This window comes from Pseudomonas sp. PGPR N4 (genome assembly GCF_059693665.1).
Genome location: NZ_JCAUKV010000002.1, coordinates 401,702 through 627,344 on the forward strand (window position 1 = coordinate 401,702; position 225,643 = coordinate 627,344).

Annotated in this window: 212 protein-coding genes, 1 other RNA gene and 4 pseudogenes (2 of these 217 cut by a window edge); 90 read left to right on the top strand and 127 right to left on the bottom strand. The window is 63.0% G+C overall.

The window, feature by feature from the left end; all coding sequences use genetic code 11:
• From gltB to pilM, 8 genes are all read right to left on the bottom strand, one after another.
• On the bottom strand, positions 1-87 hold the 5' end (the start) of the coding sequence (gene gltB, locus AC58X1_RS11415) for a glutamate synthase large subunit (protein ID WP_497428856.1). Its footprint begins 4,359 nt before the window's first position; only the first 87 of its 4,446 coding nucleotides appear in the window; it begins with the start codon at positions 85-87; the stop codon falls past the left edge of the window.
• A gap of 374 nt (positions 88-461) precedes the next feature.
• A complete protein-coding gene (locus AC58X1_RS11420; RefSeq protein WP_181088359.1) occupies positions 462-2,069 on the bottom strand; it encodes an AAA family ATPase in 1,608 nt (535 codons plus the stop codon).
• Between the two features lie 15 nt (positions 2,070-2,084).
• The gene (gene aroB / locus AC58X1_RS11425) at positions 2,085-3,182 is read right to left on the bottom strand and encodes a 3-dehydroquinate synthase (RefSeq protein ID WP_497428857.1); all 1,098 of its coding nucleotides are present in this window, start codon (positions 3,180-3,182) and stop codon (positions 2,085-2,087) included.
• Positions 3,183-3,279: 97 nt separating this feature from the next.
• Entirely contained in the window at positions 3,280-3,798 is a 519-nt protein-coding gene (gene aroK / locus AC58X1_RS11430) for a shikimate kinase AroK (RefSeq protein ID WP_101315515.1), read from the bottom strand.
• Between the two features lie 4 nt (positions 3,799-3,802).
• Positions 3,803-5,074: a type IV pilus secretin PilQ gene (locus tag AC58X1_RS11435; RefSeq protein WP_497428858.1), complete on the bottom strand. Its 1,272-nt coding sequence runs from the start codon at positions 5,072-5,074 to the stop codon at positions 3,803-3,805.
• Entirely contained in the window at positions 4,995-5,969 is a 975-nt protein-coding gene (locus AC58X1_RS11440; RefSeq protein ID WP_497428859.1) for a pilus assembly protein PilP, read from the bottom strand. Before AC58X1_RS11440 ends, AC58X1_RS11435 begins: the two co-directional genes overlap by 80 nt.
• Before the next feature lie 32 nt (positions 5,970-6,001).
• Positions 6,002-6,538, bottom strand: a complete 537-nt coding sequence (locus tag AC58X1_RS11445; protein WP_497428860.1) for a PilN domain-containing protein — start codon at positions 6,536-6,538, stop codon at positions 6,002-6,004.
• Entirely contained in the window at positions 6,538-7,434 is an 897-nt protein-coding gene (gene pilM, locus AC58X1_RS11450) for a type IV pilus biogenesis protein PilM (RefSeq protein ID WP_497428861.1), read from the bottom strand. Before pilM ends, AC58X1_RS11445 begins: the two co-directional genes overlap by 1 nt.
• Before the next feature lie 160 nt (positions 7,435-7,594).
• On the opposite strand from pilM, the gene AC58X1_RS11455 reads away from it, so the two are divergent.
• A complete protein-coding gene (locus AC58X1_RS11455) occupies positions 7,595-10,045 on the top strand; it encodes a penicillin-binding protein 1A (RefSeq protein ID WP_150570374.1) in 2,451 nt (816 codons plus the stop codon).
• A 528-nt stretch (positions 10,046-10,573) separates the two neighbouring features.
• Here AC58X1_RS11455 and AC58X1_RS11460 read toward each other — a convergent pair.
• From AC58X1_RS11460 to rpmE, 3 genes are all read right to left on the bottom strand, one after another.
• Positions 10,574-11,842 (bottom strand): malic enzyme-like NAD(P)-binding protein, encoded by a 1,269-nt coding sequence (locus tag AC58X1_RS11460; RefSeq protein ID WP_101315503.1) that lies wholly within the window; start codon positions 11,840-11,842, stop codon positions 10,574-10,576.
• Between the two features lie 180 nt (positions 11,843-12,022).
• Positions 12,023-12,844, bottom strand: coding sequence for a thermonuclease family protein (locus AC58X1_RS11465; protein ID WP_497428862.1), 822 nt, complete (start codon positions 12,842-12,844; stop codon positions 12,023-12,025).
• A 2-nt stretch (positions 12,845-12,846) separates the two neighbouring features.
• Positions 12,847-13,062 (bottom strand): 50S ribosomal protein L31, encoded by a 216-nt coding sequence (gene rpmE / locus AC58X1_RS11470; protein WP_101315499.1) that lies wholly within the window; start codon positions 13,060-13,062, stop codon positions 12,847-12,849.
• Positions 13,063-13,241: 179 nt separating this feature from the next.
• Between rpmE and AC58X1_RS11475 the strand changes: the two genes are divergently transcribed.
• The 3 genes from AC58X1_RS11475 (at position 13,242) to AC58X1_RS11485 (ending at position 18,012) form a co-directional block, all read left to right on the top strand.
• Positions 13,242-15,461: a primosomal protein N' gene (locus AC58X1_RS11475; RefSeq protein WP_101315497.1), complete on the top strand. Its 2,220-nt coding sequence runs from the start codon at positions 13,242-13,244 to the stop codon at positions 15,459-15,461.
• Between the two features lie 123 nt (positions 15,462-15,584).
• On the top strand, positions 15,585-17,321 hold the full coding sequence (gene argS / locus AC58X1_RS11480) for an arginine--tRNA ligase (RefSeq protein WP_101315495.1): 1,737 nt from the start codon (positions 15,585-15,587) through the stop codon (positions 17,319-17,321).
• A gap of 1 nt (position 17,322) precedes the next feature.
• Entirely contained in the window at positions 17,323-18,012 is a 690-nt protein-coding gene (locus AC58X1_RS11485; RefSeq protein ID WP_101315493.1) for an SPOR domain-containing protein, read from the top strand.
• Between the two features lie 71 nt (positions 18,013-18,083).
• Here the strand turns inward: AC58X1_RS11485 and AC58X1_RS11490 are convergent, their stop codons facing one another.
• Positions 18,084-18,503 (bottom strand): NINE protein, encoded by a 420-nt coding sequence (locus AC58X1_RS11490; protein WP_101315491.1) that lies wholly within the window; start codon positions 18,501-18,503, stop codon positions 18,084-18,086.
• A gap of 165 nt (positions 18,504-18,668) precedes the next feature.
• Here AC58X1_RS11490 and AC58X1_RS11495 point away from each other — a divergent pair, with 165 nt between their 5' ends.
• The gene (locus AC58X1_RS11495) at positions 18,669-19,301 is read left to right on the top strand and encodes a C40 family peptidase (RefSeq protein ID WP_103435688.1); all 633 of its coding nucleotides are present in this window, start codon (positions 18,669-18,671) and stop codon (positions 19,299-19,301) included.
• Positions 19,302-19,342: 41 nt separating this feature from the next.
• On the opposite strand, the gene AC58X1_RS11500 is transcribed toward AC58X1_RS11495, so the two are convergent.
• Positions 19,343-20,341, bottom strand: coding sequence for a type IV pilus twitching motility protein PilT (locus AC58X1_RS11500; RefSeq protein WP_497428863.1), 999 nt, complete (start codon positions 20,339-20,341; stop codon positions 19,343-19,345).
• A gap of 65 nt (positions 20,342-20,406) precedes the next feature.
• On the opposite strand from AC58X1_RS11500, the gene AC58X1_RS11505 reads away from it, so the two are divergent.
• The 9 genes from AC58X1_RS11505 to AC58X1_RS11545 all read left to right on the top strand — a co-directional run bounded on the left by AC58X1_RS11505 (position 20,407) and on the right by AC58X1_RS11545 (position 26,990).
• Entirely contained in the window at positions 20,407-21,093 is a 687-nt protein-coding gene (locus tag AC58X1_RS11505; RefSeq protein ID WP_101315485.1) for a YggS family pyridoxal phosphate-dependent enzyme, read from the top strand.
• A 36-nt stretch (positions 21,094-21,129) separates the two neighbouring features.
• The gene (proC, locus tag AC58X1_RS11510; protein ID WP_497428864.1) at positions 21,130-21,948 is read left to right on the top strand and encodes a pyrroline-5-carboxylate reductase; all 819 of its coding nucleotides are present in this window, start codon (positions 21,130-21,132) and stop codon (positions 21,946-21,948) included.
• Between the two features lie 10 nt (positions 21,949-21,958).
• A complete protein-coding gene (locus tag AC58X1_RS11515) occupies positions 21,959-22,549 on the top strand; it encodes a YggT family protein (RefSeq protein WP_101315481.1) in 591 nt (196 codons plus the stop codon).
• Positions 22,550-22,635: 86 nt separating this feature from the next.
• Positions 22,636-23,775, top strand: a complete 1,140-nt coding sequence (gene metX, locus AC58X1_RS11520; protein WP_101315479.1) for a homoserine O-succinyltransferase MetX — start codon at positions 22,636-22,638, stop codon at positions 23,773-23,775.
• Positions 23,776-23,782: 7 nt separating this feature from the next.
• The gene (gene metW / locus AC58X1_RS11525) at positions 23,783-24,403 is read left to right on the top strand and encodes a methionine biosynthesis protein MetW (RefSeq protein WP_101315477.1); all 621 of its coding nucleotides are present in this window, start codon (positions 23,783-23,785) and stop codon (positions 24,401-24,403) included.
• 27 nt (positions 24,404-24,430) lie between these two features.
• Positions 24,431-24,865: a DUF4426 domain-containing protein gene (locus AC58X1_RS11530; RefSeq protein ID WP_497428865.1), complete on the top strand. Its 435-nt coding sequence runs from the start codon at positions 24,431-24,433 to the stop codon at positions 24,863-24,865.
• Positions 24,862-25,458, top strand: a complete 597-nt coding sequence (gene rdgB / locus AC58X1_RS11535) for an RdgB/HAM1 family non-canonical purine NTP pyrophosphatase (protein WP_101315473.1) — start codon at positions 24,862-24,864, stop codon at positions 25,456-25,458. The genes AC58X1_RS11530 and rdgB overlap by 4 nt, the downstream gene beginning before the upstream one ends.
• A complete protein-coding gene (gene hemW / locus AC58X1_RS11540) occupies positions 25,455-26,654 on the top strand; it encodes a radical SAM family heme chaperone HemW (RefSeq protein WP_101315471.1) in 1,200 nt (399 codons plus the stop codon). The genes rdgB and hemW overlap by 4 nt, the downstream gene beginning before the upstream one ends.
• 9 nt (positions 26,655-26,663) lie before the next feature.
• Complete coding sequence (locus tag AC58X1_RS11545; protein WP_101315469.1) at positions 26,664-26,990, top strand: DUF3392 family protein; 327 nt, start codon at positions 26,664-26,666, stop codon at positions 26,988-26,990.
• Positions 26,991-27,144: 154 nt separating this feature from the next.
• On the opposite strand, the gene trmB is transcribed toward AC58X1_RS11545, so the two are convergent.
• The 4 genes from trmB to AC58X1_RS11565 form a co-directional block, all read right to left on the bottom strand.
• Positions 27,145-27,867: a tRNA (guanosine(46)-N7)-methyltransferase TrmB gene (gene trmB, locus AC58X1_RS11550; RefSeq protein ID WP_101315467.1), complete on the bottom strand. Its 723-nt coding sequence runs from the start codon at positions 27,865-27,867 to the stop codon at positions 27,145-27,147.
• 9 nt (positions 27,868-27,876) lie between these two features.
• On the bottom strand, positions 27,877-28,671 hold the full coding sequence (locus AC58X1_RS11555) for a thiazole synthase (protein WP_101315465.1): 795 nt from the start codon (positions 28,669-28,671) through the stop codon (positions 27,877-27,879).
• A 49-nt stretch (positions 28,672-28,720) separates the two neighbouring features.
• Positions 28,721-28,921, bottom strand: a complete 201-nt coding sequence (thiS, locus tag AC58X1_RS11560; protein ID WP_181088344.1) for a sulfur carrier protein ThiS — start codon at positions 28,919-28,921, stop codon at positions 28,721-28,723.
• Between the two features lie 102 nt (positions 28,922-29,023).
• Entirely contained in the window at positions 29,024-29,395 is a 372-nt protein-coding gene (locus AC58X1_RS11565; protein ID WP_101315461.1) for a DUF423 domain-containing protein, read from the bottom strand.
• A gap of 30 nt (positions 29,396-29,425) precedes the next feature.
• Between AC58X1_RS11565 and mtgA the strand changes: the two are divergent.
• A pseudogene (gene mtgA / locus AC58X1_RS11570) lies at positions 29,426-30,171 on the top strand (monofunctional biosynthetic peptidoglycan transglycosylase).
• A gap of 78 nt (positions 30,172-30,249) precedes the next feature.
• Here mtgA and rpoH read toward each other — a convergent pair.
• From rpoH to ftsY, 4 genes are all read right to left on the bottom strand, one after another.
• On the bottom strand, positions 30,250-31,104 hold the full coding sequence (rpoH, locus tag AC58X1_RS11575; RefSeq protein WP_101315457.1) for an RNA polymerase sigma factor RpoH: 855 nt from the start codon (positions 31,102-31,104) through the stop codon (positions 30,250-30,252).
• 104 nt (positions 31,105-31,208) lie between these two features.
• Positions 31,209-32,234 carry a permease-like cell division protein FtsX gene (gene ftsX / locus AC58X1_RS11580; RefSeq protein ID WP_497428866.1) on the bottom strand — a complete coding sequence of 342 codons (1,026 nt, stop codon included), beginning with the start codon at positions 32,232-32,234 and terminating at the stop codon, positions 31,209-31,211.
• Positions 32,231-32,902 (bottom strand): cell division ATP-binding protein FtsE, encoded by a 672-nt coding sequence (gene ftsE / locus AC58X1_RS11585; RefSeq protein ID WP_101315453.1) that lies wholly within the window; start codon positions 32,900-32,902, stop codon positions 32,231-32,233. The genes ftsX and ftsE overlap by 4 nt, the downstream gene beginning before the upstream one ends.
• Positions 32,899-34,440, bottom strand: coding sequence for a signal recognition particle-docking protein FtsY (ftsY, locus tag AC58X1_RS11590; protein WP_497428867.1), 1,542 nt, complete (start codon positions 34,438-34,440; stop codon positions 32,899-32,901). The genes ftsE and ftsY overlap by 4 nt, the downstream gene beginning before the upstream one ends.
• A gap of 232 nt (positions 34,441-34,672) precedes the next feature.
• Here ftsY and AC58X1_RS11595 point away from each other — a divergent pair, with 232 nt between their 5' ends.
• From AC58X1_RS11595 to AC58X1_RS11620, 6 genes are all read left to right on the top strand, one after another.
• Positions 34,673-36,028 carry a M16 family metallopeptidase gene (locus AC58X1_RS11595; RefSeq protein ID WP_101315449.1) on the top strand — a complete coding sequence of 452 codons (1,356 nt, stop codon included), beginning with the start codon at positions 34,673-34,675 and terminating at the stop codon, positions 36,026-36,028.
• Positions 36,021-37,535 (top strand): M16 family metallopeptidase, encoded by a 1,515-nt coding sequence (locus AC58X1_RS11600; RefSeq protein WP_497428868.1) that lies wholly within the window; start codon positions 36,021-36,023, stop codon positions 37,533-37,535. The genes AC58X1_RS11595 and AC58X1_RS11600 overlap by 8 nt, the downstream gene beginning before the upstream one ends.
• The gene (gene rsmD / locus AC58X1_RS11605) at positions 37,535-38,137 is read left to right on the top strand and encodes a 16S rRNA (guanine(966)-N(2))-methyltransferase RsmD (RefSeq protein WP_101315445.1); all 603 of its coding nucleotides are present in this window, start codon (positions 37,535-37,537) and stop codon (positions 38,135-38,137) included. Before AC58X1_RS11600 ends, rsmD begins: the two co-directional genes overlap by 1 nt.
• 95 nt (positions 38,138-38,232) lie before the next feature.
• A complete protein-coding gene (locus AC58X1_RS11610) occupies positions 38,233-39,498 on the top strand; it encodes a M16 family metallopeptidase (RefSeq protein WP_497428869.1) in 1,266 nt (421 codons plus the stop codon).
• 48 nt (positions 39,499-39,546) lie between these two features.
• Positions 39,547-40,914, top strand: a complete 1,368-nt coding sequence (locus AC58X1_RS11615; protein ID WP_497428870.1) for a M16 family metallopeptidase — start codon at positions 39,547-39,549, stop codon at positions 40,912-40,914.
• A 61-nt stretch (positions 40,915-40,975) separates the two neighbouring features.
• Positions 40,976-41,968, top strand: a complete 993-nt coding sequence (locus tag AC58X1_RS11620) for a hydrolase (protein ID WP_497428871.1) — start codon at positions 40,976-40,978, stop codon at positions 41,966-41,968.
• Between the two features lie 12 nt (positions 41,969-41,980).
• On the opposite strand, the gene AC58X1_RS11625 is transcribed toward AC58X1_RS11620, so the two are convergent.
• Together AC58X1_RS11625 and AC58X1_RS11630 are read right to left on the bottom strand one after the other, a co-directional pair.
• Entirely contained in the window at positions 41,981-42,835 is an 855-nt protein-coding gene (locus tag AC58X1_RS11625) for a sulfurtransferase (protein ID WP_497428872.1), read from the bottom strand.
• A 31-nt stretch (positions 42,836-42,866) separates the two neighbouring features.
• A complete protein-coding gene (locus tag AC58X1_RS11630; RefSeq protein ID WP_101315435.1) occupies positions 42,867-43,532 on the bottom strand; it encodes a TetR/AcrR family transcriptional regulator in 666 nt (221 codons plus the stop codon).
• A gap of 146 nt (positions 43,533-43,678) precedes the next feature.
• Between AC58X1_RS11630 and AC58X1_RS11635 the strand changes: the two genes are divergently transcribed.
• The 4 genes from AC58X1_RS11635 (at position 43,679) to ggt (ending at position 47,759) form a co-directional block, all read left to right on the top strand.
• On the top strand, positions 43,679-45,109 hold the full coding sequence (locus tag AC58X1_RS11635) for a coniferyl aldehyde dehydrogenase (protein ID WP_497428873.1): 1,431 nt from the start codon (positions 43,679-43,681) through the stop codon (positions 45,107-45,109).
• Between the two features lie 126 nt (positions 45,110-45,235).
• Entirely contained in the window at positions 45,236-45,715 is a 480-nt protein-coding gene (gene coaD / locus AC58X1_RS11640) for a pantetheine-phosphate adenylyltransferase (protein WP_101315431.1), read from the top strand.
• Between the two features lie 110 nt (positions 45,716-45,825).
• The gene (locus AC58X1_RS11645) at positions 45,826-46,077 is read left to right on the top strand and encodes a YfhL family 4Fe-4S dicluster ferredoxin (protein ID WP_101315429.1); all 252 of its coding nucleotides are present in this window, start codon (positions 45,826-45,828) and stop codon (positions 46,075-46,077) included.
• On the top strand, positions 46,077-47,759 hold the full coding sequence (gene ggt / locus AC58X1_RS11650; RefSeq protein ID WP_409035096.1) for a gamma-glutamyltransferase: 1,683 nt from the start codon (positions 46,077-46,079) through the stop codon (positions 47,757-47,759). Before AC58X1_RS11645 ends, ggt begins: the two co-directional genes overlap by 1 nt.
• A gap of 6 nt (positions 47,760-47,765) precedes the next feature.
• On the opposite strand, the gene mutM is transcribed toward ggt, so the two are convergent.
• Positions 47,766-48,578, bottom strand: coding sequence for a bifunctional DNA-formamidopyrimidine glycosylase/DNA-(apurinic or apyrimidinic site) lyase (mutM, locus tag AC58X1_RS11655; protein WP_101315427.1), 813 nt, complete (start codon positions 48,576-48,578; stop codon positions 47,766-47,768).
• Between the two features lie 3 nt (positions 48,579-48,581).
• Complete coding sequence (locus AC58X1_RS11660) at positions 48,582-49,400, bottom strand: HDOD domain-containing protein (RefSeq protein WP_178080808.1); 819 nt, start codon at positions 49,398-49,400, stop codon at positions 48,582-48,584.
• Between the two features lie 252 nt (positions 49,401-49,652).
• Here AC58X1_RS11660 and AC58X1_RS11665 point away from each other — a divergent pair, with 252 nt between their 5' ends.
• On the top strand, positions 49,653-50,849 hold the full coding sequence (locus AC58X1_RS11665; RefSeq protein ID WP_103435664.1) for a class I SAM-dependent rRNA methyltransferase: 1,197 nt from the start codon (positions 49,653-49,655) through the stop codon (positions 50,847-50,849).
• A 54-nt stretch (positions 50,850-50,903) separates the two neighbouring features.
• Here the strand turns inward: AC58X1_RS11665 and mgtE are convergent, their stop codons facing one another.
• Positions 50,904-51,959: a magnesium transporter gene (mgtE, locus tag AC58X1_RS11670; RefSeq protein ID WP_150570392.1), complete on the bottom strand. Its 1,056-nt coding sequence runs from the start codon at positions 51,957-51,959 to the stop codon at positions 50,904-50,906.
• Between the two features lie 491 nt (positions 51,960-52,450).
• Between mgtE and ilvD the strand changes: the two genes are divergently transcribed.
• Together ilvD and AC58X1_RS11680 are read left to right on the top strand one after the other, a co-directional pair.
• On the top strand, positions 52,451-54,292 hold the full coding sequence (ilvD, locus tag AC58X1_RS11675; RefSeq protein ID WP_103435662.1) for a dihydroxy-acid dehydratase: 1,842 nt from the start codon (positions 52,451-52,453) through the stop codon (positions 54,290-54,292).
• 247 nt (positions 54,293-54,539) lie between these two features.
• A complete protein-coding gene (locus AC58X1_RS11680; RefSeq protein ID WP_101315415.1) occupies positions 54,540-55,931 on the top strand; it encodes an L-cystine transporter in 1,392 nt (463 codons plus the stop codon).
• A gap of 33 nt (positions 55,932-55,964) precedes the next feature.
• On the opposite strand, the gene AC58X1_RS11685 is transcribed toward AC58X1_RS11680, so the two are convergent.
• Positions 55,965-56,480 carry a dihydrofolate reductase gene (locus tag AC58X1_RS11685; protein ID WP_101315414.1) on the bottom strand — a complete coding sequence of 172 codons (516 nt, stop codon included), beginning with the start codon at positions 56,478-56,480 and terminating at the stop codon, positions 55,965-55,967.
• 54 nt (positions 56,481-56,534) lie between these two features.
• On the opposite strand from AC58X1_RS11685, the gene AC58X1_RS11690 reads away from it, so the two are divergent.
• Together AC58X1_RS11690 and AC58X1_RS11695 are read left to right on the top strand one after the other, a co-directional pair.
• Positions 56,535-57,926: a DUF2868 domain-containing protein gene (locus tag AC58X1_RS11690; protein ID WP_497428874.1), complete on the top strand. Its 1,392-nt coding sequence runs from the start codon at positions 56,535-56,537 to the stop codon at positions 57,924-57,926.
• Positions 57,919-59,283 (top strand): GTPase/DUF3482 domain-containing protein, encoded by a 1,365-nt coding sequence (locus AC58X1_RS11695; protein ID WP_150570397.1) that lies wholly within the window; start codon positions 57,919-57,921, stop codon positions 59,281-59,283. The genes AC58X1_RS11690 and AC58X1_RS11695 overlap by 8 nt, the downstream gene beginning before the upstream one ends.
• A 1-nt stretch (position 59,284) precedes the next feature.
• Here AC58X1_RS11695 and AC58X1_RS11700 read toward each other — a convergent pair whose 3' ends face one another.
• From AC58X1_RS11700 to AC58X1_RS11720, 5 genes are all read right to left on the bottom strand, one after another.
• Entirely contained in the window at positions 59,285-60,310 is a 1,026-nt protein-coding gene (locus AC58X1_RS11700; RefSeq protein ID WP_497428875.1) for a putative 2-aminoethylphosphonate ABC transporter substrate-binding protein, read from the bottom strand.
• A 30-nt stretch (positions 60,311-60,340) separates the two neighbouring features.
• Complete coding sequence (locus AC58X1_RS11705; protein WP_497428876.1) at positions 60,341-62,065, bottom strand: putative 2-aminoethylphosphonate ABC transporter permease subunit; 1,725 nt, start codon at positions 62,063-62,065, stop codon at positions 60,341-60,343.
• Position 62,066: 1 nt separating this feature from the next.
• Entirely contained in the window at positions 62,067-63,131 is a 1,065-nt protein-coding gene (locus AC58X1_RS11710) for a putative 2-aminoethylphosphonate ABC transporter ATP-binding protein (protein ID WP_101315404.1), read from the bottom strand.
• Positions 63,132-63,275: 144 nt separating this feature from the next.
• On the bottom strand, positions 63,276-64,145 hold the full coding sequence (locus AC58X1_RS11715) for a LysR family transcriptional regulator (RefSeq protein WP_101315402.1): 870 nt from the start codon (positions 64,143-64,145) through the stop codon (positions 63,276-63,278).
• A 9-nt stretch (positions 64,146-64,154) separates the two neighbouring features.
• Positions 64,155-66,428, bottom strand: coding sequence for a heavy metal translocating P-type ATPase (locus tag AC58X1_RS11720; RefSeq protein WP_188035135.1), 2,274 nt, complete (start codon positions 66,426-66,428; stop codon positions 64,155-64,157).
• Positions 66,429-66,562: 134 nt separating this feature from the next.
• Here AC58X1_RS11720 and cadR point away from each other — a divergent pair, with 134 nt between their 5' ends.
• Complete coding sequence (gene cadR / locus AC58X1_RS11725; RefSeq protein ID WP_497428877.1) at positions 66,563-67,006, top strand: cadmium resistance transcriptional regulator CadR; 444 nt, start codon at positions 66,563-66,565, stop codon at positions 67,004-67,006.
• Between the two features lie 42 nt (positions 67,007-67,048).
• Here the strand turns inward: cadR and AC58X1_RS11730 are convergent, their stop codons facing one another.
• From AC58X1_RS11730 to AC58X1_RS11740, 3 genes are read right to left on the bottom strand one after another with little or no spacing between them, the layout of a single operon-like run.
• Positions 67,049-68,020 carry a thymidylate synthase gene (locus AC58X1_RS11730; RefSeq protein WP_312389175.1) on the bottom strand — a complete coding sequence of 324 codons (972 nt, stop codon included), beginning with the start codon at positions 68,018-68,020 and terminating at the stop codon, positions 67,049-67,051.
• Positions 68,021-68,068: 48 nt separating this feature from the next.
• Complete coding sequence (gene lgt / locus AC58X1_RS11735) at positions 68,069-68,878, bottom strand: prolipoprotein diacylglyceryl transferase (protein WP_101315394.1); 810 nt, start codon at positions 68,876-68,878, stop codon at positions 68,069-68,071.
• A gap of 28 nt (positions 68,879-68,906) precedes the next feature.
• On the bottom strand, positions 68,907-69,689 hold the full coding sequence (locus tag AC58X1_RS11740) for a sulfite exporter TauE/SafE family protein (protein WP_101315392.1): 783 nt from the start codon (positions 69,687-69,689) through the stop codon (positions 68,907-68,909).
• A 131-nt stretch (positions 69,690-69,820) separates the two neighbouring features.
• Between AC58X1_RS11740 and AC58X1_RS11745 the strand changes: the two genes are divergently transcribed.
• A complete protein-coding gene (locus AC58X1_RS11745; RefSeq protein WP_497428878.1) occupies positions 69,821-70,567 on the top strand; it encodes an NRDE family protein in 747 nt (248 codons plus the stop codon).
• A 23-nt stretch (positions 70,568-70,590) separates the two neighbouring features.
• Here AC58X1_RS11745 and ptsP read toward each other — a convergent pair whose 3' ends face one another.
• From ptsP to ilvA, 4 genes are all read right to left on the bottom strand, one after another.
• Positions 70,591-72,870, bottom strand: coding sequence for a phosphoenolpyruvate--protein phosphotransferase (ptsP, locus tag AC58X1_RS11750; protein WP_150570401.1), 2,280 nt, complete (start codon positions 72,868-72,870; stop codon positions 70,591-70,593).
• A 22-nt stretch (positions 72,871-72,892) separates the two neighbouring features.
• Complete coding sequence (locus tag AC58X1_RS11755; RefSeq protein ID WP_101315386.1) at positions 72,893-73,372, bottom strand: RNA pyrophosphohydrolase; 480 nt, start codon at positions 73,370-73,372, stop codon at positions 72,893-72,895.
• Positions 73,373-73,498: 126 nt separating this feature from the next.
• On the bottom strand, positions 73,499-73,924 hold the full coding sequence (locus AC58X1_RS11760) for a DUF2269 family protein (RefSeq protein WP_312389170.1): 426 nt from the start codon (positions 73,922-73,924) through the stop codon (positions 73,499-73,501).
• Positions 73,925-74,015: 91 nt separating this feature from the next.
• Positions 74,016-75,530 carry a threonine ammonia-lyase, biosynthetic gene (ilvA, locus tag AC58X1_RS11765; protein ID WP_101315383.1) on the bottom strand — a complete coding sequence of 505 codons (1,515 nt, stop codon included), beginning with the start codon at positions 75,528-75,530 and terminating at the stop codon, positions 74,016-74,018.
• A 145-nt stretch (positions 75,531-75,675) separates the two neighbouring features.
• Here ilvA and rpiA point away from each other — a divergent pair, with 145 nt between their 5' ends.
• Entirely contained in the window at positions 75,676-76,350 is a 675-nt protein-coding gene (gene rpiA / locus AC58X1_RS11770; protein WP_103435641.1) for a ribose-5-phosphate isomerase RpiA, read from the top strand.
• Between the two features lie 50 nt (positions 76,351-76,400).
• On the opposite strand, the gene AC58X1_RS11775 is transcribed toward rpiA, so the two are convergent.
• The 4 genes from AC58X1_RS11775 to AC58X1_RS11790 all read right to left on the bottom strand — a co-directional run bounded on the left by AC58X1_RS11775 (position 76,401) and on the right by AC58X1_RS11790 (position 80,581).
• The gene (locus tag AC58X1_RS11775) at positions 76,401-77,312 is read right to left on the bottom strand and encodes an SdiA-regulated domain-containing protein (RefSeq protein ID WP_101315379.1); all 912 of its coding nucleotides are present in this window, start codon (positions 77,310-77,312) and stop codon (positions 76,401-76,403) included.
• 80 nt (positions 77,313-77,392) lie between these two features.
• Positions 77,393-78,316 (bottom strand): SdiA-regulated domain-containing protein, encoded by a 924-nt coding sequence (locus tag AC58X1_RS11780; RefSeq protein ID WP_150573034.1) that lies wholly within the window; start codon positions 78,314-78,316, stop codon positions 77,393-77,395.
• A gap of 176 nt (positions 78,317-78,492) precedes the next feature.
• Complete coding sequence (locus AC58X1_RS11785) at positions 78,493-79,158, bottom strand: fumarylacetoacetate hydrolase family protein (RefSeq protein WP_101315375.1); 666 nt, start codon at positions 79,156-79,158, stop codon at positions 78,493-78,495.
• A 25-nt stretch (positions 79,159-79,183) separates the two neighbouring features.
• Positions 79,184-80,581, bottom strand: a complete 1,398-nt coding sequence (locus tag AC58X1_RS11790; RefSeq protein WP_101315373.1) for a D-2-hydroxyglutarate dehydrogenase — start codon at positions 80,579-80,581, stop codon at positions 79,184-79,186.
• Between the two features lie 170 nt (positions 80,582-80,751).
• On the opposite strand from AC58X1_RS11790, the gene serA reads away from it, so the two are divergent.
• Positions 80,752-81,981, top strand: a complete 1,230-nt coding sequence (serA, locus tag AC58X1_RS11795; RefSeq protein WP_101315371.1) for a phosphoglycerate dehydrogenase — start codon at positions 80,752-80,754, stop codon at positions 81,979-81,981.
• Positions 81,982-82,031: 50 nt separating this feature from the next.
• Here the strand turns inward: serA and AC58X1_RS11800 are convergent, their stop codons facing one another.
• Positions 82,032-82,508 carry a DUF4399 domain-containing protein gene (locus tag AC58X1_RS11800; RefSeq protein ID WP_101315369.1) on the bottom strand — a complete coding sequence of 159 codons (477 nt, stop codon included), beginning with the start codon at positions 82,506-82,508 and terminating at the stop codon, positions 82,032-82,034.
• 225 nt (positions 82,509-82,733) lie between these two features.
• Here AC58X1_RS11800 and AC58X1_RS11805 point away from each other — a divergent pair, with 225 nt between their 5' ends.
• Positions 82,734-83,219: a substrate-binding periplasmic protein gene (locus tag AC58X1_RS11805; protein ID WP_150573036.1), complete on the top strand. Its 486-nt coding sequence runs from the start codon at positions 82,734-82,736 to the stop codon at positions 83,217-83,219.
• Between the two features lie 15 nt (positions 83,220-83,234).
• Here AC58X1_RS11805 and AC58X1_RS11810 read toward each other — a convergent pair whose 3' ends face one another.
• Entirely contained in the window at positions 83,235-83,738 is a 504-nt protein-coding gene (locus AC58X1_RS11810) for a 2-thiouracil desulfurase family protein (protein WP_101315365.1), read from the bottom strand.
• Positions 83,725-84,348, bottom strand: coding sequence for a 2OG-Fe(II) oxygenase (locus AC58X1_RS11815; RefSeq protein WP_101315362.1), 624 nt, complete (start codon positions 84,346-84,348; stop codon positions 83,725-83,727). The genes AC58X1_RS11810 and AC58X1_RS11815 overlap by 14 nt, the downstream gene beginning before the upstream one ends.
• 120 nt (positions 84,349-84,468) lie before the next feature.
• Here AC58X1_RS11815 and AC58X1_RS11820 point away from each other — a divergent pair, with 120 nt between their 5' ends.
• Positions 84,469-85,221 carry a DUF2059 domain-containing protein gene (locus tag AC58X1_RS11820; RefSeq protein ID WP_101315360.1) on the top strand — a complete coding sequence of 251 codons (753 nt, stop codon included), beginning with the start codon at positions 84,469-84,471 and terminating at the stop codon, positions 85,219-85,221.
• Here the strand turns inward: AC58X1_RS11820 and bipL are convergent, their stop codons facing one another.
• Positions 85,222-86,145 (bottom strand): phospholipase BipL, encoded by a 924-nt coding sequence (gene bipL, locus AC58X1_RS11825; RefSeq protein WP_150573039.1) that lies wholly within the window; start codon positions 86,143-86,145, stop codon positions 85,222-85,224.
• A gap of 117 nt (positions 86,146-86,262) precedes the next feature.
• On the opposite strand from bipL, the gene AC58X1_RS11830 reads away from it, so the two are divergent.
• On the top strand, positions 86,263-86,817 hold the full coding sequence (locus AC58X1_RS11830; protein WP_497428879.1) for a DUF6436 domain-containing protein: 555 nt from the start codon (positions 86,263-86,265) through the stop codon (positions 86,815-86,817).
• Here the strand turns inward: AC58X1_RS11830 and AC58X1_RS11835 are convergent.
• On the bottom strand, positions 86,796-87,362 hold the full coding sequence (locus AC58X1_RS11835; RefSeq protein WP_150573040.1) for a sugar O-acetyltransferase: 567 nt from the start codon (positions 87,360-87,362) through the stop codon (positions 86,796-86,798). The genes AC58X1_RS11830 and AC58X1_RS11835 overlap by 22 nt on opposite strands.
• Before the next feature lie 85 nt (positions 87,363-87,447).
• On the opposite strand from AC58X1_RS11835, the gene AC58X1_RS11840 reads away from it, so the two are divergent.
• A complete protein-coding gene (locus AC58X1_RS11840) occupies positions 87,448-89,811 on the top strand; it encodes a penicillin acylase family protein (RefSeq protein ID WP_497428880.1) in 2,364 nt (787 codons plus the stop codon).
• Positions 89,812-89,878: 67 nt separating this feature from the next.
• On the opposite strand, the gene AC58X1_RS11845 is transcribed toward AC58X1_RS11840, so the two are convergent.
• The 14 genes from AC58X1_RS11845 to AC58X1_RS11910 all read right to left on the bottom strand — a co-directional run bounded on the left by AC58X1_RS11845 (position 89,879) and on the right by AC58X1_RS11910 (position 104,351).
• Positions 89,879-90,664, bottom strand: coding sequence for a MetQ/NlpA family ABC transporter substrate-binding protein (locus AC58X1_RS11845; RefSeq protein WP_101315350.1), 786 nt, complete (start codon positions 90,662-90,664; stop codon positions 89,879-89,881).
• Positions 90,665-90,844: 180 nt separating this feature from the next.
• Positions 90,845-91,780: a sigma 54-interacting transcriptional regulator gene (locus AC58X1_RS11850; RefSeq protein WP_497428881.1), complete on the bottom strand. Its 936-nt coding sequence runs from the start codon at positions 91,778-91,780 to the stop codon at positions 90,845-90,847.
• Between the two features lie 63 nt (positions 91,781-91,843).
• Positions 91,844-92,425 carry an alpha/beta hydrolase gene (locus AC58X1_RS11855; protein WP_150570412.1) on the bottom strand — a complete coding sequence of 194 codons (582 nt, stop codon included), beginning with the start codon at positions 92,423-92,425 and terminating at the stop codon, positions 91,844-91,846.
• A 179-nt stretch (positions 92,426-92,604) separates the two neighbouring features.
• On the bottom strand, positions 92,605-93,006 hold the full coding sequence (locus AC58X1_RS11860) for an ExbD/TolR family protein (protein ID WP_101315343.1): 402 nt from the start codon (positions 93,004-93,006) through the stop codon (positions 92,605-92,607).
• A gap of 1 nt (position 93,007) precedes the next feature.
• On the bottom strand, positions 93,008-93,736 hold the full coding sequence (locus tag AC58X1_RS11865) for a MotA/TolQ/ExbB proton channel family protein (protein WP_101315341.1): 729 nt from the start codon (positions 93,734-93,736) through the stop codon (positions 93,008-93,010).
• Positions 93,737-93,794: 58 nt separating this feature from the next.
• Positions 93,795-94,592 carry an energy transducer TonB gene (locus tag AC58X1_RS11870; protein WP_101315339.1) on the bottom strand — a complete coding sequence of 266 codons (798 nt, stop codon included), beginning with the start codon at positions 94,590-94,592 and terminating at the stop codon, positions 93,795-93,797.
• 348 nt (positions 94,593-94,940) lie between these two features.
• Positions 94,941-95,930 (bottom strand): sulfate/molybdate ABC transporter ATP-binding protein, encoded by a 990-nt coding sequence (locus AC58X1_RS11875; protein WP_101315337.1) that lies wholly within the window; start codon positions 95,928-95,930, stop codon positions 94,941-94,943.
• 3 nt (positions 95,931-95,933) lie between these two features.
• Positions 95,934-96,806, bottom strand: a complete 873-nt coding sequence (gene cysW, locus AC58X1_RS11880; RefSeq protein ID WP_101315335.1) for a sulfate ABC transporter permease subunit CysW — start codon at positions 96,804-96,806, stop codon at positions 95,934-95,936.
• A 13-nt stretch (positions 96,807-96,819) separates the two neighbouring features.
• A complete protein-coding gene (gene cysT, locus AC58X1_RS11885) occupies positions 96,820-97,638 on the bottom strand; it encodes a sulfate ABC transporter permease subunit CysT (RefSeq protein WP_101315333.1) in 819 nt (272 codons plus the stop codon).
• Between the two features lie 89 nt (positions 97,639-97,727).
• Positions 97,728-98,735 carry a sulfate ABC transporter substrate-binding protein gene (locus AC58X1_RS11890; RefSeq protein WP_101315331.1) on the bottom strand — a complete coding sequence of 336 codons (1,008 nt, stop codon included), beginning with the start codon at positions 98,733-98,735 and terminating at the stop codon, positions 97,728-97,730.
• A gap of 49 nt (positions 98,736-98,784) precedes the next feature.
• A complete protein-coding gene (gene oscA / locus AC58X1_RS11895) occupies positions 98,785-98,967 on the bottom strand; it encodes a sulfur starvation response protein OscA (protein ID WP_101315329.1) in 183 nt (60 codons plus the stop codon).
• A gap of 178 nt (positions 98,968-99,145) precedes the next feature.
• Entirely contained in the window at positions 99,146-102,202 is a 3,057-nt protein-coding gene (locus tag AC58X1_RS11900) for an efflux RND transporter permease subunit (RefSeq protein ID WP_101315327.1), read from the bottom strand.
• Positions 102,199-103,266 carry an efflux RND transporter periplasmic adaptor subunit gene (locus AC58X1_RS11905; protein ID WP_101315325.1) on the bottom strand — a complete coding sequence of 356 codons (1,068 nt, stop codon included), beginning with the start codon at positions 103,264-103,266 and terminating at the stop codon, positions 102,199-102,201. The genes AC58X1_RS11900 and AC58X1_RS11905 overlap by 4 nt, the downstream gene beginning before the upstream one ends.
• On the bottom strand, positions 103,263-104,351 hold the full coding sequence (locus AC58X1_RS11910; RefSeq protein WP_497428882.1) for an efflux RND transporter periplasmic adaptor subunit: 1,089 nt from the start codon (positions 104,349-104,351) through the stop codon (positions 103,263-103,265). Before AC58X1_RS11910 ends, AC58X1_RS11905 begins: the two co-directional genes overlap by 4 nt.
• A gap of 204 nt (positions 104,352-104,555) precedes the next feature.
• Here AC58X1_RS11910 and AC58X1_RS11915 point away from each other — a divergent pair, with 204 nt between their 5' ends.
• Positions 104,556-105,011 carry an REP-associated tyrosine transposase gene (locus AC58X1_RS11915; protein WP_497428883.1) on the top strand — a complete coding sequence of 152 codons (456 nt, stop codon included), beginning with the start codon at positions 104,556-104,558 and terminating at the stop codon, positions 105,009-105,011.
• Between the two features lie 215 nt (positions 105,012-105,226).
• On the opposite strand, the gene AC58X1_RS11920 is transcribed toward AC58X1_RS11915, so the two are convergent.
• The 7 genes from AC58X1_RS11920 to AC58X1_RS11950 all read right to left on the bottom strand — a co-directional run bounded on the left by AC58X1_RS11920 (position 105,227) and on the right by AC58X1_RS11950 (position 113,538).
• Positions 105,227-106,120 (bottom strand): ABC transporter permease subunit, encoded by an 894-nt coding sequence (locus AC58X1_RS11920; protein ID WP_150570415.1) that lies wholly within the window; start codon positions 106,118-106,120, stop codon positions 105,227-105,229.
• Entirely contained in the window at positions 106,117-107,037 is a 921-nt protein-coding gene (locus AC58X1_RS11925) for an ABC transporter permease subunit (RefSeq protein ID WP_101315318.1), read from the bottom strand. Before AC58X1_RS11925 ends, AC58X1_RS11920 begins: the two co-directional genes overlap by 4 nt.
• The gene (gene potA, locus AC58X1_RS11930) at positions 107,034-108,176 is read right to left on the bottom strand and encodes a polyamine ABC transporter ATP-binding protein (protein WP_101315316.1); all 1,143 of its coding nucleotides are present in this window, start codon (positions 108,174-108,176) and stop codon (positions 107,034-107,036) included. The genes AC58X1_RS11925 and potA overlap by 4 nt, the downstream gene beginning before the upstream one ends.
• Positions 108,177-108,233: 57 nt before the next feature.
• Positions 108,234-109,328 (bottom strand): polyamine ABC transporter substrate-binding protein, encoded by a 1,095-nt coding sequence (locus tag AC58X1_RS11935; RefSeq protein WP_497428884.1) that lies wholly within the window; start codon positions 109,326-109,328, stop codon positions 108,234-108,236.
• Between the two features lie 174 nt (positions 109,329-109,502).
• The gene (locus AC58X1_RS11940; protein WP_101315312.1) at positions 109,503-110,600 is read right to left on the bottom strand and encodes a polyamine ABC transporter substrate-binding protein; all 1,098 of its coding nucleotides are present in this window, start codon (positions 110,598-110,600) and stop codon (positions 109,503-109,505) included.
• Between the two features lie 169 nt (positions 110,601-110,769).
• Entirely contained in the window at positions 110,770-112,131 is a 1,362-nt protein-coding gene (locus AC58X1_RS11945; RefSeq protein ID WP_220632880.1) for an aspartate aminotransferase family protein, read from the bottom strand.
• A gap of 48 nt (positions 112,132-112,179) precedes the next feature.
• Complete coding sequence (locus AC58X1_RS11950) at positions 112,180-113,538, bottom strand: glutamine synthetase family protein (RefSeq protein WP_101315308.1); 1,359 nt, start codon at positions 113,536-113,538, stop codon at positions 112,180-112,182.
• 667 nt (positions 113,539-114,205) lie between these two features.
• Here AC58X1_RS11950 and AC58X1_RS11955 point away from each other — a divergent pair.
• Positions 114,206-115,582: a glutamine synthetase family protein gene (locus AC58X1_RS11955; RefSeq protein ID WP_101315306.1), complete on the top strand. Its 1,377-nt coding sequence runs from the start codon at positions 114,206-114,208 to the stop codon at positions 115,580-115,582.
• 48 nt (positions 115,583-115,630) lie between these two features.
• Here AC58X1_RS11955 and argA read toward each other — a convergent pair whose 3' ends face one another.
• The gene (gene argA / locus AC58X1_RS11960; RefSeq protein WP_101315304.1) at positions 115,631-116,929 is read right to left on the bottom strand and encodes an amino-acid N-acetyltransferase; all 1,299 of its coding nucleotides are present in this window, start codon (positions 116,927-116,929) and stop codon (positions 115,631-115,633) included.
• 126 nt (positions 116,930-117,055) lie between these two features.
• The gene (gene argE / locus AC58X1_RS11965; RefSeq protein ID WP_497428885.1) at positions 117,056-118,198 is read right to left on the bottom strand and encodes an acetylornithine deacetylase; all 1,143 of its coding nucleotides are present in this window, start codon (positions 118,196-118,198) and stop codon (positions 117,056-117,058) included.
• A 153-nt stretch (positions 118,199-118,351) separates the two neighbouring features.
• On the opposite strand from argE, the gene AC58X1_RS11970 reads away from it, so the two are divergent.
• Complete coding sequence (locus tag AC58X1_RS11970) at positions 118,352-119,746, top strand: CYTH domain-containing protein (RefSeq protein WP_259074728.1); 1,395 nt, start codon at positions 118,352-118,354, stop codon at positions 119,744-119,746.
• On the opposite strand, the gene AC58X1_RS11975 is transcribed toward AC58X1_RS11970, so the two are convergent.
• Positions 119,735-120,205 (bottom strand): Lrp/AsnC family transcriptional regulator, encoded by a 471-nt coding sequence (locus AC58X1_RS11975; RefSeq protein ID WP_188035124.1) that lies wholly within the window; start codon positions 120,203-120,205, stop codon positions 119,735-119,737. The genes AC58X1_RS11970 and AC58X1_RS11975 overlap by 12 nt on opposite strands.
• 126 nt (positions 120,206-120,331) lie before the next feature.
• Between AC58X1_RS11975 and AC58X1_RS11980 the strand changes: the two genes are divergently transcribed.
• From AC58X1_RS11980 to AC58X1_RS11990, 3 genes are all read left to right on the top strand, one after another.
• Positions 120,332-120,658, top strand: coding sequence for an ACT-like domain-containing protein (locus AC58X1_RS11980; RefSeq protein WP_101315296.1), 327 nt, complete (start codon positions 120,332-120,334; stop codon positions 120,656-120,658).
• A 212-nt stretch (positions 120,659-120,870) separates the two neighbouring features.
• Positions 120,871-122,550: a GspE/PulE family protein gene (locus AC58X1_RS11985; RefSeq protein WP_497428886.1), complete on the top strand. Its 1,680-nt coding sequence runs from the start codon at positions 120,871-120,873 to the stop codon at positions 122,548-122,550.
• 87 nt (positions 122,551-122,637) lie between these two features.
• Entirely contained in the window at positions 122,638-122,952 is a 315-nt protein-coding gene (locus AC58X1_RS11990) for a DUF2388 domain-containing protein (protein WP_150573485.1), read from the top strand.
• 99 nt (positions 122,953-123,051) lie between these two features.
• Here AC58X1_RS11990 and gcvH read toward each other — a convergent pair whose 3' ends face one another.
• The 9 genes from gcvH to AC58X1_RS12035 all read right to left on the bottom strand — a co-directional run bounded on the left by gcvH (position 123,052) and on the right by AC58X1_RS12035 (position 132,446).
• Positions 123,052-123,435 (bottom strand): glycine cleavage system protein GcvH, encoded by a 384-nt coding sequence (gcvH, locus tag AC58X1_RS11995; RefSeq protein ID WP_101315290.1) that lies wholly within the window; start codon positions 123,433-123,435, stop codon positions 123,052-123,054.
• A gap of 52 nt (positions 123,436-123,487) precedes the next feature.
• Positions 123,488-124,570, bottom strand: a complete 1,083-nt coding sequence (gcvT, locus tag AC58X1_RS12000) for a glycine cleavage system aminomethyltransferase GcvT (protein WP_497428887.1) — start codon at positions 124,568-124,570, stop codon at positions 123,488-123,490.
• A gap of 124 nt (positions 124,571-124,694) precedes the next feature.
• Positions 124,695-126,317, bottom strand: coding sequence for an ABC transporter permease (locus AC58X1_RS12005; protein ID WP_497428888.1), 1,623 nt, complete (start codon positions 126,315-126,317; stop codon positions 124,695-124,697).
• A gap of 228 nt (positions 126,318-126,545) precedes the next feature.
• The gene (locus AC58X1_RS12010) at positions 126,546-127,547 is read right to left on the bottom strand and encodes an extracellular solute-binding protein (protein WP_497428889.1); all 1,002 of its coding nucleotides are present in this window, start codon (positions 127,545-127,547) and stop codon (positions 126,546-126,548) included.
• An 87-nt stretch (positions 127,548-127,634) separates the two neighbouring features.
• Entirely contained in the window at positions 127,635-128,858 is a 1,224-nt protein-coding gene (locus AC58X1_RS12015) for a 2-octaprenyl-3-methyl-6-methoxy-1,4-benzoquinol hydroxylase (protein ID WP_497428890.1), read from the bottom strand.
• Between the two features lie 3 nt (positions 128,859-128,861).
• Positions 128,862-129,344 (bottom strand): DUF4442 domain-containing protein, encoded by a 483-nt coding sequence (locus AC58X1_RS12020; protein WP_101315281.1) that lies wholly within the window; start codon positions 129,342-129,344, stop codon positions 128,862-128,864.
• Positions 129,341-130,540 carry a 2-octaprenyl-6-methoxyphenyl hydroxylase gene (ubiH, locus tag AC58X1_RS12025; protein WP_497428891.1) on the bottom strand — a complete coding sequence of 400 codons (1,200 nt, stop codon included), beginning with the start codon at positions 130,538-130,540 and terminating at the stop codon, positions 129,341-129,343. Before ubiH ends, AC58X1_RS12020 begins: the two co-directional genes overlap by 4 nt.
• Entirely contained in the window at positions 130,537-131,871 is a 1,335-nt protein-coding gene (gene pepP, locus AC58X1_RS12030) for a Xaa-Pro aminopeptidase (protein WP_150570424.1), read from the bottom strand. The genes ubiH and pepP overlap by 4 nt, the downstream gene beginning before the upstream one ends.
• A gap of 20 nt (positions 131,872-131,891) precedes the next feature.
• Positions 131,892-132,446: a YecA/YgfB family protein gene (locus AC58X1_RS12035; RefSeq protein WP_150570425.1), complete on the bottom strand. Its 555-nt coding sequence runs from the start codon at positions 132,444-132,446 to the stop codon at positions 131,892-131,894.
• A 153-nt stretch (positions 132,447-132,599) separates the two neighbouring features.
• Between AC58X1_RS12035 and AC58X1_RS12040 the strand changes: the two genes are divergently transcribed.
• From AC58X1_RS12040 to AC58X1_RS12055, 4 genes are all read left to right on the top strand, one after another.
• Entirely contained in the window at positions 132,600-132,809 is a 210-nt protein-coding gene (locus AC58X1_RS12040; protein WP_101315273.1) for a TIGR02449 family protein, read from the top strand.
• Complete coding sequence (locus AC58X1_RS12045; protein ID WP_497428892.1) at positions 132,806-133,123, top strand: cell division protein ZapA; 318 nt, start codon at positions 132,806-132,808, stop codon at positions 133,121-133,123. The genes AC58X1_RS12040 and AC58X1_RS12045 overlap by 4 nt, the downstream gene beginning before the upstream one ends.
• 17 nt (positions 133,124-133,140) lie before the next feature.
• Positions 133,141-133,320, top strand: a non-coding RNA gene (gene ssrS, locus AC58X1_RS12050) — 6S RNA.
• Between the two features lie 80 nt (positions 133,321-133,400).
• Positions 133,401-134,009, top strand: a complete 609-nt coding sequence (locus AC58X1_RS12055) for a 5-formyltetrahydrofolate cyclo-ligase (RefSeq protein ID WP_101315269.1) — start codon at positions 133,401-133,403, stop codon at positions 134,007-134,009.
• Between the two features lie 13 nt (positions 134,010-134,022).
• Here AC58X1_RS12055 and AC58X1_RS12060 read toward each other — a convergent pair whose 3' ends face one another.
• Positions 134,023-134,172 (bottom strand): hypothetical protein, encoded by a 150-nt coding sequence (locus AC58X1_RS12060; protein ID WP_178080737.1) that lies wholly within the window; start codon positions 134,170-134,172, stop codon positions 134,023-134,025.
• Between the two features lie 173 nt (positions 134,173-134,345).
• Here AC58X1_RS12060 and AC58X1_RS12065 point away from each other — a divergent pair, with 173 nt between their 5' ends.
• Positions 134,346-134,798 (top strand): EVE domain-containing protein, encoded by a 453-nt coding sequence (locus AC58X1_RS12065; protein WP_101315267.1) that lies wholly within the window; start codon positions 134,346-134,348, stop codon positions 134,796-134,798.
• 153 nt (positions 134,799-134,951) lie between these two features.
• Here the strand turns inward: AC58X1_RS12065 and AC58X1_RS12070 are convergent, their stop codons facing one another.
• Positions 134,952-135,356, bottom strand: a complete 405-nt coding sequence (locus AC58X1_RS12070; protein ID WP_101315265.1) for a flagellar basal body-associated protein FliL — start codon at positions 135,354-135,356, stop codon at positions 134,952-134,954.
• 158 nt (positions 135,357-135,514) lie between these two features.
• Here AC58X1_RS12070 and AC58X1_RS12075 point away from each other — a divergent pair, with 158 nt between their 5' ends.
• On the top strand, positions 135,515-136,492 hold the full coding sequence (locus AC58X1_RS12075; protein WP_497428893.1) for an NADPH:quinone oxidoreductase family protein: 978 nt from the start codon (positions 135,515-135,517) through the stop codon (positions 136,490-136,492).
• An 18-nt stretch (positions 136,493-136,510) separates the two neighbouring features.
• On the opposite strand, the gene AC58X1_RS12080 is transcribed toward AC58X1_RS12075, so the two are convergent.
• From AC58X1_RS12080 to trxA, 5 genes are all read right to left on the bottom strand, one after another.
• Entirely contained in the window at positions 136,511-137,161 is a 651-nt protein-coding gene (locus AC58X1_RS12080; RefSeq protein ID WP_497428894.1) for a gamma-glutamylcyclotransferase, read from the bottom strand.
• A gap of 243 nt (positions 137,162-137,404) precedes the next feature.
• A complete protein-coding gene (locus AC58X1_RS12085; RefSeq protein ID WP_101315259.1) occupies positions 137,405-138,373 on the bottom strand; it encodes a CDP-6-deoxy-delta-3,4-glucoseen reductase in 969 nt (322 codons plus the stop codon).
• Positions 138,373-139,839, bottom strand: coding sequence for a 4-hydroxy-3-polyprenylbenzoate decarboxylase (ubiD, locus tag AC58X1_RS12090; RefSeq protein WP_101315257.1), 1,467 nt, complete (start codon positions 139,837-139,839; stop codon positions 138,373-138,375). Before ubiD ends, AC58X1_RS12085 begins: the two co-directional genes overlap by 1 nt.
• 209 nt (positions 139,840-140,048) lie before the next feature.
• On the bottom strand, positions 140,049-141,308 hold the full coding sequence (gene rho, locus AC58X1_RS12095) for a transcription termination factor Rho (protein WP_101315255.1): 1,260 nt from the start codon (positions 141,306-141,308) through the stop codon (positions 140,049-140,051).
• Positions 141,309-141,537: 229 nt separating this feature from the next.
• Positions 141,538-141,867: a thioredoxin TrxA gene (gene trxA, locus AC58X1_RS12100; RefSeq protein ID WP_101315253.1), complete on the bottom strand. Its 330-nt coding sequence runs from the start codon at positions 141,865-141,867 to the stop codon at positions 141,538-141,540.
• Positions 141,868-142,109: 242 nt separating this feature from the next.
• Here trxA and ppx point away from each other — a divergent pair, with 242 nt between their 5' ends.
• Positions 142,110-143,612, top strand: a complete 1,503-nt coding sequence (gene ppx / locus AC58X1_RS12105; RefSeq protein WP_101315251.1) for an exopolyphosphatase — start codon at positions 142,110-142,112, stop codon at positions 143,610-143,612.
• On the opposite strand, the gene ppk1 is transcribed toward ppx, so the two are convergent.
• Together ppk1 and hemB are read right to left on the bottom strand one after the other, a co-directional pair.
• On the bottom strand, positions 143,599-145,854 hold the full coding sequence (gene ppk1, locus AC58X1_RS12110) for a polyphosphate kinase 1 (RefSeq protein ID WP_101315249.1): 2,256 nt from the start codon (positions 145,852-145,854) through the stop codon (positions 143,599-143,601). The two genes, ppx and ppk1, sit on opposite strands and share 14 nt — an antisense overlap.
• Before the next feature lie 19 nt (positions 145,855-145,873).
• On the bottom strand, positions 145,874-146,884 hold the full coding sequence (gene hemB / locus AC58X1_RS12115; RefSeq protein WP_101315247.1) for a porphobilinogen synthase: 1,011 nt from the start codon (positions 146,882-146,884) through the stop codon (positions 145,874-145,876).
• Between the two features lie 207 nt (positions 146,885-147,091).
• Here hemB and AC58X1_RS12120 point away from each other — a divergent pair, with 207 nt between their 5' ends.
• Together AC58X1_RS12120 and elbB are read left to right on the top strand one after the other, a co-directional pair.
• Positions 147,092-147,715: a DedA family protein gene (locus AC58X1_RS12120; protein ID WP_101315245.1), complete on the top strand. Its 624-nt coding sequence runs from the start codon at positions 147,092-147,094 to the stop codon at positions 147,713-147,715.
• A 72-nt stretch (positions 147,716-147,787) separates the two neighbouring features.
• On the top strand, positions 147,788-148,456 hold the full coding sequence (gene elbB / locus AC58X1_RS12125; protein ID WP_497428895.1) for an isoprenoid biosynthesis glyoxalase ElbB: 669 nt from the start codon (positions 147,788-147,790) through the stop codon (positions 148,454-148,456).
• 58 nt (positions 148,457-148,514) lie between these two features.
• Here the strand turns inward: elbB and AC58X1_RS12130 are convergent, their stop codons facing one another.
• Both AC58X1_RS12130 and AC58X1_RS12135 read right to left on the bottom strand, forming a co-directional pair.
• A complete protein-coding gene (locus tag AC58X1_RS12130) occupies positions 148,515-148,967 on the bottom strand; it encodes a YaiI/YqxD family protein (protein ID WP_150570429.1) in 453 nt (150 codons plus the stop codon).
• A gap of 53 nt (positions 148,968-149,020) precedes the next feature.
• The gene (locus AC58X1_RS12135; RefSeq protein ID WP_497428896.1) at positions 149,021-150,952 is read right to left on the bottom strand and encodes an FTR1 family protein; all 1,932 of its coding nucleotides are present in this window, start codon (positions 150,950-150,952) and stop codon (positions 149,021-149,023) included.
• Between the two features lie 220 nt (positions 150,953-151,172).
• Here AC58X1_RS12135 and AC58X1_RS12140 point away from each other — a divergent pair, with 220 nt between their 5' ends.
• The 5 genes from AC58X1_RS12140 (at position 151,173) to AC58X1_RS12160 (ending at position 155,985) form a co-directional block, all read left to right on the top strand.
• Complete coding sequence (locus AC58X1_RS12140; protein ID WP_497428897.1) at positions 151,173-152,564, top strand: COG3014 family protein; 1,392 nt, start codon at positions 151,173-151,175, stop codon at positions 152,562-152,564.
• A gap of 15 nt (positions 152,565-152,579) precedes the next feature.
• Positions 152,580-152,945, top strand: a complete 366-nt coding sequence (locus AC58X1_RS12145) for a YcfL family putative periplasmic lipoprotein (RefSeq protein ID WP_150570432.1) — start codon at positions 152,580-152,582, stop codon at positions 152,943-152,945.
• A gap of 21 nt (positions 152,946-152,966) precedes the next feature.
• On the top strand, positions 152,967-153,554 hold the full coding sequence (lpoB, locus tag AC58X1_RS12150) for a penicillin-binding protein activator LpoB (RefSeq protein WP_220632872.1): 588 nt from the start codon (positions 152,967-152,969) through the stop codon (positions 153,552-153,554).
• Positions 153,555-153,557: 3 nt separating this feature from the next.
• Entirely contained in the window at positions 153,558-154,322 is a 765-nt protein-coding gene (locus AC58X1_RS12155; RefSeq protein ID WP_497428898.1) for a penicillin-binding protein activator LpoB, read from the top strand.
• 166 nt (positions 154,323-154,488) lie between these two features.
• The gene (locus tag AC58X1_RS12160; RefSeq protein WP_497428972.1) at positions 154,489-155,985 is read left to right on the top strand and encodes a Fic family protein; all 1,497 of its coding nucleotides are present in this window, start codon (positions 154,489-154,491) and stop codon (positions 155,983-155,985) included.
• Positions 155,986-156,139: 154 nt separating this feature from the next.
• Here AC58X1_RS12160 and AC58X1_RS12165 read toward each other — a convergent pair whose 3' ends face one another.
• The gene (locus tag AC58X1_RS12165; protein ID WP_259074777.1) at positions 156,140-156,322 is read right to left on the bottom strand and encodes a hypothetical protein; all 183 of its coding nucleotides are present in this window, start codon (positions 156,320-156,322) and stop codon (positions 156,140-156,142) included.
• A 257-nt stretch (positions 156,323-156,579) separates the two neighbouring features.
• On the opposite strand from AC58X1_RS12165, the gene AC58X1_RS12170 reads away from it, so the two are divergent.
• Positions 156,580-157,881 carry an Nramp family divalent metal transporter gene (locus AC58X1_RS12170; protein WP_101315222.1) on the top strand — a complete coding sequence of 434 codons (1,302 nt, stop codon included), beginning with the start codon at positions 156,580-156,582 and terminating at the stop codon, positions 157,879-157,881.
• Between the two features lie 211 nt (positions 157,882-158,092).
• Positions 158,093-159,877 (top strand): monovalent cation:proton antiporter-2 (CPA2) family protein, encoded by a 1,785-nt coding sequence (locus AC58X1_RS12175; RefSeq protein WP_259074780.1) that lies wholly within the window; start codon positions 158,093-158,095, stop codon positions 159,875-159,877.
• A 7-nt stretch (positions 159,878-159,884) separates the two neighbouring features.
• Here the strand turns inward: AC58X1_RS12175 and AC58X1_RS12180 are convergent, their stop codons facing one another.
• Positions 159,885-160,169 (bottom strand): HigA family addiction module antitoxin, encoded by a 285-nt coding sequence (locus AC58X1_RS12180; protein WP_103435589.1) that lies wholly within the window; start codon positions 160,167-160,169, stop codon positions 159,885-159,887.
• Positions 160,170-160,182: 13 nt separating this feature from the next.
• Positions 160,183-160,460, bottom strand: a pseudogene (locus tag AC58X1_RS12185) (type II toxin-antitoxin system RelE/ParE family toxin).
• A 298-nt stretch (positions 160,461-160,758) separates the two neighbouring features.
• Between AC58X1_RS12185 and AC58X1_RS12190 the strand changes: the two are divergent.
• Positions 160,759-161,670, top strand: a complete 912-nt coding sequence (locus AC58X1_RS12190) for a LysR substrate-binding domain-containing protein (protein ID WP_103435587.1) — start codon at positions 160,759-160,761, stop codon at positions 161,668-161,670.
• 203 nt (positions 161,671-161,873) lie between these two features.
• Here the strand turns inward: AC58X1_RS12190 and AC58X1_RS12195 are convergent, their stop codons facing one another.
• From AC58X1_RS12195 to ycaC, 4 genes are all read right to left on the bottom strand, one after another.
• Positions 161,874-163,715, bottom strand: coding sequence for an amidohydrolase (locus AC58X1_RS12195; protein WP_101315217.1), 1,842 nt, complete (start codon positions 163,713-163,715; stop codon positions 161,874-161,876).
• Between the two features lie 60 nt (positions 163,716-163,775).
• Positions 163,776-164,594 carry an alpha/beta fold hydrolase gene (locus AC58X1_RS12200; RefSeq protein WP_497428899.1) on the bottom strand — a complete coding sequence of 273 codons (819 nt, stop codon included), beginning with the start codon at positions 164,592-164,594 and terminating at the stop codon, positions 163,776-163,778.
• Between the two features lie 55 nt (positions 164,595-164,649).
• Positions 164,650-165,216: an antibiotic biosynthesis monooxygenase gene (locus AC58X1_RS12205; RefSeq protein ID WP_150570438.1), complete on the bottom strand. Its 567-nt coding sequence runs from the start codon at positions 165,214-165,216 to the stop codon at positions 164,650-164,652.
• A gap of 76 nt (positions 165,217-165,292) precedes the next feature.
• Positions 165,293-165,925 carry an isochorismate family cysteine hydrolase YcaC gene (gene ycaC / locus AC58X1_RS12210; RefSeq protein ID WP_497428900.1) on the bottom strand — a complete coding sequence of 211 codons (633 nt, stop codon included), beginning with the start codon at positions 165,923-165,925 and terminating at the stop codon, positions 165,293-165,295.
• Between the two features lie 228 nt (positions 165,926-166,153).
• Here ycaC and AC58X1_RS12215 point away from each other — a divergent pair, with 228 nt between their 5' ends.
• Positions 166,154-167,578 carry a mechanosensitive ion channel domain-containing protein gene (locus AC58X1_RS12215; RefSeq protein ID WP_401181701.1) on the top strand — a complete coding sequence of 475 codons (1,425 nt, stop codon included), beginning with the start codon at positions 166,154-166,156 and terminating at the stop codon, positions 167,576-167,578.
• 106 nt (positions 167,579-167,684) lie between these two features.
• On the opposite strand, the gene amaA is transcribed toward AC58X1_RS12215, so the two are convergent.
• Complete coding sequence (gene amaA / locus AC58X1_RS12220; RefSeq protein ID WP_101322918.1) at positions 167,685-168,971, bottom strand: L-pipecolate oxidase; 1,287 nt, start codon at positions 168,969-168,971, stop codon at positions 167,685-167,687.
• Between the two features lie 99 nt (positions 168,972-169,070).
• Positions 169,071-170,561 carry an L-piperidine-6-carboxylate dehydrogenase gene (gene amaB, locus AC58X1_RS12225; protein WP_101322917.1) on the bottom strand — a complete coding sequence of 497 codons (1,491 nt, stop codon included), beginning with the start codon at positions 170,559-170,561 and terminating at the stop codon, positions 169,071-169,073.
• A gap of 136 nt (positions 170,562-170,697) precedes the next feature.
• On the opposite strand from amaB, the gene AC58X1_RS12230 reads away from it, so the two are divergent.
• Entirely contained in the window at positions 170,698-171,588 is an 891-nt protein-coding gene (locus tag AC58X1_RS12230) for a LysR family transcriptional regulator (RefSeq protein ID WP_181088528.1), read from the top strand.
• A 117-nt stretch (positions 171,589-171,705) separates the two neighbouring features.
• Positions 171,706-173,100: a 2-oxoadipate dioxygenase/decarboxylase HglS gene (gene hglS, locus AC58X1_RS12235; RefSeq protein WP_497428901.1), complete on the top strand. Its 1,395-nt coding sequence runs from the start codon at positions 171,706-171,708 to the stop codon at positions 173,098-173,100.
• Between the two features lie 54 nt (positions 173,101-173,154).
• On the opposite strand, the gene AC58X1_RS12240 is transcribed toward hglS, so the two are convergent.
• The 3 genes and pseudogenes from AC58X1_RS12240 to AC58X1_RS12250 form a co-directional block, all read right to left on the bottom strand.
• Positions 173,155-174,021: a methyl-accepting chemotaxis protein gene (locus AC58X1_RS12240; RefSeq protein ID WP_375140266.1), complete on the bottom strand. Its 867-nt coding sequence runs from the start codon at positions 174,019-174,021 to the stop codon at positions 173,155-173,157.
• A pseudogene (locus tag AC58X1_RS12245) lies at positions 174,016-175,137 on the bottom strand (Cache 3/Cache 2 fusion domain-containing protein); the annotation flags it as partial. The gene AC58X1_RS12240 and the pseudogene AC58X1_RS12245, both read right to left, overlap by 6 nt.
• Before the next feature lie 155 nt (positions 175,138-175,292).
• Positions 175,293-176,225, bottom strand: a complete 933-nt coding sequence (locus AC58X1_RS12250) for a LysR substrate-binding domain-containing protein (RefSeq protein WP_150572504.1) — start codon at positions 176,223-176,225, stop codon at positions 175,293-175,295.
• A 156-nt stretch (positions 176,226-176,381) separates the two neighbouring features.
• Here AC58X1_RS12250 and AC58X1_RS12255 point away from each other — a divergent pair, with 156 nt between their 5' ends.
• Positions 176,382-177,752, top strand: a complete 1,371-nt coding sequence (locus AC58X1_RS12255) for a NorM family multidrug efflux MATE transporter (protein ID WP_101322912.1) — start codon at positions 176,382-176,384, stop codon at positions 177,750-177,752.
• 141 nt (positions 177,753-177,893) lie between these two features.
• Here the strand turns inward: AC58X1_RS12255 and AC58X1_RS12260 are convergent, their stop codons facing one another.
• Entirely contained in the window at positions 177,894-179,558 is a 1,665-nt protein-coding gene (locus AC58X1_RS12260; protein WP_497428902.1) for a putative bifunctional diguanylate cyclase/phosphodiesterase, read from the bottom strand.
• 315 nt (positions 179,559-179,873) lie between these two features.
• On the opposite strand from AC58X1_RS12260, the gene rep reads away from it, so the two are divergent.
• Both rep and xpt read left to right on the top strand, forming a co-directional pair.
• Entirely contained in the window at positions 179,874-181,883 is a 2,010-nt protein-coding gene (gene rep, locus AC58X1_RS12265) for a DNA helicase Rep (protein WP_101322910.1), read from the top strand.
• Between the two features lie 66 nt (positions 181,884-181,949).
• Positions 181,950-182,522, top strand: a complete 573-nt coding sequence (gene xpt, locus AC58X1_RS12270; protein ID WP_101322909.1) for a xanthine phosphoribosyltransferase — start codon at positions 181,950-181,952, stop codon at positions 182,520-182,522.
• Between the two features lie 3 nt (positions 182,523-182,525).
• Here the strand turns inward: xpt and AC58X1_RS12275 are convergent, their stop codons facing one another.
• The 6 genes from AC58X1_RS12275 to dadA all read right to left on the bottom strand — a co-directional run bounded on the left by AC58X1_RS12275 (position 182,526) and on the right by dadA (position 188,511).
• Positions 182,526-184,388: an acetyl-CoA hydrolase/transferase C-terminal domain-containing protein gene (locus AC58X1_RS12275; RefSeq protein ID WP_150570447.1), complete on the bottom strand. Its 1,863-nt coding sequence runs from the start codon at positions 184,386-184,388 to the stop codon at positions 182,526-182,528.
• 113 nt (positions 184,389-184,501) lie between these two features.
• A complete protein-coding gene (locus AC58X1_RS12280) occupies positions 184,502-184,924 on the bottom strand; it encodes a c-type cytochrome (RefSeq protein ID WP_224785531.1) in 423 nt (140 codons plus the stop codon).
• 135 nt (positions 184,925-185,059) lie between these two features.
• The gene (locus tag AC58X1_RS12285) at positions 185,060-185,608 is read right to left on the bottom strand and encodes a cupin domain-containing protein (protein ID WP_101322907.1); all 549 of its coding nucleotides are present in this window, start codon (positions 185,606-185,608) and stop codon (positions 185,060-185,062) included.
• Between the two features lie 109 nt (positions 185,609-185,717).
• Entirely contained in the window at positions 185,718-186,791 is a 1,074-nt protein-coding gene (gene alr, locus AC58X1_RS12290) for an alanine racemase (protein WP_101322906.1), read from the bottom strand.
• A gap of 93 nt (positions 186,792-186,884) precedes the next feature.
• Positions 186,885-187,238, bottom strand: a complete 354-nt coding sequence (locus AC58X1_RS12295; protein ID WP_101322905.1) for a RidA family protein — start codon at positions 187,236-187,238, stop codon at positions 186,885-186,887.
• Positions 187,210-188,511 carry a D-amino acid dehydrogenase gene (dadA, locus tag AC58X1_RS12300; RefSeq protein WP_101322904.1) on the bottom strand — a complete coding sequence of 434 codons (1,302 nt, stop codon included), beginning with the start codon at positions 188,509-188,511 and terminating at the stop codon, positions 187,210-187,212. Before dadA ends, AC58X1_RS12295 begins: the two co-directional genes overlap by 29 nt.
• Positions 188,512-188,666: 155 nt before the next feature.
• Between dadA and dadR the strand changes: the two genes are divergently transcribed.
• Positions 188,667-189,155, top strand: coding sequence for a transcriptional regulator DadR (gene dadR, locus AC58X1_RS12305; protein WP_039581953.1), 489 nt, complete (start codon positions 188,667-188,669; stop codon positions 189,153-189,155).
• Between the two features lie 3 nt (positions 189,156-189,158).
• On the opposite strand, the gene AC58X1_RS12310 is transcribed toward dadR, so the two are convergent.
• Complete coding sequence (locus AC58X1_RS12310) at positions 189,159-189,512, bottom strand: YkgJ family cysteine cluster protein (protein WP_101322903.1); 354 nt, start codon at positions 189,510-189,512, stop codon at positions 189,159-189,161.
• Positions 189,513-189,720: 208 nt separating this feature from the next.
• On the opposite strand from AC58X1_RS12310, the gene AC58X1_RS12315 reads away from it, so the two are divergent.
• Positions 189,721-191,013 (top strand): NAD(P)/FAD-dependent oxidoreductase, encoded by a 1,293-nt coding sequence (locus tag AC58X1_RS12315; RefSeq protein WP_181088520.1) that lies wholly within the window; start codon positions 189,721-189,723, stop codon positions 191,011-191,013.
• Between the two features lie 12 nt (positions 191,014-191,025).
• Here AC58X1_RS12315 and AC58X1_RS12320 read toward each other — a convergent pair whose 3' ends face one another.
• A complete protein-coding gene (locus AC58X1_RS12320) occupies positions 191,026-191,253 on the bottom strand; it encodes a DUF1127 domain-containing protein (protein ID WP_101322900.1) in 228 nt (75 codons plus the stop codon).
• A 179-nt stretch (positions 191,254-191,432) separates the two neighbouring features.
• Here AC58X1_RS12320 and AC58X1_RS12325 point away from each other — a divergent pair, with 179 nt between their 5' ends.
• Both AC58X1_RS12325 and AC58X1_RS12330 read left to right on the top strand, forming a co-directional pair.
• Positions 191,433-192,863 (top strand): aminotransferase-like domain-containing protein, encoded by a 1,431-nt coding sequence (locus tag AC58X1_RS12325; RefSeq protein ID WP_101322899.1) that lies wholly within the window; start codon positions 191,433-191,435, stop codon positions 192,861-192,863.
• Between the two features lie 60 nt (positions 192,864-192,923).
• Positions 192,924-194,480, top strand: a complete 1,557-nt coding sequence (locus tag AC58X1_RS12330; protein WP_497428903.1) for a phospholipase D family protein — start codon at positions 192,924-192,926, stop codon at positions 194,478-194,480.
• A gap of 129 nt (positions 194,481-194,609) precedes the next feature.
• On the opposite strand, the gene AC58X1_RS12335 is transcribed toward AC58X1_RS12330, so the two are convergent.
• Both AC58X1_RS12335 and AC58X1_RS12340 read right to left on the bottom strand, forming a co-directional pair.
• Positions 194,610-195,749, bottom strand: coding sequence for an MFS transporter (locus AC58X1_RS12335; RefSeq protein WP_181105892.1), 1,140 nt, complete (start codon positions 195,747-195,749; stop codon positions 194,610-194,612).
• A 129-nt stretch (positions 195,750-195,878) separates the two neighbouring features.
• Positions 195,879-197,372, bottom strand: coding sequence for an aldehyde dehydrogenase (locus tag AC58X1_RS12340; RefSeq protein WP_101322896.1), 1,494 nt, complete (start codon positions 197,370-197,372; stop codon positions 195,879-195,881).
• Positions 197,373-197,569: 197 nt separating this feature from the next.
• Between AC58X1_RS12340 and AC58X1_RS12345 the strand changes: the two genes are divergently transcribed.
• Both AC58X1_RS12345 and AC58X1_RS12350 read left to right on the top strand, forming a co-directional pair.
• Positions 197,570-197,929: a cupin domain-containing protein gene (locus AC58X1_RS12345; protein ID WP_150571452.1), complete on the top strand. Its 360-nt coding sequence runs from the start codon at positions 197,570-197,572 to the stop codon at positions 197,927-197,929.
• A 96-nt stretch (positions 197,930-198,025) separates the two neighbouring features.
• On the top strand, positions 198,026-198,226 hold the full coding sequence (locus tag AC58X1_RS12350; protein ID WP_101322894.1) for a hypothetical protein: 201 nt from the start codon (positions 198,026-198,028) through the stop codon (positions 198,224-198,226).
• A gap of 135 nt (positions 198,227-198,361) precedes the next feature.
• Here the strand turns inward: AC58X1_RS12350 and rpmG are convergent, their stop codons facing one another.
• Together rpmG and rpmB are read right to left on the bottom strand one after the other, a co-directional pair.
• Entirely contained in the window at positions 198,362-198,517 is a 156-nt protein-coding gene (gene rpmG / locus AC58X1_RS12355; RefSeq protein ID WP_021702025.1) for a 50S ribosomal protein L33, read from the bottom strand.
• An 11-nt stretch (positions 198,518-198,528) separates the two neighbouring features.
• A complete protein-coding gene (rpmB, locus tag AC58X1_RS12360; protein ID WP_101322893.1) occupies positions 198,529-198,765 on the bottom strand; it encodes a 50S ribosomal protein L28 in 237 nt (78 codons plus the stop codon).
• Positions 198,766-199,126: 361 nt separating this feature from the next.
• On the opposite strand from rpmB, the gene AC58X1_RS12365 reads away from it, so the two are divergent.
• On the top strand, positions 199,127-200,719 hold the full coding sequence (locus tag AC58X1_RS12365) for an ABC transporter substrate-binding protein (protein WP_150571451.1): 1,593 nt from the start codon (positions 199,127-199,129) through the stop codon (positions 200,717-200,719).
• Positions 200,720-200,725: 6 nt separating this feature from the next.
• On the opposite strand, the gene radC is transcribed toward AC58X1_RS12365, so the two are convergent.
• Entirely contained in the window at positions 200,726-201,406 is a 681-nt protein-coding gene (gene radC, locus AC58X1_RS12370) for a RadC family protein (protein WP_101322891.1), read from the bottom strand.
• Positions 201,407-201,529: 123 nt separating this feature from the next.
• Here radC and coaBC point away from each other — a divergent pair, with 123 nt between their 5' ends.
• The 7 genes and pseudogenes from coaBC to AC58X1_RS12405 all read left to right on the top strand — a co-directional run bounded on the left by coaBC (position 201,530) and on the right by AC58X1_RS12405 (position 207,543).
• Positions 201,530-202,741 (top strand): bifunctional phosphopantothenoylcysteine decarboxylase/phosphopantothenate--cysteine ligase CoaBC, encoded by a 1,212-nt coding sequence (gene coaBC / locus AC58X1_RS12375; RefSeq protein WP_101322890.1) that lies wholly within the window; start codon positions 201,530-201,532, stop codon positions 202,739-202,741.
• Between the two features lie 5 nt (positions 202,742-202,746).
• A complete protein-coding gene (gene dut / locus AC58X1_RS12380; RefSeq protein WP_150571449.1) occupies positions 202,747-203,202 on the top strand; it encodes a dUTP diphosphatase in 456 nt (151 codons plus the stop codon).
• Positions 203,203-203,339: 137 nt separating this feature from the next.
• Positions 203,340-204,713: pseudogene (locus tag AC58X1_RS12385) on the top strand (phosphomannomutase/phosphoglucomutase); the annotation flags it as partial.
• 29 nt (positions 204,714-204,742) lie between these two features.
• A complete protein-coding gene (gene argB / locus AC58X1_RS12390) occupies positions 204,743-205,654 on the top strand; it encodes an acetylglutamate kinase (protein ID WP_150571447.1) in 912 nt (303 codons plus the stop codon).
• Positions 205,655-205,804: 150 nt separating this feature from the next.
• Entirely contained in the window at positions 205,805-206,485 is a 681-nt protein-coding gene (locus tag AC58X1_RS12395) for a CsgG/HfaB family protein (RefSeq protein WP_101322886.1), read from the top strand.
• 30 nt (positions 206,486-206,515) lie between these two features.
• Positions 206,516-206,887 (top strand): DUF4810 domain-containing protein, encoded by a 372-nt coding sequence (locus AC58X1_RS12400; RefSeq protein ID WP_101322885.1) that lies wholly within the window; start codon positions 206,516-206,518, stop codon positions 206,885-206,887.
• Positions 206,884-207,543, top strand: coding sequence for a DUF799 domain-containing protein (locus AC58X1_RS12405; protein WP_497428904.1), 660 nt, complete (start codon positions 206,884-206,886; stop codon positions 207,541-207,543). Before AC58X1_RS12400 ends, AC58X1_RS12405 begins: the two co-directional genes overlap by 4 nt.
• A gap of 52 nt (positions 207,544-207,595) precedes the next feature.
• On the opposite strand, the gene AC58X1_RS12410 is transcribed toward AC58X1_RS12405, so the two are convergent.
• The 4 genes from AC58X1_RS12410 to pyrE form a co-directional block, all read right to left on the bottom strand.
• Entirely contained in the window at positions 207,596-210,025 is a 2,430-nt protein-coding gene (locus AC58X1_RS12410; protein WP_497428905.1) for a TonB-dependent siderophore receptor, read from the bottom strand.
• Between the two features lie 77 nt (positions 210,026-210,102).
• A complete protein-coding gene (locus tag AC58X1_RS12415) occupies positions 210,103-211,071 on the bottom strand; it encodes a FecR domain-containing protein (RefSeq protein ID WP_150571445.1) in 969 nt (322 codons plus the stop codon).
• Positions 211,064-211,582, bottom strand: a complete 519-nt coding sequence (locus tag AC58X1_RS12420) for a sigma-70 family RNA polymerase sigma factor (RefSeq protein WP_150571455.1) — start codon at positions 211,580-211,582, stop codon at positions 211,064-211,066. The genes AC58X1_RS12415 and AC58X1_RS12420 overlap by 8 nt, the downstream gene beginning before the upstream one ends.
• Positions 211,583-211,687: 105 nt before the next feature.
• A complete protein-coding gene (gene pyrE, locus AC58X1_RS12425) occupies positions 211,688-212,329 on the bottom strand; it encodes an orotate phosphoribosyltransferase (protein ID WP_101322883.1) in 642 nt (213 codons plus the stop codon).
• Positions 212,330-212,410: 81 nt separating this feature from the next.
• On the opposite strand from pyrE, the gene crc reads away from it, so the two are divergent.
• Complete coding sequence (gene crc / locus AC58X1_RS12430; RefSeq protein ID WP_101322882.1) at positions 212,411-213,190, top strand: catabolite repression control protein Crc; 780 nt, start codon at positions 212,411-212,413, stop codon at positions 213,188-213,190.
• A 44-nt stretch (positions 213,191-213,234) separates the two neighbouring features.
• Here the strand turns inward: crc and rph are convergent, their stop codons facing one another.
• Positions 213,235-213,957, bottom strand: coding sequence for a ribonuclease PH (gene rph, locus AC58X1_RS12435; protein ID WP_101322881.1), 723 nt, complete (start codon positions 213,955-213,957; stop codon positions 213,235-213,237).
• 225 nt (positions 213,958-214,182) lie between these two features.
• Here rph and AC58X1_RS12440 point away from each other — a divergent pair, with 225 nt between their 5' ends.
• Together AC58X1_RS12440 and gmk are read left to right on the top strand one after the other, a co-directional pair.
• Positions 214,183-215,046 (top strand): YicC/YloC family endoribonuclease, encoded by an 864-nt coding sequence (locus AC58X1_RS12440; RefSeq protein WP_150571444.1) that lies wholly within the window; start codon positions 214,183-214,185, stop codon positions 215,044-215,046.
• A 13-nt stretch (positions 215,047-215,059) separates the two neighbouring features.
• Entirely contained in the window at positions 215,060-215,689 is a 630-nt protein-coding gene (gene gmk, locus AC58X1_RS12445; protein WP_497428906.1) for a guanylate kinase, read from the top strand.
• A 34-nt stretch (positions 215,690-215,723) separates the two neighbouring features.
• Here gmk and AC58X1_RS12450 read toward each other — a convergent pair whose 3' ends face one another.
• The 3 genes from AC58X1_RS12450 to AC58X1_RS12460 form a co-directional block, all read right to left on the bottom strand.
• Positions 215,724-217,271, bottom strand: a complete 1,548-nt coding sequence (locus tag AC58X1_RS12450; RefSeq protein WP_101322878.1) for an APC family permease — start codon at positions 217,269-217,271, stop codon at positions 215,724-215,726.
• A 109-nt stretch (positions 217,272-217,380) separates the two neighbouring features.
• Positions 217,381-218,154 carry a gamma-glutamyl-gamma-aminobutyrate hydrolase family protein gene (locus AC58X1_RS12455; RefSeq protein WP_497428907.1) on the bottom strand — a complete coding sequence of 258 codons (774 nt, stop codon included), beginning with the start codon at positions 218,152-218,154 and terminating at the stop codon, positions 217,381-217,383.
• Positions 218,155-218,158: 4 nt separating this feature from the next.
• Positions 218,159-219,541, bottom strand: coding sequence for a glutamine synthetase family protein (locus AC58X1_RS12460; protein ID WP_103435549.1), 1,383 nt, complete (start codon positions 219,539-219,541; stop codon positions 218,159-218,161).
• Between the two features lie 208 nt (positions 219,542-219,749).
• Between AC58X1_RS12460 and AC58X1_RS12465 the strand changes: the two genes are divergently transcribed.
• From AC58X1_RS12465 to AC58X1_RS12485, 5 genes are all read left to right on the top strand, one after another.
• The gene (locus tag AC58X1_RS12465) at positions 219,750-220,625 is read left to right on the top strand and encodes a LysR family transcriptional regulator (protein WP_497428908.1); all 876 of its coding nucleotides are present in this window, start codon (positions 219,750-219,752) and stop codon (positions 220,623-220,625) included.
• Positions 220,626-220,881: 256 nt separating this feature from the next.
• Entirely contained in the window at positions 220,882-221,145 is a 264-nt protein-coding gene (rpoZ, locus tag AC58X1_RS12470; protein ID WP_101322874.1) for a DNA-directed RNA polymerase subunit omega, read from the top strand.
• A 59-nt stretch (positions 221,146-221,204) separates the two neighbouring features.
• Entirely contained in the window at positions 221,205-223,313 is a 2,109-nt protein-coding gene (gene spoT / locus AC58X1_RS12475) for a bifunctional GTP diphosphokinase/guanosine-3',5'-bis pyrophosphate 3'-pyrophosphohydrolase (protein ID WP_101322873.1), read from the top strand.
• 24 nt (positions 223,314-223,337) lie between these two features.
• Positions 223,338-223,718, top strand: coding sequence for a RidA family protein (locus tag AC58X1_RS12480; protein WP_101322872.1), 381 nt, complete (start codon positions 223,338-223,340; stop codon positions 223,716-223,718).
• 60 nt (positions 223,719-223,778) lie between these two features.
• Positions 223,779-224,513 (top strand): hypothetical protein, encoded by a 735-nt coding sequence (locus AC58X1_RS12485; protein WP_101322871.1) that lies wholly within the window; start codon positions 223,779-223,781, stop codon positions 224,511-224,513.
• Between the two features lie 52 nt (positions 224,514-224,565).
• On the opposite strand, the gene AC58X1_RS12490 is transcribed toward AC58X1_RS12485, so the two are convergent.
• Positions 224,566-225,429, bottom strand: a complete 864-nt coding sequence (locus AC58X1_RS12490; protein WP_497428909.1) for an NAD-dependent epimerase/dehydratase family protein — start codon at positions 225,427-225,429, stop codon at positions 224,566-224,568.
• A 190-nt stretch (positions 225,430-225,619) separates the two neighbouring features.
• Here AC58X1_RS12490 and exbB point away from each other — a divergent pair, with 190 nt between their 5' ends.
• Positions 225,620-225,643, top strand: partial view of a tonB-system energizer ExbB gene (gene exbB / locus AC58X1_RS12495; protein WP_188036948.1) — the 5' end (the start) only. 942 nt of this gene lie beyond the right edge of the window; 24 of the gene's 966 nt are visible here — the first part of the coding sequence; it begins with the start codon at positions 225,620-225,622; its stop codon lies off the right edge, out of view.

Here is a 225,643-nt window from a genome sequence, read left to right on the forward strand (position 1 = left end):
GTGACTTGGCTCGCCCGTCATATGGGCGATCAGGCCAAAGCCACAGTTGTCCTTGAATTCTTCGGGATGGTACAGACCTGTTTTCATAGACACATTCTCACCAGGTTCGCCCCTCGACGGAGGCAAATCTCTTTTTAGTACAACCACTTACCATCCACACCGGTCGAATGCCAGCTTTTTTGCGGGGGGCAACGTGAAACCATTGTTGCACAGCGACAGGGAAGCCCACAAATTCAAACGACGAATCGTTGTAAATTTATGTCGCATTTTTGAATGTTTTTGAACATTTGCCGTGGTACGGCATGGTTCGGAGTCTGAAGCGTTTCAGCCTGAACTGCAACTAGAGGCTTGTGGCCGGCAGTCTGGGACAGAAAAGCCTGCCGCGATCACACGCAGCAGGCTAGACGAAAGTCAGGAGTCGCTCAGCAACTGGGCGGCGGGGTGGTGCCGCCCGGAAGGTATCAGCGGGTCGTGGTCAGCTCTTGTTGGACGCTGCCGACGGTACGTGGCCAAGGTTTACCAGCCTGGACCTTCGCTGGCAAGTTCTTGATTGCAGCAACTGCTGCATCACGGTTGGCAAAGTTGCCGTAAGTGACGACGTAAAGCGGTTTGCCCTGCAAGGTTTTCTTGAAGTAGCGATAGTCGCCACCCTGCGCCTTGACGAACGACTGGGCAGACGCCTCGGAGCTGGTGCCGAGAATCTGTACTACATAGTTGCCGGCTTTCTGGCTGCCGTACCAGGCGCTGTTGCCGCTGCCGCCAGCGGCAGTCGACGCAGGCTTGGCGCTGGCAACCTGGGTTGGCGCCGGGGCCGGCTTGGCCGCTGCAACAGGCTTGGCTGGCTGGGTCGCTGGCTGAGCCGGAGCAGGCTTCGGCGCAGGTGCAACCGGTTGCGCTGGCGCGCTGGCGATTGGCTGCGCAGGAGCCGCGGCAGGGCCTGCTGGCACGCCTTCAGGCGGGGCAATGGTGGTCACGGTTGGTGGATTGGCAGGCTGCAATGCGGTGTTGCCGGCTGGGCTGGCTTCTTCACCGTCACCCATGCCTGCAGCCTGGGCCAGCGGCTCGCGCATGACCGGTTGCGACTGGCCATTGAGCGGCAGTGGTGTTGGCTGCGAGCCGGAGAACTCGATAGCCGGGTTGCTGCTGTTGGCCTGACCTTCGCCCAGCGGCAGTTGAGCCTGCGCTGCGGGTGCGTCGGTAGCAGGCTTGTCAGCGCCTTTCTTCGGCATCAGGACCGCCGCCGCTACGGCGACCACGACAACTGCAGACAGCGCGAGTACGTGTTTCTTAGGCATCTTGAACCCCATGGATGGTCGCTTCGCCGTGCTGCGCGTGGCGATCATGGCTTCGATCAAAGTGTCGCGGGCAACCTGGTTGATGTTGCCAGGCCAGCCATCCGCATGTTCGTGGATATCGGCGATCTGCTCGGCCGTGAATACCTCGATACCGCGGCCAGCGCCTTCCAGGCGTTGTTCAAGGTATTCGCGGGTTTCCTCCTCGCTGTAGGGTTCAAGCTCGATGATGTGGAAACGATCTCCCTCACCATTGAGCTGATCCAACCCAGCAATCAGCGAAGGCTCGCCAAACAGGAATACGTGCGGGCGCCCTTCGGCAACGCCTGCCGCCAATTCCAGCAACGCTTGGAGTGCCGACTCGTCGAGTTGTTCCGCATCGTCCACCAACAGATAGACTTCCTGGCCGGTCAGGGCCAGTTGCACCACCTGCGACAGGATCGCCTGCACTTCCGGCTGCGCCACGCCAAGCGCCTGAGCCACCTGGCCGAGCACGCTGGCCGCGTCACTGGCACCGCGGGCCGAGACCACCACGCTCTGCACCGACTGCTTGTTGGTGCTGGCGACCAGCGCCTGACGCAGCAGGGTCTTGCCGCTGCCCACCGGACCTGTGACCACCAGCATCAGGTGGCTGTAACGCGCCAGGTGATGCAGTTGGCCGAGCACTGGCTTGCGCTGGGCGGGGAAGAACTTGAAACCGGGCACACGGGGCGCGAACGGATCGTGGCTCAGCTGGTAATGGTCGAGAAACGCCTCATCGGCATGCAAACTGGTCATTGCGCTGTCACAACCTCAAAGCTGGGCCACAATGGCGCGGTAATCCGCTGCCAGCGTGGCCTGAAGGATCTCTTGCGGATAGTCGTCGGTAATCACGGCTTCGCCGAGCTGGCGCAACAGCACCAGCCGCATGCGCCCGTCGAGGACCTTTTTGTCGACCGCCATATGCTCCATGAAATGCGCCGGGGTCATTTCCTGTGGTGGCACCACCGGCAATCCTGCGTCCTGCAGCAGGCGAATCGAGCGATCACGTTCGGCCTGATCAATCCAGCCCAGACGCATGGACATTTCCAGCGCCATCACGGTACCTGCAGACACCGCCTCACCATGCAGCCAGACGCCATAGCCCATGTGGGTTTCGATGGCATGGCCAAAGGTATGGCCGAGGTTCAGCGTGGCGCGCAGGCCGGTTTCGCGCTCGTCGGCGCCCACAACCGCGGCCTTGGCCGCGCAGGAGCGACGAATCGCTTCGGTCAGCGCCGTGTTGTCGAGACCGCGCAGGGCGGTCATATTCTCTTCGAGCCAGGCGAGGAATGGCTTGTCGCAGATCAGGCCGTATTTGATCACTTCGGCCAGGCCTGCCGACAGCTCGCGCGCCGGCAGCGTCTTCAGGCTGGTGGTGTCGATCAGCACCGCATTGGGCTGATAGAACGCGCCGACCATGTTCTTGCCCAGCGGATGGTTGATGCCGGTCTTGCCACCCACCGACGAATCGACCTGGGACAACAGTGTGGTCGGCACCTGAATGAAGTCGACACCACGCTGGTAGCAGGCGGCGGCGAAACCGGCCATGTCACCGATGACCCCGCCGCCCAGTGCGATCACGGTGGTGCGGCGGTCGTAGCGAGCCGTCAGCAGGCCATCGAAAATCAGTTGCAGGGTTTGCCAGTTCTTGTGTGCTTCACCGTCCGGCAGTACCACCGGCAACACCGAATAGGCACCCAGGGTCTGGCTCAGGCGCTGCAGATACAGGGGCGCGACAGTTTCGTTGGAGACAATGGCGACCTGCCGGCCGGCAATGTGCGGGGCCAGCAGTTCAGGCTGGTCCAGCAGGCCTTCGCCAATGTAGATCGGGTAGCTGCGTTCGCCCAGATCGACCTTAAGTGTCTGCATGTATCCCCACAATGTCTGGAGCGCGGCGTCGCCTGGACGACACACGCGGTAAGGTTGAACCCCTGCCTCGGCGTTGGTGGCCGAGAATAGTCCCGGCTTAGCGGGGCGGCAACTGCTCGAGGCGCTCGAGAATATCCTGGACCACCATGCGCGGCGGCCGTTCGTCGGTTTCCACGATCACGTCGGCGATCTCGCGATAGAGCGGATCTCGCGACTCGAGCAAAGCACGCAGGGTCGCTTCCGGATTGGCGGTGCGCAACAGCGGCCGATTGCGATCGCGTGCCGTGCGGCCGACCTGCTGCTCAACCGAGGCGTGCAGATAGATCACCCGGCCACCGGCATGCAGAGCACGCCGATTGGCATCACGCATGACTGCACCGCCGCCGGTAGCCACGACTACGCCGTCCAGCTCACAGAGCTCGGCAATCATCGCTTCTTCACGATCGCGAAAGCCCGGCTCGCCTTCCTTGTCGAAGATCCACGGGATATTGGCGCCCGTCCGCAGTTCGATTTCCTTGTCGGAATCCTTGAACAGCAGGCGCAGCTCTTTGGCCAACAGGCGTCCGATGGTGCTTTTGCCAGCGCCCATGGGCCCTACAAGTATCAAATTTCGCACAGAATCAACGACTCACAGCAATCGCCTGGTCACTCATGATACGCGGAGTCAGGAAGACCAGCAGCTCGGATTTTTTCTCTTGTAATGCATCGCGTCGAAACAGCCGCCCAACATACGGCAGATCACCGAAAAATGGCACCTTGTCGACCACATTGTTTTGCGTAGTCGAGTAGACGCCACCGATGACGATGGTCTGGCCGTCGGCCACGCGCACCTTGGCGTTGACCTCGTTCTTGCGAATCGGTGGAACATCGTTGAGTGCATTGACGTAATCCGGCTCGTCCTTGGTCACGCGCACGGTCATTATTACCTGACCATCGGCGGTGATCTGCGGGGTAACTTCGAGCGATAGCGAGGCTTCGCGAAACGACACCGAGGTCGCGCCGCTCTTGCTGGTTTCCTGATATGGCACTTCGGTGCCCTTGAGGATGCGCGCGGTCTCCTTGTCGGCGGTCACCACCTTGGGCTGCGAGATGATTTCGCCATTGCCGCTCTTTTCCATCGCGCTGAGCTCCAGATCCAGCAAGGCGTCGCCGCGCAGCAACCCCAGACCCACCGCTGAAGTTGGCCGATCCACGCCGAGATCGACGAACAGCCCTTTGCCGCTGCGGCCTTCGGCGCCGCTGAACGGCTTGCCCCAGCGCACCCCGAGGCTTTTTTCATAGTCGACGTTGGCTTCGACAATGCGTGCTTCGATCAGCACCTGCCGCACCGGCACATCCAGCTCGGTGACCAGTCGGCGCAGCTCGGCAAGTCGCTCTGCCGGTTGATGTGCCACCAGCGTGTTGGTCCGCGCATCGACACCCAGGCTGCCGCGCCCGGTCAGGATGCCGTCGTCGGCCAAGGTCGCCAGCAGCAAGTCGGCCAGCTCCGCTGCCTTGGCGTGATGCACTGGCAACAACGCGCGTTCGAGCGGCTGCAACTGGGCGTCCAGCTCCCGACCCAGCCGTTCTTCGCGGGATTGCCCAGCCAGCTCGGCCGCCGGCGCTACCAGCAGCACATTGCCTTCCTGCCGGCTCGCCAGCCCTTTGCTGCGCAGGACCAGATCCAGCGCCTGATCCCAGGGCACCTGTATCAACCTCAGAGTAACGTTGCCGTTTGCCGTATCACTGACCACCAGGTTGATCCCGGCATAGTCGGCCAGCACCTGCAGCACTGCGCGAACGTCAACATCCTGAAAATTCAGCGACAGCGGTTCACCCTGATAGGTCTTCGCTTGCGCCCCGTGCATCGCCAGAACCGTCGCCAGCAGCATTGCCAGTTGTCCGAGCTTCATCCATGCCTCCTTGCGTCACATGCTTTCGTAACCCAACCAGGGTTGATCGCTCCTGCCAGGCTCCACCAAGCAAGACCTGCTCGCGTACCTCCATCTGCCGTTCGTCGACCCGCACAACCACACCCTGGTCGCGACCCAATGGGTCACCCGCGCGCACGCGATACAAACGCCCGGACCACCACACCAGAGCCTGATACTGGCCATCACGGGCGAGGCTGCCGACCATCTGCAACTGAGCCAGCGGCACCCAGGCCAGACCATCGGCTGCGCTGCGTGCAGACCAGGCCTGGAATGGATCGACCTGCGCTGGCGGTGCCCGCTGCCTGGCGGCTTCATGCGCTAGCGAGGTCGGCGCCGGTAACTGCTGGCCCGCGTCAAAGGCCTGCACGTGCAAGCGCAGCCGCAGCATCCCGGGCTGGTCTGCTGCGGCAAGCTGCAGGGTCGAGACGTGCAGCAGGCGGATCTGACCCAGCCAGTCATCCAGCCATGCCCGCAGCGCCGGGTAATTGCCGATCACCTGCAACTGCAGCGGCGCGACCAGGTAGCCGGCCGCCTGGCTCGGCTCGCCGACATCCACCTGCTCGATCAGCAGCCCATGGGCATGGCCTAACCGCGCCAACTGATCGAGCAGGTCGCTCATTTCCTGCCCAGCCGCCAAGCGCCAGCGGGCGTCCTGCAACTGCACCTTACTGTCAGCAAGTGCCTCCTGCGCGGCGGGCAAGTCCTGCACGCCTAGCGCCTTGACCCCGAACGCCTGCTCCAGTGCCTGCAGTGTTGCCGTCTGCATCCGGTAGGTGCGCTGCACACCCTCAAAGCGCATCAGCCAGGCCACACTGGCCACAATCAGCAGCGGTACGAGCAGCATCGCCAGCCTGGCCAGCAGCGAACTGCTCACCACTTGCTGCCAGTCGGGAGGCCATGGCCCGCTCACAGCTCAAGCGCCGACAGACGTGCCAGCAACAGGAACTCATCGCCGTCGGCAACTGCACGGATATGCTTCAGTTCAAGCGCGTCGAATTGCCTTGATTGCTGCAGATCGCGGATGAACTGCGCCACTACCGCAGGCGACGCCGCCAACCCGAGCAGTTGCAACTGCCCCTCCTGGATGGACATCTCGGTCAGCTGCAAACTGGCACCGAGTGTCCGCTCCAGCTCAGCGAACATCCTCGGCAGCAGGTCTTGGCCATTGCGCAGCGCTTGCAGCGCTGCTGACTGCGCCATTACATCAGCGTGGCTGCCCTGCACCGCCTTCAACTGCTGCAGTTGGATGTCGAGTCGGGCGACGTCAGCCTGGCGCTCGGCAATCGCCGCCAGTTGCTGCTGACCACGCTGGCGCGCCAGCTGGTCAAGCATGATCACGCCGGCGAGCGCCAGCAGCAGGCTGCCAATCAGTGCCAGCTGAAACCGTCGCAGCGCCGCCAGCCGCTGCCGTTCGCGCCAGGGCAGCAGGTTCAAACGCAGCATCAGCAGGCACCGCCGAGTGCCAGAGCGCAGGCCAGCGCCATGTGCGGCGCCACCCGCGCCAGCTCGGCACGATTGCTCAGGCCAGCCGAGCCCAGGCCGTGCAACGGCGACAGCACATCGCAGGGCAATCGAGCAGCGAAAGCGGGTAGCCAGCGTGATGCCTGTTCGCTGGCCGCGACCACCTGCACACCGTGCTCGCCTGGCAGCGCCGCTGCGCACAACTCAAGCACGCGCTGCAGGCGTGCATCGTCCGGCTCATGGGCGCCGAAAGTCAGTTCCTGACGCTGCGGCAGGCCACTTGCCGACCAGCTATGTAACGCTGCCCCGCCCTGCTCGATACGTAGCAAGGCCTGGCCGTCGGGCACCAGCCGGCGCAGGGCGATGCTGTCGACTTCGACTGCCACCGCGCACAGGCCTGCGGCCTCCAGCAGCTGCTCGAGCTGATCCAGTGAGCGCTGGCGGCAAGCGGCAACCAGCACATTGACATGCCCCACCGGCTCGACTGCCGGGCCGAGCACCTGAAAGTCCAACGCCAGGTCTTCCAGGGCAAACGGGAACATCTGCTCGGCATCGACCAGCAGGCGCTGCTCCAGTTGAGCCGCCGACAAGCCTGCTGGGAGGCAACAAAGCTTGCACAACGTCGCCCCGCCCGGCAGCGCAACTGCAACCTGCGCACACCGACTGCCGCAGCGCTCAAAAGCGCAGCGCAGCGCGTCTATCAGAGCATCTGGGGCTTGCGCCCAGTCATTGCCAACTGCCCCCGGCAGCGGCTGATACGCCCAGCCAACGACCTGCTCAGTCCCCTGGCGCCCATGCAATTGCAGCATGCGCACCGAGTCGGCGGCTATTTCCACACCCAACAATGAACCGGCATCCTTGCCCAAGCGTCCAAGCATCGCTGTCTCCCTGCTCCATGATTGTCAGCCCGCGCCATTGGCCCGACCGGTCGCCCCGACGGTCGCCCGATGGGGCGAAAACTGCTTATAATGCCCAGCGTTTTTGCCTGTCCGCCGGACCTGTGCGCACTCCATTTCTCAACCTGGACACCCAAAAGCCTTGATACGCCTGCTGAAGTTCTTCTGGTGGTCTTTCGTCGCAGTCATCTGTGCCCTCGTACTCGGTCTGAGCGGGGCATTTCTGTATCTTAGTCCCAGCCTGCCCTCGGTCGACTCGCTCAGAAGCATCCAGTTGCAGATCCCCCTGAGGGTTTACAGCAGCGATGGCAAGCTGATTGCCGAGTTTGGCGAAATGCGCCGCTCGCCGATCCGCTTCGCGGAAATTCCCCCACAGTTCATTCAGGCGCTTCTGTCAGCCGAAGACGACAATTTCCTCAACCATTACGGGGTCGATCCGAGCAGCTTGATGCGTGCCGCGACCCAACTGGTCAAATCTGGTCATATCCAGACGGGTGGCAGCACGATCACCATGCAGGTGGCGAAGAACTTCTTCCTTACCAGCGAGCGCAGCTTCTCCCGCAAGACCAACGAAATCCTGCTGGCCCTGCAGATCGAACGCGAACTGACCAAGGACGAGATCCTTGAGCTGTACGTCAACAAGATCTACCTGGGTAACCGCGCCTACGGCATCGACGCCGCAGCGCAGGTCTACTACGGCAAGTCGATCCGCGACGTCAGCCTGGCGCAGATGGCCATGATCGCCGGCCTGCCGAAGGCCCCTTCGCGCTTCAACCCGCTGGCCAACCCGACCCGGGCCAAAGAGCGCCGCGACTGGATCCTCGGGCGTATGTACAAACTCGGCAAGATCGACCAAACCAGCTACGAGACCGCCCTGGCCGAGCCGCTGAACGCCAGTTACCACGTGCCGACGCCGGAAGTGAACGCGCCGTATATTGCCGAAATGGCCCGTGCTGAAATGGTTGGTCGTTATGGCAGTGAGGCCTACACCGAAGGCTTCCGGGTGACCACCACGGTGCCTAGCGATATGCAGAACATGGCCAACAGCGCCGTGCTCAATGGCTTGTCCGATTACGATGAGCGCCATGGCTACCGCGGCCCTGAGTCACGCTTCCCGGGCAAGACCCACGCCGCCTGGCTGCAGGAGCTGGGCAAGCAGCGCACCCTTGGCGGGCTGGAGCCAGCCATCGTCACCCAGGTCGACAAGACCGGCCTGAAAGTGCTCACCCGCAACGGCGAAGAGCAGGACGTGGCGTGGGAAACCATGAAATGGGCGCGGCCGTATTTGAACACCAACGCTCAAGGCCGGGCGCCACAATCGCCTGCCGATGTCGCCCAGGTCGGCGACCTGATCCGCGTGCAGCGCCTGGATGAAGGCAAGCTCAAGTTCAGCCAGGTCCCGGGCGCGCAGAGTGCGTTGGTCACCCTCGACCCGTACAACGGCGCGATCCGCGCCCTGGTCGGTGGCTTCTCGTTCGAGCAGAGCAACTACAACCGCGCCATGCAGGCCAAGCGTCAGCCGGGCTCGAGCTTCAAACCGTTCGTCTACAGCGCGGCCCTGGACAGCGGCTACACCGCCGCGAGCCTGGTCAACGACGCGCCGATCGTGTTTGTCGATGAGTACCTGGACAAGGTCTGGCGGCCGAAAAACGACACCAACACCTTCCTTGGCCCGATCCGCATGCGCGAAGCGCTGTACAAGTCGCGCAACCTGGTCTCGATCCGCCTGCTGCAGGCGATGGGCGTCGACCGCACCATCGACTACATCGCCAAGTTCGGCTTCAACAAGCAGGACCTGCCGCGCAACCTGTCGCTGGCGCTCGGCACCGCGACCCTGACCCCGATGGAAATCGCCACCGGCTGGAGCACCTTCGCCAACGGCGGCTACAAGATCAGCCCGTACCTGATCGAGCGCATCGAGAGCCGCAACGGCGATACCCTGTTTACTGCCAACCCTGCACATGTGCCGCAGGGCGGCGGCAGCGATGAGGCCGGCATCGCCGCGCCAGAGCAGCCGATCAGCAGCAGCGGCATGCCGGGCGAAGCGCCGACCGCCAACGCCCAGTTCAGTGCGCAGACACCAGTGCTCGCCGAACAGATCATCGACCCGCGCACCAGCTACATCCTCACCAGCATGCTGCAGGACGTGATCAAGCGCGGCACCGGCCGCCGGGCGATGGCTCTGGGCCGCACCGATCTGGCTGGCAAGACCGGTACCACCAACGAATCGAAGGACGCCTGGTTCTCCGGCTACAACGCCGACTACGTGACCACTGTCTGGGTTGGCTTCGACCAGCCAGAAACCCTCGGCCGCCGCGAATACGGCGGCACTGCGGCTCTGCCGATCTGGATGAGTTTCATGGGCGCCGCCTTGAAAGACAAACCCAACCACGCTCCAGCCGAACCTGAAGGCATCCTCAGCCTGCGGGTCGATCCGGTCAGCGGCCGCGCAGCGACCCCAAGCACGCCGAACGCCTACTTCGAACTGTTCAAGGCCGAAGATTCGCCGCCGTCGGTGGATGAACTGGGCAACGGCGCAGCGCCTGGCAGCCCGCTGCCAGCGGACGAAGCAGCGCCGATGGACCTGTTCTAAGCCCAAAAGCCGGGGGCCCTAGCTCTTGATCTGCGCCAGCGCAGCGAGGCGTGCTCTTGATCTTGATCTGCTTCTGATCTTGATCCACCGGCGACTCAGGAGGCCGAGCGCAGGTCTTGCGCAGGGAGGTGACGGGCATGGATGCCCGTCAAGCGCTGCGGGCCAGGAGGGCCCGTTCAGCGCGGTCCTCCCGGGAGCAAGACCGGAGCGAGGGAACCCCGCAGCGCAGCGCAGGGGCCGGATGTGGAGCCAAGCATTTTTTTGGTTACTTTTTTGGGGCGTTTGCCAAAAAAGTGACTCGCCGTAAGGGCGAAAGGGGCCCGCAAGGCCACCACAGAAAATGGATAAGACCACAGGAACAGTGCGCGAACCACAGATAGCCGGGGCCGCTGCGCGACCCTTTCGCGACACAAGGCCGCTCCTACACGGACCGCCGTTGAGCTGCGCGGTGTGGCCGCCGCGGCAAACCAAACCCCAGCCATAAAAAAACCGGCCCATCAGAGCCGGTTTTTCATAACGCCATGCCTATTAACCGTTGAACACATCGTCCACGCTTTTCAGCGGGTAGTGCTTCGGATAAGGCAGGGTAGCAACACCGCTTTCGATCGCAGCCTTGGCCACCGCATCAGAAACCAGAGTAATCAAACGTGGATCCATCGGCTTCGGAATGATGTACTCACGACCAAACTCCAGGGCCTGCACGCCGTACGCATCGCAGACTTCCTTAGGCACTGGCTGCTTGGCCAGGTCCTTCAGAGCGATGGCCGCAGCGATCTTCATCTCTTCGTTGATGCGCTTGGCACGAACGTCCAGAGCACCACGGAAGATGAACGGGAAGCCCAGAACGTTGTTGACCTGGTTCGGGTAGTCGGAACGACCGGTAGCCATGATCACGTCGTTACGGGTGGCGTGAGCCAGTTCCGGGCTGATCTCTGGATCCGGGTTCGAGCAAGCGAACACGATCGGGTTGGCAGCCATCGACTTGAGGCCTTCAGCGCTCAGCAGATTCGGGCCGGACAGACCTACGAATACGTCAGCACCTTGCAGGGCATCAGCCAGGCTGCGCTTGTCGGTAGCGTGGGCGAACTGCGCCTTGTACTGGTTCAGGTCTTCACGGCCGGAGTGGATAACACCGGTACGGTCGATCATGAAGATGTTCTCGACCTTGGCACCCATGCTGACCAGCAGCTTCATGCAGGAGATCGCGGCAGCGCCGGCGCCCAGGCAGACGATCTGCGCGTCTTCGAGCTTCTTGCCGGCGATTTCGAGGGCGTTGATCATGCCGGCCGCGGTGACGATGGCGGTGCCATGCTGGTCATCGTGGAATACCGGAATGTCGCACTGCTCGATCAGGGTGCGTTCGATTTCGAAGCACTCTGGCGCTTTGATGTCTTCGAGGTTGATACCGCCGAAGGTGATCGAGATACGGCGCACGGTGTCGATGAAGGCCTGTGGGCTTTCCGACTCGACTTCGATGTCGAATACGTCGATACCGGCGAAACGCTTGAACAGAACGCCCTTGCCTTCCATGACCGGCTTGGAAGCCAGTGGGCCGAGGTCACCCAGGCCAAGAATGGCGGTACCGTCGGAGATCACTGCGACCAGGTTGCCCTTGCCGGTGTACTTGTAAGCCAGCTCTGGATCACGACCGATCTCGCGCACAGGTTCGGCAACGCCCGGGCTGTAGGCCAGGGACAGGTCGCGCGCAGTGGCGGTTGGCTTGGTGAGCTCGACGCTCAGTTTCCCCGGACGAGGCTGAGCATGATATTCGAGAGCGGCGGTTTTCAGGTCTGACATGGTGGGCAATTCCGCTTATTTACTGTTCTGACGGACCGCCGAGGATACGCAAAGTGCCGGGGGGCGACAAGACTGCCCGGTCACATGTGTCAAGGCCCATGGCCTACGACTTTACGCTACAACCCACGGGGCATGCGGGATTCAGTGTGTACAATTGTAGGCATTAATGTCTACAATTTTTTAGCCAGAGGCCCGTTTGAGCATGCTCGGATCGGTCAATGGCAGCAGCCAGCGACGCTGCCCGGGCTTGATCACACCCTTGCGGGAACGGTCGATCACCCAGCCGCGGACCTCGACCTGGCGCCCTTTGAGGTTATCGAAGAAGCGCGCCGGGAAGTGCCGCTGCAGACGAGCGGGCACCTGCACCACCACGCGTTCGCCAAGGTCCAGCCAGACCCCGCCCCGATTGCGCTCGATACGCCTGACGGTGCCGCTGAGCACGGCAAATCCGGACTGGCGCAGGGCGCTCTCGCGCTGCACCGGCGATTGCCGCCACAGCCCGAGGCGAGCAGAACGAGCCGCCTGCTCGGCCGCATCCTGACAGCTCGCCAGGCGCACATTGGGCGCTATGGCCACGCGCAAGCCAAGGCCCTCACTGAGCAGCACCGCCTCAAGATTGTCGCCATTACGCCCATAGATATGCGCCAGAGTGCGGCCATATTTGTCTTTCGCCTCAGCTCCGCGCACCAGCCCGACCCGGCCATCACTGGCCTTGATCAAAGCCTGCAGGCGCTGCCTGGCGGCTTCGGCATAGGGCTCGCTCGGGCGGCCCTTGCGCCCCAGCTCAGGGGCATTGATGCCGATCAGGCGTACGCTGCGGCCATCGCTCAGGCGCACGGTGTCGCCATCCAGCACCTGACGCACGGCGACTTGCTGCAGCTTGACCGGCAATGGGCAGAAGGCCTGCGCCGGCATGGCACAAATCGCGGCCATAAAAAAAGCGCCCACAAGGGACGCTTTTCGTTGCAGCAGCGCGAGAGCCAAGGGCTTCGCCATGCGCAATCTTACTTCTTGGCACCGAACATGCCGAAGCGATCTGCGAACTTCTGTACGCGACCACCGGTGTCCAGGACTTTCTGCTTGCCAGTGTAGAACGGGTGGCACAGGGAGCACACGTCGATCGCCAGCGGCTTGGCCAGGGTCGAACGGGTTTCGAATTTGGCGCCGCAGCTGCAGGTGACTGCAACTACTTCGTAGTTCGGATGAATATTCTCTTTCATGGTCACTTCCTCGAGCTGCGTGCCGCCACCCAACACCTATTGTTGAATACCGCACGTAATTAGGCGGGGAATAATACCAGAGCGCAGCGTCAGCGCAAGTTGTCGCACGCACCGACCGTCGTCTGCTAGGCTCGGCGCTGCCCTGAACTGTTCCGAAATGCCCTTCAGAGACCTTCTGCGTGTCCGACGTCATCCTGCGCCTTGCCCTGCCCTCGCCCCTGCGTCGCCTGTTCGACTACCGGGCCACGGCTGCCATGGCCCGCCAGCCGCTGACCCCGGGCATGCGTATCCGCGTGCCGTTTGGTCGCCGCGAGATGATCGGCATCCTGGTCGAGGTCTGCGCCACCAGTGAGGTGCCGGCCGACAAGCTCAAGCCTGCGATTGCCCTGCTCGACCCAACCTCGCCGCTGCCGCCAGCGCTGTTCAAGCTGTGCCTGTGGACCGCTCAGTACTATCAGCACAGCCTGGGCGATACCCTGAGCTGGGCGCTGCCAGTGCTGCTGCGCCAGGGCGAAGCAGCCGAAATCCGCCAGGAGCGGTTCTGGCAGGTCACCGCTGACGCGCGCCTGGACGACCCGCGGATTGCCCGCGCGCCGCGTCAGCGCGAAGCCCTGCAGACCTTGTCGCAGCACCCGCACGGCGTTGCCCACAGCCTGTTGAGTAAACTGGGCCTGAACAAGGACAGCCTCGACCTGCTGCTGGCCAAACAGCTGGTCCAGCTCGAGGTGCGCCGGCAACGCCCGGCTACCCGCCATGAACACTGGCTGGCGCAGCCGGAGCTGCCGCTCAACGACGAACAGCGGGCAGCCTTCGAAGCCGTGCGCTCGGGCTTTGGCAGCTTCCATGCGTTTCTGTTGGCAGGGGTTACCGGCAGCGGCAAGACCGAGGTCTACCTGCAACTGATCCGCGAAACCCTGGAGGCCGGCAAGCAGGCGCTGGTGCTGATCCCCGAGATCAACCTCGGCCCGCAGACCCTGGCGCGCTTCGAGCAGCGCTTCAATGCGCGCATCGCTCTGCTGCACTCGGCGGTGAACGACCGTGAGCGCCTGGATGCCTGGCTGGCGGCGCGGGATGGCGAAGCCGACATCATTATCGGCACCCGTTCGGCGCTGTTCACGCCGATGAAAAACCCTGGCCTGATCATCATCGACGAAGAGCACGACGGCTCATATAAACAGCAGGAGGGCCTGCGCTACCACGCCCGCGATCTGGCGCTGGTACGCGCGCATCAAGAGAACGTACCCATTCTGCTCGGATCGGCCACGCCCTCGCTGGAGAGCCTGCACAACGCCCACACCGGCCGTTACGGCCTGCTGCGCATGAACCACCGCGCCGGGGGTGCGAAACAGCCGCGCTTCCTGCGCCTCGACGTGCGCAGCCGGCCGCTGGACAGCGGCATCAGTGGCCCGCTGCAACAGGCCATCGGCAAGACCCTCGAAGCCGGCCAGCAGGTGCTGGTATTCCTCAACCGGCGCGGTTTTGCCCCGACACTGCTGTGCCACGACTGTGGCTGGATGTCGGGCTGCCCGCGCTGTGATGCACGCATGACCGTGCACCAGCGTTCCGGCGTGCTGCGCTGCCACCACTGCGGCTATGACGAGCGCCTGCCGCTGCGCTGCCCCAAGTGCGCGCATGTCGACCTGCGCCCAGTGGGTGCCGGCACCGAGCGCGCCGAAGAGCGCCTGAAAGTACTGTTCCCGGACTTCCCGGTATTGCGCGTGGACCGCGACAGCACATCGCGCAAAGACGCCATGCACAACCTGTTCACCACCATCCAGCGCGGCCAGCCGAGCATCCTCGTCGGCACGCAGATGCTCGCCAAGGGCCACCATTTTCCGCGAGTTACCCTGGTGGCGATCCTCGATGCCGATGGCGGGCTGTTCTCTGGCGACTTCCGCGCCAGCGAGCGCATGGCCCAATTGATCGTGCAGGTCGCCGGCCGCGCCGGGCGCGCCGAAGAGCCGGGCAAGGTCATCGTGCAGACCCACCTGGCCGAGCACCCGCTGCTGGTGCAGTTGACTGAAGAAGGCTACTTCGCCTTTGCCGAACAGGCCCTGAGCGAACGCCGCGGCGCCGGCCTGCCGCCCTTCGCCCACCTCGCCCTGCTGCGCGCCGAAGCGCACAAGCCGGGCCAGGCCGAAGGGTTTCTGGATGAAGCGTGCAGCGCCGCCGAGCGCTTGCTGGCCGAACAAGGCGGCCAGGGCATCGAGTTGCTCGGCCCGGTGCCGGCACCGATGGAACGCCGCGCCGGGCGCTTTCGCGCGCAGCTATTGTTGCAGGCCAGCGCCCGCGCGCCGCTGCACCGGCTGATCAGCGCCTGGCTGCTGGAGCTGGAACAGATGCCCAGCGGGCGTCAGGTGCGCTGGTCGCTGGACGTCGATCCGGTCGACCTGTACTGAGCTGTTGACGCGCCGTTGATACCCGCAAAGGTTGGCAACCACGGCTCAGCCACGGATAATGCTCAGTTTTTCCACCTGCGCATCGAAGCGCTCCGCCGCGCTTGCGGTCGAAAAGAGATTCCGATGAAAGACACCATTCGCCAGCTGATCCAGCAAGCCCTCACCCAACTCGTCGCCGACGGTGTGCTGCCTGACGGCCTGACCCCGGCGATTCAGGTGGAAAACGCCCGCGACAAGACCCACGGTGACTTCGCCAGCAACATCGCCATGATGCTGGCCAAGCCAGCCGGGATGAAGCCGCGAGACCTCGCCGAAAAGCTCATCGCAGCACTGCCGACCAGCGCTGACATCAGCAAAGTCGAGATCGCCGGTCCGGGCTTCCTCAACTTCTTCCAGAACACCGCCGCCCTGGCCGAGCGCCTTGATGCTGCCCTGGCCGATAGCCAGCTTGGCGTGCGCAAGGCTGGTCCGGCCGAGAAGGTCGTGGTCGACCTGTCGGCGCCGAACCTGGCCAAGGAAATGCACGTCGGCCACCTGCGCTCGACCATCATCGGTGACAGCGTTGCGCGAGTGCTGGAGTTCCTCGGCGACACGGTGATCCGCCAGAACCACGTCGGCGACTGGGGCACCCAGTTCGGCATGCTGATGGCCTACCTGCAGGAAAATCCGATCACCAGCGACGAGCTGTCTGACCTGGAAAACTTCTACCGCGCCGCGAAGAAGCGCTTCGACGAATCCGAAGAATTCGCCACCCGCGCCCGTGGTCTGGTGGTCAAGCTGCAAGCCGGCGACCCCGACTGCCTGGCGTTGTGGACGCGCTTCAAGGACATCTCCCTGTCGCACTGCCAGAAGACCTACGAGCTGCTCAACGTCAAGCTGAGCATGGCCGACGTGATGGGCGAAAGCGCCTACAACGCTGATCTGGCCAACGTCATCAGCGACCTCAAGAGCAAAGGCCTGCTGGTCGAAAGCCAGGGCGCGCAGTGCGTGTTCCTCGAGGAATTCAAGACCGCCGATGGCGAGCCGCTGCCGGTGATCGTGCAAAAGGCCGATGGCGGCTACCTGTACGCCACTACCGACCTTGCCGCCGTGCGCTACCGCAGCAACGTGCTCAAGGCCGATCGCGCGCTGTACTTCGTCGACCAGCGTCAGGCACTGCACTTCAACCAGGTATTTGAAGTGGCCCGCCGCGCAGGCTTTGTCGGCCACCCGATGCAGATGGAACACATGGGCTTCGGCACCATGAACGGCGCCGATGGCCGCCCGTTCAAGACCCGTGATGGCGGCACCGTCAAGCTGATCGACCTGCTCAACGAGGCCAAGGACCGCGCCTATGCGCTGGTCAAGGAAAAGAACCCGAGCCTGGCCGAAGACGAACTGCGCCAGATCGCCGAAGTGGTCGGTATTGGCGCGGTGAAATACGCCGACCTGTCCAAGCACCGCACCAGCGATTACAGCTTCAACTTCGAACTGATGCTCAACTTCGAAGGCAACACCGCGCCGTACCTGCTGTACGCCTACACCCGGGTCGCGGGCGTGTTCCGCAAGCTGGGCAAGGGTTACGACCAGCTCGACGGCCAGATCGTGCTGCAGGCCCCACACGAGCAGGACCTGGCCGCACGCCTGGCGCAGTTCGGCGAAGTGCTCAACAGCGTCGCCGACAAAGGTACCCCGCACGTGCTGTGCAGCTACCTGTACGACATCGCCGGGTTGTTCTCCAGCTTCTACGAGAACTGCCCGATCCTCGCCGCCGAAACCGCTGAACAACAACAGAGCCGCCTGCGCCTGGCCGCCCTGACCGGCCGCACGCTCAAGCAAGGCCTGGAGTTGCTCGGCCTGGAAACCCTGGAGCGCATGTAAGTTGGCTGCCAAGAAAAAACCTGCACCCAAGCGCGGCGCCAGCCGCCAACAGGCCCCTGCCAAACAGCCGATCCCGGGTTGGATCTGGCTGGCGGTCGGCCTGACGGTTGGCGCGTTCATTGTCTTCCTGATGAAGCTCGAGCCTGGCGGTGATGACATCAAGCGGGCCAAGCCGGAACAGCAAAAACCGGGCAGGACTGCCGAAGCAGCCAAGACCACCGCGGCCACGCCGCAGGTACCGGTCAAGCCAAAGTACGACTTCTACACCTTGCTGCCTGAGTCGGAAGTGATCGTGCCGCCTGAGGCCGTGCCGGAGAAAACTCCGCCGGTACCGGCGCAACCGGTGACCCCGGCCGAGGCTGCGAAAATCGACACAGCGCGCGCCCAGGCAGCACTGCTCGGGCAGACTCCGCCGCCGCCACCGCCGGTGATCAAGCCAGCGGCAACCACGCAGTTCTTCCTCCAGGCCGGTTCGTTCCGCAAAGAGGCCGATGCTGACAAGGTGCGGGCGCAGATCATCCTGCTCGGCCAGGTGGTCAAGGTCGAGTCGGGCACGGTCAAGGAAGAGACCTGGTACCGGGTGCTGGTCGGCCCTTTCAGCAACCGTGAACAACTCACGGTTGCCCAGAAGCAGCTGGCCGGTGCCGGCTTCAGCAACCTTCTGCTGCAACAGCGACAGACCCGTCAGTAACTGAAAAGGCCTTGCCGCGAATCGCGCCAAGGCCTTTTTTTCAGCTCGTCATTGAGGCTGGAACGGATCAGTCAGACCCGGCCGCTGTTCACATCGGAAATCTGCCGGTTGAGCGTCCAGAAGTCGTAGAGGATGCCAAGCAGGAACAGGCCCCCGGTAAAGAAGTAGATGATCGCCGTGATCCATTTACCCATGTACAGCCGGTGCACGCCGAACAGCCCGAGGAAGGTCAGCAGTACCCACGCCAGGCTGTAGTTGACCCGACCCGACTGGAAGCGCATGTCTGCCTCGCGGTCCATCGCCGGGATCAGGAACAGGTCGATCAACCAGCCAATTCCCAGCAGGCCCAGAGTGAAGAACCAGATAGTCCCGGTAATCGGCTTGCCGTAGTAGAAACGGTGCGCGCCGAGGAAGCCGAATATCCACAACAGGTACCCCAGTACCTTGCTATGGGTGTCGTGATAAGGCGCCCCTTGTTGATAAGTATTCATTCCTAGCCCTCGTGGCTTAGCCAAAAATATTCTCAGAATAAATGTGACTTTTTCATGTGAAGCCGACGCATGGTTCCTTGCAGTCGACCAACGGATCATTTTTTGAGCAAAAAGCTGTTATAAAGTTGCGCGTCATCACCTAATCATCTTTCAAGAGCTTCATCTATGCCGCCTTTATTCAAGACATGGCTGACCCTCTGCCTCTTGTTACCCCTGGCAGCCCACGCCACCAATCGTGAGCAACGACTTCCCAACGGCTTCACTGGCTACACCACCAACGCCACCGTGAAGCATGCACCGGTCAAACATGCAGCAGCCAAATCGGCCAATCTGCGTGCCCGCCCAAGCAATGCTGCCAACGCCTTGCCGGCTGTGGCCATGTCCGCCAAGCAGAGCAGCAACGTGCTAAGCCGCGCGGTAAATGTGCTCGGCACCCCTTATCGCTGGGGCGGCAGCACGCCAGGCAAGGGCTTTGACTGCAGCGGGCTGGTGAAATATGCGTTCAACGACGTGGCAGATGTCGATTTACCGCGTACCTCCAATGCCATGGCCCAGGGTCACGGCGTCAAGGTTGCCAAGGGCGATCTGAAGCCAGGCGACCTGATCTTCTTCAACATCAAGAGCCGGCGGGTCAATCATGTTGCCATTTACCTGGGCAACGACCGCTTCATCCATGCACCGCGTCGTGGCAAGTCGGTCAGCATCGACCAACTGAGCAAGCCGTACTGGCAGAAACACTACGTAGTCGCCAAGCGCGTCCTGCCGAAGGATCAACAGCTGAGCCTGGCCAAGCGCTGACAGGTGCACGCGCTGGCCTCGCAACGAGGCCAGTGCAGATGCTACCCCGTTTCGATCACGCCTTCAGCGCGCAACTGTTGCAAAGCTGCATCCATGGTCTTCATCCCCGCCGCGCCTCCCGCCTGCATCAGTGAGTAGATCTGCGCCAACCGTCCCTCGCGGATCAGGTTGCGCACAGCCATGTTCGCCAGCAGAACTTCCCGCGCCGCAACCCGACCGGTACCGCGCCGTTTGACCAGCACCTGCGCCACGACCACGCGCAGCGAGTCGGCCAGCAGGGTACGCACCAGCGGTTTCTCGTCGGCGGCAAACACCTCTACCATACGGTCGATGCTGCTCACCGCCGAGCGCGTGTGCACGGTCGCCAGTACCAGATGCCCGGTCTGCGCCGCGCGCAGCGCCAGGCGGATCGACTCCAGATCACGCAGTTCACCCAGCACGATCACGTCAGGGTCCTGACGCAGGGCGCTGCGCAGGCCTTGGGCAAAGTCACTGCTGTGCTGGCCGACCTCACGCTGGGTGACCAGGCTGCGCTGGCTGCTGTGGATGACTTCGATCGGGTCTTCCAGGGTGATGATGTGTAACGAGCGCTCACGATTGAGCCAGTCGACCAGTGCGGCCAGGGTGCTCGACTTGCCGCTACCCGTTGCCCCGCCGATCAGCACCAGGCCATCGGTGCACTGGGCAACAGCTTGTAATACATCTTCCAGACCAAGCTCGGTGATGCTTGGCACATGGCTCGGGATCAAGCGCAGGCTGGCGGCCAGGCCGTTACGCTGGCGAAACAGGTTGAGGCGGCAGCGACAGCCCTGGGTCAGGGTCACTGCCAGATCCAGTTCGGCACCGGCCAGCCATTGCTGCATCTGGTGCTCAGCCAAAAGCGGCGCCAGCCCTTGCTGCAGTTGGCCGGCAGGCATCGGCGGCAGATCGAGTCGGCGCAGGTCGCCGTCCACGCGCAGCAGTGGTGATTCGGCCTCGGCCAGATGCAGGTCGGATGCCCCCGCAGCAGCGGCCTGGGCCAGCAGGCCAGTCACGTCCATGAGACTCCCCAAAGGCTATCAAGCAGGTAGAATGGCGCAGATCACTGAGCCGCCGGCATTCTTCCATGTCCACCATAGCAGACCACCTCGGCGCCCTCGCCGCCCGTATCGACAGCGCAGCGCTCGCCTGTGGCCGCGACCCAGCCAGCATCAAGTTGCTGGCCGTGAGCAAGACCAAACCCGCCGCCGCCGTGCGTGAAGCCTACGCCGCCGGCGTGCGCGACGTGGGTGAAAACTACCTGCAGGAAGCCCTGGCCAAGCAAGATGAATTAACTGACCTGGCCTTGACCTGGCACTTCATCGGCCCCATTCAATCGAACAAGACCCGCGCGATTGCCGAGCATTTCGCCTGGGTGCACTCGGTAGACCGCTTGAAGATCGCCCAACGTCTGTCCGAACAACGCCCGACCGAGCTGGCGCCACTGAATATCTGCCTGCAGGTCAACGTCAGTGGCGAGGACAGCAAGTCTGGCTGTACCCCGGCTGAGCTGCCAGCACTGGCCGCAGCGGTGGCCGCACTGCCGGGCCTACGTTTGCGTGGTTTGATGGCCATCCCCGAACCGAGCGATGAGCGCGCGGTGCAGGAGGCTGCCTTTGCCCGACTGCGCGAGCTGCAGGCCAGCCTGAATCTTGGCCTGGATACCCTGTCGATGGGCATGAGCCACGACCTCGAGGCCGCCATCAGCCAAGGTGCGACCTGGGTGCGTATTGGCACCGCCCTGTTCGGCGCGCGCGATTACGGGCAGGCTTGAATCCATGCTTTACTCACTTTTTTCTAAGGACCTGACATGAGCAAGACACGTATTGCCTTTATCGGCGCCGGCAACATGGCCGCCAGCCTGATTGGCGGCCTGCGTGCGCAGGGTCTGGACGCTGCGCAGATTCGCGCCAGCGACCCTGGCGCCGAAACCCGCAGCCGGGTTCGCGCCGAGCACGCAATCGAGGTGTTCGAAGACAACGCTCAAGCAATCGCCGACGCCGACGTAATCGTCCTGGCGGTCAAGCCGCAGGTCATGAAAAGCGTCTGCCAGAGCCTGCAGGCCAACCTGCAGGACGGCCAACTGATCGTCTCCATCGCCGCCGGGATCACCTGCGCCAGCCTGCAAGACTGGCTCGGCCCGCGCCCTGTGGTGCGCTGCATGCCCAACACCCCGGCCCTGTTGCGCCAAGGCGTCAGCGGCCTGTACGCCACCGAGCAGGTGTCTGCCGAGCAAAGTCAGCAGGCCGAAGAACTGCTGTCGGCCGTAGGCACGGCGCTGTGGCTGGAGCACGAGCAGCAGCTGGACGCCGTAACGGCAGTCTCCGGCAGCGGCCCGGCGTACTTCTTCCTGCTGATCGAAGCAATGACCGCTGCCGGCGAAAAGCTCGGCCTGCCGCGCGAAACCGCTTCCCAGCTGACCCTGCAAACCGCCCTCGGCGCGGCGCACATGGCAGTCGCCAGTGATGTCGATGCCGCTGAGCTGCGCCGCCGAGTCACCTCGCCTGCCGGGACCACCGAGGCGGCGATCAAATCGTTCCAGGGCAATGCTTTCGAGGCCATCGTCGAACAGGCGCTGCAGGCCGCGGCAACGCGCTCCGCCGAGCTCGCCGAACAATTGGGCAAATAAGGAGCTGTTGATGAATGCACTGTCTGGCGCCGCTATTTTCGTGGTGCAAACCCTGGTCAGCCTGTATCTGGCGATCGTTCTGCTGCGCTTTGTGCTGCAACTGGTCAAGGCCGACTTCTACAACCCGCTGAGCCAGTTCGCGGTGCGCGCCACGCAACCGCTGCTCAAGCCTATCCGGCGCATCGTGCCGAGCATCTTCGGCCTGGATACCTCGTCGCTGCTGCTGGCGATTCTGATTCAGGCGCTGCTGATGGCCTTTGTGCTGATGATCACCTACGGCACCGCCGGTGACATCCTGCACCTGCTGATGTGGGCGATCATTGGCGTTACCTCGCTGTTCCTGAAGATCTTCTGGGTCGCGATGATCGTCATGGTCATCGTCTCCTGGGTTGCGCCCAACAGCCACAACCCGGCTGCCGAGCTCGCCTACCAGATCGCCGAGCCAGTGCTGGCGCCGTTCCGCCGCCTGATACCGAACCTGGGCGGCCTGGACATCTCGCCGATCTTTGCCTTCCTGGCGATCCAGGTGATCCAGTCGTTCGTGATGCCACCACTGGCAGCCTACGCCGGCATGCCGCAAGAGCTGTGGCGAATGATCTGACCCGTGCACCGCCAGCGGCAGCCTGTGCTTGCCGCTGGGGGTAGCGCTCTTTAGACTTACGCCTCCGTCAAGCGTGAGCAGGGTCGATGTCCACTGTCTTTCCCGAAGATTCCGTCGGTCTGGTAACACCGCAGACTGCCCGGTTCGATGAACCGTTGGCGCTGGCCTGCGGCCGATCGCTGGCCAGCTACGAGCTGGTCTATGAAACCTATGGCACGCTCAACAGCAGCGCGAGCAATGCCGTGCTGATCTGCCACGCGCTGTCTGGCCATCACCATGCCGCCGGCTTTCACCGTGCCGACGAGCGCAAGCCCGGCTGGTGGGACAGCTGTATAGGCCCTGGCAAGCCGATCGACACCAACCGCTTCTTCGTGGTCAGCCTGAACAACCTTGGCGGCTGTAACGGCAGCACCGGCCCGAGCAGCGTCAACCCGCTGACCGGCAAGCCCTACGGCGCCGACTTCCCGGTGCTCACCGTGGAAGACTGGGTACATAGCCAGGTGCGCCTGGCCGACCGTCTCGGCATCAACCAGTGGGCCGCCGTGGTGGGTGGCAGTCTCGGTGGCATGCAGGCCCTGCAATGGACCATCACCTACCCTGACCGGGTCCGCCACTGCGTCGATATCGCCTCCGCGCCCAAACTGTCGGCGCAGAACATCGCCTTCAACGAAGTTGCCCGCCAGGCCATCCTCACCGACCCTGAGTTCCACGGTGGCTCGTTCCAGGACCAGGGCGTGATCCCCAAGCGCGGCCTGATGCTGGCGCGCATGGTCGGCCACATCACCTACCTGTCGGATGACTCGATGGGCGAGAAATTCGGCCGCGAACTCAAGAGCGACAAGCTCAACTACGACTTCCACAGCGTTGAGTTTCAGGTCGAAAGCTACCTGCGCTACCAAGGCGAAGAATTCTCCGGTCGCTTTGACGCCAACACCTACCTGTTGATGACCAAGGCGCTCGACTACTTCGATCCGGCCGCCACACATGGCGGCGATCTGGCGGCAACCTTGAGCAATGTCACGGCAGACTACTGCGTGATCTCGTTCACTACCGACTGGCGCTTCTCGCCGGCCCGCTCGCGAGAAATCGTCGATGCGTTGATGGCCGCACGCAAGAACGTCTGCTATCTGGAAATCGACTCGCCGTACGGCCACGACGCCTTCCTGATACCAACGCCTCGCTACATGCTGGGTTTCTCGAACTACATGAACCGCATCGCCATCTGAGGACCGCATGAGAGCCGACCTGGAAATCATCCAAGACTGGATCCCCGCCGGCAGCCGGGTCCTCGACCTGGGCTGCGGCAACGGCGAGCTGCTGGCGTCGTTGCGCGACCTCAAGCAGGTCACCGGCTACGGCCTGGAGATCGATGCCGACAACATCGCCGCGTGCGTGGCCAAGGGCGTCAACGTCATCGAGCAGGACCTCGACAAGGGTCTGGGCAACTTTGCCAGCAACAGCTTCGACGTGGTGGTCATGACCCAGGCCCTGCAGGCGGTCGAATACCCCGACCGGATCCTCGCCGAAATGCTGCGGGTGGGCCGCGAGTGCATCATCACCTTCCCCAACTTCGGCCACTGGCGCTGCCGTTGGTACCTGGCCAGCAAGGGCCGCATGCCGGTTTCGGACTTCATGCCGTACACCTGGTACAACACGCCGAACATCCACTTCTGCACCTTTGCCGACTTCGAGCAGCTGTGCGTCGATCACCATGCCAAGGTCCTCGACCGGCTGGCCGTCGACCGCCTGCACCGCAATGGCATCGGCGGTCGGGTTTGGCCTAATCTGTTGGGAGAGATCGGCATCTATCGCCTCAGCAGCCCGAGCCTGAGCGAACACCAGATCGCCGTCTGACCCCGTACCGCTTGGAGGATTCGCCCGATGCGTCGACTCGCTGTATTACTGCTCGGCCTGTGCATGGCCCTACCGGTGCTGGCTGCCGATGCGGCCAAGGCCCAGCGCAAGGAAGTGTTCGGGGATGTCACCGTGCATTACAGCGCCTTCACTTCGAGCATGCTGCAGCCGGCGATTGCCACCGCCAATGGCCTGATCCGCAGCAAGAACCAGGGCGTGCTGACCGTGTCGGTGCTCAAGGGCGGCAAGCCGGACATGGCCATGGTCAGCGGCAGCGTCAAGGACCTCACCGGGCGCAGCAGCCCGCTGGCGTTCCGCCAGGTCGGCGACCCTAGTGGCGTCAGCTACCTTGCCCAGTTCCCAATCGAGCAGGCGCAGACGCTGATCTTCGAACTCACGGTTGCCAGCGGCGGCGCCCGCCATTCTTTCAGCTTCAACCAGGAAGTGTTCCCAGGCGAATGATCAATCTTCAGCAACTCGTATTGGCCAGCCATAACGCTGGCAAGCTCAAAGAACTCCAGGCCATGCTTGGCGAGTCGGTGCACCTGCGTTCGATCGGCGAATTCAGCCAGGTCGAGCCGGAAGAAACCGGCCTGTCATTCGTCGAAAACGCCATTCTCAAGGCCCGCAACGCGGCGCGCATTTCCGGCTTGCCGGCACTGGCCGATGACTCGGGCCTGGCCGTGGACTTTCTCGGCGGCGCGCCGGGCATCTACTCGGCACGCTATGCCGATGGCAAGGGCGATGCCGCCAACAACGCCAAGCTGCTCGACGCGCTGAAAGACGTGCCGGATGAGCAACGTGGTGCGCAGTTCGTCTGTGTGCTGGCGTTGGTACGGCATGCCGATGACCCACTGCCGATCCTCTGCGAAGGCCTCTGGCACGGCAGCATCCTGCGTGCTGCCAGTGGCGAGCATGGCTTTGGCTACGATCCGCTGTTCTGGGTGCCCGAGCGCAACTGCTCGAGCGCAGAGCTCGCGCCGCTGGAGAAGAACCAGCTCAGCCACCGCGCGCGCGCCATGGCCCTGCTGCGTCAGCGTCTGGGCCTGGCATGACCGACAAGCCGTCGATCCAGCTGCTCCATCCGCGGGCCTCTGGCGCGCGCCTGGCATTGCCGGAGCTGCCCCCGCTGTCGCTGTACATCCATATCCCCTGGTGCGTGCGCAAGTGCCCCTACTGCGACTTCAACTCGCACCAGGCCGGCCCTGATCTGCCTGAAGAAGCCTACGTCGACGCCTTGCTGGCAGATCTTGAACAAGAGCTGCCTGCCGTGCAGGGCCGCACCATCAGCACGATCTTCTTTGGCGGTGGCACGCCAAGCCTGTTCAGCGCCGCTGCGCTGGACCGCCTGCTGCGCGGGGTTGAACAGCGCATTGCGTTTGCCGCCGATATCGAGATAACCCTCGAGGCCAACCCGGGCACCTTCGAGCAGGACAAGTTCAAGGCTTACCGGCAGACCGGTATCAATCGCCTGTCGATCGGCGTGCAGAGCTTCCAACCGGCCAAGCTGGAGAAGCTTGGCCGCATTCATAACGGCGACGAGGCGATCCGCGCAGCCGACATGGCGCGCGCCGCAGGTTTTGACAACTTCAACATGGACCTGATGCACGGCCTGCCCGATCAGTCGTTGGAGGACGCCTTGGGCGACCTGCAGCAGGCAATCGACCTGGGCCCAACGCACCTGTCCTGGTATCAGCTTACCGTCGAGCCGAACACGGTGTTCTGGAACCAGCCGCCCGAGCTGCCTGAAGACGACATCCTCTGGGATATTCAGGAAGCCGGGCAGTTGCTGCTGGCCAACAATGGTTTCCATCAGTACGAAGTGTCGGCCTATGCGCAGGCCGATCGCGCAGCACGGCACAACCTCAATTACTGGCGCTTCGGCGACTTCATCGGCATCGGCGCCGGCGCCCACGGCAAGCTGTCGTTCGCCGACGGGCGCATCCTGCGCACCTGGAAGACGCGTCTACCCAAGGACTACCTGAACCCGGCCAAGCCGTACAAGGCTGGGGAGAAGCTGCTGCCAGTGGATGAGCTGCCGTTCGAGTTTTTGATGAATGCGCTGCGCCTGACGGATGGGGTCGAGGCTGAGTTGTTCCACCGCCGCACCGGTCTGCCGCTGGCGCAGCTGGCCGAAGCCCGGCGCCTGGCCGAACAAAAGGGGCTTTTGCAGGTCGAACCGGATCGGCTGGCAGCAACACCGCGCGGCCAGTTGTTCCTCAATGACCTGCTGCAGTATTTCTTGACCTAAGGATGACCCATGGACCTGGTACTTGACCTGCTTGCGACCGTGTCGCGCTGGAGCCGCAGCAACCTGTCGGAGATCTCGCTGGCGTTGGTAGGCTGCCTGCTGGTGCTGTTCGGCACGGATATCAAGGGTTGGGTAGACCAGCGCCTGGGCGGCCTGGCCGGCGCGTTGCGCATACCATTCATGGCCTTGCTGGTGATGGTGGGCAGCGGTGCGGCGTTGATCTATGCCACGCCGTGGGTGATCAAGGGTCTCAGCCAGTTCAACAACTACGCACTGGCGCCGGTACTGCTGGTGGTGCTGGTGTTGATCGGTGTGGTGGCTGATCGTCGTGGTTGACGTGTAGACCGTGTGTTGGGGCACTTTGCGCCCCTTTCGCGACACAAGGCCGCTCCTGCAGGGGCGCGCAATGTCCAGAGCACGCGGTCGATGTAGGAGCGGCCTCGTGTCGCGAAAGGGGCGCACAGCGCCCCCAATCCAGCCAACGCCGGTATCAGTCAACCTTCTCGAACTTCAAATCCCAGACGCCATGCCCAAGTCGTTCGCCACGGCGTTCGAACTTGGTGATCGGCCGCTCTGTGGGCCGCGGTACATAGGTGCCATCCTCGGCCTGGTTGCGATAGCCCGGCGCGGCGCTCATCACTTCCAGCATGTACTCGGCATACGGTTCCCAGTCGGTGGCCATATGGAAAACGCCACCCGGCTTGAGCTTGCTGCGCACCAGTTCGGCGAACTCCAGCTGGACGATGCGGCGCTTGTGGTGACGAGCCTTGTGCCACGGGTCCGGGAAGAACAGCATCAAGCGATCAAGGCTGTTATCCGCGACACAGCGGTTGAGCACTTCGATCGCATCGCAGTCGTACACCCGCAGGTTCTGCAGCCCCTGGGTCAGCACGCCATTGAGCAGCGCGCCAACACCCGGGCGGTGCACTTCGACGCCGATGAAGTCCTGCTCTGGTGCGGCAGCAGCCATCTCCAGCAGCGAGTGCCCCATGCCGAAGCCGATTTCCAGGGTACGCGGCGCCGAGCGGCCGAATACCTGGTCGTAATCGACCGGGCTGTCGGCCAGCGGTAGCACGAACAGGGGCGCGCCCTGATCAAGACCACGTTGCTGGCCTTCGGTCATGCGCCCAGCGCGCATCACGAAACTCTTGATGCGGCGGTGCGGGCGCTCTTCGCCGTCAGCGGGGATCGGCGTATCTTGCGATTCAGTCATCAGAAACTCTTACTTGATCAGACCATCCAGCGGCGACGAGGCGCTGGCATACAGTTTTTTCGGCATACGCCCGGCCAGATAAGCCAGACGACCCGCATTGATAGCGTATTTCATGGCTTCGGCCATCAGCACCGGTTGCTGGGCGTGGGCGATGGCCGAGTTCATCAGCACCGCCTCGCAGCCCATTTCCATGGCGATGGTGGCATCGGAAGCGGTACCGACGCCGGCATCGACCAGCACCGGCACCTTGGATTCTTCAAGGATGATCTGCAGGTTGTACGGGTTGCAAATGCCCAGGCCGGTACCGATCAGGCCCGCCAGCGGCATCACCGCGATGCAGCCGATCTCTGCCAGCTGACGCGCGATGATTGGGTCATCACTGGTGTAGACCATCACGTCGAAACCTTCCTTGACCAGCACTTCGGCGGCCTTGAGGGTTTCGATCACATTGGGGAACAGGGTCTTCTGGTCGGCGAGCACTTCCAGCTTGACCAGGTTGTGGCCATCGAGCAGCTCACGGGCCAGGCGGCAGGTACGCACGGCTTCGATTGCGTCGTAGCAGCCAGCGGTGTTGGGCAGGATGGTGTAGCGGTCGGGTGGCAGCACGTCGAGCAGGTTCGGCTCGCCCGGGATCTGGCCCAGGTTGGTGCGGCGCACGGCGACTGTGACGATCTCGGCACCCGAGGCTTCGATGGCCAGGCGGGTTTCTTCCATGTCACGGTACTTGCCGGTGCCAACCAGCAGGCGCGACTGGAACGTGCGCCCGGCCAGGATGAAGGGCTTGTCGCTACGAACATTGCTCATCGTTGTTCCTCTGGAAAGGTTGCGGGACTTGCAGGTGAACGTCAGGCGACTAGCCGCCGCCGATGGCGTGCACCACTTCGAGCTGATCACCTTCGTTTAGCAGCGTGCTGTCGTGCTGGCTGCGCGGCACGATATCGAGGTTGAGCTCGACAGCCACCCGGCGCCCAGTCAGCTCCAGCCGCGCGAGCAAGCCGGCAACGTTCTCACCGGCAGGCACTTCGTAGGGTTCACCGTTCAATTGAATGCGCATGCACACGGCCACCGTTGTTCTTTGGGGCCCGCATTCTAGCCCCGATCAACCCCTGAACCCAAGGGCGACAGCCGCCATTAGTCGCGATTGTGGACCAGCCGGTCAGCCCAGCCGCCACGCCGCCAGGCCCAGGCACAGCCAGCCGGCAAGGAAGCACAGGCCGCCGATGGGGGTAATCATGCCCAGCTTGCTCACGCCGGTCAGGGTCAGCAGGTAAAGGCTACCGGAGAACAGCACGATGCCCACGGCGAACAGACAACCGGCCCAGCCGACCAGCCGCCCTGGCAGATGCGCAGCCAGCAGGGCAACGCCAAACAGCGCCAGGGCATGCACCAGCTGATAGGTCACACCGGTATGAAAGATCGCCAGGTAGTCGGCAGTCAGGCGGTTTTTCAGGCCGTGCGCGGCAAACGCACCGAGGGCGACACCGGTGAAGGCAAAAAACGCGGCCAGCATGAGGAAGCTTCGAAGCATGGGGAGGACTCCTCGAGAGGGGTCTGTATAATGGCCGGTTCCATCGGTCCGGCCAAGCCATCGCCATGCTGTCATCCCTGATCCGTCGCTGCGTACGCGCCCTGCTCTGGTTTGCCGCCGGCAGTATAGTGCTGGTTCTAGTCCTGCGCTGGGTGCCGCCACCGGGCACCGCGCTGATGGTCGAGCGCAAGGTGCAGTCGTGGTTCAGTGGCGAGCCGATCGACCTGCAGCGTGACTGGCAGCCGTGGCAGGGCATATCCGATGACCTCAAGGTTGCGGTGATTGCCGGTGAAGACCAGAAATTTGCCAGCCACTGGGGCTTTGACATCCCGGCGATTCAGGCAGCGTTTGCCCATAACGAGCGCGGCGGCAATATTCGCGGAGCGAGCACCTTGACCCAGCAGGTAGCCAAAAACCTGTTCCTGTGGTCGGGCCGCAGCTGGTTTCGCAAAGGCCTGGAAGCCTGGTTCACGGCGTTGATCGAGCTGTTCTGGTCCAAGGAGCGGATCCTTGAGGTATACCTGAACAGCGTCGAATGGGGCCCTGGGGTATTTGGCGCCCAGGCCGCAGCGCGTTACCACTTTGGCGTCGATGCCAGCCGCCTGACGCGCCAGCAAGCCGCACAACTGGCTGCAGTGCTGCCCAGCCCGCTTAAGTGGAATGCCGGCCGGCCGAGCACCTACGTTGCCAGCCGCGCAGGCTGGATTCGCCGGCAGATGAGCCAGCTGGGCGGCGCCGACTACCTGCAGCAGCTTGAGGCAGGCCGCAGCCAGTGAATTAGCCGCTGGCGTTCAGCAGCGACAAAAAAACCGCCTGCCCCATCAGGGCCAGGCGGTTTTTTATTGCTGCGACGATCAGGCTGCGATCAGTGCCTTGACCTTGTTCATCGCATTCTTCTCGAGCTGGCGAATACGCTCAGCCGATACGCTGTACTTCTCGGCCAGCTCATGCAATGTGGCCTTCTCTTCAGCCAGCCAGCGCTGATAGAGAATGTCGCGGCTGCGATCATCCAGCCCGCTCAGGGCCTGGTGCAGATTGCTGGTGGAGTTATCGCTCCAGTCAGCGTCCTCGAGCTGCATCGCCGGATCGTAGCGGTGATCTTCAAGGTAATGCGCCGGCGATTGGAACGCGCTGTCGTCGTCCGCTTCAGCAGCAGGATCGAAGGCCATGTCATGGCCGCTCAGGCGGCTTTCCATCTCGCGCACTTCACGCGGCTCGACGCCCAGGCTTTCGGCGACACGATGCACTTCATCGTTGTTCAGCCAGGCCAGACGCTTCTTCTGGCTGCGCAGGTTGAAGAACAGCTTGCGCTGGGCCTTGGTGGTCGCGACCTTGACGATGCGCCAGTTGCGCAGGATGAACTCATGGATCTCGGCCTTGATCCAGTGCACCGCGAAGGACACCAGACGTACGCCCATTTCCGGGTTGAAGCGTTTGACAGCCTTCATCAGGCCGACGTTACCTTCCTGGATCAGGTCAGCTTGCGCCAGCCCATACCCTGCATAGCTGCGTGCGATGTGCACGACGAAGCGCAGGTGGGCCATAACCATTTGCCGAGCAGCCTCAACATCCTGCTCGTAAAAAAGACGTTCGCCCAGTTCACGCTCCTGCTCGGGCGTCAGCAGGGGAATGCTGTTCACCGTATGTACGTAGGCTTCCAGGTTTGCACCGGGGACCAACGCATAGGCAGGTTGCAACGAAGTGGTCATTCAAGAACCTCCGACTCACTGGATTCGTGCCTTGTGAGCACTGCCATAAATGACCGGAAACTGTCGTGCAAGTTCCCGTTTACGTCAATGATGGCGCAAAAACATTATCGTGGGGCCAGCTCATTCAAGTGGCGAGCCACCGCAATCCATGCACCGATATACCCTAACAACACCGCACCAATCAAGAGCGACAGACCGTCGGCAGCCGGCACACCGGCCAGCGCAAAGTCACTGCCATACAGCCCGGACAAGCCGATTACCGCGTCGTTGAGCCAGTTCAGGCCAAACGCCAGAATCGCCCAGGCCAGCAGCCCGGCGCCCAGCCCATACAGCGCGCCCATATACAGAAACGGCCGGCGTACGTAGCTGTCGGTACCACCGACCAGCTTGATCACTTCGATCTCGACGCGGCGGTTCTCGATGTGTAGACGAATTGTGTTACCGATTACTAACAACAAAGCTGAAACCAGCATCACGGCCAGGCCAAAGACGAAACGATCGCCCAGCTTGAGGATCGCCGCCAACCGCTCGACCCAGACCAGGTCCAGCTGCGCCACATCCACCCGTGGAAGCTCAGCCAGGCGCTGGCGCAAGGCTTCCAGGGCCGGCTTGTCGACTTCGGTCGGGGTCACTACGACCACCCCGGGCAAGGGGTTTTCCGGCAACTCGCGCAGCGCCTGGCCGAGGCCCGACTGCTGCTGGAACTCTTCCAGAGCCTCTTCGCGGCTGACGAACTGGGCATCTGCTACGCCAGGCATGCCTTTGATTTCATCTCGCAGCGCTTCGCCTTCCCTACTGCCCGCATCGAGCTTGAGGTACAGCGAAATCTGCGCAGCGCGCTGCCAGGAGCCGCCCAGTTGCTCGACGTTCTTCAGCAACAGCGACAGGCCCATGGGCATGCTCAGGGCCACGGCCATCACCAGGCAGGTGAAGAAGCTGCCGATCGGCTGCTTGGCCAACCGGCGCAGGCTGTCGAGCAGGCTGGCGCGGTGGCTTTCCAGCCAGGCGTGGAACAGGGTGCGGAAGTCCGGGCCGTCGTCGTCGCTGCCGCCGCGTTTCTTGCTTGGTTGCGGATCAGCGGGCTTGGGCGCAACACGCTCGGAAACCTTGGGGGTGCGGGTAGTACTCATTGGCCAGCCTCGCCATCGCCGATCAGTCGGCCGCGTTGCAGGGTCAGCATGCGGTGGCGCATGCGGGCGATCAGTGCCAGGTCGTGACTGGCAATCAGAACGGTGGTGCCGAGGCGATTGATGTCCTCGAACACGCCCATGATCTCGGCCGCCAGGCGCGGGTCGAGGTTGCCAGTAGGTTCGTCAGCCAGCAGCAAAGCCGGCTGGTGAACGATGGCACGGGCAATACCGACGCGTTGTTGCTGGCCGGTGGACAGGTCCGCCGGGAACAAATCGCCCTTGTCGCTCAGTGCCACGCGCTCCAGCGCCGAATCAACGCGCTTGGCGATTTCCGGCTTGGACAGCCCGAGAATCTGCAACGGCAAGGCGATGTTGTTGAACACGGTGCGGTCGAACAGCAGCTGGTGATTCTGGAACACCACGCCGATCTGCCGGCGCAGAAACGGGATCTGCGCGTTGCTGATCTGGCCGAGATCTTGCCCCGCCAGCAGCAGCTTGCCGCTGGTCGGGCGCTCCATGGCCAGCAACAGACGCAGCAAGGTGCTCTTGCCGGCGCCGGAGTGGCCGGTAACGAACAGGAACTCGCCGCGACGGGCGCGGAAACTCAGCTCATGCAGGCCGACGTGGCCGTTGGGGTAGCGCTTGGCGACCTGTTCGAATCGAATCATGAAGGCTCCCGCTCATTGAACAGGGCTTTGACGAACGGCTCGGCCTCGAAGGTGCGCAGGTCATCGATGCCTTCACCCACACCGATAAAGCGGATCGGCAGTTTGAACTGCTTGGCCAGGGCGAAGATCACCCCGCCTTTGGCGGTGCCGTCCAGCTTGGTCAGGGCCAGGCCGGTCAGCTCGACGCTCTGGTGGAAGTACTTGGCCTGGCTGATGGCGTTCTGGCCGGTGCCTGCATCCAGCACCAGCAGCACTTCGTGGGGTGCGTCGGCATCCAGCTTGGCGATGACCCGACGGACCTTCTTCAGCTCTTCCATCAGGTTGTCTTTGGTGTGCAGGCGGCCAGCAGTGTCGGCGATCAGCACATCGGCGCCACGAGCCTTGGCGGCCTGTACGGCATCGAAGATCACCGAAGCCGAGTCGGCGCCGGTGTGCTGGGCGATGACCGGGATCTGGTTACGCTCACCCCAGACCTGCAACTGCTCGACCGCAGCGGCGCGGAAGGTGTCGCCGGCAGCCAGCATGACCTTCTTGCCATCGAGCTGGAGCTTCTTGGCCAGCTTGCCGATAGTGGTGGTTTTGCCAGCGCCGTTCACGCCAACCACGAGGATCACGTAGGGTTTGTGCTGGGTGTCGATGTGCAAGGGCTGCTCGACCGGGCGCAGCAGCGCGGTCAGCTCGTCCTGCAGCGACTTGTACAGCGCGTCGGCGTCGGCCAGCTGCTTGCGCGCAACCTTCTGCGTCAGGTTCTGCACGATCACCGACGTGGCTTCGACGCCGACGTCGGCGGTCAGCAAGCGGGTTTCGATTTCTTCGAGCAGATCATCGTCGATGATTTTCTTGCCCAGGAACAGGCTGGCCATGCCTTCGCCGATGCTGGCGCTGGTCTTGGACAGGCCTTGCTTGAGGCGGGCGAAGAACCCGGCCTTGGCAGGTTCGCTGGCAACGGCAGGGGCTGCGGCCGGCTCGACGACGGCAGGCAGAACGGCGGCGACAACAGCCGGCTCAGGTTCGACGACTGGCGCGACAGCAACTACCGGAGCTGGTGGCTCTGGTTCTGGCGTTGGCTCGAGTACAGGAGCCTGAGCAACCAATTCAGGCTCGGCAACCACTTCAACCGCAACCGGCTCGACCAGCGGCCGCACAGGAATGACCGGTGGCGCAACTGGCTCAAGGTCCGGCACCAGCGCAACCGGCTCCTCGGCCACCGGCAGCACCAGATTGCTGACCGGCGGTGCAGTTTCAGCCACGGGCGCTGGCGCAAGCGGCTCACGTTCAGGTTCAGGCGCAGCCTCGACAACCGGCTGCGGCGCAATCACCGGCGCCGCTTCAAGCAGCACAGGCTCAGGCTCGGCCAGCGCCGCCGGCGCAACCGGAGCAGCCTGCTCGACGGGTGCAACAGGCTCTGCAACCTGGGTTTCAGGGGTTTGCGGCTGTTCGGCGACAGCTTGCTGTGGTTTCTTGCGGAACCAGCCGAACAGGCCTTTTTTCTCACCAGCCTCGGCCGGCGCTTTCTTGTCGTCGTTGGAACCAAACATGGAGGACGGCTATCTCAAGTCGCGATGAGCCATTAGTGGCGCATCTGGAATTCTCTATCACGCAGAACAGACTATCTTGAATCCGGCTGGTTCATGCGCAACGTTTTGTCGTAGGGTCCTGCGGGCCAGAACGGCGACAGGCATGGTCGCCAGGCAACCGGATCAGTATCCTAGCACCTCCTGGCCTGCTGACGCTAAACCGAAGCGGGCCGCCGTACAGGTTAATCATCGTATGAATGCTCTAGCCCGCCGCGCTGCTGGCCTGCTGCTCAGCACGCTCTGCCTGCCCCTGGCAGCACTTGCCGCCGATCCGCAACCGACCCACGAATTCATCCTCGACAACGGCCTCAAAGTGGTCGTGCGCGAGGACCACCGCGCCCCCGTGGTGGTCTCGCAGATCTGGTACAAGGTCGGCTCCAGCTACGAGACCCCGGGCCAGACTGGGTTGTCCCATGCGCTCGAGCACATGATGTTCAAAGGCAGCGCCAAACTCGGCCCGGGCGAAGCTTCGCGGATCCTGCGCGACCTCGGCGCTGAAGAAAACGCCTTTACCAGCGACGACTACACCGCTTATTACCAAGTGCTGGCGCGCGATCGCCTGCCGGTCGCGTTCGAGCTCGAAGCCGACCGCCTGGCCAGCCTGCGCCTGCCGGCCGACGAATTCAGCCGTGAAATCGAAGTGATCAAGGAAGAACGGCGCCTGCGCACCGACGATCAGCCCAACGCCAAGGCGTTTGAGCTGTTCAGCGCCATGGCCTACCCTGCAAGCGGCTACCACACGCCAACCATCGGCTGGATGGCGGACCTGGAGCGGATGAAAGTCGAGGAGCTGCGCCACTGGTACGAGTCCTGGTACGCGCCGAACAACGCCACCCTGGTGGTGGTCGGCGACGTTACCGTCGATGAAGTCAAAGGCCTTGCGCAGAAGTACTTCGGCGCCATCCCGAAACGCGCCGTGCCGCCGTCCAAGCTGCCGCTGGAGCTGGCTGAGCCCGGCCTGCGCCAGTTGACCCTGCACGTGCGTACGCAGTTGCCGAGCCTGATCTACGGCTTCAACGTGCCAGGCCTGGCCACCGCCAAGGAGCCACGCACCGTGCATGCCCTGCGGCTGATCTCGGCGCTGCTCGACGGCGGCTACAGCGCGCGCATGCCAGCACGCCTGGAGCGCGGCCAGGAGCTGGTCGCCGGCGCGTCGTCCGGTTACGACGCGTTTACTCGCGGCGACAGCCTGTTCCTGATCTCGGCCACGCCGAATGTGCAAAAGCACAAGACCCTGGCTGATGTCGAAAAAGGCATCTGGCAGCTGCTCGACGAACTCAAGACCACTCCGCCAACCGCCGAAGAGCTCGAGCGTGTACGCGCCCAGGTCATCGCCGGGCTGGTGTATGACCGTGACTCGATCAGCAGCCAGGCCACCACCATCGGCCAGCTGGAAACCGTCGGCCTGTCCTGGAAGCTGATCGACAGCGAACTGGACGAGCTCAAGCAAGTGACCCCGCAGGACATCCAGGACGCCGCCCGCACCTATTTCACCCGCGAACGCCTGAGCGTTGCCCATGTACTGCCCGAGGAGTCCGCTCATGAGTGATCGCCGCCTTCCACGCTACGCCCTGATCGGTCTCGGCGCGGTTGCCCTGGCAGTCGCCGGCACCCTTATGCTGACCCGCCCGGCGCAGTCCGATGCCGCTACCGCAACCACTACCGATGCCAAGCCTGCCAGCAGTGCCGCAAGACCAGCCAATACCCTGCAGTCGCTGGCCGAACTGGACGGCAAGGCGCCGAGCCGGCGTGAACTGAACATCCAGAGCTGGAACACCGCCGAAGGCGCCCGCGTGCTGTTCGTTGAAGCCCGCGAACTGCCGATGTTCGACCTGCGCGTGACCTTTGCCGCCGGCAGCAGCCAGGACGGTAACGTCGCTGGCTTGGCCACGCTGACCAACGCCATGCTCAACGAAGGCGTTGCCGGCAAGGACGTCACTGCAATCGCTGAAGGCTTCGAAGGCCTGGGCGCCGACTTTGGCAATGGTTCCTACCGCGACATGGCGGTAGCGACCCTGCGCAGCCTCAGCGCCAGCGACAAGCGCGAGCCGGCCCTGAAGCTGTTTGCCGAAGTGGTCGGCAAGCCGACCTTCCCCGCCGACGCGCTCAAACGCATCCAGAACCAGCTGCTGGCCGGTTTTGAGTACGAGAAGCAGAACCCGGCCAAGATCGGCGGCAAGGCGCTGTTCGCCAACTTGTATGGCGATCACCCATATGCCCAGCCGAGTGACGGCACTGCGCAGAGCATCCCGGCGATCACTCTGGAGCAACTGCGCGCGTTCCACGCCAAGGCCTATACCTCGAAAAATGCCGTGATCGCGCTGGTTGGCGACCTCAGTCGCAGTGATGCCGAAGCGATTGCTGCGCAGGTTTCCGCCGCGCTGCCGCAAGGCCCAGCGCTGGCCAAACCGGCCGAGCCGAGCGAACCGAAAGCGGGCCTGACCCACATCGACTTCCCGTCCAAGCAGACCCACCTGATGCTCGCCGAGCTGGGTATCGACCGCCAGGACAAGGACTGGCCAGCACTGTCTCTGGGTAACCAGATCCTTGGTGGCGGCGCCTTTGGCACGCGGCTGATGAGCGAGGTGCGCGAGAAGCGCGGCCTGACCTACGGCGTATACTCGGTGTTCAGCCCGATGCAGGTCCGCGGCCCGTTCATGATCAACCTGCAGACCCGCGCCGAACTCAGCGAAGGGACACTCAAGCTGGTTCAGGATATCCTTGCCGACTACCTCAAGAGCGGCCCGACCCAGCAAGAGCTGGACGATGCCAAGCGCGAACTGGCCGGCAGCTTCCCGCTGTCCAATGCCAGCAACGCCAGCATCGTTGGCCAGCTGGGCGCAATCGGCTTCTACAACCTGCCTCTGACCTGGCTCGAAGACTTCATGCAGCAGTCGCAGAGCCTCACCGTCGAGCAGGTCAAGGCCGCCATGAACAAGCACCTGGCAGCGGACAAACTGGTGATCGTCACGGTCGGCCCGAAAGTCGCGCAGCAACCGCTGCCGCCGCCTACTGACAAACCCGCCGAGCAGCCGCTTGGCGTACCGGAGCATTAATGGCCAAGCCATCCACACCCGCTCGCGCCAAGCCCGGCGTGAGCCAAGGCCAGGGTCACCTGCGCATCATCGCTGGCGAGTGGCGCAGCCGCCGCCTGCCGGTGCCAGACGGCCCGGGCCTGCGGCCTACCCCTGATCGCGTGCGCGAAACCGTGTTCAACTGGCTCGCGCCCTACATCGAAGGCGCGCAGGTGCTCGACGCCTTCACTGGCAGCGGTGCGCTGGTGCTCGAAGCCCTGTCGCGCGGCGCCGAAAATGCCGTGGCGCTGGACAACAACGGCGCCGCGGTCAGCAACCTCAAGGACAACCTCGAGCTGCTGCGCTGCGCCCGCGGGCAGATCCTCCAGACCGACGCCCTGCGTTATCTGGATGGCGAAGCGAAAAAGCAGTTCGACGTGGTTTTTCTCGATCCGCCGTTCAATCAGGACCTGCTGGCCAACACCTGCAGCCTGCTCGAAGAACGCCAGTGGCTGCGCGAGCGGGCCTGGATCTACACCGAAAGCGAAGTAGCGCCGTCTTCGCTGCAGATGCCTGCCAGTTGGCGCCTGCACCGTGAGAAGAAGACCGGCCAGGTCCATTACGCACTGTGGCAACGCGGCTGACGCCCGCAGCCCACCTGCGTAATTAATTAACGCAGGTGGGTCACCCGCTTGATTGAAGCTGCTTCGTTCTAACGTCGAACAGGAGCGCTCCAATCATGACCTCGTCCGCAACCCCTTTGTCAGCCAGCCAGACGGTGCTCACGCAGCCGCCGCTGCAAAGCTTCAAACTCGACAACGGCCTGCAGGTCTATCTGCGCCAGGACCACCGCGCCCCGCTGGTCAGTGCGCAACTGTGGTACCACGTCGGCTCAAGCTATGAGCCGGCCGGCCAATCCGGCCTGTCGCATCTGCTCGAACACCTGATGTTCGAAGGCAGCAGCAAACTGGCATCGGGGCAGTACTCCAAACTGCTTACCCTGCTGGGCGGCGACCCCAACGCCTTCACCTCCGAAGATGCTACGTGCTTCCCGGTAACGCTGCCTGTCAGCCGCCTGGAGATCGTACTGGAAGCAATGGCCGATGCCATGGGCACTGCGCGCTTCGAGCAGTCGACCTTCGAGCGCGAGGTGCAGGTCGTGCTGGCAGAGCGACGCCTGCAGACCGACCAGAGCCCACTGACCATCGCCCTGGAACGGGACAGGCTCCTGGCCCACGGCAGCAGCCCGTATGCGACCCCGATCATCGGCCATCAGGCCGATGTTGAAAGCCTCACCGCTCAAGCCGCGCGCCGTTGGTACCAGAACTGGTATCAGCCCGCCAACGCGACACTGGTGGTCGTGGGCGATATCGATCTGGCGCGCCTGCGCCGGTATGTCGAGCGCCATTTTGCCGCTGTGGCCCGCGCTCAAGTGCCATTCAATAGGCGCCCAACAGGGCCGACTGCGTTGCAATCGCGCAGCCAAACCGTGGCCTTGGCACAGATGCGCGAGGGTTTGATCATGAACTTCAACGTTCCCAGCCAGGCAACCGCAGTCGATGAGCATGAGAGCTGCGCACTACGCCTGATCCCGGAACTGATGATGAATGGCGTCAGCTCGCGGCTGTATCGGCAACTTGTCAATCGCAGGCAGTTGATCCAGGCGATGCGCGCCGAGTACCGGCACCTGATGCGTGGCGACAGCCTGATGTCGTTTTTCATGTTCAGCAACCCCCAGCAAGGCACCCCGCAGCAAGCCGGCGAAGTGGTGTTGGACGAGCTGCAGGTGCTGGCCCAGACAGCGCCCAGCGAAGCGGAGCTTGAGCGCGCCAAGGCACGCTTGCTGGCCAATCTGGTGTTCGGCCGAGACATGATCAGCCAGCAGGCCGACGCCATTGGGCGATATGCCGCAATCGGCGTCGACCCTGCGTTTCCGACCGTGAGCAGCACGCCATCGAGCAGGTCAGCGCAGACGCTGTGCGCCACGCAGCCCTCAGCTACCTGACCCGGGATCGACTGAGCATTACCTACATGATGCCCCAGGAGCAAACCCATGACTGATTCGACAAGCATTGCACCCACCGCCGTTACCGCCAACCTGTCCTCAGCCGAAGGCATCGACCTGAGCCAGTTCGAACAGGTTCGCACTGAGGTACAGGCCTGGCAGACCAGCCATGGCACCCAGGTACGGTTCGTCGAGGCGCGCCAATTGCCGATGGTTGACCTGATCGTTCTGTTCAATGCCGGCACCAGCGTGGATGCCGAACACAGCGGGCTGGCAGCCTTGACGATGTATATGCTCGATGAAGGCACCGAGCGCTTGAACGCCGAGCAGTTTGCCGAACAGATAGAGCGATTGGGCGCGATCCTCAGCACGCAGATCCGCTTGGAGCATGCCTCGTTGTCGCTGCGCTGTCTGAGCAGCGAAGTGGTGTTGGCGCAGGCCGTGGCGCTGTTTACCGAGATGCTTGCACGGCCCGCCTTCGACGAACAGCAACTGGTCAAGGTCAAGCAGCAACTACGGGCATTCCAGAGCTCTCGCTACAACGCTGCGCCAACCCGCGCCCAGAGTGAACTGTTCAGCCGCTTGTATGCCGGGCACCCGTATGCCGCCCCATTGGGTAGCACTGAGCAGGGCATTCAGGCCCTGACTGCCCAGGATTTGCGTGATTTCCATCAGCGCGCTTACTCGGCCAACAATCTGCAGGTGTCGATCGTCGGCGATCTGTCGCGGGCGCAAGCCGAGGCGCTGGTCGAGCAGCTCGCCGAGGCTCTGCCGCAAGGCTGGGCCGCTGCCGAGCTGCCGCCGGTTCCGCCCACCAGCGCCGCCAGCGCACATGTGCCAACGCCTGCTGCAAACAACACCCTCCTGCTTGCGGTACCCATGAGCGGGCGGCCGTCGCAGGCAGACTATCCGGCGCTGGTTCTGGCAGCCGATGTCCTCGGCTCAGGATTCGACTCACGCCTGATGCAGGAGCTGCGGCAACGTCGCGGATTGACTTATCACATCAGTTGCCGGCCATCCCCGCTCAAGGCCGGCGGCGTGCTCGCCATCGGCTGGGACTGCGCCGCGCAATACCGCGAGGCGAGCCGCGAACTGGTCGCGGGCATGCTCGAAGCGCTGGTAAATGAGGGCCCCACCAACGCCGAACTGGAGCTAAGCCGTCGGCAGCTGTCTGGCCAGTTGGTACGCTCGGTGGCAACCAACAGCGGGCTGGTGGAGCTGTTGAGCAAAGGCAGCCATCAGGGCCTGCCCGCCGATCATCTGGTCACCTACCAGGCGCAGTTGAGCGCAGTCAGCGCACGCAGCGCACGCCACGCACTGCAGGAGCACCTCGACCTGAGTCGCATGGTGACCGTCAGCCTGGGCTCGGACCAACCGCAGCAGCCCTTGCCGCCGCTGCCACACAGCGCCCGATAGCACAGGTACAGCGGCGCCGTTTCATGGCACTCTAGGCAGGCACATCACGAGCCGCCCCAGCATGCCCAGCCACACTGCCCAGTTCCGCCCGGCCACCGGCCTGACCAACCCTCACCTGCAAACCTTGTGGGGCCCGCTCTGGCGCAGATTGCCCGAGCTGGCCCGCAGTCGCGAGCGGCTCTGGCTGACCGATGGCGACTTCATCGACCTCGACTGGTACGGGCCGCATCAGCTCGACACGCCGTTAGTGGTGGTCCTGCATGGCCTCACCGGCTCGTCCAGCTCGCCCTACGTCAAGGGTTTGCAGCATGCCTTGCAGGCGCTCGGCTGGGCCAGTGTTGCGGTCAACTGGCGTGGCTGTTCGGGTGAGCCGAATCTGCTTGCGCGCAGCTATCACTCCGGCGCCAGCGAAGACCTTGCCGAAATCATCCAGCACCTGCGTGCGCAGCGGCCGATGGCGCCGTTGTATGCGGTCGGTTACTCACTGGGCGGCAACGTGCTACTCAAGTACCTGGGTGAAAGCGGCGCCGCCAGTCAGTTGCAGGCAGCGGTCGCGGTATCGGTGCCGTTTCGCCTGGATCAATGCGCCGACCGCATCGGGCTGGGTTTTTCGAAAATCTATCAAGCGCACTTCATGCGCGAGATGCTGGCCTACGTGCAACACAAGCAGCAGTACTTTCGCGCCACCGGCCAGCAGCAGGGGCTGGACCAGATCGAGCAGTTAGGCGCGCTGGGCAAAATGCGCACGTTCTGGGATTTCGACGGCAAGGTCACCGCGCCGCTGCACGGCTTTGCCGATGCGCACGATTACTATCGGCGAGCATCCAGCCGCTATTACCTGGGCGAGAACCGCACACCGACCCTGATCATTCACGCCAGCGACGACCCGTTCGTGTTCACCCATAGCCTGCCGACGCCTGAAGAGCTGCCGGCGCAGACCGAATTCGAACTGCATGCCCGCGGCGGGCATGTAGGCTTTGTCGAAGGCAGCCTGCGCAAGCCGGGGTATTACCTTGAGCGGCGCATTCCGCAGTGGCTGGCCGAGCGCGGTTAAGCGCTGACGGCCTCAGTCGCCAGTGGCCACGCCGCGCTGCGGGTCGTTGATCCACTCACTCCAGGAACCTGCATACAAGCGGCCCAACGGATAGCCGGCCAGCGCCAGGGCAAACAGGTTGTGACACGCCGTCACCCCCGAGCCGCAGTAGGCAATCAGCTGCTCTGGCGCGCGCCCGGCCAACTGCTCGGCAAAGCGCTGCTTGAGCTGTTCGACCGGCAGAAAACGGCCATCGGCGCCTAGGTTGTCGGTGAATGCCGCGCATCTGGCTCCGGGAATGTGCCCTGCCACTGGATCGATCGGCTCCACTTCGCCACGAAAACGCGGCAAGCCGCGGGCGTCGAGCAAGGTCAGCTCAGGTTTGTCCAGCTCGGCCAGCAACTGCTCGGCATCGATCAATAGCTGCGTATCGGCCTCACCGCTGAAGCCGCCCTCGCGCTTGGGTGGCGAATCCAGGCTCAGCGGCAGTTGCGCGGCATGCCAGGCCTTGAGCCCGCCATCGAGTATCGCCACACCGTCCCGCTTGCCCAGCCACACCAGCAGCCACCAGGCGCGTGCGGCGAAGGCGCCAGGGCCGTCGTCATACAGCACCACCTCGCTGTCGTTGTCCACTCCCCACTCGCGCAGCCGCTCGATCAGCCTTTGCGGGTCCGGCAACGGATGCCGGCCGGTCTGTCCCCTGACCACCTTGCCACTCAGGTCGCGCTCAAGATCGGCAAAGTGCGCGCCGGCGATATGCCCTTCGGCATAGCTGCGCTGGCCGTAATCGACGTCCTCCAGAGCAAAACGACAGTCCAGAATCACCAGCCGAGGCGAGTCCAGACGCTCGGCCAACTGCTGTGGGGTGATCAACTGCGCGAGGGGCATGGCAATCTCCTGATCGAATGGCAGCAAGGCGTCAGTGCGCCAGGGCCTGGTTGAGAGGTATGTGAAATTCATCGCACAAGGCGTCGACGGCAGCGCGCGCATCGGCCGTAACGAAGCCCAGCTCCAGCACCAGCACTTGATAGACGCCGCGCTTGAAAGCTTCTTCACCCAGATGCGCCGAATGTTCGCGGGTGGTGCTGAGAAAGCGCACCCACGAAGTCAGCACGATCCAGGCATTGATGGTCAGCGACTCGATCTGCGCCGGCGCCATGGCGAGGATGCCTGCATCGACAAAGCCGCGGTAGATCGCCTGGCCCTGCACCAGGCAGCGCTGGGAAAAGCGCCGATAGCGGGCCGCCAGCTCCAGATCGCTCTCAAGCAGGTGCTCCAGGTCGCGATGCAGAAAGCGGTAGTTCCACATCGCCGCGAGCAGTGCCTTGAGATAGAAGCGTTTGTCTTCGACGGTCGCCGCGCGGCCCTGGGGCGGGCGCAGAAAGCTGTCGACCAGCTCTTCGTACTGACTGAACAGCACGGCGATGATCGCCTGCTTGTTGGGGAAGTGGTAGTACAGGTTGCCGGGCGACATTTCCATGTGGGCTGCGATGTGGTTGGTGCTGACGCTGCGCTCGCCCTGCTGGTTGAACAGCTCCAGGCTGTTTTGCACGATGCGCTCACGGGTATTGATGCGTGGGGCCATGCTCAGCTCCAGGTTACGGGCAGTTCGATACCGCATCTTACGGTCAATCCAGCCACGGTTGCACGATTGCAGGCTGCTGACGGGTCGAAATCCTGATCGAATTAGAGTACAAGCTCTAGCACCTGTCCGGCCTCGCGGAGCCTGTGATGTCTTCAACCCTGAGCGCGCCTCCTGTGCATTCCGACCTCGACCTGCAAGCGACGTTCGCCCTGCAGCGAAAGGCGTTCGCCGGCAACCCGTCGCCCCCTGCCGCGCAGCGCCGGCAATGGCTGAAAAGCCTGCGCGAAGCGCTGCTGGCAGACCAACAGCGCTTGATCGAGGCGATCGATACCGACTTTGCCGGGCGTAGCGCTGATGAAACCCTGCTGGCCGAGCTGCTGCCCACGGTGCAAGGCCTGCGCGATGCCGAGCGCCAGCTGCAGCGCTGGATGCGGCCCTCGCGGCGCAAGGTCGGTCTGGCCTTTCAACCGGCCAGCGCGCGGGTGGAATACCAGCCTTTGGGTGTGGTCGGCATTATCGTGCCGTGGAACTACCCGTTGTTTCTGGCCATTGGCCCGTTGACCGGAGCGCTGGCGGCGGGCAACCGGGTCATGCTCAAACTCAGTGAGGCCACCCCGGCCAGCGGAATCGCCCTGCAAGCGCTGCTGGCGCGGGTGTTTCCCGAGGACTTGGTCAGCGTGGTGCTGGGGGAGGTCGAGGTCGGCCAGGCATTTGCCCGCCTGCCGTTCGACCACCTGTTGTTCACCGGTGCCACCAGCATCGGCCGGCGGGTGATGCTGGCGGCGGCCAACAACCTGACTCCGGTAACGCTGGAGCTGGGCGGCAAGTCGCCGGTCATCGTTTCGTCCGACGCGGCCCTGGCCGGTGCCGCCGAGCGCATCGCCTTTGGCAAACTGCTCAATGCCGGCCAGACCTGCGTCGCGCCCGACTATGTACTGGTACCGCGTGATCGTGTCGGCGCGTTTGCCGACGCCTACCGACAGGCCGTGCGCCGCCTGTACCCGAGCATCGCCGGCAGCCGCGACTACAGCGCGATCATCAACCCGCAGCAACTGCAGCGGCTCGTGCACTTGCTCGCGGATGCCAGCGACAAAGGTGCTCAGGTGCTTGACCTGTATCCGCATGAAAGCCGCGAAGGTCGCCGCCTGCCGCCGCATCTGCTGCTGGATGTGAGCGATGACATGCAGATCATGCAGGACGAAATCTTCGGCCCACTGCTGCCACTGGTGCCGTACGACAAGCTCGACGATGCGCTCGCCTACATCAATCAGCGGCCGCGGCCCTTGGCTTTGTATTACTTCGGCCAGGACCGCGCGCAGCAGCGGTTGCTACTGCAGCACAGCCACTCGGGTGGGGTATGCATCAACGACACCCTGCTGCATGTTGCCCAGGATGACCTGCCCTTTGGCGGCGTCGGGCCTTCGGGCATGGGCCGCTATCACGGTCACGACGGCTTCCTGACCTTCAGCAACGCCAGGGCAGTACTGAGCAAGCAGCGGCTCAACCTGGCCCGGCTGATCTATCCGCCGTACGGCAAAGCACTGCAACGACTGGTCTACAAGCTGTTCATTCGCTGACTCGCGCGCGCATGACAAGCCCTGCCCGGACTGTCTATAGTGCCTTGGTCAGGCCGTGCGACTTGGCCGGGCGCAGTCGCTGCGCTACCATCCGACTCCCCAACGCACTCCAGCCAGGATGACGCGATGAACCGAGTGTTGTACCCGGGTACTTTCGACCCGATTACCAAGGGCCATGGCGACCTGGTCGAGCGCGCTTCGCGTCTGTTCGATCATGTGATCATCGCCGTGGCGGCCAGCCCCAAGAAAAACCCACTGTTCCCGCTGGAACAACGGGTCGCTCTGGCGCGTGAAGTCACCAGCCACTTGCCCAATGTCGAGGTCATCGGCTTCTCCAGCCTGCTGGCGCATTTCGCCAAGGAGCAGAACGCCAATGTGTTCCTGCGCGGCCTGCGTGCAGTGTCGGACTTCGAGTACGAGTTCCAGCTGGCGAACATGAACCGGCAACTGGCGCCCGACGTCGAAAGCCTGTTCCTGACGCCTTCGGAACGTTACTCGTTCATCTCCTCGACCCTGGTCAGGGAGATCGCCGCGCTGGGCGGAGACATCACCAAGTTCGTTCATCCGGCAGTGGCCGAGGCCCTCACCGAACGCTTCAAGAAGTGATCTGCAGCGCCTGAACGTCGCGCCCGCGTGCACTGCGGGCGCGATTGCGGCACAATTGCGGCCATTAGGTCTGAAACATGCCCGGGCCCAGAGCCCCGGCCGGAGCCCCCATGTCCCTGATCATCACCGACGATTGCATCAACTGCGACGTCTGCGAACCCGAGTGCCCGAACGCTGCCATCTCCCAAGGTGAAGAGATCTACGTGATCGATCCGAACCTGTGCACCCAGTGCGTTGGCCATTATGACGAGCCGCAGTGCCAGCAGGTCTGCCCGGTCGACTGCATCCCGCTGGATGAAGCGCACCCGGAAACCACCGACGAGCTGATGGCCAAATATCAGCGGATCACCGGCAAAGCCTAGTGATCAGCCTGCGCGGTTTGCGCCGGGCGGCGCTTGGTGCGGTTGTCACACTGCTGGCGACGGCCGCCCAGGCCCAGGTGCCTGGCCGCGCTGCGATTGCCAGCCCGCACGCCGACGCGACCGCTGCCGCCCGCTTGATTCTCGAACAGGGCGGCAATGCCTTCGATGCCGCGATTGCCGTCAGCGCTGCGCTGGCCGTGGTCGAGCCTTACGGTTCCGGGCTGGGCGGTGGTGGCTTCTTCCTGCTGCGTGAAGCCGGCGAGACGCCACGCTACCGTTTTCTCGATGCCCGCGAGCGTGCGCCCGGCGCAGCAACCGCTGACATGTACCTGAAAGATGGCAAGCTCAGCCCGAGCCTGTCGATCAACGGGCCATTGGCCGCTGCCATCCCTGGCCTGCCGCAAGCGCTGGCTGATCTGGCCAACGCCCACGGCAAACTGCCGCTCAAGGACAGCCTGGCGCCGGCCATTCGCCTCGCCAATGAAGGTTTTGCCGTTGACCGGGTCTATCGCGACCGGGCGCAGATGCGTCTTGCAGCGTTGCGTGAGGATGCGCAGAGCGCGCGGCTGTTCCTGCGTGACAATCAGGTGCCGGCACTGGGCACACTGATCCGCCAGCCCGAACTGGCAGCTACCCTGCAACAGCTTGCCGCGCACGGCCGCGATGGTTTCTATCGCGGCCAGTTGGCGCAGCGGCTGGTGGCCGGTGTACGCCAGGCGGGCGGTATCTGGAGCCTCGACGACCTGGCCAGCTATCGCAGCGTCTGGCGCGAGCCTTTGCGCTTCAAGCTGGCCGACCAGCGCGAGCTGATCAGCAGCCCACCGCCCTCGGCCGGCGGTGTTGCTCTGGCGCAAAGCCTGGCGATGCTCCAACGCCTGCCGTGGCAGAGCGCCGAGCCGGTCCAGCGCAGCCACTATGTACTCGAAGTATTGCGCCGTGCCTACCGCGACCGCGGCCTGCTGGGTGATCCCGATTACGTCAGCAACCCAATCAACAAGCTCCTGGCACGCAGTTACCTGACCGGTCTGGCCGACGGTATCGACGTCTATCAAGCCACCCCAAGCAGTGCCCTGCCGCCCGCGCCGGCCTGGCGCGAAGGCGATCACACCACGCATTTTGCAGTGATCGATGCCGAGGGCAATGCCCTCGCTGCGACGCTTTCGGTCAACCTGCCGTTTGGTGCGGCGTTCACCGTGGCCGGTACCGGCGTCGTGCTGAACAACGAAATGGACGACTTTGCCGCCGACCCAGGTGGCAGCAACAGCTACGGCCTGGCCGGCAGCCAGGCCAACGCCGTGGCGGCGGGCAAGCGGCCGCTGTCGAGCATGAGCCCAAGCTTTATCGAGAGCCCGACCCAGTTCGCCAGCTTTGGCACGCCGGGCGGCAGCCGCATTCCGAGCATGGTGCTGCTGTCGATGATGGGCTTTCTACAGGGCCAACCGGTGCAGGATTGGCCGGCAACTGCGCGCTATCACCATCAATACCTGCCGGATGTAGTCGAGCACGAGCCGGGGGCGTTCAGTGCTGCCGAGCAAGCCCAGCTGGAAGCGCGCGGCTATCGCCTCAAGGATCTTGGTCGCAGCTATGGCAACCAGCAGGTGCTGTACTGGAACAAGCAGGCTGGCAGCGTTGAGGCTGCCAGCGACCCGCGCGGGGTTGGCCAGGCACTGGTGCTGCCCTGAGCGGCGTCAGCGCTGGCAGCGCGGGCAATACACACTGGCCCGCTGGCCCAGCTTGAGTTCGCGCAGGTCAGTGCCACATACCTTGCAGGGCATGCCGCCGCGACCATAGACAAACAGCTCCTGCTGGAAATAGCCCGGCTGGCCATCGCCGCCAACAAAGTCGCGCAAGGTAGTGCCGCCACGCTCGATGGCCGCTGCCAGCACCCGTTTGATCTCCAGCGCCAGCTTCAGATAACGCCCACGGGAAATACCGCCCGCCTCGCGGCGCGGATCGATGCCAGCGGCGAACAGCGCTTCGGTGGCGTAGATGTTGCCCACCCCGACCACGATCGCGTTGTCCATGATGAACGGCTTGACCGCCATCACCCGCCCACGTGACAGCTTGAACAGGCGGTCGCCGTCAAACAGCTCGGTCAGTGGCTCCGGCCCCAGCCGCAGCAGCAGTTCATGCTTGAGCGGATCAAGCGACCAGAGCATCGCACCAAAGCGGCGCGGGTCGGTGTAGCGCAGCGCCAGCCCGGACTCGAGTTCGATATCGACGTGTTCATGGCGGGACGCCGGCAAACCCAGTTCGACCAGCCTGAGATTGCCCGACATGCCCAGATGGCTGATCAGCGTGCCGACCTCGGCGTTGATCAACAGGTATTTGGCCCGCCGCTCGACGCTGACGATACGCTGCCCGGACAACCGCACATCGAGGTCATCCGGGATCGGCCAGCGCAGACGCCGCTCGCGCACCACCACGCGACTGACGCGCTGGCCCTCAAGATACGGCGCAATGCCCCGGCGGGTGGTTTCAACTTCTGGCAATTCAGGCATCGGTCAGCGCCCGCCCAATTCGCGAATGGTCTGTTTGAGGTTCTCGAAGTCGTAGTCGGACAGGCCGATGTAATCGAGCACCAGCGCGCTGATCGCGTTCCACTCATGATCGACCGACTGATTGCCCAGCACCTGATACGACGAGCAGATGTGCTCGGCCATCTTCAGCACTGCCAAGAGGTTCTTCAGCTGGTTCTGGGTATTGCGCGAGGTTTCGTCGCGGAACACCGCCAGCGCGTTGTGGTGGTTGGCGATGGCCGCGCTGATGTGCTCGGGCAGGCGCCAGGACTTGGCGGTGAAGTAACCCACCACCGAGTGATTGGTGTTGAACGCGCGATTCTCGGTATCGACCACGCGGGTCTGCTCATCGGCTTTCGCGTAGCTCTCTTCGAGCACTTCCATATAGTTGGGGAAGCGCTTGAGCATCAACGGCACGCCGCAATCGTGGAACAGGCCCAGCGTATAGGCTTCGTCCGCTGCCTGAATGCCGACCCGCTTGGCCAGGGTCAGGCAGGTCATCGCAACGTCCTGGGCGGTGTCCCAGAAGCGGTTGAGGGTAACGATGGTCTCATCGCTCATCTCGCCCTTGATTGACTGCGCGTTGATCAGGTTGATGATCGAGCGGCTGCCGAGCAGGTTGACCGCACGCTGGATCGAGCCAATCTTGTTGCTCAGGCCAAAATGCGGCGAATTGACCAGTTTGAGCAAGGCCCCCGACAGCCCCGGATCCTGCGCGATCAGCTTGGCGATGGTTTCCAGATCGGGGTCGGGCATGTACTGCTCGAACTGCAGGTCGACCATGATCTGCGGCTGCGGCGGAATGGTGATGCCCTGCAAGGCGTGCTGGATCTGTTCGGCGGTGAGTTCCTGGGACATACGTACATACTCGATAAGGTCAGCCGATTCTAACCCCGGCGCCCCCCAACGTACCAACCACTGCATCATTGCAGCACGACCCAAGATTGCTACCCCAGGTGTCAGCCACCCTTGCAGCTCCCGCAGCGCTTCGTCATCCACCGCACCGACGGGCCTGGCAACAGGCTATAATCCCGCTCTTTTTTCCGGAGCGACGTCATGTCCCTGCCCAGCCTACGCCTCAAAGCCAATGCCGATCGCCGCCTGCGCGCCGGCCATCTGTGGGTCTACAGCAACGAAATCGATGTTGCCGCGACGCCACTGCAAGGCCTGCAAGCCGGCCAGCAGGCTGTGCTCGAGGCCGCCAACGGCAAACCGCTGGGCATCGTCGCGCTGAGCCCGAACAACCTGATCTGCGCGCGCCTGCTGTCGCGTGACATCAAGCTGCAGCTGGACAAATCGCTGCTGGTGCACAGACTCAACGTAGCCCTGTCGCTGCGTGAGCGCCTGTTCGACAAGCCCTGCTACCGCCTGGTCTACGGCGATTCCGACCTGCTGCCAGGGCTGGTCGTCGACCGTTTCTTCGACATCCTCGTGGTGCAACTGGCCTCGGCGACCATGGAGCAGCACAAGGACGACGTGATCGCCGCCCTGGTGCAGGTGCTCAAGCCGAGCGGCATCCTGTTCAAGAACGACTCCGCCGCGCGCGATGCCGAAGGCCTGCAGCGTTATGTCGAAACCGTTTACGGTGAAGTGCCGGACTGGGTCGCCCTGGAAGAGAACGGCGTCAAGTTCGAAGCCCCGGTGCGTGAAGGGCAGAAGACCGGCTGGTTCTACGATCACCGCATGAACCGTGCCCGCCTGGCGCCGTATGCCAAAGGCAAGCGCGTACTCGACCTGTTCAGCTACATCGGTGGCTGGGGCGTGCAGGCCGGCGTGTTCGGTGCCAGCGAAGTGTTCTGCGTAGATGCCTCAAGCTTTGCTCTGGACGGTGTCGAGCGCAACGCAGCACTCAATGGCATCGGCGACAAGCTGACCTGCATCGAAGGTGACGTGTTCGAAGCACTGCGCGAGCTGAAGGCCGCTGAAGAGCGCTTCGACGTGATCATCGCCGACCCACCCGCCTTCATCAAACGCAAGAAGGACCTGAAAAACGGCGAAGGCGCCTACCGTCGCCTGAACGAGCAAGCCATGCGCCTGCTCAACAAGGACGGCATTCTGGTCAGCGCTTCGTGCTCGATGCACTTGCCCGAAGACGACCTCAACAACATCCTGCTGACCAGCGCCCGCCACCTCGACCGCAACCTGCAGTTGCTCGAGCGCGGCGGTCAGGGCCCTGATCACCCGGTGCACCCGGCGATCCCTGAAACCCGCTACATCAAGAGCATCACCTGCCGCTTGCTGCCCAACAGCTAAGCCGCTGGCCTGAGCGCGATGACAGCGACGCCTGGTCGCTGTCATCGCTGCTGCTCAGATATCCAGCACCTGCGAAGCAATGCCGAAGTAGATCAACACCCCCACTGCATCAGCCACCGACGTCACCAACGGCCCACTCGCCGTGGCTGGATCAAGGTTGATCCGGCTGAGCAGAAACGGCAGGCTCATGCCGATCAGGCTGCCAATCAAGACGATCACCAGCATGCTGCTGGCGACGATAAAGGCGATGTCCGCACCGCCGCGCAACATCCCCAGCGAAGCTACCGCCACTGCCATGGTCGCACCCAGCGCCAGGGCCACGCCGCACTCGCGGCCAAGCATCCGCAGCCAGTCCGCCATGACTACCTCGCCCGTCGCCAGGCCGCGGACCATCAGGGTTGCCGACTGCGCACCGGCATTGCCCCCGCTGTCGACCAGCAATGGCAGGAAGAACACCAGGGCGATATGCGCAGCGATGGTTTCCTCGAACGCGGCGATGCCCGCGCCCGAGAACAGGTTGCCGAACACCAGCAACACCAGCCACAGCACGCGCTTGCGGTACAGCAGCCCCAGCGTGGCGTCGCGCAGGTTGCCGACGTGATTGGCGATCAACGCGCCCTTGTGGAAGTCTTCGGTGGCTTCTTCCACCACCACATCCAACGCTTCGTCACAGGTCACCAGACCGACCAAGCGGCCGTCGTCGTCGAGCACTGGCACCGCCAGCAGGTCATGCAGGCGAATCAACCGCGCCACCTCTTCCTGCAAGGTGTGCACGCTGACGCTGATGATATTGCGCACCATGACCTGTTCAATCGCCGCCTCGGGTGCTGCCAGGATCAGCTCGCGCAGCGACACGGTGCCGAGCAGGTTGCGCTGCTCATCGAGCACATAGGACTGATAGATGGTTTCGGCATCAGCCGCCTCGCGGCGCAGCATGTCGATCGCCTGACTGGCGCTCAAGCCACTCTCCAGGCTTGAGTACTGGCTGATCATCAGCGCACCGGCGGTGCCGGCAGGATGGAGCTGCGACCGCAGCAGGTGGTCACGTCGAGCCTGGGCGTCGCGGCGCTGCTTGGCTTGCGCGTCTACATAATCGGGGGAGTAGTGCATGTGTTGTCTCCAGGCGCCGACGCGGGCGCCTGCAGCCCTCACCCTCTCAGGTGCAAGCCTTCGGCAGCCCTGGCGCCAGCGCGCTCAGTGCCAGAATGCAGGTTCGTGATGAACTGAAAACTGGGAAGGTCCATTGAGGGTGTGTCTCGTCGAGCCGCACATGCGGCGCGGCGATAATAGGCAGCTGGCGAGGGCACGTCAGCCAGCAATTGCCCGTTCGAGCGCATTTAGGAAGGTTCCTACGACAGTTCGGCCAATGCCTAGCCAATATCCACCCGGCACATCGGCCTCCCTTCACGGCCGCAGCGGTGTAGAATCGGCCTATTCATCGCCAGTCATCCCCGGCGGGTTTATGAGCTCTGGTCGAGCTTGCGGCGATCCCGTAGTGTTTTCGACCTCATCCGTGCCAGTGGCAACCGGCCTGCGGTGCAAAGGACAAGAGAAGCTCACTTCCCTTTTTTCTGACCTGATTCAGCCGCCAGGAGTGCTTCATGCCTGATTATCGTTCCAAGACTTCCACCCACGGCCGCAACATGGCCGGTGCCCGTGCCCTGTGGCGCGCAACCGGGATGAAGGACGAAGACTTCAAGAAACCGATCATCGCCATCGCCAACTCGTTCACCCAGTTCGTCCCGGGGCATGTGCACCTCAAGGATCTGGGCCAACTGGTCGCCCGCGAGATCGAGCGCGTCGGTGGCGTGGCCAAAGAGTTCAACACCATTGCGGTCGACGATGGCATCGCCATGGGCCACGACGGCATGCTCTATTCGCTGCCCAGCCGCGAGATCATCGCCGACTCGGTCGAGTACATGGTCAACGCCCACTGCGCCGACGCCATCGTGTGCATCTCCAACTGCGACAAGATCACCCCTGGCATGCTCATGGCTGCACTGCGCCTGAACATCCCGGTGATCTTCGTCTCCGGCGGGCCGATGGAAGCCGGCAAGACCAAACTCGCCAGCCACGGTCTGGACCTGGTCGACGCCATGGTCATCGCCGCCGACTCTACCGCCAGCGATGAAAAAGTCGCCGAGTACGAGCGCAGCGCCTGCCCGACCTGTGGCTCGTGCTCCGGCATGTTCACCGCCAACTCGATGAACTGCCTGACCGAAGCACTCGGCCTGGCCCTGCCTGGCAACGGTTCGACCCTGGCCACCCACTCCGACCGTGAGCAGCTGTTCCTCACTGCCGGCCGTACCATCGTCGAGCTGTGCAAACGCTACTACGGCGACAACGACGCCTCGGTGCTGCCGCGCAACATCGCCAACTTCAAGGCGTTCGAAAACGCCATGATGCTCGACATCGCCATGGGCGGCTCGACCAACACCATCCTGCACCTGCTCGCTGCAGCCCAGGAAGGTGAGGTCCAGTTCGACCTGCGTGATATCGACCGGCTGTCGCGCAAGGTGCCGCAGCTGTGCAAGGTTGCGCCGAACATTCAGAAGTACCACATGGAAGACGTCCACCGCGCCGGCGGCATCTTCAGCATCCTCGGCTCGCTGGCCCGTGGCGGCCTGCTGCACACCGACCTGCCGACCGTGCACAGCCCGAGCATGGAAGAAGCCATCGCCAAATGGGATATCACCCAGACCGACGATGAAGCTGTGCACACCTTCTTCAAGGCCGGCCCTGGTGGCATCCCGACGCAGACCGCGTTCAGCCAATCGACTCGTTGGGAAACCCTCGACGACGACCGTGAAAACGGCTGCATCCGCAGCTTCGAGCACGCCTATTCGCAAGAAGGCGGCCTCGCCGTGCTGTACGGCAACATCGCCCTGGATGGCTGCGTGGTGAAAACTGCCGGTGTTGACGAATCGATCCACGTGTTCGAAGGCAACGCGAAGATCTTCGAGAGCCAGGACAGCGCCGTGCGCGGCATTCTGGCCGATGAAGTACAGGCCGGCGACATCGTGATCATCCGTTACGAAGGCCCGAAAGGCGGCCCGGGCATGCAAGAGATGCTCTACCCGACCTCGTATCTGAAGTCCAAAGGCCTGGGCAAGGCCTGCGCCCTGCTCACCGATGGCCGCTTCTCTGGCGGTACCTCGGGCCTGTCGATCGGCCACGCTTCGCCTGAAGCCGCTGCCGGTGGCGCGATTGGACTGGTGCGCGATGGCGACAAGGTGTTGATCGACATCCCCAACCGCTCGATCAACCTGTTGGTCAGCGATGAGGAGCTGGCCACCCGCCGCGCCGAGCAGGACAAGAAGGGCTGGAAGCCGGTGGAAGTGCGTCCGCGCAAAGTCACCACGGCGCTGAAGGCTTACGCGCTGCTGGCAACCAGTGCCGACAAAGGCGCTGTGCGCGACAAGGCGTTGCTCGACGGGCTGTAAGACTTTTCGGCAACAACAGACCGGCGCCTGGTGCGCCGGTTTTTTTTCGCCTGTAGCCAGCCTGCCCGCTCAGACAGCGCTCATCAGGTGAAACGGTTTGTTTATTGCGACGTCGAAGCCGTTGTTATTCCATACCGAGCTAAGCACATTCCATTCAGATATAAATTCGTTTGTTTTCAAGCTGTTAGCATTTGAGTTCGCAATCGCGCCCAGACGCGACGCCCCCTTTTTCGATCCCGGAGCTGTAATGAACCTGCCGTTGTCACTTAATCTGCTGGCGTTTCTGGCCCTGCTGCTGGGCCTGGCGCAAACCCGCCGCACCGATTGGAGCCTGGCCAAGAAGGTCCTGCTCGGGTTGGTCATGGGCGTAGGGTTCGGCCTGGCCTTGCACACTGTTTACGGCGCAGGGCATCCGGTGCTCAAGGCCACCATCGGTTGGCTCGATCTGGTCGGTAACGGCTATGTCGGGCTGTTGCAGATGATCGTCATGCCGCTGATCTTTGCCTCGATCCTCAGCGCAGTAGCGCGCCTGCACAATGCTTCGGCGCTTGGCCGGATCAGTGTGCTGAGCATCGGCACATTGCTGCTGACCACTGCCATCGCTGCCTTGATTGGCGTATTGCTGACCAACCTGTTCGGCCTCAGCGCCGAGGGCCTGGTCGCGGGCATCCCCGAAGCGGCGCGGCTGCAGGCGATCCAGAGCGACTATGCCGGCAAGGTCGCCGATCTGAATATCCCGCAGCTGCTGCTGTCATTCGTGCCGAGCAACCCGGTTGCCGATCTGGCCAAGGCCAAGCCGACCTCGATCATCAGCGTGGTGATCTTCGCCGTGTTCGTTGGCCTGGCGGCACTGCAACTGATCAAGGATGACCGCGAAAAAGGTGAACGCGCGCTGTCGGCCATCGACACCCTGCAAGCCTGGGTCATGCGCCTGGTGCGCCTGGTGATGAAGCTGACCCCGTACGGCGTGCTAGCGTTGATGACCAAGGTGGTCGCCAGCTCGAACATCGAAGACATCCTCAAGCTGGGCAGCTTCGTGCTGGTGTCGTACCTCGGCCTGGGCCTGATGTTCGTGGTACATGGCCTGATCCTGGCCGCCACCGGAGTCAGCCCGCTGCGCTTCCTGCGCAAGGTCTGGCCGGTGCTGACTTTCGCCTTCACCAGCCGCTCCAGTGCGGCGAGCATTCCGCTCAATATCGAAGCGCAGACCCGGCGCCTGGGCGTGCCGCAGTCGATCGCCAGCTTCAGCGCATCGTTTGGCGCAACCATCGGCCAGAATGGCTGTGCCGGCCTCTATCCGGCCATGTTGGCGGTGATGGTGGCGCCGGCGGTGGGCATCGATACCTTCGATCCGCTGTGGATTGCCACTTTGATCGCCATCGTCACCTTGAGCTCGGCGGGTGTCGCAGGTGTGGGTGGCGGCGCGACCTTCGCCGCGTTGATCGTGCTGCCGGCGATGGGCCTGCCGGTCGAGCTGGTGGCGCTGTTGATCTCGGTCGAGCCGCTGATCGACATGGGCCGCACCGCGTTGAACGTGAATGGCTCGATGACCGCAGGCGTGGTCACCAGCCAGTTGCTCAAGAGTACCGACAAGGCCGTGCTGGACGATGACCAGCACGCCGAGCTGAGCCACACCTGAAACGCACAAGGGCCGCATCGCGGCCCTTGTCTATCAACGCTTGTTCCATACCTCGAAGTGGTAGCCAGGCTTGCCGTCTTCCGCCTGGGCTTCACTCGAATCCAGTGTCCACTGCTGTGCGTCGAACTCCGGGAACCACGCATCGCCCTGCGGCGACAGTTCGACCCGGGTCAGGTACATGCGGCTGACCAGCCCCTGCTCCAGCGCCAGCGCGTACAACTGCGCGCCGCCAATCAGCATCAGCTCATCGACGCCCTGCTCGTGCGCCCATTGCTCGGCACGTGCCAGCGCCTGCTCCAGCGAGGGGAACACCTCGGCGCCTTCCAGCTGCAAGCCAGGCTGGCGGCTGACGACGATGTTCAGCCGCCCTGGCAGCGGCCGGCCCAGCGAATCCCAGGTCTTGCGGCCCATGATGATCGGCTTGCCGAGGGTGGTTGCCTTGAAGTATTTGAAGTCCCCCGGCAGGTGCCAGGGCATGGAGTTGTCGATGCCGATCACGCGGTTGCTGGCGCAGGCCGCGATCAGGCTGAGGGGGAGAGATGTCTTCATGCCGACGAGGATAGCAAACCGCAGCTGGGTTAAGCTTGTGCCCTGACCTGTGCATTGGAAGACCTTGTGACTGCACCCACTCCACTCGACAAGCGCTGGCTCACCGAAGCGGTCCGCCTGCGCGAGGAACACGCCGGTCCTCTGGAAGATCAGGAAGCCAACCGCCGCGCCCGCCAGCAAGGCGGCGACCTTGCTGCGCGGATCGAAACCCGTGCCCTGTGGCTGGCCGAACGCGATGGCCTGGCCGAGGCGTTGCGCCACTGGAAACAAGGCGCACGGCTGGCCCTGCTGGCAATGATGATTCTGGCGGTAGTCAGCGGCGCCGGCCTCGGACTGGCCGCGCTTGGCGATGGTCAACGCCCGGTCAATGTGTTCTGGGCCCTGGGCAGCCTGCTCGGGCTCAACCTGCTGATGCTGATCGGCTGGGCAGGCGGCCTGCTGTTCGCCGGCGAGCAAGGGGCAACCCTGGGCCGGCTGTGGCTGTGGCTGAGCGAGCGCTTCGCCCGCGACGCCAAGGCCGCGCACCTGGCGCCGGCGCTGGTGGTGCTGCTGCAACGTAAGCGCCTCAACCGCTGGTTGCTCGGTGCCCTGGTGCATGGCCTGTGGCTGTTGGCGATGATTGCCGCCGTGGTCATGCTGCTGGCATTGCTGGCAACCCGCCGTTACGGCTTTGTCTGGGAAACTACCCTGCTCGCCGCCGAGCCGTTCATTACCCTGACCCATACCCTTGGCGCCCTGCCCTCGCTGCTCGGCTTTGCCGTGCCGGACGAAGCGATGATCCGCGCCAGCGGCGCGACGCTGCCGGCGCTGGATGTAGCGCGCCAGGCCTGGGCCAGCTGGTTGCTTGGGGTGGTACTGGTGTATGGCCTGCTGCCGCGCCTGCTGCTGGCGCTGCTGTGCCTGTGGCGCTGGCGCCAGGGCCGTAACCGCCTGCAACTGGACGTGAGCCTGCCCGGTTATGCGCACTTGCGCGAAGCGCTGATGCCCAGCAGCGAACGGCTGGGCGTGCAGGACGCAGCACCGCAATTACTGCCGGAGTTTCACGCCGGGCACCTGGACGCCAGCGCCAGCGGTGCAGTGCTGGTGGGCCTGGAGCTGGATGATCAGCGTCCCTGGCCGCCGGCGGTGCCGGCTGGAGTGAGCGAAGCCGGCCTGCTCGACAGCCGCGAGTCGCGCAACAAGCTGCTTGAGCAACTCAGCCGCTTCCCGCCGGCCCGCCTGGCTATCGCCTGCGACCCGCGCCGCTCTCCAGACCGTGGCAGCCTGGCGCTGCTCGCCGAACTGGCGCGCAACGCAGGCGCCACGCGGATCTGGCTGCTGCCGGCGCTTACCGGGCAAACCTTGGACAGCGCGCGCCTGAGCGACTGGCACGAGGCCCTCGAGCGCCTCGGCCTGCCCTATGCCGACAGTGCCCCTTTGAACTGGTTGGAGCAAGGCCATGACTGAGCCGCTGAAACTGGCCGTGGTCGGCCACACCAATGTCGGCAAGACCTCGCTGCTGCGCACGCTGACCCGTGACGTCGGTTTCGGCGAAGTCTCGCATCGCCCCAGCACCACCCGCCACGTCGAAGGTGCGCGGCTGTCGGTGGATGGCGAGCCGTTGCTGGACCTGTTCGACACGCCAGGGTTGGAAGATGCCATCGCCCTGCTCGACTATCTCGAACGCCTGGAACGGCCCGGCGAACGGCTGGATGGCCCAGCCCGGCTCGAGCGCTTTCTGCAAGGCAGCGAAGCCCGTCAGCGTTTCGAACAGGAAGCCAAGGTGCTGCGCCAGTTGCTCGCCAGCAATGCCGGGCTGTACGTGATCGATGCACGTGAGCCGGTATTGGCCAAATACCGTGATGAACTGGAAGTGCTGGCCAGCTGCGGGCGGCCGCTGCTGCCGGTGCTCAACTTTGTCGCCAGCAGCGAGCACCGCGAGCCGGAATGGCGCGAAGCCCTGGCTCGGCTGGGCCTGCATGCACTGGTGCGGTTTGATAGCGTGGCCCCGCCAGAAGACGGCGAGCGCCGCCTGTATGAAAGCCTGGCGCTGTTGCTGGAAGAGTCACGTCCCGCCCTGCAACGGCTGATCGAGGATCAGCAGGCGCAGCGTCTGGCCCGCCAGCACAGCGCCAAGCGCCTGATCGCCGAACTGTTGCTCGATTGTGCCGCCTGCCGGCGTAGCGTCGAGGCCCAACCGGCGGCCGAAGCGCAGGCGATCGAAGCCCTGCGCCAAGCAGTGCGCCAGCGCGAGCAACGCTGTGTCGAGGGGTTGCTCAAGCTGTATGCGTTCCGCCGCGAAGACGCCAGCGCAGGCGACTTGCCGTTGCTGGACGGGCGCTGGGGCGATGATCTGTTCAACCCGGAAACCTTGAAACTGCTTGGTGTGCGCCTGGGCAGCGGCGTTGCTGCCGGTGCAGCCGCGGGCGCCGGCGTTGATTTGCTGGTGGGCGGGCTGACCCTGGGCGCCGCTGCGCTGGCCGGGGCAATCGCTGGCGGCGCATTGCAAACCGCACGCAGCTACGGCTCGCGCTTGCTCGGCAAGCTCAAGGGCCAGCGGGAATTGACGGTGGATGACGCTGTGCTGCGGCTGCTGGCGTTGCGTCAGCAGCAGCTTCTCAAGGCCCTGGACAGCCGCGGCCATGCGGCGCAGCAGAGCATTCAGCTGCAGGCGGGGGAAGACAAGGCCTGGCGCGAGGGCAAGCTGCCCGAAGCCCTGCACAAGGCCCGGGCACACCCGCAGTGGTCGTCGCTCAACCCTGGCGCGCGGCTCAACCAGGCCGAGCGCCAGGAGCAACTGGAGCAGTTGCTCAAGCAGCTTTGAGTTACTGCTGGACGACCTTCTCTGACTTGCCGTCGTAGCGCTTGCGCCACTCGGCAAGGATCTTGTCGCGGTTCTGCGAGGCCCAGGCAAAGTCGTTTTTGATCAGGCGCTGCTCATAGTCTGCCGGCAACTCGGTCTGCGGCTTGGCCATGCCGGGGGCAGCGAGCACGGCGAAGTTCTCCTTATACAGGTCCATCGCCGCAGGGCTGGCCGAGAAGTCTGCCAGGCGCTTGGCGGCAGCGGCCTTGGGCGTGCCCTTGATCACCGCAGTGGCTTCAATCTCCCAGCCCAGGCCCTCCTTGGGCAGGATGATGTCCAGCGGCGCACCCTGGCGTTTGAGCTGCACGGCCGGGTACTCGAAGGAAATGCCGATCGGGAACTCACCCGACGCGGCCAGCTTGCACGGCTTGGAGCCGGAGTGAACGTACTGGCCGATGTTCTGGTGCAGGCCGTCCATGTACGCCCAGCCCTGCGGCTCGCCAAAGGTCTGCAGCCAGGCGCTGACGTCGAGGAAACCAGTGCCCGATGAGGCCGGGTTGGGCATGACGATCTTGCCCTTGTACTCAGGCTTGGTCAGGTCCTGCCAGCTGACCGGCTTGCTCAGGCCCTGCTTTTCGGCCTCGACGGTGTTGAAGCAAATGGTCGCGGCCCATACATCCATGCCCACCCAGGCCGGCGGATTGGCCGCGTCGCGGTAGTTCTTCGAGATCGTCGCCAGGTCCTTCGGCGCATAGGCTTCGAGCATTTTCTGCTGGTCGAGAATGGCCAGGCTGGACGCCGCCAGGCCCCACACTGCATCAGCCTGCGGGCGGTCTTTCTCGGCAAGCAGCTTGGCGGTAATGATCCCGGTGGAGTCGCGCACCCACTTGATATCGATGTCCGGGTTGGCCTTTTCGAAGGCCTGTTTGTAGGTCTTCAGCTGCTCGGCTTCGAGCGCGGTGTAGACCGTCAGCTGAGTCTCTGCGGCAGACACCTGCAGGCTGAAAATGGCGCTGATGGCAGCAGCAAGGGCAACTGGCTTGAACATGGTGCGGTTCCTTTCAGGGTGGGCAGGCAGTCAATGGCCGGGCGCGGATTGGCGCCAGGCCTGGGAGCGGCGCAGCAGGCCGCGCGAGGCGGCGGCCAGCAGCAACGAAGCGGTAGCACTGGTGAGCAGGATCAGCGTCGACATCGCCGCAGCGCCGCCAACATTGCCGGCATCGTCCATGTTCAACACCGCCACGGCGGCGAGGATGGTGTCGGGGCTGTAGAGGAAGATCGCAGCCGACACCGTGGTCATCGCCGAGACGAACAGGTAGCGGATGATGTCGAGCAAGGCCGGCAGGCAGATCGGCAGGCTGACCCGCAGAAAATGCCGGTACAGCGGCGCCTTGAGCGACAGCGCTGCGGCTTCGAATTCGCCGTCGAGCTGGCGCAGGGCGGTGGTTGCGGTCATCTGTGCGGTAGTTAGATAGTGCGCAATGGTGCACACCACCAGCAGGGTCATGCTGCCGTAGAACACGTGCAGCGGGTTGCTGGCGAGGTTGAAGAAGAAGACGTAACCCAGGCCCAACACCAGCCCCGGCACCGCCATCGGAATGAAACTGAGCAGTCGCAGCGACTGGTTGAGCAGCCGTTGGCCCTGGGTTTTTTCCATCAGGTAGGCGCCGACGAAGATCACCAGACTGCCGATCAAGGCCGTGTATAGCGCCATGCTCACGCTGTTGCGATAGGCCAGCCAGCCACCGCCGGCGGTGTCTTCAAACAGGTAGTGCTTGATCGACAGCGACAAGTTGTAAGGCCAGAAGGTGACCAGCGACGAATACACCGCCATGCCCACCACCGCCAGCAGCACGCTGCACACCAGCACCACCACCGCGAGAAACACAGCATCGCGGCGGCGCGACGGCTTGGGCTCGAACACCTGCGCCCGGCCACTCATGGCCTGGCCCTGGCGCCGGCGGAGCCAGGCATCGACAGCAAAACTGAACAGCGCCGGCAGCAGCAGGACCATGCCGATCAGTGCACCTCGGCCAAACTGCTGCTGCCCTACCACGGCTTTGTAGGCTTCCAGCGCCAGCACCTGATAGTCACCGCCCACCACCACTGGCACACCGAAGTCGGTGATGGTCAGGGTGAACACCAGGCAGAACGCGGCAAACACGGCCTGGCGGGTCGCCGGCCAAGTCACGCTGAAGAATGCCCGCACGGGTCCCGCGCCCATGCTCGAAGCCGCTTCGAACAGCCGCGCATCGGCCAGCGACAGCGCTGACAGCAGAATCATCAAGGCATGCGGGAAGGTATAGATGGCCTCACCGACAACGATGCCCCAAAAGCCGTAGATGTTGTCGTCGAGCAGGCTGCGCAGCAGGCCCTGGTTGCCGAACAGATAGACCAGCGCAATCGCCGGCAACATCGACGGGGCCAACAACGGCAGCAGGGAAATCCCCCGCCACAGTGGCTTGGCCGGGATCAAGGTGCGCTGCAGGGCGTAGGCAAACAGATACGCCAGCGGTATGACGATAGCGGCCACGGTGAAGGCAACTGCCAGGCTGTTACCGAGCAGCCAGCGGAAGTTGGCGCTGGCAAACAGCTCGCGTGCTGCCAGCAAGCCGCCGCCCTGGCCGGCGTCGCCGCTGAAGCCGCGCCAGAAGATCGCCAGCAGCGGCAGCAGCACTGCCACGATCAGCAGCACCAGCAGCAGGCTTTTGCCGCCGAGCACAAAGATCCGGTCGGCCAGCGCAACGCCGTTGCCTCGGTCCGCCGTGGCCAGGTTCAAGGGCATGGAGATTGGCCCGGCCATCTCAGGCAAACACCTGCAGGCTCTGCGGCGGCAGCGCCACCCAGATGTCCTGAGAACCAAGGCGCGGCATGGCCTCCGGCGCCAGCTCGGCAAGTAGGGTATGCCCCGGCAGAGTGTGCAGCTCAAAGGCCATGCGGCAACGGTTACCGAGGAAGGTGACTTCGCGCACCTTGGCCGGGAACAGGTTTTCTTCATGCACCAGCGGGTTGACCGTGATCGCCTCAGGGCGACAGAACAGCCTACCGCTGCTGGCCGCACCGGCATTGGCGGCCAGGCGCAGGTTCATCCCGCCGACCTGGGCGTGGCTGGCACTGTTGCGCTGGAACGGCAGCCAGTTGCCCTGGCCAACGAACTCGGCCACGAATGGCGTGGCCGGCCGGTCGTAGATCGCTTGCGGGGTGTCGTACTGCTCGACCTGGCCGTTGTTCATCACGGCTATGCGGTCGGCCATCAACATGGCTTCGTCCTGGTTGTGCGTGACCATCAGGGTGGTGATGCCGAGCTGGCGCTGCAGTTGGCGCAGCTCGCCACACAGGTGCTCACGTACCCGCGCATCCAGCGCCGACATCGGCTCGTCCAACAACAACAAAGACGGCGCCGGGGCCAGGGCGCGGGCTAACGCCACCCGCTGTTGCTGACCACCGGACAACTGGCCTGGATATTTCTTCTCGCTGCCAAGCAGGCCGACCAACTCAAGCATCTGCCCGACCCGCTGGCGCGCTTGGTCGCGGCTGCTGGTATTCAGACCGTAGGCTATGTTGGCCTCGACCGTGAGGTTGGGGAACAGCGCATAGGACTGGAACAGGATGCCGTAGTCGCGGGCCTGCGGCGGCAGCTCGGAGATGTCGCGCTCGCCCAGGTACAGCTCGCCACGGTCCTGCCGCTCGAGGCCGGCGATGCAACGCAGCAGGGTGGTCTTGCCGCAGCCGGACGGGCCGAGCAGGCACACCAGCTCGCCGGCACCGATATCCAGGGAAACGTTGTTCAGCGCAGCGAAGGCGCCGAAGCGTTTGTCGATACCGCGCACTTTTACCGGTGCGCCAGGGGTAGGGGTAGCGTGGGTCATGGCCAGGCCTCGTGATCAGATAGAGGCCATGCTAGGGAGGCAATGCGAAGGTTCTGTGGCGTTCAGGGCAAAGCTGGCGATAGTGCCATAGGCAGATTTGGGAGTGGCCGTGCTAGCGTTTGCGCAATGAGCCTGCCGCAGCACTTACAACTGAATACCCGATACTTCCTGCGCGACACCAAGAAACGCCGCTGGCAGGCGCGCCTGGCGCCGCTCTTTGAGGCAGTACAGATACTCGTGCATGACCGGCGCACCTTCCAGGGTGAGCACGGCCAGCTCGGGGTTATGCGGTACCTCATGGCGGGCGATGATGCTGATGCCGATGTTGCGCAGCACGGCCTCGCGGATCGACTCGCGGCTGCCGATCTCGAGCAAGGTGCCGACCTTGACCCCACGCCCGGCAAGCATCTGTTCGGTCATCAGCCGCGTGGTTGAACCCTGCTCGCGCATCAGCAGGCAATGACCGGCCAGGGCATCGATGGCCAGCGTCTGCCGTTGCGCCAACGGATGGCTACGGTGCACGGCCACCACCAGCGGGTCCGTGCCCAGCACTCGCCGCACCAGCCGTGCATCCTCGACCAGTTGCGAGGATGCGGCGACGTCCACGCGATAGTCTTCGAGCATCTCCAGCACCTGTTGCGAGTTTCCGATTTCCACCGCTACGTCCACCTGCGGCAGGCGTTGGCGAAAAATTTTCACCAGGTCGAGAATGTAATACGGCGCGGTGGCGGCGATGCGCAGACTGCCCTGGGCCTGGCCGCTGTTGCGAAGCTCGAACTCGATGTCCGCTTCCTGCTGCAGCAAGGTCTTGACCATCGGTAGCAGGCGCGCACCGCTCTCGCTCAATACCAGCCGGCGCCCACCGCGGTAGAACAGCTCCACCGCGTAGTGGCTTTCCAGCTGGCGAATCTGCGTGGTCACCGTGGGCTGGCTGAGCCCGAGCTTCTTCGCGGCCTGGGTGATGCTGCCCAGGCGGGCAACCATGTAGAAGGCCTTGAGCTCGGAACTCAGCATGCAGATCCCTTATTTGCGCAGCAGGCGCAGACCGTTGAACACCACCAGCAGGCTCACGCCCATGTCGGCGAAGACCGCCATCCACAGGGTGGCCATGCCGGTAAAGGTAACCACCAGGAAGATCGCCTTGATCCCCAACGCGAGAACGATGTTCTGGATGAGAATGGCCGCGCTGGCGCGGGAAAGCCTGACGAATGCCGGGATTTTGCGCAAGTCGTCGTCCATCAGGGCCACATCAGCGGTTTCAATCGCCGTGTCGGTTCCCGCTGCCGCCATGGCGAAGCCGATTTCAGCGCGGGCCAGTGCCGGTGCATCGTTGATGCCGTCGCCGACCATGCCGACCCGGTGCCCTTGGGCGTAGAGCGCTTCGATGGTCTTCAGCTTGTCGCTTGGCAGCAGGTTGCCCTCGGCTCGGTCGATACCTACCTGGGCAGCGATCGCTTGCGCGGTGTGCGGATTATCACCGGTCAGCATGACCGTTTTGATACCCAGCTCATGCAATTCGGCAATCGCCTGGCGGCTGCTGTCCTTGACCGTATCGGCTACGGCAAACAGCGCCAGCGGGCCGCTGCGATCGAGCAGCAGAACCACGGTCTTGCCTTGGCGCTCCAGCGTATCGAGCTGGGCTTCCAGTTGCGGCGAGCACAGGCCCAGCTCTTCGACCAGGCGATGGTTGCCCAGGTGGTACAGCTGGCCGTCGATCTCGCCACGCACACCGCGCCCGGACAGCGCGGCAAAGTTGCTGACGTCGCTCAACGGCAGTTGCTGCGCCTGGGCAAACTGCGCGATGGCCCGCGATACCGGGTGGTCGGAGCGCTCGCCGAGGCTGGCAGCCAGCGCCTGGGCGCGGTCTGCAAAGAGCGGATCAAGCGCGCTGAAATCGGTCTGCACCGGTTTGCCATGGGTGATCGTGCCGGTCTTGTCCAGGGCCAGGAAGTCCAGCTTGCGCCCGCCCTCCAGATACACCCCGCCCTTGATCAGAATGCCCTTGCGCGCTGCAGCGGCAAGGCCACTGACAATCGTCACCGGGGTCGAAATCACCAGTGCACATGGGCACGCCACTACCAGCAAGACCAGTGCGCGATAGATCCAGTCAAACCAGACGCCGCCCATCAGCAGCGGCGGCAGAATCGCCACGGCCAGGGCCAGGGCAAACACCACCGGGGTGTAGATGCGCGAGAACTGATCAACAAAGCGCTGGGTCGGCGCACGCGCGCCCTGCGCTTCTTCCACAGCCTTGATGATCCGCGCCAGGGTTGACTGGCCTGCAAGGGCAGTAACTTTGTACTCCAGCGCGCCTTCCTGGTTGATGGTGCCAGCGAACAGCTTGTCGCCGACAACCTTCTCCACGGGCAGGCTTTCGCCGGTGATCGGCGCCTGATCGACACTCGATTGCCCGCTGAGCACTTCCCCGTCGAGGCCGATGCGCTCGCCAGGACGCACCCGCACCGACGCACCGAGCGCTACACCACGCACTTCCACCTCAAGCCACTGGCCATCGGCCTGCTGCACGGTGGCCATGTCCGGGGTCAGCTGCATCAAGCCGCCGATGGCGTTGCGCGCGCGGTCCAGCGAACGCGCTTCGATCAACTCGGCAACGGTGAACAGCACCATCACCATCGCCGCCTCGGGCCATTGGCCGATCAATACGGCGCCGGTCACCGCGATGCTCATCAGCGCATTGATGTTGAGGTTGCGGTTTTTCAGGGCGATCCAGCCCTTTTTGTAGGTGCCCAGACCACAGCCAAGAATGGCTGCCAAGGCCAGCAAGGCCACCACCCACTCCGGCGCCAGCGCGCTGAAGTGCACGATTTCGGCGGCAATCGCCGCCACTGCCGACAGTGCCAGCGGCCACCAGCGGGTCTTGGCGGCAGGCGCAGCTGTGCTGTCTTCATCGTCAGTCAGCGGCTCGGCGCGCATGCCCAGGCTGTCGATCGCCCGCTCGATTGCGTCCGTGCCTTGCAGCGTATGGCGCACGCCGAGCACACGGTTGATCAGGTTGAATTCAAGCTGCTCGATACCGGCCATCTTGCCCAGCTTGTCCTGGATCAGACCTTGCTCGGTCGGGCAGTCCATGGCCTGGATGCGAAAACGGCTGAGCTGCGCATCGCTGCTGGCCTGCTCGGTCAGTTGCACCAGCGCAGGCGCAGGCTCGCCGCCACAGCAGCTGTGGGCCTTGGTGTCTTGGCAAGCGCTCTTGGCGGCATGCGCATGCTGGTGCTCATGGCCGTGGTCATGGGCGTCATGGTCATGCGCGTGGTCATGGCTGACAGGCTGGTTCATGGAGTCGTCCTTAGCTGATGCGCCGATCCCTTGAGCAGGCTTTGCGCGGCAAAGACGCTCGGTTACAGGGTAATTATTGCCAAGTGAACACCCTGTAGCCACTATAGGGTCAAGCCATCTGCAGAGGATTCGTGATGAAAATCGGGGAATTGGCCAAAGCCACTGACTGCGCCGTCGAGACCATCCGCTACTACGAGCGCGAGCAACTGCTGCCCGAGCCCGCCCGCAGTGACGGCAACTACCGGCTGTACACCCAGGCCCACGTCGAGCGCCTGACCTTCATCCGCAACTGCCGTACGCTGGACATGACCCTGGACGAGATCCGCAGCCTGCTGCGCCTGCGCGACAGCCCGGAGGGCCAATGCGGCAGCGTCAACGCGCTGATCGACGAGCACATCGACCACGTCCAGGCCCGCATCGACGGCCTGCTGGCACTGCAAGAGCAAATGGTGGAATTGCGCCAACGCTGCACCGCACCCGGGGCGGAATGCGCGATTCTGCAGCAGTTGGAGGTGAATGGTGCGGTGTCAGTGCCAGAGACCGAGCACTCGCATGTGGGCAGGAGTCATGGGCATTGATCAGGAATATCGCGGGGCACCTGACCCCGCGACCAATCCAAATCACACCGCCATCGGCGCCGTCAGCGGCGGGTGATGCTCGTAGCCTTCCAGGCTGAAGTCGCTCGGCTCGATCTTCTCCAGCCACTCCGGCTCGTACACCCCGGTCTTGGCAAACTCAGGCACGCGGTCGCTGATCACCAGTTTGGGTGCCGGCAATGGCTCGCGGGTGAACTGCTCGTTGAGCATGTCCAGGTGGTTCTCGTACACATGGGCGTCGCCGATGAAGTAGGTGAACCAGCGCGGGGTGTAGCCGGTCAGGCGGCCGAACAGCGACAGCAGCGCAGCGCCTTCGGTGAGGTTGAATGGCGTGCCCAGGCCGAGGTCATTGGAACGGATGTAGAGGGTCAGGGAGATTTCCCTGGTCTCGACATTGGGGTGGAACTGGTACAGCAGGTGGCACGGCGGCAGGGCCATTTCGTCGAGCTGGGCGCAGTTCCAGCCGTGGAACAGGATGCGCCGGCTGCCCGGGTCGTTGGCGATGGTATCGAGGCACTGACGCACCTGATCGATCGCCTTGTAGAGGATGACGAACGCCTGGCCGTCTTCTTCGTCCTTGGCGATCTGGCGGAAGCCTTGTTGCTCGGCCATGGCGATGGCTGCCGGGTTGCTCAGCGGCACACGCTTGTAGCCTGGCCACTGGCGCCATTGCACGCCGTAGATTTCGCCGAGGTCGTCATGCCCCTGACGGAACGGGTTGGCCAGCCACTGCGCGTTTTCGTTGGCGTTCTGGTCCCAGACCTTGCAGCCCAGCTCGCGGAACTCGCCGGCGTTTTTCACCCCACGCAGAAAACCGACCATCTCGCCGATGGCCGACTTGAACGCCAGGCGGCGGGTGGTTACGGCCGGGAAGCCTTTCTGCAGGTCGAAGCGCAGCATGGCGCCGGGCAGGCTGATGGTGCGCACACCGGTGCGGTTGCTCTGCAGGGTGCCGTTGTCGATGACGTCGCGGACCAGATCTAGATACTGTTTCATGACTTACCTGTAACGAGAACGGCAGGGGGATCGCCCCTGCCGTGAAAATCAGACCGCGGCGTTGGCCGTGGGTTTGCGGTTGTAGGCCAGCCAGATCAGCACGATGCCGCCAATGATCATCGGCAGGCAGAGCAACTGGCCCATGGTCAACCAGCCAAAGGCGATGTAGCCAAGCTGGGCATCAGGCACGCGCACGAACTCGACGATGAAGCGGAAGATGCCATAGAACAGCGCGAACATGCCGGACACGGCCATGGTCGGGCGCGGCTTGCGCGAGTACAGCCAAAGGATCAGGAATAATGCCACACCTTCGAGGGCAAACTGATACAGCTGCGACGGGTGACGCGGCAGTTGCGCCGGGTCGCTGAACGGCGGGAAGACCATCGCCCACGGCACGTCGGTGGCCTTGCCCCATAGCTCGGCGTTGATGAAGTTGCCGATGCGCCCGGCACCCAGGCCAATCGGCACCAGCGGCGCTACGAAGTCCATCAGCTCGAAGAACGACTTGTTGTTGCGCTTGCCGAACCACAGCGCGGCCAGCATCACGCCGATAAAGCCGCCGTGGAACGACATGCCGCCCTTCCACACTTCGAATATCAGCGTCGGGTTGGCCAGGTAGGCGTGCAGGTCATAGAACAGTACATAGCCCAGGCGTCCGCCGACGATTACCCCCATCGACAGCCAGAACACCAGGTCAGAGAGCTTCTCGCGGCTCCAGGTCGGGTCGAAGCGGTTCAGCCGGCGCGAGGCCAGCAGCCAGGCACCGCCGATGCCGATCAGGTACATCAGGCCGTACCAATGGATTTTCAGCGGCCCGATGGCCAGGGCCACGGGGTCGATCTGCGGGTAAGGCAGCATGGTGATTCCTCTCGATCAAATCAGGCAGCTAAATCAAAAAACTCAGGCCGACGCAGAACAGCAACGCGGCGAACAGACGTTTGAGCAGGCGCGGCGACAGCTTGTGCGCCAGGCGCGCGCCATAACGGGCAAAAAACATGCTGGTCAGGGCAATGCCAAGCAGTGCCGGCAGGTACACGTAACCCAGGCTGTGTGGCGGCAGGTGGCTGTCGTCCCAGCCCAGCAGCATGAAGCTGAGGGCGCTGGCCAGGGCGATGGGCAAGCCGCAGGCCGATGAGGTCGCCACCGCCTGCTGCATCGGCAGGCTGCGCCAGGTCAGGAACGGCACGGTCAGCGAGCCGCCACCGATGCCAAAGATTGCCGAGGCCCAACCGATTACCACGCCGGCAACCGACAACCCAGGCTTGCCAGGGATGCCACGGCTGGCCTTGGGTTTGAGGTCGAGGGCCATCTGCGCGGCGACCACCAGGGCAAACACGCCAATGATCTTCTGCAGCATCGGGCCCTGGATCAACGAAGCGGTTTTGGCGCCGATACCCGCACCGATCAGGATACCAACGGTCATCCAGACAAAGACCGACCATTGCACCGCGCCTTTGCGCTGGTGCTCACGCACGGCGTTGATCGATGTGAAGATGATGGTCGCCAGCGAGGTGCCGACGGCCAGGTGGGTCAGCACCGAGGGCTCGAAGCCCTGCAAGGTGAAGCTGAACACCAGCACCGGCACGATGATGATCCCGCCGCCCACGCCGAATAGCCCGGCCAGGACGCCGGCGCAGGCGCCCAACAGCAGGTAGAGTACGAACTCCATTCGTCGACCCCATGACAATTCAGTCCGGCATGGTAACGGAAGCTGGCCTTGTGGCTCTAGTGAAGTCTGTGTCAGCTGATGGCCAGTGCTCGATGCAGTGGGTAGAGTGAGCAAAAACCAGAGGCTACGCCATGTGCCTGATCGTATTTGCCTGGCGGCCGGGGCATGCCCTGCCGCTGATCGTTGCGGCCAATCGTGACGAGTTCTATGCCCGCCCCAGTCAGACGCTGGGCGCGTGGGACGACGCACCGGGGGTGTACGCCGGGCGCGACCTCGAGGCCGGCGGCAGTTGGCTGGGAATTGGTCCGAACGGGCGCTTCGCGGCGCTGACCAATATCCGTGACCCGCGCCAGCCACAAGGCCTGCGCTCTCGCGGTGAACTGGTGGCTGGTTACCTGCGCGGCGAGCTCGGCGTTGAGCAATACCTTGAGCAGGTGGCTAGCCGCAGCAGCGAGTACTCAGGCTTCAATCTGTTGATTGGCGACGAGCAGCAGCTGGGCTATCTGCACGCCTCTGACGCAGCGCCGCAATTGCTTGAGCCGGGCGTCTACGGGCTGTCCAATGCACGGCTGGATACGCCGTGGCCGAAGCTGGTGCAGACCCGCCAAGGCCTGCGCGAGTTGCTCGACGAGGCCGACCCGCAGCGGCTGCTGGGTTTGCTTGGCAACGCTCAGCCTGCGCTGGACGCCGATTTGCCGGACACCGGTGTCGGCCTGGCCACCGAGCGGCTGCTGTCGAGCGCATTCATTGCCAGCCAGAACTACGGCACCCGCGCCAGCACGGTGCTGCTTGTGCACAAGTCGGGGCAGCGGCGCATGCTCGAACGCAGCTTTGGTCCCTACGGCGGGCATCTGGGTGAGGTCGAGCTGGCGGTCTGAGCAGAGCCACCAGCATCCTTGGCTTAGAGGGTCTTGTTTGCGCCAGGCCCGATCATCCGCGCCAGGCCGAGGTTCTTCAGCGCCAGCTGCAGCGAGCTGTGGATAACTTGCGGGTTGTCGTGGCTCATGGCGTCGGCCAGCAGTTCCTTGGCCTTGCTCATGTTGACCTGACGCAGCATCCACTTGACCTTGGGCAGGTTGGTGGCGTTCATCGACAGGCTGTCAAAGCCCATCGCCATCAGCAGGATCGCTGCCGCCGGGTCACCGGCCATCTCGCCGCAGATACTCACCGGCTTGCCTTCGGCATGGGCATCGCGCACCACGGTTTGCACGGCTTGCAGCACTGCCGGGTGCAGGTAGTCATACAGGTCGGCGACCCGCGGGTTGTTGCGGTCGACCGCCAGCAGATACTGGGTCAGGTCGTTGGAGCCAACCGAGAGGAAGTCGACCTGACGCGCCAGCTCTTTGGTCTGGTACACCGCTGCCGGGATTTCGACCATCACCCCCACCGGCGGCATCGGTACGTCGGTGCCTTCGTCGCGCACCTCGCCCCAGGCACGGTGGATCAGGTGCAGGGCTTCTTCCAGCTCATGGATGCCGGAGATCATCGGCAACAGGATGCGCAGGTTATTCAAGCCTTCGCTGGCCTTGAGCATGGCGCGGGTTTGCACCAGGAAGATTTCCGGGTGGTCGAGGGTGACGCGAATGCCGCGCCAGCCGAGAAACGGGTTTTCTTCCTTGATCGGGAAGTACGACAGCGCCTTGTCACCGCCAATGTCCAGGGTGCGCATGGTCACCGGCAGCGGGTGGAAGGCAGCGAGCTGCTCGCGGTAGATCGCCAGCTGTTCCTTTTCGCTGGGGAAGCGCTGCTGGATCATGAACGGCACTTCGGTGCGGTACAGGCCAACCCCTTCGGCGCCGCGTTGCTGCGCCCGGGCCACGTCGGCGAGCAGGCCGGTGTTTACCCACAGCGGCATGCGATGGCCGTCCGGGGTTACGCAGGGCAGCTCGCGCAGTGCGTCCAGGCCTTTGGCCAGTTCGCGCTCTTCTTCGACGACTTCCTTGTACTGCTTGCGCAGCACATCGCTGGGGTTGGTGAAGACTTCGCCCTTGTAGCCGTCGACGATCATTTCGATGCCGTCGACCTTGGAGTACGGCAGGTCGACCAGGCCCATCACCGTCGGGATACCCATCGCCCGGGCCAGAATGGCCACATGCGAGTTACCCGAGCCAAGCACCGAAACCAGACCGGCAAGCTTGCCCTCCGGCACCTCGCCAAGCATCGCGGGCGTCAGCTCTTCACTGACCAGAATGGTGTTTTCGGCGTAGACCAGGGTCTGCGAACGGGCTTCCTGCAAGTAAGCCAACAGCCGCCGGCCAAGGTCCTTGACGTCGGAGGCGCGCTCGCGCAGGTAGTCGTCGTCCATCAGCTCGAAGCGGTTGACGTGCTCGCCGACCACCTGACGCAAGGCGCCCTGGGCCCACTGGCCGGTCTTGATCACTTCGACCACTTCGCCACCAAGGGCAGCGTCTTCGAGCATCATCAGGTAGACGTCGAACAGCGCCCGTTCTTCCGGGCGCAGCTGGGTGGCAAGCTTGGCCGACAGCTTGCGCATGTCGGCGCGCACGCCTTCGAGGGCGTTGTTGAACAGTTTCAGTTCGGCGTCGATGTCATCGACGGTCTTGTCCGGCACCACTTCCAGATCAGCGGGCGGCAGCATCACCACCGCGCGGCCTACCGCAGCGCCAGGCGAACCCGGTACGCCGACGAAGCGCGCCTCTTGAATGCCTTTGCCCTGACGGCCCAGGCCACGGATCGAACCGGTCGCTTCGGCGTGGGCGATAACCCCGGCCAGCTGCGCGCTCATGGTTACCAGGAAGGCTTCTTCGCCCTCGTCGAACTGGCGCCGCTCCTTTTGCTGGATGACCAGCACCCCAACCACTCGACGGTGGTGAATGATCGGCGCACCGAGAAACGACGCGTAGCGCTCTTCACCGGTTTCGGCAAAGTAGCGATAACGCGGGTGATCGGCGGCGTTTTCCAGGTTCAGCGGCTCTTCCCGGGTACCGACCAGGCCAACCAGGCCTTCGTTGGGGGCCATGCTGACCTTGCCGATCGAGCGTTTGTTGAGGCCTTCGGAGGCCATCAGCACGAACCGGTTGGTTTCCGGGTCAAGCAAGTAAACCGAGCAGACATGGCTGCCCATGGCTTCCTTGACGCGCAAGACAATGATCCCCAACGCCGTCTTGAGATCTTTGGCGGAGTTCACTTCCTGGACGATCTTGCGCAGCGTATTGAGCATGGCTCGGGGTCGAACTCCGTCGTCAGTCGCGCGTCAGCAGGCGCGGGGCTAGCTCTTTCAGGGCGCGGCGGTAAACCTCGCGCTTGAATGTCACGACCTGGCCCAGCGGATACCAATAGCTGACCCAGCGCCAGCCGTCGAATTCCGGTTTGCCGGTCAGGTCCATACGCACCCGTTGCTCGTTGCTCACCAGGCGTAGCAGGAACCACTTCTGTTTCTGGCCGATACACAATGGCTGGCTGTGCGTGCGCACCAGCCGCTGGGGTAGACGATAACGCAACCAGCCGCGGGTGCAGGCAAGAATTTGCACATCGTCACGCTCCAGGCCGACTTCTTCATTCAGCTCGCGGTACAGGGCATCTTCCGGCGTCTCATCAGGGTTGATACCGCCCTGGGGAAATTGCCAGGCATCCTGGTTGATCCGTCGAGCCCAAAGCACCTGTCCAGCATCATTGGTGAGAATGATACCGACGTTGGGGCGAAATCCATCCGGGTCGATCACGGCAGCAACCTCGAAAACGCATATTGCCGCATTGTTCCACAAAGCTCACAAGCGCAGCAACGCGCCTGCCGTGCTTATGTGCAGCCAGGTGAAATTCCCTGTGAAATGGGGCTGTTGCGGGCTGCCTCAGACCGGCTTGGCGCCCATCAGGCCCGCAATCGAGACAAAGCACACCGCACTGAACACGGCCAGTGCCAAGGTCAGGCGCAGGCTGCCAGGCTCAGCCCGGCGCAAGCGGTTGAGGCGGATCAGCAGCCACCACACACTCAGCGCACCGACGGTGTAGATCACGCTCGAGACCAACAGCCAGGTCTGCCCCAGCGGCCAGCCGACCAGGTGCACCAGCCACCAACCGGTGAATGGCATGCTCACCAGGCACACGCCGAGCAACAGCCAGACAAACAGCAGGGGGCGGCGCAGCAACTGGCTATAGACCGCAGCATCGCTGCGCTGGCGCAGCCGCCAGGTGTAGATGGCCAGGCCCAGGGCGCAGGCGAGCAACAGCACGGTGGCGACAACGTGCACGGTCTTCAGGGTAGTCAGGTATTCCATGTGCAGATCCTTGGGTTGCGCGTGCGGGCCTTGGCGCGGCTGGCTGATACAGCACCGCGCCGAGAAGCCTCTCGAGGTCTAGCTTAGCCCCTCAACCCAAAAACAGCCGGTAGGCCGGGTTTTCGCTTTCATCCCAGTACGGGTAGCCGATCTTGGCCAACGCTGCCGGCACCAGATGACGCTCGTCTTCGGGCACCTGCAAGCCGGCCACCACGCGCCCGTCTGCGGCGCCATGGTTGCGGTAGTGGAACATGGAGATATTCCAGCGCCCGCCCAGCTTGGTCAGGAAGTTGAACAGCGCCCCCGGCCGTTCGGGGAATTCGAAGCGCAGCACGATCTCGTCGTGGGCCCGCGCCGAATGGCCGCCGACCATATGGCGAATGTGCAGCTTGGCCAGTTCGTTGTCGGTCAGGTCGATAACCGGGAAGCCTTGCTCGATCAACTGCTGCACCAGCGCGGCGCGCGGATCGGTATCGGGATGGGTCTGCACGCCGACAAAGATGTGCGCCTCGTCCGAGGTGTGCTTGCGGTAGTTGAATTCGGTTATCTGGCGCTTGCCGATGGCCTCGCAGAAGGCCTTGAAGCTGCCCGGCCGCTCGGGGATGGTCACGGCGATGATCGCTTCGCGCTTCTCGCCCAGCTCGGCGCGCTCGGCCACGTGGCGCAGGCGGTCGAAGTTGACGTTGGCGCCGGAGTCGATGGCGACCAGTGTGTGACCACTGACACCGCTCATTTCCACGTACTTCTTGATCCCGGCAACGCCTAAAGCGCCAGCAGGCTCGGTTATCGAGCGGGTATCGTCGTAGATATCCTTGATCGCCGCGCAAATTTCATCGGTACTGACCGTGATCACCTCGTCCACGTGCAGCTTGCAGATATCAAAGGTGTGCTGGCCGATCTGCGCGACCGCAACGCCATCGGCGAACAGCCCGACTTGCGGCAGCACTACTCGCTCGCCAGCGGCCATGGCCGCCTGCAGGCAGTTGGAGTCGTCCGGCTCGACGCCGATCACCTTGATTTCCGGGCGCAGATATTTGACGTAGGCAGCGATGCCGGCAATCAAACCGCCGCCGCCGACCGGCACAAAGATCGCGTCGAGGCGGCCCGGGTGCTGGCGCAGAATTTCCATGGCCACGGTGCCTTGGCCGGCGATGGTATGCGGGTCATCGTAGGGGTGGATATAGACGAAGCCCTTTTCATCCACCAGCTTGAGCGAATAGGCCAGCGCCTCGGGGAACGAGTCGCCGTGCAGGACGACCTTGCCGCCACGCGAGCGCACGCCTTCGATCTTGATTTCCGGGGTGGTCTTGGGCATCACGATGGTGGCTTTGATGCCCAGCTCGCGCGCAGCCAGGGCCAGGCCCTGGGCATGGTTGCCGGCGGAGGCAGTGACCACGCCACGGGCCAGCTCTTCGGCAGTCAATTGCGCCAGCTTGTTGTACGCCCCGCGGATCTTGAACGAGAACACCGGCTGCAGGTCTTCACGTTTGAGCAGCACTTGATTGTTCAGGCGCTTGCTCAACTGGCCGGCACTGTGCAGCGGCGTTTCGACGGCAACGTCGTACACGCGCGAGGTGAGGATCATCTTGACGTACTGTTCGAGCATCGGGAAAGCATCACTGGCCGCGGGACAAGGCCTGCGAGTCTACCCCAGCGCCACGTCGGCGGACCACAGCAAAGCCGAGGTTTTGCCGGCACTTGCCGCTATACTGTGCGCCTCTCGAAACTCCCCAGCCCCACTCGGAGCCCGCATGACCCAGGACCAACTGAAACAGGCCGTCGCCCAGGCCGCTGTCGATCTCATTCTGCCCAAGCTGGACGACAAGAGCGTCGTCGGCGTCGGCACCGGTTCGACTGCCAACTTCTTCATCGACGCCCTGGCTCAGCACAAAGGCGCCTTCGATGGCGCGGTCGCCAGCTCCGAGGCCACTGCCCAGCGCCTCAAGGGCCATGGCATTCCGGTGTACGAGCTGAACAGCGTCAGCGAGCTGGAGTTCTACGTGGACGGCGCCGACGAGAGCGACGCGCACCTGAACCTGATCAAGGGCGGCGGCGCCGCACTGACCCGCGAGAAGATCGTCGCCGCCGTGGCCAAGACCTTCATCTGCATCGCCGACGGCAGCAAGCTGGTGCCGGTGCTAGGCGAGTTCCCGCTGCCGGTCGAAGTGATTCCGATGGCGCGCAGCCACGTTGCCCGCGAGCTGGTCAAGCTGGGCGGCGACCCGGTCTACCGCGAAGGCGTGCTGACCGATAACGGCAACGTGATTCTGGATGTGCATAACATGCAGATCACCAACCCGGTCGAGCTCGAGCGGCAGATCAACGCCATCGTCGGCGTGGTCACCAACGGCCTGTTCGCCGCGCGCCCGGCCGATGTGCTGCTGCTCGGCACCGCCGAAGGGGTCAAGACTCTCACCGCCGAGTAAACAGCGATGCGCCCACGGCCCCTGTTCAAGGTGGCCGTGGGCTGCGCTACTCAGTCAGCCGGCTGCTTGAACACGTAGAACAGGTTCGGCTCGCTGACCAGATAGATCGTCCCGGCATCATCCATGGCAATCCCCTCCGCCTGCGGCACCGTCTTCTGCAGGCCTTGCGAACCCTTGCGCAGCGACAGCGTACTCAGCGGTTTGCCCTTCACATCCAGCTCCACCACCAGCCGTGATTCATCCGACAGCGCCAGCAGATGGCCGCTGCGCTCATCGAACTGCAGGCTCGACAAGTCCTTCACGAACAACCGCGAATCGCGCTTGCGGTCCTGGTCGACCTGCACCGAATAAGGCTGTTCGGGATTATCGTGGGGGAAGCCGCGCACCTCATAAATCACCATCGGATCGCGCTCCTTGGCCACGAACAGGCGCTTGCCGGCCGAGTCGTAGGCCAGGCCCTCAAAGCCCTTGTTGCCGTTCAGGCCGATGCCCAGGCTGAGCTGCTCGGCGTCGTTGGCGTCGAGAAAGCGCGTGTTGTCATCCAGACGCACCCGGATGAGCCGTTGCAGGCGCTCGTCGGTAATCACGTAGCTGTTGGGGCCGATGTACTCGACTGCCTCTGGATCACCAAAACCGGTCAACGGCACGCGGCGCAGAATGCGCCCGTCCAACGACAGTTCGATCAGCTCGGAGCGTTTGTTGGTGACGGTAAACAGGGTTTTACGATCAGGGTCGAAGGTCAGCGCCGATACATCGTCATCCAGGCCCTCGATGACCTGTCCTTCAAGCACCACCTGATAACGGTCCAGGCCGATGCTTTGCTCGGCCGGCTGCCACCAGGTCTTGAGGTTGAACCAGCCGCGCTCGAACAGTCGCGATTCATAACCCTTCACGCCGATCGCCAGTAACACGACAACAACTGACAGCAGCAACAGCACAGGCAAGCGGAGATAACGGCGCATGGAGGCAAACTCGGTGAATGGGAGGCAAAGCTAATCACGATCAGCTGAAGACAAGCTTAATGCCATCATTGCCTTTACCGTTATTTCTTCTTGAAGCGGTAGAACAGATCCGGCTCGCTGACCATGTACAAGGTGCCGTGCTCATCCATGGCCACGCCTTCAGCGCGCGGGATACGGTCTTTGAGACCGTTGAAGCCACCGAGCAGGGTCATGAAGCTGACTTGCCCGCCGGTTTCATCCAGTTCCAGCAGCATGTTCGAATCAGCCGACAGCAGCAGTGTGTGACCGGTACGCGGGTCGATGCTCATGCCCGATAGGTTGCGCAGGTCGAGTTCATCGCTGGGCACTGGCTGTTTGGTACCTGCAAGCGGGCTGCGACCATCGGTGGCCCAGGTGAACAAGCGCGGTGGACGCTCCTCGCCGAACAGCAGACGCTGGCGCAGCGGGTCCCAGGCAACGGCTTCGAAACCCTTGTTCTGATTGGCTGACTCACCCAGGTCGTAGCTGCGAAAATCCTCACGCTTGAGCTCGCGGGTCTCAGGCCCGACCCTAACCAGGGTGAGCTCATGGTTGCGCTCATCGACAATGGCCAGATGGTCACCCTCAAGCACCGCCACGCCTTCCGGGTTCGACCAGCCATGCAACGGCATCTTGCGCAAGACGTCACCGTCCAGCGTCAGCTCGACCAGAAACGGGTTCTTGCCCATCACCGCAAACAGGGTTTTGGTCCGAGGGTTGTAGGCAAGGTCAGAGGCTTCGTCATCGTTCATGCCGGGCAGCACCTTGGCATCGATGTCGGCCGTGTAGTCCGGCAGCCAGATGCTTTCGCTGCGCTCGCCGGTGGTTTCGAAGCGCTCCTTGACCCAGAGCAGGCCACGATCATCCCAGTGCATGGCGAACACCACGCCATAACCGATCACCGCCACGACACCCAGCAAAAAGGGCCAACGCAGGAACAGGCGTCGCTTGCGGGAAGGGGGAGTTGAAGCGCTGGATGACGTCATGGCAGGAGATTCCTGAGACAGCCGAGCAGGGTTTGGCCGCGGCGAATGGGCTTTCGGGTAGCCGCATTATCCAGATCGTTTGTGAAAAAAATGACAAGCCTTGCATAAACATCGCGCTGGCTCCCGCTCTGGGGATTTGCTCCACCATGGAGCCAGCGCGCTAGGCAAACAGCCCCTTAGAGCACCTTGCTCTCGAAGCGGCACACGCCAGGCAGTTCCAGCACCAGCTCGTCACCGGCCTCGAACGGGCCGACCCCAGCTGGGGTGCCAGTCAGGATCACATCACCGGCCTGCAGCGAGAACTGCGCGGCCATGTGCTGGATCATCGGCACGATCGGGTTGAGCATCAGCGCGCTGCTGCCGTCCTGGCGCACGGCACCATTGATGGTCAGGCGTACCGGAATGTCGGTGAGGTCGTCGAATGCGCTGGCGGCCACGAACGGCGGCAGTACGCAGGCGCCATCAAAGCTCTTGCTCAGCTCCCACGGCAGGCCCTTTTCCTTGAGTTTGGCCTGTACGTCACGCAGGGTCAGGTCCAGCGCCGGGGCAAAACCGGAGATGGCGTCGAGCACTTCTTCTACCGATGGCTTGGCCGAAAGGGACTTGCCCAGCAGCACGGCGATTTCGGCTTCATAGTGCACCGCACCACGATCGCTCGGGATCTTGAAGCCGCCCGCCAGAGGCACCACGCAGCTGCCAGGCTTGATGAACAGCAGTGGCTCGCTCGGGATGGGGTTGTCCAGTTCCTTGGCGTGCTCGGCATAATTGCGCCCAATGCAGACCACTTTGCCCAGCGGGAAGTGGATGCGCGTGCCGTCTACATACTGGTGCTGGTAACTCATGGCCGATTCCTTGTGCTGGCTGCTTTTATTCAGGAGCGAAGATCTTACCCGGATTCATGATGCCGTTAGGGTCGAAAACGGCCTTGATTGCCTTCATGCAGGCGATTTCTTGCGCTGAGCGACTGTAACCGAGGTAGTCACGTTTGGTCATGCCGACGCCATGCTCGGCCGAGATCGAGCCGTTGTAGCGCTGGACGATCTCGAACACCCACTTGTTGACCCTGGCGCAGGAGGCGAAGAAATCGTCCTTGCTCATGTCAGCGGGCTTGAGAATGTTCAGGTGCAGGTTGCCGTCGCCGATATGGCCATACCAGACCACTTCATAGTCCGGGTAATGCTCGGCGACCACGGCATCGATCTCACGCAGGAAGGCCGGCACCTTGGAAACGGTGACCGAGATGTCGTTCTTGTACGGCGTCCAGTGCGAGATGGTTTCGGAGATGTACTCGCGCAGCTTCCACAGGTTTTTCAGCTGGGTCTCGCTCTGGCTCATCACCCCATCCAGCACCCAGCCCTGCTCGACGCAGTGTTCGAAGGTAGCCAGGGCGTCATTGGCCACGTCCTCGTTGCTGGCTTCGAATTCCAGCAGTGCATAGAACGGGCAGGCGGTAGCGAACGGCGGCGGGACATCGCCGCGGCCCATGACCTTGGCCAGGGCCTTGTCGGAGAAGAATTCGAAGGCGGTCAGGTCCAGCCGGCCCTGAAACGCGTGCAGCACCGGCATGATCGAGTCGAAATCAGCGGTGCCAAGAACCATCGCCGTGAGGTTGCGTGGCGCCCGGTCAAGGCGCATGGTCGCCTCGACGACAAACCCCAGGGTGCCCTCGGCACCGATGAACAGCTGGCGCAGGTCATAGCCGGTGGCGTTCTTGATCAGGTCCTTGTTCAGCTCGAGCAGCTCGCCCTTGCCAGTGACGACCTTGATGCCGGCCACCCAGTTGCGGGTCATGCCATAGCGGATCACCTTGATCCCGCCGGCATTGGTGCCGATGTTGCCGCCAATCTGGCTGGAGCCTGACGAAGCAAAGTCGACCGGATAATAAAGACCGTGTTCTTCGGCCAACTGCTGCAACTGACGAGTGATCACGCCAGGCTGGCAGACCACGGTGCGGTCGAACTCATTGAAGGCGAGCACCTGGTTCATGGCATCGAAGGCCACCACCACTTCACCGTTGGCAGCGACGGCCCCGGCGGACAGGCCAGTGCGGCCACCGGAGGGCACCAGCGCAACTTGATGGCGATTGGCCCAGGCGACGATGGCCTGCACTTGTTCGATGGTCTTGGGCAGCACAATCGCGCTTGGCGCAGGCGGGTAATGCTTGGTCCAGTCCTTGCCGTATGCCTCCAGCGAAGCAGGGTCGGTAAGCACCTTGCCAGGGTCGACCAGGGTCAGCAGCTCTTCCATTACCGCAGGATGGGTCATCGCCGGAACTCTCGACTTATTCATAGTCACCCTGAGCACTCTTCACCTGTCGGTGGGAGCTCAGATTGTGTCGCGTATGCTAGCATAGCCCTCCCGCTGTTCGTGCTAAGGCCGACGCCGCGCCGCTTCACCTCCTCGCCATTATTTCTCCGGGATACAGGTTTACGCAGATGAGCAAGACTTCTCTCGACAAGAGCAAGATCCGGTTCCTTCTTCTTGAAGGTGTGCATCAGAACGCGGTCGATACCCTCAAGGCTGCCGGCTACACCAACATCGAGTATCTGACCGGTTCAATACCCGAAGCCGAGCTCAAGGAAAAGATCGCCGACGCGCACTTCATTGGTATCCGCTCGCGGACCCAACTGACCGAAGAAATCTTCGACTGCGCGAAGAAGCTGGTGGCGGTAGGTTGTTTCTGCATCGGCACCAACCAGGTCGACCTCGGCGCTGCTCGCGAGCGCGGCATTGCCGTGTTCAACGCGCCTTACTCGAACACCCGTTCGGTGGCCGAGCTGGTCCTGGCCGAAGCGATCCTGCTGCTGCGCGGCATCCCCGAGAAAAACGCTGCCTGCCACCGCGGCGGCTGGATCAAGAGCGCGGCCAACTCGTTCGAGATTCGCGGCAAGAAGCTCGGCATCGTTGGCTACGGCTCGATCGGCACCCAGCTGTCGGTATTGGCCGAAAGCGTTGGCATGCAGGTGTACTTCTACGACCCGCTGACCAAGCTGCCGCTGGGCAACGCCACGCAGGTGGCTAGCCTCAACGAACTGCTGGGTCTGGCTGACATCGTCTCCCTGCACGTCCCTGAGCTGCCATCAACCCAGTGGATGATCGGCGAGAAAGAAATCCGCGCGATGAAAAAGGGCTCGATCCTGATCAACGCCGCCCGCGGTACTGTGGTCGAGCTGGAAAGCCTGGCCAACGCGATCAAGGACAAGCACCTGATCGGCGCCGCCATCGACGTATTCCCGGTGGAGCCGCGCTCCAACGATGACGAGTTCGAAAGCCCGCTGCGTGGCCTGGACAACGTCATCCTCACCCCGCACATCGGTGGCTCGACTGCCGAAGCGCAGGCCAACATTGGCCTGGAAGTCGCCGAGAAGCTGGTCAAGTACAGCGACAACGGTACTTCGGTGTCGTCGGTCAACTTCCCGGAAGTGGCCCTGCCGGCCCACCCAGGCAAGCACCGCCTGCTGCACATCCACGAAAACATCCCGGGCGTGCTCAGCGAGATCAACAAGGTCTTCGCCGAAAACGGAATCAACATCTCCGGTCAGTTCCTGCAGACCGACGAGAAGGTTGGCTACGTGGTGATCGACGTCGATGCCGAGTATTCGGATCTGGCTCAGGAAAAACTGCAGCACGTGAAGGGCACTATCCGCTCGCGCGTACTGTTCTGAGCTTGATTGCAGGCTGAAGATATTGGGGCCGCAAAGCGGCCCCATTTACTTCACTTAACGGTAACGGTAATTTTCTGCGACTCAACGCTAGGCTTGAACGGCACATGATACTTGTCGCCCAGCACCAACTGCAGGGTGTGCTTGCCTGGTGTCAGGGTGATGGTCGCTTCAGTCTGCGCCTTGCCGAAATGCAGCACCTGCGGCCCAGCCGGCAGCGGCGCGTTGTTTTCCGGCATAAGGCTGGTCGGCAGCGGTGTATCGCTCAGTGGCTGCTTGTCGACATCTACCAGCAAGTGGTGGTGGCCGCTATGCGGAGTCTGGTCGCCAGCGGGTTTCAGCGCCATGCCTTCGATGGCAAATTTGACGGTAAAGGTCTTGTCGACCGTGGCACCATCCGCCGGGGAAACAATGAAGACCTTGGCATCCTTCGGCGGCTCCTGGCTTTGCAGGGCATCCGCTGCACTGGCCAGTACCGACGCCCCCATGAGCAGACCGGCAACGGCAGCACGCGAAAATAGGCTGTTCATTCACTTCTCCTGTGATTCACTTCATTGACCGCCGCCAGGTAACGATCGGCAGCGGAGCATCAACATAGTCCAAATGTGGCCCGAGGTGTCTGGGCCCGCTGTCACAAATAATTTATCAGCGGTTTAAACATTAGGAGAGACCCACGGTCATAGCCAGCGTTCGACCGCCACCACAAATAAAGCAGCGGCGAATGAAATTTACCTGCTGAACAAGAAGGGATACTCATGCGTTTGACCATTGGCGTACTGCTGACAGTACTGATCAGTCCGTTGGCCCAGGCCGAGCTGATAGACGAAATCAACGACCGGGGCGAACTGCGCATTGCCGTGCAAGCCGATACACCGCCTTATGCCTTCAAGCAGGACGAACACCTGGCGGGCTTCGATGTCGAACTGGGCCAGGCCCTGGCCAAGGAGCTGGACCTGCGTGCCGAGTTCATCGAAACCCCCGCAGAGCAGATATTGCCAGAGGTCGAGAGCGGCAAGAGCGATGTTGCCCTGAGCCAGCTGCGCGCTGCGCAGAAGGTCGACGCGGCACTGGATGTCAGCCAGCCGTTTGGCAGTGACAAGCTGGTAATCCCGTTCCAGAAAGACAACCCGGCCTTCGAGAGCGCAGTGAACAACGCCCTGCAGCGGATCAAGGATGACGGCAGGCTGGCGGACCTTGAAAAGAAATGGCTCAAGGGTGAGCAACCTACCGCCGGCCAGTAACCTGCTGATGACATCTCAGTGGTCGAGGGCTGCCAGCGCCTGCTGCGCCTCGGCCAACTGCAGCTCGCTGAACACCAGCACGCCTTCGCGGCGCAGCAGCGCAGTAGTCACGCCCTGCCCCGCCACTTTGACCCCGCTGAAGCTGCCGTCGTAGGTCAGTTGGTTACCGCAGGAGGGGCTGCCGGACTTGAGTACGGCGACCCGGATGCCGTGCCGACGCACCAGCGCCAGGGCGATCTGCGCACCCGCCAGAAACGCCGCACTGACGTCCTCGCCCGACACCGTAATCACCTGCGCCTGCCCGTCGAGCACCTGCGCGCCCTGCCCGCCGGGGATTTCTGCAGGTGGCCGCGGGGTCGGCAAGCCGCCAGCTACCTCCGGGCACAGCGCTACCACACGACCCTCGGCCTGCCAGCCTTGCAGCACGTCCGGATGGCCACTGGCACGCCCGTCGTAGCGCACCGGCTGGCCCAGCAGACACGCGCTGACCAAAACCGGCGACAATTCAGAACGGTTCATTGCCACGCCTACGGAACCAACCCGTCAACGACAAGCGCTCACGCCCGGCCGCCAGCACTTCGTGGGGCACGTCGCCGGACAGAAACACCACCAGTGTGCCCGCTGTCGGCGCTACGTCATGCACGCGCTGGTCATCAAGGAACATGCGCAACTCGCCGCCGTCGCCGGGCTGCCAGTCCTGATTGAGATAGATCACAGCCGACACGGCGCGGCGGTCGTCATCGCGAAAGCGGTCCAGATGGCGCCGATAGAACGCCCCCGGCGGATACAGGGCGAAATGGCATTCGTAGTCTTCAAGGCCGATAAACAAGCCCTGATTGATTGCCTGACGCAGCGCGTCCATGGTGTCCAGGTAACGGTCGCAAGCGCTCGACTCGCCAGGCTCCAGCCAGCGGATGTGATCGCCACGGATCGCCTCGCGAACCTCTAGCGTGCCGCCACGGCCAACCCCGGCAGGGTTGAGCTGGCCGTCGCCGGCGCGGCGCCGGCATTCAGCGGCCAGCGCGCTGACCAGCTCGGCCGGCAAAAAGTCGGCCTGCTGCGACCAGCCCTGGCTGGCCAGGTCATCGACAATCGCGGACAGCTTGGAAACATCGGAAGTAATGTGCATGGCGCATCATAGCCATTCGCCCAGGCCCCCTCCAGCGCCACTTGGCTGACCGGCGTCATTGCGTCTCGACAAACTCCCACTGCGCCACGGACAATAGCGCACTGCCGACAGGAGTCCTGAATGCGCCGTTTGTTTTCCCTGCTGTTGCTGATGATCTGCACCATGCCTGTCTGGGCAGACAGCCTCGATCAGCTGTACAAGGCCGCCGGCTGGCCCGACCAGCGCGCCCATTTCAATGATGCCGTGAGTGCTGCCCAACAGCGCTACCGCAACAGCCTGCCGCCTGCGGTTTACCAGGCGCTGGTGAGCAACAGCAACCAACGCTTCCAGGCCCAGGCCATGGACCAGCGCGCACAGGCGCAGCTACGCAGCAAGCTGGCCAACCCGGCGCCAGCCTTGGCGTTCTTCAATTCGCCGTTGGGGCGCAAAGTGGTGGCCGCCGAGTTGCTCGCCACACGCAAGGACCAGTTGGCCAAGAACGCCAAAGGCCTGCCCAAGCTGCAGGTCAGCGACACCCGGCAACTGATCATGGGCCACCTGGCCCAGGCCCTGCCCGCGCGCGAAGCCGGCGCCGAAGTCAGCCTGGCGATCGCCGGCGTGGCTGCCGACAGCCTCAGCTCGATGATCCCAGGGCTGTTTGGTGGCGGTCAGGCGCAAGGGTTGCTCGACGGCCAGCGCCAGCGCCTGATGAACCAGATCGGCGAAGACCTCAACAACACCTTGCTCTACGTCTACCGCGAGCTCAGCGATGCCGAACTGGAAGAGTTCGCCAACTTCGCCGAGTCCGCCGACGGCCAGGCGTACTACCAGGCGGCACTGGCGGCAGTGCGTGCGGGGCTTGCGGTCGGCCAGAACGGCAATCAGCTCAAGTAATCAGCCCAGCCGCTGGCTGATGAAATCGAGGTAGCGCTGACGGGTTGCCGGCAGTTCATTGGCCAGATGATGGCGCGCCTCTGGCAGCAGCAGGATCTGCGGATCAGCGAACTTGGCCTTGAGCACCTTGAGGTTGTAACGCCAGTCGACCGTGCCATCCGCCTCGCCCTGCACGATCAACGGCCTGCGCGTGCTCGGCGGCGCCGCCTCGATCCGCTTGACCCAGCTCATCAGCGCACCTACCCAGGCAGTCGGCAAGCGCCGTGGTTGCAGCGGGTCGGCCTGCAGAAACGGCAGAAACGCCGGGTCGTTGCTGTTTTCGCTGAACTGGCGCTGGATGCCGTTGACGAAGTGGCGCAGCAACCGATAGCTGAGCTTGGACCAGTGCCACGCCCGCGGCCGCACCAGCGGTGCCAGCAGGATCAGCTCGCCATCGACCGGGCTGTGTTCGCCGGCATGCAGCACGTGATCGACCGCGATCGCGCCACCGGTGCTCTGCCCGCATAGATGCCACGGGCGTGGCAGCTCCAGCTCGCGGGCCTGGCCGAACAGCGCCACCAGTGTCTGCTGATAAAGCCCGAAGTCACTGATGCTGGCCCGCTCGCCACTGGACAGACCATGCCCGGGCAAATCACAGCTGACCACCGCAAAGCCCTTGCTCAGTGCCCACTCGATGACATGCCGGTACAGCCCCATGTGGTCATAGTAGCCGTGCAGCACGAACAGCGTCGCCACCGGCTGCGGCGGCAGCCAGGCCTGGCCGACCAGCTCGAAACCGCCCGCCTCGAAGCTGCCCAGCAAACGCTGCACAGGCAGATCCAGGCCATAGAAGCGCTGGTACGCAAGCGCCTGGGCAGATAACGGCTGGCGGCTCGACAATGGCGCGAGGCCGCTGCGCAGGTCGACGTTGAAAGGAGCAGGCATCGGCAAAATCCGCGAACAAGTATTGATCTGGGATATTCAGCTCAAGCGCGGCGCATGGCAAGCTGGGCGCCCCTCCAACTCATTGCAAAAAGCGAGTACCGCAGCTGCGGCCCCCCCATGAAAAAGCTGTCGACCTTGGCCATCATCCTGCTCTGCGCCGTCGTGCTCTGGTGGGCTTACGACAGTTTCCAGTCACGTTATCTGCGCCCGTTCGCCAATCAGGCCACGCTGTTCGATGGTAGCCAGTTGCGCCTGCCAGCCGAGCTTGCCGGCCCCGGGGCGATCCGGGTGGTGCATTTCTGGGACCCGGCCTGCCCGTGCAACGTCGGCAACCAGCAACACCTGAGCGAACTGGTCGAACAGTTCACGCCGCAGGGAGTGAGTTTCTATCTGCTGCAGAAGCCCGCCAGCCATGGCGCGCTGCCGGCCAACCTGGCCGCGCTCAAGGTCCTGCGCGAACTGCCCGGCAGTGCCAGCCTGCCCGCCAGCCCTGCGGTGGCGATCTGGGACAGCCAGGGCCGACTGGCCTACTTCGGCCCGTACAGCGAAGGCGCGGTGTGCAACTCCAGCAACAGCTTCATCGAGCCGATCCTCAAGGCCTTGCTCGAGAACCGCAATGTCAGCGCCTCCAACACCCTCGCGGTCGGCTGTTACTGCCCTTGGGCTGACTGACGCTCGCGGGCCGGATTGCCCACCACAACCGCACCGGCGGCGACATCGCGGGTAACCACGCTACCAGCACCAATCACCGCGTCATCACCGATGGTGACCCCCGGCAGAATGATCGCACCGCCACCGATCCAGACGTTGTTGCCGATGTGCACCGGGCGCCCGCTTTCCAGGCCGGTGCGGCGCACGTCCGGGTCGAGCGGATGATCGGCGGTGTAGATCTGCACCGACGGCGCGATCTGGCAGTCGTGGCCAATGTGTACCGGCAGCACGTCGAGGATCACGCAGCTGAAGTTGATGAAGGTGTTGGCGCCGATACTGATGTTGTAGCCATAGTCGCAATAGAACGGCGGGCGGATGATCACGCCCTCGCCGACTGCGGCAAGATGCTCGGCCAGCAATGTATGGCGGCTGAGCTTGAGCTGCTCGTCGCTGCCGTTGTAGCGGTCCATCCACTGCTTGTTGCTGCGTTGCTCAGCCTGCAACTCGGGGCAGCCTGCGTGATAGAGCTGGCCGCTGAGCATCTTCTGTTTTTCGCTGAGGGACATGCAGACTCCTTTGGGGGCTATGCTGGTGGCGCGATTCGGTCAATGATCTGACAACCGTTTGCGTTGATATGCACAAGGAGTTCTGATGAAACGCAGCTTGTCCGTGCTGGTCGTGGTGATTGCCGTGGCCGCTGCCGGCGGTTACTGGTATGTCCACAGCAAGCAGCCCCAACGCCACGGCGAACTGAGCCTGCGCGGCCTGCAAGCGCCGGTCAACGTGCGCTACGACGAGCGCGGCGTGCCGCACATCCAGGCGCAGAGCGAAGCCGACCTGTACCGCGCGCTGGGCTATGTGCACGCCCAGGACCGGCTGTTCCAAATGGAGATCATGCGCCGCCTGGCCCGTGGCGAGCTGGCCGAAGTGCTCGGCAGCAAGCTGGTCGCCACCGATACCCTGTTCCGCAGCCTGCGCATCCGCGAGCAGGCCGCCCGCATGGTCCAGCGTCAGGATCGCCAAGGCCCCGCCTGGCAAGGTTTGCAGGCCTATCTGGATGGGGTCAACCAATGGCAGGCCAGCCACCCCAAGCCGGTCGAGTTCGACCTGCTCGGTATCACCCCACGCCCCTTCAGCGCCGAAGACACCCTGAGCATCGCCGGGTATCTGGCCTACAGCTTCGCCGCCGCGTTTCGCACTGAACCGGCGCTGACCTACATCCGCGATCAGCTCGGCCCCGATTACCTGAACATCTTCGACCTGGAATGGCAGCCCGAAGGCGCCCTCGCCCCGCGCCTGGCAGCCGTCGACTGGCGCAGCCTCGAGCAACTGGCCAGCGCCAGCCAGGATGCTCTGGCCGCCGCCGGTCTGCCGCAGTTCGAGGGCAGCAATGCCTGGGCAGTTTCAGCCAGCCGCACCCGTAGCGGCCGCCCGCTGCTGGCCGGCGACCCACATATCGGCTTTGCCGTGCCGGCGGTGTGGTATGAGGCCGAGCTGGCGGCGCCGGGTTTTGAGTTGTATGGCTACTTCCAGGCACTCAACCCGTTTGCCCTGCTCGGCCACAACCGCGATTTCGGCTGGAGCCTGACCATGTTCCAGAACGACGACGTCGACCTGATTGCCGAGCGCAGCAACCCGGCCAATCCCGAACAGGTGATGATCGACGGCCAGTGGCAAACCCTGCAGCGCAGCCAGCAGCAGATCGCGGTCAAGGACGCAGCGCCGGTCGAGATCACCCTGCGCAGCTCGTCCCACGGGCCGATCGTCAACAGCGTGCTCGGCGAAACGGCGGGACCCACGCCGATTGCCATGTGGTGGGCGTTTCTGCAAACCGAAAACCCGATTCTTGAGGGCTTCTACCAGCTCAACCGCGCCGACAGCCTGAACAAGATGCGCCTGGCGGCGGTGAAGATTCAGTCGCCCGGGCTGAACCTGGTGTGGGCCAATGCCGCTGGCGACATCGGCTGGTGGGCCGCGGCGCAGTTGCCAATCCGCCCGGAGGGGGTCAACCCGGCGTTCATCCTCGACGGCAGCAGCAGCCAGGCAGACAAGCTTGGCTTCTACCCCTTCAACCTCAACCCGCAGCAGGAAAATCCAGCCAGCGGTTACATCGTCTCGGCTAACTTTCAGCCACCGGCCACGATCCCGGTGCCGGGTTACTACAACCTTGCCGACCGCGGCCGCCAGCTTGACCGGCAACTGGCCAACCCGCAGATCAAGTGGGACACAGACAACAGCCAGGCGCTGCAACTGGACACCGCCAGCGACTACGGCCCACGCCTGCTCGCGCCATTGCTGGCGACCCTGCGCGAAGCTGCCGAGGGCGTGCAGGAGCAGGAGCTGGTCGAGCAATTGGCAGCCTGGCGCGGTGACTACCCGCTGGATTCGACCAGCGCGACCCTGTTCAACCAGTTTCTGTACGAGTTGGCCCATGCCGCACTGCATGATGAGCTGGGCGATACCTGGTTCACGATGCTGCTCAACACCCGCGCCATCGATGCCGCCCTTCCCCGACTTGCAGCTGATCCGGAATCACCCTGGTGGAGCCAGCGCGGGACCAGTCAACCTGCAGGGCGCAGTGCGGTGGTGCGCGAGGCCTGGCACAAGACGCTGGCCCACCTTGGCGAAACCTTTGGCGCCGACCCGGCCAACTGGCAATGGGGCAAGGCGCATACCCTGACCCATAACCATCCGCTGGGCGTGCAGAAGCCGCTCAACCTGCTGTTCAACGTCGGCCCGTTTGCCGCGCCGGGCACCCACGAGGCGCCGAACAACCTCTCGGCCAAGATCGGCCCCGCGCCATGGCCTGTGACCTATGGGCCTTCGACCCGGCGAATCATCGACTTCGCCGACCCCGCCCAGGCATTGAGCATCAACCCGCTCGGCCAGAGCGGCGTGCCGTTCGACCGGCACTATCGCGATCAGGCCGAGGACTACATCGAAGGCCGTTATCAGCGGGGGCAGCTGGGCGTGATCCCGGCGCGCAGTACCCTGCGCCTGCTGCCTGCCGAATAGCCTTTCGCAGAAACAAAAACGCCGACGCAAATGCGTCGGCGTTTTTTTCAGGGCAGTCAGCGTGCAATCAGAACGCTGGCAGTACCGCACCGCTGTATTTCTTGGCGATGAAGGCTTTCACTTCCGGGCTGGTCAGCGCTTTGGCCAGTTTCTGCATTGCATCGCTGTCCTTGTTGTCCGGGCGAGCCACCAGGAAGTTGACGTACGGCGAGTCGCTACCTTCGATGATCAAGGCGTCCTTGGCCGGGTTCAGACCTGCTTCTAGGGCGTAGTTGGTGTTGATCATGTCCAGGTCAACCTGGTCCAGCACGCGCGCCAGCATGGCCGACTCAAGTTCCTTGAACTTGAGGTTCTTTGGGTTCTCGGCGATGTCTTTCGGCGTGGCCAGGGCGTTTTTCGGGTCTTTCAGGGTGATCAGGCCAGCCTTCTGCAGCAGGATCAGGGCGCGGCCGCTGTTGCTGCCCTCGTTGGGGATGGCAACGGTAGCGCCGTCTTTCAGCTCGCTGAGGTTCTTGATCTTCTTCGAGTAGCCGCCGAAGGGTTCAACGTGGACACCGATCACGGTGACCAGGTTGGTGCCTTTACCTTCGTTGAAGCTCTTCAGGTACGGCAGGGTCTGGAAGTAGTTGGCATCCAGGCGCTTCTGATCGACCTGCACGTTCGGTTGCACGTAGTCGGTGAAGACCTTGATCTCCAGATCGACACCTTCCTTGGCCAGGGTCGGCTTGATCAGTTCGAGGATCTCGGCATGCGGCACCGGGGTTGCAGCGACTACCAGTTTCTCGGCCGCATGGGCAACGCCAGTCAGCGCCAGGGCAGCAGCCAGGGCCGCAGTCAGCAGGGATTTCTTCATGGTGATCCTTAAGTAAGCTGAGCCATCGGCGACGGCAATATGGGGTGCCCGGCGCAAGCTGCGCTGGGCGTGAAGCGGACGATACCGGGATTTTATATTCCGGAACAATATCTTTTGATTAGCTGCTTATATCAAAAAGAATTGGCCATCATCGACTTCGCTTATTAGCCGCATGATCGACTATTTGAGTGCCGCCAATGCTGACTCGAGCAACTGGCGCAGGGCTACGCTGGTGTGCGGCTCCCGGCTATGACCGAGCTGGCTCAGTCGCGCCGCCAGGCTGGCCAGCGGTGCGCTGTCGGGCAGGTCGAGTTGCTCGGCGAGGATCTCGTCGCCATCGCTCACCAGCAGGGCGAAATGGATGACGTTTTCCAGCTCGCGGGTATTGCCCGGCCAGGTATGCGCCTCCAGCGCTTGCTGGGCCAGGTCGCTGATCAGTGGCACCGGCCGCTCCAGCCGGGCGCTGTAGATGCCGACGAAGTACTCGGCCAACGGCAGGATATCGCCTACCCGCTCACGCAGTGCCGGCAGTTCCAGCTCGCCCTCGTGCAGGTACAGGTAGAGCCGCTCGTTGAAGCGCCCTGCCGCCACGGCCAGGGCCAGGTCAATGCTCGAAGCGGCAACCAGGCGCACGTCGACCGGCTGCGGCTGCTGCGCACCGACCCGGGTTACTTCACGGTTTTCCAGCGCGGCGAGCAACTTGGCCTGAATCGCCAACGGCAGGTCGGCAATCTCATCCAGGTACAGCGTGCCGCCATTGGCCGAACCAAACCAACCGGCCCGGCTGCTGGCGGTGCCGCCGTGGCTGCCGGCGCTGTAGCCGAACAGCTCGGCATCGGCGTAGGTATGGCTGATGGCGGCGCAGTTGACCGAAACGAACAGGCCGGCGCGGTCGCTGGCGCGATGGATCTGCCGCGCCAGCAGCTCCTTGCCGGTGCCGGTTTCGCCACGGATCAGCACCGGCAGCGGCTGCACTGCCAGACGCTCCAGGTCTCGGCGCAGCTGCTGCGAGCGCGGGTCGATAAACACCAGCGCCTTGGCGCGAATGCTCAGCGGGCTTTTATCCAGCTCGGGGAAGGTCAGCAGCGGCTGGCCGAAGGGGGCGTGCAAGGTCATGACAAACTCCCGCCGGGCCATCAGCAGCCGGGCGTCTCAGGCATTCTGTGGATAACTGCCGGGTCAGGCGCGCCGTAGCGTGCGCTGCTCGATCCGGCTTTGCAGGCGGTACAGGTAGGCAAAGCCCTGCTCCCAGCGCTCATGCCCGGACTTGACGTTGATATGCCCGGCATTGGCCAACAGGCCCGCCTCGGCCGCCCATTCCTGGGCCAGATACAGCGCCCGCGGCACGCTCACCGCTGGGTCGTTGTCCGAGCTCACTACTTGGCTGGCAAACGGCAACGCCTGCAGCGGGATCGGCGCGAAGTTGCGCAGCGCCGGCGCGCAGGTTGGCCGTTCGACATCCGCCGGTGCCACCAGCAAGGCGCCACGTACCCGTGCGAGCAAGGCCGGGCTGGCCGCAGCGGCCCAATGGGCAACGGTGATGCAGCCCAGGCTGTGGGCAATCAGGATTACCGGCGTACTGTCGGCGGCAATCGCCTGCTCCAGCGCCTGCACCCAATCGCGCCGCTGCGGCGTCAGCCAGTCGGCCTGCTCGACCCGAGCGCTGTTGGGCAGGCTGCGCTGCCAGTGGCTTTGCCAATGATTGTCTGGCGATCCTTGCCAGCCCGGCACAATCAGGTAACGAATTGACTCATTGCGCATGGGGACGCCTCCAGGAAGTTTGCGTGCTTGTTGACCAGTATAGGGAGCGAGATATATCCGTAAAGGAATAAGAAGCTATGTATTTATAACCAATTTACGTTTCGCAAATAAAAAAAGGGCCATCCCCCTGCCAAGAGGTATGGCCCTGAAGCACTTGCCTGAAGAGGGTACGACGGGCTCTAGCGTGCGGTTATCACCGCCAGCTTGGTGATCCCGGCGCGTTCGATGGCCGCCATGGCGCGGGCTACTTCGCCGTAGTTGACGCCATCGTCGGCCTGCAGCTGCACTCGCACCTCGGCGTCCTTGAGCTTGGCCGCCTTGAGGTTGCTTTCGAGCAGGTCTGGCTGGATCTCGTCCTTGTTGATGAACAGCTTGCCGCCACCATCGATGCTGACCACCAGCGGGTCTTTCTGCTCGACCGGGGCCACGGCTTCGGTCTTGGGCAGGTTGATCGGTATAGCGTTGGTCAGCAGCGGTGCGGTGACGATGAACACCACCAGCAGCACCAGCATGACGTCGACCAGTGGCGTGACGTTGATTTCACTGAGGACTTCGTCGTTGTCCTGGGTTGAAAAGGCCATATCAGGACGCCTCTTTCACGGGCTGGGTGAAGCCGGCCTGAGGCTTGTGTGCGGTCGGGTGGACCAGCACGCGGAAGGCGCTCTTCTGGGCCAGGCTGTAGAAGTCATGGGCAAAGTCATCGAGGTCGGCAGCGGTCAGCTTGAGCCGGCGCAGGAAGTAGTTGTAGACCAGCACCGCCGGCACCGCGACGGCAATACCAACGCCGGTTGCAACCAGTGCCGCACCGATCGGCCCGGCCACGGTTTCGAGGCTGGCCGAACCTGCCGCACTGATGCCCTTGAGCGCTTCCATGATGCCCCACACGGTGCCGAACAGGCCGATGAAGGGCGAGGTGCTGCCGATACTGGCGACTACAGCTAGGCCGGTTTCCAGCGAGCGCCGTTCACGCACGATCTGCTGGCGCAGGGCACGCTCGAGGCGGTCCTGATGGTTGATCGACTGGCTAAGGTCGCTGGCATGGCCAGGCTCACCCACGGCGATGGCGGCGTACCCGGACTGCGCCACACGGGCGGCCGGGCCTGGCAGTTCGTGGCTGAGCTCGGCCGCCGAGTCGAGGCTGGAGGCAGCCCAGAACTGCTTGTGAAAGCGTTTGTCCTGGTTCTTCAGGCGCACGAACTGTACGGCCTTGATCAGCGCCAGGCCCCAGGTGGCGACAGAGAACACAACCAGCAGCCAGATCACGGCTACTTCAACGGACTCGAGGGGAGATGCGGATGCCAGCAGGCTCATGATGAAGTCTTCCTATGTTCGGTCGGTATACGGTTCAGGTGCATGTTCAGGGGTGTAATCAGCGCAGCTTGAAGTCGATCGGCACACTTACCCAGCCGGACTGGGCGACATCGCCCTGCTTGGCCGGGACAAAGCTCCAGCGCTTGACGGCCGCCAGTGCGGCGTCGTCGAGGGCCGGGCGGCCACTGCTTTTCTGAATCTGGATCTGGCCGGGCTTGCCGCTGGCCATGACCTCGACCCGCAGCAGCACGGTGCCTTCCCAGCCGCGGCGTTGGGCCATCTGCGGGTATTCCGGCGCCGGGTTCTTCAGGTAGGCAGCGTTGGCCGACGGCGGCGTGACCGGCGCTGGCGCCGGTGGAGCTGGCGTTGGCGCAGGTGCTGCAACTGGCGGCGGCGGAGTTTCCACCGGTTTCGGCACGGGCTTGGCGACAGGCTTTGGCACCGGCTTGGGTTTCGGTTTAGGCACAGGCTTGGGTGCAGGTTTGGCCGCCAGCTCATCGACTACCGGCGGCGGTGGCGGCTCGACTACCGGAGGCGCTGGTGCAGGCGGTGGCGGTTCGACCACGGGCGGGGCCGGTGCGGCAAACTCGATGGTCATGGGTGGGATCTGCGGTGGCACGACCGGTAACGGCGGGGTCGGGCTCTGGCTGATCCAGTACGCCGCCGCGCCATGCAACGCCACTACCAGCAGGGCCAAGGCCCATTTGTCGCGGCGCTTGAGGCCGCTGACCGGCGTGCGTTGCAGGCGCAGCTGGCCGAGCGGCAGACGAAGCGTGCGTCCAAGCTCGACCAGGTCGCCCGGGGCCGGGCGCCATGGCTGGTCGTAGGCCCTGACGGCCGTATGGACATTACCCATTGATCAAACTCCTGGGGTCTCGATTCATGGCTGAATCATCGGTGCCAGACGCTTATCTCTGAAAGTAATGTTTAAACGTAAACTTAGAACTTTATTGAATATTGGTATTAGGGGGAAGGCCGCAGCCCGCGTGGTTCGTGGGCTGCCCGTGAGGGCGGGGATTTTGATGCCTGGGCGGCATTTGAAATATTCCTGGAAGGCATTGGTCTTGCGGGGGATGGGGCTGCTTTGCAGCCCCATCGCGACACCAGGCCGCTCCTACAGAGGCCGCGCCGTGTCAGGGACTGCGCGGTCCCGGTAGGAGCGGCCTGGTGTCGCGATTGGGCCGCAAAGCGGCCCCAGAATGGATCAGATATCAGCCACCTTCTGCCAAACCTTGGGCCGGAAGAACAACGTCTCGCCCCGCGCCAGCCCGGTCAGGCTGTCATGGTCCTTGACCACCTCGGCTTCGATCAGCTCGCTCTGCCCTTCCACCTTCAAGGTCACCCGCGTGGTCGCGCCCAACGGCCGAATATCACGCACCTCGGCCGCATGGTGGCCTTCGGTTTCATGCCGCGACAACGACACCTCGTGTGGGCGGAACAGCACATGGTTGCCTTCACTCAGGCTCATGCGGTTGGAGTCTCCAAGGAAGTGATAGACGAAGTCGTTGGCTGGCTTTTCATAGACCTCACCCGGCGAGCCGATCTGCTCGATCACGCCCTTGTTCATCACCACGATGCGGTCGGCGACTTCCATCGCTTCTTCCTGGTCGTGGGTAACGAATACCGAGGTCAGGTTGATGTCTTCGTGCAGCCGCGCCAGCCAGCGGCGCAGCTCTTTACGCACCTTGGCATCCAGCGCACCGAACGGCTCGTCGAGCAGCAGTACCTTGGGCTCGACCGCCAGGGCGCGAGCCAGAGCGATACGCTGACGCTGGCCGCCGGACAGCTGCTCGGGGTAACGGTCGGCCAGCCAGTCGAGCTGGACCATGTTCAACAGCTCATGGACCTTCTCGGCGATGCGGCTTTCGCTCGGCCGCTCGCCCTTGGGCTTCATGCGCAGGCCGAAGGCGACGTTGTCGAACACGCTCATGTGGCGGAACAGCGCGTAATGCTGGAACACGAAGCCGACGTTGCGATCACGCACGTCATGCCCGGAGACATCTTCGCCATGGAAGACGATGCTGCCATCGTCCGGCGTCTCGAGGCCGGCGATGATCCGCAGCAGGGTGGTCTTGCCGCAGCCCGACGGGCCGAGCAGAGCCACCAGCTCGCCGCTGTTGATATCCAGGTTGATGTTGTCCAGAGCCTGGAAGCTGTTGAAGCGCTTGCTGACGTTACGAACTTCGATCGACATGAATTATTCCTCCGCTGCGCTTTGGCGCAGACGGTTAATACGGTTCTCGCTCCACTGCTTGAGCAGCAGGATGAAGAGCGCCAGGATCAGCAGCAAGCTCGCCACGCTGAACGCCGCGACGTGGTTGTATTCGTTGTAGAGGATTTCGACGTGCAGCGGCAAGGTGTTGGTAACCCCGCGGATATGCCCGGAGACCACCGACACCGCACCAAACTCGCCCATCGCTCGCGCAGTACACAGCACCACGCCGTAGATCAGGCCCCATTTGATGTTGGGCAGGGTCACGTGCCAGAACATCTGCCAGCCATTGGCGCCAAGCAGACGCGCGGCCTCTTCCTCTTGAGTGCCCTGCTCTTGCATCAGCGGGATCAGCTCACGGGCCACGAATGGCACGGTAACGAAGATGGTCGCCAGGACGATGCCCGGCAAGGCGAACACGATCTGGATGTCGTGATCCTGCAGCCACGGCCCGAAGAAGCCCTGCGCGCCGAACATCAGCACATAGACCAGACCGGCGATTACCGGCGACACCGAGAACGGCAGGTCGATCAAGGTCACCAGGATGCTCTTGCCGGCAAAGTTGTACTTGCTCACGCACCACGCCGCACTGACCCCGAACAGCAGGTTCAGCGGCACCGAAATGGCCACCGCGAGCAAGGTCAGCCTGAGCGCCGACAGTGCATCGGGCTCGAAGATCGCCTCGAAGAACGTACCGAAGCCGTTCTTCAGCGCCTGGGAAACCACGATCACCAGCGGCAACAGCAGAAACAGCGCAAACACCAGCCAGGCCGAAATGATCAGCACCCGCCGTGAGGTGGCGCTGCCGCGGCGGGCGGCGTTGGCGGCGGCCGTTGCGCCTAGAGTTGAAGCAGACATGGGCGGTCCTCCTTCAAGGGGTTTCGATGCGCCGCTGAAGCAAGTTGATCAGCAGCAGCAAAATGAAGGAAACCACCAGCATCAAGACGCCGATGGCAGTAGCGCCGGTGTAGTCGTACTGGTCGAGCTTGACCATGATCAGCAACGGCAAGATTTCGGTCTTCATCGGCATGTTGCCGGCAATGAAGATCACCGAGCCGTACTCGCCAACACCGCGAGCAAAGGCCAGCGCGAAGCCGGTCAACCAGGCCGGCAGCAGCGCCGGCATGAGGATATGGCGGAATACCTGCAACGGTTTCGCGCCCAGGCAGGCAGCCGCTTCTTCGACTTCACGGGGGATGTCCGCCAGCACCGGCTGCACCGTCCGCACCACAAATGGCAGGGTGACGAAGGTCAGCGCCAGGGTGATACCCAGCGGCGTATAGGCGATCTTGAAACCGAGGTCGGTGGCGAACTGCCCGACCCAGCCGGACGGCGCATACAGCGCGGTCAGGGCGATGCCGGCGACTGCCGTGGGCAAGGCGAACGGCAGGTCGATCATCGCGTCGATGATCTTGCGCCCGGGGAAGGTGTAGCGCACCAGCACCCAGGCCAGCAGGGTGCCGATGATGCCGTTGATGATGGCGGCGAACAGGGCAGTGCCGAAACTCAGCTTCAGCGCGGCAATCACTCGCGGGGCGCTGATGATGTTCCAGAACTGCTCCCAGGTCAGCTGCGAGGCATGCACGAACATGGCCGCCAGCGGTATCAGCACGATCAGGCTGAGGTACACCAAGGTGTAGCCCAGAGTCAGCCCGAAGCCGGGTATGACGGGGGATATACGACGTGACATAAAGGTCCCTGGTTTAACGCATCAAGCCCGGGACAAGTCCCGGGCCCATGCAGGCTACTGAAGCTCCAGTGCGGCACTGTACTGCCGAGTTACTGCGCCTGGTAGATCTGATCGAACACACCGCCATCGTTGAAGAATTTCGGCTGTGCAGTTTTCCAGCCGCCGAAGTCCTTGTCGATGGTCACCAGGTCAAGTTTGGGGAATTGCTTGCCATATTCGGCAGCCACTTTCTGGTCACGCGGGCGGTAGAAGTTCTCGGCGGCAATTTTCTGCCCGGCCGGGCTGTACAGGTACTTGAGGTATTCCTCGGCGATCTGCTCGTTGCCTTTCTTCTGCGCGTTCTTGTCGACCACTGCCACTGGCGGCTCGGCGAGGATCGACAGCGAAGGCACGACGATTTCGAACTTGTCGCCGCCGCCATCTTCCTTCAAGGCCAGGAACGCTTCGTTTTCCCACGCCAGCAGCACATCGCCCTGACCGTTGTTGACGAAAGTGATGGTCGAGCCGCGGGCACCGGTGTCCAGCACAGGCACGTGCTTGAACAGCTGCTGCACGTATTCCTGGGCCTTGGCTTCGCTGCCGCCGGCTTTCAGGCCATAGGCCCAGGCGGCGAGGAAGTTCCAGCGAGCGCCGCCGGAGGTTTTCGGGTTGGGAGTGATCACCGACACGTCGTTCTTGACCAGGTCGCCCCAGTCCTTGATGCCTTTCGGGTTGCCTTTGCGCACCAGGAAGACGATGGTCGAGGTGTACGGTGTGCTGGCGTCCGGCAGGCGGGTCTGCCAGTTCTCTGGCAGAGTCTTGCCGAGCTTGGCGATTTCGTCGATGTCGCCGGCCAGGGCCAGGGTCACCACGTCGGCGCGCAGGCCGTCGATCACCGCGCGACCTTGCTTGCCCGAGCCGCCATGGGATTGCTGAATCTTGACCTTGTCATCCGGGTGCGCCTGCTGCCAGTGCTTGATGAACTCGGCGTTGTACTGCTGATACAGCTCACGGGTTGGGTCATAGGACACGTTGAGCAGTTCGTAGTCCTTGGCGATGGCGGAACCGGCAAACACGGCACTGGCCAGAGCGGCGAGCGCATAACGGCGGATGGACATGGTGAAGCTCCCGAATTGGCTTTTTTTCTAATTGGTAAGTAGTGCGCGATCAGCCGGTCTTGTTGCCGGGCTGCTGCAGGCGGAACTTCTCCTTGCGCTCGATCTGCACGACCTGAGCGTTATGCACGGTGATCTCTACCGCGCCGAAGCGCAGGTCGCGCAGGGCGGCCTGGATCTCACGCAAAATGGTCGCTTCGTCCTGACCGTCGATGCTACGCAGGGATGCACTCATGCTCGTTCTCCTGTGAGTGAAGTGCCGGGCAGGGGTTTGAAGGGGATTTGCGCCTGGCTTGAAGCTGATAATAGTGAGGCGCGGATATTCTTAAAAATACTATTTAAGAATGTTTATATAACCAAAAGCAGAAAGGCCATTGCGCTGGGCAATGGCCTTTTCTGAACGGCGCGTGGTATTAGCTGGAGGACTGTTCTGGCTCGCGAATCTTGTACCAGGCCACATACAGCGCCGGCAGGAACAACAGCGTCAGCAGCGTTGCACTGATGATGCCGCCGATCATGGCGTAGGCCATCGGCCCCCAGAACACCTCGCGGGCAATCGGGATCATGCCCAGGCTGGCCGCCGCTGCGGTAAGCAGGATCGGCCGGCGGCGATGGTTGGTCGCCTCAAGCACCGCCGCCCAGGGCGACAGGCCCTGCGCTTCGAATTCGTCGATCTGGGTGACCAGGATCACCGAGTTGCGGATGATGATGCCGATCAGCGCCAGGATTCCGAGGATCGCCACAAAGCCCATTGGCGTACCCGTCGGCACCAGCGCCAGCACCACCCCGATCAAGCCCAAGGGCGCCACGCTGACCACCAGGAACAGCTTCTGCACGCTGTGCAGCTGGATCATGAGGAAAGTCGCCATGAGGAACAGCATCAACGGGATAACCTGGCCAATTGGCCCCTGCGCCTTGCCGCTCTCCTCGACCGTACCGCCGGTGGCCACTTCGTAGCCCGGCGGCAACTTGCTGGCGAACTCTTCGATATCCGGTTTGAGCTGTTTGACCAGGTCGGTCGGCTGGATATCACCGTTGACCGAGGCCTTGATGGTGATGGTCGGCTTGCGATCGCGGCGCCACACCAGCGGCTGCTCCAGCTCGTAGCGCACCGTGGCAATCGACAGCAGCGGGATCGAGGTGCCGTTGGGAGTCAGTATCTGCAGGTTCTGCAAGGTATCGGGCGAGCCGCGCTCGCTGTCTTCGGCGCGGGCGATCACGTCGACCAGGTAGATGCTGTCGTTGACCTGGGTGATCGGCACGCCGCTGACAATGCTGTTCATCACATTGGCGACGTCTTCGGACGACAAGCCCAACTGACGCGCCTTGTCCTGAGCGATCTCGACCCGTAGGACTTTGCCCGGCTCGTTCCAGTCGAAGATCATCTCGCCTATGTGCTGATTGCTGTCGAGCAGGGTCGCCAGGTCGATCGCGTGCTTGCGCACCAGGTCGATGTCCTTGCCGCTGATCCGGTACTGGATTGGCCTGCCCACCGGCGGGCCCATCTCCAGCGACTGCACATTGCTGCCAATGCCGACGAAGTCTTCGCGCAGCAACTTGCGCAGCCGGTCCATCAGCCCGGCACGCTCCTCCAGGCCTTTGCTGACGATCACCAGCTGGGCGTAGTACGGGTTCTGCAGCTGCTGGTCGAGCGGCAGGTAGAAACGGATCGCGCCCTGGCCGATGTAACTGCTCCAGTGCACCAGATCGGGGTCGTCCTTGATCTTCGCTTCAAGCCGATCGACCACCTTCTGGGTCTCCTCGATCGAGGCGTTTTGCGGCAGGTTGAGGTCGACCAGGATTTCCGGGCGGTCCGAGGACGGGAAGAACTGGTTCTGCACAAATCGCATCGAAAACAGCGCCAGAGCGAAGATCAGCACCGTGCCGATGATCGTCCACCAGCGGTTGCGCATGCACCACAGCAAACCATGCTCGAAGGCACGACCGACGCGGCCGGTCTTGGCTTCGTGTTCCTTGACCTTGTTGGCCTTGAGGATATGCACGCCGAGTACCGGGGCGAAGAACACCGCCACCACCCACGACACGATCAACGCCACTGCGATCACCGCGAACAGGGTGAAGGTGTACTCGCCGGCAGAGCTGGCGTTGAGCCCGATGGGCACAAAGCCGGCCACCGTGACCAGGGTACCGGTAAGCATCGGGAAGGCCGTCGAGGTATAGGCAAAGGTGGCCGCCTGCTCCTTGGTTTCGCCCATTTCCAGGCGCGTGACCATCACCTCGACGGTGATCATCGCGTCATCCACCAGCAGGCCGAGGGCGATGATCAGGGCACCCAGCGAGATCCGCTGCATGGTGATGCCGCTGTATTCCATGAACAGGAACACCATCGCCAGCACCAACGGGATCGAGCACGCCACCACCAGCCCGGCGCGCACGCCGAGGCTGACGAAGCTTACCGCCAACACGATCAGTACCGCCTCGAACAAGGCACTGGTGAAGCCGCCAACTGCCTTCTTCACTACCACGGCCTGATCCGACACGGTGTGCACACCAACCCCGACCGGCAGGTTGGTGATGATCTGGTCCATCTTGGCTTTCATCTCGGCGCCGAACGCCTGGATGTTGCCGCCGGCTTTCATGCCAATGGCCAGGCCAATCGCCGGCTGGCCGTTGTAACGGAACATCGGTGCAGGCGGGTCGGTATAGCCGCGCTGGATATTGGCGATGTCGGCCAGGCGGAAGAAGCGATCATTGATCCGCAGGTTGACGCCCTCGAGGTCTTTCTCGGAGCTGAACTGGCCGCTGGTGCGCACCGAAATCCTCTCAGGGCCGGCCTCGATCACCCCCGCTGGGGTAACGGCGTTCTGGGCTTGCAGAGCCTGCATGACCTGGCGCTGGTCGATCCCCAGCGCCGCCAGTTTGCGCGTCGAGAAGTTCAGGTAGAGCACTTCGTCCTGCACGCCAAACAGCTCGATCTTGCCGATGTTAGGCACTTCGCGGGCTTCGGCGCGGGCCTGCTCGACGTAATCGCGCAGTTGCCGCTGGCTCAGGCCATCGGCGGTGAAGGCATAGATGGTGCCGTAAACGTCGCCGAATTCATCGTTGAACGCCGGGCCCTGAATACCTTTGGGGAACTGGCCGCGAATGTCGTCGATCTTCTTGCGCACCTGGTACCAGATGGCCGGAATATCCGGCGCCTTGGTGGTATCGCGCAGATACACATAGACCGTCGACTCACCGGGGCGGGTATAGCTTTTGACGTAATCGAGCGAGTCCAGCTCTTCGAGCTTTTTCTCGATGCGGTCAGTGACCTGATTGAGCGTCTCGTCCTGGGTCGCGCCGGGCCAGCGGGTCTGGATGACCATGGTCTTGATGGTGAACGACGGGTCTTCTTCACGGCCCAGGTTGAAGTAGGAGAACACCCCCATCAGCACACTGACGAACATCAGGTACCAGACAAAGGACTGATGCTTGAGCGCCCATTCGGACAGGTTGAAGCTTCCTTTCATTGCGCATCCTCGTCAAAGCTGACCGGCTGGCCGGGCTTCAAGCTGTTCACGCCGGCAGTCACCACGCGCTCGCCCGGCTGCACGCCGGAGGCCACGACGATGCTGCTGGCGGTGCGGTCGATCAGGGTCACGTCGCGCAGGGCCACGGTCTTTTGTTGAGTGTCGAGGACCCACACCTGGGTCTTGCCGTCGCGTTCGAGCAAGGCGCTCAGCGGCAACTCGCTACGCGGGGTGACCGCCGAGGACAGGTTGACGCTGATCGCCGTGCCCAGGTGAAACGCTGCGGGGGTACTGGCCAGGGTCAAACGCGCACGCCGGGTGCGGGTGGTGGCGTCGGCTTGCGGCTCCAGCTCGCGCAGGGTCGCGGTAGTATTGACCGCAGGGTCGAGCTGCGCGGCAACAGTGAAAGTCAGGTCTTTACTCAATTGTTCGGCCAGGCCGATTGGCAGGTCGATGACCGCCTCTTTGACGTCGGGGCGGGCCAGCGTGACCACTTCCTGGCCAGCGCTGACGGTTTGCCCGGCCTCGGCACGCCAGGCGGTGACCACCGCGGCGTTGTCGCTGCGCAGGGTGCTGTAGTCGAGTTGATCGCGAGCCTGGCTGACTGCGGCACGTGCTTGCTCGAGCGAGGCACCGGTGGTTTTCAAGTCGGTCTGGGCGATGTCCAGTTGCGCCTGGGCGCCAACGCCACGGTCGTACAGCTGCTGCTGGCGGCGGGCATTGGCCTGGGCATTGATCCACTGCGCCTGGACCCGCGCCAGGTCGCCTTCGGCGGCGCGCAGCTGGTTCTGTTGATCGGTCGGGTCGAGGGTGGCGAGGATATCGCCCGGTTTGACCTGGGCGCCGACATCGAGCCAGCGCCGGGCGATCCGTCCTGACACGCGAAAGCCCAGGGTGCTTTCATAGCGGGCCTGGATCGTCCCGGCGAAGCGCCCCAACTGCGCCTGAACCTGCGGCTGGACCACGGTCGACAGCACCGGGCGGACCGGTTCGGCAGCCTCCTCGTCCTTGCCACAGCCGCCCAGCAGCGCAGCCGAGCAGAGTATCAGCAGCACTGCTTTCATGGCGCGGCGCCTCCGTCCTTGGCGTTGACTTTCTCGACCTGCATACCTGGGTGCAACAGCTGCCCGCCGCTGACCACCACGGTCTCGCCGCCTTTGACGCCATCGGCAATCACCACTCTGCCGGTGAGATAGCGGCCGACCTGGACTGGGCGCAGTTCAACCTTGTCGCCCTCACCGACCACCCACACTGCCGGCTCCTTGAGCGCCTTGGTCAAGGCCGACCACGGCAGTTCGATGCTCGGTCGCCCCTGGGTGCGGCCGCTGGCGGTGACGGGCGAGCCGAGTTGCATGCCGGCGGGCACACTCTGCAGGGCGACCTTGATCTGCACCGTGCCGCTGTCGGCGGACACCGTCGGGGTCACTTCGCGCACCTGGCCCTGCGTCTGCACCTGCGGGTTGTCGAGCAGCTTGACGATCACTGGCGCGTCGCTGGGCGGCGCCATCAGCAGCGATTCGTAGACGTTGAAGACCGCATCGCGATCACCGTCCACGGCCAGGCCAAAGATCGGCATGGTCGCCTGCACCACCTGGCCAACCTCGGCCTGGCGCGAGGTGATGACGCCATCAGCGTCGGCAACCAGCGCGGTGTAGCTCAGTTGCTCCCTGGCATTGGCCAACTGCGCCTGAGCGGCCTTCAAAGCACTTTGATTGCCGCGCAGCGCCGCCTCGGCAGAATCATATTCGCTGCGGCTGGTGTAGCCCTTGGGCAGCAGTTTCTGCTGGCGAACGAAGGCCGCGCTGGTCTGGGTTACCCGCGCCTGCGCAGCAAATACCTCGGCCTTGGCCGAGTCGACGTTGTTCTGCAGGTCCTTGGGATCGAGCCGCGCCAGCACCTGGTTGGCCTTGACGTGATCGCCGACGTCGACGCTGCGCGAGATGATCTTGCCGCCGACCCTGAAAGACAGGTCGGTCTGCACACGCGCCTGCACGTCACCGGTAAGGGTCACGTTGGCGGCAAAATCTGTGGTCTGGACTTGCTGTACACCTACTCTGGGCAATTCCGGCGGGGCAACTTCTTCCTTGCAACCCACCAATAGCGACAAATAACCCAGGCAAGCGACCGACAATAGACGCCTCAACGACATGCGTGCTCCTTGCTTGCGCGCGAATGGTTCGAGGGATGCGACTGTTAGCGTAGATCAGGGTTCCGCAATCGGCACTGATAGGGGTCAGTCAGCCTGACTGATCCTGTAAAGAGTCACGAATGTCATACCCGGAAACGAGAAGCACCGCGTTCTCCATGCGGCAACGGCTACGGTTCATGAGGGCGTCAAACTCAAGGAAGAACCATGACATTCGCCGAATCCTACCTGCTGCGCCGTGGCCGCTGGTCCGAGCCTGGCAGGCGTTATTTACTGACCACGGTCACTCATCAGCGTGAAGCGCTGTTTGGTCAATTACACACAGCACGCATCGTTGTGCAGCAGCTGCGTTTGTCAGATCAGGAACAGGACTGCCAGTCGTTGGCCTGGGTGGTGATGCCAGATCATGTGCATTGGCTGATCGAATTGAAGTCGGTGACGCTGGGGACTTTGATGCGCAGGTTCAAGTCGAGATCCAGTCTTGCCTTGCACAAGGCCGGCGTTCGCTGTGGGCCGGTTTGGCAAGCCGGGTATCAGGATCGGGCGCTGCGTAGGGAAGAAAGCATGCGCAGTGTAGCGACGTATATCGTTGAGAACCCAGTACGGGCCAAGCTTGTCGACAGCATTGGCGATTACCCGCATTGGGATACGGTCTGGCAGTAATTCCGTGTCGTGGCCTTCGCGGGTAAACCCGCTCCTACAGGGTTCTGAGGAACTCATGAAAATGAGGTGACCCAGCAAGCACGGATCACTCACACACCATTGAAAGCTGAGCGGTATCGGGGCCGCCATTGGCACCGCGATGCCCTTGAAACGATCGCGATGCCTGTGGGAGCGGGTTTACCCGCGAAGGGCCGCGAAGCGGCCCCCGAGGTAGGTCAGACGGACGCTGCAGTCTGCGCCGGGCGACGTACCTGAGGCTGGCCAACGCTTGCCGCTGCACCCTCCTCGATAGCCTGCTGGATGGCCTTGCGGCGGTGCTCTTCAGCGCGGCGGCTGAAGTACCAGACCATGAAGGTCACCAGCGATACCGACAGCAGGATCAGGCTGGCCACGGCGTTGATTTCGGGTTTGACCCCGAGCCGCACTGCCGAGAACACTTCCATCGGCAAGGTAGTCGAGCCCGGCCCAGAGACGAAGCTGGCCAGTACCAGGTCATCCAGCGACAGCGCGAACGACATCATGCCGCCCGCCGCCAGCGACGGCGCGATCATCGGGATGGTGATCAGGAAGAACACCTTCCACGGCCTGGCACCGAGGTCCATCGCCGCTTCTTCGATCGACAGGTCCAGTTCACGCAGGCGCGCCGACACCACTACCGCCACATAGGCTGCGCAGAACGTGGTGTGGGCGATCCAGATGGTGACAATGCCGCGCTCCTGCGGCCAGCCGATCATCTGCGCCATGGCCACGAACAGCAGCAACAGCGACAGACCGGTGATCACCTCGGGCATGACCAACGGCGCCGTGACCAGGCCACCGAACAGCGTGCGGCCCTTGAAGCGGGTGACCCGGGTCAGCACGAACGCGGCCAGGGTACCCAGCGCCACCGCGGCGACCGCGGTGTAGCAGGCGATCTCCAGCGAGCGCATCACCGAGCCCATCAGCTGGGTGTTGTCGAGCAGGCCGATATACCACTTAAGCGACCAGCCGCCCCATACCGTTACCAGCTTGGAGGCGTTGAACGAGTAGATCACCAGGATCAGCATCGGCAGGTAGATGAACAGCAAGCCGAGCACCAGCATCAGCTTGGAAAAACTGAAACGCTTCATGCTCTGCCCTCCATCTCTTTGGCCTGGCTACGGTTGAACAGCAGGATCGGTACGATCAGGATCGCCAGCATCACTACCGCCAGCGCCGAGGCTACCGGCCAGTCACGGTTGTTGAAGAATTCCTGCCACAGCACTTTACCGATCATCAGGGTTTCCGGGCCGCCGAGCAGTTCCGGAATGACGAACTCACCCACCACCGGAATGAACACCAGCATGCAGCCGGCAATGATGCCGTTTTTCGACAGCGGCACGGTGATCTTCCAGAAGCTGTTGAAGGTGCTTGAACCGAGGTCCGAAGCGGCTTCCAGCAGGCTCTGGTCGTGCTTCACGAGGTTGGCGAACAACGGCAGGATCATGAACGGCAGGTATGAATAGACCACGCCGATATACACCGCCAGGTTGGTGTTGAGGATCTGCAGTGGCTGGTCGATCAGGCCGATCCACATCAGGAAGCTGTTGAGCAGCCCGTTGTTGCTGAGGATGCCCATCCAGGCGTAGACCCGGATCAGGATCGCGGTCCAGGTCGGCATCATGATCAGCAGCAGCAAGACCGTCTGGCTTTCCTTGCGCGCGTTGGCGATGGCATAGGCCATCGGATAACCGATCAGCAGGCACAGCACGGTGCTGATGAAGGCCATCTTCAACGAGCCCAAGTAGGCCGAGATATACAGCTCATCCTCGGTCAACAGCCCATAGTTGGCCAGGTTGAGCACCAACTGAATCTTGTCTTCGACGTAGGTGTAGATCTCGGTGTACGGCGGGATCGCAACGTCGGCTTCGGCAAAGCTGATCTTCAACACGATGAAGAACGGCAGCATGAAGAACAGGAACAGCCAGATGAACGGCACGCCGATCACCAGGTGCCGTCCCTCCGGGACCAGCCGCTGGAAGGCTCGCTTGAGCTTGCGGATTTTCATGAGCGCAGTACCACGCCGCTGTCGTCTTCCCACCACACATAGACTTCGTCGCCCCAGGTTGGGCGGGTGCCCTGGCGCTCGGCGTTGGCCACGAACGACTGGACGATCTTGCCGCTCGGCAGCTCGACGTAGAACACCGAGTGACCGCCCAGGTAGGCGATGTCATGCACCTTGCCGCGCGACCAGTTGTATTCGTAGCTCGGCTGCTCGGTGGTGACCAGCATCTTCTCTGGACGCAGCGCGTAGAGGATGCTCTTGTCCTCGACCGAGGTGGAAACACCGTGGCCGACGTAGATATTGCGCTCAAGCTCGGGGCTGGCGATCAGCGCGTGGCCCTCGGCGTCGTCGACCACCTGCCCTTCGAACAGGTTGACGTTGCCGATGAACTCACACACCAGGCGGCTGGTGGGGGTTTCGTAGATGTCGATCGGCGAGCCGATCTGAGCGATCCAGCCCAGGTGCATGATGGCGATGCGCTCGGCCATGGTCATGGCTTCTTCCTGGTCGTGGGTCACCATCACGCAGGTCACGCCGACCCGCTCGATGATCTGCACCAGTTCCAGCTGCATCTGCGAGCGCAGCTTTTTGTCCAGCGCGCCCATCGGCTCATCGAGCAGCAGCAATTTCGGCCGCTTGGCCAGCGAGCGCGCCAGCGCCACCCGCTGGCGTTGGCCACCGGACAGCTGGTGCGGCTTGCGCTTGGCGTACTGGGTCATGTGCACCAGCTTGAGCATCTCGTCCACGCGGGCGTCGATCTCGGCCTTGGGCATCTTGTCCTGCTGCAGGCCGAAGGCGATGTTCTGCGCCACGGTCATGTGCGGGAACAAAGCGTAGGACTGGAACATCATGTTGATCGGCCGCTCGTACGGCGGCATGTCGGTGATGTCGACGCCATCCAGATAGATGCGCCCTTCGCTCGGCCGCTCGAACCCGGCCAGCATGCGCAGCAGGGTCGATTTACCGGAGCCGGAGCCACCCAGCAGGGCGAAGATCTCGCCTTTGCGGATTTCCAGGGACACATCGTCCACGGCAATTGTTTCGTCGAACTTCTTCGTGACCCGGTCGATCTTGACCAGCACCTGCTTGGGTTGCTGGCCACCCTCGAGGGCTTTCTTATAGGCACTGGAGGCAACTGCCATGAGTGAAACTCCCAACAAGATTTTTAAGCCCGCCCTCAAGGAGGCGGGTCTGGATGATTATTTGCCCGACTTGACCTTGGTCCAGCTGCGGGTCATCAAACGTTGCACCTTGGGCGGCAACTCGCTGTTGACGAACATCTTGTCCAGTACTTCCTGCGGTGGGTAAACCGCGGCGTCGTTCCTGACATCCTGGTCCATCAGCGCGCCAGCCTTGGGGTTCGGGTTGGCGTAACCGACGTAATCGCTGACCTGGGCGATAACCTCAGGCTTGAGCAGATAGTTGATGAAAGCGTGGGCCTCTTTGCTGTTTTTCGAGTCGGCCGGAATCGCCAGTACATCGAACCAGAGGTTGCCGCCTTCCTTGGGAATCGCGTAGGCCAGGTTGACACCCTTCTTCGCTTCTTCAGCGCGGGCCTTGGCCTGGAACACATCACCGGAGAAACCGGCGGCCACGCAGATGTCGCCGTTGGCCAGGTCGGTGATGTATTTGGAGGAATGGAAGTAGGTCACGTAAGGGCGCACGGCCAGCAGCTTCTTCTCGGCGGCGGCGTAATCCTTGGGGTTGCTGCTGTTGGGATCGAGGCCCATGTAGTTGAGCACCGCGGGCAGCATTTCGTCAGCCGAATCGAGGAAGGCCACACCGCATTTGGACAGCTTCTTCATGTTTTCCGCTTCGAACAGCACTGCCCACGAGTCGATGCTGTCGACGCCGAGCACGGCCTTGACCTTGTCGACGTTGTAACCGATGCCATTGGTGCCCCACAGATACGGCACGGCGTAGAGATTGCCGGGGTCGTTCTTCTCCAGGCGCTTCATCAGCGCCGGGTCGAGGTTGGCATAGTTGGGCAGCAGACTGCGGTCGAGCTTCTGGAATGCGCCCGCCTTGATCTGCTTGCCGAGGAAATGGTTGGACGGCACGACCACGTCATAGCCGGTACGACCGGCGAGCAGCTTGCCTTCCAGGGTTTCGTTGGAGTCGAAAACGTCCTGCACCGGTTTGATCCCGGTTTCTTTCTCGAAATCGGCGAGGGTGGTTGGCCCGATGTAGTCCGACCAGTTGTACAGATGCACCGTAGGCGCCGCTTGGACGCTGCATGCCAGCGTCAGGCCCGCTCCGGCCAGCAAGGCCTTGCGAAGTACAGATTTAGACAAGTGGATGCTCCTTGGCAAACAGTGCATTCGGTGACGGTAGCCGTCAGTGATAAAGGCGCCGCCAGACTGGCAAAACCGGCGCGCAACTTACCCTTGCAGGGACGCTGCGGCAAACTTATTCGTCGTAGTGCGCCTCCGGGCCGAAAACCGCGGCCCAGAGGCTTTCACTCAGGCTTACTTGCCCGACTTGATCTTGGTCCAGCTGCGGGTGATCAGACGCAGGGTGCCTGCATCGAGATCGCTGATTGCGTACAGCTGTTTCTTCACCGCATCCGACGGGTAGATGGCCGGGTCGCTGGTGATGTCCTTGTCGACCAGGGCAGTCGCCGCCTTGTTGCCGTTCGGGAAGCGCACGGCGTTGGTGATCTCGGCCATGACTTCAGGCTGCAGCAGGTAGTTCATGAACTGGTAGGCAGCGTCGAGGTTGCTGGCATCCTTGGGGATGGCGACCATGTCGTAGAAGGTGCCGGCACCTTCCTTGGGAATGGTGTACGCCAGCTTGACCTTGTCGCCAGCCTCGTGAGCACGGGCTTTGGACTGTTCGAGGTCACCCGAGTAGCCGACTGCAACACAGATGTTGCCGTTGGCAAGGTCGGAGATGTACTTGGACGAGTGGAAGTACGCCACCGATGGGCGGATCTTCATGAACAGGTCTTCGGCTGCTTTCAGGTCAGCCTTGTCTTTGCTGTTGGTCGGCTTGCCCAGGTAGTGCAAGGCGGCCGGGATCATTTCGGTCGGGGCGTCGAGGAAGGTCACGCCGCAGCTCTTGAGCTTGGCCATGTTCTCTGGCTTGAACACGGTGTCCCACGAGTCGATCTTGTCCACGCCCAGCGCGGCCTTGACCTTCTCCGGGTTGTAGCCGATACCGATCGAACCCCACATGTACGGGAAGGCGTGCTTGTTGCCTTCGTCGCTGGCATCGCCAACGGCCTTGAGCAGGTCTTCGTCGAGGTTTTTCCAGTTGGGCAGCTTGGAGCGATCCAGCTCCTGATAGACGCCGGCCTTGATCTGCTTGGCGAGGAAGTTGTTCGACGGTACGACGATGTCGTAGCCAGACTTGCCTGCCAGCAGCTTGGCCTCGAGGGTCTCGTTGCTGTCGAACACGTCGTAGACCACTTTGATGCCGGTCTGCTTTTCGAACTTGGCCACGGTATCCGGGGCAATGTAGTCCGACCAGTTGTAGACGTGGAGTACTTTGTCGTCAGCCTGAACTGCGGTAGCCATGGCACCCATGAGGGCGGCGGCCAGCAACGTCTTGCCCATTTTCTTCATGCGTAATGCTCCAGAATTTATTATCAAGCCATCTGTTCAGCAGCCAGGTCCCATGGTGCAAGCGCTGGGCGACTGAATCAGTCGCTAGTCTGGCAAGTTACAAGGCGCTGTATCAACAACAGCAGACCCTTGTAACCGCTTAATGTCACAACGCTAGCGTAGCAGGCGCTCATTTCACCGCTTCATAGGTCAAATCCAGGCACTTGCGCGCCTTTTCCACCAGTTCGTCGATCTCGGCATGGGAGATCACCAGCGGCGGTGCGATGATCATGGTGTCGCCTACGGCGCGCATGATCAGGCCATTGTCGAAGCAGAAGTTACGGCAGATCATGCCGACGCCCTTGCCTTCGTAACGGCTGCGGCTTGCCTTGTCCTTGACCAGCTCGATCGCGCCGAGCAAGCCAAGGCCGCGCACTTCGCCTACCAATGGGTGGTCCTGCAGCTCACGCAAACGCTTTTGCAAATACGGTGCCGCTTCTGTCCTGGCGCGCTCGACGATGTGCTCATCGCGCAGCAGGCGCAGGTTTTCCAGGCCGACCGCAGCCGCCACCGGGTGCCCGGAGTAGGTGAAGCCGTGGTTGAAATCGCCGCCTTCGCTGAGTGCTTGGGCCACCTTGTCACGCACGATCACACCGCCCATGGGGATGTAACCGGAGGTCAGCCCCTTGGCGATGGTCATCAGGTCAGGCTTGAGGTCGTAGTAGTCCGAACCGAACCACTCGCCGGTGCGGCCGAAACCGCAGATCACTTCATCGGCAACGAACAGGATGTCGTATTTGGCGAGGATCTCCTTGATCTTCGGCCAGTAGGTTTCTGGTGGAATGATCACCCCGCCAGCACCCTGGATCGGCTCGGCGATAAACGCCGCAACATTGTCTTCGCCGACTTCGAGAATCTTCTGTTCCAGCTGCTCGGCCGCCCACACACCGAAGGCGTCCGGGCTCATGTCACCGCCCTCACCGAACCAATACGGCTGAGGAATATGCACGATGCCCGGGATCGGCAAGCCGCCCTGCTCGTGCATGCCACTCATGCCGCCCAGGCTGGCACCGGCCACGGTCGAGCCGTGATAGCCGTTGATGCGACCAATGATGGTCTGCTTGTGCGGCTTACCCTTGAGCGCCCAGTAATGGCGAACCATGCGCAGCACGGTGTCGTTGCCTTCTGAGCCGGAGCCGGTGAAAAACACATGAGTCATGCCCGCCGGGGCCACGTCGCTGATCGCCTTGGCCAGCTCCAGCGCCGGCGGGTGGGCGGTCTGAAAGAACAGGTTGTAGTACGGCAGCTCGCGCATCTGCTTCTCTGCCGCCTGCACTAGCTCTTCACGCCCGTAACCGACCGCAACGCACCACAGCCCGGCCATGCCGTCGAGGATCTTGTGACCCTCGCTGTCCCACAGGTGCACGCCCTCAGCCTTGGTGATGATGCGCGGGCCCTTCTCCTTCAGCTGTTTGTAGTCACTGAAAGGTGCCAGGTGGTGCTCACCGCTGAGGGTTTGCCAGTCACGGGTTTGCGGGTTGTTGACGCTCATGTGCTTCTCCGTTGTGCGACAGCCGCGCTCCTGCGGGCCGGGTTTGGTTCAGACGGCAAACAGCAGGAATTCACGTTCCCAGGAGCTGATCACGCGTTTGAAGTTTTCATGCTCGGCGCGCTTGGTGGCGACGTAGCCGGCGATGAATTTCTTGCCCAGGTACTGCTCCAGCTCATGGCAGTTCTCCATGCGTTCCAGTGCATCTTCCAGGGTCAGCGGCAGGCGCAGGTTGCGCCGCTCGTAGCCACGGCCCTGCACCGGTGCGCTTGGTTCGATGGCCTGGATCATGCCGATGTAGCCACACAACAGGCTGGCAGCGATGGCCAGGTACGGGTTGGCATCGGCGCCTGGCAGACGGTTCTCGACTCGGCGGTTCTGCGGCCCGGCATCCGGCACACGCAGGCCGACGGTGCGGTTTTCTTCACCCCACTCGACGTTGACCGGCGCCGAGGTGTCGGGCAGGAAGCGGCGGAACGAGTTGACGTTGGGGGCGAACAGCGGCAACACATACGGGATGAACTTCTGCAGCCCGCCGATGTGGTTGAGGAACAGCGCGCTCATGCTGCCGTCGGCGTTGGCAAAGATGTTCTTGCCGGTCTGCATGTCGACCACGCTCTGGTGCAGGTGCATGGCGCTGCCCGGTTCGCCGGTCATTGGCTTGGCCATGAAGGTGGCGGCAACGTTGTGCTTGAGCGCAGCCTCGCGCATGGTCCGTTTGAACACCAGTATCTGGTCGGCAAGGTGCAGTGCATCACCGTGACGGAAGTTGATCTCCATCTGCGCCGTGCCGTCTTCGTGGATCAGCGTGTCGAGGTCCAGCTGCTGTAGTTCGCACCAGTCATAGACGTCTTCGAACAGCGGGTCGAATTCGTTGGCGGCTTCGATCGAGAACGACTGGCGGCCGGTTTCCGGGCGGCCCGAGCGGCCTACCGGCGGCTGCAGCGGGAAGTCCGGGTCTTCGCTGCGCTTGGTCAGGTAGAACTCCATCTCCGGCGCGACGATTGGCTGCCAGCCCTTGTCGCTGTAGAGCTTGAGCACTTTCTTCAATACGTTGCGCGGCGACAGCTCGATCGGGTTGCCCTTTTTGTCGTAGGTGTCGTGGATCACCTGAGCAGTTGGCTCGATGGCCCAAGGCACGAGAAACACCGCGTTCTCGTCAGGTCGGCAGATCATGTCGATGTCAGCCGGGTCGAGCAGTTCGTAATAGATGTCATCGTCGACATAGTCGCCGGTCACGGTCTGCAGCAGCACGCTCTCAGGCAGGCGCATGCCCTTTTCGGCGATGAACTTGTTGGTCGGCGAGATCTTGCCGCGGGTGATGCCGGTCAGGTCGCTGATCATGCATTCCACTTCGGTGATCTTGTGTTCTTTCAACCAATCGGTGAGCTGGTCGAGGTTGTTACTCATAAATACCTCAGGAGGTAAGGTGGCCCGGTCGGGATAGCTCGGGCAGTGCTGACGTCGGGCGTCGATCAAGGCGGTAGCCGGCTCGGCGCAAGGGCCGCAGCAGACCCGCGCCTTGATTCTGGATGGAGTAGCCGGGCATTGCAAAACTGCGCGCACAGGACGTCATCGGAACCACGCCGACGGCGGGATTCCTTGAAGCATTCACAGGGCAGAACAAGCGAAGGGGGTGCAGCAGACTGCGACGTAAGGCGTATGGACCGGGGCGACCGTCAATTATTGCGGCCAGAGCATCAGCCTCAGCAAATGGCTGAGCGTTGCCCTTGCGACGGACGGATTGAGTCCCTGAAAGCACTGCACAGACAGCACCTGCAGGTCGCGACAAGCGGACCATATGACCCTCGTATTATTGTGTTTTGGGTTGCAACCGAGCTTAGCCTTGTTCATTTTTTTACACAACACCTCCGTAAAAAATAAAAGACAGGCAGGCCGAGATAACCCTTTTCGGCTTAAATAGCGGATAATGCTTCGCCCCGATATGCAGCAAATCTGCCGTAGATGTGCCATTTCAGGGCGTTAAGGGGTTGGCTTGACTTCGGTTTGCGTTTCCGATTGACTGGAACTGCAAGCCCCCCTTGATTGATATTTTTAACAACAAAGGTGTTGCATCATGTCGGTACCCCCGCGTGCCGTTCAGCTTAACGAAGCGAACGCGTTCCTTAAGGAACATCCTGAGGTTCTCTACGTTGACCTTCTGATTGCAGATATGAATGGTGTGGTGCGCGGCAAGCGCATTGAGCGCACCAGCCTCCACAAGGTTTACGAGAAAGGCATCAACCTGCCGGCCTCCCTCTTCGCCCTCGACATCAACGGTTCGACCGTTGAAAGCACGGGCCTGGGTCTGGACATCGGCGATGCGGACCGCATCTGCTACCCAATCCCTGACACCCTGTGCAACGAGCCGTGGCAGAAGCGCCCTACGGCTCAGCTGCTGATGACCATGCACGAGATCGAAGGCGAGCCGTTCTTCGCCGATCCACGTGAAGTGCTGCGCCAGGTCGTGAGCAAGTTCGACGACATGGGCCTGACCATCTGCGCCGCATTCGAACTCGAGTTCTACCTGATCGACCAGGAAAACGTGAACGGCCGTCCGCAGCCGCCGCGCTCGCCGATCTCGGGCAAACGCCCGCAGTCGACTCAGGTCTACCTGATCGACGACCTCGACGAATACGCCGACTGCCTGCAGGACATCCTTGAAGGTGCCAAAGAGCAAGGCATCCCGGCTGACGCCATCGTCAAGGAAAGCGCCCCGGCGCAGTTCGAAGTCAACCTGCACCATGTGCCTGATGCGCTCAAGGCCTGCGACTATGCAGTGCTGCTCAAGCGTCTGATCAAGAACATTGCCTACGACCATGAAATGGACACCACGTTCATGGCCAAGCCGTACCCCGGCCAGGCTGGCAATGGCCTGCATGTGCACATCTCGATCCTGGACAAAGATGGCCACAACATCTTCACCAGCGAGGATCCCGAGCAGAACGCCGCGTTACGCCACGCAGTCGGCGGTGTGCTCGAGACCCTGCCCGCGTCGATGGCGTTCCTGTGCCCGAACGTCAATTCGTACCGCCGCTTCGGTTCGCAGTTCTACGTGCCCAACGCACAGAGCTGGGGCCTGGACAACCGTACCGTCGCCGTGCGCGTGCCGACCGGCTCGCCCGACTCGGTCCGCCTGGAGCACCGTGTAGCGGGCGCCGACGCCAACCCGTACCTGATGATGGCAGCGGTGCTGGCAGGCGTGCACCACGGCCTGACCAACAAGATCGAACCGGGCCCGGCGATCGAAGGCAACTCGTACGAGCAGCTTGATCAGAGCCTGCCGAACAACCTGCGTGATGCCCTGCGCGAGCTGGACGACAGCGAAGTGCTGAACAAGTACATCGATCCGAAGTACATCGACATCTTTGTCGCGTGCAAGGAAAGCGAGCTGGAGGAGTTCGAGCACTCGATCTCCGACCTCGAGTACAACTGGTATCTGCACACCGTGTAAATGAAAACGCCGTCTGATCAGACGGCGTTTTTCATTGTGGCGTGAGGTTTACAGGGTCTTCTCGAAGATCTTCGAGTTGCGCTGGAAGTTGTACAGCGAAGCCCGCGCCGCCGGCAGCCGCTCGACGCCACTGGGCTCGAAGCCGCGTTCGCGAAACCAGTGCGCAGTGCGCGTGGTCAGCACGAACAGGGTCTTCAGCCCGAGCGTGCGCGCCCGCGATTCGATCCGCTCGAGCAGGTCATCGCCACGGCCGCCGTGGCGGTACTCCGGGTTGACCGCCAGGCACGCCAGCTCCCCCGCCGACGAATCGGCAATCGGGTACAACGCCGCACAGGCGATGATCAGACCGTCGCGCTCGACCACACTGAACTGCTCGATCTCACGCTCCAACACCTCGCGCGAACGGCGCACGAGAATGCCCTGCTCTTCCAGCGGGCTGATCAGCTCAAGCAAACCACCGACGTCTTCGATGCTCGCCTCACGGACGATCTCGAACTGCTCCTGCGCCACCAAGGTGCCGCCGCCGTCGCGGGTGAACAGCTCGGTGAGCAGCGCACCGTCTTCGGCATAACTGACGATATGGCTACGCGCCACGCCGCCCTTGCACGCCTCGCCGGCGGCATCGAGCAGTTCGCCCTGATAGTCGCTGCCCAGCCGTGCCAGGTGCGGCGCGATCTGTTGCGGGCGCAGCTCGCGCACCAGCCGGCCGTTTTCATCGAGCAGGCCGGGTTCGGCGCCAAACAGCAGCAGTTTGTCGGCGGCCAGTTCGATAGCTGCGCGGGTGGCGACGTCTTCGCAGGCCAGGTTGAAGATTTCGCCGGTCGGCGAGTAGCCCAGCGGCGACAGCAGCACGATCGAGCGTTCGTCGAGCAGGCGATTGATGCCCTTGCGGTCGATCCGGCGGACTTCACCGGTGTGGTGGTAGTCGACCCCTTCGAGCACGCCGATCGGCCGTGCAGTGACCAGGTTGCCGGACGCCACGCGCAGTCGTGCGCCCTGCATAGGCGAGGAGGCCATGTCCATCGACAGGCGCGCCTCGATTGCCACGCGCAAGGCGCCGACCGCGTCGATCACGCAATCCAGGGTGGCGGCATCGGTAATGCGCATGCCGTGGTGGTAATGCGGGGTCAGGCCACGGGCGGCCAGGCGGCTTTCGATCTGCGGGCGCGAGCCGTGCACCAGCACCAGGCGCACGCCAAGGCTGTGCAGCAGCACCAGGTCGTGGACGATATTGCCAAAGTTGGGGTGATCGACGCCGTCGCCGGGCAGCATGACGACGAAGGTGCAGTCACGGTGAGCATTGACGTACGGCGAAGCGTGGCGGAGCCAGGTTACGTAATCGGGCATGACAGGGCCTGTGGCTAAGTGGACGGAGAACGGTCAAGACGCACAACGGTGCGAGGTCATCGTCGGAACAGGCTTGCGGTCACGCGCACTCTCCTCTAGGCAGGAACGAATCAGCTCAATGGACGTTTAGCTCAGGCAATAGTGCCTGATCAGGTCACGCAATAGACGCACGGTAGGCTCGATACGTGACATTTCAAGGTATTCGCCAGGCTGGTGAGCACAGGCGATGTCGCCCGGCCCAAGCACAATGGTCTCGCAGCCCAGCTGTTGCAGGTACGGCGCCTCGGTGGCGAAGGCCACCGCTTCGGCGCGGTGCCCGGTCAAGCGCTCGGCCACACGTACCAGCTCGCTGTCGGCGGCCTGCTCGAACGGCGCCACCTCAGGAAACAACGGTTTGTAGTCGATGCTCACCTGATGCTGCTCGGCCAGCGGCACCAGCTTGGCGCGAATGGCCGCGCGCAGCTGCTCCGGGTCCATCCCGGGCAATGGCCGCAGGTCGAACTCGAGCGCGCACTGACCGCAGATCCGGTTGGGGTTGTCGCCACCGTGAATGCAGCCGAAGTTCAGCGTTGGCGTCGGCACGGTGAACTGCGGGTTGCTGTAGGTCTGCTGCCATTGCTGGCGCAGGCCGATCATCTCGCCCATCACCGCGTGCATCGCTTCCATCGCACTGTGGCCCAGGCTTGGGTCTGACGAATGGCCGCTGCGGCCGAGAATATCGATGCGTTCCATCATGATGCCCTTGTGCAGGCGAATCGGCCTGAGCCCGGTCGGCTCGCCGATCACCGCTGCGCGGCCAAGCGGCTGACCGGCCTCGGCCAGGGCGCGGGCGCCGGACATCGAGCTTTCTTCGTCGCACGTAGCAAGGATCAGCAGGGGTTGTTTGAAGTCATGTTCGAGCAGCGGCAGCACGGCCTCGATCACCAGCGCGAAGAAACCTTTCATGTCGCAACTACCCAGCCCAACCCAGCGATCGCCCACCTCGGTCAGTTTCAGCGGGTCGCTCTGCCACAACTGCTCGTCGAACGGCACCGTGTCGCTGTGGCCAGCCAGAATCAGCCCGCCAGGGCCCGTGCCGCGGCTGGCCAGCAGGTTGAACTTGCCGGGGGTGACCTGCTGGATATCGCATGTGAAGCCAAGGTCAGCCAGCCAACCGGCGAGCAAGTCGATCACCACGCGGTTGGACTGATCCAGTGCGGGCTGGGTGCAACTGACCGATGGCGCGGCGATCAGGGCGGCGAACTGGTCTTTCAGCGATGGCAACGGCATGCGCGGATTCCTCGAAAACGTCGGCCCATCATAACAACGCCTGACGTAGACGGCGCAAGGCCGCTGCACCGGGGCAACCGACCAGTCGGATCACAGCAGCACGGCTGACTGCTGTAGACTGCCTTGCAACGATGCCCCTCCTTCGAGCCCGCGATGCACAAAGAAACCGAACTCAAACTCCGCGCCAGCCGCGAGACTCTCACCGCCCTTCGTGAGCACCCCCTGCTGAAGAAGCGCAACAAGTCCGGCTGGCAGACCCGCGAACTGCTCAACCAGTACTTCGACACCCCTGAGCGTGAGCTGTCCGCCGCGCGTGTCGCCCTGCGTCTGCGCCGCGATGGCGATGCCGTCATCCAGACCCTCAAGTGCCGTGGCCAGAGCGTCGCAGGCCTGTCTGAGCGCAACGAATTCGAGTGGCCGCTGGAAAAAGCCAAGCTCGATCTGAAAAAACTCGACGCCAGCTGCTGGCCCGAGCAACTCGCCGAGCTCGACAAAAAGACCATCAAACCGCTGTTCACCACCGACTTCACCCGCGAGTTCGCCGAGATCTCCTGGGGCCGCGGCAAGGCCAAAGTGGTTATCGAAGCAGCGCTGGACCAAGGCTTTGTCATCGCTGGCAAGCGCAAGGAAGAAATCTGCGAGCTGGAGCTTGAGCTGCGCGAAGGTTCCGCCGAAGCCCTGCTGGAACTGGCCGCCGAGCTGGCCGCGAGCCTGCCCTTGATGCCCTGCGACATCAGCAAGGCCGAGCGCGGCTATCGCCTGCTTGAGCCAGACAGCTACGAGCTGGACCTGCCGAGCGCCGAGCTCGACGCCGAAATGCCGGTCGACGATGCCTTCACCGCTCTGGCCTGGCAGTTGCTGGCGAGCAGCCAACGGCTGGCCGAGCAGTACCGCCACAGCGGCCACTGGCGCCTGCTGCAGGACTGGGTGCAGTGCCTGAGCGAGCTGCGCGCCCTGGCCGGCAGCATGGGCCAGGCCGCGCCGCGCGCGACCACCAGCGCCTTGCGCGCCAGCCTCGACGCGCTGCTGGAAGACTGGCGCCCGCTGGTACAGGCCGGTAACGACGACGAAGACGTCCGCCGCGCCGCGCCCGAGCAGTTCAGCGAAGAGCTGCAAGACCCACGCTGGGGCCAGTTCTCGCTGGAAACCTCACGCTGGCTGCTGGCCCGCGCCTGGACCGTCGAGCGCAAAGGCCGTGGCGAACGCCAGGGCAAGGCGCAGCTGGCCAACTGGCTGCAACACCTGGTCGGCGAAGAAGCCCGCGCGCTGAAGCTGCAAGAGCGTTATGTGCAGCAGCCGGAAGACCTTGGCGAGCAGTTGCCACGCATCGAAACCCTGCTGACCTGGCTGCGCCACGCCCGCCAGGTGCTCGACGTGCCGCAAATGGATCGCCTCTATGGCGAACTGAACAAGCTGCACAAGCTGGCTGAGCAGCCGTTGGGCGAGGAAGAGAACGACGAACTGCTGATCGCCCGCGTCGAGCAGGCCCGTGCGATCGAGCAGAACCGCGCCTGGAAGCACCTGCTCAAGTCGCCGTCAACGCGCTAACGGCAGGCTGGTCGTGGACTTGATTTCGGACAAGGCCACGATCGAGTTGACCTCCTGGATCCCCGGCACATTCGACAGCTTTTCGAAGAAGAATCGTTCGTAAGCTTCGATGTCTGGGGTGACAATGCGCAACAGGAAGTCCACCGACCCCATCAGCACGTAACATTCCAGCACCTCGGGGAATTCACGGATCGCTTCGGTGAAGCCGGCGAAGTTGGACCGCCCGTGGGCGTTGAGCTTCACCTCGGCAAAGATCTGTGTATTCAGGCCGACCTTCTTGCGGTCGAGCAGGGTCACCTGAGCGCGAATCACCCCCTCTTCCTTCAGCCGTTGAATACGCCGCCAGCAGGGTGACTGCGACAGGCCCACGCGTTCGGCAATCTGCGCGCTGGATAATGAAGCATCCTCTTGTAGCAGCTGCAGGATGCGCCGGTCATAGGCGTCCAGTTCGTTTTGCATTAATTATTCTCCCAGGCGCCAATAGGCGAATTGATCAATCTGCCTAGCTGACAAATCGTCTCAATCATAGCGAAAAAATGCCGCCTGCCGCGTGGCAGAATTTCTTCCGTCCTGGAGGAGAATCATATGAACGCACTTGAACGGCCCGACACCCTGCCCCGCTCCGACGTCTGGGCCGCAAGCGCGGCGCACAGCCACGTGCGTTATCAACTGCAAGCCGAGGCTGAGCCAGACAGCCTGTGCCGAGTGCTGAACCTGTTCGCGATGCAGTTCCTCACGCCCAATAGTGTGCAGATGCGTCAGCAGGGCGACTGGCTTGAGCTGGAAATCGGCATCGATGGTTTGAGCTGGCATCGCGCCGAAGTCATCGCGCAGAAGCTGCGCAATCTGGTTTGTGTCGGCGAAGTCGAGCTGAGCAACTTGCCGCAGTTGCAAGGCGTAGCAGCAGGCTGATAGGTGCTGGGCCTGCTTCGCAGCCTACAGGTTTAGGCGGCGCTACAAGTCCCGGTGGGAGCGGGTTCACCCGCGAAGGGGCGCAAAGCGGCCCCAATTTACTGAATACGACACAAGTTTCAGCCAGTAAAACCCCGCAATCGTTGCATCGACGCCAAAGCTGTCCAGGCGGCTAGCCTTGCCTGTACCTTTTCGGCACGGACGCCGCCGCGATGCATACCCAAGACAGCCACGACCTCGACCTCAAACGCCTCCTCGACGCTCTGCTCGCCGACCACCGCCTGCAACCCGGTGACGTCCTGCGCGCCCTTGAGCAGCCAAACCAGTGCAGCAGCCACCCGCTCGAAATCATCGCCAGCCTGAACCTCAGCGATCAGCAGCGCCCCGGGCATGTCCTCGATCTGGACAGCCTGTGCCAATGGCTGGCCGATGTCGTGCAGCAGCCCTTCGTCCGGCTCGACCCGCTGCAGATCGACCTGGCCCAGGTCGGCAGCCTGATCTCGCGCGCCTTCGCCGACCGCCATGGCATCCTCGCTCTGGCGGTCGATGTGCACAGCGTCACCGTGGCCAGTGCGCAGCCCTTTCAGCGTGAGTGGGAGCACGATCTGGCGCGCAGCCTGGGCAAGCGCGTCCAGCGTGTGCTGGCCAGCCCGGTGCACATTCGCCAACTGAGCCAGAGCCTGTTCCGCCTGGCCCACTCGGTGCAGGGTGCCGGCCTGCAACAGGATGCCAGCCTTGGCGAGCTCGAGCAGTTGCTGGAGTTGGGCAAGCGCCAGGGCGAGGCTGGCGCGGAGGATGCGCACATCGTGCATATCGTCGACTGGCTGCTGCAGTACGCGATCGAGCAGCGCGCCAGCGATATCCACCTCGAACCGCGGCGTGAACAAGGCCAGCTGCGCTATCGCATCGACGGCCTGCTGCACACGGTGTATGCCTTTCCGCTGGCCGTGACCCTGGCGCTGGTGAGCCGCCTCAAGCATCTTGGCCGCATGGATGTTGCGGAGAAACGCCGACCGCAGGACGGTCGCCTGAAGACGCGGCTGGCCGGCGAGATGGAAGTCGAGCTGCGCCTGTCGACCCTGCCCACCCCGTTTGGCGAAAAGCTGGTGCTGCGCCTGTTCGACCCGCAGCAGCTGCATGAGGACTTCGACCGGCTCGGCCTCGATGGCGAGCTGCGGCACCGCTGGCAGGCACTGCTGCGCCAGCGTCAGGGCATCATTCTGGTAACCGGGCCGACCGGCTCGGGCAAGACCAGCACGCTGTACGCGAGCCTCAAGCGGTTGGCCACGCCTGAGATCAACCTGTGCACCATCGAAGACCCGATCGAGCGGCTGGAACCCGCTTTCAACCAGCTGCAGGTGCAGCCCAGCCTTGACCTGGGCTTTGCCAACGGCGTGCGCGCCCTGCTGCGGCAAGACCCGGACATCATCATGATTGGTGAGATTCGCGACCGTGAAACCGCTCAGGTGGCCATGCAGGCAGCGCTGACCGGCCATCTGGTGTTGTCGACCCTGCACACCAACGATGCCTGCGCAGCGATTGTTCGCCTGCAAGAGTTGGGCGTTGCCGATTACCTGATCAAAGCCACATTGATCGGGGTGATGGCCCAGCGCTTGGTGCGCACCCTGTGCGCCACCTGCAAAGGCCAGTCAGCGCAGCCGCCTATCCCCTGCCGGGCATGCCGCAGTACCGGTTACCTGGGCCGTATCGGGCTATTTGAGCTGCTCACACCGGGTACAGCCTTGCTCGGCAGCATTGGCCCGGCGACCGACCTGGCGCAGCTGCGTCAGCATGCCCTGCGCGATGGCCTGCGCGATCTGCGCAGCGACGGTGAGGCCAAGATCGCCCGCGGGCTGACCAGTCTGAGTGAAGTGCTGAGCGTCTGCAGCTGACGAATATTCCTTAGCGCGCAAGGAACTTGGCCTGTGTATCGAGCATCCAAGCAAGCATTATCCGCCCACCCTCCTAGGTACTTCAGCATGCGTTTCAAAACAGCCATCGCCGCCGCTGTCCTGCTTTCGCTGCCCGTTGGCTCGGCCATGGCCGACAGTTTCTGGCACAACGTCATCTCGTCCGGCGCAACTACTGCGTCGACCTACCTGACGTTCAAGGATCACAAGATGATCGTCGCTGCGCAGGACGATGCCGGCAGCTTCGTTGCCAGTGAAGGGGCTATTCGCGGGCCGTTCCTTGAAGCTGCGATGCGTCAGGTACGAGCCGACAATCCAGGCCTGGAGGCAAGCGACATGCAACTGGCCAATGCCATCCTGGCCAAAAACGCTGTAGCTGAATAAGCCCGCGCTGTTGCTACCGATGGTGGCGACTGAGTGATAGCGACCGCTCCTGGGCCAGCCGTGCCGGCCCAGGAGCGATAAGCGCCGCAGCGGAGGCGATTACTCGCCGATAGCGGCCTTGTAGCCAGCGGCGTCGAGCAGCTTGTCCAGCTCGGCAGTGTTGGCCGGCTTGAGTTTGAAGATCCACGACTCATAAGGGCTGTCGTTGAGCGATTCGGGGCTGTCCGCCAAGGCTTCGTTGACAGCAATCACTTCGCCCGACACCGGCGCGTAGATATCCGATGCGGCCTTGACCGACTCGACCACGCCAGCAGCGTCGCCTGCTGCGAACACTTTGCCAACTTCAGCCAGCTCAACGAAAACCACGTCACCCAGAGCCTCCTGGGCGTGATCGCTGATGCCAACGGTTACCGTGCCATCGGCTTCCAGCCGTGCCCATTCGTGGCTTTCGGCAAAACGCAGTTCGGCGGGAATATTGCTCATGTCGTAGGGTCCTCGATGTCAGGGATCAGCGGTCGACCCGCCAGGTAATTGTTCAGATAAGAATCTTGCCGTGGCGCACGAAGGTCGGTTTGACCACCCGCACCGGGTACCACTTGCCGCGAATTTCGACCTCGGCGCGCTCGCCGGTGGCCATCGGCACACGCGCCAGGGCAATCGACTTGCTCAGCGTAGGAGAGAAACTACCACTGGTGATCTCCCCTTCGCCAATCCCGGCGACGCGAACTACCTGATGGGCACGCAGCACGCCGCGTTCTTCGAGCACCAGCCCAACCAGTTTTTCCTGCACGCCGTGCTCGATTTCATTGAGCAGCGCACTGCGGCCGATGAACTCGCGCTCGGCCGGCTGCCAGGCAATACACCAGCCGAGGTTGGAGGTCTGTGGGGTGTGCTGCTCGTCGATGTCCTGGCCGTACAGGTTCATCCCGGCTTCCAGGCGCAAGGTATCGCGCGCGCCGAGGCCACTGGGGGCGATACCGGCGCCAACCAGGTCATTGAAAAAAACCGGGGCTTGTTCGGCGGGCAGAATGATCTCCAGGCCGTCTTCGCCCGTGTAGCCGGTGCGCGCGATGAACCAATCGCCCTCGGCCACGCCTTCGAATGGCTGCAGCTCACGGATCAGCGCTGCGCGCGACCAGGACACCAGCTCAGCCACCTTGTCGCGAGCACGGGGGCCCTGGATGGCGATAATGGCCAGCTCCGGACGTGGCGTGACGTTGACCTCGTAGCCGGCACTGTGCGCCTGCAGCCAGGCGACGACCTTGGCTCGGGTAGCGGCATTGGCCACCAGCCGGTAGCCCGCTTCGGTGCTATACACGATGAGGTCGTCGACTACCCCGCCCTGTTCATTCAGCAGGGTGCTGTAGAGCGCCTTGCCTGTACTGCCGAGGCGGGCCACGTCATTGGCCAGCAGGTACTGCAAGCAGCGTGTGGCTGCTGGGCCATCGACATCGATCACCGTCATGTGCGAGACGTCGAATACGCCGCAGTCAGCGCGCACCTGATGGTGCTCCTCGACTTGCGAGCCATAGTGCAGGGGCATGTCCCAACCGCCAAAGTCGACCATCTTGGCGCCTAGCGCCAAGTGCCAGTCGTACAAAGGTGTGCGCTGTCCCATGGGTTTCTCCTTCCGGGCGTGGCGAAGCGGCGACGGTCGGCGACGTTTAATCGCCACCTGATCTTGTAGGACCCGCCGCAGCGAATGGCGCGCATTGTAGCGGCAAGGGCGCGGGCTGGCATCCTCAGTGAGTCTGACCCGGGCGACGGGCCGAACGGCGTATCAGGCCGATGACCGGCAACAGGCCGACCAGCACCAGCGTCAGCGCGGGCAGCGAAGCGCGTGCCCACTCGCCCTCGCTGGTCATCTCGAACACCCGTACGGCAAGGGTATCCCAGCCGAACGGGCGCATCAGCAAGGTTGCCGGCATCTCCTTGAGCACATCGACGAACACCAGCAAGGCAGCGCTGAGAGCGCCCGGTACCAGCAACGGCAGATATACCTTGAAAAACAATCTCGGCCCGCCGACGCCGAGGCTGCGCGAGGCTTCCGGCAGTGACGGTCGAATCCGCTCGAGGCTGCTTTCCAGCGGGCCATAGGCGACCGCGATAAAGCGCATCAGATAGGCCAGCAACAATGCCGCCAGGCTGCCCAGCAGCAACGGCCGGCCGGCACCGCCCAGCCATTGCGACAGCGGCACCACCAGTTGATTGTCGAGGTAACTGAACGCCAGCATGATCGACACCGCCAGCACCGAGCCGGGCAAGGCATAACCCAGGTTGGCCAGGCCGACACCAGCGCGGATAGCCCCGGTCGGTGCCTGGCGGCGGGCAAACGCCAGCAGTAACGCCGCGCTGACCGTGATCAGTGCCGCCATCGCGCCAAGGTACAGGGTGTGCATGACCAGGCCGACATAGCGCTCATCAAGGTCGTGCCGGCCACGCTGCCAGAACCACACCAGCAGTTGCAGCAGCGGGATGACGAAGGCGCAGGCGAACACCAGCAGACACCAGCCGCTGGCCGCCCACGCCTTGAGCCCGCGCAGGTGATACAACGCCTGCACCCGTGGCCGCTCGTTACCGCTGCGGCTGGCACCGCGAGCGCGGCGTTCGCCATACAGCACCAGCATCACCACCAACAGCAGCAAACTGGCCAGCTGGGCCGCGCTGGACAGGCTGAAGAAGCCGTACCAGGTCTTGTAGATGGCGGTGGTGAAGGTGTCGAAGTTGAACACCGCTACGGCGCCGAAATCCGCCAGGGTTTCCATCAGTGCCAGGGCGATGCCGGCGCAGATGGCGGGCCGCGCCATCGGCAACGCAACCCGCCAGAACGCCTGCACCGGCGAAAGGCCCAGGACCCGCGCTGCTTCCATCAGGCCTTTGCCCTGAGCCATGAAAGCGCTGCGCGCGAGCAGATACACGTAGGGGTAGAACACCAGCACCAGCACGGTGATTACCCCGCCGGTCGAGCGCACGCGCGGCAGGCGCATCGGCCCGAACAGCTCACGCAGGGCGCTCTGCACCGGCCCGGCGAAATCCAGCAGGCCAACGAATACGAACGCCAGCACATAGGCCGGAATGGCGAACGGCAGCATCAAGGCCCAGTCGAGCCAGCGCCGCCCGGGGAACTCGCACAGGCTGGTGAGCCAGGCAAGGCTCACCCCAAGCACGGTAACGCCGATGCCCACGCCAAGCACCAGGGTCAGGGTATTGCCCAGCAGACGGCTCATTTGGGTGTCGAGCAGGTGCGACCAGATCTGCATATCGATCGACTGCCACGACAGCAGCAGAACACTCAGCGGCAGCAGTACCAGAGCGGCGATCAGGCCGACCGGCAGATACCAGCGGCGTTGGGGAGCGTGGGACAAATCCAGAGTCTCGTTTATGAGTTGGGGCTGCTTTACGGCCCTTCGCGGCGGTCCGGCGTCCCGGCAAGCCCGCTCCCACAGGGAACGCGCGAAGTCTGACTCCAGCGTTGTACCTGTGGGAGCGGGCTTGCCGGGACGCCGGACCGCCGCGAAGGGCTGCAGAGCAGCCCCATTGGCTTAACTGACCGGCATCACCCCGAAGGGCCCTTCAAGCATAAAGCCTGGCGCTTAGTTCCAGCCAGCCCGATCCATCAGGCGAATCGCCTCTGCCTGGCGCTTGCCGGCCACTTCCACCGGCAGGCTGTCGGCCTTGAACGTGCCCCAGGCGGCCACTTCAGCCGATGGCTTGACCTGTGGGTTGGCCGGGAACTCCTGGTTGATGTCGGCAAACAGCTTTTGCGCTTCTTCGCCGGTCATCCACTCCACCAGTTTTTTCGCCGTTTCCGGGTGCGGCGCATGCTTGGTCAGGCCGATGCCCGAGAGGTTGATGTGCACCCCACGGTCACCCTGATTCGGCCAGAACAGCTTGATCGGCAGATCGGGCTGCTGCTTGTGCAGGCGGCCGTAGTAGTAGGTGTTGACCACGCCCACGTCGCACTGGCCGGCTTCGATGGCCTGTAGCACAGCGGTGTCATCGGAGAACACGTCAGTGGACAGGTTGCCGACCCAGCCCTTGATGATCTGCTCGGTCTTGGCCTCGCCGTGAGTCTCGATCATGGTCGCGGTCAGCGACTGGTTGTAGACCTTTTTCGCAGTGCGCAGGCACAGGCGCCCTTCCCACTGCTTGTCGGCCAGCGCCTCGTAGGTGCTCAGCTCGCTCGGTTTGACCCGCTCGGTGGAGTAGACGATGGTCCGCGCACGCAGGCTCAGACCGGTCCAGTCATGCGACTTGGCGCGGTACTGAGGGGGGATGTTGGCGTCGATGACGTCCGACTTGATCGGCTGCAAAATGCCCATCTGCTCGGCCTGCCAGAGGTTGCCGGCATCCACGGTCAGCAGCAGGTCAGCCACGCCGTTCTGGCCCTCGGCCTTGATGCGCTGCATCAGCGGCGCTTCCTTGTCGGTGATGAACTTGATCTTGACCCCGGTCTTGGCCGTGTAGGCGTCGAACACCGGCTTGATCAGCTCATCGATGCGCGAGGAGTACACCACCACTTCGTCCGCCGCCTGCACGGTGCCGCCGAACAGGGTCAGGGCCAGGGCGGCCAGTAGGTGCTTGCGTGGCAACATCGGGTATTCCTCGCGGGTGATTGAGCTGCGAATGGTAGTGAATACCATTAAGCAGCTCACCCGCTGAGCAGTTACCAGATGTTGCAGTCAGGGCCGGGCCAATTCCGGCAGATCGCCAGACAAGCCCAGCGCCTGCCGCACGAACAGCGCCTTGGCCTCAGGCAACTGCTCGACCAGCTTCAAACCGCTGTTGCGCAGCCAGCGCAGCGGCAACGGATTGGCCTGGAACAGCCGCTCGAAGCCCTCCATGGCCGCCATCAGCGCCAGGTTGTGCGGCATGCGCCGGCGCTCGTAGCGGCTCAGTACCTTCACATCCGCCAACCGCTCGCCGCGCTCGCAGGCCCGTACCAGTTCTTCGGCCAATACGGCGGCATCAAGAAAGCCCAGGTTGACGCCTTGCCCGGCCAGCGGGTGAATCACGTGGGCGGCATCGCCGATCAATGCCAGACCTTCAGCCACATAGCGCTTGGCGTGGCGCTGGCGCAGCGGCACGCAGACCCGAGGGTCAACCTCAAGGACCTGACCCAGACGCCCCTCAAAGGCGCGCTGGAGCGCCTCGGCGAAGGCGGCATCATCATGCCTCATCAATTGCTCGGCCTGCTCTGGGGTCGTCGACCAGACGATCGAGCACCACTGCTGGCCGCCATCACGCGCCAGCGGCAGAAAGGCCAGCGGCCCCTCGTCGGTGAAGCGCTGCCAGGCGGTGGCCTGGTGCGCCTCGCTGCAGCGCACGCTGGTGACGATGGCTTGGTGCAGGTAGTCCCACTCGCGGGTTTCGCAGCCGGTCAGGTGGCGCACCGCCGAGTTGGCGCCATCGGCAGCGATGACCAGTGGTGCGCGCAGGCGACGGCCATCGGCCAGGGTCAGCAGCCACTCATCACCGGAGCGGCGCATCTGCTCCAGGCGGGCATTGGCCAGCAGGCCGATGTCGCTGTCGAGCAAGCGCTCCAGCAGGCCGTCCTGGACTACCCGGTTTTCGACGATGTGGCCCAGCAGGTCGGCGTGCACACTGGCCGCCGAGAAGTGGATCTGGCCGGTGCCGCTGCCGTCCCACACGTGCATGTCGGTGTACGGCGACAAGCGCCGGGCGACGATGCCATCCCAGGCGCCGAGGCGCTCGAGGATGCGTTGGCTGGCTGCCGACAAGGCACTGACCCGCGGCTCGTACGCGGCTTGCTGGTCAAACGGCTTGACCGACAATGGGCCGCCGTCGAGCAGGACAACTTGCAGGCCGCTGTGGCGCAATGCCAGGGCCAGGGCGCTGCCGACCATACCGGCACCGACAATCAGTACATCTGCGCGCGTTTCCATGCCTTACGCCTGCCTCACTTGCGGCTTGAGCCGTACATAAAGAGTTTTATCGACCCGCGCCACCAGTTCACCGGCACCGTCGCGGATGTCGACCTGCAGCCGCGGCAGGTACTTCTTGCCGCTGGCGGTGTGCTGGCGAATCTCGGCCAGCAGCGCGTCATCGACGTTGAACTCGGCATACACCGGGCCTTTGCCCGGTGAGATGAAATCGATGCTGGCGGCCTTGTCCCAGACAATGTACTCGCTGCCCAGACGCTCGATCAGCAACAGCATGTAGAACGGGTCGACCATCGAATACAGGCTGCCGCCGAACTGGGTGCCGACGTAGTTGCGGTTCCAGCGGGTGAGCTTCATGCGCACTTTGATGTGGCTCATGTCGGGGCTGATCTGCTGCACCCGAATACCAGCACCCAGGTACGGCGGGTAGATATTCAGCAACCAGCGCAGCATGCGGGCCTTGCGCGCCAGCCGACGCGAATCGCTCACAGGCGACCCCGCAGATCGCTGCGGGTGCCCAGCCCCATCGCCTGGCGGGCGAACCAGCGCTTGGCCGGTGGCAACAGATCAAGACCAAGCAAACCCAGGTTGCGTCCCGTGGCCAGCAACGGCTGGCTGCTGCCGAACATCCGCGTGACCTGATCGGAGAAGCCGATGGTCAGGCTCTGGTCGAGTTGCTGCCGCTGCTGATAGGTCTGCAGGGTCGCCAGGTCGCCGGGGTGCTGCGGGCCGGACAGCAAGCCTTCAGCCAGCGCCTGCACATCGCGTAGCGACAGGTTGAAGCCCTGGCCGGCAATCGGGTGCAGGCTGTGCGCGGCATTGCCGAGGACCACCAGATGCGGGCGCACCTGCTCGCTGGCAGCCACCAGCGCCAGCGGATACAAATGCCGCGCGCCAACCTGGCGCAGTGCGCCGAGGCGGAAGCCAAAGACCTGCTGCAGCTCGGCGAGGAAGTTGCGCTCATCGATCTCGGCCAGGCGCTTGGCGTCCATCCCCTGGCGGGTCCAGACCAGCGCGCAGCGGTTGTCCGGCAATGGCAGCAAAGCCATAGGCCCCTGTTCGGTAAAGCGCTCGAAGGCCTGACCGCCGTGGGCCTCACCGGGGGTGATATTGGCGATCAAGGCACTCTGCTGATAAGGCCGGCGCTGCACATGGATGCCCAGTTGCTCGCGCAAGCCCGAGCGACCACCGTCAGCCAGCACAGCCAGGTCACACTCAAGGCTGGTGTCGTCATCCAGCTGCAAGCGGTAACCGCCTTCGATCGGCTGCATCGCCTTGACCTCGGCCGGGCATCGCCAGCTCACCACTTCCGGGTCCAGGCCCTGCCACAGGCACTGGCCGAGCCAGGCGTTTTCCACCACATAGCCCAGCGCCGGCACGCCTTCTTCGCTGGCGTCCAGGCGGGTGGCGCCAAAGCGACCGCGGTCGGACACGTGAATCTGCAGAATCGGCTCGGCGCGCTGGCTGATGGCCGGCCACAGGCCCAACTGCTGGTAGATCTGCCGGGTGCCGAACGACAACGCCGACGAGCGCGCATCGTAGCTTGGCTGAAACGCATCGCCAGGGGCGAACGGCTCGATCAGCAGGATTTTCCAGCCACGCGCCTTGGCCCCAGCCTGCAGCGCCAGCGCCAGGCTGGCGCCGACCAGGCCGCCGCCGATGATTGCCAGGTTGACCCGGCTCATGCCGCCTGCTCGCGGGCAGCGGCCATCAGCGCCTCGATCTCGGCAACCGTCCGCGGCACGCCGGAGGTAAGAATTTCACAGCCCTGCCTGGTAACCACCACGTCGTCCTCGATCCTGATGCCGATACCGCGCCACTTCTTGGCCACGGCCTGATTGTCGGCGCCGATGTAAATGCCGGGTTCGACGGTCAGCGCCATGCCCACTTCGAGCACCCGCCACTGGCCGCCGACCTTGTACTCGCCGACATCGTGCACATCCATCCCCAGCCAGTGCCCGGCGCGGTGCATGTAGAACGCGCGGTAGGCCTCGCTGTCGATCAGCGCCTGCACTTCGCCCTTGAGCAAGCCCAGCCGCACCAGGCCTGCGGTAATCACCCGCACCGTCGCCTCATGGGCGTGGTTCCAGTGCTTGCCTGGGGCGATCTCGGCAAAGGCCGCAGCCTGGGCTTCGAGCACCAGCTCGTAGATGGCTTTCTGCTCAGCAGAAAAACGCCCGCTGACCGGGAACGTGCGGGTGATGTCGCTGGCATAGCAGTCGATTTCACAGCCGGCATCGATCAGCACCAGGTCGCCGTCCTTGAGCACGGCGTCGTTCTGCTGATAGTGCAGGATGCAGCCATTACGCCCAGCAGCGACGATCGAGCCATAGGCCGGCATCTTCGCCCCGCCCTTGCGAAACTCGTAATCGAGCTCGGCCTCCAGGCTGTATTCGTAAAGCCCCGCCCGGCAGGCCTGCATCGCCCGCACATGGGCCCGCGCAGAAATCGCCGCAGCGGCGCGCATGACCTTCACTTCTGCTGCCGATTTATACAGGCGCATGTCGTGCAGCAGATGATCCAGCGCAACGAACTCGTTGGGCGGCTGCGCACCGAGACGGGCCTTGGAGCGAATCAGGTTGATCCAGTCCATCAAGCGCCGGTCGAACTCAGGGTTGCTGCCCATCGCCGTGTACACCCGCTCGCGGCCTTCGATCAGGCCCGGCAGGATCTCGTCGATGTCGGTAATCGGAAATGCATCGTCCGCGCCATACTCGCGCAGGGCACCTTCCTGACCGGCACGCAAGCCGTCCCACAGCTCACGCTCCGGGTTGCGTTCACGGCAGAACAGCACGTATTCGCCATGCTCGCGACCGGGGATCAGAACAATGACCGCCTCAGGCTCGGGAAAGCCGCTGAGGTACTGGAAGTCGCTGTCTTGACGGTACACGTGCTCGACATCACGGTTGCGAATGGCAACCGCAGCGGCGGGCAGGATGGCGATGCTGTTGGGGACCATCTGCGCCATCAGCGCCTTGCGCCGACGGGCATACTCGGCCTTGGGTATGTGGCTCATGGGCAGACGACCCCGATTGATCAGTGCAGCGATGGCTTGGGGGCAGCCGCAACTGGCGCGGCCAGCTCGGTGAACAGCAGCAGCGGCGCGACGCGCAGGTACTCGGTGACCTCCATGTAGTCGCTCTCGCCGTCCTCGGATTCTTCCAGGGCGTCTTGCACCTGCGAAATCGCCACCAGGTCCTGCAGCACTTCCTTGGCTTCGGTGGACAGGTCCTTGCCACCGGCGTTCAAGCCGAAGCCGGCGATGAAGCCCTGGCACCATTCGCCAAGGGCGGCGGCACGTTCGGTCAGCGGTTGTTCATCACCCGGCAGCAACAGCACCAGAGCGACGTCATCGCCGGTGAGTTCGGCCTTGACCATCTCCTGCAGGCCGATCAGGGCGTTGCGCACAGAGTCGTTCGGTTCGACCTCGAGGGCGTTGGCGGCGTCGGCCAACCAGGCCTCGGCATCGAAGCCTGCGCCGGCGCAGCTGCGGCCAATCAACAGGCCGTGCAGCTCGGCGGGGGAGACAGGGTGGCCATTGCTCGAGAGCAGTGCGGCGAAAGCGGTGTACGGCGATTGAGTATTAGGCATGGGCTGCTAGGCGCCAGACGGCGCAATGTCTAGAATGAAGACCTTGTATCCTAGCACCGGCAGGCGCGCCAAGACCATCGGCACTGGCCGCCCAAGGCCCGGCACCGGCATCATGGCCAGGCCGTAAACGATGGAGCGAAACGAGTGCCCCCCATGCAAGACAACGACCTGCAAGCGCTGATGAGCCGTTTCGAGCTGCTGATCGAGCGCGTCGAGCAACTTAAACGGCAAAATGCACTCCTATTAGCGCAGGAAACTTCCTGGCGCGAAGAGCGCGCCCACCTCATTGAAAAAAATGAGATCGCAAGGCGTAAGGTCGAATCCATGATCTTGCGGCTCAAGGCCCTGGAGCAAGACTCATGAGTTCAAGCAATAGCGTCACCGTACAGATCCTCGACAAAGACTACTCGATCATCTGCCCGCCCGAAGAGCGCAGCAACCTGGTCAGCGCCGCGCGCTATCTGGATGGCAAGATGCGCGAGATCCGCAGCAGCGGCAAAGTCATCGGCGCCGATCGCATTGCGGTGATGGCGGCCTTGAACATTACCCACGAAATGCTCCACCGCCAGGAAACCCCTGAAGCGGCCAGCGGCGGTACTACCCGTGAGCAGGTGCGTGACCTGCTCGAGCGCGTCGACAGCGCATTGGCCGACGACACGGGTACCAAAAACGGCTGAGATCGGTATACTGGCGTCACTCCCTGGGAGATGCGCCAGTCGGTTATGTCCCTGAGCCGATACGCACAACCACGGGGGTTGCACGCTGGGGCCGGTGTGCATGTCCGCCCGACGGAAAGCCTTAACGCCCCCTGCAATCTCCACCTTGAACTTTCGGGTTCAAGGGCTACGCCGATAGCGGTCTTATCGGGGAGCCTGAATTCTGCATTGCTCGCCTGCTCTGGCGGGCAACTGGTCTGGCCGCCACGGCGGCCGACACCTCCGGGACCTCTGTGCCATGACCGACACCGCGCCCCTCACCCGCCCGCAACTTCGTCGCCAGCTGCGTAACGCACGCCGCGCCCTTACGCCTGCACAACAGCGTCAGGCATCTCGCGGCCTGTACCGTCAGCTGGCCCAGCATCCGTTATTCCGCCGCGCCCGCCACATTGCCCTGTACCTGCCCAATGACGGCGAGATCGACCCGCGCCTGCTGCTGCGCGAGGGCCATCGGCGCGGCAAGCGGATCTACCTGCCGGTGCTGCACGCCTGGCCGGCCACACGCATGGTGTTTCAGCGTTACGACCAGGGTGAGGTGCTCAAGCGCAATCGCTTTCGCATCCCGGAGCCGGTAATCGAGCGCAAGCGGCAACGGCCAATCTGGGCGCTGGATTTGATCCTGCTGCCGTTGGTCGGGTTTGACGAAGTGGGTGGCCGCTTGGGCATGGGGGGCGGGTTCTATGACCGCAGCCTGGCCTATCAGAGCCGGCGCAAGACCTGGAAGAAACCGCTGCTGCTGGGCCTGGCGCATGAATGCCAGAAGGTCGAGCGTCTGGCGCAGGCCAGTTGGGATGTACCGCTGCAAGGCACGGTCTCGGACCGCCACTGGTACCTGGCGCGCAATTGAGCGCGCTATGACTTCAGCGCTGCTGTGGCGCTTGCTCGACGGGGGTCTGGTAGGCGACGTCCATCTTTCGCTCCAGCAAACTCTGCGCATAACCGGTGGTAACGACCCCAAGACCGAAGATAAAGGCCAGGATCCACAGCAGGTCCGGTTTGCGTTTGTTCATTGATTGCCCCCTGGCAACTGATTCGGGCTTGCCAGCTTTTTCAGTGCTGACTGAGCATAGTGCTTAAAATCGGCGCATTTTCCGCCAACCGGAGCCGACACGCAAACGTTGACGTCAACCGGCTGTCGGTTTCATGCAACTAGTTATTTCAGACTTTGTCAGGAGCAGCGTCCATGGCCTATTGGCTGATGAAATCCGAGCCGGACGAATTGTCCATCGATGACCTCAAACGCCTCGGCGAAGCGCGCTGGGACGGGGTGCGCAACTACCAGGCGCGCAATTTCCTCAGGGCCATGGCGGTTGGCGACGAGTTTTTCTTCTATCACTCAAGCTGCCCGCAGCCGGGCATTGCCGGTATCGCCAAAATTGTTGCAGCGGCGTACCCCGACCCTACGGCACTTGACCCGCAGAGTCACTACCACGATGCCAAGGCCAGCGCCGACAAGAACCCCTGGAGCGCCGTCGATGTCGCCCATGTGCGCACCTTCAAGCCTTTGCTCGGGCTGGGTTTGCTCAAGCAGCAGGCAGCCCTAGAGGAGATGCCGCTGGTGCAAAAAGGCACGCGCCTGTCGGTGATGCCGGTGACCTTGAAGCAGTGGGCTGCGATCCTGACCTTGGCCAAGTAGTGGAAAGCAGAGGGGGCTGCTTTGCAGCCCTTCGCGGGTAAACCCGCTCCCACAGGGATCACAGCGGTTTTGAAACCGAATTTCGACAAACGCCGCTGAACCCTGTGGGAGCGGGTTCACCCGCGAAGGGCCGCAAAGCGGCCCCGGTTGGCTTTACTGCACGATCAGGTTATTGAACAGCAGGTCCTCGACGATCGGCTTGCCTTCCTCGTTCTCCATCACCTGCTGTACCTGCTTCAACGCTTCCTGACGCAGGCGCTCCTTGGCCTCGACGTTACTCATGCTGTCCACGGTCTGCTGGGTGAACAGCGCCACCAGCTGATTACGAATCAGCGGCTCGTGATGCTTGACCGCCGCCGCAGCGGCATCGCCGGTCACGCGCAGGGCCACGTCAGCCTTGTACACGCGCAGCTTGCTGTTGCCATCCAGGGCGTAGTTGCCGACAAAGGGCGGGCTCAGGCTGATATAGGCAACCTTCGGCGCGCCTTCTGCGGCTTCCTCGGCCATCGCCGCCATTGGCAGCATCAGCGCCATAACCATCAAGATCCACGCTTTCACGAATTCGCTCCTCACATACAGTTGGCGCCAGCTTACCCAGCACGTCGCGCAAACCCAAGCCCGGGCTTATGCCGGACCATCAGGGCCGAGCATGCTCGTTGACCGGGCAAGCAGTCCTCCTACACTTATCGGCCATCACCTGCAAAGGAATAGCCCCGATGAAAGCCGTGTTGTGCAAAACCCTGGGCCCGGCGCGCGATCTTGTGCTTGCAGACGTCGCCAGCCCCCAGCCGAAGATCAACGAGGTCCTGCTCGACGTGCACGCCGCCGGGGTCAACTTCCCTGACACGCTGATCATCGAAGGCAAATACCAGTTCCAGCCACCGCTGCCGTTCTCGCCGGGTGGCGAAGCGGCCGGGGTGGTTGCGGCGGTGGGCGCCAAGGCCGGCGCGTTCGAGGTGGGCCAGCGGGTCATGGCGCTGACCGGCTGGGGCGCGTTTGCCGAGCAGGTCGCGGTGCCCTACTACAACGTGCTGCCAATCCCCGACAGCATGGACTTCACCACCGCCGCCGCGCTGGGCATGACCTACGGCACTTCGCTGCACGCACTGCGCCAGCGGGCCAACCTGCAGCCTGGAGAAACCCTGTTGGTGCTGGGCGCTTCCGGTGGCGTCGGCCTGGCCGCCGTGGAGATCGGCAAAGCCATGGGTGCCAAGGTGATCGCCGCAGCCAGCAGCGCCGACAAGCTGGCGGTAGCCAAGGCAGCCGGTGCAGATGAGCTGATCGACTACAGCACAAGCTCGCTCAAGGATGAAATCAAGCGCCTGACCGGCGGCCAGGGCGTCGACGTGATCTACGACCCGGTCGGCGGCGAGCTGTTCGACCAGGCGGTGCGCGGCCTAGCCTGGAACGGCCGGCTGCTGGTGGTGGGCTTTGCCAGCGGCGTGATCCCACAACTCCCGGTCAATCTGGCGCTGCTCAAGGGCGCGGCGGTAGTGGGAGTGTTCTGGGGTGCATTTGCCCAGCGTCAGCCACAGGACAACGCCGCCAACTTCCGTCAACTGTTCGCCTGGCACGCCGAGGGCAAGATCAAACCACTGGTATCGAAAACCTACCCACTGGCCGAAGCCGGCAGCGCCATAGAGCAACTGGCACAGCGCAAGGCGGTGGGCAAGCTGGTGGTGCAGACCCATTGAACGAAGCCTGCGCGGGGGTCAAACCTCGCGCAGGTTATGGCAGCGGCGAAAACGCGCTTCCAGATTGCGATCAGGCATCTGGTGGCTGCGCAGTGCGTTCAAGGTCTGCTCGACATAATCGCGGGTGGTGCCGAAGCGCCCGCTGGCGCTGGCCAGGATCTGGCTCAGCAGCCCATCCGGCAGGTCGCCGGCGTAACACGGCAAGTGCCGCTCCAGCACGAAACCCAAGGCTTGCACCTTGCTGCCATTGTCGAGCCGGCAGGTCAGCCAGTGCGGGCGATAGGCCGGGTACGGCATCTCCCGTTGCCACAGGGCCATCAGCGAGTCATCCAGATTGCCGTCGTCCAGCCGGTAGGCAAAGCCGCTGCACGAGCCGCCGCGATCCAGGCCAAACACCAGCCCCGGGCACTCGGGTGTGCCGCGATGCTCATGCGACCACAGGTACAGCCCGCGATGATAACCGTGCACGCGCGCACGCTGACGTTCGACCGAGTTGCACTCTGGCCGCCAGATCAGCGAACCATAGGCAAACAACCACACTGGCCCGCCACGGTGACGCGACATGGTCGACTGCATAGAAACTGACAGTTGCTCGCGCGTGAGTTGCTGACCAAAGTCCAGCGACGGCGGATAGGAAACTTTCCAGGATAGACTTTCAAGTGCCGACATAAGCTGCCGCCATTATTCCCCGAGAACTTACAATGAGCGCCACTGTAACTCACTGGCGCTGCGCTGGACTTACCGTACGGCAGAAAGGCACCGTATTACAAGCCCTGACGCAGGCAGGAGCAGCCGCAACATGGGCACTGCAGGCGAATGTGCAGTGCTGTTGCGAGTATAGATAAAGTTATTGGCAAGGGCGGTAAGACTTACCGCCTTATAATCAAGTCGAACAACTTTGGTTATTAGCGATCAACCACGCGGGGCGTAGGCAAATACGTCTGCGCGCATGCGATGGGCGTCCATACCGGCTTCGACCAGAGCATCCAGCGTGGCATAGACCATGTTGGGCGAGCCGCTGGCGTACACGTGAACGTCATTGAGGTCAGCGATATCTTCGCAAACCGCCTCGTGGAGCATACCGCAGCGCCCTTCCCAACCACACAGGTCGCTGACCACCTTGTGCAGGAACAGGTTGGGCAAGCGCTGCCACTCGTCCCAGTGCTCGAGCGCGTAGAAGTCCTCAGGGCGACGCACGCCCCAGTACAGGTGCACCGGGTGCTTGAAGCCGTTGGCCCGGCAGTGCTCGATCAGGCTGTGCATCTGGCCCATGCCGGTGCCGGCGGCGATCAACACCAGCGGCCCATCCGGCAGCTCGGCTAGGTGGGTGTCGCCAAACGGCATCTGAATACGCGCCAGGCCGTCGCGCTGCAATTGCTCAATCAATGCCACCGAGCTGGGCTCGCGAGCCAGTACGTGCAGCTCCAGATCCCGCCCGGCATGCGGCGCGGAGGCCAGCGAGAAGGCCGCCTTGTCGGCGCCATCGCGCTCGATCATCAGGTATTGGCCGGCGTGGTAGCGCAGTGGCTTGCCGGCCGGGGCACGCAGGCGCACGCGCCAGACATCACCGCCAACCTCGATGCACTCGCTGACCGTGCAGGCCAGCGTGCGCAGTGGCAGCTCGCCCAGGGCCAGAACGCCGTCCCAGAGCAGCACGCAGTCTTCCAGCGGCTCGGCAATGCAGGTGAACAGCTCGCCGTGATCGCGCACTTCACCGTCCTGGCGCACCCGGCCTTCGACCAGCAGCGCCGCGCAGACATGGCAGTTGCCATTGCGACAGCTGCTCGGGCAGTCATAGCCCAGGCGCCGCGCACCATCAAGAATCCTTTCACCGGGCTCCAGCGCCAGTACCGCCCCGGAGGGCTGCAACGTTACCTGCATCAATCTATTCCCAACTGATCCCACAGCTCATCGATACGGCGGGTGACGGCATCGTCCTTGACGATGACCCGGCCCCATTCGCGTGTTGTCTCGCCCGGCCACTTGTGTGTGGCGTCCAGGCCCATCTTCGAGCCAAGCCCCGACACCGGTGAGGCAAAATCCAGGTAGTCGATCGGCGTGTTGTCGATCATCACCGTATCACGCTTGGGGTCCATGCGCGTGGTGACGGCCCAGATCACGTCGTTCCAGTCGCGGGCGTTGATATCGTCGTCGGTGACAATAACGAACTTGGTGTACATGAACTGTCGCAGGAACGACCACACACCGAGCATTACCCGCTTGGCATGGCCTGGGTACTGCTTCTTGATGGTCACCACCGCCATACGGTACGAGCAGCCTTCCGGCGGCAGGTAGAAGTCGGTGATCTCCGGGAACTGCTTCTGCAGGATCGGCACGAACACTTCGTTCAGGGCCACACCCAGAATCGCCGGCTCATCCGGTGGCCGGCCGGTATAGGTGCTGTGATAGATCGGATTACGCCGATGGGTGATGCGCTCGATGGTGAACACCGGGAAGCTGTCGACTTCGTTGTAGTAGCCGGTGTGATCGCCATACGGGCCTTCCGGGGCCATCTCGCCAGGGTGGATAACCCCTTCAAGGATGATTTCCGCCGTGGCCGGCACCTGCAGGTCGCTGCCGCGGCACTTGACCAGCTCGGTACGGTTACCGCGTAGCAGGCCGGCAAAGGCGTACTCGGACAAGGTATCCGGCACCGGCGTGACCGCGCCAAGGATGGTCGCCGGGTCGGCGCCGAGCGCCACCGCCACCGGGAATGGCTGGCCCGGGTGCTTCTCGCACCACTCGCGATAGTCCAGCGCGCCGCCTCGATGGCTCAACCAGCGCATGATGACTTTGTTGCGGCCGATCACTTGTTGGCGATAGATGCCCAGGTTCTGCCGCTCTTTGTTCGGCCCGCGGGTGACGGTCAGGCCCCAGGTAATCAGCGGCGCAACGTCGCCCGGCCAGCAATGCTGAATCGGCAGCTGGCTGAGGTCGACGTCGTCGCCCTCGATCACCACCTCATGGCACACCGCGTCCTTGACCACCTTGGGCGCCATCGACACGACTTTCTTGAAGATCGGCAGCTTCGACCAGGCATCCTTGAGACCCTTGGGCGGCTCGGGCTCCTTGAGGAAGGCCAGCAGCTTGCCGATCTCGCGCAGCTCTGCAACCGACTCGGCGCCCATGCCCATGGCGACCCGCTCCGGTGTGCCGAACAGGTTGCCCAGCACCGGGATGTCGAAACCGACAGGCTTTTCGAACAGCAACGCCGGGCCCTTGGCACGCAAGGTGCGATCGCAGACTTCGGTCATTTCCAGGACGGGTGAAATCGGAACCTGGATGCGCTTGAGTTCGCCGCGCTGCTCCAGGCCACGGATAAAGTCGCGCAAATCGCGATACTGCATGCGTAAGCCTCGTGTTGGCCGTATCGGTCGGGGTGCAGAGTGTAGCGCCGATCAGGCTTTTGTAGGATGCCAAAATGACTTGGGGCCGCTGCGCAGCCCTTCGTGGGTAAACCCGCTCCCACAAGGTTCGATGTAATCCCTGTGGGAGCGGGTTTACCCGCGAAGGGGCGCGCAGCGGCCCCAAATCTTCAGCGTATTAAGCGCGAAGCTTACTTGCGCTTCATCGACAGGAAGAACTCGTCGTTGGTCTTGGTCTGCTTGAGCTTGTCGATCAAGAACTCGATAGCGGCGATCTCGTCCATCGGGTGCAGCAGCTTGCGCAGGATCCACATGCGCTGCAGCTCGTCATCAGCAGTCAGCAGCTCTTCACGACGCGTGCCCGACTTGTTGATGTTGATGGCCGGGAACACACGTTTCTCGGCGATACGACGGTCCAAAGGCAGTTCCATGTTACCGGTACCTTTGAACTCTTCGTAGATCACTTCATCCATCTTCGAGCCGGTTTCAACCAGCGCGGTGGCGATGATGGTCAGCGAGCCGCCTTCTTCGATGTTACGCGCAGCACCGAAGAAGCGCTTTGGCTTCTCGAGCGCATGGGCATCGACACCACCGGTCAGGACCTTGCCGGAGCTCGGGATGACGGTGTTGTAGGCACGGGCCAGACGGGTGATCGAGTCGAGCAGGATGACCACGTCTTTCTTGTGCTCAACCAGGCGCTTGGCCTTTTCGATGACCATTTCGGCAACCTGCACGTGGCGGGTTGGCGGCTCGTCGAAGGTCGAAGCAACCACTTCGCCGCGCACGGTGCGTTGCATCTCGGTAACTTCTTCCGGGCGCTCGTCGATCAGCAGAACGATCAGGTGGCACTCGGGATTGTTACGGGTGATGTTGGCAGCGATGTTCTGCAGCATGATCGTCTTGCCCGCTTTTGGCGGAGCGACGATCAGGCCACGCTGGCCCTTGCCGATCGGCGCGCACAGGTCGATCACACGCCCGGTCAAGTCCTCGGTGGAGCCGTTGCCGGCTTCCATCTTCAGGCGCTTGTTGGGGAACAACGGCGTCAGGTTCTCGAAGAGGATCTTGTTCTTCGCGTTTTCTGGACGGTCGTAGTTGATCGTGTCGACCTTGAGCAGCGCGAAGTAACGCTCCCCTTCCTTTGGCGGGCGAATCTTGCCAACGATGGTGTCACCGGTACGCAGGTTGAAGCGACGGATCTGGCTGGGCGAGACGTAGATATCGTCAGGGCCGGCCAGGTAGGACGCATCAGCCGACCGCAGGAAACCGAAACCATCCTGGAGAATCTCCAGCACGCCGTCACCCGAGATCTCTTCGCCGCTCTTAGCGTGTTTTTTCAACAGGGCGAAAATCACGTCCTGCTTGCGCGAACGGGCCATGTTTTCAATGCCCATCTGTTCGGCCATTTCTAGCAGATCAGTAATCGGCTTTTGCTTGAGTTCAGTCAGGTTCATAAGGGGAGTGGACGTAATCATGTAAGAAGGGAGAATTAAGCTTCTGGCTTAATGAAGCCGCGCCGCAAGAAGGCGACAGGATCGCGTACTGATTCGAATTGGGATGCTTCGGCGACGGCGTGCAGGGGGCACTTGAAGAAACAGTGCGAAGCCGAATGTAACACTTGCTTTTTTGCGCGTCTAGGGTTCGCAAAAAGAAAAGCCCCGGATTTACCGGGGCCTTTTCACATCACAGGTTGGCGTCGATGAACGCAGCCAGTTGTGATTTCGACAGCGCGCCGACCTTGGTTGCCTCGACGTTACCGTTCTTGAACAGCATCAGCGTCGGGATGCCACGCACGCCGTGCTTGGCCGGGGTTTCCTGGTTGTCGTCGATATTCAGCTTGGCGACGGTCAGTTTACCCTCGTAGGTAGTGGCGATGTCGTCCAGGACTGGAGCGATCATCTTGCATGGGCCGCACCATTCAGCCCAGTAATCGACCAGCACCGGGCCTTCTGCCTTCAGGACTTCAGCCTCGAAGGTGGCGTCGGTGACATGTTTGATCAGGTCGTTGCTCATGGATATCTCCAGGTGGAAAGCAAAATCGTGGCCCATCATAGCTGCACCGGCTGGCTACAGGAAGTCGCGGACGATTGAGTGTAACTATAGTGGAGCAAGACACCCCGCATCGAAACTGTCACACAGGTGTCATACGATCCGTGCGCACCTTGCTTTGCATCAAACCTTGCCCAGCCACGCGTTGGCGTATGCCCGCGTTCGTGGCAGGATTGCCAGGTAACCGACCGAGAATCTCGAAAATCATGCCGCAGAACTCCGCGAAGAACCTATCCCTGATCGCCGCCATCGACCTGGGCTCCAACAGTTTCCACATGGTCGTGGCCAAGGCCCACCACACGGAAATCCGCATTCTTGAGCGGCAGGGCGAGAAGGTTCAGCTGGCCGCCGGTATCGACGAAGAGCGCCGCCTCAGCGAAGAAGCCATGCAGCGCGGCCTGGAGTGCCTCAAGCGCTTCGCCCAGCTGATCAACGGCATGCCCGATGGCGCCGTGCGCATCGTCGGCACCAACGCGCTGCGCGAAGCGCGCAACCGCAACGAATTCATCCAGCGCGCCGAAGCTATCCTCGGCCACCCGGTCGAGGTCATCTCCGGCCGTGAAGAAGCGCGCCTGATCTACCTCGGCGTGTCGCACACCCTGGCCGACAATCCGGGCAAGCGCCTGGTCGCCGACATTGGTGGCGGCAGCACCGAGTTCATCATTGGCCAGCGCTTCGAGCCGTTGCTGCGCGAGAGCCTGCAAATGGGCTGCGTCAGCTATACCCAGCGCTACTTCCGCGACGGCAAGATCACCCCGGCGCGCTACGCCCAGGCCTACACCGCTGCGCGCCTGGAGCTGATGAGCATCGAAACCGCCCTGCACCGGCTGACCTGGGACGAAGCGATCGGCTCGTCCGGGACCATTCGCGCCATCGGCGCGGCGATCAAGGCTGGCGGCCTGGGCAACGGTGAGGTCAATGCCGAAGGCCTGGCCTGGGTCAAACGCAAGCTGTTCAAGCTGGGCGACACCGACAAGATCGACTTCGAAGGGGTCAAGCCTGACCGCCGCACGATCTTCCCGGCGGGCCTGGCGATTCTCGAAGCCATTTTCGATGCACTCGAACTGCAACGCATGGACCACTGCGACGGCGCCCTGCGTGAAGGTGTGCTGTTCGACCTGCTTGGCCGCCATCACCACGAAGACGTGCGCGAGCGCACCCTCAATTCGTTGATGGAGCGCTACCACGTCGACCACGGCCAGGCCGCGCGGGTCGAACGCAAGGCGCTGCACGCGTTTGATCAAGTGGCCAAAGACTGGGATCTGGAAGAAGGCAACTGGCGCGACCTGCTGAGCTGGTCGGCCAAGGTCCATGAGGTGGGCCTGGACATCGCCCACTATCACTACCACAAGCACGGCGCCTACCTGATCGAGCACTCCGACCTGGCCGGTTTCTCGCGTGAAGACCAGCAGATGCTCGCGCTGCTGGTGCGCGGCCATCGCCGCAACATTCCCAAGGACAAATTCGCCGAGTTCGGCGATGAAGGCAGCCAGCTGATTCGCCTGTGCGTACTGCTGCGCTTTGCCATCCTCTTCCACCACATCCGCGGCACCCAAGAGATGCCCAAAGTGGTGCTGCAAGCCCACGAAAATAGCCTGGAAGTAGTATTCCCGGACGGTTGGCTGGAACAGCACCCGCTGACCCAGGCCGACTTCGCCAACGAGGCGGAGTGGCTGGCCCGGGTCGGCTTCGTCCTCAGCGTACGTTGAGGACCGGGTTGCTCAGGCGCTCCAGCAGGGTCGCCTGAGCACTGCGCGGGTTCTGGTTGCCGGTTGGCGTGCTGCGCACGTAGCGGCCGTCGGACTGCAGGATCCACGCCTGAGTGTTGTCGGTCAGGTAGCTTTCCAGCTCCTTTTTGACCCGCAGCAGGTGCTTCTTGCCCTCGACGGGGAAGCAGGTCTCGACGCGTTTATCGAGGTTGCGCTCCATCCAGTCGGCACTCGACAGGAAGATCTGCTCTTCGCCGCCATTGAGGAAGTAAAACACCCGCGTGTGCTCAAGGAAGCGGCCGATGATCGAGCGTACGTGAATATTGTGCGAAACCCCGGCGATGCCCGGGCGCAGGCAGCACATGCCACGCACCACCAGATCGATACGTACACCTGACTGGCTGGCCTTGTACAGCGCGCGGATGATCTTCGCGTCGGTCAACGAGTTGAACTTGGCGATGATGTGCGCCGGCTTGCCGTCGAGCGCGCACTGGGTCTCGCGGGCAATCATGTCGAGCATGCCCTTCTTCAGCGTGAACGGCGCATGCAGGAGCTTTTTCATGCGCAGGGTCTTGCCCATGCCGATCAGCTGGCTGAACAGCTTGCCAACGTCTTCGCACAGCGCGTCATCCGAGGTCAGCAGGCTGTAGTCGGTATACAGACGGGCGTTGGCGGCGTGGTAGTTGCCGGTGCCGAGATGCGCGTAGCGGACGATTTCGCCCTGCTCGCGACGCAGGATCAGCATCATCTTGGCGTGGGTCTTGAAGCCGACTACGCCGTAGATCACCACCGCGCCGGCCGCCTGCAGGCGGCTGGCCATCTGCAGGTTGGACTCTTCGTCGAAGCGCGCACGCAGCTCGATCACCGCAGTGACTTCCTTGCCGTTACGCGCTGCGTCGACCAGTGCGTCGACGATCTCCGAGTTGGCGCCGCTGCGATACAGGGTCTGGCGCACGGCAAGCACGTGCGGGTCTTTGGCTGCCTGACGCAGCAGGTCGACCACCGGGGTGAACGACTCGAAGGGGTGCATCAGCAGGATGTCCTGCTTGCTGACCACGCTGAAGATGTTTTCGGCGTTCTGCAGCAGCTTGGGGATCGCCGGGGTGAACGGCAGGTACTGCAGTTCCGGGTGGCTTTCCAGGCCGGTGATGCTGAACAGCCGGGTCAGGTTGACCGGACCATTGACCTGATACAGCTCGTTCTCGCTCAGACTGAACTGCTTGAGCAGGTAGTCGGACAGATGCTTGGGGCAGGTGTCGGCGACTTCCAGGCGCACCGCATCGCCGTAGCGACGCGAGAACAGCTCACCACGCAGGGCGCGGGCAAGGTCGTCGACCTCTTCCGAGTCCAGCGCCAGGTCGGCGTTACGGGTCAGGCGGAACTGATAGCAACCCTTGACCTTCATGCCCTGGAACAAATCATCGGCGTGGGCGTGAATCATCGACGAGAGGAATACGTAGTTGGCACCGGTGCCGCCTACCTCCTCCGGTACGCGAATCACCCGAGGCAGCAAACGCGGCGCGGGGATGATCGCCAGGCCCGAATCGCGGCCGAATGCATCGACCCCTTCGAGCTCGACGATGAAGTTCAGGCTCTTGTTCACCAGCAACGGGAACGGGTGGGTCGGATCGAGGCCGATCGGGGTGATGATCGGCGCGATCTCATCGCGGAAGAAACGCCGCACCCAGGTCTTGATCTTCGGCGTCCAGTTACGCCGACGAATGAAGCGAATGTTGTGCTTTTCCATCTCTGGCAGCAGCACGTCGTTGAGGATCGCGTACTGGCGATCCACTTCGTGGTGCACCAGCTCGCTGATCCGGCTCAGGGCCTGATGTGGCTGCAGGCCGTCGGCGCCGGCCAGCTCACGGGCAAAATTGATCTGCTTCTTCAGGCCGGCGACGCGGATCTCGAAGAACTCGTCGAGGTTGCTAGAAAAGATCAGCAGGAACTTCAAGCGCTCGAGCAGCGGATACGACTCGTCCAGCGCCTGTTCCAGCACGCGGAAGTTGAACTGCAGCTGCGAGAGCTCGCGATGAATGTACAGGCTGCTGTCGTCCAGCCCAGGCACCGGGATCGCCGGCGCCGGCGCAGGGGTCGGCGCGGCGGTTTCGAGCGCAGCGTCGGCAACCGCTTCGACCACAGGCTCGGCCACCGGCTCAAGGTCTGGCGGCGTTTGCGTCAGCTCTTGCGGTAGCGCTTGAGCATCCTTGATGTCGACCGGGGATAGCACTTCGTTATTCATCTGACGTTCCTGAAGGGCGTTACTGCCCTCTCAACAATTGGGCGGCGCGAACGGCGAAATAAGTGAGAATGCCATCGGCGCCTGCACGTTTGAAAGCGGTTAGCGATTCGAGGATCACGGCCTCGCTCAGCCAGCCATTCTGAATTGCCGCCATGTGCATGGCGTACTCGCCGCTGACCTGATAGACAAAGGTCGGCACCTTGAACTCGGTTTTGACCCGGTAAACGATATCCAGGTATGGCATGCCTGGCTTGACCATGACCATATCGGCACCTTCGGCCAGGTCAGTGGCCACTTCGTGCAGGGCCTCGTCGCTGTTGGCCGGGTCCATCTGGTAGGACGCCTTGTTGGCCTTGCCCAGGTTCAAAGCCGAGCCTACCGCATCGCGGAACGGGCCGTAGTAGGCACTGGCGTACTTGGCCGAGTAGGCCATGATGCGCACGTTGACGTGGCCGGCGACTTCCAGCGCCTCGCGGATCGCGCCGAGGCGGCCGTCCATCATGTCAGAAGGCGCCACCACTTGCGCGCCAGCCTCGGCGTGGGACAGCGCCTGGCGCACCAGCGCATCGACGGTGATGTCGTTCTGCACGTAGCCGTCTTCGTCGAGGATGCCATCCTGGCCGTGGGTGGTAAACGGGTCGAGGGCAACGTCGGTGATCACCCCAAGCTCCGGGAAGCGTTCACGCAGGGCGCGGGTAGCGCGCTGGGCAATGCCATCCGGGTTCCACGCTTCGGCGCCATCCAGGGTCTTTTTCTCGACCGGGGTTACCGGGAACAGTGCCAAGGCCGGAATCCCCAGGTCCACCCAGGACTGCGCAGCTTCCAGCAGCAAGTCGATCGACAAGCGCTCGACACCTGGCATGGACGGCACTTCTTCTCGGCGGTTTTCACCATCCAGAACGAATACCGGCAAGATCAGGTCATCGACCGTCAGGGTGTTTTCACGCACCAGGCGACGGGAAAACTCGTCGCGGCGATTGCGACGCAGACGTGTGGCAGGAAACATACGGTTGGCGGGGGTAAAGCTCACGGCAGACTCCTGAGCCCGCGCAGGCGGGCAGCGCGACAGTTATAAGCGGCCATTATGACGCCTGTGTTACACCCTTGGGCAACCCTGCGACGTGTCGCCACAGGCAATCACCATGTAGGAATTGTTCACGTCGAGACACATTTGGACACTTTCCCCACGGCCCGCGAAGGGGTAGGCTGCGCGTTCATTTCGCCAGCACCCCAGAAGATGCTTCAACAATTCCTGCAGGATTTCGGCTACTTTGCCCTTTTTCTCGGCACATTTTTTGAAGGTGAGACCATCCTGGTGCTTGCGGGATTTCTTGCGTTCCGCGGTTACATGGACATCAACATGGTGTGCGTGGTGGCCTTCTTCGGCAGCTATGCCGGCGACCAGCTGTGGTACTTCATGGGCCGCCGCCATGGCCGCGCAATCCTGGCGCGCAGGCCGCGCTGGCAGGCCATGGGCGACCGTGCCCTGGACCATATCCGCCGCCACCCGGACATCTGGGTACTGAGCTTCCGCTTCGTCTATGGCCTGCGCACGGTGATGCCGGTGGCAATTGGCTTGTCGGGCTATCCGCCACGCCGCTACCTCTTGCTCAACGGCATTGGCGCTGCGGTGTGGGCAGTGGCCCTGGGCGCTGCCGCCTACCACTTCGGGGCGATCCTCGAAGGCCTGCTTGGCAACGTCAAGAAGTACGAGCTGTGGGTACTTGGCGGCCTGCTGGTGCTGGGCCTGCTGCTGTGGCTGCGCCGGCGTTTTCGCACCCAGCGCGCCGAGCGCAAGGCGGCCGCCGACGCGGCTGCGACCGAGCAGCTGACGGACAAGCCAAGCCCACCGCAAGAATGAACATGCCGCTGTTGCCGTGATCCTAGTAAAGTGCCAAGCAACAATTGGCGCCTGGACTCTGGAGAAACAAGCATGACAAAAAAAGTGGCGGTGATTCTTTCCGGCTGTGGTGTCTACGATGGCGCTGAAATCCACGAAAGCGTGATCACGCTGCTGCGCCTGGACCAGCGCGGCGCGCAGGTGCAGTGCTTTGCACCAAACATCCCCCAACTGCATGTAGTCGATCATCTGACCGGTGAGCAAACCAGCGAGACTCGCAATGTGCTGGTCGAGTCGGCGCGGATTGCCCGCGGCCAGGTCAAGGACATTCGCGAAGCAGACGTCAGCGAGTTTGACGCGCTGATCGTGCCCGGCGGCTTCGGCGCTGCAAAAAACCTCTCCAACTTTGCCGTTGAAGGTGACAAGTGCACGGTTCAACCAGACGTACTGGCGCTGGCCGAGGCCTTCGCCGAAGCCGGCAAACCGGTCGGCCTGATGTGCATTTCGCCAGCTCTGGCAGCGAAGATCTACGGCCCAGGCGTGGTCTGCACCATCGGTAACGATGCCGGCACCAGCGCGGCGGTGGTGAAGATGGGCGGCACCCACGAAGAGTGCGATGTACATGACATCGTCGAAGACACCCAGCGCAAGCTGGTGACCACCCCGGCGTACATGCTCGCTACCTCGATCAGCGATGCGGCCAGCGGCATCTACAAACTGGTCGATCGGGTGCTGGAATTGACCCACGCCAACGACCACTGAGCCGCCCTGCAGCGCTGGCCCAGGCCGGCGCTGCGTGATGCTGTGATCAACGTCGTAATCAGCCCCTCGCGAGGCGGGTCAGGATGCGATCGAGGGAGTTGGCGAACTCCTGCTTCTCTTTCTCGCCGTAAGGCCCCTGGCCACCACTGGCCTGGCCCTGTTCACGCAGCTCGGTGAACAAGTTACGCGTCGCCAACCGGTCGGCCATATTGCGCTCATCGAACTCACGGCCACGTGGGTCGAGCGCCGCCACGCCGTTTTTCACAAGGCGGTCGGCCAAGGGGATATCGCTGCAGATCACCAACTCGCCCGGTACGGCATTCTCGACCAGATAATCATCGGCGGCATCCGGTCCGCTCGGCACCACGATCAGCTTTACGCAGGCGAATGCCGGCTTGATCTGCGCTTGGCCGGCGACCATCACCACCTCAAGTTTGCGCTTGAGGGCAAACTTTACGATCAGGTCCTTGGCTGCCTTGGGGCAGGCGTCGGCATCGATCCATATACGCATTGCTGCATTCTCATCGGCTGTTAATCACTGCACCCAGTGTGCCAGATCGCAGCTCAACTGGCCGCAGCGCGGCGCCGCTCGACCAGCCACGAGCGGCCATACAGCAGCGCGATCGCGCTCAGTGCCAAGGCTTGTGCCGCCAGTGAGTAGGCATCGGCATGAATGCCCAGCCAGTCGAATTCAAAGAACGCCACCGGCCGCGTGCCGAGGATGCCTGCCTCTTGCAAGGCCTTGATGCCATGCCCGGCGAACACCACCGACAGTGCGCACAGCAGCGCGGCGTTGATGCTGAAGAACAGCGCCAACGGCAGCTTGGCCGAACCGCGCAAGATCACCCAGGCCAGGCCCACCAACAGCACCAGCGCGGTGGCACCACCGGCCAGCACAGCGTTGTGCCCGGCAGGCCCTGATTGCAGCCACAGGGTTTCGTAGAACAGGATCACCTCGAACAGCTCGCGGTACACCGAGAAGAACGCCAGCAAGGCAAAACCAAAGCGCCCGCCGCCGCCGACCAGGCTGCTTTTGATGTAGTCCTGCCAGGCCGCAGCGTGGCGCCGGTCGTGCATCCACACGCCGAGCCACAGCACCATCACGCTGGCAAACAGCGCGGTGCAACCTTCGAGCAATTCGCGCTGAGCACCGCCAACGTCGATCAGATACGCCGCTACCGCCCAGGTGGCGAAGCCTGCGACCAGTGCCAGCGCCCAGCCAACGTTGACGCTGCGCACCGCAGATTGCTGGCCGGTATTGCGCAGGAAGGCCAGGATCGCGGCCAGCACCAGAATCGCCTCGAGGCCTTCGCGCAGCAGAATCAACAGCCCGGAGATGTAGCTCAGCGACCAGCTCAGGCCATCGCTGCCAAGCAGCTTGGCGGCGGCGTCGAGCTTGACCTTGGCCTCGCTCAGGCGCTGTTCGGCCTGGGCGAAGGGTAGGCCGTCCTGCAACGACTGCCGATAGGCCATCAGGGCCTTCTCGGTGTCTTTGCGTACTTGGGCATCGATGTTGTCGAGGGAGCTTTCGACCAGCTCGAAACCTTCCAGATACGCCGCAACCGACAGGTCGTAGGCCTGGTCATGATCGCCGTCGCGATAGGCCGCCAGGCTCTTGTCGAGGGTGCTGGCGGTGTAGTCGAGCAACTGCGCCGGGCCGCGCTTGACCTGCGGCGGCTGTGCACGCTGGGCGCGAAACGCAGCGACGGCCTCGGCGCTGTGGCTGGCGGCGACTTCTGCAGGGGTCTGCCGGGCCAGATCAGCGAGGTTCCAGGCCGGGGCGCCAGCAGCGGCCTGCGGCTCGGCGCTGAAGCTGGCAACAAAGGCCGCTACGTCCCAGCGCTGACGCTCGTCGAGCTGGTCGGCAAACGAGGGCATTTCGGTGCCTTCGATGCCTAGGCCAAGGGTGTTGTAGAGGTCGAACAGGCTGAGCTGATCGAGCCGGGCGACGTCGCGCAGGTTGGCCGGCGCTGGCTCCAGACCGAGCCCGGCCGGGCCATCGCCGGCACCACTGTCACCGTGGCAGATCGAGCAGTTTTGCGCGTACAGCGCGGCGCCGCGGGCAGGATCAGGGGTGATTATCGGGGCCTGGCTGACCTCATAGGCAACCGCCAGACGGGCACCGAGCTGGCGCGCCTCGCGAGCAACGGTAGGGCCGTCCTGGCGCTGGTCGATGGCGGTGCGCAAGGCCTGTACGCCCTGTTCGAGGGCATCACGTTCGGCGTGCGCTGGCAGGTTTTTCACCAGTTCGGCGAGCACGCTGCTGAATTCCTGCTGCTCGCGGTACTCACCGTCATCGACCACCCTGCCCTCGCGCACCGTTGGCGGGTAATCCGCGCCAATGTAATCGAGCAGGTGCAAGGCCTTGGTCGCCTCTGCAGGGGCTTCGGCCATGGCCAGCGTGCTGCACAGCGCCAGCACTGGCCACAGCAGCCAGGCGAGTAAACGGGGACGGGAAGTCATGGCCGATCTCGAGGGGAATACGAAAGAGAACATTGTTCACTTCCACTCGCGCCTGCTCAAGGGCTGCCGGCAGATTTCACGAAAAATCTTGTAACAGATTAGCGACCGGGACCAGCGCAACCTAATTCAAGTCTCCATGCCAGCAAAACGCCACCTTGTGCTTATAATGTCGCGCCTTTGCCTTTGTTCCCCCGCAATCACGGGCCGCGCTGGCGCAGGACGCAGTCCATCCATTCAGGGAAGAACAACACCGATGGTCCCCCGCGCAGTACTTCTGGCAGCGCTTATCGCCGTCACGCAACTGACCGGCTGCGCTGTGTTTCGCAGTTACGACAGCGAGCTTCAGGAAACCAACCAGCAGCTTGTCGCCGGCAATGTCGACGCTGCCCTGGCTCTGCTCGAGAGCAACAACAAGAGCGACGTCAAAGACCTCCTCTACTACTTCGAAAAAGGCGAGCTGCTGCGTTCCAAAGGTGATCTGCAGGGTAGCCAGCAAGCCTGGCGCGTGGCCGACGGCGTGGTCTTCGAGTGGGAAGAAGCAGTCAAACTGGACACTGAAAAGTACCTCAGCCAGTTCGCCAGCTATCTGGTCAACGACAAGGTCCGCCGCTACCAGGGCTACGACTACGAAAAGGTCATGCTGACCACCCAGATGGCCCTGAACCTGCTGGCGCAGAACGATTTCGCCGGCGCCCGTACCGAAATCAAGAAGACCCACGAACGCGAAGCGGTCATCGCCGAGCTGCGTGACAAGCAGTACCTCAAGGGCGAGCAGGAAGCCGAACAACAAGGTGCCAGCACCGAGTTCAAAGATCTGAAGGGATATCCGGTGGCCAGCCTCGACGACCCTGAAGTGGTCAGTCTGAAAAACAGCTACCAGAGCGCGTTCAGCCATTACCTGTCCGGCTTCGTCTACGAGGCCCTTGGCGAGAAGGGCCTGGCCGCGCCGGGCTACCGCACTGCAGCCGAGCTACGGCCGAAGACGCCATTGCTCGAGCAAGCCCTGCTCAACCTGGATGGCAAGCAAGCCAAAGCCGGCGAGAGCGATGTGCTGATTGTAGTCCAGAGCGGCCTGGCACCGGCACGCGACTCGATGCGCATCCCGCTGCCACTGACGATCGACGGTAATCTGGTGATCACCACGCTGTCGTTCCCGGTGATAAGGGAAGACAACAGCACTGCGCGCTTTGGCGAGGTCTACCTGAACGACCAGGCTGTCAGCCTCACTTCACTCAACAACACCAGCGCCATGTCGCGCAGGGCCCTGCGTGACGACATGCCGGAGATCATCCTGCGCACCAGCGCGCGCGCGGTCAGCCGCACCCTGGCGCAAAAAAAGCTGAACGAGGTCGACCCGCTGGCAGCCCTGATCGTGGGCATTGCCGCGGCAGTGGTCGAAGGCGCCGACACCCGCACCTGGCGCACCCTGCCCAACCAGACCCAGGTCGCCCGCGTGCATCTGGCCCAAGGCGAACATCGCCTGAGCCTGCCGGCGATCCTCGGCAGCGGTACGCTCAAGGTCAAGATCGACCAACCCTACCAAGTGATCAGCCTGCGCGTGCTCGGCCATCAGGTGTTCGCCAGTGGCGCCGCCATACAACTGCCGCAGCCGGCCCAAGCGCCGGTGCTTGCCAACCTCAAATAATCTCAAGGATCGAACATGCGTTTAATCTGCATCGCTCTTGTCGCCGCCGCCCTCCTGGCAGGCTGCGCCAGTCCGCCCGAGCCAGGCAGCGCCGCCAGCAAGGTGGTGACCATGGGCCAGCTCGACGACTTTGACATTGGCCCGACGCGGGTGGCCCGCGAACGCGGATTTCTCACCGTCAAGGTCGCCATCAACAACACCAGCCGCAGCAACCAGACCCTTTACTACCGCTTCGCCTGGCTGGGCGACGACGGCTTCCCGGTAGGCGATGAAGAAAGCTGGAAGACCCTCACTCTGTACGGCAAGCAGGCCAGCTTCCTGCCCGCCATCGCCCCGGTTCCGCAGGCGCGCGACTTCCGCCTCGAAGTCCATACCCGGTAATCATTTTCAGGAGCACTTTTGATGTTTGCACGCATTACCCTCGCCGCCCTCACCCTCGCCTTGCTCAGCGGCTGCAGCACGCCGTCACCAGGCCTGGGCAGCAAGAACATCAGCTACGGCGACACCAAGGCAGTCGAGCTGATTACCAACGAATTCGGCTCCACCGACCTGCAGATGATCGCCGAGAGCATGACCCGCTCGCTGGCCCAGTCCGGCGTGCTGCAGGGCCGCCCGGTGGTGCAGGTGTATGACGTGAAGAACAAGACCAGCGAGTACATCGATACCCGCGAGATCACCACCACGATCAAGACCCAACTGCTCAAGACCGGCGTTGCCCGCTTTGCCAGCGACAACACCGACATGCAGAGCCAGGTCGACCAGCTCCAGTTGCAGAACCAAAGCGGCCTGTACAAAAAAGCCACCGTCGCCAAGACGGGCAACATGATCGCCGCGCAGTACCGCCTGGAAGGCTCGATCAGCTCCATCGTCAAACGCAGCAGCGATTACAAAGACGTGTTCTACAAGTTCAGCCTGCAGTTGGTCGACGTCGAAAGCGGCCTGGCTGAATGGATGGACGAAAAAGAAATCCGCAAGACCACGGAGCGCTAAGCGATGCGTACATGGATGGCAGTCATCGCTATGGCTTGCGCATTTTCTGCGCAGGCGGCGCCCAAGGTCGCAGTCACCGACCTGGCCTATCAGGCGCAGGTGGAGGAATACATCCACAGCGTCAGTGCGCACAACAGCGGCCAGGCGAGCCCGTACAGCGCCAGCCACTCGGCCAGCTACAGCGAGTACGAGAGCAGCAAGAGCTACATCGAGCAGACCGAGCTGCGCAATTTCGGTGGCGACATCAAGGGCGCAATCCTCAAGGGTGGGCTGTTCCAGCTGGTGCAGGGCAAGCCTTACACCAGCCGTTCCAACGACGATGTCTACGACGTGATCGCCCGGATCAAAGCCGGCTCGTTCCCAGGTGCCGACTACGTGCTGTTCGGCACCCTGTCGGATATCGACTTCCAGAGGGACATCAACGCACTCGACCACACCGACAGCTACTCGGCGGTACTGGCCCTGAGCGTGGTGGCTGATTTCAGCCTGATCAATACCCGCACCTACGAGATCACCTCGGCCTTCACCGCCATGGGCGAGGGCCAGGACACCAAGCTGGTAAAACGCCAGGATACCCGCGTGACCCTAAACCGCCCGCGGGTGGTCCGCGAGGTGTCCAGGGAGCTGGGCATGGATGTAGCGCGGCAACTGGCCGAGCAGCTGGCCGGCGAAGTGTCGGCGGCGCCAGCGCGAGAAGGTGTGCAGAGCAACTTGCCGCCGGATGAACCGGCGCAGATTTTGCGCTTAGGGCTGGATACGCCCTGTTGAAAAGCGGGCGGGCCTTCACTGCCTGTCAGACATCACTGGCTCGCACTACCGCGAGCAAGGGCAACAAGCCGGGTGAGGAAAAAACAAGCGAATCTGGCAAAAGTGAGGATTTTCCGAGTAGAGTGAGAAAAATCTTGCCCGCACTAACCGAAGGAAGGATTTAGTGATCAACGCCGTAGGCTACTCGCTTTTGATCCAACAACTGGAGCTGACAGCAGTGCCTCTGCGCCGGGCAGCGATGGTGCAGCCCGTTACCCGCTTAAAGCTCATCGGTTCGGCATTAGCGGTACCTCCCGGCATGATGCCCACACGCGATGACTTGCTCGGTCACGTGCTATTTGCCTTGAAGCATGAGGGCATCAACCTGGCAGTACTGGCTCAGGCCCTGCCTAAGGTCACTGCCGAGACGCTTGAGCGGGCCTATCAAGAGGCGCCTAACGGTATCTACATCCGCAAAGCCTGCTACCTCTGGGAAGCCTTTACCGGCGCACAACTCACACAGCCAACCCCGGTACGAGTCCCCTACACGCCGCTGTTCGACCCAACGCGTTACATCACTCGTCCGGGCGAGCGCAACTCGAAGTGGCGCGTTGAATTCAACGGTCTGGGTGATCTGAACTACTGCGCTACGGTCGAACGAACATCAGAAATAACCGCGCTGCTCGATCATGACGTTCTTGAGAGAGCGCGGGCCTTTATCGCTGGGTTACCACCCGTGATGATGGACCGCGCCATTAACTGGGCCTACCTGCATGAAACCAAAGATTCCTTTGCGATTGAGCGAGAAGCCCCCTCAGACGACAAGTCTCGGCGCTTCATCCAGTTACTTCGTCAGGCCCACGAACGCCAGCCGTTGACCGAGGACTATCTGGTCGCTTTACAGAATGCGACCGTATCTAACCCACTCGACCTGGCAGCGGCATTCAGGCATCAGCAAAATTATCTATCGGACGGTTCGCAGGGCGCCGCAGGGGTGACTTTTTTACCTCCCCCACCAGACCTTTGCCGGGAACTGATGGAAAGCCTGATGCGTTTCGCCAACGAAGCACCATCTCAAATAGATCCGCTAGTAGCTGCGGGAATCATTTCGTTTGGCTTTGTGCTTATACACCCGTTCATGGACGGGAACGGCCGCCTGTCGCGTTTCCTTATCCATCAAGCATTGTGCCGAGCCGGCGCATTGGACAACGGCCTGCTGCTACCCGTGTCGGTGGCAATGAAGCGTGAAGAACTGCGTTATCTAGAGGCGCTGCAGACCTTCTCTCGCCCTGTTCGGGACTTCTGGGAGGTGCAGTGGATTGACTTTGGCCAGTACGGATTCAAGTTCCGGGGCAACGATGCAGTTTACCGGTACTGGGATGCAACCCCGTGTGTGGCCTTCACCCTGGATATGGCCAGGATGGCGCTCGAAGCGGAGTTGCAAAAGGAAACAGCGTTTTTGGCATGCTACGACGCTGTCTACCGGGCCGTTGACGAGCGTTATGACTTGCGAGGGAGTGATCTCGCCAACCTGGTCATGATGTGCTTGAGCAACGACGGGGTGGTCTCGCGCAACCGCCGCAAGCAGTACCAGTACTCAGTCACGCCGCAAGCTTTTGATTTCATAGAGCAGACGGCGCAACACGTGCTCGCCGAGCAGCGAGCCGAAACAGCGCAGGATTGAGCGCAGCTCACTTGTTGGTGGGGATACCGGAGATTTGTGATCCCCTACCGGAGTAGTCGCCGACAGTTTTCGTGCAAACACTGTGGCAAGGGCTGGGCTGCAGCTCCTGCTCCCCTTGCCTCGCTTAGCGCAGCCGATTGACCCCGGTTTCCCTTCAGCTACGCAGCCGGGTCAATGCGTGTTCAACCAAGCTACGGGCCATGCGCGTGGCCTGGGCGGCGCTGGCCAGGGCGTTTGTGTCAGGTTGCTCAGCCGAGTCGCTGCACTGCTGGTCGAGGGTCTCGACCACGCCGCAGAGAAATTCATTGGCCAAGGCCAGGGAGTCAGCCGGGAGCATGTCGCTGTGGACAGAAAAATCTTCCTAAGGCCATCCAGCCTGAAGCGCTCAGCGTGAAGTTGGGAAAGGTCTTACAAGGGCCCCGTGATGTCAGCAGGCCATAGTCCACGGCAGCTCTAGCCCCGCAAGGCCTGCACAAAACAGCCTGAATTTGCCGTAATACTTTGTAATGTTTGCTCTGCGATTTTTGTTGTACGACGTCCTATCAGCATGTTCGACTGCGCCGGCTCTCACTACAAAAATAACGGAGACATCCAATGACCAGCCTACCTTCCGTTGAGGGCAAAGCTGCCGTGCCCTCGCAAAGCCGCCTCGCGCGAATCGCCAAGTTGCTCGGCCCAGGCATCATCGCCGTGCTGTCGTGGCTGGGCGCAGGTGATCTGATCACCTCTTCCGTGGCCGGCGCCAACTACGGTTACGCAATGATGTGGGTGCTGGCAGTTTCGCTGCTGCTGCGCTACCTGATCGTCAACATCATCGCCCGCTTCCAGCTGTGCAATAACCAGGGCATGACCATCCTTCAGGGCTACGCGCAACTGCACCCGGTGTTCGCCTGGTTCATGCTCGGCTACGCGCTGATCATGGGCCACCTGATGAACGCGTACATGATCAAGGGCGCCGGCGAATCACTGGCCATGCTGCTGCGCGTCGACTACCCGCTGCTTTGCTCGATGGCGGTGGTGCTGGCGGTGTGGATGCTGGTCGGGCGCAATATCTATTCGCTTATCGAAGGTGTGATGAAGGCATTGCTGGCGATCATGACCCTGGCGTTTCTGGCGCTGGCGGTGATGTCCGGGCCGGATGTGGCAGGCATCGTCAAAGGCACCATCGGCTTCAGCATCCCGCCTGACGAGGGCGTGCATGGCGCCATGCTGGTAGCGGTGTCGGTGATCGGCGCAGTGGCCGGTTCGGTGGCCAACTTCGTCCACCCCTACGTGATGCGCCAGAAGGGCTGGGTTGGCCCGCAGCACAAGCGTGTGCAACGCAACGACCTGCTGTTTGCAGTATTCGTCGGTATCGTCATCAACCTGGCGATCTGGATCGTCGGCGCAGAAATCCTGCGGCCCAACGGCATCGAAGTGAAAACCCTCGGCGATCTGGGCAAGGCGCTGGAAATCTTCTTCGGCCCGATCGGCTGGTATGTGTTCTTCATCGGCGTGTTCGCCACCCTGTTCGCCAGCATTTCCGGCAAGACCACAGCCTTCCCGATGCTGATCACCGACGCCCTGCAGCACGTGCAGCCCAAGCGTCGCGAGCGTTATGGCAAGGAGTTCCACAAGGACCCGGCGCACCGCTGGTTCATGCTGTTCATCCTGGTTACGCCACTGATCTGGTCGATTCCGGGCATGCCTGACTTCGTCACCCTGACCATCGGCGTCAGCGCGCTGAATATCATTGGTCTGCCGGTGATCTCGCTGGGCCTGTTGATCATGTCCAACCAGAAGTCGCTGCTGAGCAAGGAATACCGCAACAACCTGTTCGAGAACATCGCCCTGGCATTCGCCACCGGCCTGGCGCTGTGGGTGGCGTTCCAGCTGGGTGTGGAGCTGTTCAGCTAAGTCATCGTACAACGCTGCTGTAAAACACTCTGCGGGGCAGGTCTTGAAAAGGGCTTGCCCCGTGTTTGTTTGCAGCCATTGTGCGTTGATTGTCGCCACTGAAATGACAATGTGTCTCTGCACAGGCGGATTGTCTGCACCCACCCTGCCCTTCACAATGCGCGACTAATCTGATCCCGCTGCCCTCTTCGCAGCTCATGGAGTTCGAGCGATGCCACACGAAGGCAGCCTGCTACAAACCGCGGTCATCTTCCTTCTCGCCGCAGTGATTGCCGTGCCATTGGCCAAGCGCCTGCAACTCGGCGCCGTCATCGGTTACCTGCTTGCCGGCGTAGCCATAGGCCCACAGGTTTTAGGCTTGATCCGCGACACCGAAAGCGTCGCGCACATTTCCGAGCTGGGCGTAGTCTTGCTGCTGTTCATCATCGGCCTGGAACTGTCACCGCGGCGGTTGTGGCTGATGCGCAAAGCGGTGTTCGGCGTGGGCCTGGCACAGGTGCTGCTGACCGGCGCGATACTCGGCGCCATCGCTCTGTTCGGTTTCGCCCAATCACTGCCCGCAGCGCTGGTGCTGGGTCTGGGCCTGGCCTTGTCGTCGACTGCCTTTGGCTTGCAGACGCTGGCCGAAACCAAGCAATTGAATGCCCCGCACGGGCGTCTGGCGTTTGCCATTCTGCTATTCCAGGACATCGCCGCCATCCCGCTGATCGCACTGGTGCCGTTGCTCGCCGCCAGCGGCCCGGACACCAGCCATGGCGACAGCCTGCAACACGGCCTGACCATCTTTGCCAGCATCGCCGTGGTCATCGTCGGCGGCCGTTATCTGCTGCGCCCGGTGTTCCGCATCGTCGCCCGCACCGGCTTGCCGGAAGTGTCCACGGCCACCGCACTGCTGGTGGTGATCGGCACTGCCTGGCTGATGGAGCTGGCCGGAATCTCCATGGCCTTGGGCGCATTTCTCGCCGGCCTGTTGCTGGCCGACTCGGAATACCGGCACGAACTGGAGTCGCAGATCGAGCCGTTCAAAGGGCTGCTGCTGGGCCTGTTCTTCATCAGTGTCGGCATGGGCGCCAATCTCAGTCTGTTGTTCGACACGCCTTGGCTGTTGATCGGCCTGACTGCCCTGCTGATCGCAGTAAAGCTGCCGATGCTGATGCTGGTCGGGCGTCTGGGCGGCCTCAATACGGCCAATGCCCTGCGCCTCGGCGTGGTCTTGGCGGCTGGCGGCGAGTTCGCTTTTGTGGTGTTCAAGCTGGGCAAGGACCAAGGCCTGCTCGACAGCTACACCTACGACCTGCTGCTGATGACCATCACTTTATCGATGGCCGCCACGCCGCTGTTGCTGATGGCCTGCGCACGCCTGCTCAAGCGCCCGCCTGCCACGCGTGAAGTACCGGAACAGTACAAGGACATCCAGACCGATGCGCCGCGGGTGGTGATCGTCGGCATGGGCCGCATGGGCCAGATCGTCTCGCGCATCCTGCGTGCGCAGAAGATCCCGTTCATTGCCCTCGACACCTCGGTCGACGCCATCGAGATGACCCGCACCTTCGAGCAGGCGCCGGTGTTCTACGGCGACCCGATGCGCGCCGAAGTGCTGCACGCCGCCAAAGTCGGCGAGGCCGAATACCTCATCGTGACCACTGACGACCCCGAGATCACCACACGCACGGCAGAGCGGGTCAAACGTCTCTATCCACATCTGAAAGTGCTCGCCCGCGCGCGCAACCGCCAGCATGTGCACAAGCTGATGGACGTCGGCGCCGAGCCGATCCGCGAGACGTTCTATTCCAGCCTGGAAATGAGCCGACGCGCCTTGGTCGGCCTGGGTTTGTCGGATGATCAGGCCGCTGACCGCATCCAGCGCTTTGCCGAACATGACGAGCAGGTGCTCGAAGCCCAGGGCCGCATCCGCGACGACCGCGCCAAGGTCATGCAGAACGCCAAGGAAGCACGGGTGGAGCTGGCCCGGCTATTCGAGTCAGACGCCGACTGAGGCCAACTCAGGCCAACACCAGTCGACAGATAGGCGGATGCTCCCGCTGCGCGGCCTGCCATAGATCGTAGGCCGCCTGCTCCGCCAGATACTGCCGGGCCGCACCCAGGCCTGCCAGCTCAAGGCGATAAGCCAGGTCAGCCGAAAGCGCTGCGCGTCCATTGATGACGGCAGACAGCTGCCCGCGTGAGTAGCCAAGGTGGCGAGCCAGCGACGAGACGTTCATACCAATAGCGGGCAGGACATCTTCGCGCAGCGATTCGCCGGGGTGAGGCGGGTTGTGCATCGACATAAGCATTCAGCTCCTAGTGATAATCCAGATAGTCGACCAGCTCAACGTCGGTGCTGACAAAGTGGAATATCACCCGCCAGTTACCAGAGATGCTAACGGCCCAGAAACCGTCCAGGTTGCCTCGCAAGGGATGGAGCCGATAACCGGGTCGGTCCATATCGGCAGGCGATTGTGCGACTGCGAGTGACGCGAGAAGCCGGCGCAGGCGTGCTACTTGATCAGCTCGGACACCGGATGTATCTCCCCGCTGATAGAGTGCCCTCAGGCCTTGTGCCTGAAACTCCTGATCATTGACGCTGAAGTGTAAGGCCAGGCCTTACACTTTTCAAGTAGACCATGGCTCGTTGCATGGAGACACTCCTGAGAATTTCCGGGAGTGCAGTTTGTTCTTTGCCAGCTTCAAAGACGCCGTGATGGCGTCAGCCAAGCACGTGGGAAATTTCCTAAGCAGCTGTCCATCCGTCAGGTCACCTCCACCCCGCGACCACAAAAAATCCCCCGCCCCCTCCACCCCGGGCCTGTTACGCTCCGTCTCGCTCGAGTCGCAAACACTCCGGCGCAGCAGCAAGCGACTGACCAGGAGACCCGCTTGGAAGACCTCAACTCGCTGTACTTCTTCACTCAGGTAGTCGAGCACGGTGGCTTTGCCCCTGCCGGGCGGGCGCTGGACATGCCCAAATCGAAGCTCAGCCGGCGCATCGCCGACCTCGAAGAAAGGCTCGGCGTGCGCCTACTGCACCGCACCAGCCGGCATTGCTCACTGACCGAAATCGGCCAGGAGTATTACCGCCGCTGCCTGGCCATGCGGGTCGAGGCCGAGAGCGCTGCCGAGGTGATCGAGCGCAACCGCAGCGAGCCGCGCGGGCTGGTGCGCATGAGCTGCCCGACCACCCTGCTCAACTCCTGGGTCGGGCCGATGCTGACGCGCTATATGCTCAAGTATCCGCGGGTCGAGTTGTTCATCGAGAGCACCAACCGCCGCGTCGACTTGCTGCACGAGGGCTTCGATGTGGCGCTGCGGGTGCGCTTTCCGCCGCTGGAAAACACCGACATGGTGATGAAGGTGCTGAGCAACAGCACCCAATGTCTGGTCGGTCGGCCGGCGTTTCTTGAGCAACTGCCGGCGGGCTTCGATCCGCAGCAGCTCAGCCAGCTGCCGAGCCTGCACTGGGGCGGCGCGCAGCGTGAGTATCAGTGGGAGCTGTTTCAGGGCGAGGACATGAGCCGCAGCATCGTCATCCCGCATACGCCGCGGATGGTCACCGATGACCTGTTCGCCCTGCGCCATTTTGTGGTGGCGGGGATCGGTATAGCGCACTTGCCGAAGGTGGCCGTGCGTGAGGATCTGGCCAGCGGGCACCTGGTAGAAGTGCTGCCGGGCTGGAATCCGCGCTGCGGTATCGTCCATGCGATCTTCCCATCGCGGCGTGGCCTGCTGCCGTCGGTACGCTCCCTGATCGATCACCTGGCGGAAGAGTTCGTGTCCTGCGACATGGCTTGAATGGGTTAAAGCGACACCTGTCCCGAAGCGTGATCTTGAGGTTTGACGCGATCCCTGTAGGAGCGGCCTTGTGTCGCGAAAGGCGCGCGTAGCGGGCCCAGGATCTGTGCAGCACCAGAGATCGTCGGGGCCGCTGCGCGGCCCTTTCGCGACACAAGGCCGCTCCTACAGAGATCGCGTCGAGGCGGCCGCCTCGGATCAGATCAGAACGCGAAACACGAACAGCCCAGCGATCCCCAGAAGCCCTGGAAGTCACTCACCGGCACACTCGATTTGCGCGCCTTGTCATGGCTGTGAGCATGCACCCCACACGGCCCGGAACACTGATGTGGCATCGCTGCCAGCGACGGTGTGCCCGCCCGCCAGTGCCCCGGCACCTTGGCCACCGGCGACCACTCAGGCAATACCGGCACCTGCGCCGGGCCCAGCTTATCGAACTCGGCGGCGCCGTACACGACCTTGCCATCGACAATGGTCAGCACCGACTCGATGCTCTTGATCGCCTCCTCACTGACGCTGAAGAAGTCCAGCGACAGCGCTGCCAGGTCAGCCAGCTGGCCGACCTTGAGCTGGCCTTTCTTGCCCTGCTCGCTGGAGAACCAGGCGCTGCCCTGGGTGAACAACTGCAGCGCGGTATCGCGGCTCAGGCCTTCGGGGTACAGCTCCATGCCGCCGACGGTCTTGCCGCTGACCATCCAGTACAGCGAGGTCCACGGGTTGTAGCTGGAAACCCGAGTGGCGTCGGTACCGGCACCGACCGGCACGCCCATTTCCAGCATGCGCTTGATCGGCGGGGTCTGTTCGGCCGCCTTGGCGCCGTAACGGTCGACGAAATACTCACCCTGGAAGGCCATGCGGTCCTGAATGGCGATACCGCCGCCCAGGGCACGCACGCGCTCGATGTTCTGCGGGGTGATGGTTTCGGCGTGGTCGAAGAACCACGGCAGGCCGTTGAACGGGATGTCGCGGTTGACCTTCTCGAACACGTCGAGCATGCGCGTGATCGACTCGTTGTAGGTGGCGTGCAGGCGGAACGGCCAGCGCTGCTCGACCAGATGGCGAACCACCGGCTCCAGCTCTTCTTCCATGGTCTGCGGCAAGTCAGGGCGCGGCTCGAGGAAGTCCTCGAAGTCGGCGGCGGAGAACACCAGCATCTCGCCGGCGCCGTTATGCCGGAGGAAGTCGGTGCCGCTGTGCAGCTTGACGCTGGAGGTCCACTTGCGGAAGTCGTCGAGCTCTTCCTTGGGTTTTTGCGTGAACAGGTTGTAGGCGATGCGCACGGTCAGCTGGTTGTTGTCGGCCAGCTCCTGGATTACCGAGTAATCGTCGGGGAAGTTCTGGTAGCCACCACCGGCATCGATCGCGCTGGTCAGGCCGAGGCGGTTGAGTTCACGCATGAACTGGCGGGTCGAGTTGACCTGATACTCCAAGGGCAGCTTCGGCCCTTTGGCCAGGGTCGCGTAGAGAATCATCGCGTTGGGGCGGGCGATGAGCATGCCGGTCGGGTTGCCGAACTTGTCGCGCTGGATCTCGCCACCGGCTGGGTTGGGCGTGTCCTTGTCGTAGCCGACGGCTTTGAGCGCGGCGCGGTTGAGCAGCGCGCGGTCGTACAGGTGCAGCAGGAACACCGGGGTATCGGGCGCGGCCTGGTTGATCTCTTCAAGGGTCGGCATGCGTTTTTCGGCGAACTGGAATTCGTTCCAGCCACCGACTACCCGCACCCACTGCGGAGTTGGCGTGCGCGCCGCCTGGTCCTTGAGCATGCGCAGGGCATCGGCTACCGAAGGCACGCCTTCCCAGCGCAGTTCCAGGTTGTAATTGAGACCGCCGCGGATCAGGTGCAGGTGCGAGTCGTTGAGGCCGGGGATCACCGTGCGCTGCTTGAGGTCGATGATTTGCGTGCTGTCACCGCGCAAGGCCATGGCCTCGGCGTCGCTGCCCACGGCGAGAAAACGCCCGTCCTTGATGGCCACGGCGGTGGCGGTTGGGTTTTCACGGTCGACGGTGTGCAGCTTGCCGTTGAACAGGATCAGGTCGGCGGTCATGGGCAAATCCTCGGATAGGGGGCGGGAGCAGCGCGGAGTGAACCGCGCCGCCTCGGTGGCTTACTTGGCCAGGAACGCCAGCAGGTCTTCGTTCAACTGCTGCGCATGGGTGACCGCAAAGCCGTGCGGCGCGCCGCTGTATACCTTGAACTCAGCGCCCTTGATCATTTCTGCTGCGCGCTTGCCGGTGGTTTCCATCGGTACGATCTGGTCGGCGTCGCCATGAATGACCAGAGTCGGCACATCGACTTTGGCCATGTCTGGACGGAAGTCGGTGGCAGAGAAGGCGCTGACGCAATCCAGAGTCGCTTTCAATGACGCCAGTAGGGCGATATTGAGGGTCTGCGCCTGCACTCCGGTGGAGACCGCCTGGCCTTTGTTGATGCCGTAGAACGGGGTGGCGAAGTCGGCCAGGAACTGTGCACGGTCGGCTCTGAGGCCCGCCTGGATACCTTCGAACACCGAAGCATCGACGCCATCCGGGTTGCTCTCGGACTTGCCGAACACCGGCGTTACTGCGCCGAGCAACACCAGCTTGGCCACCCGCTCGCTGCCATGCCGACCGATGTAGCGGCTAACGTCACCGCCACCCATGGAGAAGCCGACCAAGGTCACGTCGCGCAGATCGAGGTGGTCGATCAGCTGGGCGATGTCGTCGGCGAAGGTGTCGTAGTCATAACCGGTCCACGGTTGGTCGGAGCGACCGAAGCCACGCCGGTCAAAGGCGATGGCGCGGTAGCCGCGGCTTGCGAGAAACTCCATCTGGGTGTCCCACATGTCCGCATCCAGCGGCCAGCCATGGCTGAACAGCACGGGCTTGCCGCTGCCCCAGTCCTTGAAGTAGATCGAAGTGCCATCGCGGGTTACGAACGTGCTCATATCGGTATCTCCAGAAATTAGGTAGGGGCTTGCACAGCGTAGCGTCAGAAATGTTTCAACCACGTAGCCAGTTGGCGCAGCGGCGGGTTACCCACGGCATGATGAAAAACACCACCGGCAGGATCACCAGCAGGTTGCCGATCAGGTTGCCAATGACCGGCCCGGCCAGTTGCGGCACGCGAGTGAACAGCGGTGCCAGCACGATCGGTACCAACATGGTCAACGGGCAGATCACCAGGTAGGTCAGCACGGCCTGCTTCCAGCGCGGCGGCGCTGGGGTGTTGCTGCTGGCCGGGGTGAACCAGAACTCCGGGTCGTCATGCACATGGGTGTGGTCGCCGTCTTCAAGCAGCGGCAGCACCTCGCTGACCAGTGCCTGGCGTTCAGCCGAATTGACCCATGCCTGCAGCAGTTCAGCATCGGCAAAACGCACCACGGTGGTGAAGTGGCAACCACCGCCATCGGGGCGGATCACATTGACGTCGAGGTGGCCCGGCTGCTGGCGGGCGGTGGTTACCGCGCGCTTGAGCCATGCCTCGTACTGCGCCAGCGCGGCGGCCCGCGCCTTGTGCTGGATGACCAGGGTCACCACGTTGCGGTTATCGACGGTTGCACTGTTCATGGGTGTTCCCTGGGCAAAGGCGGCTGGCCATGGCCCACGCTGTTGCTGTGGGCCGGCGCTGGGTTGAGGGCGCGGCTTATTTGCCGGCGGCGGTCAGGGCGCTGTAGGTGGTCATCAGGTTGCGGTAGTCCGGGATGTGGTTGGAGCACAGCGCGCCGAGGCCTTCGATGTCGTTCCTCCAGTCGCGGTGCAGTTCACAGGCCACGCCGAACCAGTTCATCAGTTGTGCACCAGCGCTGCTCATGCGGTTCCAGGCGGCGTCACGAGTGATCTCGTTGAAGGTGCCGGACGCATCGGTAACCACGAACACATCGAACTCTTCTTCCAGCGCCGACAGTGCCGGGAACGCCACACAAACCTCGGTCACCACACCAGCGATGATCAGCTGCTTCTTGCCAGTCGCCTTGACCGCCTTGACGAAGTCTTCGTTGTCCCAGGCATTGATCTGGCCAGGGCGAGCGATGTACGGCGCATCCGGGAACAGCGCTTTCAGCTCGGGGATCAGCGGGCCGTTGGGGCCTTGCTCGAAGCTGGTGGTAAGGATGGTTGGCAGGTTGAAGAACTTGGCCAGGTCGGCCAGGGCCAGCACGTTGTTCTTGAACTTGTCCGGCTCGATGTCACGCACCAGCGACAGCAGGCCAGCTTGATGGTCGACCAGCAGGACTACGGCGTCGTCTTTGTTCAGGCGGTTGTATTTGAAGTTGCTCATGGCTTGGTGCTCCGCAAGGGTCTTGGTTTCGAGTGAGTTGGGTGTTTCGCGTTGATGAGTAAAGATTAAAACCAAGACCTTTGTGCGACTAGATAGCTAAATTTGTCTTTAGCGTTCTATTTTATGAACGATGGTGATTACGGCCTGTTGTTGCGACTACGGCCCAGTTGCTTGTCCCCCTCACCTACTCTTTACTACCCATCAGCCCTCCCCCGCACCGAGACCGTCATGCTGGCGTTCATCCAGTCCTACCCGCTGTTGCTCGGCACCTGTTTGATCCTGCTCGATGTGCTGCTCTGGCAATTGATCACGCTGCAGCGCCAGCCGTGGCGGATCGCTGCGCGTCTGGCGATCTTCCTGTTGTTCAGCGCGGTGTTGGTGGCGGCGGGGATGAGCCCGTTGCAGCCGCCGCCGTGGGTCGATGATGTGGCGCGCAATCTGTTGGCGACGGTGCTGGCGATTGGCTGGTGGCTGTTTGCGGCGCGGACGGTGACGGTGGTGTTCGGCGTGCTGCTGGTGGCGCGCGGCAGCCATGGCGGGCGTTTGTTGCAGGACGTGCTCGGGGCATTGATTTTTCTGGTGGCGGTGGTGGCTGCGGCGGCCTATGTGCTGCAGTTGCCGGTCAAGGGGCTGTTGGCGACGTCAGGGGTAATGGCGATCGTGATCGGCCTGGCGTTGCAGAGCACCTTGAGCGATGTGTTCTCTGGGATCGTTCTGAATACCACGCGGCCGTATCAGATTGGCGATTCGATTTCGATCGATGGCACCGAGGGCAAAGTGGTCGATATCGACTGGCGGGCAACGCGGATGATCACTGCCAGCGGCAGCCTGGCGGTGGTACCCAACTCGGTGGCAGCCAAGGCCAAGTTGCTCAATCATAGCCGCCCGGCGGACCGGCATGGGCTGAGCATCACCGTGGTGGTGCCGGCCAAAGTGCGCCCGAAGCGGGTGTTCGATGCACTGGAAAAGGCCCTGCAAGGCACCTCTGCGCTACTCGCCACGCCTGCACCGAAGGTCTCGGTAAAAGCCTCAAGCCTGGAGTCGGTGGAATATGAAGCCAGTGGTTTCATCACCGACATGGCGCGCAAGGGCGAGGTGCGCAATCAGTTGTTCGACCTGGCCCATCGGCACCTGGAAGCCAGCGGCGTGATCTGGAATGCCGACCTGGCTTCGGCGCCACGCAGCCGTCAGCGCGAGCTGCTGGATGAGGTGCGCCTGTTCCGCTCGCTGAGCGGCGACGAGCGTGATGAGCTGAGCCAGCACATGACGACGGTGGAGTACCTGGTCGATCAGGTGATCCTTGGCATCGGCGAGCGCTCGCAGCATGTGTTGGTGATTGCCAGCGGGGTAGTGTCGGCGTCGGTGCGCGATGGCGAGCGGCTGGTCGAGGCCGGGCGCATGGGGCCGGGCGAGCTGCTGGCCATTGAAGGTTTGGTCGATGAAGAAGAGTCGGCGGTGGAGTTCCGTACCCTGAGCGGCTGCGTGCTGTATCGGATCGACAAGGAACAGCTGCGCAGTTGCCTGGACCAGCGCGGCGACGTGCAGATGGCCTTGACCAAGCTGCAGCGGTTCCGCCGGCAGAGCCGCGATTCACTGTTGATGCAGAAACCGGTGCTGGTCAAGAAAGGCGGCTTTCTCAGCTGGCTGCGGTAGGAGCGGCCTTTTGTCGCGAAAGGGCCGCGTAGCGGCCCCAGATTTCAGCTTCGCCGCGGGTATCGCCGGGCCAGCTACGCTGGCCTTTCGCGACACAAGGCCGCTCCTACAGGACCACGCGCAGGCACTGGCCGGCGTGGTACAGCGAGAAGCCTGACTCATAGAACGCAGTACGCAACGACGGCGCGCTGACGGCTTTCATCGGCGAGAACGGCACCGGCAGGCGCTCGGGGTCATCCTTGAGCAGAAACTCGGCAAAGGCTCGGCCAATCACGGTGCCGGTGGTATTGCCGCGACCGTTGTAGCCGGTCACTGCGACCAACCCCGGTGCAGGTTCGAACAGGCGCATCAGGTGATCGGGGGTGAAGTCGATGCAGCCGGTCCAGTGCATTTCCCAGTCGACCTTGCCCAGCTCCGGGTAGTAGTGGCTCTGAATGCGGTCGGCCCAGCGCCGTACGAACCATGCCGGCTTGTTGTCGACCCGACCGAGGCTGCCGAGCAGCAGGCGGCCTTGGTCATCGCGGCGGATGCTGCTGAGTACGGTACGGGTGTCCCACGAGCCTTGGCCATGGGGCAGCACCTTGTCGGCGGCTGCGCCGTGCAGCGGTGCCGAGGCAACCTGGTAGTAATAGCCACGGAAGAAGTGCTTTTGCAGGTTGCTCCAGTCGCCCTCGGTGTAGGCGCCGGTGGAGATCACCACCTTGTCGGCACGGACCACGCCTTTGCCGGTGTTGACCTGCCAGCCAGCGCCATCGCGCTGCAGGCCTTCGACCGAGGATTGCTGGAACAGCTTGCCGCCCAGCCGCTCTACTGCAGCAGCCAGGCCTTGGGTGTAAGCCATCGGGTTGATGGTGCCGGCGCGATGGTCAAGCAGCGCGGCGGAAATCTTGTCGGTACCGCAGTATTCCTGGCACTGCGCGCCGGTCAGCAGTTCGACGTTGGCGCCGCGCCGGCTCCATTGCTGATGGCGCGCCTCCAGGTCAGCCAGGCCAGTGGCGTTGTGCGCCATGTGCAGAGTGCCTTTGTGCTGGGCCTGGCAGTCGATGCCCAGGCGCTCGATCATGGCGAACACCTCGGCGGGTGCCTCGCCCAAGGCCTTGTTCAAGCGGCTGCCCTGTTGTTGACCGAGGGTCGCCTCGACATCGTCGGGGCGAATCCAGGTGCCGGCGTTGACCAGGCCAACGTTGCGCCCGGAGCCGCCGTGGCCGATTTTCCAGGCTTCGACAACGATCACTGACTTGCCCTGTTCGAGCAGATGGATCGCTGCCGACAGGCCGGTGATACCGCCACCGATGACGCAGACGTCGGCCCTGTGCTCGCCCGCCAGGGCCTGCACGGCGACGCTCGCCGGAGTGACGTGTTCCCAGAGACATTGTTGACGCAATTCGGGCATGACCGGCCTCAGCTTATTTTTCTTGTTACGGTGTGGCCGCCAGGCGGCCGCTCGCGGCACACGGCCGCGAAAGGGGGCCGAGGCCCCCGCCTGCGATCATCAGTCGAACACGATGCCCTGCGCCAGCGGCAATTCGCGTGAGTAGTTGACGGTGTTGGTCTGGCGCCGCATGTAGCCTTTCCAGGCATCCGAACCCGACTCGCGACCGCCGCCGGTTTCTTTCTCGCCGCCGAACGCGCCACCGATCTCTGCACCGCTGGTGCCGATGTTGACGTTGGCGATGCCGCAGTCGCTGCCGGCTGCGCTCTGGAAGCGCTCGGCTTCACGCAGGTCGGTGGTGAAGATGCACGACGACAGGCCTTGTGGCACTTCGTTATTCAGGCGCAAGGCCTCCTCGAAGTCGTCATAAGCCAGCACGTACAGGATCGGTGCGAAGGTCTCGTGGCGGACCACTTCGCTCTGCGCAGGCATCTCGGCGATTGCCGGGGTCACGTAGTAGCCGTTCGGATACTGGCTGGCCAGCTGACGCTCACCACCAAACACCTGGCCACCTTCGTCACGGGCCTTGGCCAGTGCGCCTTGCATGGCGTCGAACGACTGCTTGTCGATCAGCGGGCCGACCAGGTTGTTCTCGCGCGGGTCGCCGATGCGCACTTTGCCGTAGGCGGCTTTGACGCGGGCAACCACTTCGTCCTTGATCGAACGGTGCACGATCAACCGACGCAGAGTGGTGCAGCGCTGGCCAGCGGTGCCGACGGCGGAGAACAGAATGCCGCGCACAGCCAGATCAAGATCGGCACTCGGCGCGAGGATCATGGCGTTGTTGCCGCCCAGTTCGAGGATGCTGCGGCCAAAGCGTGCGGCAACCCGTGGGCCGACTTCACGGCCCATGCGGGTGCTGCCGGTGGCGCTGACCAGAGGTACACGTGGGTCGTCGACCAGCGCTTCGCCGGCTTCACGGCCGCCGATCACCAGCTGGGCCAGGCCGGCCGGTGCATCACCGAAGGCCAGCAGGGCTTTTTCGAACAGCGCCTGGCAGGCCAGTGCGGTCAGCGGGGTCTTCTCGGACGGTTTCCAGACCACGGCGTTACCGGCTACCAGCGCCAGCGCGGTGTTCCACGCCCACACCGCCACCGGGAAGTTGAAGGCGCTGATCACGCCAACCACGCCCAGCGGATGCCACGACTCACGCATGTGATGGCCGGGGCGCTCGGAGGCGATGGTCAGGCCGTACAGCTGACGCGACAGGCCGACGGCGAAGTCGCAGATGTCGATCATTTCCTGCACTTCGCCCAGGCCTTCCTGGGTGATCTTGCCGGCTTCGATCGAGACCAGCTCACCAAGTTCGGCCTTGTGCTGACGCAGGACTTCGCCAAACAGCCGCACCAGCTCGCCGCGACGCGGGGCCGGTACAGTGCGCCAGGCTTCGAAGGCGGCGTGGGCCTGGTCGATGCAGACGGTGGTCTCGGCCTTGCCGAGCAGTTTCACCGTGGCGATCTGGCTACCGTCGATCGGGGTGTGAACAGGGTAGTCGCCCTGAGTATAGGCCTGGGCGGCGACGCCAAGGCGCTCGAGCAATGCAGCAACCATCGTGCTTCTCCTAAATCGGCTGAAGGGTGGTAAATATGATGTGGATCAGTATTAATCCGATCACAGCAGTGCAACAAACGACCTTTATTCCGCATATCATTCCGTCAGGTCATGATCCCCTTGCATAGAGACTGCCATGTCGAAACGTCTGGTACCGTCGATGACGGCCCTGCAGTGCTTTGAAGCTGCAGCCCGTCACTTGAGCTTCACCCGCGCTGCCGAAGAGCTGCACCTGACCCAAAGTGCGGTCAGCAAACAGGTCGCGCAGCTTGAAGAAATGCTCCACCATCACCTGTTCCTGCGCATTCGCCGGCGCTTGCAGCTGACGCCTGCGGGCAGCCTGTACCTGGCCGAGGTGAACAAGATCCTCACCCAGGTCGACATGTCCAGCCGCTACATCCTGACGTACGGCGAGCAGACCGAGATATTGAAGGTAGCTACTCAACCGAGTTTTGGCGTGCGCTGGTTGATCCCGCACCTCAAGGGTTTTGGCAAACGCTACCCGAATATCCACCTGGATATCCGCAACGAGATGGAGCCGTTCTCGCTGTTGCAGGGCTCGGCCGACGTGGTGTTCTTCTTTGGCCAGGGCACCTGGCCGGGGGCAACCTGCGTGCAGTTGTTCGACGAGGAAGTGGTGCCGGTGTGCGCGCCTGAGCTGCTGCAAGGGCGCGAATTGAGCGATGCCAGCGCGCTGGCCGAACTGGTGTTGATGCAGAGCACTTCACGGCCGGAGGCCTGGCATGAGTGGTTCCTGGAGCAGGGCCTGCACACCGACAACAGCTACCACGGGCCACGCTTCGACACCTTTTATATGGCCTTGAGTGCGGCTCAGGCGGGCTGCGGCGTGGCGCTGGTGCCACGTTATCTGGCGGAGAAGGAACTAGCCGAGGGCAGTTTGGTGATTGCCTGGCAGCATGCTATGCGCAGTAATGGCGCGCATTATCTGGCGTATGCCGAGCATGCGGCCGAAGTGCCGAAGGTGCGGGCTTTGGTGGAGTGGATCAAAACTCAGCTAGGGGGCTGATAGCGTCGGGGCGACATCAATCATAAAGGGAATGACACCTCTACTTTTTTTCGCTTGTGGCGGCAGTCCATTCCCAGTTTTCATGTAACGGTCCCATTAACCACCAGGAAGCTTGCGATGCCCGCCCATGATTTCGTCAGCCCAGACAGCATCCGTGCGCAGTTCTCTGCCGCCATGTCGCTCATGTACAAACAGGAAGTGCCGCTGTACGGCACGCTGCTGGAGCTGGTCAGCGAAATCAACCAGCAGGTCATGCAGCAACAGCCGCAGGTCGCTGAAGCGCTGCGCTGGACCGGCGAAATCGAGCGTCTCGACCACGAACGCCATGGCGCCATCCGCGTTGGCACCGCCGCCGAGCTGGCCACCATCGCCCGCCTGTTCGCGGTGATGGGCATGCAGCCGGTGGGTTACTACGACCTGAGCTCGGCGGGCGTGCCGGTGCACTCGACGGCGTTTCGCGCAGTGCATGAGCAGTCGCTGCACGTCAGCCCTTTCCGCGTGTTCACCTCGCTGCTGCGCCTGGAGCTGATCGACAACCCGCAACTGCGCGAGCTGGCTGCGAGCATTCTGGCCAAGCGGCAGATCTTCACCCCGCGGGTGCTGGAACTGATCGCCCAATGTGAGCGCAACAACGGCCTCAACGCCGCCGACGCCGAGGCCTTTGTGCAGGAGGCGCTGCACACCTTCCGCTGGCACCAACAGGCGACGGTGACTGCCGAGCAGTACCAGCAACTGCATGACCAGCACCGGTTGATTGCCGATGTAGTGGCGTTCAAAGGCCCGCACATCAATCACCTGACCCCGCGCACGCTGGACATCGATGCGATTCAGCTGGGCATGCCGGCCAAGGGCATTCCCCCCAAGGCAGTGGTCGAAGGCCCGCCAACCCGGCGCCACCCGATCCTGCTGCGTCAGACCAGCTTCAAGGCCTTGCAAGAGAAGGTCGCCTTCACCGATCAGGCCGGCAGCGAAGGCAGCCATACTGCGCGCTTCGGCGAAATCGAACAGCGTGGAGCAGCGCTGACGCCCAAGGGCCGGGCGCTGTACGACACCTTGCTCGATGCGACCCGCGCAGCACTCGGCGGGGTGCCGGCCGAGGCCAATGCCGAGCGCTACCAGCAGTTGCTCCAGGCGCAGTTCGCCGAGTTCCCCGATGACCTGGCGCAGATGCGCGAGCAGGGCCTGGCCTACTTCCGTTATTTCGCCACCGACAAGGGCCTGGCAGCGCGCAACGAAGCTGGCCGGCCGAGCACCTTGCAGGGCCTGATCGACGCCGGGCATGTGCATTTCGAAGCGCTGGTTTACGAAGACTTCCTGCCGGTCAGTGCGGCGGGGATCTTCCAGTCCAACCTGGGCGACGATGCCCAGGCCAACTACGGCAGCAATGCCAACCGCGAAGCGTTCGAGGCGGCGCTGGGGTTGGCGGTGCAGGATGAGCTGGCGCTATACGCGCAGAGCGAACAGCGCTCGCTGCAGGCCTGTGCGCAGGCACTGAACCTGAGCGCGCTGTAACCCTCGCCTGATTGCAGCCGCTACGCAGGCCGATCTGCGCGGCGGCTGCCGCTGTCAGCGGACGCGGAAGCGATCCACTTCCTGGCGCAACTGCGCCGCCAGGCCTTCCAGCTCACGTGCGGTGGTGGCCAGTTCATTGGCCACATCGTGCTGCTCGCTGTTGGCCTGGGCGATGCTCTGCAGGTTGCGGCTGAGCAAGGTCGCGGTGCTGCTCTGCTCCTGAGTGGCAGCGCTGATCGCGGCAAACTGCTCACCGGCGTCGCGGCTCTGCTGGTCAATCTGAGCCAGCGCATCAGCCACTTTGACGTTGCGTTCAAGGCCTTCCTGCATCAGCCGGTTGCCCTGCTGCAGGGTGCTGATGGCGTGCCCGGTCTGCTGCTGGATACTGCCGATCATTCCGGAAATCTCGTCGGTTGCCGAACGGGTCCGCGCCGCCAGGCCGCGCACCTCATCGGCCACCACGGCAAAGCCACGGCCCTGCTCACCGGCGCGAGCGGCCTCGATTGCCGCGTTGAGCGCGAGCAGGTTGGTTTGCTCGGCGATGGCGGTGATCACCCCGACGATGCCGCCGATTTCCTGCGAGCGGGCGCCAAGGGTGTCCATGACCTCAGCAGTGCCGCCGAGGGCATCGGCGATCTGGCGTAGCGAGGCTGACGCTTCGTTCATCGCGCTGCGGCCAACCCGGGTGTGCTCGGCATTGTCGCGGGCCATGCGTTCGGTGCCGGCCATATTGTCGGCAATGTTCATCGAGGTGGCGCTGAACTCTTCGACGGCGCCAGCCATGCTGGTGATTTCGCCAGACTGCTGCTCCATGCCTTCGCAGGCACCGGACGACAGCCCGGCCAGCGAACGAGCACGGCCGCTGACCTGCTCGGAGGCGCTGCGAATATGCGCAACCATGGTCGACAGTGCTTCACCCATCTGGTTGAAGCTGCGCGCCAACTGGCCAATCTCGTCGTTGCTGCTGACCGTCAGACGCGCGCTCAGATCACCCGCACCCAGGGCTTCGGCCTGACGCAGCAGGTCGCTCAGTGGGCGCAGCTTGCGCCGCAGCAGGAACAGCGTCGCCGCCACCGCCAGCAGCATGGCCAGCAGGCTGCCAATCGCCAGGCGCAGGCCGACACTCCAGGTCACGTCGCGAATCTCGGCTTCGGGCATGCTCGCAACAACTGTCCACGGGCCTTCGGCAAACGGCATGGCAACGCTGAAAATCTGCTCGTCGGCGTTGTCCCAGAAGCTGCCAGTACCCGGCTCTGCAGCGAGGTTCTTGACGGCTTGCGCGGCCGCCTCGGCATTGCCCACATCAGCCGGCGGCACCAGCCACTTGCCCTGCTCGTCGAGCAGCGCCAGCGAGCCGGTGTGACCGATGCGGAAGCGCTTGAGGTTGGCGAGCTGGGCGTTCTGCGCATCGGTGTAGTCAAAGCCGACGAACAGCACCGCAATGACTCGGCCGCTGTCATCGCGCACCGGCACGTAGCGGGTCATGTAGTTGCGCTCGAACAGCACGGCACGGCCAACGTAGTTTTGCCCGGCCATCAACTTGGCATAGGCCGGGTGCTGGCGGTCGAGCTGGGTGCCGATGGCGCGGCTGCCATCCTGCTTGGTCAGCGAGGTGCTGATGCGGATGAAGTCATCGCCACTGCGCACGAACACGGTGGCGACGCCAGCAGTCATCTGCTTGAACTCGTCGACCTGCTGGAAATCGTTGTTGAGCAGGTGTTCCCCCAGATACAGCGCCGGCGTGGCCTGGCCGGCGACAGTGGCGCTTTCGCCGGCATGCAGGCTCAGACCCGAGGCGAAACGGCGCTCGAACAGGCCGCTGAGGCGCTGGGTGTTGTCCTTCAGCGAACCATGGAAGGTATCCAGCTGGTCAGCCAGCAGCCGCGCTTCACTGGCCAGGTGTTCCTGGCGGGTGGCGAGGTTGGCGTTGTCCAGCGAGCGCAGGGCAAACAGGGTACTGCCGGTGATCACCAGCGCCAGCACGATGGCGAGGGCGATCCCGAGCTGTGAGGCAATCCGGGCACGGGGTTGAGGCATGTGCAAGCTCCTGGCAAGGGGCCGGGATCATCCTGATCGCGCTGACCGCCCGCTGCTTTCGACGGGTAATCGCGTCCTCTTGCGGGACGCTGGTGCCACTAAATCGGCGTCGCGGACGAATACTTGAGTGTCGGACCGGGACATTCGCAAACGTTTTACTGCGCAAGCGCTGGCAGGATTTGCACCGCTGGCAAGTCCATTGCCGCCGCCTCTTCCTGGAGAAACCCGCTCAAGCGACGCAGGCGCTCTGTGCCGGGCCTGGTGCGTGGCCAGACCAGGTAATAGTCCATGCCGCTGGCCACTGCGGTCGGCCACGGCAGGCTCAGCCGGCCTTGAGCGACGTCTTCGGCCACCATCAACAGATCGCCCATGGAGATCCCGTAGCCACGCGCCGCAGCGATCATGCCCAGTTCAAGCGTGTCGAAGACCTGCCCACCCTTGAGCGAAACCTTGTCAGCCAGGCCCATGCGCGCCAGCCAGCTACGCCAGTCACGTTTGTCCGGGGTCGGATGCAGCAGTTCGATGTCAGCCAGGCGCTGCTCATCCCAAGGCCCCTCGTCGATCAGCTGCGCAGCGCCGACCGGGATCAGCAACTCGGAGAACAACCGCCGCACCTCCCAGTCGACCGGGAACTGGCCATCGCTGAGCAATACCGCGCAGTCGAACGGCTCGTGATTGAAATCGACATGATCGACGTCCATCCAGGCGCTGGTCAGTTGCACTTCGTTGCCCGGTTGCAGATGGCGAAAGCGGCTCAGCCGCGCCAGCAGCCAGCGCATGGTCAGGGTCGACGGGGCTTTCATGCGCAGGATGTCATCTTCGCCGCGCAAGGTATCGCAGGCGCGCTCCAGCGAAGCGAAGCCATCGCGCACGCCGGGCAGCAGCATCCGCGCCGCCTCGGTCAGCTGCAGGCTGCGGCCGCTGCGCACGAACAGGCGGCAGGCGAAATGCTCCTCCAGCGTGCGGATGTGCCGGCTGACGGCGCTTTGCGTAATCGACAACTCCTCGCCGGCGCGAGTGAACGAGGAATGCCGTGCAGCCGCCTCGAATGCGCGCAGCGCATAGAGCGGAGGGAGTTGTCTGGACATGGGGCACCTGCAATACGGGGGGCACGAACGAGCAAGGCAAATCATACATACATGAGTTCAACTCATGGGAGCGATCGCATTTATCCTTTTGTGGAAAGTTGACCCAGGCCTCAGAATCCACCTCCTGTTCATCCCCCAGCATCAAGGACTCTCACCATGCACGTCGCGCCCACCGTTGAACTCAAGGCTCTGCTGCGCCTGGCCGGGCCGCTGATTGCCTCGCAGTTGGCGCATATGCTGATGGTGCTGACCGACACCTTGATGATGGCGCGGATCAGCCCGCAGGCCCTGGCCGGTGGCGGCCTGGGCGCGGCGAGCTATTCGTTCGTGTCGATCTTCTGCCTGGGCGTGATTGCCGCCGTCGGCACGCTGGTGGCGATCCGCAAGGGTGCCGGGGATATCGCCGGCGCCACCCGCCTCGCTCAGGCCGGCATCTGGCTGGCCTGGGCTTTGGCGCTGGGCGCCGCGCTGGCATTGTGGAACCTCGGCCCGGTGCTGCTGATGTTTGGTCAGCAGCCGGAAAACGTCGAGGCGGCCATGGCCTTCCTCACCCTGTTGCCACTGGCACTACCCAGCTACCTGACGTTTATGGCCTTGCGCGGCTTCACCAGCGCCCTTGGCCGGTCGACGCCGGTGATGGTCATCAGCCTGGTCGGCACGGTGCTCAACTACTTGCTCAACCATGCGCTGATCGAGGGCATGTTCGGTTTGCCCAAACTCGGCCTGGTCGGCATTGGCCTGGTCACCGCGCTGGTCTCGCTGGGCATGGCCATCGCTCTGGCGCTGTATATCCGCTGGCACCGCTTCTACGACGCCTACCCGCTGCGCAAGGGCCTGGCGCGGCCATCGCTGTCGGCGTTGCGCGAGCTGTGGCGGCTGGGCCTGCCGATTGGCGGCACGTACATGGTCGAAGTCGGCTTGTTCGCCTTCGCCGCGCTGTGCATGGGTGTGCTCGGCAGCACCGAGCTGGCGGCGCATCAGATCGCCCTGCAGATCGTCTCGACCGCGTTCATGGTGCCGACCGGGTTGTCTTATGCGGTGACCATGCGGGTCGGCCTGTATTACGGCGGCGGCAACCTGCTTGCAGCGCGCAGTGCCGGGCGGGTCGGTATTTGCTTTGGTGCGCTGTTGATGTTTGCCTTCGCCGCGCTGTTCCTGTTGCTGCCCGAGCAGTTGGTGGGATTGTTCATCGACCGCAATGACCCTGCCTTTGCCGGCATCTTCCAGCTGGCAGTGGGGCTGGTGATGGTGGCGGCGTGGTTTGAGTTGTTCGATGGTGTGCAGACCATCGCCATGGGTTCGATCCGCGGCCTGCAAGACGCCAAGACCACCTTCCTGATCGGTCTGGGCTGTTATTGGCTGATCGGCGCGCCAAGTGCGTGGCTGTTTGCCTTCAACCTCGGCGGCGGTGCACTCGGCATCTGGTGGGGCCTGGCGCTGGGCCTGGCCTGCTCCTCGGTGGCGTTGACCTTCGCGTTTGAATGGCGAGTGCGGCGGATGTTGCGCAAGGTTGCCGTGGGGGGGTGACGGTCGGGAATGCTGGGGGCGCTTTGCGCCCCTTTCGCGACACAAGGCCGCTCCTACAGGGACCGCGCAATGCCCAGACGACCTGGTTCCTGTAGGAGCGGCCTTGTGTCGCGAAAGGGCTGCAAAGCAGCCCCGGCGCACTCAGACAGCGCGGATCGCACTGACCGGCACCTGCTGCAGGTAGGTTACCAGCTCATCCACCGGCAGCGGCTGGCTGACCAGAAAACCCTGCACCTGGTCGCAGCCAAAGCCTCGCAGCAGCGCCATCTGCTCTTCGCTTTCGACACCCTCGGCGACCACTTCGAGGTTGAGGTTGTGCGCCAGGTTGATCATCGCGTGGACCAGCTTGCGGTTTTCTTCGCGCAGCTCCATACCACCGACAAAACTGCGGTCGACCTTGAGCAAGGTGATCGGCAGGCTGTTCAGGTGCACGAACGACGAAAAACCGGTGCCAAAGTCATCCAGCGAGAAGCGCACGCCCAGGCGGCCCAGGGCGTCCATGGTCTGGCGCACCAGCTCGTTGCGGCGCATCACCGCGGTTTCGGTCAGTTCGAACTCAAGCCACCGGGCATCGACGCCATGCTCGATGATCAGCCGGCTCAGGGTCGCCAGCAGCTGGCTGTCCTGAAACTGGCGAAAGCTCAGGTTGACCGCCATGTGCAGCGGCGCAATGCCGTGCTCACGCAGGCCCTGCATGTCGCGCAGGGCACGTGAGATGACCCAGTAGCCGAGCGGCACGATCAGGCCGCTCTGCTCGGCCAGCGGCACGAATTCGCTCGGCGGCAGCAGGCCGCGTTCGGGGTGGTTCCAGCGTACCAGTGCTTCGAGGCCAACGATGCGGCCATCGACGAGGTTCAGCCGTGGCTGGTAATGCAGTTCCAGCTCGTCGCGGCGCAGGGCGCGGCGCAGTTCGCCTTCAAGGTCAGCCAGGCTGCGCGCATTGCGGTTGATCCGCTCGTTGAACACATGAAAGCTGCAACCCTGCACGCTCTTGGCCTGGCGCATGGCGATGTGCGCGTGCCACATCAGTGGGTCGGCGCCGGCCTGCGCGCGAGCATGGGCCAGACCCAGGCTGCAGCCCACCAGCAGGCTTTCGCCATCGACCCAGTACGGCTCACCCAGCGCTTCGACGATGCGCTCGGCCACCCATTCGGCGCGGTTCGGCTCGCGACGGGTGTCGATCAGCAGGGCGAATTCGTCGCTGCCCAGCCGGGCCAGCTGATCGCCCGCCTCCAGCTGCAACTTGAGCCGGGTCACCACCTGCAGGATCAGCCGGTCGCCGCCCTGATGGCCGAGTGCATCGTTGACGTGGCGAAAGTTGTCCAGATCCAGATGGCCAAGAGCAACGCCACGGCCGTCGTGTTCGGCCAGGCGCGTGGTCAGCAGGGCCTGAAAGCCCTGACGGTTGGCGATGCCGGTCAGCGGGTCCTGTTCGGCCAGGCGCTGCAGGGTGGCGACCAGCACGCCGCGCTCGCGCACATGACGCAGCGAGCGGCGCAGGCTGTCACTGCTCAGTTGCGCCAGCACCAGCCAGTCACTGACGCCGGCAGGCGGCGCCTCGGGCTCGTCTTCGAGCAGGACAATGGTCGGCAACTCGCAGCGGCCCGGGGTCGGCAGCAGCGCAGGCGTTGCCAGCACCACCGCCTGACGGTCGTGGGCAAACAGGCTGTTGACCGCCTCCCAGTTGGGCGCGGTCAGCAGCACCGCGCTGCCAGCCAAAGGCTGCAGGCAGTCGCGCAAGCTGGCCGCCCACTCCGGCTCATCGGCCAACAGCAGCAAACGCAAGGGTTCGACAGGCGTGGACAAGCGCGCTCCTTAGGCGAGGTCGTTAACCGTGACGGGGGTATCCTACCTCAAGAGCCAAATGATATTCACTCTTATTAACACCCATCCCGGGGCTGCACTCCGTCGTATTCTGTCGCGCATCCTGCTCCAAAAGTCGTACAACCGGCAAATCTGATTTGAGTAATAGCTCGATTGTGGCGGCAAGGCCATGATCCACTCCCGCCAGGTAGGGCACCGGACGTCACAAAAGTCTGACTCCGGCGTCAGACGGTCGCGCCACAAGCGTGACTTGCCTGTTAGAATGCGCGGCTATTTTCTGGCGACCCCGGTTCTAGCATGTCCCGACTCAATCCCCGGCAACAAGAAGCCTGTGACTATGTCGGCGGCCCTCTTTTGGTGCTCGCCGGTGCTGGCTCCGGCAAGACCAGCGTGATCACCCGCAAGATCGCCCACCTGATCCAGAACTGCGGCATCCGTGCCCAGTACATCGTCGCCATGACCTTCACCAACAAGGCCGCGCGCGAGATGAAGGAGCGGGTCGCCACCCTGCTGCGCGCAGGTGAGGGCCGCGGCCTGACCGTCTGCACCTTCCACAACCTGGGCTTGAACATCATCCGCAAGGAGCACAAGCACCTGGGCTACAAGCCGGGCTTCTCGATCTTCGACGAGGCCGACATCAAGGCTTTGCTGTCGGACATCATGCAGAAGGAGTACTCCGGCGACGACGGCATCGACGAGATCAAGAACATGATCGGTGCCTGGAAGAACGAGCTGATCATGCCCGCCGAGGCGTTGGAAAAAGCCCGCAATCCGCGCGAGCAGACCGCCGCCATCGTCTACACCCACTATCAGCGCACGCTCAAGGCGTACAACGCGGTGGACTTCGACGACCTGATCCTGCTGCCGGTCAAACTGTTCCAGGAGCACCCCGAGGTGCTTGAGCGCTGGCAGAACAAGGTGCGCTACCTGCTGGTCGACGAATACCAGGACACCAACGCCAGTCAGTACCTGCTGGTGAAGATGCTGATCGGCATGCGCAACCAGTTCACCGTGGTCGGCGACGATGACCAGTCGATCTACGCCTGGCGCGGTGCCCGCCCGGAAAACCTCATGCTGTTGAAAGAGGACTATCCGTCGCTGAAGGTGGTCATGCTCGAGCAGAACTACCGCTCGACCAGCCGCATCCTGCGTTGCGCCAATGTGCTGATCGCCAACAACCCGCATGATTTCGAAAAGCAGCTGTGGAGCGAGATGGGCCACGGTGACGAAATCCGCGTGATCCGCTGCAAGAACGAGGAAACCGAGGCCGAGCGTGTGGCCATGGAAATCCTCACCTTGCACCTGCGCACCGACCGTCCCTACAGCGACTTTGCCATCCTCTACCGCGGCAACTACCAGGCCAAGCTGATCGAATTGAAGCTGCAGCACCACCAGGTGCCGTATCGCCTGTCGGGCGGCAACAGCTTCTTCGGGCGCCAGGAGGTCAAGGACCTGATGGCCTACCTGCGCCTGCTGGTCAATCCGGATGACGACAACGCCTACCTGCGCGTGATCAACGTGCCGCGCCGGGAAATCGGCTCGACCACCCTGGAAAAGCTCGGCAACTATTCCACCGAGCGTGGCGTGTCGATGTACGCCGCCAGCGACGAAATTGGCCTCGGCGAGCACCTCGATGCGCGCTACACCGAGCGCTTGCAGCGCTTCAAGCACTGGCTCGACGGCGTTCGCCACAAGGTTGCGCTGGATGACCCGATCGCAGCGCTGCACGAGATGGTCCGCGACATCGACTACGAAAACTGGATCCGCCAGAACACCGCCAGTGACAAGGCGGCGGATTTCCGGATCAGCAACGTCTGGTTCCTGATCGATGCCTTGAAAAACACCCTCGAGAAAGACGAAGAGGGTGACATGACCATCGAGGACGCCATCGGCAAACTGGTCCTGCGCGACATGCTCGAGCGCCAGCAGGAAGAAGAGGAAAACGCCGAAGGCGTGCAGATGATGACCTTGCACGCCTCCAAAGGCCTGGAATTCCCCTACGTGTTCATCATGGGCATGGAAGAGGAAATCCTCCCGCACCGCTCCAGCATCGAGGCCGACACCATCGAAGAAGAGCGGCGCCTGGCCTACGTGGGCATCACCCGCGCACGCCAGACCCTGGCCTTCACCTTCGCTGCCAAGCGCAAGCAGTACGGCGAAATCATCGATTGCACGCCCAGCCGCTTCCTTGACGAACTACCGCCGGATGATCTGTGCTGGGAAGGTCTGGACGATGCGCCGGTTGAAGTCAAAGCCGCGCGCGGCAACAACGCCTTGGCCGATATACGGGCAATGCTCAAGCGCTGAACCCTTTTACACTTTTGTCACGGCAGCCAGCCGTGGCCACTTTTTGCTACATCGAGGAATACCACAGTGGAAGCACTGCAGCAGAAGATTCGCGAAGAAGGCATCGTGCTTTCCGACCAGGTTCTCAAAGTCGACGCGTTTCTCAACCACCAGATCGATCCTGCCCTGATGCAGCTGATCGGTGACGAATTCGCCCGACTGTACGCAGACTCCGGCGTGACCAAGATCGTTACCATCGAAGCCTCGGGCATCGCTCCGGCGATCATGACCGGCCTGAAACTCGGTGTACCGGTGCTGTTCGCCCGCAAGCACCAGTCGCTGACCCTGACCGAAAACCTGCTGACTGCCTCGGTGTATTCGTTCACCAAGCAGACCGAGAACACCGTGGCGATTTCGCCGCGTCATCTCAACAGCAGCGACCGCGTGCTGGTCATCGACGACTTCCTCGCCAACGGCAAGGCCTCGCAGGCGCTGATCTCGATCATCAAGCAGGCTGGCGCTACCGTTGCCGGGCTGGGCATCGTCATCGAGAAGTCATTCCAGGGCGGCCGTGCCGAGCTCGACAGCCAGGGTTACCGGGTTGAGTCGCTAGCGCGGGTCAAGTCGCTTGCAGGCGGCGTGGTCACCTTCATTGAGTGACGCTCACCGGGTTGCCTGCAACCCGGCCAGCAGCAGGCGCTGATACAGCTCTTGTTTCAGCCCCTGCGGCTGCTCCAGGCCCATCCGCGCCAGCTGCGCCGGATAGGCTTCGGGCGGCGGTGCATCGAGCGCCGCCTTGCCCAGCTCGAGCACCTCGCTCAGCTTGAACTTGCTCTTGAGCCAGTTCAGCGCCCTGAACAAATCACGCTCCTCGGCGGTGAAGTCCGTGCCCAGCGGATACTCCGGGAACAACCGTGGATGCCGCTCACGCAGCGCTTCGAGGCGCTCCGGGGTGTTGTCGCAAAAGCGCTGATCCAGCACGAAGTCCTTGGCCAGTTTGCCGGCGGCCTTGGCCTGCTCGAGCAACTCGCCCTGAAAACGTGAATCGCTGATCGCCAGCAGCCGGGCGATGACTTCGCTGTCGGTCTGCCCGCGCAGGTCGGCGATGCCGTATTCGGTGACGACGATATCGCGCAGGTGCCGCGGGATGGTGCAGTGGCCATAGGTCCAGTACAGGTTGGAGCTGACCTCGCCACCGGCCTCGCGCCAGCTGCGCAGCAGCAGCACCGAGCGGCCGCCTTGCAACGCGTGGCCCTGGGCGACGAAGTTGTACTGCCCGCCTACCCCGCTCAGAACGCGACCGTCTTCCAGCTGGTCGGCGACGCCGGCGCCGAGCAGGGTCATGGCGAATACGGTGTTGATGAAGCGTGCATCGCGGCGCTGGCGGCGTTTCAATTCTTCCTGGCCATACAGCTCGTTGATGTAGCTGATGGCGGTCATTGCGTAGCGCTGGCGCTGCTCCAGCGGCATCTCGCGCAGACGCTGGTAGAACGCCTGTGGGCCGAGAAAGAAACCACCGTGCACCAGCACCCCGTGTTCATCGGCCGGGCGTCGCACCACGCCGGCTTCGGCCAGCGCCAGCAGGCCGTTGACGAACATTTCGCTGCAGCCATACAGGCCTTGGGCGAAGCCATCCAGGCCGCCTTCACGTTCGATCAGCGCCAGCCACGGCTGGATATCCAGCTCGTCCAGCACGGCGCGGTAACCCTCGTTGTCGCCCTGGCGCGCCAACAACGCAGCAGTTACCGCATCGCCCATGGCGCCGATGCCGATCTGCAGCGTGCCACCGTCACGCACCAGGGCGCTGGCGTGCAGGCCGATGCAATGGTCCTGAGTCGCCACCGGCATGTTCGGAGTGGAAAACAGCCGGCGCTGCTCGGGCTCGTCGATCAACAGGTCGAAGGCCTGGCGCCCCAGTTCGGCAGCGCCGGGCATGTACGGCAGCTCGGTGTGCACCTGGCCGAGCAGAAGAATGGTCTCGCCGGCGGCGCGGCGCTTGGCGACCATCGGCAGCAGGTCGAGGGTGATGTCCGGGTTGCAGGCCAGGCTCAGGTGATCCGGGCGCTCCGGGGTTTCGGCCACCAGTTGCGCGATCAGGTTGAGGCCCTTGGCGTTGATATCGCGGGCGGCGTGGCTGTAGTTGCTGCTGACGTAGTCCTGCTGGGCCATGCAGCTGTGCAGCAGGCTGCCGGGCTGCATGAAGAACTGCTCGACGCGGATATTGGCGGGCAGTTTGTCGCCGCGCAGGTCGGCCAGGTAGTCGAGCTCTTCGTAGTCGGCGAAGACCCGTTCGATGAAGGGTTCGAGGAAGCGTTTCTGCAGGCCATCGCCCAATGGCGGCCGGCCGAGGCTGAGCGCGGTGTAGATGGTCAGACGGCGTTCGGGCAGCTCACGGATGCGGGCATAGAGCGCGTTGACGAAGGCATTCGGTTTGCCCAGGCCGAGCGGCAGGCCCATGTGAATATGGGCGGGCAAATGGGCCAGAACGTGATCTACGGCCTGGTCGATGCTGCAGCTGTGGGCCATCGGTGCCTCCTGTTACGTCCATGCGGTCAGGGGGTTGGACCGTGGGCGGGCGGGATTTGCTGCACCTGGCTTGGGATTGCTGGGGCTGTTGCGCAGCCCCAGCAACCGATAGGTCAAAGCCCGGACATCTTCTGAATCGCCGCCTTCAGCTCATCGTCCGAACAATCAGCGCAGGTGCCCTTGGGCGGCATGGCGTTGATCCCGGTAATCGCCTTGGCGAGGATCCCATCAAGCCCACCCTGATGATCGGCACGCTCTTTCCAAGCAGCGGTATCGCCGATCTTCGGCGCATTGAGCAGGCCGGTGGCATGGCAGGCATTGCAGTGCTTGGCGATCACGTCATCAGCCGACTTGGCCGCGCCACCGCTGGCCACAGCCGCCACGGCCATGCCCTTGCATTCCTGGCCCTGAACACACACCTGGCCGACCGGCGCCAGGCGCTTGGCAATATCATCGTTGGTCGCCGCGTTTGCGGTGACTGCCCACAGGGCGAAAACGGCAGCTGGTATGGCCAGCATCTTCTTGATTTGGTTCACGCGTTCACCCTCATGGTGGCTGATCACGCCCGCAGCCACGAATTGCGGGCGTTGAAAAGTATAGCGGCTACACCACAGCCGCGAAACGACCACACAAGTGAAAGGGCTATTGGCGAATCAATACGCTGCGCTGGATCAAAAGTTCGACGGTGTCGCGGCACTGATCAAGCGTGCGGGCTCGGCAAACGGGTTGCGAAAACGGTGCGGACGGGTGCTCTCGAAGTAATAACTGTCGCCAGCTTCGAGCACAAAGGTCTCGCTACCGACCACCAGCTCCAGGCGGCCTTCGAGGAGGATGCCGGTCTCTTCGCCATCGTGGGTGAGCATCTCGTCACCGGTGTCGGCGCCAGGCGGGTAGACCTCGTTGAGGAAGGCAATGGCGCGATTGGGATGCGACTTGCCGACCAGTTTCATGGTCACCGCACCGTCGGAGATGTCGATCAGCTCATGGGCCTTGTAGACGATCTGGGCCTGGCTTTCGACTTCCATTTCTACCGAAAAGAACTCGACCATCGACATCGGAATGCCACTGAGCACCTTGCGCAGCGAGCTGATCGAAGGGCTCACGCTGTTTTTCTCGATCATCGAGATGGTGCTGTTGGTTACCCCCGCGCGCTTGGCGAGTTCCCGCTGGGACAGGCCCTTGAGCTTGCGGATGGCTTGCAGTCGTTCGCCGACGTCCAAAGCTTGCGCCTCCTGAAACGGTGGGGGTGGGGTCGAATGTGAACGATATCATGGCAATGCCGTTCAGTATTTACAACACTCCACACCCCTGCCCGTCCGCAGCGCAGCTTTATTCGCCGATGTACTCCAGTGGCACCCGCTTCAGGTTGCAGAACAGCTGGTAAGGAATGGTCCCGGCATGCCCGGCCACGTCACTGGCCAACACCTGCTTGCCCCACAGCTCGACCGGGCTGCCCAGGGTCGCTTCGGGGACATCGGTCAGGTCGATGCAGAGCATGTCCATCGACACCCGGCCGATCAGTTGGCTGCGCTTGCCGGCCACCAGCACCGGGGTGCCAGTTGGGGCCTGGCGTGGGTAACCGTCGGCATAACCCATCGCAACCACGCCGACCCGGGTCGGCCGTGGACTGATGAACTTGGCGCCATAACCGACCGGTTGACCCGCAGGCAGTTCGCGCACACTGATGACCCGCGATTGCAGAGTCATGACCGGTTGCAGTCGGCTCGCCTCGGCCTGGGGCACCTCGAACGGCGTCGCTCCGTACAGCATGATGCCAGGGCGCACCCAGTCGCTCGGCACCTGCGGCCAGCCAAGCACGGCCGGTGAGTTGCGCAGGCTGCATTCGGCGCTGAGGCCTTGGCGCGCCTCTTCGAATGCCGCGAGCTGCTGCGCCGTGGCCTGCACATCAAGCTCGTCGGCGCGGGCGAAGTGGCTCATCAAGACGATGCGCGCCACCTTGCCGCTGGCCAGCAGGCGCTGATAGGCCTGCTGGTAATCCTCTGGATGCAGACCCACTCGGTGCATGCCGCTGTCGAGCTTGAGCCAGACCTTCAACGGCTTGGCCACAGCGCTCTGTTCGATCGCTTCCAGTTGCCACAACGAATGCACCACGCACCACAGATCATTGGCGCTGATCAGCGCCAGCTCGCTGGCTTCGAAGAAGCCTTCGAGCAACAGAATCGGCCCTTTGATGCCAGCGGCGCGCAGCTCCAGCGCCTCTTCGATACAGGCCACAGCGAAGCCATCGGCCTCAGCCTCCAAGGCAAGCGCACAGCGCACCGCGCCATGCCCATAGGCATCGGCCTTGATCACGGCGAGGGCTTTGGCACCGGACAGTTCACGGGCCAGACGATAGTTGTGGCGCAGGGCCTGGAGGTCGATCAGGGCGCGGGCGGGACGCATGGCGGCAGCCTTCTGGCAGTACGGGTTGTTGAATAAGCCCCCGGCACGGTGGGTGGGGAGTAGGTAGCCACCGCGCCGGGGTGAGGGAACGGGTTACGGCAGTGCAGCGACCACCGACAGCTCGACGAGGATTTCCGGCTCGCACAGCTTGGCTTCAACTGTGGCCCGGGCTGGCGCGACGCCGGCCGGCAGCCACTGGTCCCAGACCGCGTTCATGCCGGCGAAGTCGGCGTCGATGTCTTTCATGTAGATGGTCACCGAGAGCAAGCGGGTCTTGTCGGTACCGGCCTGGTCGAGCAGTTGCTCGATGGTCGCCAGCGTCTCACGGGTCTGCTGCTCGATGCCGGCGCTGAGGTCATCACCGACCTGACCTGCCAGGTACACCGTGCCGTTGTGGGTGACGATCTGACTCATGCGCTCATTGGTGAGCTGGCGCTGGATTGCCATGCTTGGCGAACTCCTTGTGGTTGCCATAACGGGAAATATCGAGGCCCTCAGCACTGATCTGCGGCTTGCGCTTGGCGATCAGGTCGGCCAGCAAACGCCCGGAGCCACAGGCCATGGTCCAGCCCAGGGTGCCGTGACCGGTGTTGAGGAACAGATTGCGGAAACTGGTTGCACCCACGATCGGCGTACCGTCCGGGGTGGCCGGGCGCAGCCCGGTCCAGAAGCTGGCCTGGCTCAGGTCGCCGCCGCGAGGATAAAGGTCGTTGACGATCATCTCCAGCGTTTCGCGCCGGCGCGGGTTCAGCGACAGGTCAAAACCGGCGATCTCGGCCATGCCGCCGACGCGGATGCGGTTGTCGAAACGGGTGATTGCGACCTTGTAGGTCTCGTCGAGAATGGTCGAGGTCGGCGCCATGCCAGGGTCGGTGATCGGCACGGTGAGCGAGTAACCCTTGAGTGGATACACCGGCGCTTTAATACCCAGTGGCTTGAGCATCTGCGGCGAGTAGCTGCCCAGTGCCAGCACGTAGCGGTCAGCGGTTTCCAGCTTGCCGTCGATCCACACGCCGTTGATGCGATCACCGGCATGGTCCAGGCGTTGGATGTCCTGACCGAAGCGGAACTCGACACCGAGCTTGATGGCCATCTCGGCCAGCTTGTTGGTGAACAGCTGACAGTCGCCGGTCTGGTCGTTTGGCAGGCGCAGGGCACCGGCGAGAATGTCGGTAACCCCGGCAAGGGCCGGCTCGACACGGGCAATGCCATCGCGGTCGAGCAGCTCGTACGGCACACCCGACTGCTCGAGTACGGCGATGTCTTTTGCCGCCGCATCGAGCTGCGCCTGGGTGCGGAACAGCTGAGTGGTGCCCAACGCACGGTTTTCGTAGCTCAGGCCGGTCTCGGCGCGCAGCTCGTCGAGGCAGTCGCGGCTGTATTCGGACAGCCGCACCATGCGCTCTTTATTCACGGCATAGCGGTTGGCGGTGCAGTTGCGCAGCATCTGCGCCATCCACAGGTACTGGTCTACATCGCCAGTGAGCTTGATCGCCAGCGGGGCGTGGCGCTCCAGCAGCCACTTGATGGCCTTGAGCGGCACACCCGGGGCGGCCCAAGGCGAGGCGTAGCCCGGCGAGATCTGGCCGGCGTTGGCAAAACTGGTTTCCATGGCCACCGCTGGCTGGCGGTCGACCACCGTCACCTCGAAACCTTGCCGGGCCAGGTAGTAGGCACTGGCGGTACCGATTACACCGCTACCAAGCACCAGAACTCGCATCGTCTATCCCTCGCACGCGGCACGCCGCGACATTTTGTTTATATGGCATGAATGGGCGCAGTATATGAAGGACCGGCCAGTGCATTTCACTATATAAAGGCCTATATTTGGCGACAATTCTTGGCCATGTCGGCTTTTACGGAGGGGCATCCCCTATGAGAACCCAGCATCAGAGCAAGCGTGAACTGGACAAGATCGACCGCAATATCCTGCGGATCCTGCAGAGTGACGGCCGTATCTCGTTCACCGAGCTGGGTGAAAAGGTCGGCCTCTCCACCACCCCGTGCACCGAGCGCGTGCGCCGCCTGGAGCGCGAGGGGATCATCATGGGCTACAACGCCCGGCTCAATCCGCAGCACCTCAAGGGCAGCCTGCTGGTGTTTGTCGAGATCAGCCTGGACTACAAGTCAGGGGATACTTTCGAGGAGTTTCGCCGCGCCGTACTCAAGCTGCCGCATGTGCTTGAGTGCCATCTGGTGTCGGGCGACTTCGATTATCTGGTCAAGGCGCGGATTTCCGAGATGGCCTCGTACCGCAAGCTGCTCGGCGACATCCTGCTGAAGCTGCCGCACGTGCGCGAGTCGAAGAGCTACATCGTCATGGAAGAAGTCAAAGAGAGCCTGTGCCTGCCGATCCCGGACTGAGGCTCAGACCAGCACCTGGCGGGTGCTGGCAATGAACTGGTGCACCAGTTGCTCCGCCTCGGGCTCGATCGGCTCGGCCGGGCCGCGCCCGCGCGGGCAGGCCAGGCGCGGCGTGGTGCCGAACAGACGGCAGATCATTGGCCGCTCAGCGTACACCGTACAACCTTGCGCGCCGAGGTGCACGCAGTCGAGCCGCTCCAGCGCGGCGGCCTGCTCTTCAGCGGATTTACGCGGCAGTGCGGCCATTTCTTCCGCCGAGGTGGTCACCGGCCCGCAGCAGTCGTGGCAGCCGGGCTCGCATTCGAAAGAAGGGATCAGTTCGCGCAGAAAGTGGATCTTGTGGCGGTTGCAGGACATGGCGTGACAGGGATCTGGAAGGTGAAGTGGATTATAGGCCCATTCGCGGGTAAACCCGCTCCCACAGGGATCGGGCAAGGTCTGACGCTAGCGCTGTACCTGTGGGAGCGGGCTTGCCCGCGAACGAGGGCTCAGCCCTCGCCGGTTGCCGCAAGCCAAACCCCCGGCTTATGCTCGCCGCCTTCCACTCTCCGCCAAGGCCGATCCGATGATCCACAGCGCGCAGCACGCCGCCTCCTATTACGCCGCCAGCAGCGCGCCACAGACGGATCACCCGGCTCTGCAAGGCCAGCACAGCGCCGACGTGTGCATCGTCGGCGGTGGCTATTCGGGCCTGAACACGGCCATCGAACTGGCCGAGCGCGGCCTGTCGGTGATCTTGCTCGAAGCGCGCAAAATCGGCTGGGGCGCCAGCGGGCGCAACGGTGGTCAGCTGATTCGCGGGGTCGGCCATGGCCTTGAGCAGTTTTTGCCGGTGCTCGGCGAGCAGGGTGTGCACAGCCTCAAGCTGATGGGCCTGGAAGCGGTGGATATCGTCCGCCAGCGGGTCGAGCGCCATGCGATTGCCTGCGACCTGACCTGGGGCTACTGCGACCTGGCGAACAAGCCCGGCGAGCTGCAGGGCTTTGCCGCCGACGCCGAAGAGCTGCGCAGCCTCGGTTATGGCCATGAGCTGCGTCTGGTACCGGCAGAAGACATCCGCACAGTGGTCAACTCCGAGCGCTATGTCGGCGGCCTGATCGACATGGGCTCGGGCCACCTGCATCCGCTCAACCTGGCACTGGGCGAGGCGGCTGTTGCTGCGGGCTTGGGCGTGCGCCTGCACGAACACTCCGAGGTCACGCGCATCGACTATGGCCCGCAAGTGCAGGTGCACACTGCCAGCGGCACGGTCCGCGCCAGCACGCTGGTGCTGTGCTGCAACGCTTATCACAACGACCTCAACCGCGAACTGGGCGGCAAGGTACTGCCCGCCGGCAGCTACGTGATTGCCACCGAGCCGCTGGGCGAGGAACGCGCGCGGGCCTTGCTGCCGCAGAACATGGCGGTCTGCGACCAACGCGTGGCGCTCGACTACTATCGCCTTTCGGCGGATCACCGGCTGCTGTTCGGCGGCGCCTGCCACTACTCCGGGCGCGACCCGCAGGATATCGCCGGCTACATGCGGCCGAAGATGCTCAAGGTGTTCCCGCAGCTGGCGGACGTGCGCATCGATTATCAATGGGGCGGCATGATCGGCATCGGCGCCAACCGTCTGCCGCAGGTAGGCCGACTGGCCAGCCAGGCCAACGTGTATTACGCCCAGGCTTACGCTGGTCACGGCCTGAACGCCACGCACCTGGCCGCACGCCTGCTCGGCGAGGCGATCAGCGGCCAGCACAGCGGGCGCTTTGACCTGTTCGCCAAGGTGCCGCACATGACCTTCCCCGGCGGCCAGCACCTGCGCTCGCCGCTGTTGGCGCTGGGCATGCTCTGGCATCGACTCAAAGAGCTGGTGTAGGCGCCACGCGCTTCAGGCCTTCCAGAACGGCTTGCTGCCCTCTTGGCGCGCCTGCTCCCAGCTCAGGCCGATATCACGCAGTTGCTGATCATCGAGCTCGAGCAGGGCGCGCCGGGTACGCCAGCGGTGCAGCATCAGGCCAGCACCGCTAAAGCCTGCTTGAGCGCTGGCGACCTGGGGCTGATGCGCCTCAAGCTGTTCCACTGCGGGTTGCACGCGCACATCACTGAAAACACCCATTGCTGCTTGCTCCTGTTCCAGATCCACCGTGGAGAAAGCATGCGCGCATGAGCCATAGCCAATACAGACGCAAAAAACCTTTATTATTCCCATACAGAATTGGCGGATCTGGCGCTGAATGCTGTATTTTTGCCCGATCTGTACTGGTCAGTCACCTCAAGCGCTGCAGGAGTATTGCCGTGACGCTGTATCTGAACCTCGCTGAGATGCTCGGCGCGCGCATCGAACAAGGTCTCTACCGGCCCGGCCAGCGGCTGCCGTCGGTGCGCGCGTTGAGTGTTGAACACGGGGTCAGCCTGAGCACCGTACAGCAGGCCTACCGCATGCTCGAGGACAACGGCCTGGTCGCGCCGCGGCCAAAATCGGGGTACTTCGTTACCGACCATCGCAGCCTGCCAGCCCTGCCCGCCGTGACCCGGCCAGCGCAACGCCCGGTGGAGATTTCACAGTGGGAGCAGGTGCTGGAGCTGGTGCGCGGCACGCCTCGGCCGGACGTGGTTCAGCTTGGCCGGGGCATGCCCGACGTCAACAGTCCAAGCCTCAAGCCCTTGCTGCGCAGCCTGGCCCAGCTCAGCCGGCGCCAGGACATGCCCGGTCTGTATTACGACAACATCCACGGCAACATCGCCCTGCGCGAACAGATCGCGCGGCTGATGCTCGATTCCGGCTGCCACGTCAGCCCGGCCGACCTGGTGGTGACCACCGGCTGCCACGAAGCGCTGTCGACCAGCATCCGCGCGGTGTGCGAACCGGGCGACATCGTTGCGGTGGATTCGCCCAGCTTTCACGGCGCCATGCAGACGCTCAAAGGCCTGGGCATGAAGGCGCTGGAGATCCCCACCGACCCGACCACCGGGATCAGCCTGGAGGCGCTGGAAATGGCCCTGGAGCAGTGGCCGATCAAGCTCATCCAGATCACCCCCAGCTGCAACAATCCGCTGGGCTACATCATGCCCGAGGCGCGCAAGAAGGCCCTGCTGACCCTGGCCCAGCGCTACGACGTGGCGATTCTGGAAGACGACGTCTACGGCGACCTGGCCTATAACTACCCGCGCCCGCCAACGGTCAAGTCGTTCGACGAAGACGGCCGCGTGCTGCTCTGCAGCTCATTCTCCAAGACCCTGGCGCCGGGCCTGCGCATCGGCTGGGTGGCGCCTGGGCGTTATCTGGAGCGGGTGCTGCACATGAAATACATCGGCACTGGCAGCACCTGCGTGCAACCGCAGCTGGCCATCGCCGACTTCATCGCAGGCGGCCACTACCACCCGCATGTACGCCGGATGCGCAGCCAGTATCAGCGCGGGCGCGATCTGATGAGCGACTGGGTGGCGCGCTACTTCCCGCCAGGCACCCGCGTCAGCCGGCCACAGGGCGGCTTCATGCTGTGGGTCGAGCTACCGGAAAGTTTCGACACGCTGCGGCTGAACCGCGCTTTACTCGAACAAGGGGTACAGATCGCGGTGGGCAGTATCTTCTCCGCCTCCGGCAAGTACCGGCACTGCCTGCGCATGAACTACGCGGCGCGGCCCAGCGCCGAGATCGAGGCGGCGGTACGCAAGGTCGGCGAAACCGCCTTGCGCCTGCTGGTCGATGATCACAGCGAGGCGTAACTTTGCCCCACCTGGCATGGTCCATAGCACTCAGCCTTCTGCGCACAGGACGATTCATCCTTGAGACTTCAGCGAGCTTTGCCTCTCATGCTGGCGCTGCTGCTCGGCCTTTCTGGCTGCGCCAGCGTCAATCCGGTGCGTGAAGTCAGCCAGGCGCTACCGGCCAGTGATTCGGCCTTTGGCCGCTCGGTGCAGCGCCAGGCCGCGCCCTATGAAGGTCGCTCGGGCTTTCGCCTGCTGCCCAACAGCAACGAGGCTTTCCGCGCCCGTGCCGAGCTGATCCGCAACGCCCAGGCCAGCATCGACGTGCAGTACTACATCGTCCATGACGGCCTCAGTACCCGGGCGCTGGTGCATGAACTGCTGCAAGCCGCCGACCGTGGCGTGCGCGTACGGATTCTGCTCGACGACACCACCAGTGACGGCCTCGACACGCTGATGGCCACCCTCGCCGCCCACCCCAACATCCACATGCGCGTGTTCAATCCGCTGCACCTGGGCCGCAGTACCGGTGTCACCCGCGGCGTCGGCCGCCTGTTCAACCTGTCGCGCCAGCACCGACGCATGCACAACAAGCTGTTTCTGGTCGACAACAGCATGGCCATTGTCGGCGGGCGCAACCTGGGCGACGAGTACTTCGACGCCGAGCCCAACCTGAACTTCACCGACATCGACATGCTCGGCGTCGGCCCGGTAGCCGAGCAGCTTGGGCACAGTTTCGACCAGTACTGGAACAGCGCCCTCAGCCGGCCGATCGGCGATTTCCTCTGGAGCATGCCGGATGCCGACGACCTGCGCGCCAGCCGCCGGCGTCTCGAGGTGTCACTGGCCGAGGCGCGGATCAAACGCAAGGCGTTGTATGACCGGCTGATGGCGTATCAATCGCAGCCGCGCCTGGACACTTGGCGCAACGAATTGATCTGGGCCCACAGCCAGGCGCTGTGGGACGCGCCGAGCAAGGTGCTGGCGCAGGACGAACCGGATCCGCATCTGCTGCTGACGCGGCAGTTGGCGCCGGACCTGAACAACGTCAAGCAAGAGCTGATTCTGGTGTCGGCGTATTTCGTCCCGGGTGAATCGGGGCTGGTGTATCTGACCAGCCGGGCTGACGCTGGAGTGTCGGTGCGGCTGTTGACCAACTCGCTGGAAGCCACTGACGTACCTGCGGTGCATGGCGGCTATGCGCCGTATCGGCGTGCCCTGCTCGAACACGGAGTGCAGCTGTTCGAGCTGCGCCGGCAGCCGGGTGATCCGAGTGCCGGGCGCGGCCTGAATTTCCATGGCGGTTCGGATTCGAGCCTGCACAGCAAGGCGATCGTGTTCGATCGGCACAAGACCTTTATCGGTTCGTTCAACTTCGACCCACGCTCGGTGTTGTGGAACACCGAAGTCGGCGTGCTGGTAGACAGCCCGGAGCTGGCCGAATACACCCGCGAGCTGGCCTTGCAGGGTATGGCGCCGGCGCTGAGTTATCAGCCGCTGCTGGCGGACGGCAAGATGGTCTGGGTGACCGAGGACAACGGCCAGCGGCATGTGCTGAGCAAGGAGCCTGGCGGCATGTGGCGGCGGTTCAATGCCTGGGTGAGCAAGGCGGTGGGGTTGGAGAAGATGCTTTGATTTGAGACCGCTGGGGGCTGCTGCGCAGCCCTTCGCGGGTGAACCCGCTCCCACAGGTTTAGGGGGCGCTGCAAAACCCTGTGGGAGCGGGTTCACCCGCGAAGGGCTGCGCGGCGGCTCCAGCCATCTTCAGTCAGGCACCGGCTCGAACGCCCCAGGCCGGCGGGTCAGCAGGACCAACCCCGCCGCCCCCAAGGCCATGATCAACGGCAATGCATGCCCACTGATCCACTGGCTGCCCGCCCCGGCCAACAGCGGCCCGAGCAGGCAACCAATGCCCCACAACTGCGCCACATGGGCGTTTGCCCGCACCAATTCATCATCGCGGTAGCGCTCGCCGATCAGGATCAGCGACAAGGTGAACAAGCCACCGGCACTGGCACCGAACAACACCCATAGCGGCCAGATCAACGCGGTCTCCATCAACAACGGAATCGCCAGGCTGGACACCATCAACGTCAGCGCACAACCACTGAACAGGGTGCGCCGCGACATCTTGTCGGCCAGCAGGCCAATAGGCAGCTGCAACACCGCATCACCGACCACCACTGTACTGACCATGAACAACGCCACCTCAGTGCTGAACCCCTGCTGCAGGCAATACACCGGTAGCAGGGTCAAGATCATCGCCTCGAAGGCCGCAAACAAGGCAATCGCCCAGGCAATCACCGGCAGTCGGCGGCAGAATCCGAGCAGGTCGCGGAAGGTCACGCTGCACGCTTCGGTGGTCGGCGCACCGCCACGGCCAAACAGCAGCAACGGCGCAAGGATCAACAACCCGGTGGCCGCCCAGAAGCCAAAGTCATCATCCGAACCGAGCATACCCAGCACCAGCGGCCCCGCCAGCTGGCTCAAGGCGTAGCTGCTGCCATACAGCGCCACCAGCCGGCCGCGCCACTGCTCGACCACCAACTGGTTGATCCAGCTCTCGCCAAGGATGAACACCACCGTCAGCGACATACCGATCACCAACCGCAGCGCCAGCCACAACGGGTAGCTGGGCAGCAGCGCAACCAGGGCGATCGACAACGCTCCGCCCCACAGGCAAATGCGCATGGCGGCCGGCACGCCGACCCAGCCAGCCAGGCGGCTGGCCAGGCTGGCGCCGATCAGCACGCCCACTGCCGGCATTGCCGCCATCACGCCGATGGCGAAGCTCCCGTAACCCCAGGTTTCCAGGCGCAGCGACACCAGCGGCATGCTCACGCCCAGCGCGAGGCCGACGCTGAGCACTGAGGCCAGCACGGCAAAGTAGGTTGCCCAACGCATGACTGCCTCCCAGGCAGAATTGTCTTTCACCCAACAGCAGCAAAGCCCGCCCCCAAAGGCACGGCGCAGTCAGTGAGACTGACGCCGAACCGCCAGGAGCGGGCTTGCCCGCAGACGCTACCTAGAGGATTACAGCTTGATCCAGGTCGCCTTCAGCTCGGTGTACTTCTCCAGTGCGTGCAGCGACTTGTCACGGCCGTTGCCCGACTGCTTGAAGCCACCAAACGGCGCGGTCATGTCGCCGCCGTCATACTGGTTGACCCACACGCTGCCAGCACGCACGGCGCGAGCTGTCTTGTGCGCCTTCGAGATGTCCGAGGTCCAGATGCCTGCGGCCAGGCCGTATGGCGTGTCGTTGGCGATGGCGATGGCTTCTTCGGCGGTGTCGAAGCTGATCACCGACAGGACCGGGCCAAAGATCTCTTCCTGGGCGATCTTCATGGCATTGGTCACGCCGTCGAAGATGGTCGGCTGCACATAGGTGCCACCGGTTTCTTCAAGGATGCGCTTGCCACCAGCAACCAGCTTGGCGCCGTCCTGATGGCCGGCATCGATGTACGACAGCACGGTGTTCATCTGCTGGGTGTCGACCAGCGCACCGACTGTGGTGGCCGGGTCCAGCGGGTTGCCAGGGGTCCAGGCCTTGAGCGCTTCGACGACCATAGGCAGGAACTTGTCCTTGATCGAACGCTCGACCAGCAGACGCGAACCGGCAGTGCAGACCTCGCCCTGGTTGAAGGCGATGGCGCTGGCAGCGGCTTCGGCAGCGGCTTGCAGGTCCGGTGCGTCGGCGAAGACGATATTCGGGCTCTTGCCGCCGGCTTCCAGCCAGATGCGCTTCATGTTCGACTCGCCGGCGTAGATCATCAACTGCTTGGCGATCTTGGTCGAGCCAGTGAACACCAGCGTGTCGACGTCCATGTGCAGGGCCAGCGCCTTGCCTACAGTGTGACCGTAGCCTGGCAGCACGTTGAGAACACCAGCCGGGATACCCGCTTCAATTGCCAGCTGGGCAATGCGAATGGCCGTCAGCGGCGACTTCTCGGACGGTTTGAGCACCACCGAGTTACCGGTCGCCAGCGCTGGGCCGAGCTTCCAGCAGGACATCAGCAGAGGGAAGTTCCACGGTACGATGGCGCCGACCACACCAACCGGCTCGCGGGTCACCAGGCCAAGCTGGTCATGCGGGGTTGGCGCGACTTCATCGTAGACTTTGTCGATGGCTTCGGCATTCCAGTGCAGGGCTTGCGCCGCGCCGGGGATGTCGATGCTGGAGGAGTCGCTGATCGGCTTGCCCATGTCGAGGGTCTCGAGCAGGGCCAGCTCTTCGACATTGCTGCGCAGCAGCTCGGCGAAGCGGATCAGTTTGGCCTTGCGCTTGGCTGGCGCCAGACGCGACCAGACGCCAGACTCGAAGGTAGCACGGGCGTTTTCAACAGCGCGATCGGCGTCGGCCACGTCGCAGCTGGCAACCTTGGCCAGGAAGCGTCCGTCCACCGGGCTCAGGCAGTCGAAGGTCTGGCCGGAAACGGCGTCGGTATACTCGCCGTTGATGAAGGCGCGGCCTTCGATCTTCAGTTGCTGGGCACGCTGTTCCCAGTCTGCACGCGTCAGGGTGGTCATAGGAAACTCCTCCTCTTGTTAAGGTGCAGCGCCGCACTGAAGATTCTCGGGCGCTGGCAAAAATTCTGGCCGGGCGACAAGCGCACGCGGGCAGGAGTTACCCTAAACCAGCCCGGATAAACTATCAATATATTTGACACCAAAGGCCCAAACGCCTACAGATGTTAATTTTATTAAACAACAACAGGGTTTGACCGATGACCATCTCCAGCATTATCGACTTTGCCCAGGTGCTGACCGAAGCGGAACGCTACCGCCCGGCGGCCGAGAAAATCCTCAAGGGCGAGCCGGATCAGGCTGTCTACAACCACTACTCAAGCCCATGCGGTCAGTTTGCAGCGGGCGTGTGGGAAGGCGCGGTCGGCCAATGGACGGTGAGTTACACCGAACATGAGTACTGCGAGATCGTCCACGGCGTATCGGTGCTGCGTGACAAGGCCGGCGATGCGAAGACGCTGCGTGCAGGTGACCGATTCGTCATTCCGGCAGGCTTCCACGGCACCTGGGAAGTACTTGAGCCCTGCCGCAAGATTTACGTGATGTTCGAGCAGAAGTAAGTCACGCCATGGCGTGCTGAACATGTACCGCAGCTTGGCAAGCGCTGCAGTGAATCATGCAAGCGTCCAATTTCGGACACTTCAAGGAGATTCACCATGACCACCGACATCCTCGGCCCTGCTCGTCACGTCATCGGCTCGCGTTATGTAGAAAGCGTCAAAGCCTACATTCTCGAGCTGACCGGCCTGCATATCGCAGTCGGCCCCAACGACATCAGCACCATGGATCTTCGCAGCGACCGCGTACTTATCCAGGCTGATGGCGACAACTGCATTACTGGCCTGGTGATTTCCTGAGCGCGCCGGGCAGGTCTTGAGCAAGGCGCTATAGCCGCAGACCAGCGCCTTGCTTGAACGATATCTGCCCAGCCATTCAGGCAAAAAAAAACCCGCTTCCGTAAGGAAGCGGGTTTTTTTCGGTCGCCGGATCAATTACTTGATCTTGGCTTCCTTGTAGGTCACGTGCTTACGGACGACCGGATCATATTTCTTGATCTCGATCTTGTCCGGGGTGGTGCGCTTGTTCTTGTCAGTGGTGTAGAAGTGGCCAGTGCCAGCACTCGATACCAGACGGATCAATTCACGCATGATGCTCTCCCTTAAACCTTGGCGCCAGCACGGCGGATTTCAACCAGAACGACATCAATGCCGCGCTTGTCGATGATACGCATGCCTTTGGCGGAAACGCGCAGACGCACGAAACGCTTCTCGGACTCAACCCAGAAACGGTGGTGCTGCAGGTTTGGAAGGAAACGACGACGGGTTTTGTTGTTTGCGTGGGAAATGTTATTCCCAGTCACCGGACCCTTACCGGTAACTTGACAGACTCTCGACATGCCTCAGCCCTCTAAAACCACATGCCCAACCCGGCATGGGTTGGCCGCTTAATCTCTCAGTCTATGGCGCTAGGCGCCGTGTTTCCGGGGGTCTTATCAACCTGATCCGCTTTCGCGACAGAGCGAGCCCCTAGAAAAGAGCGCTGCTTTATATCAGAAAGACTCGACCACAACAACAGAAAATGACTTTCTGCAGCAGGCCAAGCGAGTGCGGCAAGCATAACGACTAGGGTTGCAGGCTGTCGACCGCTCGTCGCTACGTTTGTAAAAAAGGGTGTGGTCATTTGTCAGTTCGCACACTAGGGTAGGACATTTCCAGACTGCACCGGCAGATGGGTCACTGATCAGCCAAGGACTTTACATGCGCGCCGCCGCTCGTTCCCTGTTGTTTTCATCCAGCCTGCTGCTGGCCGGCCTCGCCCAGGCCGCACCACTGGTGGTGTGTACCGAAGCCAGCCCGGAAGGCTTCGACGTGGTGCAGTACAACTCGCTGACTACCACCAATGCCTCGGCCGACGTGCTGATGAACCGTCTGGTCGAATTCGATGCCAAGCAGGGCAAAGTGGTGCCAAGCCTGGCGCTGAGCTGGACGGTCTCGGCCGACGGTCTGGTGTACGACTTCAAGCTGCGTGACGACGCCAAATTCCACAGCACCGCCTACTTCAAGCCAAGCCGGGCCCTGAACGCCGACGATGTGCTGTTCAGCTTCCAGCGCATGCTCTACCCCGCTCACGCCTGGCACAAGACCGCGCCCGGCGGCTACCCGCACGCGCAGTCGCTGCAGCTGGGTAGCCTGATCAAATCGATCGATGCCAGCGACCCGCACACCGTGCGCTTCACCCTGAGCCATCCGGATGCGACCTTCCTGGCCACCCTGAGCATGGGCTTTGCCTCGATCTACTCGGCTGAATACGCCGATCAGCTGCTCAAGGCAGGCACCCCAGAGAAGCTCAACACGCAACCGATAGGTACCGGCCCGTTCGTGTTCAAACGCTTCCAGAAGGACGCGCAGGTGCGCTACGAGGCCAACCCTGAGTACTTCGGCGGCAAACCTGCGGTCGGGCCGCTGATCTACGCGATCACCCCGGACGCCAACGTGCGCCTGCAGAAACTCAAGCGCAACGAATGCCAGGTAGCGCTTTCGCCCAAGCCGCTGGATATCACTGCGGCCAGCGAGGACGACAAGCTCAAGGTCGAGTCCACCCCTGCCTTCATGACCGCCTTTGTCGCCATCAACAGCCAGCATCCGCCGCTGGACAAGCCCGAGGTGCGTCAGGCGATCAACCTCGCCTTCGACAAGTCGAGTTATCTCAAAGCCGTGTTCGAGGGCACCGCAACCGCCGCCAACGGCCCTTACCCGGCCAACACCTGGAGTTACGCCAAGGACCTGCCCGGCTACCCGACCGACCTGAAAAAAGCCCAGGCGCTGCTGGCCAAGGCGGACCTGCCAGACGGCTTCAGCACCACCATCTGGACCCGCCCGTCGGGCAGCCTGCTCAACCCCAACCCCAACCTCGGCGCACAGATGCTGCAGGCGGACCTGGCCAAGATCGGCATCAAGGCCGAAATCCGCGTGATCGAGTGGGGCGAGCTGATCCGCCGCGCCAAAGCCGGCGAGCATGACTTGCTGTTCATGGGCTGGGCCGGCGACAACGGCGACCCAGACAACTTCCTCAGCCCGCAGTTTTCCTGCGCGGCGGTCAAGTCCGGGACCAACTTCGCGCGCTTCTGCGACAGCCGTCTGGACCAGCTGATCAACGCTGGCCGCACCACCAACGACCAAAGCGTGCGCAGCCGGTTGTATCAGCAGGCCCAGGCACTGATCCAGCAACAGGCTTTGTGGCTGCCGCTGGCTCACCCAACCGCCGCAACGTTGCTGGCCAAGGGTGTCGAGGGCTACCAGGTGAGCCCGTTCGGGCGGCTGGACTTCAGCAAGGTCTCGGTCACTCGCTAAGCATGATCAGCCGCTGATCCAGCCCTCCTCGGCCATGGACAGCGGCTCGCCCTCGCCGATGATCAGGTGATCGAGCACACGCACATCGATCAGCGCCAGCCCGCGTTTGAGGGTCATTGTCAGGTGTACATCATCCTGGCTCGGCTCGCTGCTCCCGGAAGGATGGTTGTGGCAGATGATCAGCGCCGCGGCGTTGTGCACCAGCGAGCGCCGGACTACCTCACGCGGGTACACGCTGGCCCGGTCGATGGTGCCGCGAAAGAGGATCTCGAACGCCAACGGCCTGTGCTTGGAGTCGAGAAACAGGCAGCCAAATACCTCACTAGGTTCATGGCGCAGCATCGATTTCAGGTAACGCCTCACTGCCATCGGGCTTTCCAGCGCGGGGGCACGTTCGATGGTCTCGTGCAGATAACGCCGCCCGGTCTCCAGCAGCGCCTGCAACTGCGCGTACTTCACCGGTCCCAGCCCAGGCTCACCGAGCACTGCGCTGCGTGGCGCCTCGAGAAACTGGCGAAGGCCGCCAAAGCGCACCAGCAAGCCGCGGGCAAGGTCGACGACATTGCGCCCGGCCACCCCCGAACCCAGCAGCACGGCGAGCAATTCGGCATCGGACAATGCGGCTGCGCCGCGCTGTAACAGCTTTTCTCGCGGCCGTTCGTCGGCCGGCCATTCCCTGATGTTCATTACTGCTCCTTGAGTGCTGCTGCGGCGCGTTTAAGCCGTGTGTTAATCTATTTCGCTTCAAAAATGCGACGATCTGCCGCAGGCCCCATCGTCGTCATCCGCTTACTGAAAAAAGGCAAGCCTATGCAGCGGCTGTATCGCAAGCGCATCGTTCTCGGCGTCGGTGGCGGCATCGCCGCCTACAAGAGCGCCGAGCTGATTCGCCGACTCCTGGAACACGGCGCCCAAGTGCGCGTGGTGATGACCCACGGCGGTGCCGAGTTCATCACTCCGCTGACCTTGCAGGCGCTGTCTGGTCACCCGGTGCACATGGACCTGCTCGACCCTGCCGCCGAAGCGGCGATGGGCCACATCGAACTGGCCAAGTGGGCCGATCTGGTGCTCATTGCCCCAGCCACCGCCGACCTCATGGCGCGCATGGCCCAAGGCATGGCCAATGACCTGCTGACCACCCTGGTGCTGGCCACCGACGCCACCGTCGCCGTCGCCCCGGCGATGAACCAGGCGATGTGGCGCGACCCGGCGACCCAGGCCAACCTGGAACTGCTGCAAAGCCGTGGTATTCAGGTATTCGGCCCGGCCTCCGGCAGCCAGGCCTGTGGTGATGTCGGCCTTGGCCGCATGCTTGAAGCCACCGACCTGGCCTGGTGCGCCGCCGAGAGCTTCAAGCGCCAGGCACTGACCGGCAAGCACGTGCTGATCACCGCCGGGCCGACCCAGGAAAACATCGACCCGGTGCGCTACATCACCAATCATAGCTCCGGCAAGATGGGTTTCGCCCTGGCCGAAGCGGCTGCCGAAGCCGGGGCTCGGGTAACCCTGGTGACCGGCCCGGTGCACCTGCAGACCCCCGACCGGGTCAACCGGATCGACGTGGTAAGCGCGCGGGACATGCTCGCGGCGTGCGAAGCCGCTATGCCGTGCGACCTGTTCATCGCTTCGGCTGCGGTTGCGGACTACCGCCCGGAAGTAGTCGCCACGCAGAAGCTCAAGAAGGATCCTACGACCGGCGACGGCATGCTGCTGCAGATGGTGCGTAATCCGGATATCCTTGCGACCATTGCTGGCCGTGCCGACCGCCCGTTCAGCGTCGGCTTTGCCGCCGAGACCGAACACTTGCTCGATTACGCCACGCGCAAGCTCAAGGACAAGAACCTCGACCTGATCGTCGCCAATGATGTGGCCAACCCCAGCATCGGCTTCAACAGCGAGGAAAACGCCCTGACCGTGATCGACCGCCAGCAGCACCAGACCCTATTCGCGCAGACCAGCAAGGGCAAGATCGCCCGCCAGTTGGTTGCTTTTATCGCCGAACGACTCAAGCAGGTTCAATAAGTTACATGCACGCTCTTCAAGCCAAGATTCTCGATCCGCGCATCGGCGCCGAATTCCCCCTGCCGCAGTACGCCACGCCTGGCTCCGCTGGCCTGGACCTGCGCGCCATGCTGCAACAGGACACCGTTCTGGAGCCGGGCCAGACCCTGCTGATCCCGACCGGCCTGTCGATCTACATCGGCGATCCAGGCCTGGCGGCGTTGATCCTGCCGCGCTCGGGGCTGGGCCACAAACACGGCATCGTGCTCGGCAACCTGGTCGGTTTGATCGACTCGGATTACCAGGGCGAGCTGATGGTGTCGTGCTGGAACCGCGGCAATAGCGCTTTCACCATCAACATTGGCGAGCGTATTGCACAGCTTGTCCTGGTACCTGTGGTACAAGCGCATTTCGACATCGTCGAGGCCTTCGACGAGAGCCAACGTGGCGCTGGCGGCTTCGGTCATTCGGGCAGCCAATAACGGCCAGAGAACGATCGTTTGCGCCACGGATGGCGAACTCTCTGGCGAAAGTACCGTCCAAGCGTGCAGTTTGCGCCTACCCAGAAGCCTTAGACATTGGAGCTTTCCCAGAGATGAACGATATGGCCCAGCTGGTCCCTGCACTGCCTGAGAGCATCTTCCGCGCCTATGACATCCGCGGCGTGGTCGGCAAGACCCTGCACGCTGAAACCGCTTACTGGATCGGTCGTGCCATCGGCGCCCAGACCCTCGCTCAGGGCGAGCCGAATATCTCGGTTGGCCGTGACGGTCGCCTGTCCGGGCCGATGCTGGTCGAGCAACTGATCAAGGGCCTGGTCGAAGCCGGCTGCAAGGTCAGCGACGTTGGCCTGGTGCCAACCCCTGCGCTGTATTACGCCGCCAACGTGCTGGCCGGTACCTCCGGGGTGATGCTCACCGGTAGCCACAACCCGTCCGACTACAACGGTTTCAAGATCGTCATCGCCGGCGACACCCTCGCCAACGAGCAGATCCAGGCCCTGTTGACCCGCCTGAAAACAGATGACCTGAGCCGCGGCGAAGGCAGCGTCGAGCAGGTCGAGATCCTCCAGCGCTACCATCAGCAGATCGTCGGCGATGTGAAGCTGGCGAAAAAACTCAAGGTAGTGGTCGACTGCGGCAACGGTGCAGCGGGCGTCAATGCCCCGCAACTGATCGAAGCCCTGGGCTGTGAAGTGATCCCGCTGTTCTGCGAGGTCGACGGCAACTTCCCCAATCACCACCCGGACCCGGGCAAGCCTGAAAACCTGCAAGACCTGATTGCCAAGGTCAAGGAAACCGGCGCCGATATCGGCCTGGCCTTCGATGGCGACGGCGACCGCGTGGGCGTGGTGACCAACACCGGCAGCATTGTCTACCCCGACCGCCTGCTGATGCTGTTTGCCCAGGACGTGCTGTCGCGCAACCCAGGCGCCGAGATCATCTTCGACGTCAAATGCACCCGTCGCCTGACCCCGCTGATCGAACAACACGGCGGTCGCGCACTAATGTGGAAAACCGGTCACTCGTTGATCAAGAAGAAGATGAAGCTGACCGGTTCCTTGCTGGCTGGCGAAATGAGCGGGCACATCTTCATCAAGGAACGCTGGTTCGGCTTTGACGACGGCATCTACAGCGCCGCACGCCTGCTCGAGATCCTCAGCCAGGCCGAGCAGGACGCCGAGAGCCTGTTCGCTGCATTCCCGAACGACATCTCTACGCCGGAAATCAATATTGATGTGACCGACGAGGGTAAATTCAGCATCATTGATGCACTGCAACGCGACGCCGACTGGGGTGAAGCCAACCTGACCACCATCGACGGTGTGCGGGTCGACTACGCCAAAGGCTGGGGCCTGGTCCGCGCCTCCAACACCACGCCGGTGCTGGTGCTGCGCTTCGAAGCCGACAGCGAGGCCGAATTGCAACGTATCAAGGATGTTTTCCGCGCGCAGTTGCTGCGGGTTGCCCCTGACCTGCAACTGCCGTTCTGACCGATTATCCGTACCCACTGGAGCCCTGCATGACCCTCGATCGCGAAGCCGCCTCCCATGTAGCCGAAGTCTTGTCCGAAGCGCTGCCTTACATCCGTCGCTTCGTCGGCAAGACGCTGGTGATCAAGTACGGCGGCAACGCGATGGAGAGCGAAGAGCTCAAGACCGGCTTTGCCCGCGACATCGTGCTGATGAAAGCGGTCGGCATCAACCCGGTGGTAGTGCACGGCGGTGGACCGCAGATCGGTGACCTGCTCAAGCGTCTGTCGATCGAGAGCCACTTCATCGACGGCATGCGCGTGACCGACTCGGCGACCATGGATGTGGTCGAGATGGTGCTCGGTGGCCAGGTCAACAAGGACATCGTCAACCTGATCAACCGCCATGGCGGCAGCGCTATCGGCCTGACCGGCAAGGACGCCGAGCTGATCCGCGCGAAAAAGCTCAAGGTCAGCCGCCAGACGCCAGAGATGACCTCGCCCGAGATCATCGACATTGGCCACGTTGGCGAAGTGGTCGGGGTCAACACCGACCTGCTCAACATGCTGGTCCGCGGTGACTTCATCCCGGTGATCGCGCCGATCGGTGTCGGCGCCAACGGTGAGTCGTACAACATCAACGCCGACCTGGTTGCCGGCAAGGTTGCCGAAGCGCTGAAGGCCGAGAAGCTGATGCTGCTGACCAACATTGCCGGTTTGATGGACAAGCAGGGCCAGGTCCTGACCGGCCTGACCACCGAGCAAGTCAACGAGCTGATCGCCGACGGCACCATCTACGGCGGCATGCTGCCGAAGATCAAATGCGCACTGGAAGCAGTCCAGGGCGGCGTGCAGAGTTCGCACATCATCGACGGTCGCGTACCGAACGCGGTGCTGCTGGAGATCTTCACCGACAGCGGTGTAGGCACCTTGATCACCAACAGCAAGCGCGCCTTGGCCTGATTTGTCGGGGCTGCTTTGCAGCCCTTCGCGGGCAAGCCCGCTCCCACAGGGCCAGCAGTGCATCCTGTGGGAGCGGGCTTGCCCGCGAAGGGCCGCAAAGCGGACCCGCAACACCCCTGCAAAAACTAATATCTACCCTGGAGAAAGCGCGTGAAATACGCATCACATGGACTCGTGCTGGCAGCCGTTCTGGCTGTCGGGTCCCTCGCCGGCTGCGCCACTGAAACGTCCAAAGCTGTTGCCGTGCAACAGGTCGAAAGCGTCAACCGCCCGTACAGCGGCCAACGCACCCCAATCGCTGTGGGCAAGTTCGACAACCGTTCCAGCTACATGCGCGGGATCTTCTCCGACGGCGTCGACCGCCTCGGCGGCCAGGCCAAGACCATCCTCATCACCCACCTGCAGCAGACCAACCGCTTCAATGTGCTTGATCGCGACAACATGGGCGAGATCCAGCAGGAAGCAACCATCAAGGGCATGGCGCAGAAGCTCAAGGGTGCGGATTTCGTGGTCACCGGTGACGTCACCGAGTTCGGCCGCAAAGAAGTCGGCGACCACCAGCTGTTCGGCATTCTTGGCCGCGGCAAGACCCAGATCGCCTACGCCAAAGTGGCGCTGAACATCGTCAATATCAGCACCTCGGAAGTGGTCTATTCGACCCAGGGTGCCGGCGAGTACGCCCTTTCCAATCGCGAGATCATCGGCTTTGGCGGTACCGCCAGCTATGACTCCACGCTCAACGGCAAGGTCCTCGACCTGGCCATGCGCGAAGCGATCAACAAGATGGTCGACGCGATCGACAACGGCCAATGGAAGCCTCAAGCCCGATAAGCTGAGCAGCACAACAAGGAAGACACCTTCATGAGCATCATCCCTCAAGGCTGGCGCCTGGTCGCCGGCGTTGTGCTGGGCAGCGTTCTGCTGACCGGCTGCGGCACCCCGCACAAACCACTGTATCAGTGGGAAAGCTACCAGCCGCAGGTCAACGAGTACTTCAAGGGCCAGGCCAAGGAAGAACAGGCCATCGCCCTTGAGCGCGACCTGGAGAAGATCAAGGCCAAGAATGGCGCCGTGCCGCCGGGTTACCACGCGCAGCTGGGGCTGATCTATTCCAGCCTGGGCAAGGACGACCAGATGATTCAGCAGTTCCAGACTGAAAAGGCCTTGTTCCCTGAGTCGGCCAAGTACATGGACTTTCTCATGAACAACGCGCGCAAAGGGGCCAAGCAATGATCAAGCGGATCACCCAACTGATCGTCGGCGCCTGCGTGCTGGCCTTGTTCGCCGGTTGCGCCGAGCGCCGTAGCGTGGACTACTCGGCGTACAAGCAGGCGCGGCCCAAGTCGATCCTGATTCTGCCGCCGCTGAACCAGTCGCCGGACGTCAAGGCCACCTACAGCATGCTTGCGCAGGTGACCTATCCGCTGGCCGAAGCGGGTTATTACGTAATGCCGGTGGCGCTGGTCGACGAGACCTTCCGCCAGAACGGCATGACTACGCCGTCGGATATCCATGAGCTGCCGACTACCAAGTTGCAGGAGATCTTCGGCGCCGATGCCGGCCTGTACGTGACCGTGAGTGACTACGGCACCCGCTACATGGTGCTCAGCAGCGCGACCATCGTTACCGCCAGCGCCAAGCTGGTCGACCTGAAGACCGGCACCACGCTGTGGACCGGTAGCGCCACAGCATCCAGTGAGGAAGGTCGGCAGAACCAGGGTGGCCTGATCGGCATGTTGGTGATGGCGGCGGTCAACCAGGTCATCAGCAGCGTGCAGGATGACGCCGGCTACCCGATTGCCGGCATGACCAGCGCGCGGTTGCTGTCACCGTATCCGAACGGCGGCATTCTGTATGGCCCGCGCTCGCCCAAGTACGGTACAGACTGAATCCATTGTCTTGCGAAGGGGCGCGAAAGCGCCCCTAGCAATCCCAACTTGATCAGAAGCTGTAACGGGCCGTCAGTTTGACGTTGCGTGGATCGCCGTAGATGTCATACGGGCTGTAAGCGCCATTGGCCACACTGCTGTAGTAGGTGCGGTCGAACAGGTTGTTGAGGTTGACCTGCAGATCCAGCTGCTCGCTGGCTTGGTAACCCGCCACCAGACCGACCACGGTGTAGGATCCCTGCTGGTTCTCCCACGCCGTGCTACCCGTGCCGCCCGCGGTACGAATGCGGCTCTGCTGGTAGACATCTCCCCCCACCCGCCAGCGCTGCAACTCACCCGGCAGGGTGTAGATGGTCGACAGCTTGAACAGCTGACGCGGCTTGGTCCGATCAAAGTCCTCGCCTTCGCGAGCTGGATTGGCATCACTGACATATTTGGTCTGGGTAAACGTATAACCGGCGGCAAGCTGCCAGTTGTCGGTCAATGCGCCCTGCACTTCCAGGTCGATACCACGGCTGCGGACCAACCCTGACGCTTCATAGCAGGCACTGGCGGCACCTGCGCCGCAGCCTTTGGCGTCGGGCAGTTCCTGGCCACGGTTTTTCTGGTCGATCTGGAACAGCGCCATGCTGGCGTTCAGCGCACCCTCGAAGTACTCACCCTTGATGCCAATCTCGTAATTCTCGCCCACCACCGGTGTAAGCACCTTCCGGTCCAGGCCCTTGCTGCTCTGCGGCTTGAAGATATCGGTGTAGCTGACATACACCGAATGGTGGACGTCCAGATCGTAGACGAGCCCGGCATAGCGGGTCAGATTGCGGGTGACCTTGTAGCTCGCTTCGCTGTTTTTGCTGTCCTCGAATTCGTACCAGTCGACACGGCCGCCAACAATCAGCGACAGCGGCTCGGTCAGACGCAGACGGGTGCTGGCGTAGACGCTGTCCTGAGTGGTGGTTTCGGGACGGCCGTAGGCGCCAGTATCGAAGTCCGGTTTGACATGCCCGCGTGGATTCCAGGCAAACAGGTTGGTGCCCGAGTCAAGAAAAATGCCCCAGGGCGTGGTTGAGCGATAATCCAGCTTGCGCTTGCTGACCCCAAAGGTCAGGTCATGGCTCTGGCCGAGCAACTGGAAGGGGCCATTGAGCGCCAGATCATAGCCGGTTTCCTTTTGCTGCATGTCTTCCGCCCACAGATAGTGGCGATTGTAGGCCCACACCGAAGAGGCCAACACTTCAGTTTCGGTAGTCGCCTGCATCGCGGCCATGCGCAGCGTCCAGTCATCGCCCAGCCCCTGCTCGAGAGTGGCGAAATAACCGGTAGTGCGGTCGTCCGAGTATTCCCAGTCGTGCCCCAGGAAGGTGTCGCGGGGTAGCCCCAGATGGCCGCCGCCACGGGCCATGGGCAAGCCGCCCCAAATGTAGTTGGTGTGATTTTTCTGCCGGTAGGCGCCAACGGTCAGGGTGGTGCTGTCGCTGATATCGGCGTCTACCACGCCGTAGAAAAGGTCATGATCGCTCTCTACCGAGTCGCGAAAGCTTTTTGAGTCCTGTCGCGATACCACGGTGCGCGCGCGCAGGGTACCGTTCTCATTCAATGGGCCGCCGACGTCCAGCGTGCCGCCGTAGTCGTCCCAGCTACCGGCGGTGCCGGTAAGGGTGGCCTGAAACTGATGGGTCGGGCGCTTGCGTACCAGGTTGATCGCGCCCGCAGGGTTGCCCGCACCCTGGGTCAAGCCGGCAGCACCACGGACGATCTCGACCCGGTCATACATGGCCAGGTTGGCCTCGCCGCTGGGCACGTAGGTCAGCAAGCTGGTGGGAAAACCATCGTAGAGGACGTTGTCGACGTCAAAGCCGCGCGCACTGAAGCTGGGCCGGCCCGGGCCACCAGAGTTGTTCAAAAACAATCCCGGCGCACTTTTGACCACATCGCTGATGCTGGTCATGGCCTTGTCGTCCATGCGCTTGCGAGTAACCACACTGACCGATTGCGGCGTCTCGCGTAGGGTCAGTGGCAGCTTGGTGGCTGTCTGCATGGCGCCTGTGGTGTAAGAACCGCTGTTCTCGGTGGTCTCGCCCAGGCCTTGGCCATGGATACTGGTAGCGCCCAGCTCAAGGCCGCTGCCAGCTTTCTGTGGGCTCAGCAGATACAGGCCATTACCCTGCGGCGCGGCTTGCAGGCCGGTCCCTTGCAGCAGTTGCTGCAGGCCGCCCTGCACACTGGCGGCGGCATTCAGGCCCGGGCTGCGCAAGCCTTCCACCAGCCCCGGCTCAATGGGCAGCGTGATACCGGCCTGGCTGGCGAAGTCAGACAGGGCATTGCTCAGGTTACCGGCTGGCACCTTGTACGTGCGCTGCTGCTGGGCAGCCTGCTCAGCAGCCTGCAGCGCCGCAGCAGTCAGGCCGCTGCCCGCGATGATCAAACCCAATGCAGCCGCGTGTACTGCCCGCGCCAGTGGTTGCGTGCCCTGCGTCGTCGCCATGTGTCCGTCCCTGCCCTGCAAAAGTGATGTAGTTATGGGAGGGACACGCAGCCTGAGAAAAACCCGCCAGCGATTTGCTAAACGTTGGCACGTGCCGTGACGGTGACCCAGTAGGCCGTTCGGTAAGTCACGCTGACCGGCAGGGTCTGGCTCAGGCCGCGCAGGATCTGGTCGGTGTCGCGCAGCTGAAACGTACCCGAGATCAGCAGCCCAGCGACTGCCGGATCACAGCGCAGGAGGCCGGAGCGATAGCGGCCCAGCTCGTTGATGAAGTCGTCCAGGCGCATTTTTTCTACACGCAGCGTGCCACTGAGCCAGTCGAGATGGTTCTGCGCCAGCGCCGTCGCGGGTTGCGCAGCCAGTGCGCTGATGTAGGTCTGCTGGCCGGCAGCCAGTCGCAACCGGCCTTCCTCACCTCGGGATAACTTCGGGCGCACTAGCGCGGCGCCATCCAGCGCAGCGAGATAGGTGCTTTGCGGGTACTGGCGCAGTACAAAGCGGCTGCCAAGCAGCTCCAACTGCGCTTCGCTGGTCTCGACGATGAACAGCCGACTGGACGGCTGGCGGGGCAGTTCGATGAGTATTTCGCCGGCGATCAGGCGTACCCGGCGCACGCTCTCGTCGTAGTCGATATTGATGGCGCTGGCGGTGTTGAGCTGGATCTGGCCACCGTCGGGCAAGGGCACATTGCGCTGCTCACCACTGGCGGTGCGCTGGTCCGCCTGCCACTCGCGCCAGGGCAGACTGCGATAAGCGGTAACGCCCAGCGGAGCCGCAACGATCAGCAATGCCAAGGTCTTGAGCACCTGGCGGCGCTCGACCGCTCGTGGCCGCTCCAGGGCGGTGCGCTCGGCATCACCGGCGAGCAGCTGCGCTTGGGCACTGAAGCGCGCGGCCAGTTGCCAGGCACGCTCATGGTCGGCATGACGCGCACGCCACTCCGCGCCAGCGGCGTGCTCGGCGGGCCCGGCAGCGCTGTGCTGCAGGCGCACGAACCAGCTGGCAGCTTCGCGAGCGATGCGCCGGTCGATCGGTGTGTTATTCATACGGCAGGTTTTCACTGGCGAGCACGATGCACTCTTCGAATGCGCGCGCCAGATAGCGCTGCACCGAGCGCAAGCTGAGGTCGAGCCGGCTGGCGATCTCTTCCTGGGTATACCCTTCAAGCTGCGACATCAGGAACGCCTGGCGGGTCTTGCCCGGCAACACGGCGAGCACTTGATCGATCTCGTCGAGGGCTTCGAGCACCAGCGCCTGATGCTCCAGCGACGGCGACAACGCTTCCGGCGTCAGCGCCAGAGCGTCGAGGTAGGCCTGCTCCAGCGAACGCCGGCGGTACAAGTTGAGGCTCAGGCGGTTGGCGATGGTCGCCAGATACGCACGCGGAGCGGTGACGCACGACGGCTCGCCAGTGCCGCTGCGCAGCAGCCGCAGGAAGGTATCCTGCGCCAGGTCGGCAGCGTCGGCGGCATTGCCCAGGCGTCGGCGCAACCAGCCCTGCAGCCAACTGTGATGATGGCTGTAAAGTTGATCGATGGCCTGATGCTGAGTGTGAATCGCCGCTGAATTAGGATGCACAGGATATGACAAGCGTGAATGAGAATTGGTCTCATTCTACCAGCATAACCAGTGGCCCGCGCAAGCACGGGCCCGGCTGCGGGATCAGATCCCGTATTGCGCGCGGTACGCCTCGACCGCTGGCAAGTGCTGCTTGAGCTGCGGATCGTCAGCGAGGAACTCGAGCACCTGGGTCAGCGAAACGATGCTGACCACCGGGATACCGAAGTCGCGCTCCACTTCCTGGATCGCCGACAGCTCGCCGTTGCCACGCTCTTCGCGGTTGAGCGCGATCAGTACGCCGGCGGCTTTGGCCTGCTGCGCGCTGATGATCTGCATCACTTCACGGATCGCGGTACCGGCGGTGATCACGTCATCAATGATCAGTACATTGCCTTCCAGCGGTGCGCCGACCAGGCTACCGCCCTCGCCATGGGCCTTGGCCTCTTTGCGGTTGAAGCACCACGGCACGTCCAGCTGATGCTGGTCGGCCAGGGCGACCGCAGTGGCCGAAGCCAGCGGGATGCCTTTGTAGGCCGGGCCAAACAGCACGTCGAAGGGGATTTTGCTGTCGACGATGGCCGCCGCGTAGCAACGTCCCAACTGCGCCAGTGCCGAGCCGCTGTTGAACAGCCCCGCATTGAAGAAGTACGGGCTGGTACGCCCCGATTTCAGGGTGAATTCACCGAAGCGCAGAACGCCGCGATCGATGGCAAAACGGATGAAGTCGCGCTGATACGGCTGCATGAAAAAGTCCCAGACACCACGGATTTAGCTAAATGAGTTGAGCTCGGGTATCATACACGCACGAGATTTTTGGGGCCATTTATGCGGATCATCAGTGTGAACGTTAATGGCATTCAGGCTGCAGCCGAGCGTGGTTTGCTCAGTTGGCTACAAGCCCAGAATGCCGACGTCATCTGCCTTCAGGATACCCGCGCCTCGGCCTTTGAACTCGACGACCCAGCTTTCCAGCTCGATGGCTATTTCCTTTATGCCTGCGATGCAGAGGTGCCCGCCCAAGGTGGTGTGGCGCTCTATTCGCGGATGCAGCCCAAGGCAGTCATCACCGGCCTGGGCTTCGAGACAGCCGACCGCTACGGACGTTACCTGCAAGCAGATTTCGACAAAGTCAGTATTGCCAGCCTGTTGCTGCCTTCGGGCATGAACGGCGACGAAGACTTGAACCAGAAATTCAAGTTGATGGACGATTTCGGCAAGTACCTGGACAAACAGCGGCGCAAGCGTCGTGAATACATCTATTGCGGCTCGTTCTACGTGGCGCAGCAGAAGCTCGACATCAAAAACTGGCGCGACAGCCAGCAGTCACCTGGTTTCCTGCCGCCCGAGCGGGCGTGGATGGATTCGATCGTGGGTGACATGGGTTATGTCGACGCGCTGCGTGAAGTCAGCCGCGAAGGCGATCAGTACAGCTGGTGGCCCGATAACGAACAGGCCGAGATGCTCAACCTGGGTTATCGCTTCGACTACCAGATCCTCACGCCAGGCTTGCGCCGCTTTGTGCGCAGTGCCCGCCTGCCGCGTCAGCCGCGGTTCTCCCAGCATGCGCCACTGATTGTGGACTATGACTGGACTCTGACGATCTGACATACGCTGGGGCCGCTTTGCGGCCCCAGCGGTTACAACTGCAATCAGTCAGCCAAAGCCGCATTCTGCAGGTCGTAGATTTCGTTCATGCCTTTCTGCGCCAGCGCCAGCATGGCGTTGAAGTCTTCCGGCTGGAACGGTGCACCTTCAGCGGTACCCTGCACTTCGATGAAGCCACCCGCGCTGGTCATGACCACATTGAGGTCGGTCTCGGCCGCGGAGTCTTCCAGGTAATCCAGGTCAAGCACTGCTTCGCCCTGATACATGCCTACCGATACAGCAGCGATCATGTGCTTGAGCGGGTTGCCGCCCTTGAGGCCGCCGCGCTTCTTGATCACCGCCAGGGCGTCGACCAGTGCAACCATGGCACCAGTGATCGAAGCGGTGCGGGTACCACCGTCAGCCTGGATCACGTCGCAGTCGACGTACAGGGTGACATCGCCGAGCTTGCTCATGTCCAGCGCAGCGCGCAGCGAGCGGCCGATCAGGCGCTGGATTTCGAGGGTGCGACCACCCTGCTTGCCACGGCTGGCTTCGCGCTGGTTACGCTCACCGGTCGCACGCGGCAGCATGCCGTACTCGGCAGTCAACCAACCCTGGCCCTGGCCTTTGAGGAAGCGCGGCACGCCGTTTTCGACGCTGACCGTGCAGATGACCTTGGTGTCACCGAACTCGACCAGTACGGAGCCCTCGGCGTGCTTGGTGTAGTTGCGGGTGATGCGGATCGAGCGGAGCTGATCGGCGGCGCGACCACTTGGACGTTTCATTTGGGATACCTGTACTGGGATTCGAATCTGCCGAGCATTATAAAGCCCGCAGCCCGGCGAGGACATGCCTATCGTCGCAGGCGCCAGCCTGTCGACTACTCCTAGCTGCGGCCAAGGCGATCGATGACACGGCCGAAATTGGGCGCGCAGCCCACTCTGCGTTACAATCGCGCGCCTTGCAGCCTGACCCGGCTGCCCCATCATTCTTATGCGAGGTAGTCCGCCATGGTGCACAGCATGACCGCTTTTGCTCGCGTCGAGCGCGCCGGCAGCCAAGGCACTCTGGTCTGGGAGCTGCGCTCGGTCAACCACCGCTACCTGGAGCCGCATCTGCGCCTGCCAGAAGCCCTGCGCGAGCTTGAAAGCGCGGTGCGCGAAGGCCTGCGCCAAGGGCTGTCACGGGGCAAGGTCGAATGTACCCTGCGCCTCAATGAAGACAGCACCGGCAAGCCGCTGCAGGTCGACCGCGAGCGCGCCGCGCAACTGGTCGCCGCCGCCGAAACCGTCGCCAGCCTGATCAAGCAGCCCGCGCCGCTGAACCCGCTGGAAGTGCTGGCCTGGCCCGGCGTGCTGGTGGCCGATGCCAGCGATCCGCAGGCCCTCAATGCCGAAGCCATCGCCTTGTTCGACGAAGCGGTGCAGGAGCTCAAGGCCGGTCGCCAGCGCGAAGGCCAGGAGCTGGCCCGGCTGATCAACGAGCGCCTCGACGGCATGACTAGTGAAGTGACTACCCTACGCGCGCTGGTGCCGCAGATGCTGGCGGTGCAGCGGCAGAAGATCCTCGATCGCTTTCATGACATGCAGGCCGAACTCGACCCGCAGCGACTGGAGCAGGAGATGGTCCTGCTCGCGCAAAAAAGCGACGTCGCCGAGGAGCTGGATCGCCTCAACACCCACATCACTGAAGTGCGCCGGGTGCTCAAGTCCGGCGGTGCTGCAGGTCGACGCCTGGATTTCCTCATGCAGGAACTCAACCGCGAAGCCAACACCCTTGGCTCCAAGGCATTCGACCCGCGCAGTACGCAGGCGGCGGTCAACCTCAAGGTGTTGATCGAGCAGATGCGTGAACAAGTACAGAACATCGAGTAAGGCCATCCCGACCATGAACCACTGCAGCGGCACTCTCTATATCATCTCGGCGCCATCTGGCGCGGGCAAGACCAGCCTGGTTACCGAACTCACGGCGATCACTCGGGAAGACACGCATATCCGCGTATCGGTCTCGCACACCACCCGTGCAATGCGACCGGGCGAAAAAGACGGGGTCAACTATCACTTTGTCGACCGCGAGCAGTTCCAGAACCTGATCGACAAGGGTGACTTCATCGAGCACGCCGAGGTGTTCGGCAACTTTTACGGCACCTCCCGCAGCGCCCTGCAATCCACCCTGGATGAGGGCTTTGACCTGATTCTGGAAATCGACTGGCAAGGCGCCCAGCAAGTGCGCGAACTGATGCCTGATGCCCTGTCGATCTTCATCCTGCCGCCGAGCCAGGATGCACTGCGCCAACGCCTGACCGGGCGCGGCCAGGACAGCGAAGAGATCATCGAAGGGCGCATGAAGGAAGCGGTCAACGAGATGGTTCACTACGACGAGTACGACTACGTGATCATCAATGATGATTTCGATGCGGCGCTGGCGGACATCAAAGCGGTATTCCGCTCCAATCGCCTGCTGCTTGCAAAGCAAAAGCAGCGCCATGGTGCGCTGCTCGAGCAATTGGTTGGCTGATCTGGCTTGGGGCCCATAGCGGCCCCAAATCACTTCACTCCTGCAGTTGCAGCTTGGCCTGCTGCTGCAAGGTGGCGCCGAGGAAGAACGCCGGCAGGCGCAGCCGCGACAGCAGCATCAGGCAGATGCCCAGCAGCGAGATGATCGCCGCAATCACGAACACCAGCCCCAGCCCACCCACATGCGAGCCGCTGCCAAAATCTGGCGAAGCGCTGTCGATTGCCGTGCGCACGAAGATCACCGACAGGATTGCGCCACCCAGCAACGGGCAGACGCCGCGCATGAGGAAGTGCCGCAGGCTGCTGAACAGGCTGCGGCGGAAGTACCAGACGCAGGCAAAGGCAGTCAGCGAGTAATAGAAGCAGATCATCATGCCCAGCGCGGTGATGGTGTCGGCCAGCACGTTCTCGCTGAGGGTACGCATGGTCACGTAGAACAGTGCTGCGGCAATGCCCGCGCAAATGGTGGCGTAGCGTGGCGTCTGCGAACGCGGGCAGACCTTGGCGAAACGCTTTGGTACCGCGCCGTAGTAACCCATCGCCAGCAACGTGCGCGCAGGCGAAACGAACGTCGACTGCAACGACGCTGCAGTACTGGCCAACACCGCAATCGACATGAGGATCGCCAACGGGCCCATGACCGGGCCGGCCAGGTGAGCGAAGACGTTTTCCTGAATGCGCGGATTACCCAGGCCCAGGCCGACATCACTGATCCCGGCGAACTGCAGCGTGGCGATGGCGGTGAGCAGATACAGGCAGAGAATCAACAGCACCGTCCAGGTCGCTGCCTTGCCCGGCACTTCATCGCTGCCGATCGACTCTTCACTGACGGTCAGGCATACGTCCCAGCCCCAGAAGATGAAGATCGACAACGACAAGCCCGCAGCGAACGCCGAGAACGACTCGACGCCGAAAGGGTTGAACCAGGCCAGGTCAAACGCCAGTGGTGGTGGCGCGGTGGTTTCGCCGAAGGCAGCAAAGGCGAAACCGATCAGCACCAGCAACTGCAAGGCCACCAGGCCGTACTGCACTGTCATGGTGGTGCCCATGCCGCGACAACAGATCCATACCGCCAGTGCGATGAACACGCAACAGGTGATGATGTTGATCAGCAGATTGTCGGCCAACGCGGCCAGCGATTGATCGCCAGTGATCTGCGCGAGGAACAGATAGAAGAAGTCCACCGCCACGCCGGCCAGGTTGGACAGCACAATGGTGGTCGCCACCACCAGGCCCCAGCCGCCGATCCAGCCGATCATCGGACCGAACGCCCGGGCCGACCAGGTGAACGAGGTGCCGCTGTCGGGTTCTGCCGCGTTCAGCTCACGGTAGCCGAGGGCAACCAACAGCATTGGCAGGAAGCCGACAATGAACACTGCTGGCAGGTGTGCGCCGACCTCACGCACGGTCGGGCCAAGCGCGCCGGTCAGGGTGTAGACCGGGGCAATGGTGGAAATGCCCAGCACCACGCTGGCCAGCAAGCCCAGCCGGCCCTTGGCCAGGCCTTTGCTGGCGCGAGGGGCGCTGCCGTCTGAAGCGGCCGCCGCACCGGGCGGGCGGCCGTTGTCTGTGTTTTCGCTCATGAGTATTCGCCGTCGATATTGGTATTGTTTTCACAGACCGCTGAGGGTCCGCTTTCACTCATTGAAAGCTTGCTGTCGGGGGTGAGTCATCCGAGACCTTCGGCTGACGTCAGACTGTTTTCTGGCGTGAAACCTCCCGCACAGCATGGGCCTTGCAGGCCTCGCGAAACGCCTTGAACAGGCGCAGCGAGACCGGGTTTTCGGCGAAACGCCACTCCGGGTGCCACTGCACGCCGAGCACCAGGCCCGGCGCGTCCAGCATCGACACCGCTTCGATCAGGCCATCCGGGGCCCGTGCTTCGACACGCAGGCCAGCGGCCAGACGGTCGATCCCCTGACTGTGCAGCGAGTTGACCTCGAACTGCTCAGGCAGGCCAAAACGCTCGAACAGCCCGCCCGCCTCAGTGCGCACCAGATGCCGAGGGCCGTATTGCTCCTCCAGCGGCGCGTCCTGCGGTTCGCGGTGGTCGAGGTAACCGGGCAGCTCCTGCACGCGCTGGTGCAGGCTGCCGCCCAGGGCCACATTCAATTCCTGAAAGCCGCGGCAGATACACAGCACCGGCACGCCGGCGGCGATGGCTGCGCGCAGCAAAGGCAGGGTCAGGCGATCACGCGCCTGATCATGGCGGGTGCCGGCAATGCTGGCGGCGCCATTGTAGTGGTGCGGCTCGACATTGGAAGGCGAGCCGGTGAAAACGATGCCATTGAGGATCGATAGCAGCGCCAGCGGGTCGCTGCCGACATCGCGCGCAGGCAGGATCAACGGGATCCCGGCATAGCCGGCCGCCTCCACGTACTTGTCGCCAACGGTGTGCGAAGCATTCTTGCCGACCTGCTGGCGGCAGGCGCTGACACCGATCAGAGGGACCACGTTTGCGCTCATGGGCTTACACCGTGTGCAGGTACCAGTTGTACTCGAGGTCGGAAATCGACACCTCGAACTCGGCCTGCTCGCTTTCCTTGCAGGCGACGAAGATGTCGATGTAGTCCGGGCTGATGTATTGGTTGAGGATCTCGCTGTCATCCAGCGCACGCAGGGCGTCGCGCAGGTTGTTCGGCAGGCTCTGTTCGAGCTGCTCGTAGGAGTTGCCCTCGATCGGCTCACCCGGCTCGAGCTGGTTGGTCAGGCCGTGGTGAATGCCGGCCAGGATCGACGCCATCATCAGGTACGGATTGGCATCGGCACCGGCGACGCGGTGTTCGAGGCGCACTGCGTCACTGCTGCCGGTCGGCACGCGCACGGCCACGGTGCGGTTGTCCAGGCCCCAGCTCGGCGCGTTGGGCACATAGAACTGCGCGCCGAAACGGCGGTACGAGTTGACGTTCGGGCAGAGAAACGCCATCGACGCTGGCATGGTTTCCAGCACGCCGGCAATGGCATGGCGCAGCGGCGCGCTTTCGAGCGGGTCTTCGCTGGTGAAGATGTTCTTGCCGGTCTTTTTGTCGAGCAGCGAGATGTGCACGTGCAGGCCGTTGCCGGCCTGGCCTGGATAGGGCTTGGCCATGAAGGTGGTGTCCATCTCATGGTCATAGGCGACGTTCTTGATCAGGCGCTTGAGCAGGATCGCGTAGTCACAGGCCTTCATCGGATCAGCAACGTGATGCAGGTTGACCTCGAACTGCGCCGGGGCGCTTTCCTTGACGATGGCGTCGGCCGGGATGCCTTGCTCGCGGGCGGCTTCGAGCATGTCCTGCAGGCAGTCGACGTACTCATCGAGGTCGTCGATCAGGTATACCTGGGTCGATTGCGGGCGCTTGCCGGAGATCGGTGAGCGTGGCGGCTGCGGCCGGCCGTTGAGGTTGTCCTGGTCGATCAGGTAGAACTCCAGCTCGAACGCGGCGCAGATATCCAGGCCCAGATCGTCGAACTTGCTCACTACCTTGCGCAGCACCTCACGGGGGTCGGCGAAAAACGGCTCGCCTTCGATTTCGTGCATGGTCATCAGCAGTTGCGCGGTCGGGCGCTTCTGCCATGGCTCGTAGCACAGGGTGCCAGGGATCGGATAGCAGACCCGGTCGGCGTCGCCGATGTCCAGGCCCAGGCCGGTGCTCTCCACGGTCGAGCCGTTGATATCGAGGGCGAACAGCGACGCCGGCAAATTGATGCCACGCTCGTAGACCTTGTGCAGGCTGGCACGCTCGATACGCTTGCCGCGAACCACGCCATTCATGTCGGAGATCAGCAGATCAACGTACTGGATGTCCGGATGCGCCTTGAGAAAGTCGGACATCTCGCTGGAAGTGCTGGCGCGCGGGTTTACCGACGTCATGGTGTACATCCTTTGGGTGTGGAGCGGCGATGTGGAGAGATACGGCTGGCGCCTCATGGGCGACGATGGATGCTGCTGTTGTTCTTTTCACTGTCCCATCGTGGGGATTTTCGGCCCGACGGGGTGCATTGATTCCCGCAGGCCGTTTCACTATAAAATGGCCTCAACGCAACAGACATTGGCATTTCGGCAAGCAGAGCGTGCACCAATGCAATATCAGATAACTCATGCCGACCTTTCGCTAGTCTTGGCACTTGAGCGCGGTCGCTCGCTGGCCAAGGCCGCAGAGCTACTCAAAGTCGACGTTTCGACGGTGTTCCGCTCGATTCGCCGCCTGGAGTCGGCGTTGGGCACCGCGCTGTTCGTCAAAAGCCGCAAAGGCTACCTGCCCACCGACACTGCCCAGGCCCTGGCCGAGCAGGCTGAACGTGCCGAGCTGGCACTGGAAGCGGCAAGGATTGCCCTGACCAGCGGTGAGCAGGTAGTCAGCGGCACGGTGCGCCTGACCTGCACCGAGGCCGTTTTGCACAGCCTGCTGCTGCCGGCACTGGCGACGTTCATGCCCAATTACCCGGCGCTGTCGCTGGAGCTGGGCACCTCGAACACTTTCGCCAACCTCAGCCGGCGCGACGCCGACATCGCCCTGCGCCTGACCAACACCCCGCCGGAGCATCTGGTCGGACGCTGCCTGGGCTCGACCTCCTACGTTATCTGCGGCCATGCCAGCCTGCGCGAGCGGCTCGAGCAGTCGGTCAGCAGCGTGGCCTGGATCGCGCCGGATGACTCGATGCAGGACCACCCCACGGTGGTCTGGCGCAACCAGCAGTATCCTGGCTTGAACCCGCGCTACCAGTGCAGCGGCATGTCGACCATCGCGCAGCTGGTGAGCACCGGCCTGGGCGTGGCGGCGCTGCCCGATTACATGGTCCACGACATGCCTGATGTCGAGGCGCTGAGCGCACCGCTGGGAGGCTGCGACACGCAGTTGTGGCTGCTGACACGCCCCGATTGCCGTGCCCTGCGCTCGGTGCAGACGCTGTTTGAGGAGCTGACCCCACATTTGCGCGCAGCATTGTTGCGATAAGCCGTTTGCGGCTGTTGTATTGCAGCCCCGGAAACCGTTATCGTCAGCGCTATCGAGGCGTCTGAAACGGTGCTTTCGCGCTGCGGGCCGGCCTTTGCGGGCCAGGCCAAAGCGGCATGATCGAGGCAGTTTCAGGACTGATGGGCAAGGCTGGCTATAAAACAGCCCTTCCCTATTGGCTGGTGATTTTTTAAACTACCCAGTCCACCGCCCATTATGGGCTGTACGCCCTACCGCATTGCTACTGAGGAAGACCATGGCCCGCGTAACTGTAGAAGACTGCCTGGAACACGTGGATAACCGCTTTGAGCTGGTCATGCTCTCCACCAAGCGCGCCCGTCAGCTGGCCACCGGTGGTAAAGAGCCACGCGTTGCATGGGAAAACGACAAGCCTACCGTTGTTGCCCTGCGCGAAATCGCTGAAGGCATCATCACCAACGAATTCCTGGCTGCCGAAGAGATCGTCACCGAAGATCCGGTATTCGCCGCGTTCGAGGACGAGTCCAACGAGGCTGTCTGATTGATGCCAGGTCGACGTCGCGCGGCAACCGGACTTCTTCCTCGGCAGGAGGTATACCCATGCCGAGCATAGACACCCTCGCCGAACGGCTATCGACCTACCTCGGTCCGGACCAGGTCAACCTGGTTCGGCGAGCCTATTTCTACGCCGAACAGGCGCACGATGGGCAGCGCCGCCGCAGTGGCGAACCCTACGTGACTCACCCGCTGGCAGTTGCCGGCATCCTCGCCGACATGCACATGGACCATCAAAGCCTGATGGCGGCCATGCTGCACGATGTGATCGAAGACACCGGCATCGCCAAGGAAGCCCTCAGCCAGCAGTTTGGCGAGACGGTGGCCGAGCTGGTCGATGGGGTCAGCAAACTGACCCAGATGAACTTCGAGACCAAGGCCGAGGCGCAGGCCGAAAACTTTCAGAAGATGGCCATGGCCATGGCGCGGGATATCCGCGTGATCCTGGTCAAGCTCGCCGACCGCCTGCACAACATGCGCACCCTGGAAGTGCTGTCGGGCGAAAAACGCCGACGCATTGCCAAGGAAACCCTCGAGATCTACGCTCCGATTGCCAACCGCCTGGGCATGCACAATGTGCGCGTAGAGTTCGAAGACCTTGGCTTCAAGGCGATGCACCCGATGCGCTCGGCGCGCATCCACCAGGCAGTCAAGCGCGCCCGCGGCAACCGCAAGGAAATCGTCGCCAAGATCGAACAGTCCCTGGCCAATTGCCTCGGCAGCGACGGCATCCAGGGCGAGATCAGCGGCCGCCAGAAACACCTCTATGGCATCTACCGGAAGATGCGCGGCAAGCGTCGCGCCTTCAACGAGATCATGGACGTGTACGCGTTTCGCATCGTCGTCGACAAGGTCGACACCTGCTACCGCGTGCTCGGCGCTGTGCACAACCTGTACAAGCCGCTGCCGGGGCGCTTCAAGGATTACATCGCGATCCCCAAGGCCAACGGCTACCAGTCGTTGCACACGACCCTGTTCGGCATGCACGGCGTTCCCATCGAAATCCAGATTCGCACCCGCGAAATGGAAGAGCTGGCCAACAACGGCATCGCTGCGCACTGGCTGTACAAGTCCAACGAGGAAGAGCAGCCCAAGGGCAGCCACGCCCGCGCCCGTCAGTGGGTCAAAGGCATCCTCGAGCTGCAGCAACGTGCCGGCAACTCGTTGGAATTCATCGAGAGCGTGAAGATCGACCTGTTCCCGGACGAGGTCTACGTGTTCACCCCGAAAGGGCGAATCATGGAGCTGCCCAAAGGCTCCACCGCTGTCGACTTTGCCTACGCGGTGCACACCGACGTCGGCAACAGCTGCATTGCCTGCCGCATCAACCGCCGCCTGGCGCCATTGTCCGAGCCCTTACAGAGCGGCTCGACGGTGGAAATCGTCAGTGCCCCGGGCGCACGGCCGAACCCGGCCTGGCTCAACTTCGTGGTCACCGGCAAGGCGCGCACGCACATCCGCCACGCGCTCAAGCAGCAGCGCCGCTCCGAGTCGATCAACCTTGGCGAGCGCCTGCTGAACAAGGTATTGACCGGCTTCGACAGCAGCCTGGAAAAGATCCCGCAGGAACGTATCCAGCCGATCCTCAACGAGTATCGCCTGGAAGTCATCGAAGACCTGCTCGAAGACATCGGCCTGGGCAATCGCATGGCCTACGTGGTCGCCCGTCGGCTGCTCTCGGCCGAAGGCGAACAGCTGCCAAGCCCGGAAGGCCCGCTGGCCATCCGCGGCACCGAAGGCCTGGTGCTGAGCTACGCCAAATGCTGCACACCGATCCCGGGCGACCCGATCGTTGGCCATCTGTCGGCCGGCAAAGGCATGGTCGTGCACCTGGAAGACTGCCGCAACATCAGTGAAATCCGCCACAACCCGGAGAAGTGCCTGCAGCTGTCCTGGGCCAAGGATGTCACCGGCGAATTCAACGTCGAGCTGCGCGTCGAGCTTGAGCACCAGCGCGGCCTGATTGCCTTGCTCGCCAGCAGCGTCAACGCCGCCGACGGCAACATCGAGAAAATCAGCATGGACGAACGCGATGGCCGCATCAGCGTGGTCCAGCTGGTGGTCAGCGTGCACGACCGCGTTCACCTGGCTCGTGTAATCAAGAAGTTGCGCACCCTGACCGGCGTGGTCCGCATCACCCGCATGCGTGCGTAAATCCGCCAACCGCAAGGAGTCACCATGACCAAGACCGTCATCACCAGCGACAAGGCCCCCGCCGCCATCGGTACTTACTCCCAGGCGATCAAGGCCGGCAACACTGTCTACATGTCTGGCCAGATCCCGCTGGATCCGACCACCATGGAGCTGGTCGAAGGTTTCGAAGCGCAGACCGTTCAGGTGTTCGAGAACCTCAAGTCGGTGGCTGAAGCTGCCGGTGGTTCGTTCAAGGACATCGTCAAGCTGAACATCTTCCTGACCGACCTGAGCCACTTCGCCAAGGTCAACGAAGTCATGGGCCGCTACTTCGAGCAGCCTTACCCGGCGCGTGCCGCCATCGGCGTGGCAGCTCTGCCCAAGGGCGCCCAGGTCGAAATGGACGCCATCCTCGTCATCGAGTGATGCCTGAGGTGACGGGCGCCCTGCCCGTCACCCTCCTCTCTGCCTGAAGGTCTCCCCACCATGCGTCACGCCCTGCCCCTCGCGCTGGCAGCCCTGATTCTGGGCGGCTGCTCCAGCCACAAACCTGAAGACTACAACGGCACCTGGATCAACCAGGCAGCCATCGACGCCGCCGCCAAAGGTGGCAGCCTGCGCCAGGCGCTGGCAGCCAACGGCCCGGTGTCGGAAGTCCGTGTCGACGTCGCCAGCCAACAGGCCAGCTACCTCTATAACGGCTACGAGAACGTCAACGGCCGCCTGCGCCTGAGCGACAAGCAATGGCAAGTCGACTTCGACGGCGGCCCAAGCGCGCCACTGCAGCTCAAAGGCAAGGAGCTGGTTACCGTTACCGAAGGCGGCAAAGAGCAGGCATTCAGCAAGGCGCTGACGCCAGCCGCTGCCGATACACCGGTCGGTAGCACCTTCGAGAAGGCGCTATATGGCGCGTATCTGGGTGGCAACTGGAAGATCATCGAAGGCACCGGCAAAGGTGAGACAGTGCAGTTCAGCGACACCGGCAGCGTAACCGGGCTGCCCGGGCCGAATCGCTATGCGCTGTGCCTGGGCGGCGATTGCGCGACCATGGGCGGTGCCAACGACAGCCTGTGGCTGGAGCGCGATCAACGTGGCGCGCCGTTTATCTTCAAGCACAGCGGTGACCAACTGGAGATTTTCCAGGCTATCAACCGTGCCCAGCCGGACGAGATGCCGCAGCTGGCGCCCGGGCCGCGGCAGTGGTTGCTGGAACGTAGCTGATAGTAGGTGGCGTTGGGGCCGCATTGCGGCCCCAGCGATTACTGGGTCCACCCTAAGGCTTGGCTGCCCCCCGCAAAATCGCCGCATAGCCTTCCTTGTAACTCGGATACACCGGCGCCCAACCCAATGCTCGCGCCCGGGCATTGCTGCAGCGCTTGCTGCCGGTGCGGCGCACGCGCTGTTCGTCCGACCACTGGGTAACGCCAAGGTACTCGCGCAACCAGGCGACCACATCGGCTAGCGGCGCCGGGTCGTCGTCGACGCCGATATAGCAGTCTTCCAAGGTAACGCCACGGACATCCGCGGCGAGCAGATAGGCCAGCAGGCTCGCTGCGTCCTCAGCGTGAATCCGGTTGCCATACAGTGGCGGCTGCTGGGCAACCCGGTAGCCCTGGCGAACCTGGCTCAGCAGCCACTCACGGCCCGGCCCGTAGATGCCGGTCAGGCGCACCACGCTGGCGGGAATGCCGCTTTTCAACGCCACTTGCTCGGCTTCAAGCATGATTTTTCCGGAATAACCCGTAGGCTCGGTCGGCGCCGTTTCGTCGACCCACTGGCCATCCTGCTGAGCAAACACACTACTGCTGGAAACAAACAGCAGCCGCCGCGGTTGTTGCCCGCGCGCCTGCAACCAGCTGAGCACATTACGCAGGCCATCGACGTAAGCCGCCTTATAACCGGCTTCGTCATGTTGGCTGGCAGCCACGCAGTACACCAGATAGTCAGGTGCACGCTCAGGCCAGGCCGCAGGAATCTGCGCATCAGTGAGGTCAGCTGCGACGGGCTGGACGCCTTCCGGCAATTGATCGATCGAACGCCGCAGGCCGCTCACATGCCAGCCACTGGTAAGCAGTTGCAGGGCCAGTCGGCCGCCGACATCGCCGCAGCCGACGATCAAAGCAGACAATTCCGACATCATTCAGCTCCACTGATAAAGGATCAGGCTAGCCGGATTGCGCGATCAACGGCTAGACAAAGGTAAAAAAAAGATACTGTATTACTTTTGTTAACAAGAATTAATTGCAATAATGGCGACCTATCTGTTCTCGGCCTGCCTCGGGGCCGTGATGAACGTCAACTCATTCTACTCATCAGGTCCGGCCAGCATGACTCGTACTCAACCCTCCGCT

Excerpts from the sequence above, each read along its gene's own strand:
- AC58X1_RS11420 (WP_181088359.1), bottom strand. The coding sequence starts at position 2,069 with ATGACCAGTTTGCATGCCGATGAGGCGTTTCTCGACCATTACCAGCTG.
- aroB (WP_497428857.1), bottom strand. The coding sequence starts at position 3,182 with ATGCAGACACTTAAGGTCGATCTGGGCGAACGCAGCTACCCGATCTAC.
- AC58X1_RS11435 (WP_497428858.1), bottom strand. The coding sequence starts at position 5,074 with ATGAAGCTCGGACAACTGGCAATGCTGCTGGCGACGGTTCTGGCGATG.
- AC58X1_RS11445 (WP_497428860.1), bottom strand. The coding sequence starts at position 6,538 with ATGCTGCGTTTGAACCTGCTGCCCTGGCGCGAACGGCAGCGGCTGGCG.
- pilM (WP_497428861.1), bottom strand. The coding sequence starts at position 7,434 with ATGCTTGGACGCTTGGGCAAGGATGCCGGTTCATTGTTGGGTGTGGAA.
- AC58X1_RS11460 (WP_101315503.1), bottom strand. The coding sequence starts at position 11,842 with ATGTCAGACCTGAAAACCGCCGCTCTCGAATATCATGCTCAGCCTCGT.
- rpmE (WP_101315499.1), bottom strand. The coding sequence starts at position 13,062 with ATGAAAGAGAATATTCATCCGAACTACGAAGTAGTTGCAGTCACCTGC.
- argS (WP_101315495.1), top strand. The coding sequence starts at position 15,585 with ATGAAAGACACCATTCGCCAGCTGATCCAGCAAGCCCTCACCCAACTC.
- AC58X1_RS11490 (WP_101315491.1), bottom strand. The coding sequence starts at position 18,503 with ATGAATACTTATCAACAAGGGGCGCCTTATCACGACACCCATAGCAAG.
- AC58X1_RS11495 (WP_103435688.1), top strand. The coding sequence starts at position 18,669 with ATGCCGCCTTTATTCAAGACATGGCTGACCCTCTGCCTCTTGTTACCC.
- AC58X1_RS11500 (WP_497428863.1), bottom strand. The coding sequence starts at position 20,341 with ATGGACGTGACTGGCCTGCTGGCCCAGGCCGCTGCTGCGGGGGCATCC.
- AC58X1_RS11505 (WP_101315485.1), top strand. The coding sequence starts at position 20,407 with ATGTCCACCATAGCAGACCACCTCGGCGCCCTCGCCGCCCGTATCGAC.
- proC (WP_497428864.1), top strand. The coding sequence starts at position 21,130 with ATGAGCAAGACACGTATTGCCTTTATCGGCGCCGGCAACATGGCCGCC.
- AC58X1_RS11515 (WP_101315481.1), top strand. The coding sequence starts at position 21,959 with ATGAATGCACTGTCTGGCGCCGCTATTTTCGTGGTGCAAACCCTGGTC.
- metX (WP_101315479.1), top strand. The coding sequence starts at position 22,636 with ATGTCCACTGTCTTTCCCGAAGATTCCGTCGGTCTGGTAACACCGCAG.
- metW (WP_101315477.1), top strand. The coding sequence starts at position 23,783 with ATGAGAGCCGACCTGGAAATCATCCAAGACTGGATCCCCGCCGGCAGC.
- AC58X1_RS11530 (WP_497428865.1), top strand. The coding sequence starts at position 24,431 with ATGCGTCGACTCGCTGTATTACTGCTCGGCCTGTGCATGGCCCTACCG.
- rdgB (WP_101315473.1), top strand. The coding sequence starts at position 24,862 with ATGATCAATCTTCAGCAACTCGTATTGGCCAGCCATAACGCTGGCAAG.
- hemW (WP_101315471.1), top strand. The coding sequence starts at position 25,455 with ATGACCGACAAGCCGTCGATCCAGCTGCTCCATCCGCGGGCCTCTGGC.
- AC58X1_RS11545 (WP_101315469.1), top strand. The coding sequence starts at position 26,664 with ATGGACCTGGTACTTGACCTGCTTGCGACCGTGTCGCGCTGGAGCCGC.
- trmB (WP_101315467.1), bottom strand. The coding sequence starts at position 27,867 with ATGACTGAATCGCAAGATACGCCGATCCCCGCTGACGGCGAAGAGCGC.
- AC58X1_RS11555 (WP_101315465.1), bottom strand. The coding sequence starts at position 28,671 with ATGAGCAATGTTCGTAGCGACAAGCCCTTCATCCTGGCCGGGCGCACG.
- thiS (WP_181088344.1), bottom strand. The coding sequence starts at position 28,921 with ATGCGCATTCAATTGAACGGTGAACCCTACGAAGTGCCTGCCGGTGAG.
- AC58X1_RS11565 (WP_101315461.1), bottom strand. The coding sequence starts at position 29,395 with ATGCTTCGAAGCTTCCTCATGCTGGCCGCGTTTTTTGCCTTCACCGGT.
- rpoH (WP_101315457.1), bottom strand. The coding sequence starts at position 31,104 with ATGACCACTTCGTTGCAACCTGCCTATGCGTTGGTCCCCGGTGCAAAC.
- ftsX (WP_497428866.1), bottom strand. The coding sequence starts at position 32,234 with ATGAGTACTACCCGCACCCCCAAGGTTTCCGAGCGTGTTGCGCCCAAG.
- ftsE (WP_101315453.1), bottom strand. The coding sequence starts at position 32,902 with ATGATTCGATTCGAACAGGTCGCCAAGCGCTACCCCAACGGCCACGTC.
- ftsY (WP_497428867.1), bottom strand. The coding sequence starts at position 34,440 with ATGTTTGGTTCCAACGACGACAAGAAAGCGCCGGCCGAGGCTGGTGAG.
- AC58X1_RS11595 (WP_101315449.1), top strand. The coding sequence starts at position 34,673 with ATGAATGCTCTAGCCCGCCGCGCTGCTGGCCTGCTGCTCAGCACGCTC.
- AC58X1_RS11600 (WP_497428868.1), top strand. The coding sequence starts at position 36,021 with ATGAGTGATCGCCGCCTTCCACGCTACGCCCTGATCGGTCTCGGCGCG.
- rsmD (WP_101315445.1), top strand. The coding sequence starts at position 37,535 with ATGGCCAAGCCATCCACACCCGCTCGCGCCAAGCCCGGCGTGAGCCAA.
- AC58X1_RS11610 (WP_497428869.1), top strand. The coding sequence starts at position 38,233 with ATGACCTCGTCCGCAACCCCTTTGTCAGCCAGCCAGACGGTGCTCACG.
- AC58X1_RS11615 (WP_497428870.1), top strand. The coding sequence starts at position 39,547 with ATGACTGATTCGACAAGCATTGCACCCACCGCCGTTACCGCCAACCTG.
- AC58X1_RS11620 (WP_497428871.1), top strand. The coding sequence starts at position 40,976 with ATGCCCAGCCACACTGCCCAGTTCCGCCCGGCCACCGGCCTGACCAAC.
- AC58X1_RS11625 (WP_497428872.1), bottom strand. The coding sequence starts at position 42,835 with ATGCCCCTCGCGCAGTTGATCACCCCACAGCAGTTGGCCGAGCGTCTG.
- AC58X1_RS11630 (WP_101315435.1), bottom strand. The coding sequence starts at position 43,532 with ATGGCCCCACGCATCAATACCCGTGAGCGCATCGTGCAAAACAGCCTG.
- AC58X1_RS11635 (WP_497428873.1), top strand. The coding sequence starts at position 43,679 with ATGTCTTCAACCCTGAGCGCGCCTCCTGTGCATTCCGACCTCGACCTG.
- coaD (WP_101315431.1), top strand. The coding sequence starts at position 45,236 with ATGAACCGAGTGTTGTACCCGGGTACTTTCGACCCGATTACCAAGGGC.
- AC58X1_RS11645 (WP_101315429.1), top strand. The coding sequence starts at position 45,826 with ATGTCCCTGATCATCACCGACGATTGCATCAACTGCGACGTCTGCGAA.
- mutM (WP_101315427.1), bottom strand. The coding sequence starts at position 48,578 with ATGCCTGAATTGCCAGAAGTTGAAACCACCCGCCGGGGCATTGCGCCG.
- AC58X1_RS11665 (WP_103435664.1), top strand. The coding sequence starts at position 49,653 with ATGTCCCTGCCCAGCCTACGCCTCAAAGCCAATGCCGATCGCCGCCTG.
- mgtE (WP_150570392.1), bottom strand. The coding sequence starts at position 51,959 with ATGCACTACTCCCCCGATTATGTAGACGCGCAAGCCAAGCAGCGCCGC.
- ilvD (WP_103435662.1), top strand. The coding sequence starts at position 52,451 with ATGCCTGATTATCGTTCCAAGACTTCCACCCACGGCCGCAACATGGCC.
- AC58X1_RS11680 (WP_101315415.1), top strand. The coding sequence starts at position 54,540 with ATGAACCTGCCGTTGTCACTTAATCTGCTGGCGTTTCTGGCCCTGCTG.
- AC58X1_RS11685 (WP_101315414.1), bottom strand. The coding sequence starts at position 56,480 with ATGAAGACATCTCTCCCCCTCAGCCTGATCGCGGCCTGCGCCAGCAAC.
- AC58X1_RS11695 (WP_150570397.1), top strand. The coding sequence starts at position 57,919 with ATGACTGAGCCGCTGAAACTGGCCGTGGTCGGCCACACCAATGTCGGC.
- AC58X1_RS11700 (WP_497428875.1), bottom strand. The coding sequence starts at position 60,310 with ATGTTCAAGCCAGTTGCCCTTGCTGCTGCCATCAGCGCCATTTTCAGC.
- AC58X1_RS11705 (WP_497428876.1), bottom strand. The coding sequence starts at position 62,065 with ATGGCCGGGCCAATCTCCATGCCCTTGAACCTGGCCACGGCGGACCGA.
- AC58X1_RS11710 (WP_101315404.1), bottom strand. The coding sequence starts at position 63,131 with ATGACCCACGCTACCCCTACCCCTGGCGCACCGGTAAAAGTGCGCGGT.
- AC58X1_RS11715 (WP_101315402.1), bottom strand. The coding sequence starts at position 64,145 with ATGCTGAGTTCCGAGCTCAAGGCCTTCTACATGGTTGCCCGCCTGGGC.
- AC58X1_RS11720 (WP_188035135.1), bottom strand. The coding sequence starts at position 66,428 with ATGAACCAGCCTGTCAGCCATGACCACGCGCATGACCATGACGCCCAT.
- cadR (WP_497428877.1), top strand. The coding sequence starts at position 66,563 with ATGAAAATCGGGGAATTGGCCAAAGCCACTGACTGCGCCGTCGAGACC.
- AC58X1_RS11730 (WP_312389175.1), bottom strand. The coding sequence starts at position 68,020 with ATGAAACAGTATCTAGATCTGGTCCGCGACGTCATCGACAACGGCACC.
- lgt (WP_101315394.1), bottom strand. The coding sequence starts at position 68,878 with ATGCTGCCTTACCCGCAGATCGACCCCGTGGCCCTGGCCATCGGGCCG.
- AC58X1_RS11740 (WP_101315392.1), bottom strand. The coding sequence starts at position 69,689 with ATGGAGTTCGTACTCTACCTGCTGTTGGGCGCCTGCGCCGGCGTCCTG.
- AC58X1_RS11745 (WP_497428878.1), top strand. The coding sequence starts at position 69,821 with ATGTGCCTGATCGTATTTGCCTGGCGGCCGGGGCATGCCCTGCCGCTG.
- ptsP (WP_150570401.1), bottom strand. The coding sequence starts at position 72,870 with ATGCTCAATACGCTGCGCAAGATCGTCCAGGAAGTGAACTCCGCCAAA.
- AC58X1_RS11760 (WP_312389170.1), bottom strand. The coding sequence starts at position 73,924 with ATGGAATACCTGACTACCCTGAAGACCGTGCACGTTGTCGCCACCGTG.
- ilvA (WP_101315383.1), bottom strand. The coding sequence starts at position 75,530 with ATGCTCGAACAGTACGTCAAGATGATCCTCACCTCGCGCGTGTACGAC.
- rpiA (WP_103435641.1), top strand. The coding sequence starts at position 75,676 with ATGACCCAGGACCAACTGAAACAGGCCGTCGCCCAGGCCGCTGTCGAT.
- AC58X1_RS11775 (WP_101315379.1), bottom strand. The coding sequence starts at position 77,312 with ATGCGCCGTTATCTCCGCTTGCCTGTGCTGTTGCTGCTGTCAGTTGTT.
- AC58X1_RS11780 (WP_150573034.1), bottom strand. The coding sequence starts at position 78,316 with ATGACGTCATCCAGCGCTTCAACTCCCCCTTCCCGCAAGCGACGCCTG.
- AC58X1_RS11785 (WP_101315375.1), bottom strand. The coding sequence starts at position 79,158 with ATGAGTTACCAGCACCAGTATGTAGACGGCACGCGCATCCACTTCCCG.
- AC58X1_RS11790 (WP_101315373.1), bottom strand. The coding sequence starts at position 80,581 with ATGACCCATCCTGCGGTAATGGAAGAGCTGCTGACCCTGGTCGACCCT.
- serA (WP_101315371.1), top strand. The coding sequence starts at position 80,752 with ATGAGCAAGACTTCTCTCGACAAGAGCAAGATCCGGTTCCTTCTTCTT.
- AC58X1_RS11800 (WP_101315369.1), bottom strand. The coding sequence starts at position 82,508 with ATGAACAGCCTATTTTCGCGTGCTGCCGTTGCCGGTCTGCTCATGGGG.
- AC58X1_RS11805 (WP_150573036.1), top strand. The coding sequence starts at position 82,734 with ATGCGTTTGACCATTGGCGTACTGCTGACAGTACTGATCAGTCCGTTG.
- AC58X1_RS11810 (WP_101315365.1), bottom strand. The coding sequence starts at position 83,738 with ATGAACCGTTCTGAATTGTCGCCGGTTTTGGTCAGCGCGTGTCTGCTG.
- AC58X1_RS11815 (WP_101315362.1), bottom strand. The coding sequence starts at position 84,348 with ATGCACATTACTTCCGATGTTTCCAAGCTGTCCGCGATTGTCGATGAC.
- AC58X1_RS11820 (WP_101315360.1), top strand. The coding sequence starts at position 84,469 with ATGCGCCGTTTGTTTTCCCTGCTGTTGCTGATGATCTGCACCATGCCT.
- bipL (WP_150573039.1), bottom strand. The coding sequence starts at position 86,145 with ATGCCTGCTCCTTTCAACGTCGACCTGCGCAGCGGCCTCGCGCCATTG.
- AC58X1_RS11830 (WP_497428879.1), top strand. The coding sequence starts at position 86,263 with ATGAAAAAGCTGTCGACCTTGGCCATCATCCTGCTCTGCGCCGTCGTG.
- AC58X1_RS11835 (WP_150573040.1), bottom strand. The coding sequence starts at position 87,362 with ATGTCCCTCAGCGAAAAACAGAAGATGCTCAGCGGCCAGCTCTATCAC.
- AC58X1_RS11840 (WP_497428880.1), top strand. The coding sequence starts at position 87,448 with ATGAAACGCAGCTTGTCCGTGCTGGTCGTGGTGATTGCCGTGGCCGCT.
- AC58X1_RS11845 (WP_101315350.1), bottom strand. The coding sequence starts at position 90,664 with ATGAAGAAATCCCTGCTGACTGCGGCCCTGGCTGCTGCCCTGGCGCTG.
- AC58X1_RS11850 (WP_497428881.1), bottom strand. The coding sequence starts at position 91,780 with ATGACCTTGCACGCCCCCTTCGGCCAGCCGCTGCTGACCTTCCCCGAG.
- AC58X1_RS11855 (WP_150570412.1), bottom strand. The coding sequence starts at position 92,425 with ATGCGCAATGAGTCAATTCGTTACCTGATTGTGCCGGGCTGGCAAGGA.
- AC58X1_RS11860 (WP_101315343.1), bottom strand. The coding sequence starts at position 93,006 with ATGGCCTTTTCAACCCAGGACAACGACGAAGTCCTCAGTGAAATCAAC.
- AC58X1_RS11865 (WP_101315341.1), bottom strand. The coding sequence starts at position 93,736 with ATGAGCCTGCTGGCATCCGCATCTCCCCTCGAGTCCGTTGAAGTAGCC.
- AC58X1_RS11870 (WP_101315339.1), bottom strand. The coding sequence starts at position 94,592 with ATGGGTAATGTCCATACGGCCGTCAGGGCCTACGACCAGCCATGGCGC.
- AC58X1_RS11875 (WP_101315337.1), bottom strand. The coding sequence starts at position 95,930 with ATGTCGATCGAAGTTCGTAACGTCAGCAAGCGCTTCAACAGCTTCCAG.
- cysW (WP_101315335.1), bottom strand. The coding sequence starts at position 96,806 with ATGTCTGCTTCAACTCTAGGCGCAACGGCCGCCGCCAACGCCGCCCGC.
- cysT (WP_101315333.1), bottom strand. The coding sequence starts at position 97,638 with ATGTCACGTCGTATATCCCCCGTCATACCCGGCTTCGGGCTGACTCTG.
- AC58X1_RS11890 (WP_101315331.1), bottom strand. The coding sequence starts at position 98,735 with ATGTCCATCCGCCGTTATGCGCTCGCCGCTCTGGCCAGTGCCGTGTTT.
- oscA (WP_101315329.1), bottom strand. The coding sequence starts at position 98,967 with ATGAGTGCATCCCTGCGTAGCATCGACGGTCAGGACGAAGCGACCATT.
- AC58X1_RS11900 (WP_101315327.1), bottom strand. The coding sequence starts at position 102,202 with ATGAAAGGAAGCTTCAACCTGTCCGAATGGGCGCTCAAGCATCAGTCC.
- AC58X1_RS11905 (WP_101315325.1), bottom strand. The coding sequence starts at position 103,266 with ATGAAAGCAGTGCTGCTGATACTCTGCTCGGCTGCGCTGCTGGGCGGC.
- AC58X1_RS11910 (WP_497428882.1), bottom strand. The coding sequence starts at position 104,351 with ATGTCGTTGAGGCGTCTATTGTCGGTCGCTTGCCTGGGTTATTTGTCG.
- AC58X1_RS11915 (WP_497428883.1), top strand. The coding sequence starts at position 104,556 with ATGACATTCGCCGAATCCTACCTGCTGCGCCGTGGCCGCTGGTCCGAG.
- AC58X1_RS11920 (WP_150570415.1), bottom strand. The coding sequence starts at position 106,120 with ATGAAGCGTTTCAGTTTTTCCAAGCTGATGCTGGTGCTCGGCTTGCTG.
- AC58X1_RS11925 (WP_101315318.1), bottom strand. The coding sequence starts at position 107,037 with ATGAAAATCCGCAAGCTCAAGCGAGCCTTCCAGCGGCTGGTCCCGGAG.
- potA (WP_101315316.1), bottom strand. The coding sequence starts at position 108,176 with ATGGCAGTTGCCTCCAGTGCCTATAAGAAAGCCCTCGAGGGTGGCCAG.
- AC58X1_RS11940 (WP_101315312.1), bottom strand. The coding sequence starts at position 110,600 with ATGAAGAAAATGGGCAAGACGTTGCTGGCCGCCGCCCTCATGGGTGCC.
- AC58X1_RS11945 (WP_220632880.1), bottom strand. The coding sequence starts at position 112,131 with ATGAGCGTCAACAACCCGCAAACCCGTGACTGGCAAACCCTCAGCGGT.
- AC58X1_RS11950 (WP_101315308.1), bottom strand. The coding sequence starts at position 113,538 with ATGAGTAACAACCTCGACCAGCTCACCGATTGGTTGAAAGAACACAAG.
- AC58X1_RS11955 (WP_101315306.1), top strand. The coding sequence starts at position 114,206 with ATGTCGGTACCCCCGCGTGCCGTTCAGCTTAACGAAGCGAACGCGTTC.
- argA (WP_101315304.1), bottom strand. The coding sequence starts at position 116,929 with ATGCCCGATTACGTAACCTGGCTCCGCCACGCTTCGCCGTACGTCAAT.
- argE (WP_497428885.1), bottom strand. The coding sequence starts at position 118,198 with ATGCCGTTGCCATCGCTGAAAGACCAGTTCGCCGCCCTGATCGCCGCG.
- AC58X1_RS11970 (WP_259074728.1), top strand. The coding sequence starts at position 118,352 with ATGCACAAAGAAACCGAACTCAAACTCCGCGCCAGCCGCGAGACTCTC.
- AC58X1_RS11975 (WP_188035124.1), bottom strand. The coding sequence starts at position 120,205 with ATGCAAAACGAACTGGACGCCTATGACCGGCGCATCCTGCAGCTGCTA.
- AC58X1_RS11980 (WP_101315296.1), top strand. The coding sequence starts at position 120,332 with ATGAACGCACTTGAACGGCCCGACACCCTGCCCCGCTCCGACGTCTGG.
- AC58X1_RS11985 (WP_497428886.1), top strand. The coding sequence starts at position 120,871 with ATGCATACCCAAGACAGCCACGACCTCGACCTCAAACGCCTCCTCGAC.
- AC58X1_RS11990 (WP_150573485.1), top strand. The coding sequence starts at position 122,638 with ATGCGTTTCAAAACAGCCATCGCCGCCGCTGTCCTGCTTTCGCTGCCC.
- gcvH (WP_101315290.1), bottom strand. The coding sequence starts at position 123,435 with ATGAGCAATATTCCCGCCGAACTGCGTTTTGCCGAAAGCCACGAATGG.
- gcvT (WP_497428887.1), bottom strand. The coding sequence starts at position 124,570 with ATGGGACAGCGCACACCTTTGTACGACTGGCACTTGGCGCTAGGCGCC.
- AC58X1_RS12010 (WP_497428889.1), bottom strand. The coding sequence starts at position 127,547 with ATGTTGCCACGCAAGCACCTACTGGCCGCCCTGGCCCTGACCCTGTTC.
- AC58X1_RS12015 (WP_497428890.1), bottom strand. The coding sequence starts at position 128,858 with ATGGAAACGCGCGCAGATGTACTGATTGTCGGTGCCGGTATGGTCGGC.
- ubiH (WP_497428891.1), bottom strand. The coding sequence starts at position 130,540 with ATGAGCCGGGTCAACCTGGCAATCATCGGCGGCGGCCTGGTCGGCGCC.
- pepP (WP_150570424.1), bottom strand. The coding sequence starts at position 131,871 with ATGAGCCACATACCCAAGGCCGAGTATGCCCGTCGGCGCAAGGCGCTG.
- AC58X1_RS12035 (WP_150570425.1), bottom strand. The coding sequence starts at position 132,446 with ATGCCTAATACTCAATCGCCGTACACCGCTTTCGCCGCACTGCTCTCG.
- AC58X1_RS12040 (WP_101315273.1), top strand. The coding sequence starts at position 132,600 with ATGCAAGACAACGACCTGCAAGCGCTGATGAGCCGTTTCGAGCTGCTG.
- AC58X1_RS12045 (WP_497428892.1), top strand. The coding sequence starts at position 132,806 with ATGAGTTCAAGCAATAGCGTCACCGTACAGATCCTCGACAAAGACTAC.
- AC58X1_RS12055 (WP_101315269.1), top strand. The coding sequence starts at position 133,401 with ATGACCGACACCGCGCCCCTCACCCGCCCGCAACTTCGTCGCCAGCTG.
- AC58X1_RS12060 (WP_178080737.1), bottom strand. The coding sequence starts at position 134,172 with ATGAACAAACGCAAACCGGACCTGCTGTGGATCCTGGCCTTTATCTTC.
- AC58X1_RS12065 (WP_101315267.1), top strand. The coding sequence starts at position 134,346 with ATGGCCTATTGGCTGATGAAATCCGAGCCGGACGAATTGTCCATCGAT.
- AC58X1_RS12075 (WP_497428893.1), top strand. The coding sequence starts at position 135,515 with ATGAAAGCCGTGTTGTGCAAAACCCTGGGCCCGGCGCGCGATCTTGTG.
- AC58X1_RS12080 (WP_497428894.1), bottom strand. The coding sequence starts at position 137,161 with ATGTCGGCACTTGAAAGTCTATCCTGGAAAGTTTCCTATCCGCCGTCG.
- AC58X1_RS12085 (WP_101315259.1), bottom strand. The coding sequence starts at position 138,373 with ATGCAGGTAACGTTGCAGCCCTCCGGGGCGGTACTGGCGCTGGAGCCC.
- ubiD (WP_101315257.1), bottom strand. The coding sequence starts at position 139,839 with ATGCAGTATCGCGATTTGCGCGACTTTATCCGTGGCCTGGAGCAGCGC.
- rho (WP_101315255.1), bottom strand. The coding sequence starts at position 141,308 with ATGAACCTGACTGAACTCAAGCAAAAGCCGATTACTGATCTGCTAGAA.
- trxA (WP_101315253.1), bottom strand. The coding sequence starts at position 141,867 with ATGAGCAACGACCTGATCAAACATGTCACCGACGCCACCTTCGAGGCT.
- ppx (WP_101315251.1), top strand. The coding sequence starts at position 142,110 with ATGCCGCAGAACTCCGCGAAGAACCTATCCCTGATCGCCGCCATCGAC.
- ppk1 (WP_101315249.1), bottom strand. The coding sequence starts at position 145,854 with ATGAATAACGAAGTGCTATCCCCGGTCGACATCAAGGATGCTCAAGCG.
- AC58X1_RS12120 (WP_101315245.1), top strand. The coding sequence starts at position 147,092 with ATGCTTCAACAATTCCTGCAGGATTTCGGCTACTTTGCCCTTTTTCTC.
- elbB (WP_497428895.1), top strand. The coding sequence starts at position 147,788 with ATGACAAAAAAAGTGGCGGTGATTCTTTCCGGCTGTGGTGTCTACGAT.
- AC58X1_RS12130 (WP_150570429.1), bottom strand. The coding sequence starts at position 148,967 with ATGCGTATATGGATCGATGCCGACGCCTGCCCCAAGGCAGCCAAGGAC.
- AC58X1_RS12135 (WP_497428896.1), bottom strand. The coding sequence starts at position 150,952 with ATGTTCTCTTTCGTATTCCCCTCGAGATCGGCCATGACTTCCCGTCCC.
- AC58X1_RS12140 (WP_497428897.1), top strand. The coding sequence starts at position 151,173 with ATGGTCCCCCGCGCAGTACTTCTGGCAGCGCTTATCGCCGTCACGCAA.
- AC58X1_RS12145 (WP_150570432.1), top strand. The coding sequence starts at position 152,580 with ATGCGTTTAATCTGCATCGCTCTTGTCGCCGCCGCCCTCCTGGCAGGC.
- lpoB (WP_220632872.1), top strand. The coding sequence starts at position 152,967 with ATGTTTGCACGCATTACCCTCGCCGCCCTCACCCTCGCCTTGCTCAGC.
- AC58X1_RS12155 (WP_497428898.1), top strand. The coding sequence starts at position 153,558 with ATGCGTACATGGATGGCAGTCATCGCTATGGCTTGCGCATTTTCTGCG.
- AC58X1_RS12165 (WP_259074777.1), bottom strand. The coding sequence starts at position 156,322 with ATGCTCCCGGCTGACTCCCTGGCCTTGGCCAATGAATTTCTCTGCGGC.
- AC58X1_RS12170 (WP_101315222.1), top strand. The coding sequence starts at position 156,580 with ATGACCAGCCTACCTTCCGTTGAGGGCAAAGCTGCCGTGCCCTCGCAA.
- AC58X1_RS12175 (WP_259074780.1), top strand. The coding sequence starts at position 158,093 with ATGCCACACGAAGGCAGCCTGCTACAAACCGCGGTCATCTTCCTTCTC.
- AC58X1_RS12180 (WP_103435589.1), bottom strand. The coding sequence starts at position 160,169 with ATGTCGATGCACAACCCGCCTCACCCCGGCGAATCGCTGCGCGAAGAT.
- AC58X1_RS12195 (WP_101315217.1), bottom strand. The coding sequence starts at position 163,715 with ATGACCGCCGACCTGATCCTGTTCAACGGCAAGCTGCACACCGTCGAC.
- AC58X1_RS12200 (WP_497428899.1), bottom strand. The coding sequence starts at position 164,594 with ATGAGCACGTTCGTAACCCGCGATGGCACTTCGATCTACTTCAAGGAC.
- AC58X1_RS12205 (WP_150570438.1), bottom strand. The coding sequence starts at position 165,216 with ATGAACAGTGCAACCGTCGATAACCGCAACGTGGTGACCCTGGTCATC.
- ycaC (WP_497428900.1), bottom strand. The coding sequence starts at position 165,925 with ATGAGCAACTTCAAATACAACCGCCTGAACAAAGACGACGCCGTAGTC.
- AC58X1_RS12215 (WP_401181701.1), top strand. The coding sequence starts at position 166,154 with ATGCTGGCGTTCATCCAGTCCTACCCGCTGTTGCTCGGCACCTGTTTG.
- amaA (WP_101322918.1), bottom strand. The coding sequence starts at position 168,971 with ATGCCCGAATTGCGTCAACAATGTCTCTGGGAACACGTCACTCCGGCG.
- amaB (WP_101322917.1), bottom strand. The coding sequence starts at position 170,561 with ATGGTTGCTGCATTGCTCGAGCGCCTTGGCGTCGCCGCCCAGGCCTAT.
- AC58X1_RS12230 (WP_181088528.1), top strand. The coding sequence starts at position 170,698 with ATGTCGAAACGTCTGGTACCGTCGATGACGGCCCTGCAGTGCTTTGAA.
- hglS (WP_497428901.1), top strand. The coding sequence starts at position 171,706 with ATGCCCGCCCATGATTTCGTCAGCCCAGACAGCATCCGTGCGCAGTTC.
- AC58X1_RS12240 (WP_375140266.1), bottom strand. The coding sequence starts at position 174,021 with ATGGGTGAAGCACTGTCGACCATGGTTGCGCATATTCGCAGCGCCTCC.
- AC58X1_RS12250 (WP_150572504.1), bottom strand. The coding sequence starts at position 176,225 with ATGTCCAGACAACTCCCTCCGCTCTATGCGCTGCGCGCATTCGAGGCG.
- AC58X1_RS12255 (WP_101322912.1), top strand. The coding sequence starts at position 176,382 with ATGCACGTCGCGCCCACCGTTGAACTCAAGGCTCTGCTGCGCCTGGCC.
- rep (WP_101322910.1), top strand. The coding sequence starts at position 179,874 with ATGTCCCGACTCAATCCCCGGCAACAAGAAGCCTGTGACTATGTCGGC.
- AC58X1_RS12275 (WP_150570447.1), bottom strand. The coding sequence starts at position 184,388 with ATGGCCCACAGCTGCAGCATCGACCAGGCCGTAGATCACGTTCTGGCC.
- alr (WP_101322906.1), bottom strand. The coding sequence starts at position 186,791 with ATGCGTCCCGCCCGCGCCCTGATCGACCTCCAGGCCCTGCGCCACAAC.
- AC58X1_RS12295 (WP_101322905.1), bottom strand. The coding sequence starts at position 187,238 with ATGGCAATCCAGCGCCAGCTCACCAATGAGCGCATGAGTCAGATCGTC.
- dadA (WP_101322904.1), bottom strand. The coding sequence starts at position 188,511 with ATGCGAGTTCTGGTGCTTGGTAGCGGTGTAATCGGTACCGCCAGTGCC.
- dadR (WP_039581953.1), top strand. The coding sequence starts at position 188,667 with ATGAGAACCCAGCATCAGAGCAAGCGTGAACTGGACAAGATCGACCGC.
- AC58X1_RS12310 (WP_101322903.1), bottom strand. The coding sequence starts at position 189,512 with ATGTCCTGCAACCGCCACAAGATCCACTTTCTGCGCGAACTGATCCCT.
- AC58X1_RS12315 (WP_181088520.1), top strand. The coding sequence starts at position 189,721 with ATGATCCACAGCGCGCAGCACGCCGCCTCCTATTACGCCGCCAGCAGC.
- AC58X1_RS12320 (WP_101322900.1), bottom strand. The coding sequence starts at position 191,253 with ATGGGTGTTTTCAGTGATGTGCGCGTGCAACCCGCAGTGGAACAGCTT.
- AC58X1_RS12335 (WP_181105892.1), bottom strand. The coding sequence starts at position 195,749 with ATGCGTTGGGCAACCTACTTTGCCGTGCTGGCCTCAGTGCTCAGCGTC.
- AC58X1_RS12340 (WP_101322896.1), bottom strand. The coding sequence starts at position 197,372 with ATGACCACCCTGACGCGTGCAGACTGGGAACAGCGTGCCCAGCAACTG.
- AC58X1_RS12345 (WP_150571452.1), top strand. The coding sequence starts at position 197,570 with ATGACCATCTCCAGCATTATCGACTTTGCCCAGGTGCTGACCGAAGCG.
- AC58X1_RS12350 (WP_101322894.1), top strand. The coding sequence starts at position 198,026 with ATGACCACCGACATCCTCGGCCCTGCTCGTCACGTCATCGGCTCGCGT.
- rpmG (WP_021702025.1), bottom strand. The coding sequence starts at position 198,517 with ATGCGTGAATTGATCCGTCTGGTATCGAGTGCTGGCACTGGCCACTTC.
- rpmB (WP_101322893.1), bottom strand. The coding sequence starts at position 198,765 with ATGTCGAGAGTCTGTCAAGTTACCGGTAAGGGTCCGGTGACTGGGAAT.
- AC58X1_RS12365 (WP_150571451.1), top strand. The coding sequence starts at position 199,127 with ATGCGCGCCGCCGCTCGTTCCCTGTTGTTTTCATCCAGCCTGCTGCTG.
- radC (WP_101322891.1), bottom strand. The coding sequence starts at position 201,406 with ATGAACATCAGGGAATGGCCGGCCGACGAACGGCCGCGAGAAAAGCTG.
- coaBC (WP_101322890.1), top strand. The coding sequence starts at position 201,530 with ATGCAGCGGCTGTATCGCAAGCGCATCGTTCTCGGCGTCGGTGGCGGC.
- dut (WP_150571449.1), top strand. The coding sequence starts at position 202,747 with ATGCACGCTCTTCAAGCCAAGATTCTCGATCCGCGCATCGGCGCCGAA.
- argB (WP_150571447.1), top strand. The coding sequence starts at position 204,743 with ATGACCCTCGATCGCGAAGCCGCCTCCCATGTAGCCGAAGTCTTGTCC.
- AC58X1_RS12400 (WP_101322885.1), top strand. The coding sequence starts at position 206,516 with ATGAGCATCATCCCTCAAGGCTGGCGCCTGGTCGCCGGCGTTGTGCTG.
- AC58X1_RS12405 (WP_497428904.1), top strand. The coding sequence starts at position 206,884 with ATGATCAAGCGGATCACCCAACTGATCGTCGGCGCCTGCGTGCTGGCC.
- AC58X1_RS12410 (WP_497428905.1), bottom strand. The coding sequence starts at position 210,025 with ATGGCGACGACGCAGGGCACGCAACCACTGGCGCGGGCAGTACACGCG.
- AC58X1_RS12415 (WP_150571445.1), bottom strand. The coding sequence starts at position 211,071 with ATGAATAACACACCGATCGACCGGCGCATCGCTCGCGAAGCTGCCAGC.
- pyrE (WP_101322883.1), bottom strand. The coding sequence starts at position 212,329 with ATGCAGCCGTATCAGCGCGACTTCATCCGTTTTGCCATCGATCGCGGC.
- crc (WP_101322882.1), top strand. The coding sequence starts at position 212,411 with ATGCGGATCATCAGTGTGAACGTTAATGGCATTCAGGCTGCAGCCGAG.
- rph (WP_101322881.1), bottom strand. The coding sequence starts at position 213,957 with ATGAAACGTCCAAGTGGTCGCGCCGCCGATCAGCTCCGCTCGATCCGC.
- AC58X1_RS12440 (WP_150571444.1), top strand. The coding sequence starts at position 214,183 with ATGGTGCACAGCATGACCGCTTTTGCTCGCGTCGAGCGCGCCGGCAGC.
- gmk (WP_497428906.1), top strand. The coding sequence starts at position 215,060 with ATGAACCACTGCAGCGGCACTCTCTATATCATCTCGGCGCCATCTGGC.
- AC58X1_RS12450 (WP_101322878.1), bottom strand. The coding sequence starts at position 217,271 with ATGAGCGAAAACACAGACAACGGCCGCCCGCCCGGTGCGGCGGCCGCT.
- AC58X1_RS12455 (WP_497428907.1), bottom strand. The coding sequence starts at position 218,154 with ATGAGCGCAAACGTGGTCCCTCTGATCGGTGTCAGCGCCTGCCGCCAG.
- AC58X1_RS12460 (WP_103435549.1), bottom strand. The coding sequence starts at position 219,541 with ATGACGTCGGTAAACCCGCGCGCCAGCACTTCCAGCGAGATGTCCGAC.
- AC58X1_RS12465 (WP_497428908.1), top strand. The coding sequence starts at position 219,750 with ATGCAATATCAGATAACTCATGCCGACCTTTCGCTAGTCTTGGCACTT.
- rpoZ (WP_101322874.1), top strand. The coding sequence starts at position 220,882 with ATGGCCCGCGTAACTGTAGAAGACTGCCTGGAACACGTGGATAACCGC.
- spoT (WP_101322873.1), top strand. The coding sequence starts at position 221,205 with ATGCCGAGCATAGACACCCTCGCCGAACGGCTATCGACCTACCTCGGT.
- AC58X1_RS12480 (WP_101322872.1), top strand. The coding sequence starts at position 223,338 with ATGACCAAGACCGTCATCACCAGCGACAAGGCCCCCGCCGCCATCGGT.
- AC58X1_RS12485 (WP_101322871.1), top strand. The coding sequence starts at position 223,779 with ATGCGTCACGCCCTGCCCCTCGCGCTGGCAGCCCTGATTCTGGGCGGC.
- AC58X1_RS12490 (WP_497428909.1), bottom strand. The coding sequence starts at position 225,429 with ATGTCGGAATTGTCTGCTTTGATCGTCGGCTGCGGCGATGTCGGCGGC.